This window comes from Streptomyces sp. NPDC050658, from assembly GCF_044457025.1.
Classification (GTDB): Bacteria; Actinomycetota; Actinomycetes; order Streptomycetales; family Streptomycetaceae; genus Streptomyces.
This window is the reverse complement of the sequence record NZ_JBITGM010000002.1, coordinates 228,150-458,835: the sequence shown is the minus strand read 5'-3', so window position 1 is coordinate 458,835 and position 230,686 is coordinate 228,150. Positions and strand designations below refer to the sequence as shown.

Below are 230,686 nucleotides of genomic sequence, written 5' to 3'. Positions count from 1 at the left end.
ACGCCGCGATCCTGCGGAAGTCGGCCACGGAGAGGCCGAGTCCGAGACCGAACATGATCACGGCGAGGACGGCGGGCAGCAGATAGGTGGTCAGCGGCGAGTCCACGGGAACAGGCTTCGGGAGACCGCTCGAAAAGTCCACGACCGTACCAAACAGAATCGTCCGGCGCCTGGGGCGCCACGCGGTCCGAGAGGCCTCGACTTGGCGAAACAACCACAGTCACGACCCACTCATAGAGGCGTGTGACACGCGCGTGACGCGTGAGGCACTACCCGGCGGCCCGGTTCGGCGACCGCGCCGGCCCGCCCCGCCGAGACGCGTCGTGCGGTTGGCCAGGGCTGTTCCGGAAAGTGACGGCGGGCGGCCATGGCTTTTGCCCAGAAACGGGGCGTGGCCGGCGGTTGGTGTCTGCGCTTCCACGCACCCCCGGCGCGCCGGTTGCCGCGCCTGGTGTCGCGAACGACCGTGAAAGGCGAGCGATTGCCCCGGATTCGGCATCGAGAGGCTACCGAATGATCCACCCCAGTGAGACTCTCGCCCTGCAAACGGTGGAGGGCTTCCTCCGCCTCGTCCTCCGGGATTCCGTGGGCTGCCTGGGAGGCGATGAACTCCTGAAGGGTGACGGCACCGTCTCCGTCGGTGTCCACCAGCGCCACATGGGCTTCGATCACCGGGCGGAAGACCTGCGCGATGGCTCCGTCCGCATGGGCGGAGCACAGTGCGTCGACGAACCCGGAACGGTCCACCTGCGCATGGCTGTCCACTCCGGCCCGCTGTGTGATCCGCGCCCAGGTCCGCCTGACCGCGTCGTAGCCCGCCTCTGCCTTCGGCGAGGCGTCATCGACGCCCAAGGCACGGGTCAGGCGAGCGATGCGTGCCCGCAGGTCGCCCTCGTCGACCAGCCCGTCGTTGTCGTTGTCTACAGCTCGAAGCGTCGCGCGTACTTGTCCCGCGGCCGGGCATCGATCATGAGGCCACCTCCGCTGATGCGCCCCGCCCTTCGTGGGCGGAACCCGGCAACCTTTCCTACCGCGCCCTGAGCGCCGGCCGGCGCCACTCCCTCGATCGAGGGCACGTTCCCACACGCACCTGACCGACCGGATCACTGGACGCCGACCGGGGGCACCGGCTTGAACCCGTCCGCTCCATCGCGCACAGGACGCGACAGAGCGGACGGGTTCTTGATGCTGCGGGTGCTCAGACGGCGGACGTCATGGTGACCGGTGCGGTCGCCGGTGAATCGGCGGTCGTGCCGAGGTCGCGCGTGCGGCGCAGACGGACGGTGCACCAGATGCCGAGCGCCGAGATGGCCATGAGCATGGCCGCGGCCGGCCAGTAGTGGCCGCCGACCGCGGCGGTGAGGGACACCGCGGCCAGGGGGGCGAAGCCGCCGAAGATCATGTTGCAGACCTGGTAGGACAGCGAGATGCCGGTGTAGCGCACGTGCGGTCCGAAGCCCTCCGCGAGGATCGCCGCGATCGGGCCGTAGAGCGCGGACATCACGAAGCGCATGGCGAGCATGGCCGCGTAGATGAGCACGACGCTTCCGGTCTGCATGGCCAGGAACTGCGGCACGCAGAGCACGATGACGCCCGCCAGGCCGGCGATGACGACCTTGTGCGCGCCGATGCGGTCGCCGAGCCAGGACAGGCCGGGGGTGACGAGCAGCTCCAGGAAGGCCGCGAGGGTGAGCCCGTTGAGGAGCATGGATTCGGAGAGGTTGAGTTCGCCGGTGCCGTAGGCGAGGAGGTAGCTGGTCACTACGTAGTAGCCGCCGGTCGCGGTCGCGAGGGCGAAGACTCCGGTCAGTACGGTCTGCCAGGAGGACTGGAGCACCTCGACGACCGGCAGCTTGTCCTGCTCCGTGTGTTGCGCGCGGACCTCGTCCATGACGGGGGCCTCTTCCAGCTTGAGACGGATGACGAGCCCGATGACGACGAGGACGGCGGAGGCGAGGAACGGAACGCGCCAGCCCCAGGTGGTGAAGGCCTCGCTGCCCCAGAGGTTCATCAGCGAGAAGGCACCGGTGGACAGCAGGGCGCCGACGGAGGAGCCGAGTTGGGCGAACGAGCCGAAGAACGTCGCCTTGCCCTTGGGGGCGTTCTCGACGGCGACGAGTACCGCGCCACCCCATTCACCGCCGATGGCTATGCCCTGAATGAGCCGCAGGACGATGAGCAGGACGGGCGCGAGAGCTCCGACTTGGGCGTACGTGGGGAGCAGACCGATCGCGAAGGACGCGACGCCCATCATCATGAGCGTGATGACGAGGGTCTTCTTGCGGCCGACCCGGTCGCCGATGTGACCGAAGACGATGCCGCCGAGGGGGCGCAGCAGGAAGCCGACGGCGAAGGTGCCGAACGCGGAGAGGGTCCGCAGCATCGGCGGCATGTCGGCGGGGAAGAACACGTCGTCGAAGACGATCGCGGCGGCGGTGGCGAACGCGTAGAAGTCGTACCACTCGATGGACGTGCCGACGAGCGCGGCGAGCGCTGCTCTCATGGGGTTCTGCGGGGCGGAGCGAGGCTGTGACACGGGGGCCTCCGGCAGGAGCGGGGGAGCGGGGAACTCCAGGAAGGGGACGGAAGGGCAACGAGAGGGGGACGGGTGCGGCGGGTGGTGCGGCCACCGCTCCGTGGCGGCCGGCCGGCGCGGCGAGAAGGGGAGCCGGGCCGGAACGGGGCGGCCTCGGGAGCGGTGACCGCGGCGCGGGTCAGCGGCCGGGGGCGGCCCAGGCTCGCTCGCCGCCGATCCACGTCTCGCGGACGCCGATCGAGGTGAGGGCCTCGGGTGCGGTGGCGAGCGGGTCGGCGTCCAGGACGACGAAGTCGGCGAGGAGCCCCGGTGCGAGGGCGCCGACCGACCGCTCCCGGTGCAGGGCGGCGGCCGCCGCACCGGTGTGGGCGTGCAGTCCGTCCGCGACCGGCATCCGGAGCGAGGCGGGGCCGAGCTCGGTGCCCAGGACCGTGCGGCGGGTGGCCGCGGCGGCGACGGCCTCCAGCGGCGCGGGCGGGGCAACCGGGGCGTCGGAGCTGAACACGACGGGGACACCGGCGTTCAGGCAGTGGCCGGCCGGGTTGTAGCGGTGCCCGAGCTCGCCGACGGCGGTGAGGGTCCCGTCGCCGGTCCGCAGGTGGTGCTGCGGCTGCATCACGGGGACGACGCCCAGGTCTCCCATGCGGGCGATCTGTTCGTCGGTGGGCAGCCCGCTGTGCTCGATGCGGTGGCGCATGTCGGGGCGGGGGACGTCCGCCTGCGCCTTCTCGACCGCGTCGAGGACCATGCCGATCGCGAACGGCGACTGCGCGTGGGTGGCCGTCTGGAGTCCGGCGCGGTGCGCCTTGGCGACGATCTCGGCGTACTCCTCGGCGGAGTGGTAGAGCTGCCCGTGGTGGCAGCAGTCGGCTGCGTACCCCTCGGGGAAGTACGCGGTCCAGCCGCCGAGCGTGCCGTCGGCGTAGAACTTCACGCCCTGGACGCGGAAGCGGTCGTCGCCGAAGCCGCGGACGGCGCCGAGTTCGAGCGCGGTGTCGAGGAGCGCGGAGGTCAGGTAGGCGGAGACCCGCATCCGGAGCGAGCCGTCGGTGCGGGCCCGCAGGTAGGTCTCCATCTCGCGGCGTGACGCCTGGGCGTCGCCGATCGTGGTCACACCGGCCGCGAGGAAGGTCTCCTGGGCGCGCAGCAGGTGATCGGCCATGATGGCGTCCGGCTCGGAGAGGTGGAAGTTCGGGCCGTGGTTGCCGATCTTCACGCCGCCGGGTCCGGTGAGCCGGTCGCAGGCCGCGTCCCACAGCTGTCCGTCGGGCTCTCCGGAGTCGAGGCGGCCGATGGAGCCTCCCTCGGGGTCCGGGGTGCCGGCGGTGATGCCGCAGGCGCGCAGGGTGTGGGTGTTGACGACCCCGCCGTGGCCGGAGGCGTTCATGACGTACACCTCGCGGTCGGTGGCGATCCGGTCGAGGTCGTGGCAGGTGGGGTGGCGGCGCTCGGCGAGGCGGCGGTGCTCGTAGCCGAAGCCGCGCACCGGGACGCCCGCGGGCAGTTCGCGGGCCGCCTCGGTCAGCACGGCGACGAGGGTGTCGATGTCCGGGACGCGTTCGGGGCGGCAGTCGACCCAGGCGAGGGCCTGGCCGTACATGACCGGGTGGCAGTGGGCGTCGACGAAGCCGGGGTGGACGAGGCCACCGTCGAGTTCCAGGGTCTCGTCCACCCGCCCGCCGAGCGCGGCACGGGCGTCGTCCGCGGTGCCGGCGTGTACGACGCGGTCGCCGCGTACGGCGAGGGCCTCGGCCCGCAGTTCCGTGCCGGGGACGGCGACCGCAGCGCCGGTCACCAGGAGGGTGCGCTCGGAAGAGGGCAGGGGGGAGGGGTGGTGCATGAGGGGAGCCAGCTTTCGGTCAGGGAGACGCCAGAACGGCTGATTCGTTCGTCAGGACGATAAGTGGCGAACGACAGGTTGGCTAGATGTGAATGTGAATAACTTTTCGGAAGTCTCCCGGCTTCTGGCCTACGTATCGTCTGACCTGAGGCCTATGCGAAGGCGGCGCCCAGGTCGTAGCGCTCCTTGATGAGCTCCAGGTGGACCCAGCTCTCCACCGAGCGGACGCCCGCCAAGGCGCGCATCGCCTCCAGCGTCTCCCGCACCGACCCCAGCGAGTCGGCCGTGACCGTGCCGACCAGCTCGGCGCGCCCGAGGCAGGCCGAGAGGAACGACACCTCCGGTCGCGCGGTCAGCGCCTCGGCCGCCGTCCCCCGGTCGCCGTCGACGCGTACCGCGAATCCGCACAAGTAGCCGAGTCCGAGCACCTCGGGGCGGACCAGCGCGAGCACGTTCGCCACGCCGCCGTCCAGGAGGCGCAGCGTGCGGGCGCGGGTCGCGCCGGGCGAGAGGCCTACGAGTTCGGCCAGATCGGCGAAGGGTGTCCGGCCGTCCCGCTCCAGGGCGTCGAGGATCCGCCAGTCCGTCTCGTCCAGCTCCCGCACCGTCGGTTCATCGGCGGGTACGTACGGGTCTTTGAGGTGGCGCGTGCTGATCAGCGGGTCCACGGCCGAGACGCCCGGAAGGGAGCGCACGCGCGCGATGGCGCGCTCCAGCTCGTCGAAGCCCTCGGTGCGCAGCTCGGCCATGACGGCGTGCCGGCCCGCCGTGAGCGTGACGAACGGGGCCTGTGGCATCGCCGCGATCGCCTCGGCCGCGTCCTGTGCCGGGCCGTGCACGTCGACGGACAGGTGCGCGGACGCGGTGAGCCCGCGCATCGACGGGTGGGTGACGGCCACGACCCGCACCGCGCCGGAATCGATCAGGCGCTGGACGCGGGCCCGTGTGGCGGGGCGGGAGAGGCCCACGCGCTGGGCGAGCGTCTCGTACGTCAGTCGGCCGTCGGTCTGCAGTTCGCGGACGACGGCGAGGTCGATGTGGTCCAGGTCCACCTGGTGTTCCCCTCGGTTGGGCGGTTGGGCGGTTGGGCGGTTGGGCGGTTCGGAGGTTCGGGGGGCCATGCGCCCCGGACCGCACACCATTCTCGGCCACCGGTCCTGACGGCCGATCTGATCGTGACATGGCTCACGAACGTTCGTCTCGGCATTCTCTGGACATCTCGCGAAGCTGAATCGTAAGTTCCTGGCGTGCTCATCCGACGAATCGTCTGACTGAACCGGAAGGAGGGCAGGTGAGATCACCTGTCGCCGTCTTCACCGACACCGAAGACCTCGACGCCGCGCCCGGCGTACGTCTGCTGGTCGAAGCGGGATTCGAGGTCCGCGTCGCCGACAGCCGTGACCCGGATGTCATCGCCTCACTCGCGCAGGATGCCGTCGCGTTGATCGTCGGCTACGCGCGCATCGACGCCGCGCTCCTCGACCGGCTTCCGGGCGTGCGTGTCCTCGCCACCATGTCCGCGGGCCACGACATGATCGACACGGCCGAGGCGCGCCGCAGGGGACTGTGGGTCACGAACCTCCCCGACGCCGCCACCGAGGACGTGGCCGTGCACGCCCTCGCCTCGGCCCTCTCCCTCGTGCGCCGCCTGCCGCAGGCCGACGCGGTCGTCCGCTCCGGGGGCTGGAACACCGAGTTCGCCGCGCGGTACGCGCCGCCCCGCCGGGCGAGCGAACTCACCCTCGGCCTCATCGGATTCGGCCGCATCGCACGACAGCTGGCGGCCCTCGCCGCCCCGGTCTTCGGCCGCGTCGCCGCCTGCGACCCGCACGCGGACCCCGCCGACTGGCCCCGGCACGTCGACCGGTACGCAACCCCCGGAGACCTCGCGGCCGCAGCCGACGTGCTGTCCCTCCACGTCCCGCTGACTCCCGCCACTCAACGGCTCGCGGACGCCGATCTGTTGGCACGGATACGGCCCGGAGGCTTCCTCGTCAACGTGGCCCGCGGTGAACTAGTCGATCCCGGCGCCCTGCTGACGGCCCTCGACTCGGGGCACCTCACCGGCGCGGCCCTCGACGTCCTCCCGGCGGAACCACCGGCCGCGGACGACCCGCTGCGGACCCATCCGAGCCTCCAACTCTCCCCGCACAGCGCCTATCTGTCGGACGCCTCACGGCGCGCGTACGTCTGCCGTCCCGCGGAGAACGTGATCGCCTGGCACCGAACCGGCCGCCCTCTTTCCCCCGTCGTCGACCCCACCGCCACAGGAGCCCCCGCATGACCACGACCACGCCCGCGCCCCCCGGCCTGCCCGCCCCCGCCGACCAGGAGCTCCGCCTGCGCCGCGAACTCGCCGCCGTCTACCGGCTCGTGGCGCACTTCCGCATGACCGACCTCATCTTCACGCACATCTCCCTGCGCCTGCCCGGCCCCGACCACCACTTCCTCATCAACCCTTACGGGCTGCTCTTCGAGGAGATCACGGCCTCCAACCTGGTCAAGATCGACCTCGCCGGAAACCCGGTCGACCCCACGCCGTACCCGGTCAACCCCGCCGGCTTCGTCATCCACAGCGCCATCCACGCCGCCCGCCCCGACGCGCACTGCGTCCTGCACACGCACACCAAGGCCGGATGCGCGGTCGCCGCCCAGCGGGACGGACTGCTGCCGGTCAACCAGATGTCGATGGAATTCCACAACCGCGTGGGCTACCACGACTACGAGGGCGTCGCCCTGAACCTGGACGAGCAGCAGCGCCTGGTCGCCGACATCGGCGGGCACCCTGCTCTCATCCTCCGCAACCACGGCCTCCTGACCGTCGGCGAGAGCGCCGCCCAGGCCTTCCTGCGCATGTACTACCTGGAGAAGGCCTGCGAGATCCAGGTCACCGCCCAAGCCGGTGGCACCCCGCTCGTCGCCCCTTCGGCCGAGATCTGCGAGTACACCGCACAGCAGCTCGCGGGCTCGTCGGAATCCGACTTCGAGGACCTCGACGCCTATGACCTCGCCTGGGCCGCACTCCTTCGTCTCCTCGACCGCACATGCCCCGACTACAAGGACTGACCCGGGCTCGCGGCGCAGCCACATTGAGTCCGCTTCATCGTGAATTCGGGGACTGTGGATCCTTCAGTTCCGCTGGGCGGGTCGACGGTGAACTTTCACCGACCACGGACCGGAGTCACCTTCCCCTGCCGGCCGGGGGTGCGCTGCGAGGCGGCGGGCGCCGTGCTGAGCGGCACAGCCGCGGAGACCCTGGACCGCGGCCAGAGCGGTGACGGCTATGTCAACTTCCCTTCCGGGAAAGGTGATTCCATCGAGTGGGTGGTGGTTGCCGCCGAGGCCGGTGACCACAGCCTGGGGATCGGGTACGTGCTGCTGTCCGGCGACCGGCCGCTCACCATCACGGTGAACGGGCAGGAGATCGGGACGGAGTCCTGTCCCGTGACGGGGTCGTGGGCGAAGTGGGGAGAGGCGAAGGCACGGGTGACGCCGAAGGCCGGCACGAACACCGTGCGCCTCACCTCCGCGAAGGACGACGGGCCGAACATCGACTACCTCACCGTCACCGCCGACGGCTGAGGCACCGGGTTCCCCGCCGCCATCCGCACGGCGGCGGGGAACCCTTGCCACTGACCTCCGCCGAGGTCATCCTGCCGGAGCTCAGACCGCCGTACGACGGCGCCGCCGCACCGCCCAGGCGATGCTCAGGACGACGAACCACACCGGGGTCACGAGCAGCGCCTCCAGCGTGTCCTCCTTCTGGGTCAGCGCCCAGACGAGGAACGCGAAGAACGCGAACACGACGTAACACATGGGAATGCCGCCGGGCATCTTGAACTTCGAGGCCTCGTGCAGGTGCGGACGGCGTTTGCGGTAGACGATGTAGCTGATCAGGATGATCGACCAGACGAACATGAAGAGCAGCGCCGAGATGGTCGTCACCAGCGTGAACGCCTCGATGATCGAGTCGCCCATGGTGACCATGACGACCCCGGAGAGCAGGAAGACCGCGGACAGGAACAGGGCGTTGGCCGGCACCTTCCGGGAGGTCAGCCTGCCGAACCGGGCGGGCGCGTCACCGTCCTTGGCCAGTCCGTACACCATGCGCGACGTGGAGTAGATGCCCGAGTTGGCGGACGAGGCGGCGGAGGTCAGCACCACGAAGTTGATCACCGAGGCGGCCAGACCCAGGCCGGCCAGCGTGAACATCACGACGAACGGGCTGCGGTCCGCGCTGATCTCCCGCCAGGGGGTGACCGAGATGATCACGATCAGGGCCACGACGTAGAACAGCATCACGCGGACCGGGATCGAGTTGATCGCCTTGGGCAGGTTCCGCTCCGGGTTCTTTGCCTCGGCCGCCGTGGTGCCGACCAGCTCGATGCCGACGAACGCGAAGGTGGCGATCTGGAATCCGGCGACGAAGCCCATGGGGCCGGTGGGGAAGAACCCGCCGTCGTTCCAGAGGTTGGCGAAGCTCGCGGTGGCGCCGCCCGGCGCCTCGAATCCGCGGAAGACCATGACGAGGCCGACGACGATCAGCGCCACGATGGCGACGATCTTGATCAGCGAGAACCAGAACTCCGTCTCGCCGAACGCCTTCACGGTCGGCAGGTTCAGGGCGATCAGCAGGACGACCGCCGCCAGCGCGGGGATCCAGAGCGGGAGTCCCGACCACCAGTACGACACATAACCGGCGATGGCGATGACGTCGGCGATGCCGGTGACGATCCAGCAGAACCAGTACGTCCAGCCGGTGAAGAAGCCCGCCCAGGGGCCGAGGAGATCCGCGGCGAAATCGGCGAAGGACTTGTACCGCAGGTCGGACAGGAGCAGTTCGCCCATCGCCCGCATCACGAAGAACAGCATCGCGCCGATGACCATGTAGACGAAGATCACCGAGGGGCCCGCAAGCGAGATCGTCTTGCCCGACCCCATGAACAGGCCGGTGCCGATCGCACCGCCGATCGCGATGAGCTGGATGTGCCGGTTGGACAACTGCCGGTCGAGCTGCTGCTCGCTCTGCTGCTCGCTTTCGGGCGGGGACGTCGGTCCTGCCCCCTTCTCGGGCGGGGGAGCGGTGGTCGAGCCGGTGGCACTGCTTTCGGGCATGGGGCGAACCTCACGGAACGAACGGGCAGATTGATCCAGCCCGTGGGCAGGCGGCGGCGCGGTCGGCCGATCGGCCGGGACCGGTACGGACGGGGCCGACGTGCCCACGAGGAGGGGGGCCGGGCCGGCTGAGAGCCGGGACCGGCGGGAAGCCGGTGGAAGACCGAGGGTCAGCCGGGACGCCGACAGGCGGAAGGCGGCCAGAGGTGGGGTGGCGGAACAGCCAACGGAGGCTCCTCGCGGATCGAGCACGGAACGGACACCCGTGCGGGCCGAGTGAGCCTCCCCCTCTGTCATTGGCCTGAGAGCTTCACCGCGCGACAGGCGGCTTGCACCGTGGGCGAGACGCCGGAGCGTCTGCTTTCCAGAGTTGCCTGCCCGAGCGGTAGGGATGCCTGAGAGTTTCCGGGGAGGTGTTGCTCCTTCGGCGCCCGGGGCTGGCTGACCCGGTGCTCTCCCGCTGCGGGGTGAACGGCAATCGCCGTGAGGCTAGGCCCCCTTTCCGTGAGCGGTCAAGGGATGGCAGCGATCATTCGCCACTACTCGGGAGTACGTCGGTGTCGCCCGCCCCGAATCGACGTTTGCGCAGCTCAACGGCCACACCCCCGAGGGGTGTGCGTGCCAGGAGTACCTCGGGGGCGGGCACTTGACGGATGCTTCAACCTGCCCGTACGTTGCGTGGCGAAGAAGCGCACAACCGAAAAAATTCCGCTGACGATTCTGTGCGGGAGAGCTCATGTCCCCGAAGGGGAACGTGGCGCCGAAGGAGCAAATCCTCCCCGGAAACTCTCAGGCATCCCTACCGCACGGCGCAGGCGGACTCTGGAAAGCAGACGCTGCTCTGGCGTCTCGCCCACGGTGCAAGCCGCGCCCAGCAGCGCGCGGTGAAGCTCTCAGGCCAATGACAGAGGGGGAGGCACACTCGACCGCACGGGCGTCCGTTCCGTGCTCGACCCTCGAGGAAGCCTCCATGGTCTGCCGCACTCTCCGTACTTCTCGCAATCGCCGTATTTCCCGCACCCTCCGCACTTCTCACAACTCCTGAATCACGCCGCTGGAACCGAAGCGGGAGAGCCCACGCCCTCTGCGAACCTTCGCAAGGGACGTGGCGCCGAAGGAGCAACCTTCCCCGGAAACTCTCAGGCCCCATGACCGCTTCGGTGAGGCAACTCTGGAAAGCAGACGCTGTTTCGGCGTCTCGCCCACGGTGCAAGCCGCGCCAGCAGCGCGCGGTGAAGCTCTCAGGCCATATGACAGAGCGGGGAGGTCACCCATCCTTGGCGCCGCGCGCGGCGCCACCCCAGCAGGGAGCCTCCCGACATGACCGCACCCCGGTCCGCCGCGTCCGGCACGTACAAGTCCAGCGCCACGCCCGGTGAGTTCGCCGCCCGTCACATCGGCGTCAGCGAAGCCGACCGCGCCAAGATGCTCGCCGAAGTCGGCTACCCGACCCTGGCCGAACTCATGGACGCCGCCGTCCCGCACGGCATCCGCAGCACCACCGAGCCGGACCTGCCGCCCGCCGCCACGGAGGCCGAGGCACGCGCCGAACTGCTAGGGCTCGCGGCCCGGAACACCGTCGCCGTCCCCATGATCGGCCTCGGCTACCACGCGACGATCACGCCCGCGGTGATCCGGCGCAACGTCCTTGAGGACCCCGCCTGGTACACCGCCTACACGCCGTACCAACCGGAGATCAGCCAGGGCCGGTTGGAGGCGCTGCTCAACTTCCAGACCCTGATCGGCGACCTCACCGGACTGCCGACCGCCAACGCCTCGCTGCTCGACGAGGGCACGGCGGTCGCGGAGGCCGTCACCGTCATGCGCCGCGTCGCGGGCCGGAAGGGCGGGTCGCGCGTCCTCGTCGACCGCGACACCCTGCCGCAGACCCTCGACGTACTGCGCACGCGTGCGGCCGCCGCGGGCGTCGAGGTCGTGGAGATCGACAGCGCCGAACCGCTGCCCGAGGGCGAGTTCTTCGGCGTGGTCCTGTCCTATCCCGGCTGCTCGGGCGCCGTCCGCGACCTGCGCGAGGTGACCGCGGCGGCACGGGCCCGCGGCGCGTTGGTCACCGTGACCGCCGACCTGCTCGCGCTCACCCTGCTCGTGCCGCCCGGCGAGTTCGGTGCCGACATCGCCGTGGGTTCGTCGCAGCGCTTCGGCGTCCCGCTGTTCTACGGAGGTCCGCACGCCGGATACATCGCGGTCCGGGAGGGACTCGAACGCCATCTGCCCGGCCGCCTCGTGGGCGTGTCCGTGGACGACGCGGGCCGTCCGGCGTACCGCCTCGCCCTGCAGACCCGCGAGCAGCACATCCGCCGCGACAAGGCGACCAGCAACATCTGCACCGCCCAGGTGCTGCTCGCCGTCGTCGCATCCATGTACGCCGTCCACCACGGCCCGGAAGGCCTGACCGAGATCGCCCGCCGCACGCACCGCCACGCCGCGCGCGTCGCCGACGGCCTGCGGGCGGGCGGCACCACCGTCGTGCACGGCGCGTTCTTCGACACCGTCCTCGCACGGGTGCCCGGCGGTGCCGAGCGGGTCGTCGCCGACGCGCACGACAAGGGACTGCGGCTGCGGCTCGTGGACGCCGACCACGTCGGGGTCTCCTGCTCGGAGGCGACGACCGATGAGCATGTCCGGCTCGTGCTCGACGCGTTCGGCATACGCGGCGACGACCTGGATCTCGGCACCTCGGGCGACACTCCGGAACTCGGCACCCCTGGACGCGACTTGGCGGGCGGCACCCCGGACGCGCTCCCCGCCGGACTGCACCGCACCTCCCCCTTCCTGACCCACCCGGTCTTCCACCACCACCGCTCCGAGACCGCGATGCTGCGCTATCTGCGCCGCCTCTCCGACCGTGACTTCGCCCTCGACCGCGGCATGATCCCGCTCGGCTCCTGCACGATGAAGCTCAACGCCACCACGGAGATGGAGCCGGTCAGCTGGCCCGGCTTCGCGGACCTGCACCCCTTCGCGCCCGCGTCGGACGCGGCCGGATACCTGGCCCTGGTCGAGCAGTTGGAGACGTGGCTGGCCGAGGTCACCGGATACGCCAAGGTCTCCATCCAGCCGAACGCCGGATCTCAGGGCGAACTCGCAGGACTGCTCGCGATCCGCGCCTACCACCGGGACAACGGCGGTGCGGCGCGCGACGTGTGCCTGATCCCGGCGAGCGCGCACGGCACCAACGCGGCCTCCGCCGTCATGGCGGGCATGCGGGTCGTCGTCGTGGCATCGCGGCCCGACGGCACCGTCGACCTCGACGACCTCAGGGCCAAGTGCGAGCGGCACACCGAAGAGCTGGCCGCGATCATGGTGACGTACCCCTCGACGCACGGCGTGTACGAGGAGAGCATCACGCGGCTGTGCGAGCTGGTGCACGAGCACGGCGGGCAGGTGTACGTCGACGGCGCCAACCTCAACGCGCTGCTCGGCGTCGCCAAGCCCGGCGAGTTCGGCGGCGACGTCTCGCACCTCAACCTGCACAAGACGTTCTGCATCCCGCACGGCGGCGGTGGTCCCGGCGTCGGCCCGGTCGCGGTCGCCGCGCACCTGGCGCCGTACCTGCCCACCCACCCGCTGCACCCCGACGCGGGGCGCCGAGCGGGCATCGGCTCGGTGAGCGCCGCGCCGTTCGGCAGCGCGGGCATCCTGCCGATCCCGTGGGCGTACATCCGGATGATGGGTGCCCAGGGCCTGACCGAGGCCACCTGGACGGCCGTCCTGAGCGCCAACTACGTGGCCCGCAGGCTCGAACCGCACTTCCCCGTTCTGTACGCGGGTGAAGCGGGCCTCGTCGCACACGAGTGCATCCTCGACCTGCGCCCGCTCACCCAGCGCACCGGGGTCACGGTGGACGACGTGGCCAAGCGGCTCGTCGACCACGGTTTCCACGCGCCGACGATGAGCTTCCCGGTCGCCGGCACGCTGATGGTCGAGCCGACGGAGAGCGAGGACCTGCGGGAACTCGACCGCTTCTGCGACGCGATGATCGCGATCCGCGCGGAGATCGACCTGGTGGAGAGCGGCACCTGGAGCATCGAGGAGAGCCCGCTGCGCCGGGCGCCGCACACCGCCGCCGCGCTCACCGGCGAATGGGACCGCCCCTACGACCGGGAGCGCGCCGTCTTCCCCGGAGGCGTCACCCCCGACAAGTACTGGCCGCCGGTCGGGCGCATCGACCAGGCGCACGGGGACCGGAACCTGGTCTGCGCCTGTCCGCCGCCGGAGTCGTTCGAGTCCTGACTCCGGACACCAGTAGACCCCTCGTACCCAAGCTCGTACCAAGGAAAGAGCGCACAAGATGAGCCTGCCCACCGACCTGATGTACACCAGCGACCACGAGTGGATCGCGACCGACGGCGACCTGTCGACCGTCGGTGTCACCTCCCACGCGGCCGACGCCCTCGGCGACGTCGTCTACCTAGACCTGCCCGCCGTCGGCACGAAGATCACGGCAGGCGACACCTGTGGGGAGATCGAGTCGACCAAGTCCGTCAGCGACCTGTTCGCCCCCGCGGACGGCGAGGTCGTCGAGGTCAACGAGGCCGCGATCGCCGACCCCGGCCTGGTCAACGCCGACCCGTTCGGCGAAGGCTGGCTGTTCCGGATGCGCATCACCGGTACGCCGGAACTCCTCGACCCCGCGGCCTACGCCGCGCTCACCGGATGAGCGGCAACAGCGCACCGTCCGCGGTCGCACCCGACGGACGCAAGATGCTGCGCCTGGAGGTCCGGAACGCCCAGACCCCCATCGAGCGCAAGCCCGAGTGGATCAAGACCCGGGCGAAAATGGGCCCCGAGTACACCAAGATGCAGAACCTCGTGAAGAGCGAGGGCCTGCACACGGTCTGCCAGGAGGCGGGCTGTCCCAACATCTACGAGTGCTGGGAAGACCGCGAGGCCACCTTCCTCATCGGCGGCGACCAGTGCACCAGGCGCTGCGACTTCTGCCAGATCGACACGGGCAAGCCGCAGGCCCTGGACCGTGACGAGCCGCGCCGCGTGGGCGAGTCCGTCGTCACGATGGACCTGAACTACGCCACCATCACCGGCGTCGCCCGCGACGACCTGGCGGACGGCGGCGCCTGGCTGTACGCGGAGACCGTGCGCCAGATCCACGCCATGACCGCGGAGCGCGCGGAGGGCCAGACCAAGGTCGAGCTGCTGATCCCCGACTTCAACGCCGAGCCCGACCAGCTGGCCGAGGTGTTCTCCTCGCGCCCCGAGGTCCTGGGGCACAACGTGGAGACGGTGCCGCGGATCTTCAAGCGGATCCGTCCCGGCTTCCGCTTCGAGCGCTCCCTCGAGGTCATCACCAAGGCCCGCGAGGCCGGTCTGGTCACCAAGTCCAACCTCATCCTGGGCATGGGCGAGGAGCGCGAGGAGATCAGCGAGGCGCTGCACGCCCTGCACGACGCGGGCTGCGAGCTCATCACGATCACCCAGTACCTGCGCCCCACCCCGCGCCACCACCCCGTGGAGCGCTGGGCCAAGCCCGCCGAGTTCGTGGAGCTGAAGGAGGAGGCCGAACAGATCGGCTTCTCCGGAGTCATGTCCGGCCCGCTCGTCCGCTCCTCCTACCGTGCCGGACGCCTCTACCAGCAGGCGGTCGAGAAGCGGACCCGGCACGACTGGCAGGACCGGTGAACCAGATGAAGCGAATGACACCGGTGAACCAGAAGAACCGAAACACATCGCCGCCGCTTCGGCAGCCGCAGCGCCCGGAGTTCGTCCTCAGCCTCTCGTGCCCCGACCGGATGGGTCTGGTGCACGCGGTGAGCGGATTCGTCGCCAGGCTGGGCGGCGACATTCTGGAGAACCAGCACTTCGACGACAGGTCGCAGGGCCGCTACTTCATGCGGGTGCGCTTCTCCGTCCCCGACGCGGGCCCCGGGCTCGACGAACTGTGCTCCGGCTTCGGACCGATCGCGGAGGTCTTCCGGATCTCCTGGCGGCTGTGTGCCGCCGCGACGCCGACCCGCACCCTGCTCCTGGTGTCGCAGTACGGCCACTGCCTCAACGACCTGCTCTTCAGGGCAAGTTCGGGCGCCCTGAACATCGAGATCCCGGCCGTCGTCTCCAACCATCGGGACCTGGGGCCGCTGGCGGAGAGCCATGGCATCCCCTTCCACCACATCCCGGTCACCAAGGAGAACAAGCCGGAGGCCGAGGCACGGCTGCTGGAACTGGTCGACGTACTCGGCGTCGAACTGGTGGTCCTCGCCCGCTATATGCAGATCCTCTCCGGTGACCTGTGCGAACGGCTCGCGGGCCGGGCCATCAACATCCACCACTCCTTCCTGCCGAGCTTCAAGGGCGCCAAGCCCTACCACCAGGCCCACCGGCGCGGGGTGAAGCTGATCGGCGCGACGGCGCACTACGTCACCCCGGACCTGGACGAGGGCCCGATCATCGAGCAGGACGTGGTCCGCGTGGACCACGCGCATACCCCGGACGAGCTGGTACGGGTCGGCAGGGACGTCGAGGCCCAGGTGCTCGCGCGAGCCGTGCAGTGGCACAGCGAGCGCCGCGTCCTGCTCAACGGCAACCACACGGTGGTCCTGCGTTGAACACGGGCCCGGCACAGGCCGGTTGCCGTCCCCGACACCCCGCATCTCCGTTCTCCGTTCTCCGTTCTCCGAGGGAGCCTCCGTGGCCATCTCCGTGTTCGACCTGTTCTCGATCGGCATCGGTCCGTCAAGTTCGCACACCGTCGGGCCGATGCGCGCGGCCCGGATGTTCGCGGGCCGTCTGAAACAGGACGGCCTGATGGCCCACACGATGTCGATACGGTCCGAGCTGTTCGGTTCGCTGGGCGCGACCGGCCACGGTCACGGCACCCCCAAGGCGGTGCTGCTGGGTCTGGAGGGCGAGTCGCCGCGTTCGGTGGACGTGGAGAAGGCGGACGACCGGGTCGAGGAGATCAAGACATCGGGCCGGATCAACCTGCTGGGCATGCACGAGATCGACTTCGATTTCGACGCGGATCTGGTCCTGCACCGGCGCAAGGCCCTGCCGTACCACGCCAACGGCATGACGATCTTCGCGTACGACCGTGAGGGCGCGCTGCTGTTGGAGAAGACGTACTACTCGGTGGGCGGCGGCTTCGTCGTCGACGAGACTGTGCTTGATCAAGACGGGGTGGCCGGCGAGAACCCGATCACGCTGGACGACACCGCGCTCAAGCACCCCTTCCGCACGGGTGACGAGCTGCTGCGGCTGACGCGCGAGACGGGCCTGTCGATCTCCGCGCTGATGCTGGAGAACGAGAAGGCCTGGCGCACCGAGGACGAGATCCGCGCGGGCCTCCTCGACATCTGGGGCGTCATGCAGGCCTGCGTGTCGCGCGGCATGTCCCGCGAGGGCATCCTGCCCGGCGGCCTGAAGGTCCGCCGCCGCGCCGCCAACTCGGCCCGCAAGCTGCGCTCCGAGGGCGACCCCCAGGCCCTGGCCATGGAGTGGATCACGCTGTACGCGATGGCGGTGAACGAGGAGAACGCGGCGGGCGGCCGGGTGGTGACCGCCCCGACGAACGGCGCGGCGGGCATCATCCCGGCGGTCCTGCACTACTACATGAACTTCGTGCCCGGCGCGGACGAGGAGGGCGTGGTCCGCTTCCTGCTCGCCGCCGGAGCGATCGGCATGCTCTTCAAGGAGAACGCCTCGATCTCGGGTGCCGAGGTCGGCTGTCAGGGCGAGGTCGGCTCGGCCTGCTCGATGGCCGCGGGCGCGCTGGCCGAGGTGCTGGGCGGCTCGCCGGAGCAGGTGGAGAACGCCGCGGAGATCGGCATGGAGCACAACCTGGGCCTGACCTGCGACCCGGTCGGGGGCCTGGTCCAGATCCCGTGCATCGAGCGCAACGGCATGGCGGCCGTGAAGGCGGTCACCGCCGCGAAGATGGCGATGCGCGGCGACGGCTCGCACAAGGTGTCCCTCGACAAGGTCATCAAGACCATGAAGGAGACCGGCGCCGACATGAGCGTGAAGTACAAGGAGACCGCCCGAGGCGGCCTCGCCGTCAACATCGTCGAATGCTGACCGAGCCGCAAGGAGTCACCATGACCGATCACTTCGCGGCGGCGTCGGCTGCCGACACCTCCAAGGCACTGTTCGGCGCGGAGTACGCCGCCGTCTGGCCTTCGGCGGCCGAGGAGGAGTCCTACGGTGCGGCGCTCGCCGCGCTGCTGGCTCCGGGCGCCGCCGTGCTCACGCACCGTCTCCGTACGTGGGACTGTCGGCCCGACATGGAGGAAGCGCACCGCCTGGCGAGGCTGCGGCGCCCGAAGGTGATCGTCGCGGGCTGGTCGGCGTACCCACGACGCCTGGACTACGCGCACTACCGGCGGATCGCCGACGAGGTCGGCGCGCTGCTCCTGGTGGACATGGCCAACGTCGCAGGGGCGGTGGCGGCCGGACTCCACCCGAATCCCGTGCCGCACGCCCATGTCGTCACGACGGCGGACCACCCGACGCTCGGCGGTACGGTCCTCACCGGGGACCCGCACGTCGCGCAATGGCTCGACGCGCTGGCCCTTCCCGGCGGGCCCTGTCACGACGGGACCTCGGCACGGGCGGTCGCCTACCGGTTCGCGGCGACACCGGAGTTCCGCGAGCGCCAGGCCCGCGCGCTGCGGGCGGCCCGGATTCTCGCGGGCCGGCTCCTTGCGGACGATGTCGCCGATGCCGGGGTCCGCGTGCTGACGGGTTCCACCGAGACGGATCACGTACTGGTGTCCCTCACGGACCCGTACCGGGGCGGACTCCGTGACGTCCGCGGCCCTCAGGCGGCCCTGAACGCGGCCGGAGTGCCCGCGACCTGCGCCGCCCTGCCGACCAAGTCCCGTACTCAGCAACAGAGTTCAGTGCTGAGCATCACTACAACGGCCCTGGCGGGCCGGGGCCTGGACGACCCGGGTCACCGGGCGGCTGCCGAAACAGTGGCCCGCGTCCTCACCCACGAGCCCGGTGAGCGGGTGCCGGCGCATCGGCGCATCGGCGCCTGAGCGGCGGCATGAGTGCGCCTGCCCGGTAGCTCGGCAGAGTTCCTGGGCAGGCGCACTCATGGGGAGTTGGGAGCGGTGCGAGGATCAGTTCCAGAAGCCGTCGTGGACGTCGCGGGCCTCGGCCAGGTCGACGGGACCGATCACCGGGAGGTCGCGCTGTCCGGCCTTGAAGACGTCGCGGCAAGGCAGGGCCATGGTCGGGTTCTCGTCGTTGGCGCCGGTCATGGCGAGGAGTTCGTCCTCGCCGAGGGCGTAGACGACGCGGCCGATGTTGCCCCAGTAGATGGCGCCCGAGCACATCGCGCACGGCTCGGTGCTGGTGTACAGGGTGCAGGTGCGCAGGAAGTCCGCGTCGTACGTCTGAGTGGACAGGCGTACGAGATTGGTCTCGGCATGGCCGGTGGCGTTGCTTTCGGTGGTGACGGTGTTCTCCGCCTCCAGGAGGACGGCTCCGTCGGGGCCGGCCAGGAGGGCGCCGAAGGGGTGGTTGCCGCCGTCACGGGAGCGCTGGGCGACGGTGACGGCGGTGCGCAGGTGCGCGAGGTCGGTGGCGGACGCGGTCTCGGCTGCGGTCTGGACGGTGGTCATGCGGGGATCTCCTCAGTGTTGGTGGGGGAGTTGACGGGCCTGCGCGTACGCGTGGTGCGGATGAGCAGGAGATGGATGAGCCCGGCGGTCGCGAAGGCGACGGCCGCGGCGTAGGGGCCAAGGGCCGGGTACTGGTCGGCGAGGGGGCCGGTGAAGACGCCGGGCTGGCTCATGAACGGGATCGCCGCGGCGATGCCGAGCAGCCAGGAGGCGAAACCCGCGCCGAAGCGGGGCGTCTCGCCGGTGGTGGGGGCTGCGGCGAAGTAGTGGTGGACGAGCATGACGGCGATCCAGGGCGCGATCCAGTTGCCGAGCAGGATGAGGAAGTTCTGGAAGGACTCCCAGTAGTTGCCCTGCCCGGCCGCCCAGCCGATCGCGGAGCCGATCGCGCCCACCACCAGGACGGCCTGCCAGCGGGCCGTCTTCACCCCGATCACCAGCCAGGCCATCGCTCCCGAGTAGCAGTCCAGACAGGAGGAGGTGATGGTCGAGATGCCGAGGGCGAGCATGGTCAGCGCGCCGAGCGAGGACGGCAGGACGTTGTTGACCAGGTCGGTGGGGGTGCCGACGAAGGTGAGCGTGCCGATGGCCGCGCCCAGGCCGGCGATCCACACCGAGCCGAGCAGCGCCCCGCCGAAGGCGTTGCGGAACAGTCTGGCCGGTGGCGTGTCGCTCGGCATGTAGCGGGTGTAGTCCGCCGCGTAGGAGGAGAAGCTGAGCGATCGTGCGGCTTGAACGGCGACGGTCAGCGCGAACGCTCCCGCGAAACCGAGCGAACCGGCCCTGTCCGCGTCGAAGGACGAGTCCAGGTGGCTCTTGGAGAAGCCGTAGATCGATACGCCGATGAACAGCAACGGCAGGACGATCGCCATGACCTTCTGTACGAGGTGGATGAAGCCGTAGCCGAGCAGCGCGATGACGACCTGGCTGACGGTCACGATGGCGAAGGCCAGGCCGAATCCGGTGCCGAGCAGGGACTGCAGAGCGAAGGAGCCGAGCACCGAGTTGACGGCGAACCAGGCGCACGCCTTGAAGAAGACCAGCAGCGAGGGCAGAGCGCTGCCGTAGCGGCCCAGGGGTATCCGGGACTGGACGAGCAGGCCCACGCCGGCCCGGGGGCCGAAAGTGGACATGATGCCGATCGCGGCGGCGCCGATCGCACTGCCGAGAGTGATCGCCACCAGTGCCTGCAGCCAGCCGAGGCCGAAGACGGCGGTCGCGAGCAGCCCGCTGCTGAGGCTGGAGAACTGGACGTTGGAGCTGAACCAGAGCGTGAACGAGGCACCACTGCCTCCGGTGCGTTCGGACTCCGGGATCGGTGCGACGCCGGAGGTCTCGACTTCGGTGGCGGCGCGGATGGTACGGGTGATGCGTCCGTGCTGGGCCATGAGAGCCCCATTCCATCGATCGTCGGATTTCGGGCTGTCCGGATGAGTCACCGGACAGGTGGTGGAATCGCTGCAGCAGTGGAAGTAGACCAGCGGAAATGGGCGCTGAGGCAGGCTACGAGTGTGTGAAAACGTGGCCGGAAATCGCGTAGGTCTCCTACGATCGTCGGAATCGACTGAAGGGCGAGCCCGTGAACGTGGCGGATCTGCTGGACATGCCGGACCTGCGGCTCGACCTGCTCACCGGTGACGCGGACGCGCTCGGCCATGAGCTGCGCTGGGTCTATGCCACCGACCTGCTGGCGCCCGAACCGTTCCTGACCGGCGGCGAGCTCGTGCTGACCAGCGAGGGCTGGTACCGGGAACCCGCCGACTGCGAGGTCTTCGTCGCCTCCCTCGTGGCGGGGGGTGCGGCCGCCGTGGTCGCGGGGGATCTCCTGCTCGGCGAGGTACCCGCCGCCCTGACCGACGCCTGCGCCCGGCACGGCCTGCCGTTGCTCGCGGCGCCGCCCGAGGTCTCCTACAGCACGTTGTCGCGCAGCGTCATCGACCGCATCAACCGCGAACGCGGCCTGCAACTCGGCGAGATCCTCGGTCGGCACCGCCGCCTCGTCCAGGCCCTCGTCGACGGCGCCGACCTGGGCGGGCTCACCGCGATGCTCGCCACCGAACTGGGCCGCGCGTGCTGGGTCCTGTCCACCGCGGGCCGGCTGCTCGCCGGGCCCTCGGACTCTCTGCCGCCACCGGCCCGCGCCGCCCTGAGCGCCGGAGCGCAGGCTGCCGACCGGTTGCCCGCCGTACTGCCCCTGGGCCCCGGCGGCTCCGAGGACGACCGCGGCCTCTGTACGGTCCTGCCGATCGGGCGGCGTGGCAGCGGCGGCGGCCATCTCGTCGTAGAGGGCGAACTCGTCACGGACGAGGACCTGGACACCGCCACCCAGACCGCCGAGCTGCTGGCCCTGGGCGGGGCCCGGCGCGACGAGCGGCGCCGCACCGAACAGCACTTCTTCGCCGACCTCGTCGCACTGATCGAATCGGGCGCGCCCGCCTCGGCCCTCGAACCCCGGCTGCGCACCGCCGGCCTCGCGGCCGACGGTCCGTACCTCGTGCTGACCGCCACCAGCAGAGGCGTCCTGCGCCCCTGGGACCTCGCCGCAGACCTGGTCGAAAGCGCCCTGGACCACGACCCGAAGGCACGGACGGTCGTCGCGGGCCACAGCGCGGGCCTCACCGTCCTCGCCACACTCGGCGACGAGATCGACGAGATCGACGACGACCTTGCCCTCGCCCGCCTGCTCCGTGAACGCCTCGGCGCACTGGAGGACACCGCCAAGGGAGGCCGCATCGCCTTCGGCCTCAGCGGCCCCGTACCTTCCTCCGGAGATCTCGCACGCGCCCTGGAGGAAGCCCGGCACGCCGCCCGCCTGGCCGAACTACGGCCCCAGCGCCTCGCCCTGGTCACGGCCCGCGACCTCGACTCCCACCTGCTGCTCCTCGCCGGGGTCCCGGCCGAGATCCGCCGCACCTTCCGACGACGCCTCCTGGCGCCGCTGGAGGACTACGACCGCACCCACAACGCCGAACTGCTCCCCACCCTCACGGCCTTCCTGGAACACAACGGCGCCTGGCGCAGCACCGCGGCCGAACTCCACATCCACGTCAGCACCTTGCACTACCGCATTGGCCGCATCGAACAACTCACCGGCCGCGACCTCTCCCACGCCCGGGACCGCGTCGACCTCTACCTCGCCTGCGCCCTCGTCAACGACCCGTCGGATCCATGGCCGGCGGCGCGGTGATGTCCTGCTCGGCCCAGACGACTTTGCCGTCGGGGGTACGGCAGGAACCCCAGCTCCGGCAGAGCATGTTGATGAGCTGAAGGCCGCGGCCGCCCTCGTCGTCGAGGGTGGTCTGCTGGATCTGCGGCATGTCGGGGCCGGTGTCGGAGACCTCGGTGACAAGCCGGTCGTGGCGCAGCAGCCGCAGGCGGCCGGGGCCGTGCCCGTAGCGCAGCGCGTTGCCGACCAGTTCACTGACCACGAGTTCGGTGGTGTCGAGCAGGTCGTTCAGTTTCCACTGGTCCAGCGTCTCGCGGATCAGGCGGCGTGCGATGCCGGGAGCGGTGCCGTCGTCGGGCAGCGTCCACTGTCGTAGCTCCGCGTCCGGAGCGGGGTGGCGTGCGGTCGCGACGATCAGCGCGGATTCGTCTATGCGCGGATCGGAGGCGGGTCCCACGGCGTTGAGGGCGTCGGCGTCATGGGCGGATTCCGCCGCCTGCCGCAGCCGTTCCAGCTGGGAATCGATGGACTGCGTACGGGATTTGACCAGGCCGTCGGTGAACAGGACCAGGCGGCTTCCCGGTGGCGGAGCCAGCATCAGCCGGTCGTAAGGGATCACCCCTGTGCCCAGCGGAGCCCCGGTGGGCACATCGGCGTACGAGGCGGCGCCGTCCGGCGAGATCAGCAGCGGAGGGAGCTGTCCGGCACAGGACAGGGTGTAGCTGCCGTCGGCGGGGTCGTGAATCGCGATCAGGCAGGTGGCGACCAGTTCCTCCTCCAGATCGCGCGCCGCCAGGTCGAGGCGGGCCAGGACCCGCTCGGGGGCGATGTCGAGCGAGAGCAGGGTCCGGGCCACGGCGCGCAGTCGTCCCATCGCCGTCGCGGCGTCCTGGCCATGGGCCATGACATCGCCGACGACCAGTGCGGTGCGCCCGCCGGTCAGGGGGATCACGTCGAACCAATCGCCGCCCACACCCGCGGTGTTGGCGGCAGCCGTATAGCAGGTCGACACCTCAAGGCCCGGAGTCTGGGGCAGCTTGCGCGGGAGCAGACTGCGCTGGAGAGAGACCACACGCTGCCGCTCGCGCTCGTACAGGCGGGCGTTGTCCACGTAGACCGCCGCCTTGGCGGCAAGCTCCTGCATGAGCGAGAGGTCCGCGGGGGTGAACGGGGGCCGGTCGTCGAAACGGAGGCAGTCGCAGAGCCCGATCAGCACGCCGCGCGCGATCAACGGCACGGCCAGGTAGCTGTGGACCCCCGCGGCGCGGAACAGATCGGCGCGTTGTTTGATCGGGGCTATCCGGTCGAAGTCGGCGGGCTTGAGACGTCGCACCAGAACGGGCTCGCGCCGCATGACGCTCTCCATGGCCAGGGACGGCCTGAAGCCGGAGATCTCACCGATCGGGTCGTGCTCGATGCGGGCCAACCGGTCCGGGACGCCTGCCACGGCCATCGCTCGCAGCACGGGCGGACGCGTGTCCGTCCACCGATCGCCCTCCTCGCCGCGCAGGATGGAGTCCAGCAGGTCGACGGCCGCGCAGTCGGCGAGCCCGGGGACCGTGAACTCCGCGAACTCCTGGGCGGTCCGCTGCAGGTCGAGCGTCGTGCCGATCCGGCTGCCCGCCTCGTTCAGCCACGTGAGATGGCGCTGCGACGCCGAGCCGCCGCCCCAGAGATCACCGAGCGTGTGCAGGCGTGCGCGGGCCCAGGAGACCACGGGCCGGGGCCGGGTGCCCGGACTACTGGTGATCTTCACAGGGCTGCCACCTCAGTGGGAATCGAGCCACGGGAGTCCATCGGTGGGGTCGGGTATGGCCGGTGATCATAGTGACTGCTGTGTCTGCTGCCCAGTGTGCCGGTGGAGGAGCCTCGTCGCCCGGTGCTGTGCCGGTGGAGGAGCCTCGACGCCCGGTGCTGTGCCGACGGGAGGCACGGGTGCAGAACGCCATCGAGTTACCGGAAAGTGTTCGATCAGACATTTCCCGGACGCACCCGCGTCCATAGGATGTGTCCACTGCGTGAAAGCGCTGGCCTCGGGCCCGGCAGCCGTCGATGAGGCCGATCCCAAGCCGAAGGAATTCTTCGTGTCCCCCACCACGGAATCCGCCCCTGCCATACGGCTCCTCGTCGTCGACGACGAGATCCTCATCCGTTCCGGTCTCACCCTGATACTCGGCAGCGAAGACGACATCGACGTCGTGGCCACGTGTGAGGGCGCACAGGCGGTGGCGGCCGTGCAGGAGCACCGGCCCGACGTCGTGCTCCTCGACATCCGGATGCCGGACGTCGACGGTCTCACCGTGCTGCGCCGGATCCGCGCGCTGCCCGACCCGCCGCACGTCGCGATGCTGACGACGTTCGACACCGATGAGTATCTCGCCGAGGCCCTCGCCCTCGGAGCCGGTGGATTCCTGCTCAAGGACACCGCCCCCAAGACCCTGATCCGCTCTGTTCGCGCGCTGGCGACCGGCACCGGCTGCCTGTCCCCATCCGTCGTGAAGCGGCTGGGCGGTCGTCCGCCCAGGGCAGGGGTGCGGTCGGCGGCAGAAGCGGTCGCCGCGCTGTCCGGGCGGGAGCGCCAGGTGCTCGCCTATCTGGGGCAGGGACTTTCGAACGGGGAGATCGGCGCCCGGATGTCGTTCTCCGTGGCCACGGCGAAGGACGACGTCAGCGCGGTCCTGACGAAGCTGGGCGTCAGCAACCGGGTGCAGGCGGCCGTACTCGCCGAGCGGGCCGGTCTGCTGGCGGACCTGGGCGGGAAGGCCTGGTGACGAGGGCCGAGCGGCTGCTGAGCCGCGGCTGGCCCGCGGATGTGTGCGCGGCCGCCCTCGCCGCACTCGACGTCTGGCTCAGGATGCCGATACCGCACGCGTGGCAGACGGCGGTGTCCTTCGCGGCGGCCGGAGCCCTGCTGCTGCGGCGTCTGCTGCCGCGGTTGACCCTGCTGCTGTGCCTGCCCGGTCTGTTCGCGGGCGCGGCCCTGCTCGCCGCCTTCGTGGCCCTGGGGACACTGGCGCACCGACGCCGCCCGGACCGGCAGGTCAAGCTCGCGGTCGCCGCCGTGGTCGTCGGCAGTTTCGTGCCGTGGCCGCTCACGTCGTTCTTCGACCGCTCCGTCGGCGAGCAGGGGCAGTCCCTGCTGTACGCACTGCTGCTGGGCATCGCGCCTGCCGTGATCGGCCTCCTTGTCCAGACCCGGCGTGATCTGTCGGAGCGGGTGGCGGAGCTGGCGACGGTGCGCGAACACGAGCGTGAGCTGCACGCACGTACGATCATCGCCCGCGAGCACGCCAGGCTCGCCCGCGAGATGCATGACGTGGTGTCCCACCAGGCCGGGCTGATGGCCGTGCAGGCCGGAGCGCTTGAGGTCACCGCCCGCGACCCCGAGGTGCGGGAGGCGGCGGGCACGCTGCGGAGGCTGGCGACCGGCACTCTGGAGGAGCTGCGCGGCATGATCCTGGTGCTCCGGGCCGCCGGAGCCGGCCCCGGCGAGTCGCGGCCGCAACCCAGACTGGCCGATCTGCCGGAGCTGATCGCGAACGGCGGCGTGGCGGCGGAGCTGCGCATGAAGGGCGAGGAAGCCGGGGAGAGTTGCCTGCCCGAGGCGGTCGAGCGCACCGTCTACCGGACCGTGCAGGAGGGGCTCACCAATGTGCGCAAGCACGCTCCCGGCGCGCCCACGACCGTGACGGTGGACATCGGCGCCGAGACGCTGCACGTCCATGTGCGCAACGGGCCACCCAGCGGCCGGATGCCCAAGACCGACCTCCCGTGCGGCGGCCACGGCATCCTGGGCCTGCGGGAACGCGCGGCGCTGCTCGGCGGCCGGCTGACCGCAGGGCCCACGCCCGACGGCGGGTTCGTGGTGCGCGCCGAGGTACCGCTGGAACTGCCCGGCTGACGGGCAGTTCCAGCGGGTCGACCATCAGCGGCCGGTAATCAGCGGTCCGGCGGTCAGCGGTTCGGCGGTCAGCGGGCCGAAGGCGGGCCCGCGAGCCGCGGGCCGTGCTTGTCGAGCTTCGCGTCGTAGCCGGCGAGCGGCTTCGGGGCGGCGCCGGGCCCGCCCGCCTCACCCCGCGCCTCGTCGGCGACGCCCGCCCACTTCAGGAGCGACTTCGTCGCCGCCGCGCGGTCGTCCCGCGCGAGGGTGGAGATCTGTGCCCCGTGGTTCTGACCGGGCGCGACGTAGACGTGGGCGTCCTTGCTGCCCGCGCCGACCCGGAACGGTTCCGCGCGCCACGGGTCGTTCTGGCCGTTGACGAAGAGCATCCGCGAGGACTCGGTGCGGACCCACCGGTCGATGTCCCGCATCGCCTTTCCGCCGTCGTACTTCATGGGGATGTCGCGCGGAACGTAGGTGCGCGGGACATTGAGCCCCGGGTGCCTGCGGACGTCGTCCAGGAGCGGCTCCTCGTAGTCGGGGGAGCCCATCTGCGTGCCCGCCTGGTAGTAGTACGGCACGTAACCGCTCATGCTCTGGTCAGTGCTGGACTTCCAGTCGCCTATCTTGCTGACCCACTCATACAGCGTGTCGGTGGAGGCGTCCGCGCCGGGCACGGTGTCGCACTCGGACTCCGGGTGGTACTGCCAGAAGCCCCACACCACGTCCTGCGCGGTGAGCTCGAACGCCTTGTCGGCGCTGCCCGCGAGACGGAAGGTGTACTGCTTCTGCTTCGCCCAGGCCTTCAGGCGGGTGACCATCTCCGGGCGCCGCTCGAAGATCTCGTGCTGGGCCGCGTTGAGCCTGTCCCGGCACTGCTTCGTCCCGACGTTCCTGAAGAAGTCGTAGTAGGCGGAATTCTCCTTCTTGTCCACGTCGTTGGGCGCGACGTAGGAGACGGTGCCGTCCATGTCGTGGGGGTAGAAGCGCCTGTAGTACGTGGCGGTCGAACCCCCCTTGCTGGCGCCGGTGGAGATCCACTTCTGGTCGTAGATCCGGCGCAGGGCGCTGAAGACGCGGTGCTGGTCGGCGGCCGCCTGCCGGATGTCCAGCTTTGACCAGTCGGCCGGCCGGGGACGGGACGGCGTGAAGAAGCGGTACTCCATGGACACCTGGTTGCCGTCCACCATCCGTGTCGGCTCACTGCGGGACGGCTTCTCGTTCAGGTCGTAGCCCGAGGTCTCGAAGACGGTGGGCCGGCCGTCGTCCTTGTGCAGCACCGATATGCGCTGCTGGAAGGTGCCCTTGCCGGGGTGCTCGTGGTCGACGGGCTGTTCGTAGTTCAGCAGGAAGAAGCGGTAGCCGTCGACCGGCTTCTCCTCGATGAGGCTCATTCCGGGTATCGCGAGAAGGCGGTCCTTGATGCCGGGTTCGGCGGCGAAGGCGGTTCCCGCCCCGTTGGGGCCGGTGGCGCCGAGTCCGGCGGAACCGGCGATCACCGCGAGGGGGAGCAGCCATCTGATGGCGCGTCGCATGGGTCTCCGTGGTGTGAGGCTGGGCGGCTGGTGCGCTGCGGGCATGGTCAGGGCTGTTCGGGTTCGGGCGTGGCGTGCGGGGCGCAGGTCACGTCCTTCGCACCGGTCTCGCCCTTGAGGAGATAGGCGTCGACGCGCTCGTTGACACAGGTGTTCTTCAGGCCGGTGACACCGTGGTTGCCCGCGTCCTTCTCGGTGATCAGCCGGGAGCCCCGCAGCCGCTCGTGCAGCTCGACCGCGCCGCCGTAGGGGGTTGCCGCGTCGCGCTCGGACTGGACGATGAGCGTGGGGGCAAGCGCGCTGCCGGGGCGCACGTCGACCGGCTGGAGCTGCTTCAGCGGCCAGGTGGCACAGGGCAGGTTCATCCAGGTGTTGGACCAGGTCAGGAACGGGTTCTCGGGGTGCAGGCGGGTGGTGTCGCGGTCCCAGGTCCGCCAGTCCTTCGGCCAGTTGGCGTCGTTGCACTGGACGGCGGTGTAGACGGCGTTGCCGTTCTCGGCTTCCTTGTTCTTCGCCGTGTCGGACAGGTCGGAGCCCGCAGCCTTGACGAGGGGCTTCTCGTCGCCCTTGAGGTAGGCGGACCAGACGGCCGCGACGGGCGCCCACGCGCCGTCGGAGTAGCTGGCCTTCTGGAAGAAGCCGAGCAGCTCGGCCGGGCCGACGACGCCGCCGACGGGGTCGTTCTTCGCCTTCGCGCGCAGCGTGTCCCACTGCTCCTGGACCTTGGCGGGGGTGGCGCCGATGCCGTACACGTCGTCGTGCTCGGCCACCCACTTCGTCCAGTCCATCCAGCGGCCCTGGAAGGCGACGTCCTGGTCGAGGTTGGCCTGGTACCAGACCTTCTCGGGCGAGGGATTGACGACGCTGTCGAAGATCATGCGTCGTACGTGGGAGGGGAACAGCTCGGCGTAGACGGCCCCGAGGTAGGTGCCGTAGGAGACACCGAGATAGTTGAGCTTCTTGTCGCCCAGGGCGGCACGTATGACGTCCAGGTCCCGTGCGGTGTTCGGGGTGTTCATGTGCGGCAGCAGGCCGCCGCTGCGTTCCTCGCACCCTTCGGCGTACTCGGCGGCGAGCTTGCGCTGCGCCCGCTTGTCCGCCTCGCCGTCGGGGACCGGGTCGAGCTTCGGTGTCCTGGCGTACTCCTGCGGGTCCGCGCAGGAGATGGGTGCGGAGCGGCCGACCCCGCGGGGGTCGAATCCGACGAAGTCGTAGGCCGTCGCCGCCTTGGCGTGGACCGGGTCCTTCCCCGTGATGTACGTCGGGAAGTCCAGGCCGGAGCCGCCGGGCCCGCCGGGATTGTAGATGAGCGAGCCCTGACGCTCGCCCTTGCTCCCCGTGCTGAGGGCCCGGGAGACCGCGAGCTTGATCGTGCGTCCGTCCGGACGGGCGTAGTCCACGGGAACGGTCACGTAGCCGCACTGGATCGGACTGGCAAGGCCCCAGCTCTCGGGGCAGTCCTTCCAGTTCACGCCCTTCGCGGCGGCGCGGTCGGCGGCGACGGCCACGCCTCGGGCCGCTGTCGCCCGGTCTTTGTCGGCAGCGGCCACGGCTGCCGACTCGCCGGCCGTGGCCCACGGAACGGCTGCCACTGTGGCTATGAGCGCGGCGGAAGCAAGGGTCCCCGTGGCGGTGAGGATGGGGTGACGTCCGATCAAGATGATCTCCGAGAGCGTCCAGGTGACGGCGGTGCGTCGGTGGTAACGGTCAAGGGGATCGTCGGATCGATGGGCCGGGCCGGAACAGGCCTCGGCGCTGATTCCAGCCGACCGGCGGGACTTTCCCGACACTCGGCTGGCACGTTCCCCGCTGACTGGCGGGGATTTGCCCTCACCTCCCCTGGAGAGGTGGCTTTCAGGGTTGAGGGATGAGTGGTCGGCTCCGGCACGCGTGTCCCGCCTACACGGCCATCACGTGCCTGACCGGCGTGGCATCCGTCGCCACGACGCTCAGTCGGCCTTCGGGCCGTGGCTCGGTGACGCGCGGACGGTGAAGGAGTGGCCGGCCGGGTCTGCGTACAGGCGTGCCTCGGTGGGACCGCCGCGGCCGGATGCCTCGATCGGTGTGCCTCCCAGAGTCACGATGTGTCGTTCGAGTTCGTCCAGGTCACCGGCTTCGGCGAGGAAGTCGACATGGGCCTGGAGCGAGTCCTCGGGCCGGGGCCAGCTGGGTGGCGTGGCGTTGACATCGCGGCGGAATCCCATGCGCAGTCCGCTCGACGTCTCGATGTCGGTGCGATTGCTGCTAGTGTCCGGGCACGGCTCGGCGTCGAGTAACTCCAGGTAGAACTGGGCGAGTTCTTCAGGTTCCGAGCAGTCCAGCACGATCGCGCCCGCAGTGATCAGTCCCATGTGGCCTCCCTCGATCCATGCTCCGGGTCTCCGGGTCTCCGCGTTTCCGGGTCTCCGGGATGGAAGGTCGACAAACAGGTCTCTTTCCGGGCTCTCACGCGGGCTGGGGTGAGTGCGGTGGCAGCGTCCTGGCCCGTGTTCCCCGCTGCCCGACAGCCTCAGCAGACGGGTATGCGGCAAGGGCCCGTTCCGTCAGGAGCGGGCCCTTGCCGGTCAGCAGGAGATCAGGACGTCAGACGCGGTCGGCTGCGATGAGGAGGTACTGGAAGGAGCCGTCCCTGTAGGAGTTGATGAACGCCTCCTCGATTCCCGTGACCAGCGAAGACGTTGCCCGCAGTTCCCAGTAGGGCAGGGTGTCGGGAGTGAGGTCGACGACGGCCTGCGGTACGAGGCGGTTGTCGGCCATGGCGCGCAGGTACTCCCGGCGTGAGTGGATGTTGCACTCGAAGTGCGCGTTGATCTGGGAGACCCACTTCGAGGGCTGGCCGTACCGCGGGTTCCAGCAGCCGGTAACGGTCACGTAGCGGCCGCCGACCTCGAGGATGCGGGAGTGTTCGGCGAAGAGGTCCTGCAGGTCGACGTACATGCTGGACTCGTTGTTCCACGAGGCCGCGACCTGCCCGGTCTCGAAGGGCGTGGCGAGCATGTTGCAGACGCGGGCGCGGACGTGGTCCTGGATGCGGAGTTCGCGGGCGCGCCCGTTGGCGAAGTCGGCCTGTTTGGCCGACAGCGTGACTCCTTCGACCTTGCACCCGAAGCGCTGGTGCGCCATCACCATCGAGCCGCCGCGGCCACAGCCGGCGTCCACCAGGGTGTCGTCGCGGCCGATGTCACCGAGGTGCCCCAGGAGGACCTCGGCCTGCGCCGACTCCAGTCGGTGGAGCTCGGCGATCAGCTTCTTCTCGTACTCGCTGTTCTCGGGGTCGCCGAGCGCGGTGTGGTCGACGGCGCCGATGCCGTAGTGGTGGTGGTAGAGACCGTCGACATCGCCGAGACGCAGGTTCACGGGCCTGGCCTCCCCGTCCCAGTAACGGGCGATGTCTCCCTGATAGGGAGTCGCCGGGCCGGGGATGCGCAGAGGAGCTTCGGTGGCGGTGAGTTCGGTGCTGCTGGTCACAGATGAGTCCATTCTTCTACCAGAAGTCGGGCAGGCTGTAGCGATAGGTGTTGGTCTGGTGCCAGTGGTGGTTTCCGTCGACCCACGCGGCGACGCCGCGCAGGAAGCGCTGCACGTGCGGGACGGGGCAGTCGGCGGCCAGGGCCGCGGCTTCGGTCTCGAAGTCGTGCATGAGGTCGTTGTGGACCTCGACGGACTTCAAGTAGGCGTCCCGGTCGGAGAGGCCCTCGCGTTCGGCGATCACGACGGGCAGGTTCAAGTGCCGCCCGGGAGCGGCGAGTTCCTTGGTGTAGGAGTAGAGGTCGTTCACGATGGTCGTCGCGTTCCCCGCGAGCGCGATGACCTTCTGCATGGCGGGCTGCGCGTGCAGGTCCGCCGGGAGTTCGTACCCGCCGACGGTGTCGGTGATGGTGGGGCAGGGGCGGAAGTTGTTGAACTGGCGCATCGCCAGGTACTCCCACACCTCCGGTACGCGGTCCTCCTGGGCCCAGGCAGCCTCGGCGAGGTATCCCAGGTGCAGCCGGGCCATGTCGTGCCGGTACCGGTCGGTCTGGGAGGGGCTTGCCGCCTGGTTGAAGTACTCCATGGCGGAGCGGTACGCGCGTCGGGGTGCGTCCGCGTGGAGGGACTTGGCCCATTCCGGCTGGTACTCGCGCGTCGTGTACAGGGGGTCCAAGGCGGTGTGCGCCAGCAGAAGGCGTTCGCCGAGGCCGACGGGCGAGCCCCCGTGGTCCTCGCAGTAGCAGTCGTCCACCGCGTTCTCGGCCACCATCAAGCGGGTGGCGATCATCAGGTGGTCGACGGTGGGCGCGTCCGGATGGCAGCCGACCATGTAACGGCCCACGGAGAAGCCGTCGAACTGCTCCTCCCAGTCATCGGGGTACAGGGCGACCTCGTCCAGCGCCCAGGACTTGATCCTTTGGCTGACTTCTTCGACCCGCGCCGGGTCGGGCTCGGCCACCGGGTGGTGGTAGAGGCCCGGGATCGGCCTGCCTTCCGCCGTAGCCGTAGCCGTAGCTGTGGCCGACGGTTCGGAAGGCGTCGGCGGTTCCTGCCGAAGGACCAGGCGCAGGCCCGCCGTGCCCAGGCCGCTGGGGCCGCGCAGGATCCGCTGGAGGCCGGCACTTGGTTCCGGCACAGCGGGGACGGAAGGTACGGCGGGGACGGAGGGCACAGCGGGGACGGAAGGTACGGCGGGTGGACCGCCGGTGGCGGCCGTGATGTCGCGGGCGCGGGCCGCGGCGTCGGCGAGGACGTGCGCCCCGGAACGAGAGGCGGCCTCGGGCAGGCTTGACTGCGCAGGTGTCAGCTCAGGCGCGGGCATCCATGGCTCCTTGGTGGGGTGGGCGGCCGGGGTCCGCCGGCTGGGCCGGCGGACGGGCGGGTCCGCTAGCTGGGCCAGTGGGAGATCTGCACGTTCTCGAGCACGCCGACCGCGTCCGGCACGAGGATGGCGGCGGAGTAATAGGTGCTGACGAGGTAGGAGGTGATCGCCTGCTCGCTGACGCCCATGAACCGGACCGAGAGACCCGGCTCGTACTCGTCCGGCAGCCCTGTCTGATGCAGACCGATGACGCCCTGGTTCTTCTCGCCGGTACGCATGCAGAGGATCGAGCTGGTCCGCTCCTTCGTGATGGGGATCTTGCCGCAAGGAAGGATCGGCACCCCGCGCCAGGCCGGGACCTGCTGGCCGCCGAGGTCGACATGGTCCGGATACAGACCGCGCGCGTTGAACTCCCGCCCGATCGCCGCGATCGTCTTGGGGTGCGCGAGGAAGAACTTGGAGCCGCGGCGGCGGCAGAGCAGTTCGTCCAGGTCGTCCGGGGTCGGCGGCCCGGAGTGCGGCTGGATGCGCTGCTTGAAGTCGGCGTTGTGGAGAAGGCCGAACTCCCGGTTGTTGACCAGCTCGTGCTCCTGGCGCTCGCGCAACGCCTCGACGGTGAGCCTGAGTTGCTCCTCGGTCTGGTTCATCGGGCCGTTGTAGAGGTCGGCGACCCTCGTGTGGACCCGCAGAATGGTCTGCGCGACCGAGAGTTCGTACTCGCGCGGTTTCAGTTCGTAGTCGACGAACGCGCCGGGCAACTCGTGCTCTCCGGTGTGTCCTGCCGACATCGCGATCTCCGCCTCGCCGCGATGGTTCTGCCGCTGGCGGGGAAGCGACCTGAACTTCTCGACGTGGCCCCGAAGCGCCGGTGCCTGGGACAGCATGGACTCGAAGTCGGCGCGCGACAGGGTGAGCAGGGTGCCCGAGGTCTCGGCGGTCGCGGTCTGCTCCCATTGGGCGTCCCCGTCAAGCAGGGCGTTCTCCCCGAACCGGTCGCCATCGGCGAGTACATCGAGGGTGACCTCGTCGCCGTACCGGCCGACGGTGGTCTGGCTGATGCGGCCGTGGGCGATCAGGTGGAGCTGATCCGCGGGCGTACCACGCTCGACCAGTGTCTCGCCGACCCGGAAGTCGCGCTGGACGCATCGATCGGCGATGGCGGTCAGCACCTCCACGTCGTCGAAGCCGCGAAGCAGGGCCAGTTCACCGAGTTCCCGGGGGATCACCCGGACGTCGGCGCCGTCCTGGACGAACTCGATGGTCCCGTCGCCGACGGTGTAGGTCAGGCGACGGTTCACCCGGTAGGCCCCGCCCTTCGTCTCCACCCAGGGGAGCATCCGCAGCAGCCAGCGAGAGGTGATCTCCTGCATCTGCGGTGCGGACTTGGTGGTGGTGGCGAGGTTGCGGGCGGCCGCCGTACCCAGACTGGATTGCGGCGGTGAATCCGGTCGCGCTTCCGGGCTTGAGTCAACAGTCATCGGGCGAGCTCTCCTTGCTCAGAGCGATGCTGCCCATTACGGGTGTGATGGGCAGCAAGGTGAAAAGGGGGTGTACGACGGAGAATCCGGCCAGATCCAGGTGAACCCTAATCGCCGCCTCGCCCCATGGATCAAGGAAATCCGGAGAGATTAACTCGATACGATGATCATGCTTGGGCGATGTTTGGCGAGGTACCGGCGGGATTCAGCCCCGATTCGCGGCGCGTCCCGGCGAGCGGTCGGTTTGCTATTCAGGGTGGGGAATCGGCGGGTCGAAGGGCCGTCGAAGGGCCGTCGAAGTGCCGTATACCCAGGCCGTCTTGGGTGACCGGGGTCAGTAGGCGGCGCCCGGCCGCTGCCGCCACCGTCCGCATGCGTCGCGACCGACCCAGCCGTGCGACGTCAGAATCGCGACAGGACCCCGTGGGGCCGCGGCATGACTGGGCGATACTCCGCGCGGGGTGGTCGAGCTGAAAGCGCCGGGGCGCCAACCATGGCCAAGAACCAGCACAGTTCGGGCCCGACGGCCGCCGGGAGCGTGCCGCGGCCACACGTACGGCACAAACAACCCCCTCACCTTCAGTGACCACACAGGGCTGAAGTTCTGCGCGGGCGACCACTGCACGGCCGGAGAGGACTGGGACCTAGAGCTGGGGCGAACCCTGGACAGGTGGCAGGCGACTGGTGAATGCCTCAACGGATCGTATTTCGCCTGCCCTGACTTGGTGTTGACCCGCCGTCCGAGGGCCCGTGAAATGTTCGCGGCAGTGCGAGAAATGGTGGCTGATGGCGACCATGAAATGTCCCTCAAGCGGGTCGATTGACTGCGACATGGATCGCCCCCACCGAAGAGGATCTTCGGTGGGGCTCGTGACATGCCTGACGGCAGTAGTTGCACCACGTGGACGCGGGTCGCATCGGCGGTCAGCGGGCCGTGCGATCGGTCCACTCGCGCCAGGTGATGCCTGCCGGGCGAGGAATGGAGGGACAGGAGTCGTACTAGTTTCAACTGCTCTGTCCACGTTGTGAGTTACTTCCCGGTCAGTGTGCGACTGGGCGCCCGCACCGGCTAGCTTCTGTTCACGCGGTGCCACACCCCGCACACACTGTGCGGTCGGGACTAGCGCCGTCTGAAGGATGCCGCCGTCTTGACGACGACACAGACAGAGACCTTCACGGTCCGCCCCTACTCGCCGAACTGCAAGGTCATCCACGATGCCGGAGACCACGCGGTGATCGGCATCTCGCCGGGCAACTCGTACTTCACCCACCAGCGGGTCATCGATCTCGCCGCGTGGGGTCTCACGCACTTCGACCAGGTCGATCTGATCTATACCGACCTGCACGTCGCCGACACCTACCTCGCCCAGGGGTATCCGCCGGACTCCGCGCAACGAAAGGTGATCAAGAATCTTCGCGGCGTCCGGGCCAAGGTCAACGCGGCCGTCGAGACGCTCGACGCCGGGGACCGCCTGCGCGGCCGACCCATGTCGGCCCTCCTGCCCAGTGACGACTACCGGCGGATCCGCCGGAACCTCGATGATCTGCTGGCCATCGATCCCGAGTTCCGCACGGCGTGCGACGCGCTGATCGGCACGTTCCTGACGTCGAAAGTCCTCAATGGGGCCGAGCCGACCCCGGTTCAGCGCAAGGCGTGCCTCGATTACGTGTGCGCCGAGATTCCGCTGTTCCTCGACACCCCCGCGATCATGCGGGTTCCGTCGAGCCTGAACGTCTACCACAAGGCCTTGCCGTTGGCCGACCTGCTGTACTCCCGCGGCTGCGGGCTGCGGGCATCCCGAAATCAGGGGCACGCCATCGTGCGGGCCGTCGACACCGTCGACAGCATCGAAGAAACCATCGAAGGACCGGCCGCGTGACTACTGCCCCGCTCGAACTGATCGACTTTCCGTTCTCCGCGAACGGCCTTCACCTGCCCGAAGAGATCGACCTCCTGCGCGGTACGCCGGTCCGCAAGGTCCGCACGATCGCGGGAGACGAAGCGTGGCTCGTGTCCTCCTACGCACTGTGCAAGGAAGTCCTCGAGGACGAGCGCTACAGCCTCGCCGCGACCTCCGCGCCGGGTGTGCCCCGCCAGTACGCGCTGACGATCCCCCCGCACGTCGTGAACAACATGAGCAACATGACCGGCGCCGGCCTGCGCAAAGCCGTCATGAAGGCCATCAATCCCAAGTCCCCGCGTCTGCGGACCTGGATGCGCGAGCACGCCGCGGTCCTCGTCGACGACTTACTCGACTACGGACCCCCCGCAGACCTGCGGGACCGGTTCGCCGCCCGGTACGCGGAGCATCTGCATGCCCGGATCCTGGGCATATCCCCGGCCGACGCCGCGAAGCTCGGCTCATCTCTCGACATCGCGTTCATGAACTCCGCGACGTGTCCTGTCGGTGCGCGACTCAACTGGGACCGCGACATCGCGTATGTGACGCGGCTGCTGGACGATCCGGAGACGACCGGACTCATGGGCGCACTCGCCGAACTGCGTGACGATCCCGCCTACGCCCATCTCACGGACGAGACGCTTGCCACGGTCGGCGTGACGCTGCTGGGGGCCGGTGTCGTCTCGACCATGGGTGCGTTGTCCATGGTGATGGTGACGCTCCTTCAGAACCCCGAATTGTGGAGGGAGTTGTGCCGACGGCCCGAGAGGATTCCCGCCGCCGTGGACGAGTTGCTCCGCGTGAATCTGAGTATCGCGGACGGCCTTCCCCGGCTGGCGACCACGGACATGAGCCTGGGCGGCGTGGACATCAAGGAAGGCGAGTTGGTGCTTGTCCTGGTGGAAGCGGCGAACAGTGACCCGGCCGTGTTCCCCGACCCGCACACCATCGACTTGGGCCGCCCGAACGCGTCCGCGCACCTGTCGTTCGGAAGGGGAGGCCACTACTGCCCGGCGGTACCGCTGGGCAAGGAGTTCATCGCCGTGGCCCTGGACGCCTTGGCCGCCCGTATGCCCGGCCTGCGTCTGGCGGTGCCGGAAGGCCAACTGGTGTGGCGCACCGGCTACATGAAGCGGCTCCCTGAACGCCTGCCGGTCGCCTGGTAGCGGCACGGACAACGGCCGTTCCTCCGCTCACGCGGGCGAGGGGACGGCCGTTTCGACTCTCCGGGCCGTCACCGGTCGTCGTCGCCCGGACGGCGTACACCTGGCCTCGCCTCGGGTCGCACGGGCCGGGCCGCGGGGCGAGCCTGGAAGCGTTCGGCATCCGCAGGACGGCACACAGAGGAAGGTTCCACAGTGGACAGCGCGGAACAGGGATCACGCAGGGAACAGGCATCGGCCGACGTGGTGGTGGAGCTGGCGGGCTGCGCGACGCAGGACGCGCACGCCGTCTTCAGCGCGCTGCGTGCCTCGTTCAGCTCCGACCGGGCCGCCGATGACGTGCCCGAGGAGGTGACGGGCCCCGGAGCGACCGTGTGGACCGCGACGTTCGACGTGAACGAACTCAAGGCGGCGGCCGAACCCCGGCGGCTCACCGCCCCCGTCACCGTCAGCCTGCAGGGCGGCTACTGGGCGGTCGACCAGCTCTGCAAAGCCCTGGCGCCGGCGTTCACCGTCGACGTCCTGGGCATGGCCGCCGGCGACCAGGAGAAGGAGGTCGAGTTGCGCCTGGAGTCCCGCAGCTGATCATGAAATCTCGCCCGAGCAGCCGTCAGGCGTGCCGGGCCCCCGAATGTCCGTCCGCCTCTGCGCCTTAGGGTGCCGGTATGGATCGAATAGTGCTTGGCCGGGCCGTCGACGAGGAGTTCGCCGTCACCAGTGCGGACACGCCGTCATGGGAGGACCCGCATCCCGATGGCGTTGTGCGGGACGAGGAGTACTCGCGGTGTCTCGACCCCGGGAAGTACCGCATCCTCGCTGCCCGCGCGGACGCCTGGGCGCGGGTGCTCGTCCGGCTCGGACTTGCCGAGGCGGAGACGGTCGCCGATCCGTCAGCGATCTGGCTGAGGAAGCCCGGCGTAACCGTCAATGACGCCGTCCGGCTGCGCCCCGCGCGCAGCGGCGCCGTCCCCCTCGTCTTCGGGTTCTCCGACATCGACGAGGTCCCCAGGACCGTCCTTGTGCTGGGGGCGGGTGAGCCGGCGGTGGATCTGGAGACGATTCCGGACTGTGGCTGCGATGCCTGTGACGACGGTTCCGCGCATCTGATCGAGATGGTCGACGACGTCGTTTTCGCCGTGGTCTCGGGGACGTTCGTGTACGTCGATGCCGGGCAGGGCCGGGAGATCGTCGACACGGGGGACGGTTGGTCGGCGAGCGACTGGGGTCCGGCACTGCCACCGGTCGAGGAGGTGGTCGCCACGGCGCGGGCCGGGCGATCTCCGTACGGCGTCGTCAGCGGGTCGGCCTGGTGGTAACAGCTTGAGCACGGACAGGTAGGGCAGGGCGGGGCAGGGGAGGACGGGGCAGGGCAGGACGGGGCAGGGCAGGGGGTCATGCAGGCACTGCGCGTATGTGCACCGTGTGTAAGATCTCGACGTCTTCAACAATCTGTTGAAGATTGGTCGAACGTGGGGCGGCCTCAGGTGAATTGGGGGCGCCTCGCGGCCTGTATCCCTCACGGAGCCAGCCTTGCCCGCCATGCCCGCCACTCGCACCATCGCGCTCGCCGCGCTCACCACGGCCGTCGCCCTCGCCCTCACCGGCTGCGGGAGCGGCGCCACCGATGCCGCCCCCAAGGGCACCACTCGGGCCGACGCCAAGAAGAGCGGGCCGAAGGCTCCTGCCGACTGGACGGGTGAGCCCCTGAGTACGGCGAAGGAGGAGCTTCGGGCCGCCGGTGGGCAGTGGACCGCCACCGCGCACGACGCCGGCGACCAGAAGCGGGGCGTCTTCGCCGACTCCGGCTGGACGGTGTGCTTCCAGACCACCGGCCGCGCCCAGTACACCGATGCCGGCGAAATCGACTTCGGCGTAGTGAAGACCGGTGAGCCCTGCCCCGCCGAGGACGGCGCCGCCCTGCCCTGGCCCACCATGCCCGACGTACACGACCAGACCTGGATCAAGGCCCTGGCCATGCTCAAGACGGCCGAGATCACCAACCCCGACCCCGACATGCCCCGCATCGAAGCGGACACGTACTACAGCAACGAAGAGCTGCCCGACGAGGGCGCCTACGACCAGTGGAAGGTGTGCGCGCCCGACCCCCAGACCGGCGCGAAGGTGCCCGCGGACCAGGACGTGACCCTGTACCTGGTGAACCCCGCCGACACCTGCCCTGCCGCCGCGAAGGTGCGCGACCTCTACGACGAGTCGCACGCCCTCCGCGGTGAGCGGCTGCCCGAGCTGCCCGACGCCGACAACGACGGCGACCCCGACCGACGCGACCCCGCCCCCTCCGACCCCGACCGGAACAGCACCTTCCCCGACGGCGCCGGTGGCAGCGGTGGCAGCGGCTCGGGCGGATCAACCGGCGGCAGCAGCAGCGGCAGCAGCGGTGGCGGTCGTGGCGGGAAGTGGTGGCACTGACGGAGGCGTACCGCCGCCATGCGAACCCGCCGACCCCCCTGCCCACCGTGCCCGCATGCTGCACGCGGCCAAGGGGCCCGCGACCTGATCGGGGTCAGGAGCAGGGGCGGTAGAACTGCTTCCAGCCGTCGGTGGGCATGGCCGGCGGTTCGGCCGGGGTGCCGGTCTCGCCGTACTTCTGCTGCAGGTCGTAGTCGAAGGCCCCGGGTCCGCCGCCCGGCTTCGTCAGGCGGATGGACCGCTCCCACACACCGTCGCCCGCGTTGTTGAGTACCGCGAGGTCCGGGTACGCGTCGTCGCCGTAGTCGGCGATGCGGAGCTGCTTGGCCTCGCCCTGGTCGCCGATGTCGGAGTGCCGGGCGCCGGCCGAGCCCAGGTTCGACCGCTTGAGCGGGCCGGGGCGGAATTCGGCGACGCGTGCCGTGTTGGGGTCGTCCCCGCCGGCGGGTGTCACGAGGTTGACGACCATGTCCAACGTGCCGTCGTTCTGGAAGTCGGCGACCGCGGCGGTGGCGACCTCGCCGGTCTTCGCGCCGAGCAGCTTGGCGACGTTCTGCTTGCCGCCGAAGGAGCCGTCCGCGGCTCCCCACTGGACCGTCATCTTGGTGCCGGTGTGCCCGGGGTTGACGATCTTGTCGGGGCGGCCGTCGCCGTCGAGGTCGCCGATCAGTGTCGTGGTGCCGGACAGGCACGGGGTCGTGGCCGTGGTGGCCTTGCCGGCCTGCGTCGCGCCGGCCGCGTCCGGTGATCCGGCCGCGCTGGCCTGGTATCCGGCAGCGGTCAGGGACAGGGCGACGGCCGCCACCGGAGCGGCGATCAGGCGTGCGCGCTTGGTGCGGCGCGGCGTCGCGTGGGCGGTGGTGTCAGAGCGCATGGCGATTCCCCGGCAGACAGTAGGTGGGTGTTGTTCTCTCCTTGGAACAACACCCACTCTGCTCGGGGCCCCTAACGCAGGACTCCCACCCGGCTAACTTCCGCCTAACGGTGGATCAGCGCAGCCCGGCGAAGAGATCGTTCTCGGGTACGGCGGTGCCGGTCGCGCCCTTGACGCGTACGAACGTCTCCATGCCCATCAACTCGCCGAACGTCTCCTTGCCCATCTTGAGGAAGAAGATGTTCTCGCCCTGACTGGCGTGCGCGGCCAGCGCGTCGAACTTCTGGTCGCTGAACGCGGTGGTGTCCACCCACGTGGTGATCTCGTCGTCGGGGAGGCCGATCTCGGCCATCGCGGCGGCCTCGGCGGGATCCGGCTCCGGCATGTCCGGGTGGAACTCGCGCATGATCTCCCCGAAGCGCCGCATTCCCGAGCGGGGCATCGTCGTCCAGTACACCTTCGGTGTCAGGTCGGTCAGCTCCAGCGCCGCCATCGTGATGCGGTGGGCCTGGATGTGGTCGGGGTGGCCGTAGAAGCCGTTCTCGTCGTAGGTGACGACCACATCGGGCCGGTAGTGCCGCATGAGGTCCGCGAGCCGGGCGGCGCCCTCCTCCACGGGGGTCCGCCAGAAGGATCCGGGGGCGTCGTTGCTCGGCCAGCCCATCATTCCGGAGTCGGCATAGTCCAGCGTCTCCAGGTCGCTGATCTTCAGGACGTCACAGCTCTCCTTCAGTTCCTGACGGCGCATCGAGGCGACGGCCACCGGATCGTGCCCGGGGTCGCCCGGCTTGACACCCCCCGGTCCGTCACCGCAACCGCCGTCGGTACACGTCACGAGAACCGTCCGGATTCCCTCCGCCGCGTACCGCGCGAGAACCCCGCCGGTTCCGGTGGCCTCGTCGTCGGGGTGGGCGTGTACGGCCATGAGCGTCAAGGGCCGGTCAGTCATGGAAGTGTCCTCCTGCGTAAGTACATGTCGATCCCCCTGCGTGCAACCGTGCCCGCCCGACCGGTTGTTCCCGGCGGCGGGTCCGGGGCGAGGTCCACTGTGCCCCAACTCCTCCCCGGCCCTCCGCCGTTGGTGACAAGATCACCTCAGCACCGGCTCCCAGGGAAGGGCGCATGACCGAAGTCCCCAGCAAATGGAATCGTCACCTCCGCAGGCTCAGGTCCGGACCGCTCAGCACAGACAGGGAGCGCGTCACCTACGCGCTCGCCTTCGACCACGTACTCGACAACCCGAAGGTCCGGGCGAAGCTCGGGAAGCGGCCCTCCGCCAGTGCGGGCAACGTGCGCCGTGCCGTCTCGAAACCGGTCCACGTCAGGCGGGTCCTGGACGAATCCCGCGCCCTGCTCCAGGACTTCCGCGAGGCGGAGGAGCGGCACACCGAGGCCGAGGAGGCCAGTGACGAGGCCTGGTCCCACACGGTGTGGGACTGGCGGCTCTCCTGTCTGGGCCTCAGCCTCTTCCTCTTCCTCGGCAGCCTCGCGAACTTCGGGAGCGCGCCGGACGCCGTCACGGTCTTCGTCCTGCTGCCGCTGACGCTTCTCGCCCTCGTGGTGAGCGTGACCTCCCCGGACACCCGCGAGCACGCGGGCAACCTGATGGCTCTGGCAGCCCGCGCGTACGCCTTCTCACGTGCCGGCCTGAACCTCAAGAGGCGGCAGAAGGCCCTGACCCAGCAGTGGCGTGTCGTCGCCCTGCCGATGACCCTGAGCATCGTCGACGAACTCCTCGGCGAGGACCGCGACAGCCTCTATCTCCCGACCGGCAACGCCGGTCTCTACTCGACCCGCAACAGTGCCTACGTCGTCGAATCCGCCGCTTCCGTCCAGCTGAAGCGGAAGATCGAGCAGATCGACGACGGGACCATAGCCATCTGCGGGGCCCGCGGGACGGGCAAGACCACGCTTCTTGAGGAAGCCGCGGACGGCGCCGGGTTCTCGGTCCTCGTCCAGGTCCCGGCCACCTACACACCCCACGACTTCCTTCTGCATCTGTCGGCGAAGGTCTGCGAGACCTACATCCAGAGCCGGTTCCACCCGGTCCCGTCCTTCGGCTCGCTGGGGCTCATCCGGCGCCCGCTGCAGCACTTGGCGCGGGCCGCGCGCCGGTTCCTGCGGTGGGCCGCCTTCGCCGGGCTCTCGGCCGGTCTCGTCGTGCTCGGGGTGGCATGGGAGACGGGCAATCTGATGTCGGCGCAGGGCTCGGACGCCCTGGACGAGATCTCGAACGGGCTCGGGTGGCTCCGCGACTACGGCGAGCAGATATGGCACGGAGAGCGGCCGGTCGTCGGCCTCGCCCTCGCGGCGGGCGGGGTGCTGCTGTGGCAGCGGCGCAAGTCGGCGAAGTTCCGCCGCAGCGCCGTGCAGGTCGGCCGCCTCGCCGTGCGCGTGGTCGGCCTCGCGCTGGTCGTGGCCACCTGCGCGACGCTGTACTTCGACCCCGGCGTCCGCGCGAACGCCGCGCTGTACTGGCAGAACACCGGGCTGATCGAGATCCTGTTCGTCTTCGTCGGATACCCGATGGCGGTACGGGGCATCTTCCGCAAGCACCTGGAGCACGCGTTCGCTCCGGGTCCGCTCGGCCGGCCGGAGCCAGGCGCCAGAGAGACGGCGTGGCTGCTGCTTCTCTTCGTCGGCTTCCTCGTCTGGTCGAAACTGATCGTCTCCAATGAGGGGCTGGACGGGATCCTCTTCGACGACGACAACGGCATCCGCCTCGTCCTGTCGTCCCTCGGCGTCTTCCTGTTCCACCTCGACATGCGGACCCGGAACGCGACCCCGCACCTGGTGGCCCGCTGCCAGCAGCACCTGTACCGGCTCCGGACGCTCCAGAACGCCTCCGCGATGGTCAGCCTGGGGATGCCCGACAAGCTCGGTGCCTCACAGACGACGTCGCTGTCCCTGGCGCCGCTGACCTTCCCGGAGATCGTCTCCGACTTCCGGGACATCCTGCGGAGCATCGCGCACGAGCACGCCGCACTCGGCCGTCAGGAGCGGCTGCTCCTCGACCTGGAGACCGGCGACCCGGACGCAGGCGCGTCCCCCGGCGACCCCGACGCAGGCACGTCCCCCGGCGACCTGTCGAAGGTCGTCATCGCCATCGACGAGCTGGACCGCATCGGGAGCGAGGAACAGGCCCTCGCGTTCCTGCGGGAGGTCAAGGCGATCTTCGGGGTCCGCGGGGTCTGCTACCTGATATCCGTGGCGGAGGACGTCGGCGCCGCCTTCCTGCGCCGCGGGCTGCCGCACCGCGACGTCACCGAAAGCTCTCTCGACGACGTGCTGTACGTCCACCCGTGCGGCCTCAAGGAGTCCACCGCCGTCCTGCACGAGCGGGTGCCGGGCCTGACCGCCCCCTACGTCTGTCTCGCCCACGCGCTCTCCGGCGGCCTGCCCCGCGACCTCATCCGGTACGGACGCCGCCTGGACGAGGTGCAGCGCGAGACCAAGGCGTACGAAATGCCCTTGCTGGCCTGGGAGTTGATCACCGACGAGATCGGCGAGGCCCTCGCGAGCACCCGTGTCCTGCTCGCCGACGAGCCGGGCTGGACCGCCGAGAACTCGACCGTCCTGCTCCATCTCAACGACCTCGTGCATCTCCTGTCCGGCGACATCGCCGCGGATGCCGGTGCGCGGACGGCGGAGCAGGCCAGCACCCGTGTCCTGATGTCCGAGTTCGCCAACCGCCGTGTGCGTCCGATGCGGGCCTGGACGGTCAGCAGCGCGCAGCCCTGGCCCGCGGACCAGGGCCTGTCGGAGCAGACGCGCACCCTCCTCGAAGAGGCGAGCACCCTCGTCCACTTCGGCCTGACCCTCCTGGACATCTTCGCCGCCCCCGACTTCAACACCCGCAAGGAAGAGGCGGACGCCGAGTCGGCGCGCGGGGAGAGCGTCCATCCGCTCGCCGGGGCCCGCCGCGAGCTGTCGATCTCCCCGCACAGCGCGCGCGTACTCATCGACGACATCCGGAAGGCCTGGGATCTCGACCCGTGGTAGCCGCCAGGGGGATGCGGGGGCGCCGAGTGTTCTCAGCTGTCGGGGAAGGGCACCTGCGTCAGCTCCTCGGAGGCCCGCCACACGCGTTGGGCCTCCTGCGTGCCGCGGAGGCGGGAGTAGAGCTTCTGCTCTCCGGGAGGGCCGCCCATGTGGCCGAGCCCGCGCGGGCCGTAGAAGCCGCCCTGTTCGGCGTCGGGGGAGGTGACGGCGTACAAGGCCGGGAGTTTTGCCGTCTCCACCGTCCCGACGAGGATGCCGCGGGCCGACAGGGCGCGGATCAGGCGTACGCCCATGGTGTCCTCGGCGCGGGCGACCTCGGGGCGGGCGGCGAGCAGGTTCGTCGGAGCGACACCGGGATGGGCGAGGTTGCTCGTGATGCCCCAGCCGGCGGACCGACTGCGGCGGTCGAGTTCCAGGCCGAAGAGACCGAGCGCGATCTTCGACTGGCGGTAGGCCTTCATGCCGTCGTAGGAGCGTTCCCAGTTCAGATCGGCCCAGTTGATGGCGCCCCGGTTCGCCGCGACGCTGATCTGTGAGGTCACGCGTGCCTTCCCCGCGCGCAGCAGCGGCAGCAGATGGGCCACCAGGGCGACATGGCCGAGGTGGTTGGTGCCCCACTGCAGCTCGAACCCGTCGGCGGTCGTCTGCCGGTCGGGCGGGGTCATGACGCCGGCGTTGTTGACGAGGAGCTGGACGGGCCGGCCCTCCTCGCGCAGGGTCTTGCCCAGGGCCGCGACGGAGGCGAGCGAGGACAGGTCCAGCTCGCGGAGCGACACGTTCGCGTGAGGGGCGGTCCGACGGATCGTGGCGAGCGCGGCCTCGCCCTTGCGGGGATTGCGCACGGGCAGGACCACCTCCGCGCCGGCCGCGGCGAGCCGCGAGGCGATGCCGAGCCCGATGCCGTCGCTCGCCCCGGTGACGACGGCGCGCCTGCCGGACAGGTCGGGGACGGTGACGTCGATGGATGTACGCGGCATGAGCACTCCTGAGTCGTGTCGTTGCCTCCAGCGTCCCCGAATGCGGCGGCGCCGTTCAGGGCCGCTCGATCCACTGATCAGGAAGTCCCGGCTCCGGCAGCCGCCTCTCCTGACATCAAGGGGGATCGACTGACATCAAGGGGGGACCGACAGTCCGTGGCTGCCGAGCCGCGCGGGCGGTAGTAATGGGTCCTGAAGGGGATTCGTACGCTGACGGAGGCGCGCACAGTGATCGATCGGACCGGCCTCGCGGAGTTCCTCCGGCGCCGCCGGGAGCTGCTGCAACCCGAGGACGTCGGCCTCCCGCGCGGGCAGCGCCGCAGGACCAGCGGGCTGCGGCGGGAGGAAGCGGCCGCGCTGTGCCACATGTCGACCGACTACTACGCGCGGCTGGAGCGGGCGCGCGGTCCCCGGCCCTCGGAACAGATGATCGCCTCCATCGCGCAGGGACTCCACCTCTCCCTCGACGAACGCGACCACCTGTTCCGGCTCGGCGGGCAGACCCCGCCCCCGCGGGGCGCGGACAGCGAGCACATCGGTCCCGGCCTGCTGCGCATCCTCGACAGGCTCCAGGACACGCCCGCGGAGGTCGTCACCGAACTCGGCGAGACGCTGCGGCAGACCCCGCTCGGTGTCGCGCTCACCGGCGACCTGACGTGCTACAGCGGCCCGGACCGCAGCATCGGCTACCGCTGGTTCACCGACCCCGCCACACGGCGGCTCTATGCCCCCGAGGACCACGCGTTCCTGACCCGCATGTTCGTCTCGGGCCTGCGCGGGGTGGCGACGCTGCGGGGGCCCGGTTCCCGCGCGGCCCACTACGCCGATCTGCTGCTGGCCCGGAGCGAGGAGTTCCGGCGGGTGTGGGACGACCACGAGGTCGGCATCCGCCCCCGCGAGGTGAAGCACTTCGTCCACCCCGAACTGGGCGCCCTGGAGCTGACCTGCCAGACGCTGCTCGATCCTGACCAGTCGCACCTCCTGCTCGTCTACACCGCCGTACCCGGCAGCGAGAGCCACGAGAAGCTGCGGCTGCTGTCGGTCATAGGAGCGCAGACGCCGCGGGCCTAGGCCATGCTCTGGGCGCCGTCCAGGGACTCGCGGACGATGTCGGCGTGGCCGGCGTGCTGCGCGGTCTCGCACACGATGTGCATCAGCGCCCGGCGCGCCGACCACTGGGTGTCGGACTCGAACCACGGGGCCTTCGGCAGCGGCCACGCGGCGTCCAGGTCGGGCAGGGCGGCGACCAGGTCGTCGGTGCGGCGGGCCACCTCCGCGTATTCGGCCAGTACGCCCGCCAGGGTCTCGCCCGGCAGCAGCCGGAATTCGTCCGCCCGCCTCGCCCAGTCGGCCTCGGTCATCCGGGTGAAGTCGGGCATCGTCGAGGGGCCGTCGACGATGAAGGCCGCCCAGCCCCGCTCCATCGCGGTGACGTGTTTGATCAGGCCGCCCAGGCACAACTCGCCCGCGGTGGTGCGCCGCCCGGCCTGCTCGTCGGTGAGGTCGCGGGTCGTGAAGCGCAGGAAGTGCCGCTGCTTGGCCAGCGCCTGGAGCCATTCGGCGTGCTCGCCGGTGACGGTCGGTTCCTCGGACGGGGCGTGGGTCGTCGGCTCGTTGAGCGTCATGGTTCTTCGCCTTTCGTACGCGTGCGTGCTGTGTCGGCGAGGACCACGTTAGGGGCGTAATAGGCCAGATCTAGTCCTAATTGGTACGAGGGTTCCCGCGGCCCGCGGCCCGCGGCCCGTGTCCGGTCAGGCGTCGCCCGTCAGCCCCAGTTCGGCCGCGAGGCGCCGGCGGTGCCAGGCCGGTGGGCCGAAGAGCTGGGCGGAGCCGTGCGCGCGCTTGAAGTAGCGGTGGGCGGAGTGCTCCCAGGTGATGCCGATGCCGCCGTGCAGCTGGATCATCTCGCCCGCCACCGCCGAGAACGCCTCCGAGCAGGCGGACTTGGCGGCGGCGACCCGGCGGGTCAGTTCGGGCGAGTCCTCGGCGGCCGCGAAGGCCGCGCCCAGGGCCGCGGAGCGCGCCGACTCCACCCGTACGTAGGCGTCGGCGAGACGGTGCTTCACCGCCTGGAACGAGCCGATGGGGCGGCCGAACTGGACGCGTTCCCCGGCGTAGGCGACGGTGAGTTCCAGGCAGCGCTCGGCCGCCCCGACCTGCTCGGCGGCGAGCGCGGCGCAGGCCAGGTCGAGGACGTGCCGCAGCACCTCGCCGCCCGCGCCCTGAGTACCGATGAGCCGGGCCTCGGCCGCGTCGAGGACCAGGCGGGCGAGCGGCCGGGTCCCGTCCATCGTGACGGCTGCCTCGCGGTGAACTCCCGGGGCGTCGACCGGCACTTGGAAGAGCGAGACCCCGGCCGGTGCGCGCGCCGCCACGAGCAGCACGTCCGCCTCGGCGCCGTGCAGCACGTACTCCTTGGTCCCGGTGATCCGCCACGTCCCGCCGCCGGGCCCCGGAGCGGCATCCGCGCGCATGGTGTCCGGGTCCCAGGAGCCCTGCTCGGCCCAGGCCAGGGCGCCGACCGCCGCGCCCTCGGCGAGCCGCGGGAGCAGCTCCGCGCAGGCCGCCCCGTCGCCGGAGGCGAGGAGGGCCTGGACCGCGAGCACCGCCGAGCCGAGACAGGGGACGGGGCTCAGCTCCCGGCCCAACTCCTCCATCACCACGTGGACTTCGCGGGCCCCGCAGCCCGCGCCGCCGTACTCCTCGGGAACGGCGAGCCCGGCGACACCGATCTGCCCGGTCAGCGGGCCCCAGGCCGCCGCACCCTCGTGACGCCCCAGCAACGACCGCACGGCGGACCGCAGTTCTTCCTGTTCCTCCGTCAGCCTCATCCGGCCGCTCCCTTCTGTGCCGCCTCCTGCTGTGCCGCTTCCTTCTGTGCCCCTTCTTTCTGTGCCGCCTCCTTCATCGCGCGGATGTCCATGCCGCCGAGCGAGTCCTTGGCGGTCTCCGCGTTGTGCGCGTGCGCCACGTGGTGCAGACCGAAGACGGAGTCGAGGCCGGTGTGCAGTCCCTGGAGGTCCTCGGCCTGGTTGACGGCACGCTTGGTCAGCGCGAGTCCGAGGCGCGGCATCTCGGCTATCCTGCCCGCCAACTCCAGTGTGTGGTCGGCGAGTTCGGCGCGCGGCACCACCCGGTTCACCATCCCGACCTCGTACGCGCGCCGGGCCGTCATCCGGTCGCCGGTGTACAGGAACTCCTTGGCGATGCGCGGCGGCATCACCCAGGGGTGGGCGAAGTACTCGACGCCCGGGATGCCCATGCGGACCACCGGGTCGGCGAAGAACGCGTCGTCGGAGGCGACGATCAGGTCGCAGATCCAGGCGAGCATCAGACCGCCCGCGACGCACGCGCCCTGCACGGAGGCGACGACGGGCTTGGGCAGCTCGCGCCAGCGGCGGCACATGCCCAGATAGACCTCGGACTCGCGGGCGAACCGGCTCTCGGCGCCGGCCTTGTCCGAGTGGTCCCACCACAGCCCGGCCTCGCGGTCGAACGGCAGATGGGCGTCGCGCTCCGGGGTGCCGATGTCGTGGCCCGCGGAGAAGTGCTTCCCCGCTCCGGCGAGAACGACCACTTTGACCCCGTCGTCGGCGGCGGCGCGGTAGAAGGCGCGGTCCAGGGCGTACGTCATCGCGGAGTTCTGGGCATTGCGGTGGTCGGGACGGTTCATGGTGACCACGGCGACCGGGCCCCGGACTTCGTAGCGGACCGGCTCTTGTGAGTGGCCGGCCGGCTCTTCCGGCTCGGTGCGGGCAGCGGACATCCGCCCTCCTTCCCTAACAAGTGTTTGGTAGGTTAACCTATGAACGCTTGGCCGTCGAGAGTCGCCGCTAGTCGTTCGGAGCCGCCCATGAGCAGCGTCGAGGAGTTCCGCACCGAGATCCGCAGCTGGCTGCGGTCCAACCTCACCGGTGAGTTCGCCGCCCTGCGCGGTCGCGGCGGACCGGGCCGGGAGCACGAGGCCTTCGCCGAACGGCTGGGCTGGGAGCGCCATATGGCCGCCGCGGGCTGGACCTGCGTCGGCTGGCCCAAGGAGTACGGCGGCCGTGGCGCGACGCTGGAGCAGCAGGTCGCCTTCCATGAGGAGTACGCCCTCGCCGACGCCCCGGCCCGCGTCAACCACATCGGGGAGCAGCTGCTCGGCCCCACCCTCATCGCCTTCGGGACGCCCGAGCAGCGCGAGCGTTTCCTGCCCCGCATCGTCTCCGTGGAGGAGCTGTGGTGCCAGGGGTACAGCGAGCCGGACGCCGGATCGGACCTGGCCAACGTCCGCACCAGGGCGGAGCGGGACGGCGACGAGTGGGTGGTCACCGGCCAGAAGATCTGGACGTCGCTCGCCCACGAGTCCGACTGGTGCTTCGTCGTCGCCCGCACCGAGCCCGGCTCGGCCCGCCACCGGGGTCTGTCCTACCTCCTGGTCCCGCTGGACCAGCCCGGCGTCGACATCCGGCCGATCACCCAGCTCACCGGGACGTCCGAGTTCAACGAGGTCTTCTTCGACGGGGCCCGCACGCCGGCGGCGCACATTGTCGGAGCCCCCGGCGAGGGCTGGAGCGTGGCGATGGCCACGCTCGGCTTCGAGCGCGGTGTGTCCACGCTCGGCCAGCAGGTCGGATTCCAGCGGGAGTTGGAGACCGTCATCGACCTGGCGAAGCGCAATGGGGCGGTCGACGACCCGCTGATCCGCGACCGGATCACCCAGGCCTGGATCGGCCTGGAGATCATCCGGGGCAACGCGCTGCGGATGCTCGACGGCGTCGCCGCGGGGGCGCCGGGGCCCGAGGCCTCCATCGGCAAGATCTACTGGGCGACCTGGCACCGGGAGCTCGGCGAACTCGCCATGGACGTCTGCGGAGCCGACGGCCTCCTCGCCGCAGGTGAGCCGTACGACCTCACGGACTGGCAGCGGCTCTTCCTCTTCTCCCGCTCCGACACCATCTACGCGGGATCGAACGAGATCCAGCGCAACATCATCGCCGAGCGCGTGCTGGGACTCCCCAAGGAGAAGCGGGGCTGAAGGGGCTGCGGGGCTGAAGGCAGCGCCGGGCGCCCGCGACCGTTCCGCTCGCGGGCGCCCGGCAGCAGAGATGACGTGCCGTCACTTCACCAGCTGGGCCCGTAGCCCGGCCAGGGTCGCCCGGTCCAGGCCGAGGCCTTCGGTGAGATAGCCGTCGAGGCTGCCATAGTCCCGCTTCACCTGGTCGAGCGCCGCGTCGAGGTAGTCCGCGCGGACCTCCTGGAGGGGGACGAGCAGGTCGGGGTCCTTCATGTAGCCGCCCGCCCTCAGCCCTTGGCGGGTCTTGCGGTCGGCCTTGGCGCGGAGGTCGTTGGAGAGCAGATAGTCCTGCTCGGCGGCCTCGGCCGGGACGCCGACGGAGCGCAGCAGCAGATAGCCGACCCAGCCCGTACGGTCCTTGCCCGAACTGCAGTGGAAGAGCAGCGGGGTCTGCTTCTGGCGGGAGAGATCGCGCAGGGTCGCGGCGAACTGGCGGCGGCTGTCCGCGTCGGTGACGAACGACCGGTAGATGTTCTCCATCAGCCGCTCGGCCTTGCCGTCGCCGAACATCTTCTTCTGCTTGGCCGGGTCCTTGGAGCCGATGGCCTGTGCCGTCTTGCTGTACAGGCCCAGGTCGTTCACCGGGCGGGCGGTCGTGTCCAGGCCCTCGGGGAGCCGGTCGGCGCCGTCGCGCTCGACCTCGAAGCGGACGCGGAAGTCCACGACGGTGCGTACGTCCAGGGAGCGGAGCTTCTTGACGTCGGCAGCGGTCAGCTTTCCGAGGGAATCGGCCCGGAACACCTGGCCGGTACGGACCCGCTTGCCTTTGTCGGTGCGGTGGCCGCCGAGGTCGCGGACGTTGACCGCGCCCCGGAACGGGACGTGGCCGGAATCGGTGGGGGAGTCGGCGCGGGGTGAGGCGGCGGCGTCCGCCGGCGCTTCGGAGGAGTCGGCGCAAGCGGTGAGGGCGCCGAGCAGGGCGGCGGAGAGCAGCGCGGCGGTGGCGCGGCGTATTCGCATGGCACGCAAGGAGTCAGCTCCTGGGCGTAGTGGGGTGGTTGTTCCCGGAAGGCGGCGCGGCGGCCGGTCCGGCGCTCGACGGAGCCAGAAGCGTCCATCAAACGTTTGTTAGGCGGGAAGGTAACAGCGGTTCGCCCGGCGCGGGAGGTGTGCGCGAGGGGCCTCCGCGTGACCCGGCGCCGCTTTCCCGCTGAGCGGGAATTCGCCCTCACCGACCGGCGAAGGGCCCGCCTAGGGTCTGTCCGGCGGATCTGGCCGGGCCTTGTGGGCGGTGCCAGGCCGCCGCGTCCCAGGCAAGATCCGCCGGACAGGCCCTAGCCTCCCGTCACATCCCGACGCACCACAGAGGACGCCCATGCTCACCGACCATCAGAGGCAGCACGCGGCGCAGCTGCTGCGCTCCGCCGAGCAGCGCCGCGTGCCGGTCGCCCCACTGATCGAGGCCTTCCCGGAGATCGACACCGAGGACGCCTACGAGATCCAGCTCATCAACATCCGCCGCCGCGTCGACGCGGGGGCCGAGGTGCGCGGTCACAAGGTCGGCCTGTCGTCGCCGGTCATGCAGCAGATGATGGGCGTGGACGAGCCGGACTACGGCCATCTGCTCGCCGACATGGAACTGAGCCCGGACCGCCCCGTGCCCGTCGACCGCTACTGCTCGCCGCGCGTCGAGGTCGAGGTCGGCTTCGTCCTCGGCGACGACCTGCCCGGTGAGCAGTGCACCGAGGCGGACGTCCTCGCCGCCACCGAACGCGTCGTACCGGCACTGGAGTTGATCGACAGCCGGATCAGCGACTGGCGGATCTCGATCGCCGACACCATCGCGGACAACGCCTCGTCCGCCGGCTTCGTCATCGGCGAGGGCCGCGACCCCCGCGAGCTGGACCTCAAGGCGATCGAGGCCCGCCTCACCAGCGGGCGCGACCTGCTCGCCGAGGGGCGGAGCGACGCCGTGCTCGGCGACCCGGCCACCTCCGTCGCCTGGCTCGCCCGCACCGTGGCCCGCTTCGGGGTGCCGCTGCGCAAGGGCCATGTGGTGCTGCCCGGTTCGTGCACCAGGGCGGTCGACGTGGCGGCCGGACAGACCTGCACCGCCGACTTCACCGGGCTCGGCCCGGTCTCCCTCTCGTTCACCTGAGGTGATGCATGCCCCCCAAATCCGTGCCTTCCCAGGCCACGTCCCCCAAGACCAAGGCGAGTGCCGCGATCGTCGGATCCGGCAACATCGGCACCGACCTGCTGTACAAGCTCCAGCGCTCCGAACTCGTCGAACCGCGCTGGATGATCGGCGTCGACCCCGACAGCGAGGGCCTCGCCCGCGCCCGCGCGGCAGGCGTCGAGGCCAGCCATGAAGGCGTCGACTGGCTGCTCGCCCAGGACGAGCTGCCCGACATCGTCTTCGAGGCCACATCGGCGTACGTGCACCGGGCCAACGCCCCGCGCTACGCCGAGCTCGGCATCAAGGCCGTCGACCTCACCCCGGCGGCCGTCGGGCCCGCAGTCATCCCGCCCGCCAACCTGCGTGAGCACCTCGACAAGCCCAACGTCAACATGATCACCTGCGGCGGCCAGGCCACCATCCCCATGGTGTACGCGGTCTCCCGCATCGTCCCCGTGGCGTACGCGGAGATCGTCGCCTCGGTGGCCTCCCTCTCCGCCGGGCCCGGAACCCGCGCCAACATCGACGAGTTCACCCGCACCACATCGCGCGGCATCGAGACCATCGGCGGCGCCGAGCGCGGCAAGGCGATCATCATCCTCAACCCCGCAGAGCCGCCGGTCATCATGCGCGACACCGTCTTCTGCGCCATCCCCGAGGACGCCGACCGGGCCGCGATCACCCAGTCCGTCAAGGAGATCGCCGAGCAGGTGGCGAGCTACGTACCCGGCTACCGGCTGCGCAGCGACCCGCAGTTCGACGACCCGCGCCCCGAGAACGGCGGCATGGCACGCGTCGCGCTGTTCCTGGAGGTCGAGGGCGCCGGCGACTATCTGCCGCCGTACGCCGGAAACCTCGACATCATGACCGCCGCCGCCACCAAGGTCGGCGAGGAGTTCGCGAAGGGCATCCTGGCATGACGACCAACTCGGCGTACTCGGCACAGCTCGACATCCGGATCACGGACTCCTCGCTGCGCGACGGCTCGCACGCCAAGCGGCACCAGTTCACCGGCGAGGACGTCCGATCCGTCGTCGCCGCCCTCGACGACGCGGGCGTACCCGTGATCGAGGTGACGCACGGCGACGGGCTCGGCGGCTCCTCCTTCAACTACGGCTTCTCGAAGACTCCCGAGCAGCAGCTCATCAAGATCGCGACGGACACCGCGCAGCGGGCGAAGATCGCCTTCCTGATGCTTCCGGGGCTCGGCGTGAAGGACGACATCCGGGCCGCCCACGGCAATGGCGCGAGCATCTGCCGGATCGCCACCCACTGCACCGAGGCCGACATCGCCGTCCAGCACTTCGGGCTCGCCCGCGAGATGGGCCTGGAGACCGTCGGCTTCCTGATGATGGCCCACTCGACGACGCCGGAGAAGCTGGCGGAGCAGGGCCGCATCATGGCCGACGCGGGCTGCCAGTGCGTGTACGTGGTCGACTCGGCCGGGGCCATGGTCATGGACGACGTCACCGACCGGGTGGCCGCCCTGAAGGCCGAGCTCGGCGACGACGCGCAGATCGGCTTCCACGGCCACGAGAACCTCGCCCTCGGCACGGGCAACTCGATCGCCGCCATCAAGGCGGGCGCCCTGCAGATCGACGGCTCAACGCGGCGCCTCGGCGCGGGCGCCGGCAACACCGCCGTCGAGGCCCTGGTCGCCGTCTGCGCCAAGATGGGCATCCGCACCGGCATCGACGTACTCAAGATCATCGACGCGGCCGAGGACGTGGTCCGCCCGGTGATGGACGAGGAGTGCCGGCTCGACCGGCTCGCCCTCCTCATGGGCCACGCCGGGGTCTACTCCAGCTTCCTCAAGCACGCCTACCGGCAGGCCGAGCGCTACGGCGTCTCCGGCGCCGAGATCCTCCTCACGGCGGGCGAGCGGCGCCTCGTCGGCGGCCAGGAGGACCAGCTCATCGACATCGCCGTCGAACTCGCCGCGCGCGACTGACCCGACGGCACCCACCGAGCCGACAGCAGCAGGCTCGCAGTACGCACCGATCCGAAAAGGGAGGCACGAGATGACTGTTCTCAACGACGAGGTCCGGGTCATCGAGGCGGGCAGGCCACCGGCACGCTTCGCCCGGGGCTGGCACTGCCTGGGCCTGGCGAGCGGCTTCAAGGACGGAAAGCCGCACGAGATCGAGGCGTTCGGCACCAAGCTGGTGGTCTTCCAGGGCCAGGACGACGGCGCCCTGCACGTCCTGAACGCCTTCTGCCCGCACATGGGCGGCAACCTCGCCCGCGGCACCGTCAAGGGCGACGCCGTGGCCTGCCCGTTCCACGACTGGCGCTGGTCGGGCAACGGCCGCTGCGCCGGAATCCCCTACGCCCGCCGCGTCCCGCCCCGCGCGAGGACCCGCTCCTGGACCACCCTGGAGCGCAACAAGCAGCTCTTCGTCTGGCACGACCCGGAGGGCAACCCGCCGCCCCCCGAGGCGACCATCCCCGAGATCGCCGGGATCCACGGTCCCGACGCGGGGGAGTGGAGCGAGTGGACCTGGAACACGCTGCGCGTGGAGGGCTCCAACTGCCGTGAGATCGTCGACAACGTCGTGGACATGGCGCACTTCTTCTACGTCCACTACTCGTTCCCCGAGTACTTCAAGAACGTCTTCGAGGGACACGTCGCCACCCAGTACATGGAGTCCAGCCCGCGCGGCGACATGGACCTGGGCACGCTGAGCGCCGGTGGGCTGCGCTCGGACGCCTCGTACTACGGCCCCTCGTACATGATCGACTACCTCTACAGCGACGTCGGCGGCGGCCTGGAGATGGAGATCGTCCTGATCAACTGCCACTATCCGATCGACGAGAACAGCTTCATGCTCCAGTACGGGGCCATCGTCAAGAAGCTGCCCGGCATGACGCGCGAGCAGGCCGACGAGGCCGCCGCGCAGACCGCGCAGGGCGCCGCCGCCGGTTTCGAGCAGGACGTGGAGATCTGGAGGAACAAGACCCGGATCGACAATCCGCTGCTGACCGAGGAGGACGGTCCCGTCTATCAACTGCGGCGCTGGTACGAGCAGTTCTACGTCGACGCCGCGGACGTCAAGGACGAGATGACCCGCCGCTTCGAGTTCGAGATCGACACCGAGCGGGCCAACCAGGCCTGGCGCGCGGAGGTCTCGGAGAACCTCGCACAGCGGGCGGCCCAGCAGCCGGCGGCGCCGGGGACCGGAGCCTGACATGCAGCCCGTGGAGTGTGTGACCTGCGGAAACCAGGTCCTGTGCGAGAAGTTCAGCCTGGCCCACACCTCCGTGCAGTGGACCGCCGACGCGGCCGTCGCCTGCGCGGAGTTCCGGGACCGGGTGGCCGAGGGCGCGAGCAGCGCCCGGATCCGGACCTGCCGACAACTGCGGACGAGCATCGAACGTGCCGTCATGGCGGGCGAGTTGGAGGTCGCCGATGTCTGAGCCGAGCCTGCTGTCCGAGCCGGGCCTGCTGTCTGAGCCGGGCTTGCAGTCCGACCCGGGCCTGCTGTCCGAGCCGGGGCAAGGGGCGCGCACGCACCGGCTGCGCGTCGCCGAAGTGATCGCCGAGACCGCCGACACGCACTCCCTGGTGCTCCAGGCGCCACCGGACGACCCCGGCCGGTTCGACTACCGGCCGGGCCAGTTCCTCACCCTCAAACTGCCCGGTACGGACGGGAGGGCCGCCGCCCGCTGCTACTCCCTGTCCAGTTCACCGCATACCGGCGAGCCCATGAAGGTCACCGTCAAACGGGTCGCGGGCGGGCAGTGCTCCAACTGGGTGTGCGACCGGGTGCGGGCGGGCGACGAGATCGAGACGCTGCCCCCGGCCGGTACCTTCACCCCCGCCTCCCTCGACGCGGACCTGCTGCTCGTCGCGGGCGGCAGCGGCATCACGCCGGTCCTCTCGATCGCCAAGTCGGCCCTGGCCACGGGGCAGGGCCGGGTGGCGCTGCTCTACGCCAACCGCGACGACGCCTCCGTCGTCTTCCGGGACGAGTTGTGGGGGCTGACCGAGGAGCACCCGGAGCGGTTCGTGGTGATCCACTGGCTGGAGTCGCTCCTCGGGCTGCCCGCTCCGGACCGGCTCGCCGCCGCGCTCGCGCCGTACGCCGGCCGGGAGGCCTTCGTCTGCGGTCCCGGACCGCTGATGGACGCCACCGAACAGGCACTGCGCTCGGTCGGCGCCGCGGCGGACCGCATCCACCGGGAGCGGTTCTTCTCGCTGAGCGGCGACGTCTTCGACCTGCCGCCACCGGTCGCCGCCGATCCGGCCGGCGCGAGCGGCACCGCCGAGGTCGAACTCGACGGCGAGCACCACACGGTCGCCTGGCCGTCGGGGGCGCCGCTCCTCGACGCGCTGCTCGCAGCCGGGGTGGACGCCCCGTACTCCTGCCGCGAGGGCGCCTGCGCCGCCTGCACCTGCCGTGTCGTGGCCGGTGAGGTGAAGCTGCTGCGCAACGAGGTCCTCGACGAGCAGGACCTCGCCGACGGGTACGTCCTGGCCTGCCAGGCCGTACCGCTCACGGACCGGGTAGAGGTCACGTACTCCTGATCCGGGCCGGTCGGCGCCGCCGTGCCCTTCCCACTCACCGGGAGCGCGCACTGCCGCGCGGGCCCCGGTACGGGCAGGCTCGAGGGACGCCCCGTGTCGGCGGGACACGAGGCTTCTTCCGAGCACCCGCCATCAGGAGACCGCTGATGTCCGTCGATCTGACAGGAAAGGTCGCGCTCGTCACCGGCGCGGCACGCGGCATGGGCGAGGCCGAGGCCCGTCTGTTCGCCGAGCTGGGGGCGAAGGTCGTCCTCACCGATGTACTGGAGGCCGAGGGCGCCGCGACGGCCGCGTCGATCGGCGAGGCAGCCCGCTTCGTACGGCACGACGTGTCCGACGAGCAGTCCTGGGAAGCCGCCGTGGCCGCCGCGGTCGACGGCTTCGGACGGCTCGACGTCCTCGTCAACAACGCCGCCGTGTACAGCACTTCGCCCATCGTCGACGAGGACCCGGCCCGGCTCGACACGCTGCTCCGGGTCAACCTGGTCGGCCCGTTCCTCGGCATCCGCGCGGCCGCCCGGGCGATGGCGGCGAACGGCGGCGGCTCCATCGTCAACATCTCCTCGCAGGCCGGTCTGCAGGGCATCTGGGGACACGGTGCGTACGGGGCCGCCAAGTGGGGTCTGCGCGGCCTCACCAAGACCGCCGCGCTGGAGCTCGGCGGCGACGGCATCCGGGTCAACTCCGTTCATCCCGGCGCCATTTCCACGGCGATGACCGTGCACCTGGGCACCAAGGAGCATCCGGCGGCGCCGCTCGGCCGGGTGGGCGAGCCCGAGGAGGTCGCCCGCCTCGTCGCGTTCCTGGCCTCCGACGAGTCGTCGTACCTCTCCGGCGCCGAACTCGCCGTGGACGGCGGCGCGTCGGCCGGACGCATGCCGGTCTTCGCACAGCGGGGAGCGGACGCGTGAGCCGGGCCACCTCCGACGTCCGCGCGGTCATCGACCTCGCCACCGCCAACTTCCCCGCACTGGGCACGGAGATGACGGACATCTCCGAGGTGCGCGCCTTCTTCGCCGCCCGGCCGAGGCCCGCCGTCACCCCGCTCCCCGTCGCGCACGTCGCCGACGGGGAAGCGGACGGCGTACCGGTACGCGTCTACGATCCGCGCGCCGTCGAGAACAGCCCGGTCGTGGTCTTCCTGCACGGCGGCGGCTTCACCCTCTGCGACCTCGACAGCCACGACGCCTTCTGCCGCGCCATGGCCGATGCCACCGGGGCCGTCGTCGTCTCGGTCGACTACCGCCGCGCCCCCGAACACCCCTTCCCCGCCGGCCCCGAGGACGCCTACACGGCTCTGCTGTGGGCGGCCAAGACCTACACGGGCCGTCGGATCGCCGTAGCGGGGGACAGCTCGGGCGCCACCCTCGCGACCGTCCTCACCCTGCTCTCCCGCGACCGGGGCGGACCTCCGATCGCGTTCCAGGCGCTGTACTACCCGATGCTCGACCCCAGCCGCTCCGGCGCCTCCCACAAGGAGAACGCCCAGGGCTACTTCCTCACCGCGGACCACGTGCGCTGGTACTGGGAGCAGTACCTGTCGTCCGACCAGGACGCCGCGGATCCGTACGCGACACCGCTGCACCGCGCCGAGCTGGCCGGACTGCCGCCCGCCCACGTGGTCACCGCGGGCCTAGACCCGCTGCGCGACGAAGGAGAGGCGTACGCGGCGGCCCTCGCGGCAGCCGGCGTACCGGTCGAACAGCGCCGCTACGACGGCATGTTCCACGGCTTCCTGACCATGGCCGCCGCCCTGCCCGCGGCGGCCGACGCCTGCGAGAGCGCCTTCACCGTCCTGCGCGGGGCTCTCCACGAGGGCTGACCGCGCACGACTGTGCCCCGCCCTTCGGCACCGGAACCGGAACCGAAGGACGGGGCACACCCATGAAGCGGCGTCGATCCGTCAGCCGGGGATCAGGTCGAACCCCTTGTACCCGGACGCCGCCACATCCGCGATGATCTCCCCGTACACCCCGAAGCCGCCCACGAACGGCATGAACACCCGCGGCTTTCCGGGGATGTTGGCGCCCAGGTACCACGAGTCCGCCGACATCATCAGCGTCGCCGCCGCACGCTCACGGCACTCGGTGACCCAGTCCTCCACGGCCCGTGCGCCCGCCTCGATCGCCACGTACCCGTGCCGGTCGAGATGGGTCAGGCAGTCCGCGAGCCAGTCCACGTGCTGCTCGGCGCAGAGGATCACATTGGCCAGCACGGAAGGGCTGCCGACGCCCGCGAGATTGAACAGATTCGGGAAGCCGTCCGTGCCCAGACCCAGGTACGTCCGCGGACCGCCGCTCCAGGCGTCCGTCAGGAGCTTCCCGCCCCGGCCGCGCACCTCGACACGGTCGAGGGATCCGGTCATCGCGTCGAACCCGGTCGCGAGGACGACCGCGTCCAGCTCTATGCGCTCGCCGTCCGACAGGACGACCCCGCACGCGTCGACCCGGTCGATCGCCGTCTCACGCAGGCTGACGAGCCGCACATGGTCCTGGTTGTACGTCTCGTAGTAGTCCGAGTCGGTCACGATGCGCTTGGTGCCGATCGGATGGTCCGTGGGCACCAGGAGGTCGGCCACCGCCGGATCGTCGATACGGGCGCGGATCTTCTCCTCCCAGAACGCGCGCGCCGCGTCATTGGCCGCCGGATCGGTGAGCTGGTCGGGGAACGTCTTGGAGTACAGGACGCCGCCGAGCTCCCAGCGCTTCTCGTACGCCGCGAGCCGCTCCTGTTCGCCGGCCTCGAAGGTGCGCAGCGGGTGCGTCATGAACGGCGAGCCGCCGCCGCTGAGCCGGGCCAGGCGGCGCCGCTCGGCGTACCCGGCCTTCAGCTCGGCGCGTGCCGCATCGTCCAGCGGCTTGTTCCCCGCCGGGATGCTGAAGTTGGCGGAGCGCTGAAAGACCGTCAACTCCGCGGCCTGCCCGGCGATCAGCGGGATCGACTGGATCCCGGAGGAGCCGGTGCCGATCACGCCGACCCGCCGACCGGTGAAGTCCACGCCCTCGTGCGGCCATTCACCGGTGTGGTACATCTGCCCGGCGAAATCACCGAGGCCCGGTATCCCGGGCAGATGGGCGCTGGAGAGACAGCCGACCGCGAAGACGCAGAACCGCGCGGAGAGCACCTCGCCGCCGTCCGTGCGCACCGTCCAGCGCAGCGTCCGCTCGTCCAGCTCGGCCGAGACCACCGAGGTGCCGAAGGTGTAGGCGCGGCGCAGGTCGTGGCGGTCGGCGACATGGCGCAGATAGCGCATGATCTCCGGCTGGGTGGCGTACTTCTCGCTCCAGTCCCAGTCCTGCTGGAGGTCCTCGTCGAACGAGTACGAGTAGTCCGCGGACTCCACGTCGCAGCGGGCCCCCGGATAGCGGTTCCAGTACCAGACGCCGCCCACGTCGTCGCCCCGCTCGAAGCCCCGGACGCGGTGGCCGAGCCCCCGCAGCCTGTGCACGGCGTACAGGCCGGTGACTCCCGCGCCGACGACCACTGCGTCGACCACGTCGACTTCATCGACTTCATCGACTTCATCGACGGACCCGGTGATGCTGTCCTTCACGTGTCTACTCTCCTCGTCCAGCCTTCGCCTGCCGTCGCAGGGCGTTCTTGTCGACCTTGCCCGCCGGGTTGTGCGGCAGCCGGGGCACGGAGTGGAAGGCGCGCGGGGCCTTGAAGTTGGCGAGCCGCTCCCGCGTGTAGGCGGTCAGCTCCGCCCCGTCGATCGTCGCCCCCGCCGCCGGTACGCAGTACGCGACGCCGACCTCCCCGAGCCGCCCGTCCGGCGCGCCCACCACCGCCGCGTCCACGACGGCCGGATGGCCGCGCAGCACCTGCTCCACCTCCGCCGGGTACACGTTGAAGCCGCCCACCACGAGCATGTCCTTGAGCCGGTCCGTGATCCGCAGGAACCCGCGCTCGTCCAGCACCCCGACGTCCCCGGTGTGCAGCCAGCCGTCCGCGTCGACGGCCTCGGCGCTGGCGCCCGGATCGTCGAGGTAGCCCCGCATCACGTGATAGCCGCGGGTGAGGATCTCGCCGGGCTCACCGGGCGGCGCGTCGATCCGCAGCTCGGTGCCCTCCAGGGCGGTCCCGGACGTGTTGGCCAGGGTCTGCGGCGACTCGTGCGGCTCGCAGATCGCCACCACGCCCGAGGACTCGGTGAGCCCGTACGCGGTGAAGATGTTCCGGGCGCCGATGAAGTCCCGTATCTGCGTGATGAGTTCGGTGGGAATGTTCGCGGCGCCGGTCCCCGCCATCCGCATCGCGGACAGGTCGTACGCCTCGCGGTCGGGGCACTGGATGAGCGAGGTGAAGATCGTCGGGGCGCCGGTGAGCACGGAGATCCGCTCGTCCTGCATCCGGCCGAGTACCGTCTTCGGGTCGAAGACCTGCTGCGGGACGATCGTCGCGCCGTACAGCAGACAGGCGATGATGCCGGCCTTGTAGCCGAACGTGTGGAAGAACGGGTTCACCAGGAGATAGCGGTCGCCGCGCTGCAGCGTCACCGCGCGCGCCCAGGCGTCGAAGACCCGCAGGGTCTGCTCGTGCGTGGTGGGCACGCCCTTGGGGCGGCCGGTGGTCCCGGAGGTGAAGAGGATGTCCGCGGTGTCGTCGGGGCGGACGGCCGCGGTGCGCGCGAGCCGTTCGGCCCCGCTCACCTTCTCCGCGCCCGCCACGAACGCCTCCCAGTCGGCGGAGTGCAGGGCCACCGTCCGCCGGAGCAGCGGGAGTTCCTCACCGGAGTCCGCGAGCAGCGCACGGTAGTCCGTGTCCAGGAAGTCGTGCTCGGTGAACAGGACGCGGGCACGGGAACGGCGCAGGATGTCCGCCGCCTCGGCCGCCTTGTACCGGGTGTTCACAGGGACGAGGACCCCGCCCGCCGCCACCGCGCCGAGCGCGGCCACCGTCCAGCGGGCACTGTTCGGCGCCCATACGGCGACCGAATCGCCGGGGAGCAGCCCGTCCGCGATCAGCGCGCGTGCCGCCCGGTCGATCCGGTCGCGCAGCTCCGCGAACGTCCAGCGGTCCTCGCCGAAGACGAGGGCCTCCTCGTCTCCGTATCTCTCAGCCGCCCAGTCCGCGAGCCGGGCGATCGTCTGCGCGCCGCACATGATCCGTCACGTCCTCCTCACCGCTCCCGCCCCTCGGCCGGGGGACGGGCTGGAACTCCAGCGGTTCGGAGGGTGGCAGTCAGGTGCCGTGCGGCACAGGACGCAGTTCCCGGTCAGCGGGATTTTGCTCGGGGGACGGGTGGCGAGGCTCCTGGGACAGGGGGAGCCGCGAGGGCGGGTACCGCTCCTACATCCAGTCGCTCGAACTCAGCCACGCCATCATGCTGTCCATCGAGTCCTGGGTGACGCCGGGCCCGCGCGCCTCGTCGGCCGCCGGCGCCGTGCTCTTCGTCTGCCGCCCCGGCCCGAACAGCGACTGCCACACCGCCCGCGTACAGGCGGTCACCTTGGGGGCGATCCGTTCCAGCTCCCGGTGCGCGCCGTTGCCGCACACCGAGACCGCCGCGATCGCCCGCCCGGCGCCACGCAGTGGCGCGGCGACGCAGAACACCCCGCGGTACGCCTCCTCGTAGTCGAAGGCCACCCCGCGCTCCCGCGCCGTGCGCAGCTCGCTGCGGAAGAACTCGGGGCGGGTGACGGTGCGCTGCGTCCGGGGCCGCAGCCCCTGCCCGATCACCTCTTCCACCAGGCCGGCATCGCTGAAGGCGAGGATCGCCTTGCCCGACGCCGTGCAGTACGCCGGCTGCCGGCCGCCCACCCGCGACGGCACACCCGAGTCGTCCGCCCTGCCGATCCGCTCCAGGTAGACCACTTCGGTGCCGTCGAGCACCGTGAGGTGCACCAGATGCCCCGTCGACTCGTGCAGCGTGTGCAGATGGGGCAGCGCGGCGCGGCGCAGCCGGTTGTGGTGCGAGGCCAGGGCGCCCAGCTCCAGCATGCGCATGCCCAGGCGGTAGTCGCGGCCCTCCCGCTCCAGCCAGCCCAGCTGCACCAGTTGGTCGAGGATGCGGTGCGCGGACGACCGCGGGAGGCCGGCGCGTTGCACGATCTCGGTGAGGGTGAGCCGGGGTCTGGACCCCTGGAAGGCGCTCAGCACCTTGGCCGCCTTCTCCAGCAAGGACAGCGGCGGACATCCGGCCTCGACAGTATGCGCCGTCATCGGCACCTCCCACACGGACAGCCGACACACCCCTGGCCGCGGCCGCACCTTTGACAATGCGTGGAGATTGCCAGCGGCTCCCGGCCTCGGGGAAGGGGTATTCCGTTTCGGAACAGTAACGCGTAGGTTCCGTCACGTCATCCACGACGACGTGAGGATGCGGGCGGGACGAGCGGGGCGAGAGGGAAGCGCATGCGTGACGAGGACGTCCTCGCGTCGGTCCGCGCCCTGGCCCCCGCCCTGCGCCGCCGGGCGGCCGAGGCCGACGAGCGGCGCCGCGTCCCCGACGCCTCCGTCGAGGAGCTCGCCGGGGCCGGCTTCTTCCGGCTGCTCCAGCCCAGGGCGCACGGCGGGCTCGCCGCCGATCCGGCCGTCTTCTGCGCCGCGGTCAAGGAGATCGCCAAGGCCTGCGGCTCGACCGGCTGGGCCGCATCCGTCATCGGGGTGCACCCCTGGCACGTGGCCCTGTACGACCCCCGTGCCCAGGAGGAGGTGTGGGGCGCGGACACCGGCACCCTGATCTGCTCCTCGTACGCGCCCACCGGCACGGTCACCGCCGTCGACGGCGGGTTCCGGCTCTCCGGCCGCTGGCACTTCTCCTCCGGCTGCGACCACGCCCGATGGGCGCTGCTCGGCGGCCTGGTCACGGACGCCGACGGCAGTCCCGTCGACGTCCGCACCTTTCTGGTGCCGCGCTCCGAGTACGTCGTCGACGACGTGTGGGACACCGTCGGCCTGCGCGGCACGGGCAGCAACGACATCGTCGTCCGCGACGCCTTCGTCCCCGAGCACCGCTCCCTCGGCTACCTCGCCGTGAACGCCCTCGACTGCCCCGGCCACGAGGCCAACACCGAACCGCTCTACCGGGTGCCGTACCCGGCGATCTTCACGACGACCATCTCGACCGCGATGGTCGGCATCGCCGAGCGCGCGTACGAGGAGCATGTCGCGGACGCCCGCGAGCGTTTCCGTACCTCGTCGGGGCGGCAGGCCGCGGCGGATCCCTTCGCGCAGGTACGCATCGCCCGCGCCGCGAGCGAGATCGACGCCGCCCAGTTGCAGTTGAGCCGCAACATGGGCGACTTGTATACGACGGTCGAGCGGGGCGAACGGGCGTCGATGGAGCAGCGCACCCGTGCCCGCCGCGACCAGGTGCTCGCCACCGAACGCGCCGTCACCGCCGTGGACCTCCTGGTCGCGAACGCGGGCGGCGGCATCATGGGCAGCAGCGGCAGCGTCGTACAGCGCGCCTGGCGGGATCTGCACACCGGCTGCGGTCAGGCCGCCAACGACCTGGAGCGGGCCCTCGGCTACTACGGCCGGCACGCGCTCGGCGCCGACGTCCACGACACGATGGTCTGAGCGCCGCCGCGGTCGCCGACCAGCCTTCAAGGACCGCAAGGACGGCCGAGGACCGCAACCGGGATTCCCGCCCACCGGGAAACCGCCATGGCGGCGCTCCCGCGTCCGTTCCGATACTCGTCTCCCGCCGGCTCCGGCGGATCACTCGCGCTCCAACCACCGCAGCAGAGGGACGAGATGGCGAACACACAGCAGGCATGGGACCAGGAGTGCGACGTCCTGGTCGTGGGCTCCGGCGGCGGCGCGCTCACCGGCGCGTACGGCGCGGCGGCCCGCGGCCTCGACACCCTGGTCATCGAGAAGACCGGCCACTTCGGCGGCACCACCGCCTATGCGGGGGCGGCCCTGTGGCTGCCGGGCAACCAGGTCCAGGCGCGCGACGGTGTCGAGGACTCCGCCGACGTGGGCCGCGCCTACTTCCGCGCGGTGGTCGGCGACGCCACCGACCACGCGGTGCAGGACGCCTATCTCGACGGCGCCGGGCAGACGGTCGCCTTCCTGGAGGACAGCCCGCACCTCCGCTTCGAGTACCGCCCGTTCCCCGACTACTACGCGGCGCCCGGCCGCTTCGACGCCGGCCGCGCCGTCTTCCCCGTGGACCTCCCCGCCCACGCCGCCCCGCACGCCCTCGTCGCCGCCGTCCGTCCCCCGGCGTGGGCCGAACGCCTCGGCGTACCCGCGCCCGAAGGCCCGCTCACCGACGGCCGCGCCCTGATCGCCCGGCTGCTCCTCGCCCTGGAGTCCACCGGCCGCGGCCGCACCCTGCTGCACACCGCCCTCACCCGGCTGATCACCGAGGACGGCACGGTCGTCGGAGCCGAGGCCGGGCAGGACGGCCGCACCGTGCGGATCCGCGCCCGGCGCGGCGTACTGCTCGCGGCCGGCGGCTTCGAGGCCAACGCCGAACTGCGCCGCGACTGGCAGCACTTGCCCGGCGCCGACTGGACGATGGGCGCCCCCGGCGCCAACACTGGCGACGCGATCACCGCCGCCGCTCTGGCGGGCGCCGCCACCGGACAGCTCGACCAGTCCTGGTGGTGCCCCTCGCTGCGCTTCCCCGACGGCTCGGCCGCGTTCACGCTCGGCCTGCACGGCGGCATCTTCGTCGACGGCACCGGACGCCGCTTCGCCAACGAGTCGCTGCCGTACGACCAGATGGGCCGTCAGATGCTGGCGGCCAAGGCGGGCACCACCCACGACAACCCCGTCTGGTGGGTCTTCGACGGCCGCTTCGGCGACGAACTGCCCGGCATCACGGTCGTCCCCGCCGACCGCAAGGCCTTCACCGGGGCCGGACTGTGGCGCACCGCGGGCACCCTGGGCGGGCTCGCCGAACAGATCGGCGTCGACGTCGACGCGCTGCGCGGCACCGTCCAGACCTTCAACGGCCAGGCCGCCGACGGCGTCGACACCGACTTCCACCGCGGCGAGGACCCCTACGACCGCTTCTTCGCCCGAGGAGAGGGCGCCAACCCCTGCCTGGTGCCGATCGAACAGGGGCCCTACCACGCCGTACAGATCGTCCTCGGCGACCTGGGCACCAAGGGAGGGCTGCGGACCGACGCACGGGCCCGGGTGCTGCGCGCCGACGGCACCCCGATCCCCGGCCTGTACGCGGCGGGCAACACCGCGGCCTCGGTCTCCGGCCCCTGCTACCCCGGCCCCGGCGTGCCGATCGGCTCCGCCATGGTCTTCGGTCACATCGCCGCCGCGCACCTGGCGGAGCAGCCCGCCGGACGGTGACGCGGGCCTGCCGGGCCCTGCTTCCCGCTCAGTGGGAGCAGCCGATTTCGCTCCCGTTCGGCACGCCGTACGTTCCTCACACTTCCGCCACCACGACCCGAGAGGGGATGGCCCCATGGCCGAAGACGTCCTGGCCGCGATCCGCGACCTCGCCCCCGGCTTCCGCGAGCGCGCCGCCGAGGCCGAGAACCTGCGCCGAGTTCCCGACACCTCCATCAAGGAGCTGGAGGACACCGGCTTCTTCCAGCTCATGCAGCCCACGTCCTTCGGAGGCCGCGCCGCCGACCCGCTGCTCTTCTACCGAGCCGTCAAGGAGATCGCCAAGGCCTGCGGCTCCACCGGCTGGGTCGCCTCGGTGGTCGGCGTGCACCCCTGGCACGTCGCCCTGTACGACCCCCGTGCCCAGCAGGAGGTGTGGGGCAAGGACCCCAAGACCCGCATCGCCTCCTCGTACGCCCCGACCGGCAAGGCGACCCGCGTCGACGGCGGCTTCCGGCTCTCCGGCCGCTGGCACTTCTCCTCCGGCTGCGACCACGCCCGGTGGGCGCTGCTCGGCTGCCTGGTCGCCGACGCCGACGGCAACCCCGTCGACATGCGCACCTTCCTGGTCCCGGACTCCGAGTACCGCGTCGACGACGTGTGGGACACCGTGGGCCTGCGCGGCAGCGGTTCCAACGACATCGTGGTCGAGGACGTGTTCGTCCCCGAGCACCGCGCCCTCAGCTTCGGTCCCGTCACCGCCCTGAAGGTGCCCGGCCACGACCTCAACCACGAGCCGCTGTACCGGCTGCCGTACGCGGGCGTGTTCACGACCACCATCTCGACCCCGATCGTCGGCATCGCCGAGGGCGCCTACGAGTCCTACGTCGACGCCACGACCCGGCGCATCCGCGTCTCGTACGGGCAGAAGGTCGCCGACGACCCCTTCGCGCAGGTGCGCATCGCCCGCGCGGGCAGTGACATCGACGCGGCCTGGCTGCAACTGACGCGGAACATGGGGGAGTTGTACGCCCACGCGCAGCGCGGCGAGGAGCTGCCGACGGAGCTGCGCGCCCGTACCCGCCGCGACCAGGTCCTGGCCACCGAACGGGCCGTGGCCGCCGTGGACCTGCTCATGGAGAACGCCGGCGGCAACGCCATGCGCACCGGACCCAACCCGGTCCAGCGGGCCTGGCGCGACGCGCACACGGGCCGCGGCCACGCCGCGAACGACCCCGAGCGGGCGCTGACCCTCTACGGGCAGGCGGCCCTCGACCTCGACATCAAGGACACGATGTTCTGATGGGAGCTCAGATGACCACCCTCGACTTCGAGTCGACCTCCCGCACCGCCAAGGCCGGCGGCCTCACGCTGCACTACCACGAGGCCGGACCCGCGGACCGCCCCGACGCACCCGTGGTGATCATGCTGCACGGCGGCGGCCCCGGCGCCTCCGCCTGGTCCAACTTCGGCCGCAACCTCCCCGTCTTCGCCGAGCACTTCCGTACGCTCCTGATCGACCAGCCCTGCTTCGGCCGCTCGGACAAGCCGGAGCTCGACAAGGACTACTTCAGCTACAGCGCCGACGCCGTCGCCGCCCTGATGGCCGAACTGGACATCGCCCAGGCGCACTTCATCGGCAACTCGCTCGGCGGCGGCACCTGCGTCCGGATGGCGCTCGACCACCCCGACCAGGTCGGCAAGCTGGTCCTGATGGGCCCCGGCGGAGTCTCCCTGAACCTCTTCGCCCCCGACCCGACCGAGGGCATCAAGCGCCTCTTCGAGTTCAGCGGCTCGCCCGAGCCGACGAAGGAGCAACTCCGCGCGTTCCTGGGCGTCATGGCGTACGACCAGTCCATCGTCACCGACGAACTGGTCGAGGAGCGCTGGGCCTCCGCGACGGACCCCGAGACGCGGCTCGGCAACGCCCGGATGGGGGCGGCCTTCGCCAATCCGGCCTGGCAGCAGGACTGGATGCTGTGGCGCGAGGCCCACCGCATCACCCAGCCCGTGCTGCTCACCTGGGGCCGCGAGGACCGGGTCAACCCGCTCGACGGAGCGCTCGTGGCCCTGAAGACCATCCCGGACGCCCGGCTGCACGTCTTTCCGCACTGCGGGCACTGGGCCCAGGTGGAGCAGGCCGACGAGTTCAACCGCCTGGCCGTGGACTTCTTCTCCCACTGAGCCGCTCCACTGGGCCGCTCCACTGGGCCGAACCACTGAGCCGCTCCACTGAGCCGCACCCCGCACCCCAAGGAGACCGATCATGGACATTCGCTCGCTCGGCTATCTGCGCCTGGAGACCACGAGAATGGACGAGTGGCGTACGTACGCCCTCGACATCCTCGGCATGGTCGAGGCCTCCGGCAGCACCGAGGACACACTCTGCCTGCGGCTCGACGACCGCACCTACCGCATCGTCATCCAGTCGGGCGAGAGCGACCGGCTGCTGGCCGCCGGGTGGGAGGTGGCGAACGCCGCCGCGCTCGCCGAGGCGGCCGGGGAACTGGAGGCGGCCGGTGTCGCCGTCAAGCACGCCGACGCCGGAGAGCTCGCCGAGCGGCGCGTGCGTGACCTGATCCATGTCACGGACCCCGGCGGCAACCCGCTGGAGATCTACTGGGGCCAGGCCCAGGACCACACCGCGCTCGGCCCCCGCTACGGCAACCGCTTCGTCACCGGCGACCTGGGCCTCGGCCACGTCGTGCTGCCGGTGCCGGACGTCGAGGCCGCCCTCGACTTCTACGAGAACCTGCTCGGCTTCCAGCTGCGCGACTCGATGAAGCTGCCGCCGCAGGCCGTCCCGACCGCCGCCGAGCAGCGGGACTTCCACTGGATGCACTTCCTGAGCCCCAACCGCCGCCACCACAGCCTGGGCCTGTATCCGGGGGCGCTGCCGCCCGGCATCGTGCACTTTATGGTCGAACTGGAGACCCTGGACGACGTGGGCCGCGGCCTCGACCGGATGAACGCGGCCGGCATCCCCATCGCCTCCAGCCTCGGCCGGCACACCAACGATCACATGGTGTCCTTCTACGCCCAGGCCCCCGGCGGCTTCCAGGTCGAGTACGGCTGGGACGGCCTCGTCGTCGACCCGGCCACCTGGGTCGCCAAGGAGATCACCGCCGACAGCTTCTGGGGCCACCAGTGGAACGGCTGATCGAACCCGGCGCCTTCCGGGACGTGCTCGGCCGCTTCGCCAGCGGGATCACCGTGGTGGCGGGGCTCGACGACGGCGAACCGGTCGGCTTCGCCTGCCAGTCCTTCGCCTCGCTCTCCCTGGACCCGCCGCTGGTCATGCTGGCCGTCGGCCGTACGTCCACGAGCTGGCCGCGCATCGCGCGGTCCGGCCGGTTCTGTGTGAACATCCTCGCGGCCGAGCAGCGGGACATCTGCAGCGCGCTCGGCCGCAGCGGCACCGACAAGTTCGCCGCCGTCCCCTGGCGGGTCGGCGAGCACGGGAACGTCCGGATCGACGGCGCGCTCGCCGCCATCGACTGCGAGCTGCGCGCGGTGCACGAGGCCGGCGACCACTATCTGGCCACCGCGGAGGTGGTGGCGCTCGACGCCCGTGAGGACGGGCGCCCCCTGCTGTACTTCCGCAGCCGGTACGCGGTGGGGGCCTTCTGATGTCCGCGGACGCCGCTGGGGAGAGCCCGATGGAAGAGCCCTGGGACCACACGTACGACGTGGTGGTGATCGGCTCCGGTGCCGCCGGTCTCGCCGCCGCCATCACCGCCCGGCTGCGCGGCCTGACGGCGCTCGTGGTCGAGAAGACCGACCGCTACGGCGGCTCCACCGCACTGTCCGGCGGCGGCGTCTGGGTGCCGAACAACCTGCACCACGCCGCCGCCGGCCTGGGCGACAGCGCGGAGAAGGCGCGCGCCTATCTCGACGCCACGGTCGGCGACCGGGTGCTGGGCGAGCGCAAGGACGCCTATATCGAACACGGGCCCGCCATGCTGCGGGAGTTCCACGAGAAGACGGACGTCCGGTTCGTCTACGTCCCGGAGTACTCGGACTACTACCCGGAGCGGCCCGGTGGCCTCCCACAGGGACGTTCCATCGAGCCGGACACCTTCGACTTCAAGCGGCTCGCGCCCGAGCAGCGGGCGGGCATGCGCCGCGCGGGCCTGCCCACGTACGGACTCACCATCACCACACGGGACTTCCGCCATCTCAACATGGTCGGCCGCACCTGGAAGGGCAGGCGGACCTCGGTCAAGGTCGGTCTGCGCGCGGTCAGGGATCTCCTGGCCGGCAGGCGGATGCTCTCCCTCGGCGAGGCCCTCGTCGCGCGCATGCGGTACTCGCTCGACCGGCTCGGCGGCGACCTCTGGCTGTCCGCCCCCGTCACCGGCCTGGTGACCGCTGGGGACCGGATCACCGGCGTACGCGTCCTGCGGAAGGACGGCACCGAGATCGCCGTACGCGCCACGGGCGGCGTGATCCTCGCCTCCGGCGGCTTCTCGCACAGCCAACGGCTGCGCGAGAAGCACCTGCCGGCGCCCACCTCCACCGACTGGACCGCGGCGTCCGAGGGACAGACGGGTGACGGGCTCGAACTCGCCGTGGAGGCGGGCGCCGCGACCGACCTCATGGACAAGGTGTGGGGCGGCCCGATGGTCGTCGCCCCCGGCGCCGCGCCCTTCTTCCTCGTCGCCGACCGGGGCATCCCCGGCATGGTGATCGTGAACCAGGCGGGCGAGCGCTACACCAACGAGGCCTGCCCGTACCACGAGTTCGTCGACGCGATGTACGCGAACGACCGGCCCGGCGCCTCCACGGTCCCGTCCTGGCTGATCATGGACGCCTCCGCCAAATCGCGCTACATGATCACAGGACTCTTCCCCGGCCAGCCGTTCCCCAGGCAGTGGCTCAGGAGCGGTTTCGTGAAGAAGGCCGACACCCTGGACGAACTCGCCGCACGGACGGAGCTGCCCGTGTCCCGGCTGCGGGCGACCGTCGACCGGTTCAACGGCTTCGCCCGCTCGGGCCGCGACGAGGACTTCCACCGGGGCGACAGCGCCTACGACCGCTACTACGGCGACCCGACGCTCCCCAACCCCAACCTGGCCCCCCTGACCAAGGGCCCGTTCTACGCCGTGCCCCTGCGCCCCGGAGACATCGGCACCAAGGGCGGCCCGGTCACCGACGCATCGGCGCGGGTCCTGCGCGAGGACGGCACCGTGATCGAGGGCCTGTACGCCTCGGGCAACGTGGCGGCGGCGGTGATGGGGGAGACGTACCCCGGTCCCGGCGCGACGATCGGCCCGGCGATGACGTTCGGCTGGATCGCGGTGAACCACATCGCGGGGGAGACGGGCGATGCCACCGCGCACTGAGCCGACCGCGCAGCACTGAGCCCACCCCGCCCACTCCCATGCAAAGGAGCCCCATGCCCCGCACCCACCTCGTCACCGGAGCGGCCTCCGGCATCGGCAGGGCCACCGCGGACCTCCTCCGCGGCCACGGCCACACCGTGATCGGCGCCGACCTCAAGGGCAGCGACATATCCGCCGACCTGGCGACCGCCGAAGGGCGTGCCGAACTGGTCGCCCGGATACGGGAGTTGACCGGCGGCAGGCTCGACGCCGTGATCGCCTGCGCGGGCATCGCGCACTTCGACCCGCTGACCGTCCGGGTCAACCACTTCGGCGCCGTCGCCACCCTCGAAGGCCTCCGGCCGCTGCTGGCGGCCGGCACCGCACCCCGCGCCCTGGTCGTCGGCTCGGTGGACGCCGTGCACCCGACCGACGACGCCATCGTGGCCGCCGCCCTCGCCGGCGACGAGGACGCGGCCGTGACCGCCGCGCGGGCCGCCGTCGACCGGGGCGAAGGACATCTCGTGTACTCCTCGTCGAAGGCCGCCGTCTCCCGCTGGGTACGGCGCGCCGCCGTCACCGAGGACTGGGCGGGCGCGGGCATCCCGCTCAACGCCGTCGGCCCCGGAGTCGTCCGCACGCCCCTGACCCAACCCCTCCTGGACGACCCCAAGATGCGCGCACTGGTCGAACAGAGCGTCCCGATGCCGCTGCACGGCCATGCCACGCCCGAGCAGGTCGCCCCGCTGATCGCCTGGCTGATCTCCCCGGAGAACACCCTGGTCACCGGGCAGGTCGTGTACGCGGACGGGGGCGCGGACGCGGTCTTGCGGGGGGACCGGGTCTGGTGAGGCGGGGAGCCGGGCGGTCCGGTCAGGTCTCGCCGCAGGGACCACCCCCGCTCGCCGCCGCAATGGTGCGGTCGGAGCCGTCCGGTGCCACCAGCGGGAGGTACCACCGCGCGATCTCCCTGCTGCTCCGCGGCACGTAATGGAAGATCAAGGAGCGGCGGAAGCGGTCGGTCGTGGTGTTCGGGAGCGAGCCGTGCACCAGGCTGCCGTGGAAGAACAGCACGTCGCCCGGGTCCATGGACGTCTGGACTGCCCGCATGCCGTCCGGCGGGCGGACCAGCCCCCTGGTGAAGGACTCCGCCGCGTCGGCCTCCTCCGGGCACACGACCTCCATGGTGTGCGAACCGGGGACGACGGACAGGGCGCCGTTGGCCGCGTCGCAGCCGTCGACGGCGATCCATGCGGCGAGACAGGTCTCGGGGTGCGCGCGCAGGAAGTAGTTGTCCTGGTGCATGGCCTGGCCGCGGGCGGTGGGCGGCTTGAAGTAGAACATCGACTGCGCCCCGTCGGCCGGACCGATCAGCCGCCGTACGACGTCGAGCAGCCGGCCGTCCAGCATGAGACGCCGTGCCAGGCGGCCCACCTCCAGGTCGGTGCGCCGGTGCGGCTGCATGAACCGCGGGTAGCGGGACAGGATGTCGCCCGGCGCCAGCTGGTCGCGGGCGCCGAGCGCCGTACGGTCCTCGCGCACCTGTTCCGTGAAGGCCGCGCGGACGGTGTCCATCTCCTCGGCCGTGAACAGGCCGTTCACCTGGATCACGCCGTCACGGTCGTAGTCGGCGTGATCCGGGCGGGCCGCCTCGCCCACCGCGGCCGGCCGGGGTCGCAGAGTGGTCATGTGCCGATCGTGTCCCGGCCGGGGAGGGGCGGGGAATGGAGCGGGCGGGCGACGGCATGGAGGATCCTGTCGCCATGGCACGAACGGAGCGCGACGCGGACTCCTGGCCGCCGGACGGCCGGGAGGCACGACCGCCGGACGACCGGGACGCACGACCGCCGGACGGCCGGGACGCACAACTGCCGGGCCGCCGGGACGCACAGCCGCCGGAGGTGGACCGTCTGCTGCCCGGCCGCTTCGCCATGGGCGGCGACTACGCGACCCGTCGGCCGCACGGCACCTCGGACTGGCTGCTGATCCTCACCGTCGACGGCAGCGGACGGATCGGCGTCCGGTCGGGGCCGGATCTGGTCGTCGGACGGCACTCGGTGGTGTCCCTCGCGCCCCGGACACCGCACGACTACGGCACGGCCCCTGAAGCCGAGGGCTGGGAACTCCTCTGGGTCCACCTGCACCCGCGCCCGAGCTGGCTGGGGCTGCTGGACTGGCCGCAGGCCGCTCCCGGCGTCCGGCGGCTGGACCTGTCGCCCGAGGTGGCGGGCCGGGTCGCGGCGGCCCTGTCCAGGGCCGTCACGTTCCATCACGGCCGGATGCGCAACGCGGCCCTGTTCGGCATGAACGCCGTGGAGGAGGCGCTGCTCTGGTGCGACATGCAGCGCCCGCACGGCGACCGGCTCGACCCACGGGTCCTCGCGGTCGTGGAACACGTCAGCGCCCGCCTCGACGCACCGCACAGCGTGCCTTCGCTGGCCGCCGTCGCGGGGGTGTCGGCGTCGCGGCTTTCCCGTCTGTTCGCCCGGCACCTCCGCCTCGGCGTGATGGCCTACGTCGAGCAGCAGCGGATCGCGGCCGCCAGAGAACTCCTTGAGGTCTCCTCCTTCGCCGTCGCCCACGTGGCGCAGCGCGTCGGCTACCCGGACCCGCTGTACTTCTCCCGCCGCTTCCGCCGTCTGGTCGGACAGTCACCTACGGAGTACCGCGCCGCGCATGGGGAGAGCTGAGGCCCGCGCCCCGGCCGCTACGCGGGCGGAGGTTCCTCGACCGCCCGTGACGCATCCGCCTCCGCCCGCATCCCCATGACGGCCACGGTGACGAGGGAGAACGCGACGAGCGTCTCGGCCCAGAGGAAGGCGATGTAGTCGAGCAGCGAGCCGATGGGCGGAGCGCCGGGAGCGGTGTTGCGGAAGGCGGCCAGGGCGAAGAGCGTGGCGGCCATCCAGCCGAGCGCGGGCCACGTCAGGCCCTTGCGGCGGCTGACGAGGAACCAGGCGCCGATGAGCACGGAGACGGCCAGCGCCCACATGGCGGCCATCATGAACACCGCGAAGATCAGGACGCTGGTCGAGCGCGCCATGTCGACGGTGAACACCGCGACGTCGTCCACCTCGGACGCGTCGACCACGGCCGAGAACAGCGCGTCGTTGTTGCGCAGCGTCATCCGGACGGGAACGGTCTCGCCGCCCTGGACGGCGCCGAACTCCAGCTCCGTCCCATAGGCGTCGAAGGGGTAGTCCGTGATCGATCCGCCCGTCAGGGTGACGGGCACGTCCACGGTCGCGATCCGGCTGTGCGCCGGGAAGGTGAGGTCGCCGCGGACCGAGGACGACGTCTGCAGGGTGAGGGTCTGCGCCGGTGAGATGCCGCCCGCCTCCGCCAGGCCGCCGCGTGGTGTGACCAGGACCCGCAGGACCAGTTCCCGCCCCGAGGCGTCGACCCGCTGGACCGACGCCTCGATGTCCACCCGGTCGGGGGCCGCGTCGCCCGCGCGGTACCGGGTGTCCAGGTCCTGGCGCTCGCCGAACTGCAGCCAGACCCCGATGGCCGCGGCGGCCCCCACCGCGAGCAGGACGAGGCACGCGAGCAGCAGCCTGCCGCGGTTCGGGGGGAGGCGTCGCATGATCACCGCAGTCGTTCTCGGGGCGGGCCGGGGTCAGTCGACCGGCTTGCCGGGCTGGTCGTGGGTGGAGCAGTGGATGCCGCCGCCACCGGAGGCGATCGTGTCGATCGGGATCTGTACGACGTCGCGCTTGGGGAAGTGCTCCTGGAGGATGCTCTTGGCGCGCTTGTCGGCCTTGCGGTCGCCGAACCTGGGGATGAAGACGGAGTCGTTGGCGACGTAGAAGTTGGCGTACGTGGACACGAAGTCGTCGCCCTCGCCGGTGATCTCGTACAGGTCCGGCTGCGGCAGGTCGATGACCTCGAAGGGGCGGCCCTTGGCGTCCGTCGCCTTGCTCAGCACGGACTTCGCCTGGTCGGCCGCGCGCGACCAGGAGTCGGCGGGCGTGTCGGGGTGCGCCCGGTCCAGGAGCACGACACCGGGCGCGGTGAAGCGGACGAGGCTGTCCACGTGCGCGTCGGTGATGTCCTGGCCGCGTACGCCCTTGAGCCAGATGACCTTCTTGATGCCGAGGGTCTTCTTGAGCTCGTCCTCGATCTGGTCCTTGCTCTTCCCGCGGTTGCGGTTGTCGTTGACGATCGAGCTCTCGGTGATGAGGAGCGTGCCCTCGCCGTCCGTCTCGAAGGAGCCGCCCTCGGCGACCAGCGGCGCCTTCCTGCGCGGGATGTCGTACTCGGCCAGGACGTTGCGGGCCACCTTGCCGTCGTTGGCGTGCTGCTGCTTGTTGCCCCAGCCGTTGAAGTTGAAGTCGACGCCGATGACGTCGCCGTCCTGCTCCACGAAGACCGGCACCGTGTCGCGGGCCCACAGGTCGTCGACGGCCAGCGGGATGACCTCGACGTCACGCCCGCAGGCCTTCTGGGCGGCCTTCTGCTGATCGGGCCGCGCCATCATGACGACGTACTCGTACTCACCGATCGCGCGGGCGATGCCCGCGATGTCCTCGCGTACGTAGCGCAGGTCCTCGCCCCACACCGACTCCAGGGCGGGCCACGACATGAAGGTGCGCGCGTGGCTCTCCCACTCGGCACCCATGCGCAGGCCCTTGGCGTCCGGGTCGCCCCCGGCGCTCGCGGCCTGCGTCAGGTCGTCGGGCCCGCACGCCGAGGCGCCGAGGACGGCGGCGCTGATGCCGGCGAAGGTGCGCAGGGCGGAGCGGCGGGAGGGGAGAAAGGGAGACACGGTGAACTCCGATCACTGTGATGGGGATCAAGCTAGCCGTCTGTGCGGCATGGCGCTCGACGAGCGAGGGCCACAGGGGAGGGCCTGACACGTGAAGGGTGCGGCGCGATGCGGACGGGGCCGCTCGCTCTCTCGCTGACTCGACTCTGACACAAACTGAAAATTCAGTCAAAGATGCCGGTGGTGTGCCCGCCGCGCCCGCGCCGCGCACCGGCTACGCGCGCACGGCACGCCCCAGCTGCGCCAGCTCCACCGTGATCGCCTCGCCCATCAGCTCGCGGGCGTGCGCCAGGGAGAGGACCTCGCTGAGCCACCGCATGCTCAGGCCCTCCAGTGCCGCGGTGAGCCGCTCGGCGGACGCGGTCAGGGCGGCGGCCGGCGCGGCCGCGTGGATGCGCCCGAGGATGTCGGTGAGCTCGCCGACCCAGATCCGGCGGGCCTCGGCCAGCGCGTCCCGCAGCTCCGGGTCGAAGACCGCGGTGGCCCGCAACTCGCCCCACGCCGTACTGTTCTCGCGCACCTCGGGCCGGTCCTGGAACTCCAGGAGCAGGGAGCGCTCCAACTCGCCCCGGGGGTCGGGACAGGGGTCCGTGTCCCCCGCGGTGTAGCGCTCCGCCCGGTCGCTGATGAACTCCATGGTCCGGTGCAGGATGCCCGCGCGATCCTTGAAGTGGTAGTAGACGAGTGCGGTGGAGACACCTGCCTCGTCGGCGATCTCCGACACGCGGAGCCCGCGGACCCCGCGTCGAGCGATGACCCGTGCCGCCGCCTTCAGGATGGCCGTTCTCCGGTCCGCCCCCAACGTCGTCCCCTCCTCGTGTGCCACGGCTGCTCATGTGCCGTGGCTCGGTTCCGTCTCGTACAGTCATATATTGACTGAAACTTCAGTAGGCTGCACGATCGATCTCCGGGTGCCCACGGACGGCCGCCCCTCTCCCCGAAAGAGCCACGCATGTCCACACAGCCTCGGGCGCAGTCCGCCCATGCCCTCCTGTCGCCCGACGATCCCCGCGAGATCGGCGGCTACCGCCTACACGCCCGGCTCGGCGCCGGCGGGATGGGCATCGTCTACCTGGCCCACACGCCGGGCGGGCGGCCCATCGCCCTGAAGGTGGTGCGGGACGAATTCGCCGCCGACCCGGAGTTCCGCCGCCGGTTCGCCGACGAGGTGGCCAGCGCCCGCAGCATCCACGGCCTGTTCACCGCCCAGGTGGTCGACTCGGGCGTGGACGCCCCCACACCGTGGCTGGCCACCGCGTACGTCCCCGGCCCCTCCCTGCAGCAGGTGGTCGAGCGGTACGGCCCGCTGCCGGTGCGCACGGTGCTGCTGCTCGTCGCCGGTGTCGCCGAGGCGCTGCAGGCCATCCACTGGGCGGGCGTCGTGCACCGGGACCTCAAGCCGGCGAACGTACTGCTCGCCGAGGACGGCCCCCGCGTCATCGACTTCGGCATCGCCCGCGCGGCCGACGCCACCGGCCTCACCGGCACCGGCCTGCGGATCGGCACCGCCGCCTACATGGCCCCGGAGCAGGCGACGGGCCAGGCGGTGACCCCGGCGACCGACGTCTTCGCCCTCGGCGCGCTCGCCGCGTACGTGGCCGGGGGAGTGCTCCCCTTCGGCGGCGGACCCGAGTCCGCCGCGCTGTACCGGGTGGTCCACGAGGAGCCGGACCTGTCGATGGTTCCCGCCGATCTGTACCCCCTGCTGCGCCGCTGCCTCGCCAAGCGTCCCGAGGACCGGCCCGCCCCGAGCGAGCTGATCGACGCCGTGCGCGCCCATCCCGCCGTCGGGGCACAGCCGGAGTTCACCGAGGGCTGGCTGCCGTACGACGTCAGCAGCGAGGTCGCGGCGCACGGCGAGCGGGGGCGGGTGCGGCCGGGGCAGGTCCATGCCCAGCCGACGCTCGCGGCGGTGACCGCCACGCCGACTTCCCTCGACACCGGCAATGACGGCACCGATCCGGTGCCGCGCCGCGGCCGCCGGACCAGGCGGCGGCGGTGGGCCGTGGCCCTGTCGGTGGTCTTGGCCCTCGCGGTCGTCGGAGGTGGCGCGTACTACGTACTGGAGCATCGCAAGGGCGCGAACCGCGGTTCCTCGGACGCCTCCGGAGAGGCCAAGACGCCCTCGTCGCGCCCGTCCCGCTCCGCCTCCTCGTCTCCCTCGCCCTCCGCCTCGCCCTCGTCCGATCCCGTGTACGTGCCGGACTACGCGGACGCCGAACTCACCGCCCCCGACCCGGACTACGAGTTCGATCTCACCGCGGGGAAGGTCGTCCCGGCCGAGACCGCCGCCTGGTATCTCGAGGTGGCCGACGGCGAGTTCGTCCTGCCCGACGACAGCGACGCCTTCGTGGCCGCCGGATACGTCCTGAGCCCCGCCGACTGCGTACGCGGCATCGAGACGGAGCCGGTGACGGAACTTCCGTACGAGGACCTGGCAGAGGAGCGCCCCTTCTGCGTCCGGAGCCCGGACGGGAAGAGCGTCGTCATCGTGCGGCTGCTGGAGGCCGTGCCCGGCGAAGGCCCCGTCACGGTCGTCATGAGCCGGCACCACAGAAGTGGCTGACGCGAGGTCGTCCGGCCGCCACGCCATCGCTCTCGGCCACCGGTCGCCCGAGATCACCGGGCCGGGGGCGGCCCGGTAGGGTTCGGACTCATGGCGCCTCGCACTACACAGATCCTCGAAGCGGCCGCACGGCTCATCGCCCGACGCGGGGTCCGCGGCCTGCGCGTCGAAGAACTCGCGGCCGAGGCGGGGGTCTCGACCGGGTTGATCTACTACCACTTCAAGGACCGCACCGGGATCCTGCGCCACACGCTCGAGTTCATCAACGACCGTGCCGAGCGCTACACGACCGGTCAGCTGGAGAGCGCCGAACCGCTGGAGCCGCGCGAGGAGCTGGACCAGATCCTGCTCCTGGAACTGCAGGACACCCCGGAGGTCAGGGAGAACAGCTCCGCCTGGGGCGAGCTGCGGGCCAGCGCCGTCTTCGACGAGGTGCTGCGGGAGGACCTCGCCCGGGCGACCCTGGTGTGGGTGCAGGAGGTGGCGGGCCTCCTCGGCCAGGTCCAGCCGATGACTCCCGCGCCCGCCCTGGCCGCCGCCGGCGAGCGGCTGACCGCGCTGCTCGAAGGGCTCAGCATGCGCTGGCTCAGCGGAGGACTGCAGATCGATCACGCGCGGGATCTGATGCGGGGCGCGATCGACGCGGAGCTGGCGCTGCTGCGGGAGAAGTAGGGCCGTCGCCGCCGGGCGGCCCGCGCCCCTTTGTCCCTTTACTCGCGGTCTCCTCTGTTCATTTGCTCGTGGTCTCCTCATGTCACAGCTCTTGACTGAAAATTCAGTCAGTGCCACAGTGATTTTGCTGCCCGCCTCCGAAAGTCGAGGCCTGGGCCCTGCTGAACCTCCCGGAGCGAGGAATGAACCCATGCCTCTGACCCCCACCGAACGTGACCGACTGCTGCTGTTCACCGCCGCCGAGCTGGCGCGGGCCCGGCATGCGCGGGGACTCCGGCTCAATGTCCCGGAAGCCACCGCGCTGATAGCGGACACCGTCTGCGAGGCGGCGCGGGACGGCGTGCGGCTCGCCGAAGCCGTCGAGCGCGGCCGGACCGTCCTCGGTCCCGACGACGTCCTGCCGGGCGTCGCCGACGTGCTCACCGAGATCCAGGTCGAGGCCGTCTTCGACGACGGCACACGGCTCGCCGCCGTCAGCGACCCGTTCGGCGAATGGTCCAGGAGCGACGACGCGCCCGGCGCCGTACTCCCGCTGTCCGAGACCGCCGCGACCCCCGAACCGGTCGTGACGCTGACCGTGCGCAACACCGCCGCCGTGCCGGTCAGCGTCACGTCCCACTTCCACTTCTTCGAGGCCAACCCCCGGCTCGACTTCGACCGGGCCGCCGCGTACGGCATGCGCCTCGCGGTACCCACCGGCTCGTCCACCCGCTTCGGCGCGGGCGAGACCGTCCAGGTCGGGCTGCTGCCGATCGGCGGCGCCCGGATCGCGATCGGCTTCGCGGGCCTCGTGGACGGACCGCTGGACGCGCCGGGCGCACGGCAGGCGGCCCTGCACAAGGCGGCGGCCTGCGGCTACTTGGGTGCCACGCCCGTCCGTGAGCCGGAAGGAGCGACGGCATGAGCAGGCCCGCGACACACCTCCGGCACAGCGATCACTGCGCGCCGGGCAGCCGGCACATCGACGCGCAGGAGTACGCCACGGTGCACGGCCCACGTGCCGGGGACCGCGTCCGGCTCGGCGACTCGGGGCTCACGGTCCGGGTGGAGTCGGATTCTCAGGCGTACGGCGACGAGTTCCTGGCCGGCTTCGGCAAGACGGCCCGCGACGGGCTGCACCTGAAGGCCGCCGCGGTCCGCGAGACCTGTGATGTCGTGATCAGCAACGTCCTGGTCATCGACGCGGTGCAGGGCATCCGCAAGGTGTCCATCGGCATCCGGGAAGGCCGCATCCATGCGATCGGGCGGGCCGGTAACCCGGACACGCTCGATGGGGTCGACGTCGTGGTCGGCACCGGCACGACGATCGTCTCCGGCGAGGGGCTCATCGCGACCGCAGGCGCCATCGACACCCACGTCCATCTGCTGTCGCCGCGGATCATGGAGGCCTCGCTGGCCTCCGGTGTCACCACGATCATCGGCCAGGAGATCGGACCGAGCTGGGGTGTCGGGGTCAACTCGCCCTGGGCGCTGAAGCTCGGGTTCAACGCCTTCGACGCCTGGCCCGTCAACATCGGCTTCCTGGGCCGGGGTTCGTCCTCGGACTCCGCACCCCTCGTCGAGGCGCTCGCCGATGGCGGGGCCTGCGGCTTCAAGGTGCACGAGGATCTCGGCGCGCACACGCGGGCGTTGGATACCGCGCTGCGGGTGGCCGAGGAGCATGACGTCCAAGTCGCGCTGCACAGCGACGGGTTGAACGAGTGCCTGTCGGTCGAGGACACCCTGAAGGTGCTGGAGGGGCGGACGATTCACGCCTTCCACATCGAGGGGTGTGGTGGTGGGCACGTACCGAACGTGTTGAAGATGGCGGGTGTCCCGAACGTCATCGGGTCTTCCACGAACCCGACGCTTCCCTTCGGGCGTGATGCCGTCGCCGAGCATTACGGGATGATCGTCTCGGTCCACGACCTGAAGACGGACCTGCCGGGCGACGCCGCGATGGCGCGGGACCGCATCCGTGCCGGGACGATGGGCGCGGAGGACGTGCTGCATGACCTGGGCGCCATCGGCATCACCTCATCGGACGCGCAGGGCATGGGGCGGGCCGGTGAGACCGTACGCCGTACCTTCGCCATGGCCGGGAAGATGAAGGCCGAGCTGGGTCCGATGGACGGTGATGGCCCGGACGACGACAACGCGCGTGTCCTGCGCTACATCGCCAAGCTGACCATCAACCCCGCCATCGCGCACGGCCTGGCCTACGAGGTCGGCTCCATCGAGGTCGGCAAGATGGCGGACATCGTGCTCTGGCGGCCGCCCTTCTTCGGTGCCAAGCCGCAGATGGTCCTCAAGTCCGGCTTTCCCGCCTACGGGGTCACCGGGGATCCCAATGCCGCCACCGACAGCTGCGAACCCCTCGTCCTGGGCCCGCTGTTCGGCGCTCACGGCGCGACCCCCGCCGAAATCTCCGTGGCATTTGTCGCCCAGGCCGCCGTCGACCAGGGCAACGACACGATGACCACCCGTCGGCGCCGCGTCGCCGTGCGCGGAACGCGCGGCATCGGCCCCGCCGACATGGTCGGCAACACCCGCCTCGGGGACGTCCAGGTCGACGCGGGGACCGGCCTGGTCACGCTCGACGGGGCGCCCCTGCGCTCCGAACCCGCGCAGGAAGTCTCCCTGAACCGCCTGTACTTCTTGTGACCCTTCTTCTGATTCTTCTTTTGGCGTGAGACCTGACTGAATCTTCAGTCACAATCTGTTCCCTGTCGTCCCCTCCAGCACGAAGAGAGACACCTCATGACCGAGTTCCGTATGCCCGCCGAATGGTCCGAGCACGAGGGCTGTCTGATGGCCTGGCCCACCCGCGTGGACCTGTGGGAGAGCGTGCTCGACCAAGTCAAGGGAGAGTACGCCCGAGTCGCCCGCGCCATCGCGGAGTTCGAGCCGGTCACCATGGTCGCCCCGCCCGGGCACGGCGACGACGCCCGCAGCTGGTGCGGTGACGAGGTCAACGTCGTCGAACTGCCCCTGGACGACTCGTGGTTCCGCGACAGCGCCCCGCTGTTCGTGCTCGACGGGGACGGCAACCGCGCCGGCGTCGACTTCCGCTTCAACGCCTGGGGCGCAAAGCACCACCCGTACGACGCCGACGACCGCGTCAGCGCCCTCCTGATCGACCGTCTCGGCGGCGAGCGCATCCCCTCCGACATGATCCTGGAGGGCGGTTCGATCACCGTCGACGGCGAGGGCACGCTGATCACCACCGAGCAGTGTCTGCTCCACCCGAACCGCAATCCGGGCATGAGCCGGGACGAGATCGAGGCCGAGCTGAAGGCGCGGCTCGGTGTCACCAAGGTCGTCTGGCTGCCGTACGGCGGGCTGCTCGACACCGAGACGGACGGGCACGTCGACGGGGTCTGCGCGTTCGCCGCCCCCGGCAAGGTCGTCGTGTCGCTGCCCGATGACCCGGCACACCCCGACTACGCCCGCATGCGCGCCAATCGCGCGGTGCTTGAGGTGACCACCGACGCCAAGGGGCGGCCGCTGGAGATCGTGGACGTTCCCCAGACCGCGTACGCCGATGTGGCGGGCGCCGCGGTCGAGGTGTCGTACCTCAACTACTACATCGCCAACGGGGGTGTGGTCGTCCCGGTCGCCGGGGCGCCCGAGGACGACGAGGCCCTCGCGGTGATCGCGGCGGCGCACCCCGGCCGCAAGGTCGTCGGCGTGCGGGCGGCGGCCATCGCGTACGGAGGCGGGGGCGTGCACTGCATCACCCAGCAGATTCCCGCGACCGCCCCAGCGACCGTGACCGCGATCCGTCCCACGGCCTGACGAGCCGGTGAGCGTCCCCATGACCACTACAGACGCGCGGCCCACCGAGCGGCGCAGTCAGCGCCAGCGGTTCGCCGCCGGGACGGCCATGACCGCCGTCCTGGCCTCGTTCGCCATGCTGGCCGCCTGCGCGGGGCCGCCGAGGAACGCCTCCGGCATCCCCTTCGCCCTGTCCGCCTCCACTCCCCGGGCCAAGGGCGAGATCGACTCCTTCACCTGGGCCCTGTACGCCGAACCGCCCACGCTCGACTACACGGTGGCGTTCGACTACCCGCAGAACATGGTCCTCTCCAACGTGTGCGAGAGCCTCATGCGCTGGACCCCGAAGCTCACCACCGAGCCGGGCCTCGCCCGCAGGGCGTCGCATCCCGACGCCACCACCTGGGTCTACGACCTGCGCAGGGGCGTGCGCTTCCACAACGGCGGGACGATGACCGCCGACGACGTGGTCCACAGCCTGAACCGGCAGCGGGACCCCGACAACGCCGCCGCGTGGGCGCAGGTCTTCCAGAACGTCACCTCCGTACGGAAGACCGGCGCGCTCCAGGTCACCGTCAAGCTCAAGAAGCCCGACTCGCAGTTCCCCCAGTACATGGCGAGCGCCGCCGGGGTGGTCGCCTCCAAGTCCGGTGTCGAGGCGGCGGGCAAGGACTACGGCACCTCCGGCGGTCTCGCCTGCACCGGACCGTTCAAACTCGGCGCCTGGCACAAGGGCCAGTCGATCGAGCTGGACCGCTTCGGCGGCTACTGGGGGCGCAGGGCCAAGTCCGGCAAGGTCGTCTTCCGGTTCCTGCCCGACGCTTCGGCACGGACCAACGCCCTGCTGAGCGGGGAGGCCGACGGCAGCTATCTGATCCCGACCGAGAGTTACGCCAGGCTGCGCGGCAGCGGCGTCGGCAAGCTGTACTTCGGCGAGGGCCTGAGCACCGTCAACGTCAGCATCACGAACATGCGGGGCCCGCTCGGCGACCTCCGCGTCCGCAAGGCGCTCTCCCTGGCGCTCGACCGCTCCGGCTTCGTCCAGGTCGGCCTCGGCGGCGGTGGCACCCCCACCGGCTCGCTCACCACCCGGGCCGCCTGGGCGGACGCGTCGGAGCAGACCAGGAAGCGGGCCTTCGCGGGCCTCAAGCCCGGCGCCCCCGACATCGCGCGGGCCAAGAAGCTGGTCAAGGAGGCCGGCGCCACCGGCAAGACGCTGACCATCGCCACCAGTTCCATCGGGCAGGACGTCTCGCTCCTCGCCACCGCCGTGCAGGACGCGGGAACCCGGATCGGCCTCGACATCCGCCTCAAGTCCATCGCGCCCAACGCGTTCACGGCGCTGTTCACCGACCCCGGCGCGCGCAAGGGGATCGACATGTTCCCGCTCACCTACTACGACTCGATCACCGATCCGCTCGATCTGCTCACGAACTTCAAGTCCGGCGCCTATCTCAACTTCGCGGGCCACAGCGACAAGAAGTACGACGAGCTGGTCGACCGTGCCACCGCCGTCGACGACCCGGAGCGCCGCCTGAAGATCGAGGCGGACATCCACCGGCGTGCCGCGCGGCAACTGCTGTGGATCCCCGTCGCCGAATGGCCCACCGCCGTGTTCCTCAACAAGCGGATCACGGGCGCCCCGACGACCATCTCGTACATGTACCACCCGTGGGCCGCCGATGTGGGGGCCGCGAAATGACCTTCGTGAAAAGCCGGTTGAGCGTCTTCAGACGCCACGCGAACTTCATCAGATTCGCGGTGCGGCGTGTGGCCGAGATGGCCGCCACCCTGTTCGTGGCGTCGTTCGTCGTCTTCGGCGCGATGTATCTGGCGCCGGGCAGTCCCGCGAGCTTCCTGCTCTCGGGCCGCTCGGCCTCGCCGGAGGCCATCGCGGCGATCAACTCCCAGTACCACCTGGACGATCCGTTCGCCGTCCGCTATTTCGCCTGGCTCGGCAATGTCCTGCAGGGCGACTTCGGGCGGTCCATCACCTACCGCACCGACGTGTCCCGCCTGCTGGCCGACCGGCTGCCCACCACGCTGCTGCTGATCACGATGGCGCTGGCCGTCGTCGTCATCGCCGGTCTGCTCCTGGGCAGGCTCGCCGCCGTGCGCGGCGGGCGCACCGACTCCGCCGTCCTGGTCGCCACGACGTTCGCCGTCGGCACCCCCTCGTTCGTCGCGGCCGTCCTGCTGCAAGGGCTCTTCGCCGTACGACTGGGCTGGTTCCCCAGCGGCGGCGCGGGCGACGGCTTCGTCGACATGGTCTGGCATCTGACCCTGCCCGCGATCGCGCTCGCCCTCTATCTGATCGGCATGCTGGCCCGCGTCACCCGCTCGGCCATGCTGGAGGCGCTCGACAGCGAGCATGTCACCGTGGCCCGCAGCAGGGGCGTACCCGAACGCCAGGTCATCCGCCGCCATGTGTTCCGCAACTCCCTCGGCACGGTCCTCACCACCGGCGGACTCGTGATCTCCACGCTCCTGGTCTGCACGATCCTCGTCGAGACCGCCTTCAGCGTCGGCGGCATCGGCCAGCTCCTCGAACTGTCCACCACCACCAAGGACTTCCCGACCGTCCAGGCCATCTCCCTCATCATCGTCGCCCTGTTCATGGCCGTGAACCTCCTCGTCGACCTGCTCCTTCCGCTGGTCGACCCGCGGATCACACTCGGCTCAAGGGGGTCCGCCGCATGACCGCCGTCCTCACCCGCCGCCCCGGCCTGTCCAGGATCAAGGCCGTCGGCTCTCCGCTCCATCTCGTCTGCCTCGGCCTCGTCGGGATCGTCGTCGTCGCCGCGCTGATCGCCCCCTGGGTGGCGCCGCACGACCCCAACGCCGTCGACCTGGGCGGCGCGCTCGCCGGACCCTCCGCCGAGCATCCGCTCGGGGTGGACGCCGCGGGCCGTGACACCTTCTCCCGGCTGCTCCTCGGCGCCCGCACCTCACTGCTCGGCCCGCTCGGCGTGGTCGTCTTCTCCACGCTCGCCGGAGTGGCCGTCGGCACGGCCGCGGCCTGGCGGGGCGGCTGGCTGGACTCCGTGCTCTCCCGCAGCACCGAACTGGTCTTCGCCTTCCCCGGCCTGCTCCTCGCGATCCTCATCATCTCCGTGTACGGCGAAGGACTGCTCGCCCCGGTCATCGCCCTCGCCGTCGCCTACCTCCCCTACGTCAGCCGGCTCACCCGCTCACTCGTCCTCGCCGAACGCGAACGCCCCTATGTCAGCGCCTACTTGGTGCAGGGCCACTCGGCGCTCCAGATCTGTCTGCGGCACGTCCTGCCCAACATCGCCCCGGTCGTCCTCGCCCAGGCCACCATCAACTTCGGCTACGCGCTGATGGATCTGGCGGGCCTGTCGTTCCTCGGGCTCGGCGTGCCGCCGCTCACGCCCGACTGGGGCCGCATGGTCTTCGACGGGCAGACGGCCGTCCAGCACGGCTATCCGCTCTCCGCGGTCCTGCCGTGCGTCCTCATCGTGCTGACCGTCGTCGCGTTCAACGTGGTCGGCGAGCGGTGGGCCGACCGTGTCGCAAGGAGGGCCTGATGAGACCGACACATCCATGTGACTCGGCCGAGAACGCGCTCGACATCCGAGGGCTGCGGATCACACTTTCCACAACGGGCGCCGTACGGCCGGTACTTGACGGTGTCGACCTGACCGTCGCCGCGGGCGAGACCGTCGCCCTCGTCGGCGAGTCAGGATCCGGGAAGACCCTCACCTCGCGCAGCGCCCTGGGGCTGCTGCCGGCCGGCGCGCGCGCCGAGGGCCGGGTCTGCGTCGGCGGCGACGACGTCCTCGCCATGGACGCCGGGCGGCTGCGCGCCCTGCGGACCGGAACCGTCGCCATGATCTTCCAGGACCCGCGCGCCGCCATCAATCCGCTGCGCCGCATCGGCGACTTCCTCACCGAGGGCGTCGTACTGACCCGCGCGATGACCCAGGACGACGCGAGCGCCCGCGCGACCGAACTCCTCCACGAGGTGGGCGTGGACGCGTCCGTGCTCCGGAAGTATCCGAGCCAGGTCTCCGGCGGCATGCTCCAGCGCGTCATGATCGCCGCCGCGCTGATGGGCGATCCGTCCCTGCTGCTCGCCGACGAACCGACCACGGCACTCGACGTCACCACCCAGGCGGAGGTCGTCGCGCTCCTCGGCAGGCTCCAACAGCGGTTCGGGACAGGGCTGTTGTTCGTCACGCACGACCTCGACCTGGCCGCGGCGATCAGCGATCGCGTGTACGTCATGTACGCCGGACGCATCGCCGAGAGCGGCCCCGCGCACGCGCTGTTCAGGCACCCCCGGCACCCCTACACGGCAGCCCTGCTCGCCTCGACCCCGCGCCTGGACGCGCCCGCCGGACGGCTCGCCGCCATCGACGGCCAACCCCCGGACCTCCGTACGGAGTTGACGGGCTGTCCGTTCGCCGCGCGCTGCCTGCTGGCCACGGAGGTGTGCGACGAGCGGGCGCCCGAACCGCGCCAGGACCCGGACCTGCCGGATCACCGGGCCGCCTGCCACCACACCGACCGGCTCGAAAGGAGATCCGCCGATGTCTGAGCCCCGGTCCGAGCCTTCGTCCGTGCCGGAGTCCGAGCCTTCGTTCGTGCCGGAGTCCGAGCCTTCGCCCGAGCCCGAGCCCGAGCCCGAGCCCGCGCCCGAGTCCGGGCGGGAGCCGGAGCACGCCCTCCAGGTCGTCGGCCTCAGCCGCGCCTTCGGCGCCGTACGCGCCGTGGACGGTGTGTCCTTCGTGCTGCCGCGGGGCGGGTCCCTCGGCATCGTCGGCGAATCAGGGTCCGGGAAGACCACCACCGCCCGCATCGTCGTGGGCCTCGAACAGGCCGACTCCGGCGAGGTGATCGTGGGCGGCACGCGCAGGCCCGCGACGGTCCGCGGGCGCGCCCGGCGGCTCGCCCGTGCCCGCGAGGTGCAGATGGTCTTCCAGGACCCGTATCTCTCCCTCGACCCGCGCACGAGCGTCGAGTCGGTGCTCCGCGAGACCCTGCGCCTGCACTTCCCCGGCCGGGACCACGCACCGCGGGTACGGGAACTCCTGGACCAGGTGGGCCTCGGCACCCGCGCCGCCGACGCGCGGCCGGGGCAGCTCTCGGGCGGCCAGCGGCAACGGGTCGCGATCGCGCGGGCCCTCGCCGTGGAGCCCGCCGTCCTCGTCCTCGACGAGGCGGTCGCCGCGCTCGACGTGTCCGTGCAGGCCCAGATCCTCAATCTGCTCGCCGAGATCCGCGAAGAGACCGCGATCGGCTACCTCTTCATCACCCACGACCTCGGCGTGGTCCGCTCCGTCACCGACGACGTCATCGTCATGCGGCACGGCCGCGTCGTCGAGGCAGGCGCCACCGCCGATGTGCTCGGCGAGCCCCGGCACCCCTACACGCGGCTGCTCATGGACTCCGTGCCGCGCCCCGGCTGGGACCCGGTGCGGATCTCGGCGGCACGCCGCGCGCTGTGACCGCACGGTTCCCCGCAGCTCCCTGCGCGACTCCCTGCGCACTTCCCCTTCCCTCCGCTCCCTTCGCGTACGAGACATCAGGAGGCACCACGTGAACGAACTCCCCACCGGCCCGACCGCACGGCATGCCCGCCCCAACCGGCGGCGCTTCCTGGCCGCCGCCGGGCTGACCGCCGCGGGCGCGGCCCTGGCCGTCACCCAGAGCAGGGCCGGCGCCGAGCCGAGCCGCAAGCGGGCGGCGGCGGGCTCCTTCCGCGTCCCCGTCGAGGACGTACGCCACACCCGCACCTGGATGGCCTGGCCCGACTCCACCGTGATCTGGAACGGCGGGGCGCTCGGCGGCATCCAGGCCGACATCGCGCTGATAGCCCGGACGATCGCCAAGTACGAACCGGTCTTCATCTGCGCCAACCCCGAGAGCGCGGCCAAGGCCCGGTCGATGTGCGGGTCCGCGGTCACCGTCGTCAGCTCGATCCCGGTGGACGACTGCTGGGCGCGTGACACGGGCCCGGTCTTCCGCACGGACGGCGCCGGCGGACTCGACGCGGTCGGCCTCAACTTCAACGGCTGGGGCGACAAGCAGACCCACGGCAAGGACGCGCGGGTCGCCGAACGCATCGCCGCCCATGTGGAGGTGCCCTTCACCCGAGCGGACTTCGTGGGCGAGGGCGGTGCCATCGAACAGGACGGCGCGGGAACCCTGATGGCGACGCGCAGCAGCCTGCTCAACGAGAACCGGAACCCCGGTATGGCGGAGGGCAGGCTGGAGGCGGCGATGCGTGACGCGTACGGCGCGTCCAAGGTCATCTGGTTCGACGGCGTGTACGGGCAGGACATCACCGACGACCACGTCGACGCCACGTCACGCTTCCTCTCCGAAGGGGAGGCCCTCGTCCAGCTGCCGCTCGCCTCGGACGACGACGCGTACGCCAAGGACGCCCGCGAGCAGCACCGGATCCTCACCGAGTCGACGACCGCCGGCGGCGGGGCGATGGACGTGATGAAGCTCCAGGGGCCGGACTACGAGAAGATCCGCTCCACCGACCCGGACTTCCTGGCCTCCTACGCGAACTTCTACCTCTGCAACGACGCGGTCATCTGCGCCCACTTCGGCGACGAGGCCGCGGACGCGGCGGCGAAGTCCACCCTGGCCCGGCTCTACCCCGACCGCACCATCGAGCAGTTGGACATCGACCGCCTCGGCACGGGAGGCGGCGGCATCCACTGCGTCACCCAGCAGCAGCCCGTGTAGGAAGCATGCGACATGCGGCGGGTCGCCGGCGGCGCCGTCAGGTCCGCTCCGCCACCGCCGCGGCGAACCGCTCCGCCAGTGCCGCCACGGCCGCGCGGAGTTCCGGGCCGCCCTCGACGCGGAACGCGAACGGCAGCCGGGCCAGCCACTTCTGAACGTACATGTCCGGATCGCCGGTGGTGCCGATGAGCACACACCCGGCCTCCCATGGCTCAAGTCGCCCCATGGGAGGCCGGATCCAGGGGGCCACATCGGCCGGGGGAGCGTCGAACACGACACGGGTGGGGAACTCCCACCCAAGGCCGAAGCTCTCCTCCAGCGCCGCCACCGGGTCGAGGTCCTCGGGCGGTTCGAACGCGTCCGTCAGCTGCGACACCGCGCGGACCCGGTCGATCCGGAACGTGTGCACCGCGTCCGCGCGGTGGGAGTGGCCCAGCAGATACCAGCGCCCCTGGCGGACGACGACGGCCCAGGGGTCCACCTCGGCCTCCCATTCGTTCCCGGCCTCGCTCCGGTACGCCAGCAGTACGCGCCGCCGGTTCGCGGCGGCGGCCACGAGTGCGCCGGTCAGGGCGGGGTCGGGGCGGGCCGCCTGCGGGTCGGGAGCGGCGGAGGCGTGGTCGCGCAGTACGGCCGCCTCCCTGCCGATGTTCTCCGGCAGCACCTTGATGACCTTGCCGAGGGCGGCACCCACCAGGTCGTCGGCGTCCGCCGCCCCGGGCTGCCCGTCGAGCACCGCCATGACCAGGCCGAGCGCCTCGGCGAGCGTGAAGTGCACCGGGGGCCGCGTCCCGCGCCGCACCCAGTAGCCGCCGTGCGGCCCCCGCACCGAATCGACCGGAATCCCGGCCTCGCGGAGGATCTCGACGTACCGGCGCGCGGCCCGCTCCGTGACGTCGAGACGCCGGGCGAGTTCGCCCGCCGTCGTGCCGGGGCGGGTCTGGAGGATCTCGAGCGTGCGCAGGGCCCGCGCGGTAGGGCTGAGCTCGTTCGCCATCCGGGCAGGTTACGGAGCCGCCGGATGAACCGGAAGTAGATTGTCCGGAACTCCTCCTACTCTCGGCCGTGCGGCGCGCACCGTACGGAGAAGGCGACTTGAGAGGAGGAAGCGTGAGCGAGCGAACCATGCCGTCGGGCGCCGTCATGCCCAACGGCCGGGGATCCACGGCGGCCGCCGGCCCCGGACGGCCTCGCGTCCTGGTCGTGGGCGGCAGGCCCGACCATGTGCGCAAGGCCCAGGAACTCGGCCTGGACGTGGTGCTGGTCCAGTACCCGGACGCGTACGACCGTGCCCACTGGCCGCACGTCGACCAGGCGCTGCTGCTCGACTACGGCGACGTCGACCGACTGCTGCCGCTGGTGCGGGCGTTGCACGAGACGGAACCGTTCCGGGCCGCCGTGTCACTGTTCGAGCTGGGGCTGCTGCCGGCGGCGCGGATCAACGAGGCGCTCGGCCTCGGCGGCGAGCCCGTCGCCACCGTGGAACTGCTCCTGGACAAGGGGCGCATGCGCCGGCATCTGGCGGCGAAGGGCATCAGTCCGGTGGCTTCGGCCGTGGGCCGTTTCGCGGACGACGTAAGGGAGTTCGGGAAGGAGCACGGCTTCCCGCTCATCGTCAAACCCGTCCGCGAGTCGGGCAGCCTGGGGGTGTTCCGCGTAGCCGACGAGGCGGACGTGGACGCGGTCGTCGACCGGTACCGGTCGCTGGACGACGAGAAGTGGGCCGCCGGGGACCTCGCCTTCGCCGACTCCTTCGGCGAGTTCCTCATGGAGGAGTTCCTGGACGGCCCCGAGATCAGCGTGGAAACCCTGAGCTCTTGCGGGCGGCATGTGGTCGTGGCGGTGACCGACAAGGAGTGCGGCGGCACCGGATTCGTGGAGATCGGACACGCACAGCCCAGCGGCTGCTCGCCCGAGACACTGCGCGAGGTCACACGTCTGGTCACCGACTTCCTCGACGCGGTGGGGCTCTGCGACGGTCCGGGGCACACCGAGCTCAGACTGACCGCGCGAGGCCCGCGGATCATCGAGTCGCACAACCGGGTCGGCGGCGACCGGATCGACGAACTGACCCGGATCGCCTACGGCGTCGACATGGAACGCCACGCCCTGGGCGCCAGGTTCGGCGCGGCGGAGCCGCTGGCCATGTCGCCGCGGCCGCGGGCCGGAGCGGCCGTCCGCTTCCTCACGCCGGAGCCCGGCCGGGTCGTGGCGGTGACCGGCGTGGACGTCGTACGCGCGGACCCGGCATATGTGGACCTCCGGTTGACGGTGCGGCCGGGCGACGTGGTGCGGCCACTGACGTGGAACGAGGACAAGGTCGGTCATGTCGTCGCCCGAGGCGCCACCGCCGCCGAGGCGATCGCGCACAGCAGGCGCCTGGCCGAGGCGGTCCACATACGTACCGAACCCATCGCATGAACACCGAGGCACCGGACCGGCCGGGCGCCGCCGACCCGCGATTCCGCGAGGCGCTGCGGGGGCTGCCGGGCCGGGTGTGGGTCGTCAGCCTCGGCATCCTGGTGAACAAGGCCGGCAATTTCCTGCCCGTGTTCATCGTGCTCTACCTGACGGGGCGCGGCTGTTCCGCCGCGGCGGCGGGCCTGGTCCTCGGTGTGTCCGGCGTGGGCAATGTGCTGGGCAACGCGGTCGGCGGCTACCTGGCGGACCGGATCGGCCGACGCCGGACGATCGTGCTGTCCGCGGTGACCACCTCCGTCATGACGGCGGCAGTGCCGTTCATCGGCGCGCTTCCGCTCATCGTCACGGTGGTCGGCCTCATCGGCGTTACATCACAGATCTACCGGCCGGCGGCGGCAGCGGTGCTGCTGGACTCCGTGGCGACGAACCAGCAACGGCTCGCGGCCTTCGCGGTGTTCCGGTTCGCGATGAACGTGGGCGCGGCGCTGGGCGGCGTCATCGGCGGTGTGCTGGCAGGCACGTCGTACGTGGGCCTGTTCCTCGGGAACGCGGCAGCGTGCCTGCTGTTCGGGGTGGTGGTGGGGGTGCTGCTGCGCGACGGCCCGGAGGAACGATCGGATGTGAGAACGGTCCGGGAGGCGAAGCACTCGCCGGGGTACCGGCAGGCACTCGCCGACCGCACCCTGACCCGCTTCCTCCTGATGACCGTGTTCGCCGAGTTCGTCTACGTCCAGTCCACGGTCGGCCTGCCCCTGCACGTCACCGAAGTGGGCCTGACCGAACGCGACTTCGGCCTCCTCATCGGCCTCAACGGCCTGCTGGTCCTGGCCCTCGAACTCCCTATCACCGGCGCGGTCGCCCGCTTCCGTCCGGAGCGCGTCCTGGCCGTCGGCAACCTGATCGTCGCCGCGGGCCTCGCGCTGACGGGCCTCATGACGGACATGATCCTCCTGGCGGCGACGGTCCTGGTCTGGACGCTGGGCGAGATGATCACGAGCACCATCTCCCAGGCGTACCTGGGCAGCCTGGCCCCACCCCACATGGTCGGCCGCTACCAGGGTTTGCACGGCGTCGCGTACACGACGGGCACGGGAGCAGGCCCCCTGATCGGCGGCGCGGTCTACGCGCTCGGCCCCTGGGCGCTGTGGACCCTGATCGCCGCCGTGGGGCTGGTGTCGGCACAGCTGAGTCTGCCGGGGCGGCGGGGGAGGGCCAAGGGGTAGGCCGTGCGCCCTCGGTGCGGCGCTATCCTCCCGGTTTCTCCCCGTACGGCGGCAGCAGTCCCTGTTTCCGCGCCTGGGTGATCCAGCGGCCCGCTGTCGCCTCCGACTTCGCCCAGCGGGCGGCGATCGCCTTGCGCGGCGGAACACTGTGGTCCACCGCCCACCGGTAGACCTCGGCCACGGCGCGCGCGTGGGCCTCGTCGCCTCCGTACGGCCGGTCTCCCGCCTCCGGGGCCATCTTCTCGCCGAGTTGTCGCACACGCGCCTCCGCGGCGATCTTCAGCAGCCGGTCGTAGGGCAGGCGCCTGAGTGTCGTGGCCGTGAGGCGCACGGTGTGCGGCCGGTCGGTCCGGATGAAGACGCCGTTGGGGTCGGATGCACCTGCGTTGAACCCGATGACGAACTCATAGTCGTCATAGCCGGGGAGACCGGTCACCGTCACGCTGTGCGCACTTGTGGAGATCTTGGGGCGGGCCTCGGTGGCATCGTCCATGCCGGGAGCCATGTCCATGGATGATCGCACTTCTGTAATATTGGCGCTCATGTTGAGTGCGCGGGCGTCACATCGCATGCGTGCCGCGATGCAATTTGCATCCCCATCTTGACGCACCCGCGCGCCGTCACTCCCCACCTGAGGAAGACATGACCGCCTCTCACGCCCCGCACCCGGACGGCCCGACCCGTCACGAGATCCGGAATCCCGAGGAGCCCTCGACGCCGGTGAGCGCCCCGGACCGTCCGGTCTCGCTCGGAGCCCGTGCCGCCGCCGCCCCGCGTGCTGCCTTCCTCGCGGCGGGCGTCGTGCTCGGTGCGGCGGCTGTCGGTGCCACGTGGGCGGTTCTCGGCTCGGCCGGACCGGACGGAGCGGGTTCCTTCACGATCGAGGGGGCTTTCACCGTTCGTGACGAGGACATCTTGTCCGTCGGCGGCTCCTGTGTGACCTCCGAGGGCTACGACGACATCGGGGACGGGACCGAGGTGACCGTGTACGACGAGAAGGGCGCAGTCGTGGCCACCGGAGCACTGTCGCGCCCCAAGTACCGGGAGGGGGAGACGTCCTACGACACCGACGAGTGCTCGTACAAGGTCACCGTCCCGAAGGTGCCCGGCGGCCACCCCTTCTACCAGGTAGAGGTGTCACACCGCGGCAAGGTCAAGCTGAGCGAGGCCGAGGCCCGAGCAGGCGAACTCGACGCAAGCCTCGGCTGATCGGCCGGTCTTCCGGCCGGCCGCAGGCGTCGCCACGTCCCGACTCCAGGCCAATCGTCCCACCGAGAACAGGAGCACAGTGACCACCAGCGATACCCCCGACCAAGAGCAGGCAGCCGCCCCAGCTCCAGCCCCCGCCTCCGCCTCCGCCCCCGCCTCCGCCTCTGGTGAGCCGCCCGCTCCCCGGCGCACCGCTCGCGACCGGTGGCGCAAGCACGTGGCTCGCAAGGACACCCTCCTGATCGGGGCGGCCCTCGGCGGCTGCCTTGCCTGCCTGGTCCTGGTGCCGGTTGCCGTAAGTCGGTCCGGCGTCGCCGAGCAGCGAGGGCGGGCCATGGCCGAAGCCGCCGCGGCGCACAAGGCCGAGCTGAAGCAGGCGAAGAAGGCCGCCTACGACGAGGGTTTCGCGGCGGGGGACCCCGGAACGGTCGACCTTCCCGACTTCAGCGGCGACACCCTGCTCGTCGCGAAGGACGCGGCCGAAGCCCTGGGACACGACACGACGGACGAGTGGCCCAAGGGCGTCGGGAGCGTCGGGGACGGCTCGGCGGAAGTCTGTTCCCAGGAGGTCGACAAAGGCACCGGAACCGTGACCTTCTTCGCGGTTCCCTCCTATCTCAAGAACTGCCCCAAGGGCTTCTCGGCCGCCGCACGGATGCCGAAGATGCCCAAGCTGACCGGCGTCACGTACGACAAGGCCCAAGATGCCCTGCACGACGGCCTCGGGGTCGAAGCGCACTCGTTCGAGGCCGACATCAAGTCCGCGTACGAGGACGACGAAGTCACCTCCGACGACGTGGGCGGCTACGAGGGCGACTACACGGTGTGCTTCCAGTCCCCGGCCGCCGGCGCCGCTTCGAAGGGGCCGGACACCTCCGTCACCGTCTGGCTGACCAGCGAAGGCAAGTGCCCGAAGAAGAAGGGCGGTTACTTCGACCCGGCCAACGACCCCGACGCCCCCGAGCCGATCACCGACGGCACCTACATGGTGGGCGAGGACATCGACCCTGGCACCTACAAGACCGACGGCGGCGGGAATTGTTATTGGGAACGCCTGTCCGGCACGGGTGGTGATCTCGGTGACATCATCGCCAACGATCTGCCGTCGGGCAGCTCCTACGTGACCATCGCTCCCTCGGACAAGGCGTTCAGCAGCACGGGCTGCGGTACCTGGACCAAGACTGGTTGAGCGGCTCCCGGACCAGGGTCCGGGAGCCGCGCTCGTGGTCCGTCATGCCTCAGGCGTCGCCCGCGTCCCCGACCACGCCTCCCACAACGACGCATACGTTCCCGCCGCTCGGCGCAGTTCGTCGTGGGTGCCGCTCTCCACTATCCGGCCCTCGGCCATGACCACGATGCGGTCCGCCGCGGCGGCCTGGGTGAGGCGGTGGGCGACGACCAGAGCCGTGCGGCCGTCCACCGCGCGGTCGGCCGCCTGTTCCAGGAGGCGGGCCCCCGTGCTGCCCGCCTCGGCCGTCGCCTCGTCCAGTACGGCCACCGGGGGGTCGGCGAGGACGAGGCGGGCCAGGGCCAGTTGCTGGACCTGGGCGGGGGTGAGGCGGTGACCGCCCTCGCCGACCACCGTGGCCAGGCCGTCGGGCAGGGCGTCGGCCCACTCCGCCGCGTCCACCAGCGTCAGCGCCGCGCGCAGCTCCGCCTCGGTGGCCTCGGGGCGGGCAAGGCGCAGGTCGTCCGCCAGCGGGCCGGCGAAGACATGGGTCTCCTGGGTGACCAGGGCCACCGGCAGCTGTTCCGCTTCGCCGGGCCGTCCAGGAGCGGTCACGTGGACCGTGCCGGACGTGGGCTGGTGCACTCCCGCTATGAGTTTGGCCAGGGTCGTCTTGCCTGCGCCGCTCGGGCCGACCAGGGCGACCCGCTCTCCGGAGCGGAGCGTCAGGTCCACGTTCTTGAGGACCGGTTGGCCGGGCTCGTACGCGTGATGGACGGCGGTCACCGTCACGGCCCCGTCCGCGGTCACGTCTGATTCCGGGGTACGCCGCGGCGCCTCCGCGTCCGCCTTGTCCGTCACGCCGACCAGGCGGGCCAGCGCCGCCGTCGCCGACTGTGCGTCGTCCAGGAGCACCAGCGCCGAATTGACCGGGCCGAACAGGCTGTGGAAGTAGAGGGCTGCCGCCGTCGCCGTGCCGATCGACGCCGCGTCCGACCTGACCAGGAAGAAGCCGGTGATCAGGACCGCCGCCAGTCCCGTGTACTCGGCGACATGCAGGCGGTTGTAGAAGTCGAGCACGAGGCGGACGCCGCGCAGCTTCAGGTCGACCGCCGTCTGGGAGCGGCGGTTCACCAGCTCCGTGTGCCGGTCCGTGAGCCGGAAGGACCGCACGGTCGACGCCCCGGCGATGGTGTCGAGGAGCTGCTGCTGCTGGGCCCCGGTGGCGACCCGCTGGCGGGCGTAGAGCGGCACGGCGTGGCGGACGTACCAGCGGGCGGTGTGCGCCTGGATGGGCACCGCGAGGAGGGCGGCGAGCAGGAACCGCCAGTCCAGGGCGGCCAGCGCGACGAACGTGAGCACGATGGTCAGCAGCGAACGGGCCAGCTCGGGCAGCGCGGAGCGCACCGCGTCGCCCACCACCGACACGTCACGGGTCACGCGGGCCGTGAGATCGCCCGCACCCGCCCTCTCCACCTCTTCCAGCGGCAGCCGCAGCGCCTTCTCCACGAACAGCTCGCGCAGCCGCGCCAGGACCGTCTCGCCGAGCCGTGACACGAGCGAGAGGCCGAGCGCGGTGGTGCCGCCCTGGACGAGGGCCACCAGGATCAGCAGGACGACCGGGAGGTTGAGGTCCGAGGGCGGCTGCCGGTCCGCGACCAGGTCCACGATGCGGCCGAGGATCGGCTGGACCAGGAGGCCCACGCCGGTCGCGGCGACCAGCACCCCGAAGCCGACGGCGGCCAGCGTCCGGTGCGGGCGCACCAGTTCGCGTACGGCGGCACGCGTCCTGGCCGGGGTTGCGGTGGGCAGCAGGGCGCGGGTGTTCTCGGGGGTCTCTTCCACTGCCTCGCTCATCCCAGTACCGCCTGGCGGTAGGTCTCGTGACGACGTATCAGATCGGGGTGGGGTGCCGCATCGGTGACCTCGCCGTCGTGCAGCAGCACGACCCGGTCCGTCACGGCGAGCAGCGCGGGCCCCGTCGTCACCAGGACCGTCGTGCGGCCCTTGCGGATCTCCCGGATGCCCGCCGCGATGCTCGCCTCGGTCACCGTGTCGACCGCGGTCGTCGGATCGTGCACCACGAGCACCGGCCGGTCGGCGGCCAACGCGCGGGCCAGGGCGACCCGTTGGCGCTGCCCGCCCGACAGCGAACGCCCGCGCTCGCTGACCGCCGTGTCCGCGCCGTCCGGCAGGGTCTCCACGACCTGCGTCACACCGGCCGCGGCCATCGCCGGCTCCGGATCGGCGGCGGCCGGCGCGGCGGCCGTGACGTTCTCGCGCACGGTGCCCTCGAAGAGGTCCGCGTCGTGCGCGGCCACCAGCATCGCCGCGCGCAGCTCATCGGGGTCGAGGTCCCGCAGCGGTACGCCGTCCAGTTCCACCGAGCCGCTCTCCGGGTCCGTCTGGAGTGCCAGGCAGCGCAGCAGGTCGGCGGCGTGCGCGGGGTCGGTCGCGACGACGCCGAGCAGCTCGCCGGGAGCGACGTCGAGGTCGATCCCGCGCAGCCCGCCGACGCTGACCCCGCTGAGCCGCACGGCGCCCCGCACCGGCTGCGGCAGGTTCCCGGACCCGGCGGGGACGGTGTGCGGCGCGGCGAGCACCTCCGCGATCCGGGCGGCCGATGCCCGGCCCTGGGCGAGCCGCGCGTTGACCCAGGCGAGCGCGTGCAGCGGCCCGATCAGGAAGAGCGCGAGCCCGACCGCCGACACCAGCTCGCCCAGGCTGATGCTGCCCTCGGCGGCCAGCCTGCCGCCGACCAGGGCGACCGCGGCGATCAGACAGCCGGTCAGGGTGAGCACCATGCCGTTCTGGAACGCCTGCGCCCGCGCCGCCCGCAGGGTGGCCCGCAGCGAGTCGCGGCTCGTGGTGCGGTAGCGGTCGATGGCCGCCGACTCGCCGCCGATGCCCTTGAGGACGCGCAGCCCGGACACCAGGTCGGCGGCGACGGCCGATGCGTGCGCGGCCCGCTCCTGCTCGGACCCGCTCCGGCTCTCCAGCGGCTTGCTCAGGAGATGCCCGAGCCAGAGCAGCACCGGCGTGCCGAGCAGCACCAGGAGACCCAGCGTCACCGACGTACGAAGAAGAACGACGGCACAGGTGAGCAGGCCGACCAGGGCCGAAGTCCCGATCATCAGGGCCATGTTCACCGCGCCGACCCGCTTGGCGTCCTCGGTCGCCGTGTTGGTGAGCGCGCCCGGCAGCCGGCCGTGCTCGGCGCCGCCGCCGGGATGCAGGACACGGCGTACGAGGATGCCGCGCAGGGTGTGTTCGGCGCGGGCGGCGGCGCGCTCGCCGGACCAGGCGCCGAAGCGGAAGCTCAGCGCAAGGCCGACGTACACGACGGCGAGGACGCCCAGCCAGGCGAGCAGGGCGCCGGAGTCGGAGCCGGTGACGGCCCGGTCGATGACGACACCGATCAGGACCGGCACGAGGGCCTCGCCGATCTGGTGCCAGGAGCCGAGGAGCGCGCCGAGCGCGACGTCCTTCCGCTCCCTCCGGACCGTGTCGAGCAGCACGTCTCGCCCGGACACAGGAACATCCCGCCCCGACGGTATTGAAGGACTCACCCGCGCCCCTCCGGGATCGGTCGACAAAAACTTAGGTGAGGCTACTCTAAGTTCCCATAAAGGCCCAGGTAGCACCCGTGCCCCGTGCCGCGGACGCCCGCGATAGCGTCACGGCCGTGACGATCAACTCTCCCGGGAACACCGCATCCGCCGACGGCGCCGAGGCGGCCGCAGGCCAGGGCCGCACCTCCCGGCGCATCGCCGACCTGATCACGTACCTTCTGCCGCCCCTCGCCTTCCTGGTGCCGGTGGTCCTGGTGCGGGCCGGGCTGATCGACGACGGGTACCTCTTCCTCAACCTGGGGTCGTTCGCGGTCAGCGGCCTGGTGGCGGCCTATGCCCACATGGGCTGGCACGCCCGCGTGGACGAGGACGGCCTGCTGACCGCCCGCACCCTGACCGGGCGGCACACCGTCGACCTCGCCCGGCTGACGAAGGTCGGCCGCCTTGAGGTGCCGGGGCAGACGCGGACCGACGATCGGCTGATCCTCACGGACGCGCACGGAGTGCGGCTCGTCGTCAACAATCTCCGGGGCGGCGACGACCCCGTCGACGCGACGGTGCGCAGGGCGCTCATGCGCGGGCCCTCGGGTGCGGGCGTGGTGATATCGGACCGCGCCGCCGAACGCCTCGACCTGCGGACCGAGGTGACCCGCCCGCACGGCCGGCTGCGGTCCGGGCGCAGGATCCGCGAGGGTCTCATCGGGTTCGTGCCGCTGCTGTCCGTCCTCGCCCTCGCGCCGCTGACCTTCGGCCTGCTGATCCTGGCCTGGCTCCTCTCGGGCGCCACCTGAGAGGGCCGGGGCCGCGGGTGGCCCGTGCATGGCGCGAAAACAACCTTGACCGCGTCTCGCCAAAGTCTATGGTCTGGACTAATCGGCAGCCGCGGCCATCTGGTCACAGCAGCCCGACTCCCCTCTCTCAACTCCAGCCAGCACACGGGCACTTCACGCCGCACACCCCCACGAAGCAACGCCGTGAAGGAGTACGCATGGACAGGAAGCGGAAGATAGCCGCCACGATCGGCGCCGGCCTCGCGCCGGTCCTCGCCCTCACCCTGCCGACCGGTTCGGCCAGCGCGCACGGTTACGTCAACGCCCCCGCGAGCCGGCAGGCGCAGTGCGCCGCGGGCACGGTCGCGTGCGGCGAGATCAAGTACGAACCCCAGAGCGTCGAGGGACCCAAGGGCCTGCGCAGCTGCAGCGGCGGCAACGCGAGGTTCGCGGAGCTCGACGACGACAGCAAGGGCTGGAAGGTCAGCGACGTCAGCAGGACGCAGACCTTCACCTGGACGTTCACCGCCCGGCACCGCACCGCGAACTACGAGTACTTCGTCGACGGGACGAAGGTCGCCACGATCGACGGCGGCAACCAGCAGCCGCCGGCCACCGTCACGCACCAGGTCAACCTCGGCAGCGCCACCGGCCGCCACAAGGTCCTCGCCGTATGGAACATCGGCGACACGTCGAACGCCTTCTACGCGTGCATCGACGTGAACATCCGCTGAGGCCGGGCCGGACCTTTTCCCGTCATGGCCCTATGAACCGCAACCCCCCGTCGCTACCCTCCGCCGCATGATTTCCACGGTGGTGTGGGGTACCGGAAACGTCGGCCGCGCGGCCATCCGCGCCGTCGACGCCCACCCGGCGCTGAAGCTCACGGCCGTCCTCGTCCATGACCCCGGCAAGGTCGGCCGTGACGCGGGTGAACTGGCCGACCTCGGAGCCGAGTTGGGGCTCCCGGCCACGGACGACATCGACACCGTACTCGCGACGGGGCCCCGCGCCGTCGTCTACGCGGCATCGGGCGACATCCGCCCCGACGAGGCGCTCGCCGACGTCTGCCGGGCGATCCGGGCCGGCGCGGTGGTCGTCACGCCCGCGCTCTACGCCCTCTACGACCAGCGCGGCGCACCGCCGGAACTGCGGGACCCGGTCCTCGCGGCCGTCGCGGACGGCGGCGGCTCCCTCTTCGTCTCCGGCGTCGACCCCGGCTGGGCCAACGACGTGCTGCCGCTGCTGGTCAGCGGCCTCGGCAGCCGCGTCGACACGGTCCGCTGCCAGGAGATCTTCGACTACTCCACCTACGACCAGCCCGAGTCGGTCCGCTACCTGGTCGGCATGGGGCAGCCCATGGACTACGAGCCGCCGATGCTCGCGCCCACCGTCCCGACGATGGTGTGGGGCGGTCAGATACGGCTGATGGCACGGGCCCTCGGCGCCGAACTCGACGAGATCCGCGAGTCGTTGGAGCGCCGCGCGCTCGACACCACGGTACGGACGCGGACCATGGGCGAGTTCGCGGCCGGCACCCAGGGCGCGGTGCGGTTCGAGGTGCAGGGCATCGTCGGCGGCGTACCGCGCATCGTCGTCGAGCACATCACCCGCATCCATCCGTCCTGCGCCCCGGACTGGCCCGAGCCGCCGGACGGCGCGGGCGCCCACCGGGTGATCATCGAGGGACGGCCCCGGATCGAGGTCACCGTCGAGGCCGCCGACGAGGGCGAGAACCGGTCGGCGGGCGGCAACGCCACCGCGGTCGGCCGACTGGTGAACGCCGTCGACTGGCTCGTCGCCGCGGAACCCGGTCTGTACGACGCGCTCGACGTCCCCCTGCGCGCCGTGCCGGGAAAGCTCGGCGCGGGCGATCCCGAGAGGAACCGGCCATGAACATCGACATCCCCGAGGGGCAGGAGCCGATCGGGTACGTGTGGGGCGAGCTGGTCCCCGGCATCGGGCCCGCCGCCGCGAACTTCTCGCTGGCCGTCTATGAGCACACGACACTGGGACTGCGGGAGTTCGAGGCCGCGCGGCTGCGCGTCGCGCAGATCAACGGCTGCCTGTTCTGCCTCGACTGGCGCACGGAACGGGACGGCGCGAAGGTCGAGGACGAGTTCGCCGACGCGGTGCTCCGGTGGCGCACCACCGACGCCTTCGACGACCGCACGCGCCTCGCGGCCGAGTACGCCGAGCGGTACGCCCTGGACCACCACGGGATCGACGACGAGTTCTGGACACGGATGACCGCCCACTACAGCCAGCGCGAGATCGTGGAACTGAGCATGAGCATCGGCTCCTGGCTGGCGTTCGGCCGGCTCAACCACGTCCTCGGGCTCGACGCGGTGTGCGTGCTGCCGGGCCACTGAGGCCCGGTCCCTGCGCTCAGGGGCGGTCCGCGAGGAGCTGCTTCCTGCACAGGTCCACGTCGAAGTCCGCCTTCGGGTACCGCGGGTCAAGCGCGTTCAGATGCTCCAGGAGCAGTCGGCTGATCGCCCAGTTCCGGTACCACTTGCGGTCCGCGGGGACGACGTACCAAGGGGCGTACGTCGTGGAGCAGCGCTCCAGGGCGATCTCGTACGCCTCCTGATAGGCGGGCCACAGTTCGCGCTCGGCGATGTCCCCCGGACTGAACTTCCAGTGTTTGTCGGGGTTGTCGAGCCGTTCGAGCAGGCGGCGGCGCTGCTGTTCGTACGAGATGTGCAGGAAGCACTTGACTACGGTGACGCCGTCGTCCTCCAGGGAGCGCTCGAAGCGGTTGATCTGGCCGTAGCGGCGGCCGAGTCGACTGCGCGGGACCAGGCCGCGCACGCGGGCGATGAGGACGTCCTCGTAGTGCGAACGGTCGAAGATGCCGATCTCGCCGGGGCGGGGGAGTTCCTTCATGACGCGCCACAGGAAGGGATGCTCCAGCTCCTCGGCGGTGGGCGTCTTGAAGGCCTTGATCCGGCAGCCGGAGGGGTTGAACAGGCCGATGACGTGCTTGACGGTGCCGCCCTTGCCGCTGGTGTCCATGCCCTGGAGCACGAGCAGGACCCGGCGGCGGTCGGCGGCGGTGCTCGCCGCGTAGAGCCGCTCCTGGAGTCCGGCGAGACGGTCACCCATCTGGGCGGTGGCCAGGACTCCGGCGGCCTTGTCAGCGGGGCCCGCGGGTGTCGCGGACGCGTCGTACGAGGAGAGGTCCACGCGCTCGCCCTCGGGGACGCGCAGCAGGTCACGGAGCTTCTTCTTGGTGCCCTTCTTCGTGGTGCCCGTCTCGTCGGTGCCCTTCGCGGACTTCGCCACGGGGTCGCCCCTTCCGGTGGTGTGTCCCTCGATCGTGCGATGCGAGGGGCAGGGCCCGCCACTCGGTCCGAGCCCTGCTGCCGGTCCGCCCCGCAGAAGCTTGTAAAGAAACCTTTCTAAAGATACCTTTACATCATGGCCAAGACCCCTGATTCCCCCGAGTCTCCCGAGCCGTCGCCCCGCAGCATCCGCCTCACCGATCCACGGGCCCTGCGGGCGTACGCGCATCCGACCCGGATGGCGCTGGTCGGCTTCCTCCGCAGGAGCGGGCCCTTCACCGCCACCCGCGCCGCCGAGCTGACCGGCGAGTCCGTCGCCAGCTGCTCGTACCACCTGCGGATACTCGCCAAGTACGGCCTCGTCGAGGAGGCGCCCGGCGGCCGCGGCCGGGAGAAGCCGTGGCGGGCGACGGCCCAGTTCACGGACTGGCCCGCGTACAGCGAGGACGCGTCGGTGGCCCAGGCGTCCGACGCACTGAACACGGCGGTCGCCGAGCGGTACTTCGAGCGGGTCGCGCGGGCCATGGAGCGGCGGCATCTGCTGCCGCGCGCCTGGCAGGAGGCCGAGCAGTTCGGCGACACGTTCCTGTACGTCACGCCCGAGGAGCTGGCCGGCATCGGCGAGCGGATCGACGAGGTGCTGCGGCCCTACGAGGAGCGCGGGGCCGACCCGTCCCTGCGGCCCGAGGGCGCCCGGCCCGTCAGCGTCTTCAGGATCGCCTTCCGGGACGTGGATCACCCGGACGACGCGGAGCAGCACGGCGACTCGGGGGCCGGTCAGGACTCGGGGTCCGGGCAATGAGCGCCGTCGGCCGCCGCCTCTCCGGCCGCATACCCGAACTCCTGCGGGAGCGGAGCTTCCGGCGCTACTGGACCGGGCAGACCGTCTCCCTCGTCGGCGACGAGATCACACTGATCGCCATCCCGCTCGCCGCCGTCTTCGTCCTCGGCGCGGATGCCGCCGAGATGGGCTGGCTGAAGGCGGCCGCCCTGCTGCCCGCCCTCCTCTTCAGTCTGCCGCTGGGTGCCTGGGCCGACCGGCAGAGCCGGCGGCGGCACGCGATGATCGCCGCGGACCTCGCCCGTGCGGCGCTGCTGCTGACCCTCCCCTTCGCGTATCTGCTCGACGTCCTCACCCTCGGGCAGCTCTACGTGACGGCGTTCGCCCTCGGCGCGCTGACCGTCGTCTTCGACGCCTGCAACGCCACGCTCTTCGTCACGCTGGTGCCGCCCGATCGGTATGTGCCGGCCAACTCGCTGGTCAGCGGCAGCCGTTCGATGGCCTGGCTGGCGGGACCCGGCATCGGCGGTCTCCTCGTGCAGTCCCTCACCGCGCCCTTCGCGCTGGTCGCCGACGCGCTGACGTATCTCTGCTCCGCCCGCTGCCTGTCCCGCATCAAACCCGTCGAGCCCGTGCCCGCGCCGGTCGGCAAGGGGCACTTCACGGCGGGGCTGCGGTGGGTCGTCAGACAGCCCACGATGCGGGCGCTGTTCGCGTGGTCGGGGACGATCCAGTTCTTCAACTTCATGTTCCACACGCTCTTCGTGCTGTACGCGACGACTGAACTCGGCCTGAGCGCGGGCCTGTTGGGCGCGGTCATCGGCGCCGGGGCCGTCGGCGGGCTGATCGGGGCGGCGTGCAGCAACGCGGTCGTGCGCCGCTTCGGGGTCGGCCCCTCGATCGTCGTCGGCTCACTCGTCTTCACCATGCCCCTGCTGCTCGTGCCGCTCGCCGCCGGGCCGTTCCCGCTGGTCGTCGCCACGCTCTTCGTCGCCGAATTCCTCTGCTGCGCCGGGGTGATGGTCATCGACATCGCGTCCGCCTCGCTCCAGATGGCGCTGGTCCCGCAGGCCATCCGGTCACGCGTGATGGGCGCCTTCCGCACCCTCAACCACGGCTTCCGGCCGCTGGGCGCGCTGCTCGGAGGTGCCCTCGGCACAGCGCTCGGCGTCCGCCCCACCCTCTGGATCGGCACGGCCGGCGCGGTGCTCGCGGTGCTGTGGCTGCTGCCCTCGCCGGTGCCGCGTACGCGAGAGCTGCCGGAGCCCGCGGCGGAAGATCCCGAGCCCGTGCGGGCAGACGATCCCGTGCAGGCGGGAGATCCCGTGCAGGCACGCGATTCCGTGCCCGTGCGCGCAGGTGACGGAAAATCAGGTGCGGACGCTGACCAGCCTCTACGATGAACTTCGCCGACCGACGGGGGAGAGGAACGGGGACGTGCAGGTCAAGGTCACGTTCGGCGAAGGCGCCACCGACGCGGACGCGGACGGCACCGAGTCCGCGGCGTCGCTCTACCGCTGGCTCATGGCGGAGCCCGAACTCCGAGGCAGTGCAAGCCTTTCCACCGGCGCGGAGCGATCGGCGCCTGGCCACATGGGCGACGGCCTGGAACTCGTGAACGTCGTCCTCGCCAACAGCATCGCCCTGGGCAGCCTGATCACCGCCGTCGCCGCCTGGCGCGGCTCGCGTCCCCGCCCGCCGCAGGTGCGGCTCGAACGGGACGGTGTCGTGGTCACGCTGCGGGACGACTCGCCGGAACAGGTCGAGCGGATCCTGCGGATGTGGAACGCGACGGGCGAGAGCTCGCCCGTCCCGGCGGACGGGGACAGCGAGTAGCCGTGGCCATGCTGTCGGACCCGGCCCGCTCCGAAGCCGTCCTGATCGGCGTCCACGAGTACGCCACCCTGGAGAACCTGCCCGCCGTCGCGCAGAACCTGCACGGGCTGCGCGACACCCTGACCGACCCCGGCGTGTGGGGACTCCCCGCCGCCGCGTGCACGGTGATCTCGCAGCCGAGCAGCGTCGGCGAGGTCCTCGACACCGTGCGGGAGCGGGCCCGCCGCGCCGAGGACACCCTGCTCGTCTACTACGCAGGGCACGGCCTGACCGACCCGCACACCGACGAGCTGTATCTGGCCATGCCGGAATCGGACCGGGAGCGCGAGTACACGTCGCTCCGGTACGAGTACCTGCGCCGGGCCGTGCTCGACCAACAGGCCCGCGCCCAGCGCACGGTGGTGATCCTCGACTGCTGCTACAGCGGCCGAGCCCTGCTCGGCAAGATGAGCGCGAGCACGCACATCGCGGACCAGGCCGTCGTCGCGGGCACCTGTCTGCTGACCGCTTCGGCGGAGACCCGGCCCGCGCTGTCCCCGCCCGGCGAGCGGTACACCGCGTTCACCGGCGAGCTGATCACCACGCTCGCCGATGGCGTGCCCGACCAGCCCGACCCGCTCGACATGGACACCCTCTACCGGCATGTGCACCGGACGCTGGCCGGCAAGTCACGGCCCCTTCCGCAGCAGCGCAACCGCAACCTCGGCGGCTTCATCGCCATCGCCCGCAATCGCGCGGCGACGCCGGAACCGCCGCCGCCCCTCGCCGGGCTCGGCGAGGCCGAGAAGCGCCTCGCGCAGATCGAGCAGCGGGCGGAGGAACTGCGCCTGGAGAACGAACGGTTGAGGCTCGAGGCCGAACGCCGGGCCCGCGAGACGGTGGAGACGGCGCAGCGCCTCGCGAGTGCCGTGACCGCCACCGCCGATCCGAACTTCAAGCCGTTCTGGTTCGCCGTCCCGGTGCCGCGCCCGCTCTACGGCGAAGACGGCTCCCTCCAGCCGGTGGCGGAACTGCTGCCGGGCACCTGGTACCTGGCGTTGGAGCTGCGGGGCAAGGGCCTGGTCGCCCGCAGCGACGACGGCGAGAAGCGGGGCCTCATCCTCGACCTCAGCGGGATCCAGCGGGGCGACGACGAGGGGGACATCGGATTCTTCGTGGCGCCCGGACCTTCGGCGCCCGGATCTTCGGCGCCCGGATCTTCGGCGACAGCGCCCTCGGCGGCCGCGAAGAAGCGGACCGAGGAGACCGTCCGCATGGCCGAACGCCTCGCCGACGCCGTGGGCGCCGACCCCGACCCCGGCTTCCTGATGTTCTGGTTCGCGGTCCCGGTGCGCCGCCCGCTGATGAGCGACAGCGGGGTCCTGGAGGAGGTCGGCGAACTGGTGCCGGGCACCTGGTACTTGGCCGTCGAGCGACGGGGTGAGGGCCTGCTGGCGCAGACGGACGAGGGGCTCAGGGGCATCCTGCTCGACACGTCCGGCATACAGCGGGGCTGATCGCCACGCGCCTCAACCCGCCGTCAGGACCGGCACGTTGGGGGCGAACGCCGAGACGGCGGCCCGCAGGCGGTCCACGTCGAGGTGCCAGAGGCTGACCGCCCGGCTCGCGAGGAACAGCTCGTGGTCGACGTGCGGGGCGAGTACGGCGGTCTTCTCCGGCAGGAGTGCCGAGTTGGGGCCCGGCAGCGGTGGTGCACCCGGCCGGCGCCCGACACCGACGTACCGCAGAGTCTGCCCCGCCGTCTCCTGGTGCCACTCCACGACCGACGTGATGTCCTCCCACGGCACGGCGGCGGTCTGGCTCCGGTGGCGGGCCGGGGCGCCGCCCAGGAGGACGCCCGTCGCGTCCACACGCAACGCGGTCAGGCGCTTCCATCCGGCGCCGCCGAGGAGTTGGAAGGGGCTGCGGGTGAAATGCGCCTCGTACACGGCGGGGTGGGGATCGGTCATGGGGCGAGGCTATCGAGTCGCTGATCGACTGCGCGAACCATTGACATCCGCCCCCGGCGCGGTGAAGCTCCATGACGCCCGTGGTAACGCTAACACGGGGCTTGTTCGGGGTTTGTACGGGGCTGACACACGCCTGAGGGAGCCACCCATGTCAGGTAGTCGTCACAGCGCTGCACCGGCGGCCGGAGCCCGCGTCGACCGGCGCACCCTCCTCGCCGCGGGCGCGGCCGCGGCCGCCGTCGGCGCGCTCGGCACCGCCTGCGCGACCGCCGAGGGCAAGCCCGCGGGGAAGGTCGCCGTGCACGGGGACAGCGCCGCCTGGGAGAAGCCGATGGCCGCCGCGGGGCGGGCCATGAAGTCGGTCGCGGGGATCGAGCTGATCCCCGAGGTCATCGCCTCGCTGGAATCCTTCGAGCAGGTCGTCCGCTCCTCGCTGCGGACCAGCAAGACGCCCGACATGCTCAAGTACTGGTCCGGGTACCGGCTGCAGGACCTCGCCCGCACCGGCGGCGTCGTCGACCTGACCGAGGAGTGGGACCGCGCGGTCGGCAGAGGCTGGGTCGAGCCGTCCCTGCGGGCCGCGTTCAGCTACCGGGACCGGGTCTACGCCCTGCCGATGAACCTCGCGTACTGGGTGTTCTTCTACAACCCCGAAGTCTTCGCGCACCACGACCTGAGGCCGCCCGCGACCTGGGACGACTTCCTCGCCGCCTGCGCCCGCCTGAAGAAGAACGGCATCACGCCGCTGCACGGCACCGCCGACGGACGCTGGCCCTCCTTCATCTGGTTCCAGGAGGTGCTGAGCCGTCAGGACCCGCGTTTCTACCAGGACTTGATGAACGGCCGCGAGCGCTACACCGACCCGCGCGCCGAGCGGGCCCTGCGCACCATCGTCGCGTTCTTCGACAAGGACTGGTTCACGCCCATGGACCTGAACCACGTCGACGCGGCGGCCCAGGTCGTCCAGGGCAAGGTCGGCATGGTGCCCTGCGGCACCTGGCTCGGCTCGACGCTCGTGGGCGCGGGCGGCAAGCCCGGCAAGAACGTCGACGCGTTCGTGCTGCCGATGGCGGCGCCGCGCGCCCGGCCCAGCGTCATCTTCGAGTCGAGCGCGTTCGTCGCCACGGTCAAGGGCCCCGACCGCGAAGAGGCCCGGAAGGCGGCCGGCGCCTGGCTGCACCCCGGGGTCATGAAGGCGTTCTCGCACGCCCTCCAGGACGGCTGCCCCAACCCGCAGGTCGCGCCCGCCAACCCCATCACCGAAGGCCTCGCCCGCACGGTGCGCGGCGACCGGCTCTGGCTGCTCAACCGGTTCTGGGAACAGGGGCCTCCGGAACTGGTCGAGGCGACCGTCGACGACCTGGCCGGCTTCCTCCTCGACCCGTCCTCGTACCGCACGGTGCTGCGGACCATGCAGAGCCGCGCCGACGAGGCGTGGAAGGTGTGGCGGGAGGCGGAGGAGACATGACCGGGACCGTGACCACCACGACGGCCAAGGCCACGGGGAAGCACGCACGGACCCGCCGCGGACTGCCCACCCGCACTCCCCACCAGGCCGCCGCCGGACGCGGCAGGTACGGCGGGCCGGTCGCCGCCGTGCCCTGGGCGCTGCCCGCCCTCGTGCTCGTCGGCGTACTCCTCGTCTATCCGTTCTTCCGCAGCGTCTACGGCAGCTTCTTCGAGGACAACGGCTTCACCAGCAGCTTCACCGGCCTCGACAACTACGCGCGGCTCGCCGACGACCCGATCTTCGGGCGCTCCGTCCTCAACACCGTGCTGTGGGTCGCGGGGACGCTGCTGCTGCCCGTCCTCGCTGGACTCGCCATCGCCGTCGCCACCCACCGGATGCGGTTCGGCGGCCTCGCGCAGCTCGTGATCGTCCTTCCGTACGCCATTTCGGGCGCCGCCACCGCCGTCCTCTGGTACTTCATGCTGAGCAGCCAGGGCGCCGTCAACCAGGTGCTGCGCGGGATCGGCCTCGACTCCTGGGCGCAGAGCTGGCTCCTGGAATGGCCGCAGAACACCTTCGCGATGATCGTGGCGAGCACCTGGCAGGCCACCGGGCTCAACGTCGTGCTCTTCGCCATCGGACTGCGCGCCATCCCCAAGGACACCGTCGAAGCAGCCCAGTTGGACGGTGCCACCGGACTGCGGATGTTCTGGTTCGTCACGCTGCCGCAGCTGCGGGCCGTGACCGTCGTCGTGGTCGGCATGGCCATCGTGAACAGCCTCAAGGCCTTCGACATGATCTGGATCCTCACCAAGGGCGGCCCCTCCCGCACCTCCGAGACCCTCGCCCTGAGCATGTACCGGGAGACCTTCCGGCTCTTCCACGTGGGCTACGGCTCCGCGATCGCGCTGGTCCTCTCGGTGATCGTCGTCGCCTCGTCCTGGATGTATCTGCGCCGCCAGATGCCCGAGTCCGCAGGCCGGACCTGACCGCCCGCACCCGAGGAGGAGACCCCCATGGGACGCACGGTGCGCAATCTCTTCGTCGTCGGCTGTGTGGCGCTCTGGCTGATCCCGATGTATCTGCTGATCGTCAACGCGCTGACCCCGGCCGCCGAGTACGCGGGCAGGCCCGAGTGGACCCCACAGGGCTTCGACCTCGTCGACAACGTCAGGACCGCCTGGAGCGACGCGGGCATCGGCGACAGCTTCCAGGCCTCCCTCCTGTACGCCGTCGTCTCCGGGGCGGTGGCGGTGCTCGTCGCGGCCATGGCGGCGTTCGCCGTGGTCGTCCTGCCGATCCCCAGGCCCGCCTTCTGGTTCTGGCTGATCTACTCCGGCACGCTCTTCCCGCTCCAGATGTTCCTCGCGCCGCTCTTCGGCCTGTACGCGGACGCCGATCTGTACGACACGAGGCTCGGCCTGATGCTGGTGTACGCCGCCTGGGCCGTGCCGTTCGCGTTCTTCCTGATCCGCAATCAGCTGACCACCATGCCGCCGGAGGTGACCGAGGCCGCGCTCATCGACGGGGCGTCCATGCGGCGGATCTTCTGGCGCATCCACGTACCGCTGATGAGGGCGGGGCTCGGCGCCGCGTTCATCTTCCAGTTCACCGCCGTCTGGAACGACCTGCTCCTCGGCATCACCCTCAGCCGCAGCGCCGAGGTCCAGCCGGTGATGGCGTCGCTGAAGACCCTCTACGACGCCTACAGCTCGGCGGGGCCGCCCGTCATCCTGGCCGGCGCGCTGGTCGTGTCGCTGCCCACGCTCCTCGTCTTCCTGGTGTTCCGCGGCCTGTTCCTGCGCGGCGTCACCGCATCAGCCCGCTGACCCCGACCACCCCTCCGGGAGAGATCCGCATGACGACACGGGCCCTCGTCCGCACCACCGACTGGGACAACGACCGGATACGGGACAGCCTCCGCGCCAGTGTGGTCGGCGCCGAGGGCCCACTGGACGGGGGAGTGTTCCGCCTCACCGGAGAACCGCTCATGCGGCACGCGCAGGACGGCACCCTCCTCCAGTCACTTCGCGTCGAGCCCGTCAACGGGGCGGTGATCCCGGCTGAGTTGACGGTCCGTACGGAAGCCGGTGCCGCGCTCCGCGTGGAGCGGGTCGCCGGGCCCGGCCGTTCGGTACGGCTCCTGGTGCCCGCCGTCGACACGCCCACCCGCGTCACCGTCGGCACGCCGCGGGGCCCGGACGGCATCGAGGTGACCCTCGACCCGCAACGGCAGTGGACCATCCACCTCGTCCACCACTCCCACCTCGACATCGGCTACACCGACCCGCAGGGACACGTCCTCGCCGAACACCTCTCCTTCCTCGACTCCTGTCTGGAGCTCACCGAAGCCACCGACGACTGGCCGGCCGAGTCCCGATTCCGCTGGTGCGTCGAGTCGTTGTGGTCCTTCCGGCAGTGGGCCGACGCCCGCCCCGCCGAGCAGGTGGCGGAGTTCGTACGCCGGGTCCGCGAGGGACGCATCGAGCTGACCGCGATGCCGTTCAACCTGCACACCGAGACCTGCTCCACGGACGAACTGCACGAACTCCTGCGCCTCGCCCACGACATCCGCGACGAGCACGGCGTCGACTTCACCTCCGCCATGCAGACCGACGTGCCCGGCGCGGTCGTCGGACTCGTCGACGCGCTGGCCTCCGCCGGGGTCAAGTACCTGTCCGTGGCGCACAATTGGGCCGGACGCTCGGTGCCCCACCTGGTCGGCGGCGAGAAGCTGCCCCGGCTCTTCCGGTGGCGCGCCCCCAGCGGCAGCAGTGTCCTCGTCTGGGTCACCGACACCCCGCACGGCCTCGCCTACATGGAAGGCCCGCTGCTCGGCTTCGACACGGACTACGCGGACGTCGACGACCTGCTGCCCGCCTATCTGACCTCCCTCGCCGGCCACCCGTACCCCTACCGGGGCGGCATCTTCGGCTGGGCCATGGACCAGGCCGAGATCAAGCGCGAGCCCTACCCCTGGGACATCCTCCACCTGCGCGTCCAGGGCAAGTTCGGCGACAACGCGCCGCCCCGCCGGATCATCGCCGACACCGTACGCCGCTGGAACGAGACCTGGGCCCACCCCCGGCTCCGGCTCTCCCGCAACGAGGACTTCTTCGCCGATGCGGAGGCCAGGCTCGGCGACGCGATCCAGACCTTCGAGGGCGACTGGACCGACTGGTGGGTCGACGGGGTGGGGTCGGGGGCCCGCCCCTTGTCCCTCGCCCGCACCGCACAGTCCGTGGTCGCCGACGCCCAGACCATCGGCACGTTCGCGGGAATCCTCGGCGCCACGGGGGCCGAGGAGGACAGCGCGGACGCCGCCGGGGTCTATGAGGCGGTGTCGCTCTTCGACGAGCACACCTGGGGCGCCGGCGACCCCTGGACCCACGGCGACGAGGGCGGGCACAGCGGCGAGCAGCAGTGGCACTGGAAGTACGGGCAGGCGCTGCGCGCGTACGACGACGGGAACGCGCTCATCGGCCGGGCGGGCGCCCGGCTCGGGCAGCGGCTCCCGGTGACGCCGGGCGCGGCGGCGACGTACCACGTCGTCAACACCTGCTCCTGGCCGCGCACCGACGTCGTACGGATCTTCCTGCCGGAGAGCAGTGTGCCGCTGGAGCGCTCCGTGAGCGTCCACGACGCCCGCGACGGGCGTCAACTGGTGTGCGAGGAACGGCCGCAGAGCAACGAGGACCACCGCGACGCCGGGCGCTTCCTCCTCGTCCGTGTCGACGAGGTGCCGCCCGTGGGGACGGTGCGCCTGGACGTCGTCGCCGAGCGGGACGGAGCCGCCACGGACGCGGAGGCCTCGACGGTGAAGGCCGCCACCGGCTGGAACCCGACCGGCGGCACCGAACGCGAGGACCCCGCCGAGAGCGCGGCCGAGGCGCTCGCGCACCCCGACCCGACGCTCCTGGAGAACGAACACCTGGCTGTCCGCGTCGACTTGGCACACGCCTGCGTCGCGTCGGTCCTCGACAAGAGGTCCGGCCGCGAACTCGTCGGCGAGAACGCCGTGATCGGCTTCAACGGCTACCTCCACGACAGCTACACCACCGCCGGAGCCTTCAACCACAACTCCAGCCGTACGACGGCCTCGGAGCGCCTCGAACACCTCGGCGCGCGTGCCGTGGCGCCGCCCGCCGCGCTCATCGCCCGCCGGTCCACCGCGACGGCGGAGTCGATCACCTACGAGACCCGGCCCGCCGGAGCCGAACGGCTGCGCGTGACACTCACGCTGCCGCACGGCGTGCCCCGCCTCGACATCGAGAACAGGCTCGACAAGGGGGCGACCCTCGCGAAGGAGAGCGCCTACTTCGCGTTCCCCTTCGCCTTCGACGCGCCGCGCGTCCGGATGGAGGCCTCCGGTGGCCTCACCGGCAACTCCCTTCCCGTGGTGCCGGGTTCGGCCCTGCACATGCGGGCCGTACGCCGCTGGGTGACCCTCGCGGACGACGGCCTCGCGGTGGCCTGGTCCACGCAGGACGCGCCGCTCGTGCAGTTCGGCAACATCGCCCTGCCCTACGCGCCGTTCCCGAAGACGATGGCGCACGACGAGCCCGCCACCGTCTACTCCTGGATCCACAACAACCTCTGGGACACCAACTTCCCGAGCGAGCAGGGCTTCGAGTTCACCTACCGCTACAGCCTGGCCTGCGGTCCCACCGCCGAAGGGCTCGGGCCGCGCACGGCGGCGGCCTGGAGCAGGCCGCTGCGTGCCGTGCGGGCCAGGGGCGGGGCGGGCGGCGGACAGGCGTCGCTCGCCTTCGCCGACCTCGGCGACCCGCGCGTCCGCCTCGTCGGCGCGACCACGCCACGCCCCGGCGAAGTCCTGCTGCGCCTCCAGTCCTTCGCCGAGGATCCGCTCGACTGCCCCGTACGCGTCCACTTCCCGGTCGCCGCGGCCCACGTCGCGGACTATCGGGGCGCGGCGGGCAGCCAACTGCCGCTCTCCGACGGCGAAGTGACCATCGGCATCCCCGCGCTCGGTACGACCGCGCTGCTCCTCGTCCGCCCCTGAACCACCCCGCCCTGTGCAGATCCCGCCACCACGAACCGCACCAAGGAGCACGCGTGTACCGGCTCGACCCGCGCTACGCCCCGGCACCGGGGACCGTCCTGACCGGCGACTGGCAGGCCGTGGCGGCCCAACTGCCGCCAGGGCCCGCCATCGTCGCCGTCGAGGGCCCGCCGACCGCCGACTGGGACACCCTCGCGGCCCGCCTCACCGCCGACTGCCCCGTCCCCGTACGGACCCTCGACATCCGCGCCCACTACGCGCCGCCCGACGAAGTGCGCCGCCGCACCATGAGCCCGGCGGACACCGCCGACCCGTACTACTGCCGGCTCGCCGGGAACCCGCTGCGCGACCTCTTCGACGAACTCCCGCAGCCGGCCACCCCCTTGGTGGGTCTGCTGCTCGTGTACGGCCCCGGCGCCTCCCTGGTCGCGCACGACGTGCTCTGGTACGCCGACCTGCCCAGGCGGTACGCGGAGGCGGCGACCGTCGCCGGGAAGGGTGCCCAGCTCGGGCTGCCGGGTGAACGGGCGCAGTTGAAGCGGCTGTTCTACGTGGACTGGCCGATCCTCGACCGGCACCGCGACGCCCTCGCGGGCCGCCTGGACGGCTGGCTCGACGTGCAGGACCCGCGCCGCCCCGTGTACGTCGACGGCGACGGACTACGCGCGACGTACGCCGAGTTGGCGCACCGCCCCGTGCGCACCCGCCCCTTCTTCAACTCGACGCCCTGGGGCGGCCATTGGGGCCAGCGGCGGCTCGGCTTCAACCCCGAGGCGCGCAACACGGCCCTCGGCTACGAACTCATCGCCCCCGAAGCGGGCATCCTCGTCGGCCACACCCCCGAGACCCAGGCGGAGGTGCCCTTCCAGCTGCTCTGCGTCCTGCACCCCGGAGAGCTGCTCGGCCCCGAGGTGCACGCTCGGTTCGGCACGTCCTTCCCGATCCGCTTCGACTACCTGGACACCGTGGGCGGCGGCGACCTCTCGGTGCACTGCCATCCCAAGGAGCCGTACATGCGGGAGCGGTTCGGCTGGGACTACACCCAGCACGAGACGTACTACCTGACGCTCGGCGGCCCCGACACCCGCGTCTTCCTCGGCCTGCGCGAGGACGCCGACCCCGACCGCTTCCGCAAGGAGATCGAGGAGGCCGCGCACGACGGCGTGCCGATGGACCCGGCCGACCACGTCCTGACGTTCCCCGCCGAACAGGGCCGCCTCTTCATGATCCCGGCGGGCACGCCGCACGCCAGCGGCGCGGGCAACCTCGTACTGGAGATCAGCGCCACGCCGTACCTCTACAGCCTGCGCTTCTACGACTGGCTCCGCCCCGACGCGGACGGCAACCCCCGACCCCTGCCCTACGAGCACGGACTCGCCAACCTGGAGACCGGGCGGCGGGGCGACGCCGTGGCCCGCGAGCTGGTGCGGGAGCCGCGCGTGCTGCGGAGCGGGGACGGCTGGCGCGAGGAACTCCTGGGCGCCCTGGACGAGATGTTCTACGAGGTGCGCCGCTACACCCTCGACGCGGGCAGCGCCGCCGAGGATCACACGCGGGGCCGCTTCCATGTGCTGAACGTCGTCGCGGGCGAGGGCATCGTCGTCGAGACGGGGACGGGCCACCGGCACGCCCTGTCGTACGCGGAGACCCTGACGGTCCCGGCGTCCGTCGGCGGCTACCGGATGGTGCCGCAGGGCGGCCCGGCCCAGGTGGTGAAGGCGCTGGTGCGCGACGGCTCGGCGGGGTGAGGGGCACCCTGGGGGATACTCGTGCGGGCACGGCCGCCCGGTGAACGATGAGGGAGCGGAGAACATGCCCGAGCCGCAGCCGCCGAAGGGCGCAGGGCAACCCACCCTGCGGGACGTCGCGGAGCGCGCCGACGTCAGCGCGATGACCGCGTCCCGCGTCCTGCGGGACGACCCCCGTGTGCTGCCCGCCACCCGCGCCAGGGTCCGCGCCGCCGCGGCCGAGCTCGGCTACCGGCCCAACGAGGTCGCCCGCAGCCTGCGGCTCGGCAAGGGGACCGGCCTGGTCGGGCTCGTCGTCACCAACCTGGCCAACCCCTTCTACTCGCGTCTCGCCCTCGGCGTCGACTCGGTGATCGCCGGCGACGGACTGAAGACCGTCATCGGCAACACCGGGCAGGACCTGGAGAGCGAGCGCGCACTCGTCGCCGACCTCGTCGCACGCCGCGTCGACGGCATCATCGCCGTGCCCGCCGCGGCCGACCAGCGGCATCTCGCCGCCGCTGTGGCCAAGGGCGTACCCGTCGTGCTCGCCAGCCGGCCGCCCGAGGGGTTCTCCGCCGACTGCGTCCTGGTCGACGACTTCGGCGGCGCCCGCGACGCCACCGCACGGCTGATCGCCGGGGGCCACCGCCGGATCGGGTTCCTCGGCTCACCGCCCGCCGTCTACACCGGCGTCGAGCGGCTGCGCGGCTACACCGAAGCCCTCGTCGCGGCCGGCATCCCGGCCGACGCCCGCTACGTACGACAGGGCCAGACCGAGCCGCTCGAAGCCGAGCACGCCGCCGCCGGCCTGCTGACGCTGCCCGAGCCGCCCACCGCGCTGTTCTGCTCCAACAACCGCAACACCATAGGGGCGTTCCGGGCCATCCGGGTGAGCGGCGGCGACACCGCGCTCGCCGGCTTCGACGACTTCGAACTGGCCGACGCGCTGGGCCTGCCGCTCACCCTCGTCGCGTACGACAGCGATGAACTGGGCCGCACGGCGGGCCGGCTCCTCGCGGAGCGGATGCGGGAGGGGAAGCCGGGCGCCGGGACCGCCGGACCGGCGCGGCGCATCGTGACCCCCACCAGCCTTGTGGAGTACGGCGGTTGAGTCCCGTCAGCCGAGGGTGACCCGCGCGCCCGCGGCGCGGCGGCCGAGCACCGGCTCCGCCACCAGCCGCGCGGTGCGGCACAGGGTCTGGCCGTGCCGGGCGAACAGGCCGTCACGGGAGTCGAAGTGCCCCAGGTCGACCAGGACATGGGCCGACAGGTCGCAGGACGCGCCGTCCGCCGGGCAGGCCGTCGCCCCGTCCCAGTCGACCGCCGTCCGGGACAGCGCCTCGAACAGCGTCTCCGCGCCCGAGTTGGTGAAACCGCTGCCGCGCAGTCCGCTCAACTCGTCGAGACCGCCGAAGAGTTCCGAGACCGGAAGCCACGGGGCGTCGCCCGCGACCCGGAACTCCGGCCATGCGAGCAGCACCTCGTCCGGCACGATCCGCCGCAGCCGGGGGAAGCGCGGATACCAGAACGCCCCGTCCACCAGGAGCCCGCGCACCCGCGTCGCCACCCCGGAGGCCCGCGCCACGGCCTCCAGCACGGCGAGCCGCTGACTGCACGAGCCGCGCCCCCGCCGCAGGGTCTCCGACACCGGCCGCTCGTCCTGCACCGAGTACACCGGGCGTACGGTCGCCGCGATCCGCCCGTGCGCCCGGCGCAGCGTCGCCAGCAACTGGGCGGGATCCTGGGCGAGCCCCGATTCCGGGCCGCCGAGGCTGCGGATCAGCTCGGCGACGAGGGGGTTCTCCCAGTCGAGTATCGGCGTCGGTTCGGTGCCGCCCTCGGCCGTGCCCGCGACCACGCTCCCGGCCGCGCGGTTCCGGCCCCGCGGCCGCAGCAGTGAACTGGTCATGAGGGCTCCCGGGTGGACGATGCCGCTTGAGTGGCCGACGCCGCGTCCGCGCGGCGGCGTTGACGTGAGGCGCGCAGGTTCGCGGCGTTCCCGCAGCCGCGCGTGGAGTGCCAGACGGCGCTGTTGTTGCGGGAGCGGTCGTAGAACGCCGTGGCACAGCGTTCGTTGCGGCAGATCTTCAGGCGCCGCCACTCGCCGGTCGTCTGGGCGAGCAGCGCCTCGCAGAGCACCGCCGACGTCAGCCAGCGCCAGCCCTCGCCCTCCGGCTCCGCGGTCAGCGCGGCGTCGCCGTGCAGGCTGACCTGGAGGGCGCAGGACGTGAAGCGGGCGGTGTCGCCGCTCTCCGCGCCGCACCGGGAGAGCAGGGCCCGCCGCAGCTGCTCGCGCAGTTGCCGCAGCTTCGGCAGGTCCGTTTCGGTGAGCGTCAGCCGCACGGGCGTCCGCCCCGTCTTCTCGGCCCAGGTCGCCAGCGCCACGGAGAGCCAGCCCCGCGCGGCGGCCACGTCCCCGAGGAGATCGGGGTCCGGGCGGCCGCAGGCGGGCGGCGCGGTGTTGAGGATGTCCTGCACGAGCCCCAGGCCGCCGGGCACGGCAGTGGGGAAGTAGCGCTCGGTGGCAGGCCAGGTCATGCGCATATCGTACGCGACGCCCGGTGACAGTGGCTCAGGGCGTACGCCTACGTCGTGCGGGATCGGCGGCCCCGGCCCACGCCATCCCGGAGGGCGGCACGGACCGGGGCCGCACCCGCCTCAGGCCAGGCTCTTCAACAGGGACTTGTCGAACGGCAGCGCCTCGCCGAGCCGGTCGGCGAGCGCCTTGGCCGCCCACTCGGGGTCGGCGATGAGCGCGCGGCCCACCGCGACGAGGTCGAACTCGTCCCGCTCCAGACGGTCGAGCAGCGGGTCGATGCCGGTCGACGCGGACGGCGCCGCCCAGCCCTTCGGCCCGACGAACTCCTGGTCGAGGCCGACCGAGCCGACCGTGACCACCGGCTTCCCGGACACCTTCTTCACCCAGCCCGCGAGGTTCAGGTCGCTGCCCTCGAACTCCGGCAGCCAGTAGCGGCGCGTCGAGGCGTGCAGCACGTCCACACCGGCCTCCACCAGCGGCGTGAGCAGCCGCTCCAGCTCCTCGGGAGTCTCGGCGAGCTTCGCGTCGTAGCTGCCGGACTTCCACTGCGAGAGCCGGAAGAAGACGGGGAACGAGGGCGAGACGACGGAGCGCACGGCCGCCACGATCTCGGCGGCGAACCGGGTGCGCGCCGCCAGGTCGCCGCCGTAGCCGTCGGTCCGCCGGTTGGTGCGCTCCCAGAGGAACTGGTCGATCAAGTAGCCGTGGGCGCCGTGCAGTTCGACCCCGTCGAAGCCGATGCGCTCGGCGTTCGCCGCCGCCTGTGCGAACGCCCGGATCACCGCGTCGACGTCGTCGGCCGTCAGGGCGCTGCCCTTCGGCTCCCCGTCGAGGCCGATGCCGGACGGGCCCGCCGACGGGGCGGAGGGCACCGGTCCCGCGCCCTCGGTGCGGGCGACGCCGACGTGCCAGAGCTGCGGGATGATCTTCCCGCCCTCCTGGTGCACCGCGTCGACCACCTTGCGCCAGCCCTCCAGCGCGTCCTCGCCGTGGAAGCGCGGCACCCGGTCGCTGGTCCCGGCCGATGCGTGATCGACGTACGTCCCCTCGGTGATGATCAGGCCGACTCCGGCGGCGGCCCGGCGGGCGTAGTACTCCGCCACGTCCGCGCCCGGCACGCCGCCCGGCGAGAACTCCCTGGTCATGGGCGCCATCACGATCCGGTTGGGGACGGTGAGACTGCCGACGCTGAACGGCCGGTCGAGGGTCTGGGGGGTGCGTGCGGTCTGCGACGCCGAGGTCATGCGTCCTCCTGGCAGGGGGAAACGGAGATCATCCTGCGATCCATACGGAGATCATCCTGCGATCTATGACGTAAGCGTACGTGCTTTGCTCATGTCGACGATCGCGGGGCCCCCGTTCGCCTCCCTTCACGCCCTGGACCGTGCGCCGGGCGGGCCGCAGGCTGTCCGCATGGCTCAGAACTCCGAGATCCCCGTGTCCCGTCGCAGCGCGCCCTCCTGGTACGCCAGACCCGCCGCCCGCACCTGGTCCTGCGCCCCCGCAGCCATCGAACCCCGGTCCTTTCACGCCGCGCTGCCCGGATACGCGCCCACACCACTCGCCGAACTCCCGCGACTGGCCGATGAGTTGAACGTCGGCAGGGTCTTCGTCAAGGACGAGTCGGCGCGGCTCGGGCTGCCCGCCTTCAAGGCGCTCGGCGCGTCCTGGGCGGTGCACCGGATCCTCGCCGAGCGGGCCGCCGCGAACGGCCCGGACCCGGCAGGACCGCTGACCCTCGTCACTGCCACCGACGGCAACCACGGCCGTGCGGTCGCCCGCACCGCCCGGCTGCTCGGTCTGCGCGCGCACGTCTTCGTGTCGAAGGGCGTGCACCCGGCGGCAGCGGCCGCGATCGCCGCCGAGGGTGCCGAGGTCACCGAAGCCGCCGGGCCCTACGACGAGGCCGTGCGGCAGGCCGCGGCAGCCGCAGAGGTGCCCGGTGCGGTGCTCGTGCAGGACTCCGGGCGGCCCGGCTACGAGCGGATTCCGGGGTGGATCGTCGAGGGCTACTCGACCCTGTTCCGGGAGATCGACGAGCAGCTCGCCGCCGCGGGCGTCGTATCGCCGGACCTGGTGGCCGTGCCCGTCGGTGTCGGTTCGCTGGCCCAGGCCGCCGTCACGCACTACCGCGCACGCACCGCGCGCCCCGCCCCTCCGGCGCTGCTCGCCGTGGAGCCGGAGGCCGCGCCCTGCGTCCTGGAGAGCCTGGTCCGGGGCGCGGCGACGAGCATCGTCACGGGCGACACCGCGATGGCGGGGCTGAACTGCGGCACTCCGTCCGGCACCGCCTGGCCCCAGCTGCGCGACGGCCTGGACGCCGCGATCGCCGTGACCGAGGACGCCGCCGCCCGCGCCGCCCGTGACCTCGCCGCGCTCGGCGTCCCGTCCGGACCGTGCGGAGCCGCGCCGCTCGCCGGCGTCCGGGCCGCCCTGACGGGTGAGGGCTCGGTGGCCCGCCGCGCGGAACTCGCCCTGCGTCCCGAGTCGGCCCTCGTCCTCCTGAGCACGGAGGGCACGGAGGCCAACCCGCATCACCAGGAGGCCCGTTGACGGCTACGACGCCCCGCGCGGGCCAGGGTCGAACAGCCTTGCGCGTGGGAGAATCCGAGGCGTGGACGGGGGGATCCTCGAACGGGACGCGGAGCTGGCCCGGCTGGTCGCCGCCGCACGGGAAGCGGTCGACGGCGCGGGTTCCGTGGCGCTCGTCTTCGGCGAGGCGGGTATCGGCAAGTCGACCTTGGTGGATGCCCTGCGCAGCACCCTGTCGCCGCAGGCCCGCGTGCTGGTCGGGCAGTGCGACGACCTGGCGACGCGGCGCCCGCTCGGCCCCTTCCGGGATCTCGCGGGCAGCGTAGGGGCCGAGCTTGCACGGGCGGTGGCGGAGGGCGGCGACCGGCACCGGGTGTACGAGGCGCTGCGGGCCGAGCTGTCCGACCCGGCCCGACCGGCGGTGCTCGTCGTAGAGGACGTGCACTGGGCGGACGAGGCCTCGCTCGACGCCCTGCGGTTCCTCGTACGCCGGGTTGGCCGGCTGCCCGCCGTCCTTGTGCTGACGTACCGGGACGACGAGTTGGGCCGCGCGCACCCGCTGCGCGACCTGTTGGGCCAGGCGTCTCGCGCTGCCCGCGTGCACCGCGTCCCGCTGCCGCGCCTCTCCCGGCACGCGGTGCGCGCGCTGAGCGCCCGCAGCCGGCTCGATCCCGCGCAGGTGTACGCCGTCACATCGGGCAACCCCTTCTACGTCGCCGAGGTCGTCGCGGCCGGCGACACCGGCGAGGTCCCGCCGACCGTGGTGGACGCCGTCCTCGCCAGACTCCGCGGCCTCGACACCGCCACCCGCGACACCCTGGAGCAGCTAGCCGTGGTCCCGTCGGCGGTCGAGCGCCCCCTCGTCGAGGCCCTTCTCCCCTGCGGTGTCGGACAGTTGGCGGCGGCCGAACGGCACGGGCTGCTGGTCGTGACCCCGGAGCGGGTGACCTTCCGGCACGAGATCATCCGCCGCGCGGTCGCCGACTCGCTGCCCTGCGCGCGCCGCATCCAGCTCAACCGCAACGTCCTCGCCGTGCTGGTCGCCGATCCCGGCGCCGACTCCTCCCGCATCGTCCACCACGCGGCGCAGGCGGGCGACATGGACGCCGTCGCCCGGTACGGACCCGATGCGGCGCGGGACGCCGCCCGCACCGGAGCCCACCGCGAGGCCGCCGCCCAGCTGCGGCTCGTCCTGGAGCAGCGGCAGCGCTTCGGGCCCGCCGAACTCGCCGACCTCCTGGAGCGGTTCGCGGTGGAGAGCTACACCATCGCCGACTCACCGGCCGCCGTGTGCGCCGAGCGCGAGGCTGTCGCCCTGCGCCGGTCGCTCGGGGACCGCCGCGCCCTGGGCGCCGATCTGCGCTGGCTGTCCCGGATCCACTGGTGGGCGGGCGACGCCGACGCGGCACAGGAAGCCGCCCGCGAGGCCATCGACGTACTCGAACAGGCCGGTGACGAGCGGCTGTTGGCGCTGGCCCTCAGCAACACGGCCCAGCTGCGGATGCTGTCCGACCGGTACGCGGAGGCCATCGGGTACGGCGAACGCGCCATCACCCTCGCCCGGCGGACGGGCGACGACGTGATCCTCGCGCACGCCCTGAACAACGTGGGCACCGCGCGCTGGCGCGGTGGCGACCCGCTGGGGCGCCCGCAGCTGGAGGAGAGCCTCGAGGTCGCGCTCAAGGCCGACGAGCCCGAGCACGCCTGCCGCGCCTACGCCAATGTCATCTGGACTCTCCTGGAGAACCTCCGGTTCGCGGAGGCCGACCGGTTCCTCGGGCCCGCCCTGGAGTACGCCGACCGCACGGAACAGCTGGGCTTCCTCTGCTACCTCCAAGTGGAGCTTGCGCTGCGGCAGTTCGCCGGGGGCGCGTGGGGCGAGGCGGAGAAGTACGCGGGCATCGGCGACGCCTGCGCCTTCGCCCCCGCGCGCTGCCCCGCCCTGACCGTCCTCGCACGCGTACGGATCAGGCGCGGCGCACCCGGCGGCGACGAACTCCTCACCCAGGCACGGGAGATCGCCGCCCGCACAAGAGAGTTGCAGCGCACGGCCCCGGTCGCGGCGGCCCACGCCGAGTCCGCCTGGCTGCGCGGCGACCGGGCTGCCGTGCTCGCCGCCGTCGAACCGCTCTACGAGCAGGCGCGCGACCTCGCCGCGGCCCCGTACCGCGCGGAACTCGCCCACTGGCTGGCCAAGGCGGGACGGCCGGTGCCCGACGACGGCTCCGGGCATCCCTACGCCCTGCAGGCCGCGGGCCGGTGGCGGGCGGCAGCCGAGGCCTGGCGGACGGCGGGCTGCCCCTACGAGCACGCGGCCGCCTTGGCGGAGAGCCCGGACCCGGCGGACAAACTCACCGCGCTCGCCGCCCTGGACGGCCTCGGCGCCCTGCCGCTCGCCCGGCTCGTCCGCGCCGAGCTGCGCGCCCTGGGCGTGACCCGCATCCCCCGCGGCCCGCACGCGGCGACCCGCGGCAACCCGGCGGGCCTCACGGGCCGCCAGCTCCAGGTCGTCCGGCTCCTCGTGGAGGGACTGACGAACATGGAGATAGCCGCCCGCCTCGTCCTCTCCGTGCGCACGGTCGACAACCACGTCCGCGCGGTCCTGGAGAAGCTGGGTGCCCGCAGCAGACGCGAGGTCGCCGCCAGGCTCGCGGAGATCGAGCCGCCGCCCGACCGGGAAAAGTAGGTAGCGGCCGTGAGCGAGCTGGGTGCCGGGCACGGATGCCGGGGCGCCGCAATGCACATAGAAAGAGGCGCACCGGACATCCAGCGCGACCGGACACACGCATCCAGCACGGGGGAGTACATGTGATGACGCCTGCTGCCGCAGCACGCCATGAACTGATGGAATTCAAGGGCCGGTTGATCGGCCCCGACGACGCCGGGTACGACGCGGCCCGTGCCGTCTACAACGCGATGGCCGACAAACGGCCCGCGCTCGTCGCCCGCTGCACCGACGCCGACGACGTCTCCCAGGTGATCCGCTTCGCCCGCGAGCACGCGCTGCCGCTCGCGGTCCGCGGCGGCGGCCACCACGGAGCGGGCCTCGGCACCTGCGACGGCGGCGTCGTCGCCGATCTCTCGCCGCTCAAGTCGGTCGAGGTCGACCCGGCGGCCCGCACGGTCCGGGTCGGCGGCGGCTGCGTCTGGGGCGAGGTCGACCGCGCCACGCACGAGCACGGCCTGGCCACACCGAGCGGCATCATCTCCACCACCGGCGTCGGCGGACTCGCCCTCGGCGGCGGACTCGGCCATCTCACCCGCAGGTTCGGGCTGAGCGTCGACAACATCCTGGAGGCCGAGGTCGTCCTGGCCGACGGCCGCCGGGTGCGGGCGAGCGCCGACGAGAACGCCGACCTGCACTGGGCGATCCGCGGGGGCGGCGGCAACTTCGGCGTCGTCACCTCCTTCGTCTTCCGCCTGCACGAGCTGAGCACGGTCGTCGCAGGACCCACCTTCTGGCCCGCCGAGCAGGGCGCCGAAGTCCTCGCCGCCTACCGGGAGTTCCTGCCCGAGGCGCCGCGCGACGTGAACGGCTTCTTCATGTACGGCACCGTGCCCCCGGCCCCGCCCTTCCCGGAGGACCTGCATCTGCGCAAGGTCGCCGGCGTCGTCTGGTGCAACACCACCGACGACACCGACGCGGCCGCCCGCGCCATGGCACCCCTGCTCGACGCGCTGCCCGAGCCGCTCCTGCACGCCGTCGCGCCGATGCCGCACCCCACCCTGCAGTCCATGTTCGACGGGCTCTACCCGCCCGGCGACCAGTGGTACTGGCGGGCGGACTTCGTCGACTCGATCCCCGACGAGGCGATCGCCCTGCACGCCAAGTTCGGCCCCGACGTGCCGACCATGCAGTCGACGATGCACCTGTACCCGATCGACGGCGCCGCCCACGACCACGGCTCCACGGACACCGCCTGGAGCTACCGGGACGCCCGCTGGGCGAGCGTCTACGCCGGAGTGGACCCCGACCCGGCCAACGCGGGCCTGATCAAACGCTGGACCGTCGACTACTTCGATGCCCTGCACCCGTACTCGGCGGGCGGTGCCTACGTGAACATGATGATGGACGAGGGGCAGGAACGCGTACGGGCGAGCTACCGCGACAACTACGCCCGCCTGGCCGCGGTGAAGTCGTCCTACGACCCGGAGAACGTCTTCCGCCTCAACCAGAACATCGAACCGGATCCGCGCCGCGCCGGGTGACCCCGAAGGCCCGCCCGGCGCGCTCCCGCACCGGAACGGCCTTAGCGTGGCAGCCATGTGCTGGAGTGCGACGGCCGACCTCGTGGCGGGCACGGCGATCTCCGCCGTGGGCGTCGCCTGTGTGATCCAGGCGGCCCGGCGCCCGCGCGACCTGCCGGTCGCCGCGCTCCCGCTGCTCCTCGGGGCCCACCAGATCGTCGAGTCCGTGCTCTGGCGCGACGGCGGCGGCGCGGGAGCCGCCACCACCGCCTGGGCAGTGATCGCCCTCCCGGTACTCGCCCTGTGGGTGCCCGTGGCGGTGCTGTGCGCGGCACCGCGGAGCGCCCGCCGCCGGCTGCTGATCCCGCTCGCCGCGGGCGCGGCGACGGCGGCGGCGCTCGTCCTCTTCCTCACGACCCACACCGTGACGGCCGACATCCGCGGCCATACCGTCGGCTACGCCCTCGGCCTGCCCCTGCCGGAACTGACCGTCGCGGGCTACCTCCTCGCCACCATCGGCTCCCTGCTCCTCTCCGGTGACCGGGGCCTCGTCCTGTTCGGGGTCCTGGTCGGCGTCGGGGCCGCGGTGTCGGTGACGCTGTGGCGCCACGAGTACATCTCGACGTGGTGCGCGTTCGCCGCCGTGTCCTCGGTGTTCCTGCTCGGCTGGGTCAGAAGGCGTCGTCCGCGAGCTCCACGGCCGTCAGGTCAAGGGATTCCAGCAGCGTGAACTGGGCCTCGGTCTTCGGCAGTTCATGCCGGAAGAAGTAGCGGCAGGCGCCGCGCTTGCCCTCGTGGAAGGCCTCGGTGCCGGGCTCCGCCGCAAGCAGCTGCTCCAGCCACATCCAGGCGACCACGACATGCCCGACGGCCTCCAGGTAGACGCTCGCGTTGGCCAGGGCGGTCCGCGGATCGCCGGACGACCAGAGCTGCCGGGTGACGTCCACCGCACGCGCCGCCGACGCGTCGAGCGCACGCCCGTACCCGGCCGCCGAACCGCCCGCCGCCGCGGCGCGGGCGGTGGTCTCCGAGATCCGCTCGACGAGCAGGCGCAGGCCCGCGCCGCCGCCCATCACGACCTTGCGGCCGAGCAGGTCGAGGCCGTGGATGCCGTGCGTCCCCTCGTGGATGGGGTTGAGGCGGTTGTCGCGGTAGAACTGCTCGACGTTGTACTCGCGCGTGTAGCCGTAGCCGCCGTGCACCTGGATCGCCAGGCTGTTGGCCTCCAGGCACCACTGAGAGGGCCAGCTCTTCGCGATGGGCGTGAGCACGTCGAGCAGCAGCTTCGCGGCCTCCCGCGCCTCGTCCGACGTACCCGTGTGCTGCTCGTCGAGGAGCCGCCCGCAGTACAGGTTGAGCGCCAGCGCGCCCTCCACGTACGCCTTCTGGGCGAGGAGCATCCTGCGGACGTCGGCGTGCTCGATGATCGGCACCTGCGCCGACGCCGGGTCCTTGGCCGTGACGGGCCGGCCCTGCGGGCGGCTGCGGGCGTAGTCGAGGGCGTGCAGATATCCGGTGTAGCCGAGGGCGGTGGCACCGAGGCCCACGCCGATCCGGGCCTCGTTCATCATGTGGAACATATAGGCGAGGCCGCGGTTCGCCTCGCCGATGAGGTAGCCGACCGCGCCGGGCGCGCCACCCGGCCGGTGGGCGCCCTCGCCGAAGTTGAGCAGCGTGTTCGTCGTCCCCCGGTACCCCATCTTGTGGTTGAGGCCCGCGAGGACGACGTCGTTGCGCTCGCCGGGCGAACCGTCGTCGCCGACGAGGAACTTGGGCACGACGAAGAGCGAGAGCCCCTTCACGCCGGGCGGGCCGCCGGGAACGCGGGCGAGCACCAGGTGCACGATGTTCTCCGAGAGCTCGTGCTCACCGCCGGAGATCCACATCTTGTTCCCGAAGAGGCGGTACGTCCCGTCCTCCCGCGCCTCGGCCCGCATGCGCACATCGGCGAGCGATGAACCGGCCTGCGGCTCCGACAGACACATCGTGCCCAGGAAGCGGCCTTCCACCATCGGGCGTACGAAGGTGTCGATCTGCTCCTTCGAGGCGTGCGCGAGCAGCAGATTGGCGTTGCCCATGGTCAGGAAGGGATAGGCGGCCGTGCCCACGTTCGCCGCCTGGAACCAGGCGAAGCAGGCCTGCGCCACCACGGCGGGCAGCTGACCCCCGCCGACCTCGTGGTCCATGGCGCTCGCGAGGAGCCCCGATTCCCCGAAGACCCGCAGCGCCTCCTTCACCTCGGGGATCACGTGCACCCGCTCGCCGTCGAAGGTGGGCTCCTCGGCGTCGTTCTTCTTGTTGTGCGGGGCGAAGTGCCGCGTGGCGATCTGCTCGCTCAGCTCCAGGGCGGCGTCGAAGGTCTCGCGGGAGTGGTCCGCGTACCGCTCCCGGCCGGTGAGCGCGGGCACGTCGAGCCACTCGTACAGCAGGAAGTCGAGGTCACGACGGGACAGGAGCAGGGATGCCATGCGGTTTCTCCATGCGGTGACGGCGGTACCGATGCCGGGGCAGGGAAGCCCCGCAGGTCCGATACTAAGCGGTCGCTTACGGAGTCGGGAAGGTGGCCGCCCGCACCGCATCGAACAGCGCCGTCACGTCCTGCCCGGTGAGCCCCTCGGCCCGCGCCTCGCGCATCCACTCGGCGAGGGCGGTCTGCAGGGGGGAGTCCGGACCGGCCTGCGGCCGTGCGAGGGAGCGGGTGATGAAGGTGCCCGCCCCCTGCCGGACCTCCGCGAGGCCCATCCGCTCCAGCTCCCGGTAGGCCTTGAGGGTCGTGTTCGGATTGACCTTCGTGGCCGCGGCGACCTGCGCGGCCGTGGGCAGCCGGTCGCCCTCCACCAGCGCGCCCATGCGCAGGGCCTGTTCGACCTGGCGCACGATCTGGAGATACGTGGCCACGCCGCCGCGCCGGTCGATGCGGAATTCGACCACTGTCTCCACCCTCTGCTCGTTTGCCGCCACTTTACGTATCCGCCGCGCCGCCGTGTCCCACAGGGCCGCGTCCTAGAGGGGCCGCCGCGACGCCCACCACACGACGAAGCCGGCCACGAGCGCGGTGCCGCCGAGCAGCAGGGCGGCGCCCGTCCACTGCATGCCCGCCATCTGGTCGTAACCGAAGTACTCGACCACGCTGTTGACGATGCCGTGCTTCTCGATGCAGGCGTCGGTCGCCTTCTCGGTCTGCTCGGCGCAGGTGCCCCAGCCGTACAGCGTGCCGTCCGCGCTGCCGATCCACCGGTCGTGCTCCACCGCCGAGTCGAGGAACGCGGGTGCCTCGCCGTTCAGCGGATAGGTGACCAGGCGCGGGGTCGCGAGCCGGTCGCGGAACTCGCCCCAGGCCATCTGCACGACCACGGTGAAGACGAACGTGACCATCATCGCGGGCAGCACCCGGCGCACCAGCATGCCGATCGCGATGCCGCTCATGGTGAGGAAGAGCGCGAACGCCGTCGGTACGGGTCCCGTGATGTCGAACGTCTCGCCCTCCAGCCAGTTCCAGGAGAGCAGCTCGCGATAGGGCCGCCACCACCAGGTGAACAGAGCGGCGAGCACGGCGGTCGACGCCGCGACGAGCGACAGGCACCACAGCAGCTTCGCCGCGAGCCAGCGGCGGCGCGGCACGGACTGCGTGGTGACGAGCTGCGCGGTGCCGTGCTCCTGGTCGCCCGCGATGAGCGGGGCGCCGAGGAAGACACCGAGGACGACGGGCAGGGCCCCGAGCGCCTGGGCGATGTACCGGTAGCCCTGCGGCTGCGACTCCAGGCTGATGTCCTTCTGCGGCCAGCCGAGCCGGTCGAGCATCGCCGCCATGTCGGCACGCTGGTACAGGATCATGGCGGCGCCGACGACGGTCAGGCCGACAATCGTGAGCATCGTCGTGCGGTGCTGGCGTACGACGAGCCAGCTCAGCCCGTGCAGCAGTCCGGGCTTCTTCGCGGCGGCCGCCGTCTGCGGCTGCTCGGTCAGGGTGGTGCTCATGCGGCGGCGATCCCTTCGGCGTCGATCCGGGCGTCCGGTGTGAACAGCGGCGCGGTGTCCGGTGAGCGCAGATGGCCCAGGAGTACTTCCTCCAGGCTCGGCTCGCTGACCTCCCAGTCGGCGGGCAGCGGGCCCTCGGGGCGAAGGAGCGCGCGGAACTGCCGCCCCTGGACCCGGACTTCGACGACGGTGTGCTCCGCCAGCCCGGCGGGCGCCGTCCCGTCCGGGGCGAGGCCGGTGACCAGGGCGTGGGCCGGCACCAGTTCCTCGGTGTCACCGGCGAGCCGGATCCGGCCGTCCGCGACCACCAGGAGGAAGTCGCACATGTCCTCCAGCTCGGCCAGCATGTGGGAGGACATCAGGACGGTCGTGCCGCGCTCGACGGCCTCGGACATCAGCAGGGCGCCCATCTCGTCCCGGGCCAGCGGGTCGAGGTCGGCCATCGGCTCGTCGAGCAGCAGCAGATCGGGCCGCTTGCCGAAGGCGAGCGCGAACGCGACGCGGGTGCGCTGCCCCCCGGAGAGTGTGCCGACCTTGGCGTCGAGCGGCACCTGGCCCGCGCGCACGATCCGCTCGGCGGCTTCCGCGTCCCAACCGGGATTGAGCTCGCGGCCCGTGCGCAGCGTCTCGGCCACCGTGAACCGCTTGAACAGCGGCTTGTCCTGGGAGAGGAACGCGTACCGGGGCATCGAGGCCGGATCGTCCACCGGCACCCCGAAGACACGCAGCTCGCCCTCGGTCGGCGCCACAAGCCGGGTCGCGAGCCCCAACAGGGTGCTCTTCCCCGCGCCGTTGGGGCCGACGAGACCGCAGATCCGCCCGGCGGGCAGCCGGAAGGAGCAGTCGCGCAGCGCCCAGCCGCGGCGATAGCGCTTGCCCAGGCCGCGGGCCTCGAGCGCGGGCGCGCTCGGGGGCCCGGCGGGGTCGGCAGGGGTCATGTCCACCACGCGCACCTCACTAAATTCCATTAAACAATTAATGGAATCATGATCTGCGCGTCCGGAGCCTGTCAACTTCGGGCCGTCAGGCGGCTCCGGGGGCGGTGGCGGCCAGCTCCTCGGCGTACGGCGGTTCGGCGCCGGCCCGCGAGCAGGTGATCGCCGCGGCCCGCGCCGCGAATCCGAGCACCTCGGCCCAGGCCTGGCGGGGCAGCGCGGCCACCGCGTCCGCCGACAGCGCGTCCCGCTCGCCGAGCGCGTGCAGCAGGGCCGCGTTCACCGTGTCCCCGGCCCCGATCGTGTCCACGACCGCGACGCGCTCGCCCGGCACGGAGTGGCTGAGCCCGCCCCGCGCGCGGACCGTCAGACCGTCCCCGCCGTGGGTGATCACGACGGCCGCGGGCCCGGCCGCGAGCCACCCCTCGACGTCGGGCCCCAGCCAGTCCGCGTCCTCCTCGCTGAGCTTCAGGAGCGAGACGTACGGCAGCCAGCTCCTGAAGCGCGCCCGGTAGACGTCCGCGTCCGGGATCAGACCGGCCCGGATGTTCGGGTCGAGCGCGACGAACACCCCGCGCCCCGCCTCCCGGCGCATCAGCTCCTCGTAGGCGCTCGCCCCCGGTTCGAGCACCAGCGAACAGGTGCCGAGCGACAACGCCCGTGTGTCGGCGGCCAGTTCGCCGGGCACCTCGAAGAGCCGGTCCGCGCTGCCCTCGACGTAGAAGGAGTACGCGGCCGAACCGCCCGCGCCGATCGAGGCGAGCGCGAGGGTGGTCGGCTCGGGGCCGCGCTGGATGAGCCCGGTGCCGACCCGCTCGGCGCGCAGCCGCTCGACGAGCGAGGTGCCGAACGCGTCCGTCGAGATCCGCGAGCAGAAGGAGACGCCCGCCCCGAGCCGCCCGAGCGCGATGGCCGTGTTGTACGGGCCACCGCCGCGCGCGGGCAGCAGGGGCGCGGTCACGTCACCATGGGCCTGCGGCACCAGGTCGATCAGTGCCTCACCGGCGACGACGATCACAGGGGTTCCTTTCGCGGGGCTCACACAGAGAAGGGGAGGGGTTCAGGCCTTGACCGGTTCCGGAGCGGGCTGCTCCGGAATCGTCGGCGGCACGGTCTCGGCCAGTCCCTTCCCGTCGGTCCGCAGCGTGCGGACCGAGATCAGGGTGAACGCGGCCACGAAGCCCGACATGATCAGATACGTGTGGGCGTAGCCGATGCTGTCGTAGCCGATCCCCGCGAGCGGCGAGATGACCGCCGCGCCGATCTGCGTCGCGAGCTGGAAGCCCACGAGGTAGATCGAGGACGAGAGCCGGGGCTCGAAGTGCCGGTTGATGTACTTGAAGATCGCGATCAGCATGATCGGCAGCTCGACGGCGTGCAGCAGCTTCACCGCGGAGATCGCGACCGGGTCCGTGACAAGGCCCGACAGGCAGATCCGGGTCGCCATGACGCAGCCGGAGACCAGCAGCGACCGCTTCGGGCCGAGCCGGTTGACCAGGAACGGGGCGAGCGCCATGCCGCCGGCCTCCAGGAAGACCTGCACGGAGTTGAGGTCGCTGTACATGCGGTTGCCGTCGGCGGTGGTGGAGAAGAGCGAGGCGAAGTAAGAGGGGAACATCGCGTCGTACGTGTTGTACGTCGCCGTCACCGCGACCACGAAGAGCAGCAGGCCCCAGAACGCCGGGTAGGTGAGGAGCGACTTCACGTCGGCGACCGATACCGACGACGCGGCGTGGTCGACGGCCTCGGCGCGCCGCCCGTCGGTCACCCGGATCGCCACGAGCAGCGCGACGAAGACGGCGGCGGCGCCGGAGGCGGCCCAGAAGTTCAGGTCCGGGTCGATGTTGAACAGGCGGCCCGCGAAGAAGGTCGCCGCCGCCCAGCCCAGGGAGCCGAACATCCGGGCCCGGCCGAACTCGAAGCCGTGGAAGCGGCCGAGCCGCTCGGCGTAGCTCTCCAGCGTGGCGACGGCGACCGCGAAGGCCATGGCGAGATAGGCGGAGCCGACGACGAGGCCGAGCGCGAAGTGGGACTTCAGGAGCGGCCCGTAGACGTAGATGTACATCGGGCCGACGAGCAGCATCAGGCCGCCGATCCAGTACAGGAGGTTCTTGCGCAGGCCGAGGCGGTCCTGGAGGAAACCGTAGACCGGCATGGTCACCAGGCAGCCGACGGCGTTGGCGCTGATCACCAGCGAGCTGCGGCCCGCGCTCAGGCCGATGTCCTGGGTGAGCCAGATGGAGAACAGTGACCAGGACAGCGACCAGGTCACGAAGAACATGAACAGTGCCGCGCTGATCAGGGTGAAGTTCAGGCGGTGCCTGCTCCTCCCCGGGGCGATCGCGGCGGGGCTCTGAGCCGCTCGGCTCTGGGTCGTCATGGGCGCTCCCTCGCGCTGGGCACTGCGGTGTCCCGCGCAGCGCCTGCTCATGATGCCGGAACGGATTGTTCCGATTCCTGTCCTGCTTTCAGTACCGGCTTTCAACACCGGCCCTGACACGTGCTAGGGCGGGACAACTATCACGTGTTAGGTTCCAAAAGACAAGAGCTCCTCCGACCAGGAAGTGAACGGACGCCATGGCCGACAGGAACATCCCCGCCCACCACGTACGCCCCGCCGCCGGGGGCTGGTGCAACGACCCCAACGGGCCGCTCTTCCACGCGGGGCGCCACCACCTCTTCTTCCAGCACAACCCCGGCGCGGCGGTCTGGGGCGACATCCACTGGGGGCACGCCTCCAGCCCCGACCTGGTGCACTGGACCGACCACGGCATCGCGCTCGCCCCGACGCCCGGCGGCCGGGACGCGCTCGGCGCCTGGTCCGGCTGCGCGGTCGTCGAGGACGGCGTGCCGACCGCCGTCTACACCGGCATGGACCGCGACGACGGCATCGGCTCCGTCATGCTCGCCCGCGCCACGGACGACACCCTCACCGAGCTCAAGGCGGACGCCCGCCCGGTGGTCGCGGGCCCGCCGCCCGGCCTCGACCTCGTCGCCTTCCGCGACCCCTACCTCTTCACCTACGAGGGGCAGCGCTGGGCGGTGATCGGCGCGGGGCACCGGGGGAGCGGGGCCGGGGACGTGCTGCTCTACCGCGTGGACGCGCTGACGGAGTGGACCTACGCGGGCTCGCTCCTCGACGCCGCCGACCCGGTGGCCGCGCGCTGCGCCGGGCCCGCGACGGCATGGGAGTGCCCCGCGCTGCTCCCGGTCGGCGACGGCCGCTGGATACTGCTCCTCTCCCTCTGGATCGACGGCATCACCTACGGGACGTCGTATCTGATCGGCGAGCTGCGCCCGGCCGGTGACGGCCTGCGCTTCGTGCCCGCGACCGGCGGCATGCTCGACCACGGCAGGGACTTCTACGCCCCCACCGCCCTGGTCGAGGAGGACCGCACCCTGCTGTGGGGCTGGAGCTGGGAGTCCCGTACCGAGCAGGAGTCCCTGGCCGCGGGCTGGGCCGGCTGTCTCACCCACCCCCGCGAGATCGGCGTACACCCGGACGGCGGCCTGCGCCTCGCCCCCGCACCCGAGCTGGCCGCGCTGCGGGGCGCGGAGCTGCCGACGGGGTCCGAGCTGCCGGCCGCGTACGAGATCGAGCTCGACGCACGCGTGGCGCAGCCGGACAGCGAGATCGTCCTGAGCCTCGGCGCGTCGGTGTCGCTGCGGGTGAACCCGACGCGCGGCACGCTGACCCTGGACCGGTCCGGCACCCCCGCGACGTCACCGCATCCCCTGCCCCGCACGCCGCAGGCCGTCGCGACGGTGCCCGGCGGCACGCGTTCGCGGCTCCGGGTCCTGGTGGACGGCCCGCTGATCGAGGCGTTCCTCGACGAACGGGCGATGCTCACCGAGAAGGTGCATCCCGCGCCGGAGGGCCGGTACGAGGTGACGGTCGTGCGGGGCTCGGCGGAGGTGGAGACGCGAGGGTGGGCCTTCGAGGGGGAGGGGCTGCGGCGGGGGTGAGATCGCCTCGGGGCAACTGTGCTGGGGGCGCAGTGGAGTTGGGCAACGGCGGTGGGGCGTAGGGGAGTTGATGACGACTCCTCGGCGGTGATCCGCACGCCCCCGGCGGCAACCCGCGATACCCGGGCGCGCGGTGGCAGGAGACCGGAGCGGGAGCAACCTCCGTTTCCTGACGCGCCGTTCGGGGCAGGTCGCACCTCCCGGTGAATCCTTCACCTCCCGTGCGCGGTTCCCCGCTCCCCCCGTCGACTGTTTGGCTTGCCCATGCAACCCACATAGCCAAGCCGCACGTGCCGCCCCGCCGCCGTCGTCCCCGCCGTCACCGTCAACTCCCGGAATCCTGACGCCGACCCGGCCCGCCCGGCGCGCATGCCGAGCCATCGACCCGCCCGCGCACATCACCCCCCCCGCATGCCGGACACACGCATGCGTTCACGTCGGCCCACACCCGCCCGTTCTGCTCTGCCCATGTCCGTTCACGTACAGGGAGCGAATGTGTCCACACCCGAAAGCGCCGCCGGAACCGACACCGGACGAGACGACGTCCCCACCCCCGAGGCGGTGCCCACCAGTCTCGGCACCCAGGCGGCACGGCAGCTCGCCACCACCACCAAGTCCGCGCCCCAGATGCAGGCCATCACCTCACGATGGCTGCTCAAGGCGCTGCCGTGGACGGACGTCCGGGGCGGCACCTACCGGGTCAACCGGCGCCTCCAGCTCAAGGTCGGCCGCGGCAGGGTGCAGTTCGAGCAGAACGGCGCCGACGACATCAAGGTCATCCCCGAGACCCTGACCGAACTCCCCGTCCTGCGGGGCTACTCCGACCTCGACGTACTCAAGAAGATCGCCTCCCGGCTGCGCGTGCGGCAGGTGCGCGTCGGCGAGGTCCTCTTCGACGCGGGGCAGCCCGTCACCGAGGCCTACCTCGTCGTCCACGGCCGGTTCACCCGCTACGCCACGGGCAAGTACGGCGAGGACGAGGTCATCGGCGTCGTCTCCGACGGCGACCAGATGGGCGACGAGGCCGTCGGCAGGGCCGACCCGCTCTGGCTCAGCTCGGTACGGGCCGAGACCCCCGGCGTCGTCCTCGTGCTGCCCTGGGACTCGCTGCAGCAGATCGTGGACGGCGCGCCCTCGCTCGCCGCGCACCTGGACGCCTTCGCGGCGCGGCAGAGCAAGCCCATGAACCGCAAGGGCGAGGCCGATGTCCCCGTCCAGGCGGGACACGTGGGGGAGCCGACCCTCTCCGGCGGCTACGTCGACTACGAACTCGCCCCGCGCGAGTACGAACTCTCCCTCACCCAGACGATGCTGCGCATCCACACCAGGGTCGCCGACCTCTACAACGACCCGATGGACCAGACCGAGCAGCAACTGCGCCTGACCATCGAGGAGATCCGCGAACGCCAGGAGTGGGAGCTGGTCAACAACCGCGAGTTCGGGCTGCTGCACAGCGTCGACTACGGCCAGCGCATCAGCACCTTCACCGGGCCGCCCACCCCCGACGACCTCGACGAACTCCTCGCGATGCGCCGCAAGACCAGGCTGTTCCTCGCCCACCCGAAGGCCATCGCCGCGTTCTTCCGCCAGTGCAACCGGCGCGGCCTGGTGCCCGGCACCGCCAACGTCGACGGCCACGAGATCCCCGCCTGGCGCGGCGTCCCGCTCTTCCCGTGCGGCAAGATCCCGATCAGCGACGAGCACACCACCAGCATCATCGCGCTGCGCACCGGAGAGGCCGACCAGGGGGTCGTCGGCCTCTATCAGACGGGCATCCCCGAGGAGTACCAACCGGGCCTGAACGTACGGTTCATGGGCATCGACCACGCCGCGATCATGAGCTACCTCGTCACCGCGTACTACTCGCTCGCCATCCTCGTGCCGGACGCCGCCGGCATCCTGGAGAACGTACAGATCGGGCGGAGCGCCGAATGACCGTCGCCCCCGGGTCCGCCACACCGCCCGGCCCCGCCCCGGAGCCGGCGCGGACCGTCTGGCGGGCGCCGGGACCGCCCAGCCCCGCCAAGGCCCTCACGGCCCGCCGGGGCGGGCCGATCCCCGGCCTGCGGCACCGGCCCGCCGTGCCCGCCGACCCCGGGAAGGTCGCGGAGGTCGACCGCAGGCTGGAGGCCTGGGCGCACCACCACGACCTGTTCCCCGCCGCCTGGAACGGCGACTTCGCGGGCTTCCGGTTCGGCCGCGCGGTGGTTCTCCAGCATCCGGGCGCCGCCGACGTCGAGCGCCTCACCGCGGCGGGCAAACTGCTGCTCGCCGAGAACCTCGTCGACAGCTGCTACTGCGAGGCCGAGGAGGGCAGGGGCGGCTCACCGCGCGGGCTCGGCGGCCGGCTCGTGCTCGCCCAGTCGGCGCTCGACCCCTTCCACGGCACCCCCGAGCACGAGGAGGAGTGGCGGCGCGGCGTCGAGAAGGACGGCCCGCTGCGCTCGTACCACCAGGCCCTGAAGGACTTCGCCGCCGTCGCCACACCCAGCCAGACCGACCGCTTCGTGCACGACATCGCCCGGCTGCACCTCGGCTACCTCGGCGAGGCCGCCTGGTCCGAGATCCGGTACGTGCCACGGGTCTGGGAGTACCTGGTGATGCGGCAGTTCAACAACTTCCGCCCCTGTCTGTCGATCGTCGACGCCGTCGACGGCTACGAACTCCCCGAAGCGGTCTACGCCCGCCCCGAGATCCAGCGGATCACCGCACTCGCCTGCAACGCCACCACGATCGTCAACGACCTCTACTCCTTCACCAAGGAACTGGCCGGCGACCCCACCCACATGAACCTGCCGCAGGCCGTCGCCGCCGAAGAGCGGTGCGGCCTCAAGGCGGCGTACCTGAAGTCCGTCGAGATCCACAACAGGATCCAGCAGGCCTTCGAGGAGGAGTCCGCCGCCCTGGCCCCCGCCTCACCCCTGATCGCGCGCTACGCCGAGGGCCTCGCCGCCTGGGTGTCCGGCAACCACGAGTGGCACGCCACCAACACCCACCGCTACCACCTGCCCAACTACTGGTGACACCGGCCGAGTCCGGCCATCCCCCCGCATCGAAGGAGTCACAGTTGGCCATCGTCGACGCCGAGACCTCGGCAGCACCCGTTCCGTCCCAGTCCACGTACCAGAACCGTGTAGCGGCCTACTGGAACGCCGAGGAGAACCCGGTCAACCTCGAACTGGGGAAGATCGACGACCTCTACCACCACCACTACGGCGTCGGCGAGGCCGACTGGTCCGTACTCGACGTCCCCGACCCCGCACGGCGGCAGGAGCGGATCACGGCCGAACTGCACCGCCTGGAACAGGCCCAGGCAGAGCTGCTCGCCTCCCATCTCGGCACGCTGACGCCCGCCGACCGGGTCTTCGACGCGGGCTGCGGGCGCGGCGGCGGCTCCGTCGTCGCCCATCTGCGGTACGCCTGCCACGCCGACGGCGTCACGCTCTCCGAGAAACAGGCGGAGTTCGCCGCCGAGCAGGCCCGCAGGCGGAACATCGACGACAAGGTCCGCTACCACCACCGCAACATGCTCGACACGGGCTTCCCCTCGGGCGCGTACGCGGCGTCGTGGAACAACGAGTCCACGATGTACGTCGAACTGGACCTGCTCTTCGCCGAGCACGCCCGGCTGCTGCGCCGCGGCGGCCGCTATGTGACGATCACCGGCTGCTACAACGACACCTACGGGCAGGCGTCCCGCGAGGTGTCCCTCATCAACGCCCACTACATCTGCGACATCCACCCGCGCTCGGAGTACTTCCGGGCGATGGCCCGCAACCGCCTCGTCCCGGTGCACGTCGAGGACCTGACGGCCGCCGCCATGCCCTACTGGGAGCTGCGCAAACAGGCCGAGCATCTGGTGACCGGCATCGAGGAAACGTTCCTGACCGCCTACGGGAACGGCAGCTTCCAGTATCTGATGATCGTCGCCGACCGCGTCTGAGGCCGCCGCGCGCCGGGGCTCAGCGCTCTCCGCCGGCCGGCGGACGGACCGAGTCCCGGCCGACCACGGGGCACTTCAGGCGGCGCGCGGCCGTCCGGTCCACCGGCTCGTCCGCGTCCGCGGCGTCGAGCAGCATCCGGACCGCCGTCGCGCCCATCGCATGGTGCGGCAGACCGATCGTCGTCAGCGCCGGGACCAGGTGGCCGGCCATCTGGTCCTGGTCGTCGTAGCCGACCACCGAAAGGTCACCGGGTACGTCGATGCCCAGCCGGGCGGCGGCGAGCAGCGTGCCCGTGGCGACCCGGTCGTTCGCGCAGACCACACCCGTCGGCCGGGCGGCGGAGTCGAGCACCCGCAGCGCCGCCGCGTACCCCTCGTCGATCTGCCAGCCCGCGCGCAGCACCCACTCCTCGCGGGCGGTGATCCCGGCGGCCCGCAGCCCGTCGCGGAAACCCCGGGCCCGGTCCGCCGCAGCGATGTCGCCGGCCGCACCGCCGAGCAGGGCGATGTCGCGGTGGCCCGCCCCGATCAGCACGTCCACCGCGGCGCGCCCGCCCGCGCGCTCGTCCGGCACCACGGAGGCGTACGAACCGGGCTCGCGCGGAAGGCAGTTGGCGAGCACGGCGCGCGCCGGGTCGATCCCCTCGGGGACGGTGGTGCGGCGCATCGACATCGCCGCGTAAACGATCCCGTCCACCCGCCGGGCCCGCAGCTCCGCCACCGCCTCCGCCTCGGCGGCCGGGTCGAGCCGGGACTCCAGGAGCAGCACCTGGTGCCCGCGCTCACGGGCCGCCTCCAGCGCGCCGAGCACCAGACGGCCGGCGAAGGGGCTCGTCGCGATCTCGTCGCTGAGCAGTCCGATGACCGCGCTGCGCTGCTTGCGCAGCGAGCGGGCCACCTCGTCCGGGCGGTAGCCGAGCTGGTCGGCGGCCTTCCTGATGCGGGCCTGGGTCTTGGCCGAGAGGTTGCCCGCGGCCCGGCCGCTGAAGACGAAGGACACGGCGGCGCGCGACACCCCGGCAAGGTCGGCGACATCGCGGGCGGTGGGGCGGCTCACGTCGCGTCTCCTCCAGATCTGTGACTGCGGGCAAGGATCGTGACGCCCAGTATCGCCGGACGCTCCGGCACTGTGGGGACGCGGGGGCCGCGGATAGGCTGACGTGGATCAAGGCGGATCACCCGTGGGGCATCGAAGGAGGCGGGGAAAGTCGACAGCGTGAGCAGGGACGCGGACGGGATCGGGGGCAGGTCCGAGCGGCCGACGTCGAAGGACGTCGCACGCCTCGCGGGGGTCTCCCACACCGCCGTCTCCTTCGTCTTCAACGGCCGGGCCGAGGGCAATCTCTCGCCCGCCACACAGGAACGCATCCGGAAGGCCGCCGAACAGCTCGGCTATCGGCCCAACGCCGTCGCCCGCGGCCTGCGCCGCCGCCGTACCGCCGTGATCGGCCTGGTCACCGACCACATCGCCTCCTCGCCGTTCGCGGGCGCCCTGCTGCGCGGCGCGATGGAGACCGCCTGGCGGCGCGAGCACCTGGTGCTCACCGTCGACTCCACCGGCGACCCCGCCAAGGAGGACGCGGCCGTCTCCGAGCTGCTCGACCGGCGGGTCGACGGCATCATCTACGCCGCCATGTCGCTGCGCCGCGCCCGCGTGCCCGCCGGCCTGAACCGCACCCTCGCGGTGTTCGCCAACTGCCTCCCCGAAGACGACTCGCTCGCCGCGGTGATCCCCGCCGAACGCGCCGGCGGCCGCGCCGCGGCCAAGCTGCTCCTCGACGCGGGGCACCGCGGGATCGCCCTGGTCGGCGGGCTCGACGACATCGCGTCGGCGGAACGGCTGCGGGGCTTCCGCGACGCGCTGCGGACGGTGGGGGAGCGCGCGGACAAGGACCGGATCGTGCGCGGCGGCGGCGAGATCTCCGCGGGGTACGCGGGTGCGATGCGGCTCCTCGACGGGGTGCCGGTGGACCGGCGGCCCACCGGCATCGTCTGCTACAACGACCGGGTCGCGGCGGGCGTGCTGCACGCCGCGGCGCGGCTCGGCATCGACGTACCCGGTGAGCTGTCCTTGGTCGGGTACGACGATCAGGAGCACATGGCGGCCTTTCTGGACCCGCCGTTGACGACCGTCGCGCTGCCGCATCGGGCCATGGGGGAGGTGGCCACGGATTTGTTGTTGGACGCGATCGAGGGGGCGACGCCTCCTGCCGTGGCGGTGCGGCGGCTGGAGTGCCCGGTGGTGGTGCGGGCCTCGGTGGCTCCGCCGGCGCCGGGCGCGGGGCTGTGACAGGCGCGGCTTCGCCGCATGAGCGTGGTGTTGGCGTCTGCGGGCGGGTCGTGGCTGGTCGCGCAGTTCCCCGCGCCCCTTCGGGGCGCTCTGCCCACCGCCCGGCCCAGCGCGGGGCGTGCCGATCGGGCTACGGGGACTGTGGACTCAACGGTTCACTCCCGCCGACGTGATGCCCTCGCGCAACGGGCGCTGGCCGACGGCGAAGACGGCGATGGCGGGGAGCATGGAGAGGACGACGCCCGCGAGGACCACCGAGACGGAACCGGTGCCGAGATTGCCCTGGAGCGAGACCAGGCCCAGCGGCAGCGTGAAGTTGTCCGTCGACGTCTCCAGGATCAGCGGGCGGAAGAATTCGTTCCAGTGGTAGTTGAAGGCGAGCACGCCCACGATGGCGAGGCCCGGCGCGGCCAGCGGCGCGTACACCGAGCGGAAGATCCGCCAGGGTCCCGCACCGTCGATCATGGCCGCCTCGCCCAGGTCCTTGGGCATGCCGAGGAAGTACTGCCGCATCAGGAAGGTCCCGAACGCGGTGGGCCAGGCGGGGATGATCAGGCCGAGCAGCGTGTCGGTCAGGCCCATCGACTTCAGGACCAGGAACACCGGCACGATCGTCACCTGCAAAGGCACCATCATGGTGGCGAGGACGAGCCCGAACAGCGGTTTCTTGAACCGGAATTCGAGGCGCGCGAAGGCGTATCCCGCGAGCCCCGCGGTGACCATCTGGCCGGCCGCGATCAGCGCGGTCACCAGCGTCGAGTTGAGGGCGAGCAGCCAGACGTCGATCTGCGCGAAGGCCTGGTCGTACGCCTCGGTCGTCGGCGCCGACGGGATGAGCTGCGGCGGCAGGTCGAAGGACTCGGCGGGCGCCCGCAGCGAGGTGGACATGGTCCAGATCACCGGACCGAGGGTGAGCAGCGCGACCACGGTCAGACCGGCGATCCGCGCCCAGGACGACAGGCCGTACTTCATACGGTTCACAGGGTTCACCCGGCTCACTGGTAGTGGACGAATCGCCGGCTGAGCCGGAACTGGAGGGCCGTGACCGCCAGGATCAGGACGAAGAGCAGCACGCCGACCGCCGATGCCGTACCGAACCTCAGCTGCTCGAAGGCGCTCTCGTAGATGACCATCACGACGGTGCGGGTGGAGTCGCCCGGCCCGCCGTCGGTCAGCACGTACGGCTGCTCGAAGACCTGAAGGGCGTTGATGATGCCCACGACCGAGGCGACCAGGAGGGTGGGGGAGAGCAGCGGCAGCGTGACGGCGAGGTGCTTGCGGATGCCGGTGGCGCCGTCGAGCGATGCGGCCTCGTGGATCTCCCTGGGGATGTTGTTCAGGCCCCCGACGAACAGGAGGAAGGAGAAGCCGAACTGCTGCCACACATAGACCAGGACCACCGCGGCCATCGCGGAGTCCTCGGAGGTCAGCCAGGGGACCGGGTCGATGCCGACATGGCCGAGCAGCCAGTTGACCACCCCGAATTCCTGGTTGAAGAGATACTTCATGACGACGGAGATGGACGCCGCCGACAGCACGAGCGGGAAGAAGAACGCCGAGCGGAACGCCGAACGCAGCCAGCTGGGCAGCCGGTTGTCGAGCGTCAGCGCGAGGGCCAGCGCCAGCAGGAGTTGCAGCGCGACCGCGAAGAACATGAAGACGAGGGTGTTGGTGAAGGACACGAGGACCGTGTCGTCGGTGAAGGCCTCGCGGTAGTTGTCCGTCCCGGCGAACGTCGGCGGGTCGATGACGTTCCAGTGCAGGAAGCTCAGGACGAGGGATCCGACGATGGGTACGACGGTGAAGACGAGGACGCCGACGACGGTCGGCGCCAGGAAGAGGGCGGCCATGAGCCGGGTGCCCCGGTCACGGCCGGCGCGGCGCGGTGACTGCTCCTTGACGGCTGGGCGGGCCGCCTCTGCCGATCGCTGAGTGGTCGTCATATCTCACGCTCCATGGCCTTCTCCAGGTCGCCCTGCAGCCGCCGCAGCGCGGGACGGACCCCGCGCGGATCGGCGAGCGCGGTGCCGGTGTGCTTCAGGAGGAGCTGCTCGACCTCGGCGACCTGCGGCGGGGCGGGGATCGGGCCGGTCGTCGGGAACTTGTCGAGGGTGTCGTAGAAGACCTGCCAGTTCGTGGGCCCGGTCCTCGCATAGCGGGCCGCGTGCACCATCGAACGGCGGGCCGGGGTGGACTGGTTCGCCCGGAAGAGCTCGGTCAGCACGTCCTTGCGCACGGAGTACTTGATGAACTCCCAGGCCTCGTCCTGCTTCTTGGACGTCCGGAGGAGCGCGTATCCCGCAGCGCCGAACTGGTGGCGCTGGGTGCGCCAGCGCGGGAAGTACTGCACGTCGTAGCCGCCGCGTTCCATGCCCGCCGAGTGCAGGCCGCCCGCCCAGAAGCCGCCCGCCGGGGTGACGCCGACCCGGCCGGTGGAGAAGACGCCGACCAGGTTGCTGCCGTTGCCGCCCTCGGGACGGGAGCAGAGCCGGTCCCGGACCAGCGAGGCCAGATAGTCGTACACCTCCTCGACGCGTTCATGGGTGGCCTGCGGCGTGCGCCAGCGGAAGCCGCCGCCCCGGCCGCGGCGCTGCTCGGCCGGGTAGAAGCCGTCCCAGAGCCAGTCGCCGCCGGGGGCCTTCGACTCGACGAGGACGTTCGTGTCGTTGGCGAACAGCCAGGGGACGACGCCGCCCCACAGGCGGTTGGTCCAGAAGTACGGCGTGAAGTGCGAGCCGCCGGAGCGCTTCATGTCCCGCAGCAGTGCCGTGAAGTCGTCGCGGGTCCAGTCGGGCGGGGGCAGTGCGGCGCCCGCCTTCCTCAGGGCCCCGCTGTTGAGATACATGTCGGCGGCGTTGAACTCGACGGGCAGCTGGTAGAGGCTCCCCTCGTACATCATCGACTCGACGAGCGACGGGTGGACGTCCGCGAAGTACTCCCGCAGCTCGTCCGCGTCGCGCCGCACCCGGTCGTCGAGCGGCACGCCGAGGCGCTGCGCGAAGAGCTGCACGCCCTCGGTGGCGACATAGACGACGTCGGGTTCGGTGCCCGCGGCGATCTGGGTGAGGATCTTGGCGAAGAAGTCCGACCAGTCCTTGGCCTGGATCGGCAGCAGCCGCACCTTGATGTCGGGGTGCAGCTGCTGGAAGCCCTCGCGCAGGGCCCGTTGGGCCGCCGGGTCGAAGGCGGAGCCGAGGGTGGCGACGACCAGGGCGTCGCCGTCCCGGCCTGGTATGTCGGCGCCGGTCAGCCGGTCCCAGCTCGCCGCGGTGCCGGCGAGGGCGGCGGCGCCCGCGCCGTAGCCGCCGTAGCGGAGCAGGGCGCGGCGCGGGAGGGTCGGGATGCTGCGGTCGGGTGGGTGGTGAGAGTCGGTCATCGGAGGGCCTAACTCGTGTTAGTAAAATTCTGTGACCCAGATGATGAGAACCGCGTAACGACGGTGTCAAGCCCTCTGATCGCTTGACCTTTAACGAGTTAGGTCTACAGTCCTGACCCATGCTTGAGATGAGCCGAAGGAACCTGATCCGGGCCGGAGCGGTGGGCGCCGCCATGGCCGCGGTGCCCGCCACATTCCTCGCGCAGGCCTCGGCAGCGGACCGCAAGTCCGCGGCCAAGGCGGCCAGTTACCGGGCGGAGTACCACTTCACCGTCCCCGACCAGTGGAAGAACGACCCCCAGAGACCCGTCTGGATCGACGGCGAGTACCACTACTACTACCTCTACAACGCCGACTACCTGGCCGGCGGCACCACCACCGGCACCGCCTGGCGCCTGGCCACCAGCACCGACCTGGTCTCCTTCAAGGACCGGGGCATCGCCGTCCCCAAGGACACCACGCCCAACGGCGACGTCTGGTCCGGATCGGCCGTGGTGGACACCCACGACACCGCGGGATTCGGCGCGGGCGCGGTCGTCGTCCTGGCCACCATGGAACCGGTGGAGACCGCCGACACCCAGGCCCAGTACCTCTGGTACTCCACCGACAAGGGCCGCACCTTCACCAACCACGGCACCGACCCGGTGCTCGCCAACCCCGGCGTCAAGGACTTCCGCGACCCCAAGGTGATCCGCGACGAGGAGCGCGGCCGCTGGGTGATGGTGCTCGCCGAGAAGACGAAGGTCGGTTTCTACCACTCGACGAACCTCAAGGAGTGGACGTACGTCAGCGGCTTCGTGGAGGAGGGGCTCGGCGTCCTGGAGTGCCCCGACCTGTTCCGCGTCACCACCGCCGAAGGCACCGCGAAGTGGGTGCTCGGCGTCAGCGCCAACGGCAAGGCGTCCGGACTGCCCAATACGTACGCGTACTGGACCGGCGCCTTCGACGGCACCGCGTTCACCGCCGACGCGCCCGAACCGCAGTGGCTCGACCACGGCTTCGACTGGTACGGCGCCGTCACCTTCGAGAAGCACGCGGCGGACGGCACGGTCGACCCGGCCGTCCGCTACGCCATCGGCTGGCTCAACAACTGGGACTACCCCAACACCACCCCCACCATCGACGCCGACGGCTTCAACGGCACCGACTCGATCGTCCGCGAGGTGAGGCTGCGTCGCGCCGCGTCGGGCACGTACTACCTGGCGTCCCGGCCCGTCCCCGCCCTCGACCGGCACGTCTCACGCACGGTGGACCTCGGCGACGTGACGGTGGAGGGCCAACTGGTCCTGGAGTACACCGGCACGGCGTACGAGCTGACCACCGAGATCACCTGGGACCAGCTCACCGGCGCGGGCGTCCAGCTGCGCAGATCCGCCGACGGCAGCCGGCATGTCGACGCGGGCGTGTACGGCGACTACGCCTTCGTGAACCGCAGGGGCGCCGCCAACCCCGACACCTCGGGCAAGTGGCAGGAGAGCAGGACCCCCTTCGACGCGTCGGCCCGCAGGGTCACCCTGCGGGCCCTGGTCGACCGCACGTCGGTGGAGGTCTTCTTCGACGACGGCCGCTACACGCACTCCATGGAGGCGTTCCCGTACCTCGCGGACACCCGGCTCGCGCTGTTCACGATCGACGGCAAGGCGGTCTTCCGGAACACCGTGATCCGGGAGTTCGCCGTCTAGGGCCTGTCCGCCGGTCGGGCTCTAGCCCCGCTCCTTGGCTGCCGGAGCGGCCGTGCCCCGCTGCTGCGGGATCAGGCTCGGCGGCAGCTCGCCCTGCTGCACGTTCACCGTCCTGACCGGCGAGGGAACCCGGATGCCCTCGTCCCGGTAGCGCTGGTGGAGCTGCTTGATGAACTCGTGCTTGATGCGGTACTGGTCGCTGAACTCGCCGACGCCCAGGATCACCGTGAAGCTGATCCTGGAGTCGCCGAACGTGTGGAAGCGGACGGCCGGTTCATGCTCGGGCAGGGCGCCGTCGACGTCCTTCATGACGTTCTCCACGACCTCGGTCGTGACCCGCTCGACCTGCTCCAGGTCGCTGTCGTAGCTGACACCGACCTGGACCATGATCGACAGGTCCTGCTCGGGGCGGCTGAAGTTGGTCATGTTGGTGCCGGCGAGCTGCGCGTTGGGGATGATCACCAGGTTGTTCGACAGCTGACGCACCACCGTGTTGCGCCAGTTGATGTCCACGACGTAGCCCTCCTCGCCGCTGCTGAGCCGGATGTAGTCGCCCGGCTGCACGGTCTTGGCGGCGAGGATGTGGACGCCCGCGAAGAGGTTGGCGAGGGTGTCCTGGAGGGCCAGGGCGACCGCGAGGCCACCCACGCCGAGCGCGGTGAGCAGCGGGGCGATGGAGACGCCCAGCGTCTGGAGCATGACGAGGAAGCCCATCGCCAGGACCACGACGCGGGTGATGTTCACGAAGATGGTGGCCGAACCCGCCACGCCCGAACGGGACTGGGCGAGCGACTTCACCAGACGGGTCACCACGCGGGCCGCCGTGAGCGTCGCGGCGAGGACGAGCAGCGCGGTGAGCGTCATCGTGACGTTGCGGCCGGTCCTCGGGGTGAGCGGCAGCGCAGCAGCGGCGGCCGCCGCGCCGGCGGCTATCGCCGCGCAGGGGACCAGCGTGCGCACGGCGTCGACGATGACGTCGTCACCGCTCCAGCGCGTCCTGCTGGCCCGTTCGCCGAGCCACCGCAGGATGACGCGCAGCAGCAGCGCCGCCGCGATTCCGGCGGCCAGCGCGATGCCGGGGGCGATCAGGTCGTGCCAAGTGAGGGCTCGCTCCATCAGTTCCTTCTCCAGGTTGTGCGGGCGCGCCGGACGTGTGTTCGTGTCCGGCGTCGCGAGCGTCATCCTGCCCCATGGGTGCGGCGCCGCCGCCGGGGGCCCGCGCCCCAGAGTGCCCTCAACTCAGCAGGCGCAGGGCGATGTCCGAGATTCCGATGCGGACGGTCTGACCCCAGGTCAGCTCCAGCGCGTCGCTCTCGACCCCGTCACCGAAGACGACGAGACGGTCCGACTCGACGGTGACGCGCAGCCGCTGCGCCCCCGCGAGTACGCCCTCCACCCGCGAGGTCCCGGTCGCGGGCGAGGGCCAGGCCTCCCGTACGAACCAGATCAGGCGCGGCTCGGCGGGGCCGGGCAGCGGCAGGGCGCTGCCGCTCTGCTGCCACAGCGACCGCAGCCACCCGGTGGCGCCGGTGCCGGTGCCCACCAGCACTCCGGACGAGGCCTGCGCCTCGGCCGCCGCGCCGTCCGTGTCCGGGCCGAGCCGGTAGCGGGCGGTCTGGTGCCCGGGCGGGCCCAGATAGATCTCGTTGAGGGCGAGCAGCCGCTGGGTGTCGTCGGACTGGGCCTCCACCATGGTGAGTTCGTCCACGGTCGCGGTGGGGGACAGCGCCGCCGGGAGCAGCTTCGCCGCGTCCGCGCCCCGATGGCGGACGAGGACTCCGGGGTTGCGGCCGGGCTCGGTGTCGATGCCGACGACGGGCTGCCCCGAGAGATACTTCGCGGCGTTGGCCACCAGTCCGTCCTGCCCGACGACCACCACGACGTCCTCGGGCCCGAAGAGGAACCGGTCGAGGTCCGCCCGCTCCACCCGCGCCTGCCGCCACCGCTCCGGCACCGCGGCGGCGACCTCCGCGAGCGTCGCGCGGGCCCGGCGATGACGCTCGGCCACCTCCTGAAGGGACCGGCCCCGCGACGCGAGGAAGAACTCGGCCTGCCCGTGCGTGCCGTGCCGGGCGAGCAACTCCTCGTACTCGGTGGTGCGATGGACCAGGACCGCGCGCGGCGCCAGGCTCATGGCCGGGGGCTCCCGTCCTGCCCCAGCCTGGCCAGCAGACCGGTGAGGACGTCGGGGGAGAGGGTGAGGCTTTCGATGCGGGGGACGTTCTCGGCCAGCCGGGTCGCCGCGAGGGCGTGCAGGGTGGCCGGGTCGACCGCGGAGTGCGCCGCGAGCCAGGACGTCTGGGCCGCCGCCTTCGCCTCGCCGACCGTGCGCGCCGACTCGGCCTCGGCGCGCGCGAGACGTTCCGTGCGCTCGGCCTCCGCCTGTGCGCGGACGGCGTCCGCCGCCGCGTTCTCCTCGGCCTCGCGGCGCGCGTTGGTGCCGCGCTGTTCGACCAATTCCTCCTCCTGCCGGGCCAGTTGGATGCGGGTCGTCAGCTCGTTCTCGGCGATCGCCTTCTCCCGCTGGACGGCCACGGCCCGGCGTTCGTACGTCGCCCGGTCCGCGTCCTGCTGGATCCGCTCCCGTGCGGGGGTGCGCAGGGCGCGCTCCACCTCGGGCTCGGGGCGGATCGCGACGACGCGGACGGCCACCACCTCGATGCCGGTGGCGGGAAGCCGGGGCTCGGCCGCGAGACCGTCGGAGATCCGCGCGCGGACCGCGCTCACCCCGTCGGCGAGCGCCTCGGCCAGCGGGGTGCGGGCCAGTACGTCGAGGGCGTTCTGCTGGGCGGACTCCGTGAGCAGCGCGGCGAGTTGCTCCAGCGGGGCGCCGCGCCAGGCGCCCGTGCCGGGGTCGACGGCGAAGTCGACGCGGGCGGCGGCGAGTGCCGGATCGCTGATCCGGTAGGTCACCGTCGCCTGCACGGTGACGTCCTGGAAGTCGGCGGTCCGTGCGTGGAAGGTGACGGCCAACTCCCGGTCGTCGACCGGCACTTCAGAGATGGCGGCACTGAGCGCACGGAACCAGAAGCTCAGCCCCGGCCCGTCGTGGACGAGCCGGCCGCGCCGGTGGTGGCGGATGTGGGCGGTGGGCGCGGAGCGCAGGTGGTGCAGGCCAAGGCGCCTGGTGATGTCGGCCATGATGGAATCCCTCCCCGTTTTCGTCACATCGACGATAGCGAGCTCTACCGCTTATCGTCAAGGAGATGAAAAGGGGGAGGGGGTGAAAGGGGGAGAGGGGTGAAAAGGGGAGGGTGCGAGGCGAGGTGCGCGGGCTACGGCTTGCGGCCCACCCCCGCGTAGAGCGGAACCGGCGTCCCGTTGCGCACCTCGTCCACCCCCAGCTCCGGATGCCACTGAGGCAGCCACACGATCCCGGGGTCGAGCAGCTCGAACCCCTCGAAGAACCGCTCCACCTCCGCCCGTGAGCGCGGCGCCAGCGTCACGCCGCCCGCCTTGTACATCTCCACCGCCTGCCGCGTCCGCTCCGGGTCGAAGTCGCCCGCCATCTGCGAGAGCACCAGATGGCTGCCGGGCGCGAGGGCGTCCACGAGCGTGCGGACGACGTCGTGCGCCCCGTCCTCGTCGCCGATGAAGTGCAGCAGCGCGATCAGCGACAGTGCGATCGGCCGAGTGAAGTCCAGTACGCCTTCCGCCTGTTCGAGGATCTTGTCCGGCTCCCGCGCGTCCACCTGGAGGAACTCCGTCGCCCCCTCGGAAGTCCCCGTCAGCAGCGCCGCCGCGTGGGCCAGGACGATCGGGTCGTTGTCCACGTACACGACGCGTGCCTCGGGGGCGGCCGACTGGGCGATGCGGTGCAGATTGGGCTCGGTGGGGATGCCGGTGCCGATGTCCAGGAACTGGCGTATCCCGCCCTCGCCCGCGAGCCGCCGCGTGGCCCGCTGCATGAACCAGCGGTTGTGCTGAGCGCAGTACTTCGTCTGCGGCTCGAGCGACTCGATCTGCCGGCCCAGCTCCTCGTCCACCGGATAGTTGTCCTTGCCGCCCAGGAACCAGTCGTAGACGCGGGCGGGATGCGGCTTGCTGGTGTCGATCATCGATGCAGCGGACTCCGGGATCGCGGACATGCGTCAACTCCCAAGGGGGCGGCGGCTGTTCAGACGTACATCAGGCACGTCCGGTCATCGTGCCCCCTCGGACCGGTGGGCTCAAGCGTCACTCGGGTCCCGCAGCAGACTGCCCGCGCCGGGCACGTGCGGCGGCAGGCCCAGTTCGGTCAGGATCCGGTGGGCCGTGGCGGTCGCCGCCGACAGGACGGGCAGGCCCGCCGCGTCCTCCACCGCCTGGACCGACGCGAGGGACGGCATCTGCACGCACGCCGAGAGGACGAGCGCGTCGGCCCTGCCCAGATCCACCCGCCGCCAGTGGTCCCGCAGATCGGCCGGGTCGAGCCGGGCGACCGCCAGATTGTCCGGCACCTCCAGGCTCAGCGCGTCCACCACCTCCACGCCCGCGTCCTCGATGTACTCCGCGACCAGGCGGGTCAGCGGCTTCATGTACGGAGTGATGATCGCGACCCGCGCCGCGCCGAGGGTCTTGATGCCGTCGAGCAGCGCTCCCGCGCTGGAGACCACCGGGGCCTGCGCGCCCTCGGAACGCAGCGCGGCGGTGATCTCGTCCTCCGCCACGCAGTGGTGCCCGGGCCCCTGCGCCATGATCGCGACGAGACAGGCCGTGGCCACCACGTCGGGCCTGGCGTCGGCCAGTTCCAGCGCGGCCCGCTCGGTCTGCGCGTTCATCGCCTTCAGCTGCTCGGGCGTCACATGCTTCATCCGCATCCGGCTGCTGTGGAAGACGAATCGATCCTGCGGGGCCACGGACTCGCGGTCGCGCAGCATGCGCGGCAGCTCCGTCTCCATCGTCAGGTTCGAGCTGGGGACGATCATGCCGATGTGGTGGTCGGTCACGGTCGCGGTCGGCTTCGCTGCCACGGTTCCTCCGGATGTCGTACGGCTATGAGTCCTCGGTCAGCCCCTCCCAGTGATCGGCGAGGGACGTGAGGAGGTGCATGACTTCTTCGCGCCGCTCGGCGCCGAACGGCTCCAGGAGCCGCTCGTCGAGTTCACGGGCGCGACGGTTCGACGCGTGGAGGGTGCGTTCGCCCTCCTCGGTCAGATAGAGCAGCTTGCGGCGGCCGTCGTCGGCGGCCGTCCTGCGCAGCAGCAGCCCCCGGTTCTCCAGGCGCCGCGCCACGTCGGCCATCGTCGACGTGTCCAGGGCCACCGCCGACGCCATCGACCGCTGGTCGTGTCCCGGCGAGGCGTCCACGGCCTGCAGCACCGCGAACTGCGGTCCGGTGAGCGTCGGGTCCACCGCGCGGATCCAGACCGCGAGATACGCCTGGTAGAGGCGCCGCACCTGGTAGCCGGGCGCGGCGGTGAGGGCGGCGGGCGGCCCGGGCGTCGTCGCGGTGGAAGCCGTCGTGGTGGGGGTTTCGTCAGCCATGGGGCCCACTTAAGCACGGGGGTTGATCGGCACGGAGCGTCAGGTCAGCATCGGGCGCACCGCCTCCCGGAGCGCGGCGAGGGCCGCGCGGGGGCTGTCCCAGAACAGCATGTGACCCGCGTCCGGGACCTCTGCGAGCACCGCCGCCGGATGCCGCCGGGCCGCCTCGGCGGCGCCCGCGCCCGTGACGACGGGACTGTCCGCGCCGTACAGCAGGGCCGTGGGCCCCGGCACCGCCGGCCACCAGTCGAAGAAGTCCTCCGACTCGAAGCCCCGGTGCGTGGCCGCGATCGCCCCCCGGTCGCAGCTCGCCAGCCAGCGGGCCCGCAGCTCCTGCTCCCTGCGCGGCCAGCGCGGCCAGGCCAGCGCCACCTCGTCCGCGTCCGTCCCGCGCCGCGCCTGGTCGAGCTGGCCGAGGAACGCTTCCAGAGGCGTCGGATAGGGCCCGCGTCCGGGCCCGCTCAGCGGCGGGTCGCCGAGCACCGTGCCGCGCAGCGCCACCTTGCCCCGCACCGCGGTGACCGCCGCGATCCGCGCGCCCATGGAGTGCCCGAACAGGACCGGCCGGTCGAGGCCGAGCCCCGTCACGACGGCTTCTGCGTCCTCGGCGTACTCCTCCAGGGCGTAGCAGCCGCCGCTGTCGGAGAGCCCGCGTCCGCGCACGTCGAGGACCAACGGGCGTACGACATCGGTCAGTTCGCGCGCCACGAAGTCCATCGTGACGGCCGGGCTCGTGATGCCGGGAAGGACGAGCAGGGGGACGCCGGGCCCGCCGTAGTCGAGGACGTGCAGCCGGGTGGCGCCCGAGCGGACCCAGCGGCTGGTGGCGGGGGTGTCGGCGAGGTCGGCGAGGGCGGACTGGGGGAGGAAGCGGTGGTCGGGCGGGGGCACACGGTCCACCTGGGGGCGGGGCCGGGTCATGCGGTCCTCCCGGTGAGCGTCTGGAGGTAGTCGACGGCCTCCTTGAGGCCGATGACGTCCCCGTACTTGGCCTGGATGTCGAAGAGGCTCGCCTCGTGCGGGCCCGCCGCGCGGTCGCCGACGCACTCGCGCGGCACGAGCACCGAGAAGCCGCTCTGTACGGCGTCGACCGCCGTCGCCCGCACGCAGCCGCTCGTCGTCGCCCCGCAGACCAGGACGGTGTCGCAGCCGAGACCCGTGAGCAGCGCCGCGAGGGAGGTGCCGAAGAACGCCGACGCGCCCTTCTTCACCACCGTCAAGTCCCGTGTACCGTACGGAAGTCGGGGATCGAGCGCGACCTCGTCGCTGCCCTCGACCAGCGACCGCATGCCCCGCGCCTTGTCCAGCCAGGTGACCGCGTCCCCCGACGCCTCGGCGGGCGTGTACGAGATCGTGGTGAAGACGACCGGTACTTCGGCGGGGCGGGCGCCGTCGATCAGCTCGCCGACCGCGCCCACCACGTCGGTCAGATCCGCGCCCGAGGGAAACCCGGGCTCGGTGAAGCCGCGCGTCAGGTCGACGACGAGGATCGCGGGGCGGGTTCCACGGCGCACGGGGGCGCCGAATCCGGCCCGTTCGTAGGTACGTTCCGTCTCCTGGCCGTAGTTCACGATGCCCTCCCCGGCGTGCGCAGGGCCCGCAGCTCCCGCGCCTGGGCGCCGAGCCGGCCGAGCAGCCAGCCCTCGAAGAGCCCGAAGGCGAAGGCCCCGGCGACCAGGCCGTACTTGGCGGCGGCCGGGCCGAGCAGCATGGAGAGGCCGTCGAGTTCGGCCTCTGCGGGGGCGGCCGTGGTGCGGGGAGCGGCCGCGGCGGCGACGGCGCCAGGCGTCCGCTCCTGATCCAGCAGACTCCTGGCGCCAGGCGTCCGCTCCTGATCCAGCAGACTCCCCAGGTTCTGCGCGAACTGCTGGAGGATCCGGTCCGACACCGTCGCGATCGCCCCCTTGCCGAACTGCGCGATCTTGCCCCGTATCACCAGATCCGTGGAGAGCTGGAGCAGTGCGCCCTCGGCCGCGCCGAGGACTTCGAGGGCGACCTCCGCCTCGGCGTCGCCGCTCCCATGGGTGTCCGCGCCACGGGCCTGGACCCGCAGCCGCCGCCCCTCGGGATCGACCTCCAGGAAGCGGACCGTGCCCGCGTACGCGGCGCTGATCGGGCCGACCTTGATCTTCACGGAGCCCTGCCAGGTGTCTCCGTCGTGCCCGTCGAGCGCGGCGCCCGGCATGCACGAGGCGACCCGCTCGACGTCGTTCATCAGGGCGAAGACCGCGTCCGGCGAGGCCTTGACCGGGACCGAGTTGGTGAGCTGCATCAGTTCTCCTTGCTACAGCGCCGGGCGACGGCGCAGCCGTCGATCGCCTCGACGATGGTCTGGTAGCCGGTGCACCGGCAGAGATTCGCGGCGACGACCTCGCGTATCTCGTCCTTGTCCGCATCGGGGCGCTCGGCCAGGAACCCCTCGGCGAGCATCAGGAATCCGGGGGTGCAGAAGCCGCACTGCAGCCCGTGGTGCTCGCTGAACGCCCTTTGCAGATCGCTCAGTCGGGTGCCGTCCGACAGCGACTCGACGGTGCGGATCTCGGCGCCCTCGGCCTGCGCCGCGAACATCAGGCACGCGCGCACCGGCCGCCCGTCGACCAGGACCGTGCAGGCGCCGCAGATGCCGTGCTCGCAGCCGACATGCGTGCCGGTCAGGCGCAGCTCGTGGCGGAGCACGTCGACGAGGGTGCGGCGGGCCTCGGTGATCACCTCGTGCCGCTCGCCGTTGACGTCGAGGGTGAGGAGCAGCTTGTCGTTCGCGTCGGTCGTGTCGGTCATCGGGACAGCTCCAGGTTCAGGGCGCGGTGCACCGTCTCCGGCGTGATGGGGGTGTGGTCGAGCTCGACGCCCGTGGGGCGAAGGGCGTCGTTGACGGCGTTGAGCACGGCGGCGGGCGCCCCGATCGTGCCGCCCTCGCCCGCGCCCTTCGCACCGGTCTCGGTGAACGCGCACGGCGTCTGAAGGTGATGGATCAGTACATCGGGGATCTCGTGGGCGGTCGGCACCTTGTAGTCCATGAAGCTGGTCGCCGACGGCTCGCCCTGCTCGTCGTACGTCACCTGCTCGAAGAGCGCGCCCGCGATGCCCTGTGCGATGCCGCCCCGGCACTGCCCCTCCACCACCTGGGGGTTGATGGCGACCCCGCAGTCCTCGACGCACACGTACCGCAGGATCTCCACCTGCCCGGTGCCTTCGTGGAGTTCGACGACCACGCCGTGGGTGGCGTTGGAGAAGGTGCCGTCGTTGAACACGTCGAAGGTGGCGGTGGCCGAGAGGCCCGGCTCGATGTCCTTGGGCAGCAAGTGCGCCTGGAGATAGGCGACATCGGCCAGTTCCTCGTACGTGAGCCGTGTGCCGTCACGGTGTCGCGCGGCCCCGTCGGCGAGCTCCACGTCCGCCGGCTCGACCTGCCACCGTGCCGCCGCGATCCGCCGCAGCTTCTCGCCGAGCTTCGCCGCCGCGAGCCGCACCGCGCTACCGCCCACCGTGATGGAGCGGCTGGCGAAGGTGCCCCAGCCGTAGGTGATGCGCTCCGTGTCGCCCTGATGGAGCTTCACCTTGCCGATGTCCAGGGCGAGTTCGTCGGCAACGATCTGCGCCATGGTCGTCTCGTGGCTCTGCCCGTGGCTCATCGTGCCGGTGGTGACGGTCACCGCGCCGCTGGTGTCCATCCGGACCTCGGAGATGTCGAAGCCCGGCACGACCCGCATCTTGCGCTGGGCGAAGGCCGCCGAGCCGTAGCCGGTGCGCTCGCTGAAACAGGAGTAGCCGATGCCGATGTGCCGTCCCTCGGCTGCCGCCGCCGACTGCTTCTCGTACCAGCCCTCGTCCTTGACGAGCCGCTCGCACAGGTTCAGCGACTCCAGGTAGGAGCCGGGGTCGTACGTGATGCCGTTGACGCCCGTGTACGGGAACTCGGTGATGACATTGCGGCGGCGGAGCTCCACCGCGTCCAGGCCCAGTTCCCGTGCCGCCCGCTCGAAGAGCCGCTCCATCACCATCACGTACTGCGGACGGCTCACGCCCCGATAGGGCGCGGTCGGCGCCTTGTTGGTGGTCACCGCGCGGCCGCGCACCCGGTACGCGGGCACCTTGTAGACGCCCGGCATCTCCGCCGACGCCATCAGCGGCTCGATGCCCGCCGTGAACGGATGGCAGGAGTAGGCGCCCATGTCGCACACCACGTCGGCGTCCAGGCCGAGGATCCTGCCCTCCGCGTCGAAGGCCGCGCGCACGTCGTAGTGCTGCTCGCGGGCGAGGAACGAGGCGGACAGGGCGTCCTTGCGGTCCTCGATCCACTTCACCGGCCTGCGCAGCCGCAGCGCCGCCGCCGCGGCGGCGATCTCCTCGCGCCCGACGACACACTTCTGGCCGAAGCCGCCGCCCATGTCGGGTACGACGACCCGCACGGCCCGCTCGTGCAGCCGCAGGCACTGGGACGCCACTGTCCTCACCTGGTGCGGGACTTGGGTGCAGGTGTGCAGGACGAGCTGCTCCTCGCGGTCGTCCCAGCAGGCGACGACGCCACGTGTCTCCAGGGGCAGGGCGTTCTGCCGGCCCGTCCGCGACTCGACGCGCACGACATGGGCGGCGGCGTCGAAGATCTCGTCGATGCCTTCCGTGGCGAAGAGCGAGACGTCCACGAGGGTGTTGCGGGCCGCATCCGCGTGCAGCAGCGGGGCGTCGGGCGCGAGCGCCGCCTCCTCCGACGTGACCGGCGGCAGGGCCGCATAGCCGACCTTCGCCGCCTCCAGGCCGTCCTCCGCCGCGTACGCGTCCCGCGCCACCACGATCGCGACGGGCTCCCCGACATAGCGGACCCGGTCGCGCGCCAGGACCGGCATGGCGGTGGGCACGAACTCCGAGAGCGGACGCCCCAGTTGGGCGGTGATGTCGGTCAGCGCGAGATCGTCGGCCGTGAACGCCGCCACGACACCCGGCACTTCGCGCACCGCCGTCAGGTCGACCGACACGATCTCGCCGTGTGCGACCGTGCTGCGCACGAACTGTGCGTGCAGCATGCCCGGCAGCGCGATGTCGTCGACGAACCGGCCGCGTCCGGTGAGCAGCCGAGGATCCTCGCGCCGCGCCACGGACCTGCCGACCAACCGGCCCTGATTCATGGGCTCGTTCACCGGGCCATCGCCTCCTCACAGGCACGCAGGACGAGCGTGCGGACGAGCTGTTTGCGGTAGTGCGTGCCGCCGGACGCGTCGGCCGGGGGATCGACGGCGTCCGCCGCCGCTGCCGCGCACTCGGCGAAGCCGCCGCCGCCCGCGAGGACGGCCTCTGCCGCCGGGACCCGGACCACGGCGGCGGCCACACCGCCGAGCGCCACCCGGCCGCCGCGCACCGCTCCACCGTCGACGTCCAGGTCGACCACGGCGGAGACGAGCGCGAAGTCACCGCGCCGCTCGGCGAATTCGGTGAGCGCGGCGTGCGGCGCCGGACGCGGGAAGACGATCTCGACGAGGATCTCGTCGGGGTCGAGGGCGGTCGTGTAGTACCCGAGGAAGAAGTCCCCGGCGGCGATCCGGCGCTCGCCGCGCGGCCCCCGCGCCACGAACTCGGCGTCCAGCGCCACGGCAAGGAGACACCACTCGGCGGTCGCGTCGGCGTGCGCGATGCTGCCGCCGACCGTGCCCCGCGTACGGATCGGCAGATGCCCGATCCACCGCATGGCGTCGCGCAGGACCCCGAAGTCCGCCCCGAGCCGCCCCGCCGGGTCCCGCTCCACCGTGTGATGGGTGGTGAGCGCCCCTATCCGCAGCCCGCCCCCGGCGTCCACGCTCAGCCGGTCGAGCTCCCGCAGGCCGCCTATGTCGACCAGATGCCGGGGGCGGGCGAGCCGGAAGTTCATCATCGCGACCAGGCTCTGGCCGCCGGCGACGACCTTGGCTTCGTCACCGAGCTCGGCGAGCAGCCGGGTGGCGCCCTCCAGGTCGCGGGCCCGGTGATAGGCGAAGGGGGCGGGCTTCATGGTCCTCCTGTCGTACGGGTGCGTCGGGCCGGGAGACGGGGCGGTCACGAGGGACGTCTGCGACGGAGCGGTCACGAGGGACGGCTGCTCGGCGAGGAGCCGCTCAGCGGGCCGCCTGCTCGGCGACCGGTCGGGGGGAAGCGGGCGCCGGGGGTTCGCCCTCGTCGTCCAGGGACCGCCCGTTCGTCTCCGGTGCCGCCACCGCCATCCACACCACGGCGACCAGCACCGTCCCTCCCAGCACCGCGAACGTCAACGGCAGCCCCAGGAGCGGCCACATCACCGAGCCGAAGAGCAGCGGCGCGAATCCGGTGAGCGCCCGGCTCACCGAGGAGGCCCAGCCGAAGCCGCTGGCCCGCAGGGGAGTGGGATAGAGCTCGGAGACGTACGCGTACAGGGCGGGAATGGTGAGCTGGGCAAGGAAGCCGAAGACGCCGATCGCCACCACGGAACCCGTCGGCATGTCCCGCACCAGGGCGAACACGACGAGGGCGAGCGAGGCGACCGGGGCCGAGACGCCGATCAGCCACTTGCGGCCGACGAGGTCGACCAGGGCGGTGGAGACGAGGACGCCGACGATGCCCACGCCGCTCATCAGCGTCGTACTCATGAAGGCGGCCGTGTCGCCCTGGCCCTCCTCCTTGAGGATCGACGGCATCCAGCTCAGCGCCGCGTAGTAGACCAGCATGATCGTGGCGAAGAGCAGCCAGGCCGCCGAGGTGATGCGCGGGCTGAAGCTCCAGACGCGGCGCAGCTGCTCGATCGCGGCGGCCGCTCCGCGCGGCCCCTCGTCCGGGACCGGCTCGGGGATGACATAGGGCTCCACGGGCGCCCCGGTCCTGGCGACCAGGTCGTCGATGACGGCGCGCGCCTCGGCCTCGCGGCCCTTCTTCGTCAGATAGATCGGCGACTCGGGGATGCCGCGCCGCGCCCAGAAGAGCAGCAGCGCCGGCAGGACCATCGTGGCGAGCATCCACCGCCAGTTGCCGTCGAGGGTGAGCATCGCCGTGGAGACGAGCCCGCACAGCGTGACGCCGACCGGCCACCACGCGTCGAGCGCGGTCAGGATGCGGCCCCGGTACTTGCGCGGCGAGAACTCGCCCACCAGGGCGTAGTCCACGGGGATGCAGCCGCCGAGCCCGACCCCCGCGAGGAACCGCAGGGCGAGGAAGACCGGATACGTCGGTGCGAGCGCGCCGAGCACCGAGAACACGGCGAAGATCAGCAGCGTGACGCTGAACGCCTTCTTGCGGCCGATCCGGTCGGCGACCGCGCCCCAGGCGACGGCGCCGACGGCCATCCCCACCAGGTTCGCGGTGGCAACGAGCCCGCGCTCGCTGAGCGAGAGGTCGAAGTGCTTGCCGAGGAGCGGCATGAGGAAGCCGTTCAACGCGATGTCGTACGCGTCGAAGAGGTAGCCGAGGCCACCGATGATGAAGATCTTGCCCTGGACCGACCATCTCCAGGGGAGGTCCTGGACGATCTGATCGCCTGTTTTCACGTTCGCTCCACGGTGTCGGGGACGGGACTCGGCGGGGGAACTGGTGGGACTCAGCGGGGGAACTGGTAGGAGAAGGCCCCGAGATCGGGGTCGTTGAGCGGGGTGCCGCCCCACAGCCAGTCGTACGAGAGGTCGGACTCACCGTCGAAGGCGCGGCGCAGCTTCTCGTCCCTGGCCTGCTGCTCGGGGCCGTCGGGGAAGTGGTAGAAGGTCTTGTTCTGGAGGGAGGCGTCCTGCACCATCCCGGCGTGCTTGGCCCGCCGGTCGACATAGCGGCGCAGCGCACCTTCGATGCCGTCGGCCGTGACCGCGCCCAGCTCCTCGGCGAGCACGGCGGCGTCCTCCATGGCCTGCGAGGCGCCCTGCGCCTGGTAGGGGAGCATCGCGTGGCAGGCGTCGCCGAGCAGCGCGACCCGGCCGTCGAGCCACACCGGGTCGCGGCGCCGGTGGTAGAGCGCGAAGCAGGACACGTCCTCCTTCGCCTTGGAGAGCATCGCGGGGACCCGGTCGTCCCAGCCGGGGAAGGCGTCGACGAGGTCCTGCGCGGTGGCCGCCACGGTCCACTTCTCGGCGACCTCGTCCGTGCAGGGCACACAGGCCACGATGTTGAGGAACTCGCCGCCGCGGATCATGTAGTGCACCAGATGCCGGTCGGGGCCGTACCAGATGGTCGACTGGTAGCGGTCCACCAGCCAGCGCGTCGCAGGGTCCGCGGCGATCAACTCGCCCGGTATCAGGGCCCGGTAGGCCATCTCCCCGGAGAACTGCAGGGTGTCGGGTACGTCCATCAGGTCGCGGACGCGGGAGCGGATGCCGTCGGCGCCGATGACGAGGTCGCAGGGGAAGCGCCGCCCGTCGTCGGTGATCGCCACCGGGCGCGCGGGGTCGGCGCGGTCGAGTTCGGCGACCCTGCTCGCGGTGTGCAGCGCGACGACCGGGCCGGGACCCGCCGGGTCGACGCAGGCGTCCATCAGGACGCGGTGCAGGTCGGCCCGGTGGTAGTGCCAGTAGGGCGCGTTGAACTCGTCCTTGCAGCGCTGCCCGAGGGAGGTCAGGCCGACGATGCTGCCGTCCTTCCAGCGCCGCCGCACCTGGTCGAGCGGTTCGGTGTGGATGGCCTCCAGCTGTTTGCGCAGTCCGAGTCCGAGCAGGATCCGGCTGGCGTTCGGCGCCGTCTGGATGCCCGCGCCCACCTCGCCGAGCTGCGGCGCCTGCTCGAGGACGGTGACCCGCAGCCCGCGCTGCCGCAGTGCGAGTGCCGCGGTGAGGCCACCGAGGCCGCCGCCGACGACGGTGACTTCATACGACTGACTGGACGCCACGCTTCCTCCATCTTCCTTGTACGTAGCTGTGCTTGACGCCGGGTCAGCGCTCGGTGAGGCTGCCGCCCGTCACGACCTCGGTGTCGTCGACCGTGACCGTGCAGCCGCGCATGGCGATGTCGAGATGCGCGTACGACTCACGGCCGAGGACGGGGTGCGGGCCCGTCGACCACAGGAAGTTCCCGGCGAAGGCGCGGGCGTCCATGCCCATCAGGTCGTCCTTGCCGTACATCGCGGTGGCGAACCAGTCGGCGGTGCGCATCAGGCCCCAGCCCATGTGGGAGAGGCTGCGCGCCCACTGGTCGTCGGCGTCCTCGAAGAACGTCGAGAGCAGCTCGGCCTCGGCGCCGCCCGACACCTTCTCGATCTGCCCGCCCGCGATCTGCAGGGTCACCGGCTGCCGCACGTATTCCTTGAAGGGCAGCAGGATGTCGCCCTCGGCGAGCACGATCTGCCCGTCGGAGATCTCCGGCCAGCAGAGCACCATCGTGCTCGGCCAGTGGTCCCAGCGGCCCGGGTCATCGGCGAAACCGCACTGGAACTCGGGCTTGGAACCGGCTAGTTGGACCGTCAGATCCGTGCCGGCGTCCGAGGTGACCCGCATGACGGACGACTGCTTGAGCAGCCGCACCCCTTCGAGCACCTCGTCCTTGTCGGACTCCTTGGGGAGGTTGCGGATGAGGACGTCGGGCGCGTCGCAGACGAAGATGATCCGGGTGCCGGCGCGCAGGATCTCCTGCTGGACGGGCGCGTGGATGAAGCCCTCGCGGGTCAGGTCGACGACCAGGTCGGCCGACTTCAGGAGGTCCTGCGCGGTGGAGTCGTTCAGTACGGAGACGAGACCCGGGCCCGCGCCGGTGTGGGTGCTCGGCATCGGCGCGGGGCTGCCGCCGGGCACGGTCGCGGCGATGACATGGGCCCCGCAGGCCTTCGCGGCGCCGAACGCGGCCGCCACATAGTCGCCGCGGCTGCCCGGTTCGGAGAGGACGACGACGTGCTCGCCCTCGCTGAGCCTGCACAGGCGCAGTTCGCGGGTGAAGGCGTCGAGCAGGTCTACGGACGAAAGATCGAACACGGGGAATCCCTTCTTTCGGGCTGCCGCGGGCATGCGGGCAGCGCGAACTCCGGACACGTCGTGCGAGTGGGGAACGAGGGCGTGACGGCAGCCTGGATCGGCCCGTCACACAGGGTCTGAACTGCGGATACGAGGCGGTGGGTGACCGCCCGACTGAGATAATCCGAACACGTACTATCTGGCTTGGCAAGGGGTCGCGCACGGAGTTAACCCGGCTGTTTCTTGATGGGTCGTCAGGCCGGACCGCCCCGCATTCCGCTCCCGCGCAGGGGGTTCCGCACCGGGCCGAGTTATGCAAGTCTCCTACCAATTCCTCGGCGGACACTGCTGATACACAGGTCAACAGTGCTGCCCGGTCATGGATATGGAGTGAAGAAGTGTTGCGGAACGGGACGCGCGGGCACGATCTCGCCTCACTGCGCCGGTTGAACACGACCGTCGTGCTGCGCGCCCTGCACCGCCGCAGCCCCCAGACTCTCGCCGAACTCGCCGCCGGCACCGGGCTCTCCCGGCCGACCGTGGAGTCCGCCCTCGACGAGCTCACCGAGCACGGCTGGGCGGGGGAGGCCGGGCGCGGGGAGGGCGAGCGCTCGCCGGGGCGGCCCGCACGGCGCTTCCGGTTCCGGGTGGAGGCCGGGCACGTCGTCGGCGCCGACATCGGCCTGCACAAGATGGTGCTGCTCCTCGCCGACCTCGGCGGGACGGTCCTGGCCTCGCACCGCGCGGACATCGACCCCGCACTGGGCGGAGCCGAGCGGCTCGCGCTGCTGCGGCGCGGCCTGGAGGACTTCCTGGACGCGCACGCGGTGCGGCGCGACTCGGTCCTCGCCCGCTGTGTCGGCGTACCCGGAGTCGTCGACTCGGGCGGCACGATCACCTCCCACGTCATCCCCGAATGGTCCGGCGTCGACATGGGCCGGCTGCTCGCCGACGGGGAGCCGGGGCACACCCTCGTCGAGAACGACGTCAACCTCGCCGTCCTCGCCGAGCGCTGGCAGGGCGCGGCCACGCTCGCCGGGGACGTGGTCTGCGTCCTCACCGGGCACCGCGTCGCCTGTGCCCTGACCATCGACGGCAGGCTGCACCGGGGGCGCCGCGGCGGCGCGGGTGAGCTGGGTCTGCTGCCGCTGCTCGGCATGAACACCGCGCAGGACGCGCTCAGTTGGTCAGGCGAACGGCAGGCGGGGGAGTCCGAGGTGGCGGCGCTCGCGCGTGCCGCCGACGAGGCCGAGCCGCGCGCCCTCGCGGCCGTCGCGGACTTCGCCGACCGCATCACGCCGGGCATCGCCGCCCTTGCGCTCGCCGTCGACCCGGAGCTGATCGTGCTGACCGGCGGCGCGACCCCGCTCGGCGGCCATCTCGTGCCGCTGATCGAGGAGCGCCTTCGCCCGCTGACCCTGCACGTCCCGCGGATCGCGGTCAGCACCCTCGGCGAGCGGGGCGTCGCGATCGGCGCCGTACGCAAGGCACTCGACCAGGTGGAGGCCGGGCTCCTGACGGACTCGGCGACCTAGCGCGACGGCACAACACGGCAGACCACGGCAGACCACGGCTACCCACGACCACGCGTGACACCGCGTGGCGGCGACCGGAGCGGAGGCGCTGATGCGCAGGAGAACTCTGCTGTACGGAGCGGTGACGGCGGGGGCGGCACCCCTGCTCGCCGCCTGCTCCGGCCAGAGCGACGGCACCGACAGCGGCGGCCGGACCACCCTCTCGTACGGGGTGTGGGACGTGGCGCAGGTGCCGGGCCTGCAGAAGGTGATCGACGCCTTCGAGGAGCAGAACCCGGAGATATCCGTGCGCATGGAGCTCACGCCCTGGTCGAGCTACTGGACCACCCTGAAGACCTCGATGCGCGGCGGCATGGCCCCCGACGTGTTCTGGATGAACGCCGTCAACCTCCAGCTGTACGCGTCCAGCGGCGTCCTCGAACCTCTCGGCGGGCACATCAAGAGCGACCGCACCCCGGTGGACCGGCACCCCGAGGCGCTCGTGAAGATCTACGCCTACGAGGGCGAGCAGTACGGCATCCCCAAGGACTTCGACACCATCGGCCTCTGGTACAACAAGGCGCTCTTCGACAAGGCGGGCATCAAGTACCCCGACGTCGACTGGACTTGGGACGACGTGCGCGACGCCGCCGAAGAACTCACCGACCCGCGCGAGCGCGTCCACGGCATCGCCGCCGAGATGGACCGCCAGGGCCAGCTCTACCCGGCCATCCACGGCGCCGGCGGCTATGTCCTCAGGGACGGCAGGTCGGGCTTCGGCGACGAGCGTTCCATCGAGGGACTGCGCTACTGGACCGACATGATCGACCGCGGCTGGTCCCCGCCGCAGAGCGCCATGGTCGAGTCCAAGGGCCGCAACCGCTACTGGTCGGAGAAGGCCGCCATGTACTACGACCTCTCCGCGATGGCGGGCCAGATGTACGCCGTGCCCGAGCTCAAGGACCACGGCGGCGTCGCCGTACTGCCCAAGGGCCGCGAGCGCGCCACCATCATCCACGGCCTCGCCAACGTCATCTCCGCGAAGAGCCGCAAGAAGGCCGCCGCCTGGAAGTTCGTGCACTTCATGGCGGGCCGAGAGGCCGCCGAGATCCAGGCGGCGGCGGGCGTCACCATCTCCTCGTACGAGGGGACGCAGGACGCCTGGCTCAAGTCGATGCCCGAGTTCGACCTCAAGCACTTCATAGAGATGCAGGAGTACGCGGTGCCGTACCCGAGCTCGAAGAACACGGCCGTGTGGGAGAACCTCCAATACCCGCTGCTCGGCGCCGCGTTCAGCGGCAAGGGCGGCATCGAGGGCGCCGCCCGCACGCTGGGCGAGCAGATGGACCGGGCCCTGAAGGAGGAGGAGCGCGCATGATGAGCGTCTTCCCCTCCACGGCTGCCGCGAAGGCTGCGCGGCGAGCGGATGCCGCCCCTGCAAGAAGCCCCAAGTCCCGCAGTCAGCGCGCCGCCTACCTCTTCATCGCCCCGCTCGGCGTCGGCTTCGCCGTCTTCTACTTCTGGCCGCTGATCCAGACCTTCTACTACAGCTTCACCGAGTTCGGCGCCTTCGGCGGCAACACCTGGACGGGGACCGACAACTACGTACGCGTCCTCAAGGACGTCACCGTCTGGCAGGCGCTCGGCAACACGCTGGTCTACTGCCTCGTCGGACTGCTCGCGCTGCCGCTCGCGATCGGCGTCGCCGCGCTCCTCAACCGGCGCGGACTGCGCGGCGTCGCCGTCTACCGCGCGCTGTACTTCATCCCGTTCGTGACCCTGCCGGTCGCCGTGGGCCTCGTCTGGAACTGGCTCTACAACGGCGACTACGGACTGATCAACGAGGTCATGGAGTGGTTCGGCGTGGACCGCCGCTACTGGGTGTCCGACCCCTCGACCGCCGTCTATGCGATCGGCACCGTGATGGTCTGGTCGACCACCGGCTACTACCTGATCATTTTCATGGCGGGCATCAAGAACATCCCCCAGGACTACTACGAGGCGGCCGAGTTGGACGGCGCGGGCCCGCTGCGCCGCTTCTTCACCATCACGCTGCCGCTGCTCAGCCCGACGATCTTCTTCGCCTCGATCATCTGCATGATCAACTCGCTGCAGACCTTCGACCTGATCTACATCATGATGTCGGAGAAGAACCCGGCGATCGGCGACACCCAGTCCGTGGTGAGCCTCTTCTACAAATGGGCCTTCATCGAGAACGCCCAGGGCGCGGCCGCCGCGCTCGCCTTCCTGCTCATGCTGATCATCGCGGCGCTGACGCTCGTGCAGTTCAGGCTGCAGAAGAGGTGGGTGCACTATGCGTGAGTCCTCGCCCCGCCGCAGCCGGATCAACGCCGGTTCCGTCGCCACCCATGCCGCGCTCTCGCTCGGCGCCCTCGTGATGGTCTTCCCGTTCCTCTGGCAGCTGCTCACCGCGGCGAAGTCGCTCGCCGAGACGGCACGCGTGCCCCCGACGCTCCTGCCCGACACCTGGAACTGGTCGGCCTTCGAAGAAGTCTTCACCTCGCTGCCGTTCCGGGAGATGCTCGTCAACAGCGCGCTCAACACGGTCGGACGGACGGTGGGACAGCTGGTCTTCTGCTCGCTCGCCGCGTACGCGTTCGCGCGGATGCAATTCCGGGGCCGCAACGTCCTGTTCGCGCTCTTCCTCTCCGTCCTGATGGTGCCGAGCTCACTGCTCGTGCTTCCGCAGTACGACATCATCCAGCGGCTCGGCCTGCTCAACTCCGCGCCCGCACTCTTCCTGCCCGGCATGTTCAGCGCGTTCGGCACGTTCATGCTGCGGCAGTTCTTCCTCTCCCTGCCGAAGGAGCTGGAGGAGGCCGCGCGCATCGACGGCGCGGGCTCCTTCCGCATCTTCTGGTCAGTGATGCTGCCGCTGGTGCGGCCCGCGCTCGCCGCGCTCGCCGTCATCACCGCGATGTGGTCGTGGAACGACCTGCTGTGGCCGCTGATCGTCAACACCGACCCGGAGAAGATGCCGATCAGTGCGGGACTGACCTCGTTGGAGGGCCAGTTCGAGACCAACTATCCCGTGATGATGGCCGGTTCGCTCATCGCGAGCCTCCCGATGCTGCTGGTCTACGTCTTCCTGCAACGCCACTTCGTGCAGAGCGTCGCGCTCTCCGGCTCCAAGAGCTGACCCACCCCACTCCTCCGAGAACCAGGAAGGCAGCACCTTTTGATGCCACCGCTTCACATCGGCCTGCTCGGCGCGGGCGGCATCGCCCGCGCCCATCTGCCCGGCTGGCTCGAACTGGGCGCACGCGTCAGCGTGTTCACCGTCGACGGGTCGGCCCAGAAGCTCGCCGCCGAGTTCGAGGGGCGCGGCGTCACCGCCGTCTCCGGCCTCGACGCCCTGCTCGACGCCTGCACGGCCGTCGACATCTGCACCCCGACCCCGACCCACAGGGAACTCGCCCTCGCGGCCGTCGCCGCAGGCCGGCACGTCGTCTGCGAGAAGCCGCTCGCGCTGACGGCACAGGAGGCGGAGGAGATCGCGGACGCCGCCGAAGCGGCGGGCGTACGGCTGCACCCCGCCCATGTCGTCCGGTACTTCCCGGCGTACGCGGCCATGCAACAGGCCGTACAGCGCGGCGAGTTGGGGGAACTCGCGGTACTGCGGTTCACGCGCGGCGGGGCGCGCCCGCAGTGGGCGCCCTGGTTCGGCGACCCCGCCAAGTCCGGCGGCGTCATCATGGACCTGATGGTGCACGACATCGACATCGCCCGGTGGATCGCCGGCGACGTGGTCCGGGTGCACGCACAGACCCGCGGCGTCGAGCACGCGACCGGCGCGGACGGCGAGGTGGTCTCCGCCACGGCCGTCCTCACCCACGCCTCCGGCGCCGTCAGCCATGTCACCGGCCTGTGGGGCCTGCCCGACCAGCGGTTCCGTACGACGTTCCGGATCGCGGGGTCCGACGGTCTGCTGCGGCACGACTCGACGTCCGTACCCGGCTACCGCATCACCGCACAGGGAGTGCGCGCCCCGAACGAGGGCATCCCGTCGAGCCCCATGACGGAGAGCCCCTACCTGACGGAGCTGCGGGAATTCGCCGCGTCGTGGCAGGAGGGCGGCACCGGGCCGAGGGTGAGCGCACGGGACGGCGTCGAGGCGGTGCGCATCGCCGAGGCGGCGGTGGAGTCGAGCCGTACGGGCCGCGCGGTGGAGCTGCGGACGGGCGCCACGGGCGCCACGGGCGCACAGGAAGCCACGGACACCGAGGAGGTCACGCGATGAAGGTCGCCGTGCTGTCGTTCGCCCACGTCCACGCCGCCGGATATCTGCGCCTGCTGGCCCGGATGCCGGGAGTCGAGGTCATCGGCAGCGACCCGGACACCGGCTCGGCCGCGCCCGGCGAGCTGCGCGGACGCGCCTTCGCGGAGCAGGCCGGGGCCGCCTACGCGCAGACGTACGAGGAAGCCTTCGCCTGGGGCCCGGACGCGGTGATCGTCTGTTCCGAGAACGCCCGGCACCGGCCGCTGGTGGAGCTGGCGGCGGCGCACGGCGTGGACGTCCTGTGCGAGAAGCCGCTCGCCACGACCGTCGCGGACGGCGAGGCGATGCTGGCCGCGTGCCGAGCGGCCGGGGTGCGCCTCGCGGTCGCCTACCCGGTCCGCTTCAGCCCCGCGTACGCGGCGGTCAAGGCGGCGGTCGCGTCGGGCGAGGCGGGCCGGGTCCTCACCGTGTCCGGCGCGAACAACGGCTCGATGCCGACGCGCACCAGGCGCTGGTTCGCCGACCCCGAACTGGCGGGCGGCGGAGCCCTGATGGACCACACGGTCCATGTCGCCGACCTCCTGGACGACCTGTTCGGCGAAGCCCGCCCCGTCGAGGTGTACGCGCAGACCAACAACCTCATGTACGAGGGTGAGGTCGACGCCGAGACGAGCGGCCTGGTCACGGTGGTGTACGACAACGGCGCGGTGGCGACCATCGACTGCAGCTGGTCCCATCCGCGCTCCCACCACTCGTGGGGCGGCCTCGAACTCACCGTCGTCGGCGAGCGCGCGACCCTGGAGATGGACGCCTTCGACCAGTCGGTGCACGGCTACAGCGAGCGCCGCCGACAGGGCCTTGAACTCCCCTTCGGCGCCGACCTGGACGAGCGGATGCTGCGGGCGTTCCTGTACGGGCCGGGGGACTCCGGGATGGACGTGGCCGACGGGGACGGCGGCCTGCGGACACTGAAGATCGTGGCGGCGGGGTACGCGTCGGCGCGCGCGGGGGTGCCGGTGGCGGTCGGCTGAGGGACACGGGGGTGGGCCGAGCGGCCCGGCGGTGAGCCGCTCGGCCCGGCGGTGGTGTGGCACGGGCCGGTGCGCGAAGGCCCCACCTCGCGCCCCGGCCCGCTCTGGAGGCAGACGCAGTGCGTGAGGCGCGGGTTGCCCCGGACGGTCCGGTCGTCCGCTCAGCCGCCGAAGAGCTGGGTCCAGTAGGTGCCTGCCGAGCCGCCGCCCGCGAAGCCGACGCCGAGGTGCGTGAAGGAGGGCTTGAGGATGTTCGCCCGGTGGCCCGGACTGTTCATCCAGCCGTCCACGACCTCCTGCGGGCTGCGCTGCCCGCAGGCGATGTTCTCGCCGATCGCTCGGTGTGCGCTGCCCGCCGCGGACGCGCGGTGCCAGGGTTCGCCGCCGTCCGGCGAGGTGTGCGAGTAGAAGGCGCGGGCGACCATGTCCGCGCTGTGGCCCTGTGCGGCCACGGTCAGGAGCGGGTCGGGGGAGAGGGGGCGCAGCCGCGCAGCCGACCGCTCGGCATTGGTGAGCCGGAGCACGTCGGCGGCCCACCGCGCGAGGCCCTGGTGCGTGAACGGGGCGGCCCACAGCGCCGTCCAGTACAGGTTTCCGGAGCGGGCGTCGGCGCTGTGCGCGACACCGACCTCTGTGTACGCCCGACCGTGCACCGTACGCCGCGACTCCTCGCCGGAGAGGCAGTACTCCACGAATTCGGCGGCCGTGCGCGGCCCGGAGACCAGATGCTCCCCGATGGCCAGGTAGGCGTACCCGCCCGCGACCACGCGCTGGTACAGCGACATACCGTCCACGCCCTCGGAGCCGAGCGCCGAGCGGGCCGCCATGCCCGCGGCGTGTGTGCCCGCGGCGGCGGTGAGGCGGGCGTCGAGGACGACGGGCGGGGCACCGGCGGACGCCCGCGCGGAGTTGACCAGGGGGAGGAAGCCGTCGGGCGCGGTCGGAGGCGGGCCCACGGGGGCCGGTGGTGGTGCGCTGGGGGCGGCCGGTGGCTGCGGGGCCGCGTCCTGCGCCACGTCGATCCCGAAGTCGCGGGCCACCCCGGCGAGCCCGTCCGCGTACCCCTGGCCGATCGCCCGGAGCTTCCAGCCGGGACCCCGGCGGTAGATCTCCGCGATCAGCAGCACCGTCTCGCGGCCGGGGCGGGGAGGGGTGAACCGGGCGACGGGCCGGCCGCCGGGGCCGTGCACCTGGAGGGTGAGGGCGGGCAGCCGCTCCAGGGGAGTTCCGGGGTCGGCGGGGCTGACGGCGACGGTGACGCGGCTCGCACCGGCGCGCAGCCGGTGCGCGTCGACGGTCACCGTGTCCCCCTGGAGACGGGCGCCGGAGGTCGCGGGCTGGTTGTAGAAGACGAAGTCGGCGTCGCCCGCGACCTTCCCGCTGTCGCCCGTGACGATCACGGAGAGGTCGAAGGGACCGGGGACACGGAGCGTGACGGCGCCTTCGGGCAGGGGTACGTTCCCGCCGGGAACCAGCTCGTTCATGCCGGGACAACGCGGGGCCGCGGCCCAGAGGTTCCCGGCCCCACCTGGGTGGGAGGCAGGGCGCGGCCCTCTACCACCGGGGTGTGAGTGAGCCTTGCACCGGAGTCGGATCCGCGCCGCGCGGGCGGGGTACTAGCGTGGGGGCCACGGGAAAGCACAATTCACCGATCAGGATCCGAGGTGCCCGGCCGATGGCAAGCCACAGCGAGAGCCGTACCCAGCTCGTCGAGTCACTCATGGAGCGGTTCCCGCAGGTGCCCAGAGAGGCGGTGATCAAGGAGGACCTGCTGAGGGGCGGCATCGCCTTCGACGAGTCGGCGCTCAGTGATACCTCCAACGAGGCTTCCGGCGACGTCAAGCCGAAGTCCTACTTCATCTTCTCCTTCGACCACGGCACGCTCCCCGAGCTCGGCGCGGCGGCCCTGCGCCGCCCGCCCGAGGAGATCGTCCTCACCGGAGGTCCCTACGACCTGCGGCGCACGGTCGTCTCGGTCCGGGTGAACCCGTCGTCGCCGTACCGGGTGGCGGCCGACGACGACGGCGTACTGGGTCTCTATCTGGACGGCAGGCGCATCTCGGACGTGGGCCTCCCGCCGATGCCGGACTACTACCGGCACACGCTGGAGAACGGCAAGTCGGTGATGGAGGTCGCACCCACCATCCAGTGGGGCTACCTCATCTATCTGACGGTCTTCCGGGTCTGCCAGTACTTCGGCGCGAAGGAGGAGTGCCAGTACTGCGACATCAACCACAACTGGCGCCAGCACAAGGCGGCGGGCCGTCCCTACACGGGCGTGAAGCCGGTCGACGAGGTCCTTGAGGCCCTCGCCATCATCGACAAGTACGACACCAACAAGTCCTCCACCGCGTACACCCTGACCGGCGGCGCCGTCACCTCGAAGGTCGGCGGCAAGGACGAGGCGGACTTCTACGGCCAGTACGCGAAGGCGATCGAGGAGCGCTTCCCCGGCCGCTGGATCGGCAAGGTCGTCGCGCAGGCACTGCCCAAGGCGGACGTCCAGCGCTTCCACGACTACGGAGTGCGGATCTACCACCCCAACTACGAGGTGTGGGACCCGTATCTCTTCGAGCGCTACTGCCCCGGCAAGGAGCGCTATGTCGGCCGTGACGAGTGGCACCGCCGCATCCTGGACTCCGCCGAGGTCTTCGGGCCGCGCAACGTGATCCCCAACTTCGTCGCGGGCGTGGAGATGGCCGAGCCGTTCGGCTTCAAGACGGTCGGCGAGGCGATCGACTCCACCGTCGAGGGGCTCGAGTACTTCATGTCGCGCGGCATCACCCCGCGCTTCACCACCTGGTGCCCGGAGCCGACGACACCCCTGGGCAAGGCCAACCCGCTGGGCGCGCCCCTGGAGTACCACGTGCGGCTGCTCGAGGCCTACCGCGCGACGATGGAGTCCAACGGCCTGTCGTCACCCCCCGGTTACGGCCCGGCGGGACCCGGCCGCGCGGTGTTCTCGGTGTCGTCGTTCATGGACAGCCTGCCGGCGGAGGAGGCCGTCTCCGAGAAGGCCTAGGGGCCGGCCAACCGGTCGGTGCGGCCCGGACGAGATCCGCGCGGCGTACGCCGGTCGCACGCCGGTCATATGTCAACGTCCGTCGCGCGCGCTCGCCCGGACGGGCGGCGTCCGGGTCTCCGGGGGCGGGCAGGACTCACTCTGCGGAGTGAGTCCTGCATATGCGTTCGGCACTTGATGGAACAGGCTTCGGTGGTGATGCCTCGCGGTCAGGTGTGCGCCGGACGCGATGGGGACCGCTCACCCGCCCGACCCGAGAGGTGAGCCATGAGTGAACAGAACGTCGACCGGAGTACGCAGGGCCTGTACCACGCGATGTCAGGCGTGGCCGGACCGCTGAGTGCCGGTGTCGCGGACCCACTGGACTTCTCTTCCGTGGCGCGGACAGCGGGCGGGGCACGGTCCGTCCTGATCCTCGGCGCGGGAGTCGGCGGTCTGACCGCCGCCTACGAACTGAGCAGGCTCGGCTACCGGTGCACGGTGCTCGAGCCCCAGCAGCGCACCGGCGGCCGCAATCGCACAGCCCGTGCGGGTGACGAGCTGTATGAGCTGGACGGGACGGGGAGCCCGGTGCTGACCCACACCGTCGGCTTCGACCCCGGTCTCTACCTCAACCTCGGCCCCGGCCGCATTCCGTACCACCACCGCCGCGTCCTGCGGTACTGCGCGGAACTGGGGGTCGATCTCGAGCCCTACGTCATGGAGACGACGGCGAACGTCGTGCGCCGCGACGGTCACACGGCGGACGGCGCACCCTGGCACAACCGGCGGGTCGCCAACGACACGCGCGGGCATCTCGCCGCGCTCCTGTCCGCCACCCTCGCCGAGGACGACGAGCACACGCAGGCGCTGCGGAGCCTGCTGCGCAAGTTCGGGGACCTGAACGCGGACGGGGAGTACCAGGGGTCCACCCGCTCCGGATACGCCAAGCCCCTGGACGTCCACGGGTTCCCGACCGCCGCGCCCCCGCTGCCCCTCGCCGACCTCGTCGCCTCGAGGTTCTGGGACTCGCCCTTCTACCAGCCGGTCGACCATCTGTGGCAGGCCACGATGTTCCAGCCGGTCGGCGGCATGGACAAGATCGTCGACGCACTCACCCGGCGGATCGCCGACGAGTACGACGTCCAGGTCGAATTGGGGGCGGAGGTCAACGGGATCGAGCTGACCGACGACGGCGTCGAGGTCGGCTATCTCCAGGGCGGCGAGACGCACACGCGGACGGCCGACCTCTGCGTGAGCAACATCCCGCTCCCGGTGCTGAAGGAACTGACGCTGACCGGCTTCTCCGTGGGCTTCGAGAACGCCGTCGGCCTCGTCGGCTTCGCGCCGACGTGCAAGGTGGGCTGGCAGGCGAACCGGCGGTTCTGGGAGGACGACCGCAACCAGATCTACGGCGGCATCAGCTGGACCGACCACCCCATCACCCAGATGTGGTACCCGTCCAACGACTGCTTCTCGGCGACCGGCACCCTCACGGGGGCGTACAACTTCGGCGACAACGCTCGGGAGATGGGCAAGCGCGGGCCCGCCGACCGACTGAGCCTCGCGCTGGAAGGCGCGGCCCAGCTGCACGTCGAGTTCAACGACCGCGAGACCGTCCCGCCCGAGCTGGGAGTCAGCATCGCCTGGCACAAGGTCCCGCATCAGCTGGGCGGCTGGGCCGCCTGGGACCCGGACGACCCGGACCACATGACCGCCTACAAGGAACTCCTGGAGCCGGAGGGCAACGGCAGCTTCTACGTCGTAGGGGACCAGGCCTCACCGCTGCCCGGCTGGCAGGAGGGCGCGATGATGTCGGCGCAGTACGTCGTCGCCCAGATCCACGGCCTCGTGCCGCGCACGGCTCCGGCCACGGTCCAGGTCCCGGACGCGGCCTTCCTCACCCAGGGCCTCGTCTAGACCGTCTACGACCGGTACGCCGTCCCGGTCTCGGGGCGGACGCTGTTCCAGGGCGGCTTCGCGAACTTCACCCCGAACGCGGCGACCACGTACGACTTCGCCAAGCACTCCGAGGCGATCACGGCGTACCGGATGTTCCCCGGCCGCACCCACTACACCTGTGGTGAGGCGGGCTGGGAGGACGTCGCCGACTTCGCGCTCGACTGGGCGCTCAAGCCCGTGTCCGGAGCTTGACCAGGGCTGAGGCCGGGGCTGAACGCCGGGACCGAGCGGCGGGACCGAGCAGCGGGGCCGAGCGGCGGGGCTGTTCCAGAAGCGGGGCTTGAGGAATGATCGATCAAATGAGGTCGGGGTTCACTCGGCCCAGGTCAGCCCCTGGAGGAAACATGCCGCAGACCCCCGTAACCGTGATCACCGGCGGCAGCCGAGGCATCGGTGCGGCGATCTGTACCCGCCTCGCCAAGGACGGCCACCACATAGCCCTCGGGTATCACTCCGACGCCGAGGCCGCCGAGAAGGTCGCCGCCGCCGTCCGCGAGGCCGGCGCCCGCTGCGTCACCGTCCGCATGGACACCGCCGAGGAGGCGGACGTCGACCGTCTCTTCGAGACCGCCGCCGCGGAACTCGGCCCCGTAACGGGCCTGGTGAACAACGCCGGCATCGGCGCCCCCGTCGGGCCCCTCGCCGACGCGGACGTCAGCGCCATGCGCCGCGCCCTCGAAGTGAACGTACTCGGCTATCTGCTCTGCGCCCGCCGTGCGGTCCGGGACATGGCGCGCACCGGCACGGCGGGCGCGATCGTGAACATCTCCTCCGCCGCGGCGACGCTCGGCGCTCCGGGGGAGTACATCCACTACGCCGCCGCGAAGGGCGCCGTCGACACGATGACGATCGGGCTCTCGAAGGAGGTCGCGGCGGACGGCATCCGTGTCAACGCCGTGGCGCCGGGGGTCATCTGGACCGAGTTCCACGCCGACCCGGAGCGCCCCGCGAAGCTCGCCGGTGCCATCCCCCTCGGCCGCTCGGGCCACCCGGACGAGATCGCCGCTGCCGTCGCCTGGCTGCTCTCCGAGGACGCCTCCTACGCGACGGGCACCGTCCTGAGGGTGGCGGGCGGCCGCTGACGCCCGGAGGGGGCGCCTCGTACGCTGGGCGCATGATCAGTGGAGAGGTCCCCCTCACGGCAGACGTCCTGCTGCGTCCGGTCACCCTCGACGACGCGGAGGCCCTGGCCCGCGCCTACCGCCGCAACCGAGTCCACCTGGAGCCGTGGGAGCCGCGGCGGCCCGAGGCGTTCTACACCACGCAGGGCCAGGCGGACCGGATCCGGGCGCAGTTGGAGGAGGCCGCGGCGGGCCGCTCGGCGAACTGGGTGCTCGCCCGCGACGGCGAGATCGCCGGGCACGCCGCCCTGTCGAACATCGTGCTCGGCCCGGTCCGCAGCGGAAACCTCGGCTACTGGATCGACGCGGAGCAGACGGGCCGCGGCCTCGCCTCGGCCGCCGCGAACGCGGTCTGCGAGGCCGCCGACAGCCGGCTCCTGCTGCACCGCGTCGAGGCGGGCACGCTGCTGCACAACACCGCGTCCCAGCGTGTCCTGAAGAAGTGCGGCTTCGAGGAGTACGGGGTCGCGCGGGGCTTCCTGCACATCAACGGAGCCTGGCGCGACCACCGGCTCTTCGAGCGCATCCTCAACGACCGCGAGCCGTAGACCGCGGCGGCTACACGATGTCCTCCGCGATCTCCGCCTGTTCCCGCTCCGACCCGTACGCCGACGGTGTGCTGTAGGAGCGGCGCGCCACGAACCACCACACCGTGGCGAGCGTCAGGACCACGGCCAGCGCGATCGACGCGTAGTTCATCGTGTCGACCGTCACCGGTGACACCTGCGGCAGACAGAACAGCACCGTCACGAACGCGACCCACAGCACCGCGATCCAGCCGATGGGCTTGCTCCAGCGCCCCAGGTGCCACGGGCCGGGCTGGAAGCGGTCGCCCGCGCGCAGCCGCAGGAAGATCGGGATGGCGTACGCGGGCGTGATCCCGATGACGTTGATGGCGGTCACCGCCGCGTAGGCGGTCGGTGAGTAGAGGGACGGCAGGGCGATCACCGCGGCCAGACCCACCGAAAGCCACACCGCCGGTACCGGCACCTGCGTACGGGAGCTGACCTTGCGCCACAGCGCCGAACCCGGCAGCGCGTTGTCACGGCTGAACGCGAACACCATCCGGCTCGCGGCGGCCGTCTCCGCGTTGCCGCAGAACAGCTGGGCCACGATGACGATGAGCAGCAGCGCCGTTGCCCCGGACTCACCGAGCGCGTCGATCATGATCTGCGCGGGCGGCACCCCGGTCTCGGTGTCCTGCGTGCCCGCGTAGTCCTGGATCGCGAAGGTCAGACCGGCGAGCAGCACGAAGCCGGCTATCCACGAGGCCCAGATGGCGCGCACGATGCCGCGGGCCGCCGAGACCGAGGCGTTGGACGTCTCCTCCGACAGATGCGCCGACGCGTCGTACCCGGAGAACGTGTACTGCGCGAGCAGCAGGCCGATCGCCGTGACGTAGAGCGGGTTGTCCCAGCCGGTGTCGTTCACGAACTCGCCGAAGACGAACGACGGCGACTGGTGGTGGTCCGGCACGATCGCGAGGACGCCCACGATCACGGCGACACCGGCCACGTGCCACCACACGCTGATCGAGTTGAGCAGACTCACCAGACGTACGTTGAACAGGTTCAGGACGGCGTGCAGCAGCAGGATGCAGAGGAAGATCAGGAACGTCTTCTCCGGCGTCGGCTCGAAGCCGAACCTGAGGTTCAGGAACGCGCCGGTGAACAGGGCCGCGCCGTAGTCGATGCCCGCGATCGCGCCGAGCAGGCCGAGCAGGTTGAGCCAGCCCGTGTACCAGCCCCAGCGGCGCCCGCCGAGCCGGTCGGCCATGTAGTAGAGGGCGCCCGACGTCGGATACGCGCTGGTGACCTCGGCGAGCGCGAGGCCCACGCACAGCACGAAGAGCCCGACGCCCGCCCAGCCCCACATCATCACGGCGGGGCCGCCGGTGCCGAGGCCGAATCCGTACAGGGTCATGCAGCCGGACAGGATGGAGATGACGGAGAAGCTGATGGCGAAGTTGCCGAAGCCGCCCATCCGGCGGGCGAGCACCGGCTGATAGCCGAGTTCCCGCAGTCTCTGTTCCTCGTCCGGCGGCGGGGTCGGGGCCGAGGCGGCGCTCGACCAGGTGGTGCGGGACACGGACGTACCTCCGTAGGGAGCGGGGGAGCGGGGAGAGCGGGGAAGCGTGCGGGGCCTCAGCCCGGACCTCGTACGGCGTTCAGACAGCGCGCGCGGGCCTGGACGAACGCCTCGGCCGCGGCGTCCGCGTCACCGGGGGCGCGGGTGCGGTACGTCCAGGGGGCCGTCGTGTAGAACGGGTCGAGGACCGTGAACACCCGTACCGCGTCCTGGAATTGATGCGCGCCCCACAACGCGTGGGCCAGATGGTTGAGGTCGAGGAGCGAGGTCGCGGCGGGCAGCGTGTGGTCGAACCACAGGCGCAGCGCCCGCAGCGCCGACCGCGTCGCGTCGTCCCCGATCCAGTGCAGGTCGAGCGCGCGCTCGCTGCCGCCGTCCTTCCGGTAGCGCTCGACCCGGACATACAGGGGCAGTAGGTGGAGCGCGGAACCGGCGGGTGCCGAACCGGCCGCCCAGTGCGCGAAGTTGACCGCTTCGGTGAGCGGACCGGAGGGTCGACGCGCGTAGGCGAACTGCAGCATCCGGTGGTAGGCCTCGCGGTTGCCGGGGTCGCGCTTGTCGGCCTCGGCGAGCAGATGCCAGGGGCCGGGGAACAGCATCGGCTCCGGCGCTGGCACCCGGTGCTCGTCCCAGCGCTGGCCCTTGTCGAGCTGGGCGAGGGCGAGCAGACAGACCCAGGGCACCGGGTCCTCGGGGGAGGCGTCCGCCACGGATCCGCACGCCGCGGCGGCCTCGCGCCACAGCTCGTTGGTGTGCCGGTGTCCCGCGCGGTGCGCGCGCAGGGTGCGTTCGACCAGGACCCGGGCGTGCAGCACGGCGGCCGACGGGCTGTGCGGCTCCTCGTCGAGCCAGGCCCCGACCACGTCGGAACCGGCGACGGCGGCCGCCAGGATCTGGGTCCGCTGGGTCCACAGACCCCAGTCGGGTGTCGAGTCGAGGAGGGTGCGCGTCGACACCCAGCGACCCGCCTTGAGGTCCTGGAGCACGGCGCGCAACTGTTCGTCGTGGCCCGCCGGGTGGTACACGGGGCGGCCTGACGGCATCGGCATGGGTCCTCTGTGGGGGAGGAGGCGGACGAGCGGACGGGGCGAACTGGCCTATGGCGTAAAGGTGTTGCTCGGCGGTCAGTGTAGATCTGGAAGTTCCGTTTCCAGGGCGGATCGGGGATCTTTTGGTATCGACTTGTACTCAACTCGGCGCGCCGGTTGGCCATTTGGCGCGAGACAAGTGTGCGGGAGCCGCCCGTCGGACGTAGGGCCGGGCACCCTTGACGCCCTCGTCGCCGCTGTAGCAGGCTTCCGCGGTGATCACGAATGGCAGCGCTCCGCGCGGCGAGGCCGTCCTCGCCATCGACCAGGGCACCTCCGGCACCAAGGCGCTCGTCCTGTGCCCGGAGCGTGGCGTGATCGGTACCGGCACCGCGCCCGTGCGCCCGCGCCATCTGCCCGGCGGCCGGGTGGAGACCGACCCGGCCGCGCTGCTCTCCTCGGTCGTCGAGGCCGGACGCCGCGCCCTGGGCGAGGCGGGCGAGCCGGTCGCCGCCGTCGGCCTCGCCAACCAGGGCGAGACGGTGCTCGCCTGGGACCCGGCGTCCGGCACGCCCCTGACGGACGCGATCGTGTGGCAGGACCGGCGCGCGGAATCGGTCTGTGCCGAACTCAGCTCGTACGCCGATGAGTTGAGGCACCTCACGGGGCTTCCCCTCGACCCCTACTTCGCCGCGCCCAAGATGGCGTGGATACGCCGCCACCTCACCCGCGACGGAGTGGTCACCACCAGCGACGCCTGGCTGGTCCACCGGCTCACCGGCGAGTTCGTGACCGACGCCGCGACGGCCGGACGCACCCAACTCCTTGACCTGGACGACGTCGCCTGGTCGCCGCGCGCCCTCGACGTGTTCGGCCTGGGCGGCGAGCGGCTGCCCCGCGTCGTCGACGCCGCGGGACCGGTCGGCACCACAGAGGCCTTCGGCCCCGAACTCCCGCTGACCGGACTCCTCGTCGACCAGCAGGCCGCACTGCTCGCCCAGGACGTCACCGAGCCCGGAACCGCCAAGTGCACCTACGGCACAGGGGCGTTCCTGCTCGCCCAGACCGGGCGCCGGCCGCGCCGCGGCGACGCGGGCCTGGTCAGCTGTGTCGCCTGGCGGCTCGCGGGGGAGAGCAGCTACTGCCTGGACGGGCAGGTCTACACGGCCGCCTCCGCCGTCCGCTGGCTCACGGATCTCGGGGTGATCGCCGGGGCGCAGGACATCGACCCGGTGGGCTCGGCGGTGCCGGACGCGGGTGGCGTCACCTTCGTGCCCGCGCTCGCCGGGCTCGCGGCCCCCTGGTGGCGGGGCGATCTGCGCGGCTCCATCACCGGACTCGGCCTCGACACGACCCCCGGCCGGCTGGTCCGCGCCCTGTGCGACGGCATCGCCGCGCAGGTCGTCTCGCTCGCCGACGCGGTCGCGGCCGACCTGGGCGAGCCGCTGACGAGCCTGCGCGTCGACGGCGGCCTGACCCGCTCGGCCCTCCTCATGCAGACCCAGGCGGATCTGCTCCAACTGCCCGTCGAGGTATCGGCGTTGCCCGATGCCACCGCCCTCGGTGTGGGTGCCGTCGCACGCCTCGGCCTCGATCCGGCGCTGGCCGTGCGGGACGCCGTGCCGAGGTGGCGGCCCGCCGCCGTGTACGAACCGCGCATCGACGCGGCGCGCGCCGCCGAACGCCTCGACCGCTTCCGCTCCGAGGTCGCCGCGCTCCTCGACCGGGCGCCGGGCCCCTCCTCATGACCGTCACGACGAAGGGTCCGCTGCCGGACACGGTCTACGACGTGACCGTCGTCGGCGCCGGTGTGGTCGGCTCGGCGATCGCCCGAGCGCTCTCGCGGTACGACGGCCCGAGGGTCGCCCTGGTGGAAGCCTCCGACGACGTCGGCAACGGCACGTCCAAGGCCAACACGGCGATCCTGCACACCGGATTCGACGCCGTGCCCGGCTCGCTCGAAGCGCGCCTGGTGCGCGAGGGACAGCGCCTGCTCGCCGCGTACGCCGCCGATTCGGGCATCCCCGTCGAACCGGTCGGCGCGCTGCTCGTCGCCTGGGACGAGGAGCAACTGGCGGCCCTGCCCGGCCTGTTGGAGAAGTCGCTCCGCAATGAATGCACGACCGCGCGGATCATCGACGCCAAGGAGGTGCGGGCCCGCGAACCCCACCTGGGTCCGGGCGCTCTCGGGGCGCTCGACGTACCCGGCGAGTCCATCATCTGCCCCTGGACGACAACCCTGGCGTACGCCACTCAAGCCGTACGCGGCGGAGTCGACCTGCACCTCAACTGCCGGGTGGAAGGCGGACGTGCGGTGCGCGCCGCCGACGGCGACCGCCATGAACTGGCCACGTCCAGAGGTGTCGTACGCACACGCCATCTCATCAACGCGGCGGGACTGCACGCGGACGCGCTCGACCAACAGCTGTTCGGAGAGGGCGAGTTCACCGTCACGCCCCGCCGCGGCCAGCTCATCGTCTTCGACAAGCTCGCCCGCGACCTGGTCCGGCACATCCTCCTTCCGGTGCCGACCGCGCTCGGCAAGGGAGTCCTGGTGGCGCCGACCGTGTACGGAAACGTCCTGCTCGGGCCCACCGCCGAGGAGTTGGACGACAAGAGGGCCACCGGGACGACCGAGGACGGGCTCGACGGGCTGCGGGCCAAGGGGCGACGCATCCTGCCCGCGCTGCTCGACGAGGAGGTCACGACCGTCTACGCGGGGCTGCGCGCCGCCACCGAGCACGACGACTACCAGATCCACGCGCGCCCCGAGCGGCGGTACATCACCGTGGGCGGCATCCGCTCCACAGGCCTGACCGCCTCGATGGCGATCGCCGAGTACGTCGTGGGCCTGCTCGCCGAGGCCGCGGGCCCCGACCTCGACCTGACGCGGGCCCGCGAACCGGACCCCGTACGCATGCCGAACATCGGCGAGGCCTTCCCCCGCCCCTACCAGCGTGCCGACCTCGTCGCGACCGATCCCGCGTACGGCAGCATCGTCTGCCACTGCGAACGCGTGACCCGAGGCGAGATCAGGGACGCCCTGATCAGTACGGTCCCGCCCGGCTCCCTCGACGGACTGCGGCGCCGGACGCGGGCCCGCGGCGGACGCTGCCAGGGGTTCTACTGCGGGGCGGCGGTGCGGGAACTCTTCGACGGGTGGGGCACGTCGGGAGCGGTGCGATGAGGCGGCAGCGGGCGGTCGACGTCCTCGTCATCGGCGGCGGCCCGGCGGGGCTCGCCGCGGCCGGGCGGCTCGCGGCGGACGGCGTCGGCACCGTGGAGGTGCTGGAGCGCGAGACGGCGGCCGGCGGAGTGCCGCGCCACTGCGACCACCGGGGCTTCGGACGGTGGGGCCTGACGGGCCCCCAGTTCGCGGAACGCCTCGTCGAGACGGCACTCGGCGCGGGAGCGGCGGTGCGCACCGGAGTGACCGCCACCGGCTGGGCGCAGGCGCCGGGCCCGCCGGCCATCGACACCACCGGGCCGCACGGACTGGAGCGGATCACCGCGCGTGCGCTGATCCTGGCCACCGGCGCACGGGAGCGGCCGCGCGCCGCACGCCTGGTGCCGGGGACGCGCCCGGCGGGCGTCTACACGACGGGCGAACTGCAGCAGGCGGTCCATCTGTTCCGGCAGCCGGTCGGTACCCGCGCGGTCGTCGTCGGGGCGGAGCCGGTCAGCTATGCGGCGCTGTCCGCCCTGCGGCAGGCGGGAGTGGCCGTCGCCGCGCTCGTCACGGAGGAGACGCGACCGCAGGTGGGACGGGCGCGGGCGGCGGTGGCGCGGCTCGGGTCCGGGGTGCCGGTGCTCACCGGCGCGACGGTCGTGGAACTCCTCGGCAACGGGCGGCTCTCGGGCGTCCGGCTGCGGCACGCCGACGGGCGTGGCGGGACGGTCTACTGCGACACGGTGGTGTTCACCGGGGACTTCGTGCCCGAGCAGGAACTGGCCCGGCGCGGGGGCGTCCCGCTGGACCCCGGCACGCGCGGCCCCGCGGTGGACGGCGCGTTCCGTACGGCGTCGCCGGGAGTCTTCGCGGTGGGCAACGTGCTGCACGCGGTGGAACCGGCGAGGGCCGCAGCGCGCGAGGGCGTCGCGGCGGCGGCAGCGGTGCGGCGCCATCTGGAGGGCGCGGGGTGGCCGTCCGGCGGCGCGCCGCCGGTCGAGGTCGCCGCGCCGCTGCGGTGGGTGGCGCCGAACCGGCTGACGCCGGGGGCGGCGCCGGGACGGTTCGTCCTGCGGACGGCGGAGGCGCTGCGCTGCCCCGTCCTGGTGGTCACGCAGGACGGCCGGCGGCTGCATCGCGGCCGGGTGCGGCGGAGCGTGCCGCCGAACCAGGCGCTGTATCTGCCGGGGGGCTGGGCGGCGCGGGCCGCGGTGGGCGGCGGTGCGGTGCGGATAGCTCTGGGCTGAGGGCCCGGAAGGGGCGCGGGGCTGTGACATCTGCGGCTTCGCCGCGGGGCGCGACCAGCCGCGACGCACCCGCGGCGGAAGGCGAGCGGCGACGCCCCCGCTCGCCCGTCCACTGGGTGAACTCTTCCCCAGGACCCCGGCCCCGACTAGACTCCAAAACTAGCAGTGCTAATTTATGACGTGAGATCAACGTCGTGAGATCACCGTGACGATCCGGAGCCGTATCGTGCGCCCAGTCCACTTCGCCGCAGCCCGCCGCACCCCCATCGGCAAGCTCCGCGGTGCCCTGTCCTCCGTACGCCCCGACGACCTCGCCGCAGCCGTCGTGCGCGGTATCGTCGAGGGCGTCCCGCAGCTCGATCCCGCCCGGATCGACGACATCTACTGGGGCGCCGCCAACCAGGCCGGCGAGGACAACCGCAACGTGGCCCGGATGGCCGCCCTCCTCGCGGGGCTGCCGGAGTCCGTGCCGGGCGCAACCGTGAACCGGCTCTGCGCCTCCGGCCTGGAGGCCGTCACCACCGCCGCCCGCACCATCGCCGCGGGTGAGGCCGATGTCGTCCTCGCGGGGGGCTCCGAGTCGATGAGCCGCGCCCCCTTCGTCCTCGCCCGCCCCGACGACGCGCTGCCGCACAAGATGGAGACCGCCGACACGCGCCTCGGCTGGCGGCTGACCAACCCCGCGATGAAGGACCTGCACGGTGTCCTCGCCATGGGCGAGACCGCCGAAGAGGTCGCCGAGCGGTACGGCGTCTCCCGCGAGCGCCAGGACACCTTCGCCCTGCGCAGCCACCAACTCGCCGCCGACGCCCGCAAGAACGGGCACTTCGACGACGAGATCCTCCCCGTCACGCGGCCCGACGGCACCGTCGTCGACCTCGACGAATGTGTCCGTGAGGACACCTCGTACGAGAAACTGAGCGGTCTGCGGCCCGTCTTCCGCAAGGGCGGCACCGTCACCGCGGGCAACGCGTCGCCGATGAACGACGGCGCCGCCGGACTCCTCCTGGTCAGCGAGGACGCGCTGAACGACCTCGGTCTCGAGTCCCTCGGCCGGTACGTCGCCGGTGCGTCCGCCGGTGTCCACCCGGACGTCATGGGCATCGGTCCCGTGCCCGCCACGCAGAAGGCGCTGGCCCGCGTCGGCTGGTCCGTCGGCGACATCCAGGAGGCCGAGTTCAACGAGGCGTTCGCGGCCCAGGCCCTCGCCTGCGTCGACGCCCTCGGCATCGACCCCGAGCTGGTCAACCCGACCGGCGGCGCCATCGCCCTCGGCCACCCCCTCGGCTGCTCCGGCGCCCGCATCCTGACCACGCTCCTGCACCGCATGCGCCGCACGGGTGCGGGACGCGGACTCGCCACGATGTGCGTCGGCGTGGGCCAGGGCAGCGCGCTGCTGGTCGAGCGCGGCTGAGACCCACACCTCCACCTCCCGTACCAGCCCGCCCCCGCGTCACCCCTCAAGGCCACACGGAAACGGAGCACCATCCATGGCCACGCTGTCCCTTGCCTCCGTCCTCGCCGAGCCGGCCCGCCGCAGGCCGGACCACACCGCACTGGTCGAGGGCGAACTGCGGCTCTCCTACGGCGAGTTGTGGAGCCAGGCGCGAGCGCTGGCCGCGGCGCTCGTGGGACTCGGGGTACGGCCGGGGGACCGGGTGGCCCTGATGGCGCCGAACACCGCCGAGTTCCCGCGTGCGTACTACGCGATCCTCGCCGCGGGCGGTGTCGTCGTCCCCGTCCATCTGCTGCTCTCCGCCGAGGAGGTCGAGCACGTCCTGCGGGACAGCGGCGCGGCCCTGCTGCTCTGCCACCCGGCGCAGGCGGAGACCGGCAAGGCCGCGGCCGCCGCCACCGGCGTACGGATGGTCGCGCTCGGCGAGGACGGCGAGCTGGGCACCCTGGCGGGCGCGGCCGAGCCCCTGGTCACGCACGTCACCCGTGATGCCGACGACCCGGCGGTCGTCTTCTACACCAGCGGCACCACCGGCGTCCCCAAGGGCGCCGTACTGAGCCACCTCAACCTGGTGATGAACGCGACGGTCTGCGCCTTCGACGCCCACGACGTGCACCGCGACGACATCGCGCTCGGCGCGCTCCCGCTCTTCCACGCGTTCGGCCAGACCGTCTCCATGAACGCCACCTGGCGCGCGGGCGCCACGCTCGTCCTGCTGCCGCGCTTCGACGCCGCGCGGGCCATCGAGCTGATGGCGGCGGAGGGCGTCAACACCTTCCACGGGGTGCCCACGATGTACGTGAACCTCCTGGCCGCCGCGCCCGACGCCGCCGTACTGCCCGGGCTGCGGCAGTGCGTCTCCGGGGGTGCCTCGCTCCCCGTCGCCGTACTCGAACGCTTCGAGGAGACCTTCGGGGTGCGGATCTACGAGGGGTACGGTCTCTCCGAGACCTCGCCGACCGCCTCCGTGAACCAGCCCGTCTTCGGCACCAGGGCGGGCAGCATCGGCCACTCCGTGTGGGGCGTCGACGTGGAGATCGCCCGCGCCGAGGCCGAGGGCCGGATCGAGCTGCTGCCCGCGGGGGAGCTGGGCGAGGTCGTGATCCGCGGCCACAACGTGTTCTCCGAGTACCTGGGCCGTCCGGAGGCCACCGAGGAGGCCGTCGTCGACGGCTGGTTCCGCACCGGCGACCTCGGCACCAAGGACGCCGACGGGTTCCTCGCCATCGTCGACCGCAAGAAGGACGTCATCATCCGCGGCGGCTTCAACGTCTACCCGCGCGAGGTCGAAGAGGTCCTGATGCGGCATCCGGACGTCGCGCAGGCCGCGGTGATCGGGCTTCCCGACGACGTGCACGGCGAGGAGATCTGCGCCGTCGTCGTCGCAAGGCCGGGATCCGACCCCGACGCCGCGCAGATCGCCGGGTGGTCCAAGGAGCATCTGGGCCGGCACAAGTACCCGCGGCGCGTGGAGTTCATCGACGCGCTGCCGCTCGGCCCCAGCATGAAGGTCCTCAAGCGGGCCCTGCGCGCCACCTACGGCAAGGCCTAGGGCCGGGGCAGGCTTCGGATCCCGGCATGCGGATCCCCCTGACGGCGGGGAGATAGTTGGGTCTAGCATCTGTTCCCGGAATGGACGTATCTCTCTGGGAATTCGCCGCGCTCGCCGCGGCCGCGGTGCTGGTCGGCTTCTCGAAGACCGCCGTCAGCGGGGCCAACACGGTCAGCCTCGCGGTCTTCGCGGCGGTCCTGCCGGCCCGCGAGTCGACCGGCGTACTGCTGCCGATCCTCATCGCGGGCGACGTACTCGCCGTCCTCACCTACCGCAGGCACGCCCACTGGCCCACCCTGTGGCGGCTCTTCCCGGCCGTCGCGGCGGGCGTCGTCGTCGGCACGGTCTTCCTGATGTGGGCCGACGACGCCGTCGTACGCACGTCGATCGGGGCGATCCTGCTCCTGATGGCGGCCGTCACCTGGTGGCGCCGCAGGGCCACGACGGAGGCGGCCGAGGAGTCCGTGCGCGGCTCCCGGCTCAAGGCGCCCTCGTACGGCGTGCTCGGCGGTTTCACCACCATGGTCGCCAACGCGGGCGGCCCGGTCATGTCGATGTATCTCCTTTCCGCGGGCTTCCGGAAGCTGAGCTTCCTGGGGACATCGGCGTGGTTCTTCCTGATCGTCAATACCTCGAAGGTTCCGTTCAGCGTGGGGCTAGGCCTGATCGACGCCCGCTCCCTGCTGCTCGACGCGGCCCTGGTCCTCTTCGTGGTGCCGGGCGCGTACCTCGGCAAGGCCGTCGTGCACCGCATCAACCAGCGGCTCTTCGAGCAGCTGGTCATCGGGGCGACCGTGCTCGGCGGACTCCAGCTGCTGTTGCGCTGACGGGCCGGTCAGCCCGCCGCCGGGACCGGCTGCCCGGCCTCCGGGCCGAGCCCGTGCTCCAGGTCCTCCACGAGCAGCCGCTTGGCGATCGTGTCGACCGCCCGCATCAGCTCCGCATCGGCGGGCCGCCCGCTGTCCTTCTCCACCTGCTCGCCGAGCCACTTCGCCCACGCCCTGCCGATCACGTCGGCCTCGCGCTCACCCGCGGCCGTATGCGAGAAGAACATCCCGGAGCGGGTCAGATAGCCCTCCCCGACCATCCGGTCGAAGACCGGCACCAAGACCTCGGGCGGCAGCTGCCGCCGCGCCGCGATCAGTCCGAGACTGGCGTGTCCGACCATCCGGTCGAAGAGCGCGACCTGCATCACCGCCCACGCGCCCGCCACGTCGAGCCGGGTGTCGGAGTCCCTGACGATGCGGCGCGCGGTGTCCATGCCGGTCCTGCGGATGATGTTGCCCACCGCCAGCTCCAGGACCTGGTCCGGAGATCCGCTGGACGTCGGCGACGCGAAGCCCTCGCCCATGTCCGCCGAGCTCATCCGCGCGCTGTCCCGCAGCTGGACCTGCTTGAGGAAGAGGGCCACCACGAACCCGATGAGTGCCACCGGAACGGTCCACAGGAAGACGGTGTGCAGCGTGTCCGCGTACGCCTCGACGATCGGCGCGGCTGCCTCCGCCGGCAGCCCGTGCAGCCCCTGCGGGCTCTGCGCCGCCTTGGCCACCGCGGCGGGATCCGCGGCGCCTGTCGCCGCCGCTGCCGCGACCCCGTCCTTGAGATTCGGCGCCAGGGTGTTCGCGTAGATCGTCCCGAAGACGGCCGTCCCGAACGAGCTGCCCAGCGTACGGAAGAAGGTCACCCCCGAGGTCGCCGTGCCCAGGTCGGCATAGACGACCGTGTTCTGTACGGCGATGGTCAGGACCTGCATGCAGAGCCCGATGCCGGTGCCGAGGACGAACATGTACACCGACTCGAGCCAGGCACTGGTCTCCCGCCCCATCAGGGAGAGCAGATAGAGCCCGAGCGCCATCACCAGCGCACCCACGATGGGGAAGATCCGGTACTTCCCGGTCTTGCTCACCACATTTCCGCTGAAGATCGACGCGATGAGCAGCCCGACCACCATCGGCAGCGTCCGCACGCCCGAGACCGTGGCCGAGTCCCCGTCGACGTACTGCAGATAGGTCGGCAGGAACGTCATCGCGCCGAGCATCGCGAAGCCCACGATGAAGCTGAGGATCGAGCAGACCGTGAAGACGGGGTTGGCGAAGAGCCGCATCGGCAGCATCGGCTCGGCGGCCCGCGTCTCGACCACGCAGAACAGCGCGAGGGCGATCACCCCGCCGGCGAAGAGGCCGATGATGGTCGGCGACCCCCACGCGTACTCGTTGCCGCCCCAACTCGTCGCGAGGATCAACGTACTGGCCCCGATCGCGACGAACGCGATGCCGAGATAGTCGATGACGGGCCGCACCGCCGACTTCACGACGGGAATGGTCCGCGCCGCGGCGATGACGACGACGATCGCGATGGGTACGTTGACGTAGAAGGCCCAGCGCCAGGTCAGATGGTCGGTGAAGAGCCCGCCGAGCAGCGGACCGATGACGGTCGAGACGCCGAACACGGCACCGATGGCGCCCTGGTACTTCCCGCGCTCGCGCAGCGGGATCACATCGGCGATCAGCGCCATCGAGGTCACCATCAGCCCGCCCGCGCCGATGCCCTGCAGCGCGCGCCAGGCGATGAGCAGCGTCATGTTGGTCGACAGGCCGCACAGGAACGAGCCGGTGATGAAGACGATCGCCGAGATCTGAAAGACGATCTTCCGCCCGAAGAGGTCGCCGAATTTCCCGACGAGCACCGTGGCGACGGTCTCCGCGAGCAGATACGACGTCACCACCCACGACATGTGCTCCGCGCCGCCCAGATCCGACACGATCGTGGGCAGGGCTGTTCCCACGATCGTCTGGTCGAGCGCGGCGAGCAGCATCCCGAGCATGATCGTCACGAAGACGACATTGCGGCGGCGCTTGTCCAGGACGGGCGGGCCCTGCGCCGGGGCCTCGGCGGCGGGCCGATCGGTGGTGGTCACACGGCCACCCTCACACCGCCCCCGGGCCTGTGCATGCGGGGCCGGTCCGGTCCGGTGAAGGGCGGGGCGGCCGGGGCACCGCGGCCCGGCCTCCCGGAGGTGCGGAGGTCAGCCGGTGTCGCCGTCACCCCGCAGCCGCGGCGCGCAGGAGGCGGCGTCCACCGGCGAAGCGTCCTTCTCGATCCGCTCGGCCAACTCCCTCGCCCAGACCAGGAGTCCGTCCACCGCGATCCCGTACGGCCGCTGCCCGCGCCGCCCCGACTCCACCGCGCCCGCACCGCGCAGCAGCAGCCGCGCACCGCCGGTGGCGTTGCCGCGGGCCGCGTGCGTCAGGCCAACGGCCAGCTGGGCCAGCCCTTTCCACAGGTCGCGCTCGTCCTCGGGGCGGGACTTCCAGGCGTCCTCGAACACCTCGTGCGCGTGGAAGGGCCGCCCGGCGTCCAGCAACGCCTGCGCCTGCGCGACGGTCTCGTCGGGCGTCCGCGTGACGCCCTCGGGCTGCCGCTCCACGCCCTCGGCGCCGTACGGCAACGGCCGCCCGAGCCCGTCGCGGGGCCGCGCGTTGCGGGCCCGCCCCTCCGCGTCACGGTCACGGCTTCGGTCATCGGATCGAGATGCGGAACTCATGCGCCGATTGTCCCCCGGCCACCCCGGCCGACGGGGCACGGACCACCCCCGAACGTGGGGTAAAGTTCTGTCTGCGCGATCACGCGGAACACCGCAGGACACGCGCACCGGGACGTGGCGCAGCTTGGTAGCGCACTTGACTGGGGGTCAAGGGGTCGCAGGTTCAAATCCTGTCGTCCCGACGGAAACGTCGGTCGTAGGGGTCATCTTCGGATGGCCCCTTCGTCGTGTCCGGGGGCGATGCGGGGAGCAGGGCCCTGCCCCCGTCGTGGCGGTGAGGGCAGGGCCCTGCCCTCACCGCGGCCGTGACGTGCGGAGGGAACCGTCCCGCTGCCCGGTCACGTCCACCCTGCATGCGGAGCCTGAAACGAACCCTGCCGGGAGCGGCACTCGCGCTGGCCCTGTGCGGGTGCGGCGGCGGCCTCTACGACCTGCCGGGCGACGGTCCGGGCACGCGCACCGCCTTCATCAAGCTGGGCGGGTTCACGAGACCGCTGCCCCCGTCTCCGTCAGCGTCTCCGTCCGAGTCGACGCCAGCGCCGCTGAGCCCTTCCGGGACGCCGACCGCGAGTCCGTCCCCGACAGTCAGCGCCCCGCCACCCCCGCCCGACTACAGCGACCTGCGGGGCACCAGGCTCGGCCCGTCCGGGGACACGGACCGGATGTACGAGCGGCTCAAGGAACTGGGCGTCAACAACCTGCCCAGGGTGCGCGAGGCGTTGAGCACCCGGCCGCCGAAGGACGAGGTCGGCCTGGCCTTCGTCCTGGGCGGCTGTGCGAACACCGGGGCCCGCCTGGAGGTGGAGGGCCGGACCGTCTCGGCGTCGCTCACTGGCGGCGAGAACGTGAACTGTGACCAGGCAGAGCACTTCCTGGTCACCTTCAGGGTCGCGGAGGACAAGCTCCCGGAGGGCTGGGTCTTGCGTCACGGCCCGCGGTGACGGGTCTGACCTGGCGTCACGTCGTACCCGTACCCGTACCCGTGTCCGCTTCCGTGTCCGTGTCCGTGCGCAGACGGTCGCGGACCAGAGACATCGCTATGACCAGCGCCGCCACCAGCACCGAGAGAAGCACCTGGTCCCGGCCCGCGTCGTCGGTCAGCATGTAGACCAGGACGAAGGAGATCATCGCGATCGTCACCCAGGTCAGATACGGGAAGAGCCACATCCGTACGACCAGCTTCTCCGGCGACTCGCGCAGCAGGATGGCGCGCATCCTCAGCTGCGTGAAGCAGATGACCAGCCACACGAAGAGCGCGACGGCGCCCGAGGAGTTCAGCAGGAACAGGAACACCGTGTCGGGCCACTGGTAGTTGAAGAACACCGCGACGAAGCCGAAGACGACCGAGCCGAGGATGGCGGCCCGCGGCACGCCCCGGCTGTTCGTGCGGGCGAACGCCCTGGGCGCGTCGCCGCGCTCGCCGAGCGAGAAGGCCATGCGTGAGGCGGTGTACAGGCCGGAGTTCAGACAGGACAGCACGGCGGTGAGCACGATGACGTTCATGATCTGACCGGCGTGCGGGATGCCGATCGCGTCGAGCGCCGCGACGTACGAGCCCTTGTCGGTGATCGCCGGGTCGTCCCAGTCGAGCAGGGCCACCACGACCAGGATCGAGCCGAGGTAGAAGATGCCGATCCGCCAGATCACGCTGTTGGTGGCCTTGGTGACGGCCCGTCGGGGGTCCTCCGACTCGCCCGCGGCGAGGGTGACGATCTCGCTGCCCATGAAGGAGAAGACGACCATCAGGATGCCGGTGAGGATCGCCCCCGGACCCTCGGGCAGGAATCCGCCGTGCCCGGTCAGATGGGTCAGGCCCACGGCCTCGTGGCCGGAGCCGGGCAGTACGCCGAAGGCGGCGAGGCCGCCGATCACGATGAAGGCGGCGATGGCGACGACCTTGATCCCGGCGAACCAGAACTCGAACTCGCCGTAGGAGCCGACCGAGACCAGGTTGGTCGCCGTGAGGACCACCATCACGATGAGGGCCCAGCCCCACTGCGGCACGGCGGGCACCCAGCCCTCGAGTATCTTCGCGCCGGCCGTCGCCTCGACGGCGAGCACCACGACCCAGAAGAACCAGTACAGCCAGCCGATGGAGAAGCCGGCCCAGCGGCCGAGCGCCTGATCGGCGTACGTCGAGAACGAACCGGACGTGGGCCGTGCGGCGGCCATCTCGCCCAGCATCCGCATCACGAAGACGACCATCGCGCCGACCAGCGCGTACGACAGCAGGATGCCGGGTCCAGCGGCCGCGATGCCGGATCCGGAGCCGACGAACAGGCCGGCGCCGATGACACCGCCGATCGCGATCATCGACAGATGACGGTTCTTCAGCCCGGCCTGGAGGCCGCCGTCCGGGGCGGGTGGCTGTCCGGTGTCGCGGGGTGGCGACGGCACGTCGGTGCTCATGGGGCGCGCGCTCATGTTCGGTCCTTCTGAAGGGCTGGAGGGACGGAAGAGGGGGAGCAGAACCGGTCCGGGGAGGTCCACGTGCCGAGCGCCGGTGGGACGACGGTGGATGGCGAACACCGGGGAGACGGTGAGGGAACGCCGGGGGTGGCCCGGCGTACGGAAGCGGGGTACGCAGAAGATAGGAGTGAACGCGATCGGGTCACCATGGACACATGTCACGAGCGGGGCGGCCGTGTTCATACAGATGCTCAAGGGCGGGCGGCCAGGGGGGAGCGCCGTCAGAGAGAATTCTTCTGGGACGCGCGTGGGTTTCGGGGTTCGCGGTGCATATAACTGTGTGGGTGGTCGCTCGAGGTCGTAGGGGGAGTGTCGAGTGGTGCGGGGGCGGCGTGAAGTCGTGGGCGACGAGAGCGACTTGGAGAGCTGGGTCGGCAACCCGCCACAGGAGGTCCTCGATCACCTGGCCGCCTACGGATACACCTTGTTGCAGCGGTGGATCCACTCGCAGCGGATCTATGAGAAGTGCCGTGGCAACAAGCCCTTCATCGTGCCGACCTCCGACGACCTGGAGACGCTGCGTCGGTCGCCCGAGGACCGCCATGCCCTGGCCTGTGACACCGTCCTCAAGTTTCTGGAGAACCCGGTCAAGGCGTTGTCCGACTGGGACGAGCGCAAGGGCGCGGCACTGAAGACGTATTACGTGGGCGGCCTGCTCCAGACGTTTCCGCGTGTCTTCGAGACATGGCAGAAGGCGCGCCGACCGGGGTTCCCACGGTGCGACACCCCCGTGGACGCCCAGCCCGCCGAGGGCACCTACGGCGACCCCGCCTCACGTGTCATGACGCGCGACGCGCTGGAGCGGGCGTTGCGGGCCAGTGAGCCGGAAGTCGGCGTCATCGTGACGCTGGTCGCCGCCGGCACTCCGCGGCGCGACATAGCCGACCGGCTGGGCATCAGCGAGCGTGCGGTCGAGGGGCGGCTGTACCGCGTCCGCAGAATGATGCGGAACGGACAGACGGGGGCCGGGACCTGAGGGATGCCTCGCGGGAGCGGGCCGCTCGCTGACGGACCCTCCTCGGGGTCGCTGTCCGGCATGCCCCATCAAGCCACGAACCTGGCGGGCGGCACCAGGCCGAGCCGCTTCGCGGTCGCGCAAGCGCGAGCCTGGTGCCGCCCGCCAGAACCGTGGCAGCTGGTGCATACCGGACAGCGAGCCCGAGGAGGAACCCGTCTCCGGTCGAACGGCCGACCCGTTCCCGCTTCAGCAGGAAAGATCGTTCCAGCTTCATACGGCAAGATCGCCGGTCACTCTTTCGAAGCCCCGCCTCCAGCAGGCGGGGCTTCGTCGTTCTCCGCCCCGATTCCCGGAGGAATTCCGATGGACCTCAAGACCCGTACCACCACGCCGCAGCCCGCCGCTCCCTTCTTCGAGCTGCGCATCGGAGGGCTGCGCCTGACGATCCAGCACGTTCCCCACCGACTGCTCACCCTCACCGCCGCCGTCGCCGGGCCGCTCGCGGGTGCGACCTGGTTCGCGCGGTGACCCGTGGTGCGGGGCGGCACGGGCGGACGGTCAGCCCATGCCGTCGTAGGGAGTGAGGCGGCGGTACGCGGCGCGGGCGTGCAGGACACGTCCCGTCGCCGTACCGATGAGGGCCGCGGCCAGGAGGCAGGCCATCCACTCCGGGTCCCGGTGGCCCGCCCAGGAGATCTCGCCCGTCGGGTGCGTCGCGAAGAAGTTCAGGAGCGCCCAGCACAGCAGGGCCGTGCCGGGCGCCGCGGCCACCCGGCCCAGTACTCCGAGGAGCGCGGCGAGCACGGACAGCGCGGCGAGCGCGAGGCCCGTGCGGTCGAGCGCACCGAGCAGATCCATCAGGTTCACCAGGACGAACGCGCCCGAGCACGCCGCCGTCCAGATGAACGGCGTGGCCACGGGTTCCGGCACGGCCCTTGCCCCGCCGGCGATATGCCGCCACTCCACCATCGTCGACTCCTCCCCACCGCCGGGGTGCCGTGTTCGCCGCCGCCCCTCGCCCGGCACACAACCGATGACGTGCCGATCCTAGCGAGCGCCTGTCCTTGTGCCCCCACCCCGTGATCGCATGGGCGGATGCAGGAAGCCCTCACCGCCGTCATCGCCGTCGCCGCCACGCTCAGCGGGTCCCTGATGAACCATGTGCTGCAGCAGCGGGCCTCCGTGCGTGCGGCCAAGGTCGCCGAGGACGACTGGCTGCGCAAGGAGCAGCTCTCCGCCTGTACTTCGTTCGCGGAGACGCTGGCCGACTTCCGGCGCGCGCAGTACGACCGCTGGCACAGCCAGAACCGCAGCCAGGCCATCCGTGAGCCCGCCGAGGCCCAGGACTTGTCGTATCAGCACCGCGCGCAGGCCTGGCAGGGCTACTACCGCGTCAAGCTCGTGTGCGCCGAGCCGGAGTTCGTGGAGCTGGCCGGGGCGGCGGTCACCGCCACGATCCGCATCATCGGTGCCGACGACGAGGCGGGGTACAAGGAGCGCCGGGTGCAGGCCGTGGAGGCGCTGGACCGGTTCGTCGAGGCGGCCGGGCGCATGATCCGGACCCCCGGTGCGTGAGGTGCCCCGGACCCGGACCCCCGGCGCCTGAGGCGCGCGCCCTACGGCATACGCGGCGGCGCCGTACTCTCCCGTACCACCAGCCGCGTCGGCACCAGCGTCGTGCCCCGCTCCCCGGAGCCCTGCCTCACTTGTCGCAGGACGCCCTCCACGCAGCGGCGGCCGACCTCGGCGAAGTCCTGGTGGACCGTGGTGAGCGGGGGCAGGAAGGAACCCGACTCCGGGATGTCGTCGAAGCCGATCACGCTGACGTCCTCGGGAACCTTGCGGCCGCGTTCGTTCAACGCGCGCAGCAGGCCCAGCGCCATCTGGTCGTTGGCGGCGAACACCGCCGTGCAGTCGTCCTGTTCGGCCAGGCGCAGCCCCGCCCGGTAGCCGGACTCCGCCGACCAGTCGCCCCGCACCGGCTCCGGCGGCACCCGCCCCGCCTCGGTCAGCGCCGCGCGCCACGCGTCCGCCCTGCGCTGCGCGGCGTAGGACTCCTCGGGTCCCGCCAGATGCCAGACGGTGCGGTGGCCCAGGTCCAGCAGATGCCGTACGGCGGCGCGGGTGCCGCCCGCCTGGTCGGTGTCGACGACGGTGTAGCGGTCGCCCGCGTCCGAGTCCGCCACCACCACCTTGACGTGCGGCGGCAGCGAGAGGCGCGCCGCGTCGAGCAGATGCACCTCCATGATGACGATCACCGCGTCGACCGCCAGCTCGCCCAACCGCGAGAAGGCGCCCCGCACTTCGTCCTGCGTCGGCACCGCGACGGGCAGCAGCGTCACGGCGTAACCGTCCTGCGCGGCGGAGGTCGCGATCGCCTCCAGGGTGCGGACGTTGCCCGTGGTGGAGAGTGTGAACGTGATGACGCCGATGGTGCGGAACTCTCCCCGCTTGAGGGCGCGGGCGGCGCTGTTGGGCCGGTAGCCCAGCTCCTTCATGGCGGTGAGGACGCGCCGGCGGGTCTCCTCGTTCACTCCGGTGAAGCCGTTCGAGACGCGGGAGACCGTCTGCGAGGAGACGCCGGCCACGCGCGCCACGTCCGCCATGGACGCGTTCTGCGACCGGCGGCCGGAGCCCTTGCCGCGTGCCCTGCCGGTCGCCCGCGCGCTGTCCATCGCTCCCACCGTTTCCCCTATTGACCGTCGTCGTCGGGGCAGTGTAGACATGCCGCCACCGAATGTTTACGCAAACATAGCATCCAGCGATCACTCGCGGAGCGCGATGTTTACGCAAACACGCCACGGCCCGCACCGCCCGCCAGGACGAACCAGCGAGGGAACGCGAAATGACGACGCTTCAACCGCCCGCGGTCGCACCGCGGCGCCCGGCCCGGCCACCGGCGGCGGCGCGCCGACGGCGCCGCTCCTGGACAGGCTGGGGATTCATCGGCCCGTTCGTCGCCGTCTTCGCCCTCGTCTTCCTGGCCCCGCTCGCCTACTCGGTCTACCTGAGCCTCTTCCGCGACCAACTCATCGGCGGCACCACCTTCGTGGGCCTCGACAACTACCAACAGGCCCTCCAGGACGACCAGTTCTGGGCCTCGCTCGGCCGCGTCTCGCTCTTCCTCGCCGTCCAGGTGCCGATCATGCTGGGCATCGCCCTGCTCGTCGCCCTGGCCCTCGACAGCGGGCGGCTCTACGGCAAGGACTTCTTCCGGATCGCCGTCTTCCTGCCGTACGCGGTCCCCGCCGTGGTCGCCTCCCTCATGTGGGGATTCATGTACGGCACCCGCTTCGGGCTCGTCGGCGACCTCAACGACGCGCTGGGCGTCTCGCTGCCCGACCCGCTCTCGCCCGACTTGGTCCTCGCCTCCATCGGCAACATCGTGACCTGGGAGTTCGTCGGCTACAACATGCTGATCCTCTACTCCGCGCTGCGCGTCGTCCCGCACTCCCTGTACGAGGCCGCGGAGATCGACGGCGCCGGTCAATGGCGCGTCATCACCGCGATCAAACTCCCCGCCATCCGCGGCGCCCTGATCATCGCGACCATCTTCTCGATCATCGGCAGCTTCCAGCTCTTCAACGAGCCGAGCATCCTGCAGAACCTCGCGCCGAACGCCATCACCACCTCGTACACCCCGAACCTCTACACGTACTCGCTGTCCTTCTCCGGCCAGCAGCACAACTACTCCGCGACGGTCGCCATCGTCATGGGCCTCATCACCATGGTCGTCGCCTACGTCGTACAGCTGCGCGGCATGCGCAAGGGAGCGTGACCCGATGAGCGGACCGAGCAGCACCGTCACCGCCCCCTCCCGGCCCGTCACACCCCGCCCGCAGGGCGCGTCGCGCGGCGCCCCGCGCCTGCGGACACCGCGCAGGCACACGCCCGGACGCCCCCGGCGCAGCGTCCCGCTCACTGTCCTCACCGGACTCGTCCTCCTGTACAGCCTGCTGCCGCTGGTCTGGCTGGTCATCAGCGCCACCAAGACCCAGCGCGGGCTCGCCGGTTCGTTCGGCCTGTGGTTCGACGGGGACTTCGCCCTGTGGGAGAACATCAGCGCCACGTTCACGTACCAGGACGGCGTGTTCCTGCGCTGGCTCCTCAACACCCTTCTGTACGTCGTCGTCGGCGCCGGCGGTGCCACCCTGCTCGCCGTCCTCGGCGGGTACGCGCTCGCCAAGTTCAGCTTCCCCGGCAAGCGGGCCGTCTTCGCCGTGGTCATCGGCGCCGTCGCCGTGCCGGGCACCGCTCTCGCCGTACCGACCTTCCTGATGTTCAGCAAGATGGGCCTGACCGACACCCCCTGGGCGGTCATCGTGCCCTCGCTGATCTCGCCGTTCGGCCTCTATCTGATGTGGGTCTTCGCCACCGAGGCGATCCCCGGCGAGCTGATGGAGGCGGCCCGCATCGACGGTGCGAGCGAGCTGCGCACCTTCTGCCAGGTCGCCCTGCCGCTGCTCGCGCCCGGCACCGTGACCGTCCTGCTCTTCACCACGGTCGCGACCTGGAACAACTACTTCCTGCCGCTGATCATGCTCAAGGACCCCGACTGGTACCCGCTGACCCTCGGCCTGAACAGCTGGAACGCCCAGGCCGCGACCGCGGGCGGCGAGGCCGTCTTCCACCTGGTCATCACCGGCTCGCTCCTGACGATCGTGCCGCTCGTCGCCGCCTTCCTGCTGCTCCAGAAGCACTGGCAGTCGGGACTCGCCGCCGGAAGCGTCAAGGAGTAGCCGCCCAGCGGCAATTGACGGCACGTCACCTCCCCACGGAAACCCCGACCACGACGAAGTGGAAACACCGCCATGCCCCTGAGCCCCCGCCGCCTGCTGCGCGGCACCGCCGTCCTCTGCGCCCTCGCCCTGGGAGCCACCGCCTGCGGCGGCTCCGACGACGACGGCGCGAGCAAGAAGCAGGTCTCCGCCGCCGACATCAAGGCAGCCCTCAAGAAGGGCGGCAAGGTCACGGTGTGGGCCTGGGAGCCCACCCTGAAGAAGGTCGCCGACGACTTCGAGCGCGAACACCCCGGCGTCGACGTCGAGTTGGTCAACTCGGGCACCAACAACGACGCGTACACCGCCCTGCAGAACGCGATCTCGGCGAAGAAGGGCGTCCCCGACGTCGCGCAGATCGAGTACTACGCGCTCGGCCAGTACGCCCTGACCGAGTCCGTCACCGATCTGTCCGGATACGGCGCCGACAAGCTCGCCGGCGACTATTCGCCGGGCCCGTGGAATTCCGTCAAGTCCGGGGAGGGCGAGGGCATCTACGCGCTGCCGATGGACTCGGGACCCATGGCGCTCTTCTACAACAAGAAGGTCTTCGACAAGCACAAGATCAAGGTGCCGACCACCTGGGACGAGTACCTGGAAGCGGCCAGGAAGCTGCACAAGGCCGACCCGAAGGCGTACATCACGAGCGACAGCGGCGACGCGGGCCTGACCACCAGCCTCCTCTGGCAGGCCGGTTCGCACCCGTACCAGGTGGACGGCACGAGGGTCGGCATCGACTTCTCCGACAAGGGCGCCCGCGCCTACACCGGGACCTGGCAGAAGCTCATCGACGAGAAGCTCGTCGCCTCCATCAACCCGTGGACCGACGACTGGTACAAGGCGCTCGGCGACGGCACCATCGCCACGCTGCCCAGCGGCGCCTGGATGCCCGCCAACTTCGCCTCCGGCGTGAAGGACGCGGCAGGCGACTGGCGCGCCGCCCCGCTGCCGCAGTGGACCGCGGGCGCCGAGGCGGGAGCGGAGAACGGCGGCAGCTCCCTCGCCCTGCCCGAGCTGGGCAAGAACAAGGAACTGGCCTACGCCTTCGTCGAGTACGCCAACTCCGGCAAGGGCGTGCAGACCCGCATCGAGGGCGGCGCCTTCCCGGCGACGACGAAGGACCTCAAGGACAAGGCGTTCCAGGACACCGAGTTCCCCTACTTCGGCGGCCAGAAGGCGAACAAGATCTTCGCCGAGTCCGCCGCGCGGGTCTCCGGCGACTGGCAGTACCTGCCCTACCAGGTGTACGCCAACTCGGTCTTCAACGACACCGTCGGCAAGGCCTACGTATCCGGAACCCCGCTGGCCAAGGGGCTCAAGGCGTGGCAGGACGCCTCCGTCAAGTACGGCGAGGAGCAGGGCTTCACCGTCCAGAAGTAGCCGCGGGCAGGAGCGAGCCGCACCCCCGTCCCATCCCGGAAGGACCCGCATGACCTCGTCCCGCCCGTCCCGCGTCCCCTACGGACCGGGCAGCGCCCGCGCGCCCCGCCTCGCGTACGGCGCCGACTACAACCCCGAGCAGTGGCCGCGCGAGGTGTGGCAGGAGGACATACGCCTGATGCGCGAGGCGGGCGTAAACCTCGTCTCCGTCGGGATCTTCTCCTGGGCCCGCATCCAACCGGCCGAGCACACCTGGGACTTCGGCTGGCTCGACGAGGTCATGGACCTGCTGCACGAGGGCGGCATCGGCGTCGACCTGGCCACCGCCACCGCGTCCCCGCCGCCCTGGCTCACCGCGGCGCACCCGGAGATCCTGCCGGTGACCGCGTCCGGCGCGACGGTGTGGCCGGGCGCGCGACAGCACTGGCGGCCCACCTCGCCGGTCTTCCGCGCCCACGCGCTGCGCCTGGTACGGGAGTTGGCGGCCCGGTACGCGTCCCATCCGGCGCTCGTGGCCTGGCACATCAACAACGAGCTGGGGTGCCACAACATCTACGACTACTCCGACGACGCGGCCCGCGCCTTCCGCGACTGGCTGCGCGAACGCCACGGCAGCCTCGACGCGCTCAACCACGCCTGGGGGACGGCCTTCTGGTCCCAGCGCTACAGCGAATGGGAGCAGATCCTGCCGCCGCGGCTCGCCGCCTCCCACCCCAACCCCACCAACCAGCTCGACTTCAAGCGCTTCTCCTCCGACGCGCTCAAGGCCCATCTGCGCGCCGAGCGGGACATCCTGCGCGCGTTCACGCCCGACGTGCCCGTCACGACGAACTTCATGGTCATGGGCGGCACGAAGGGCATGAACTACGCCGACTGGGCGGGCGAGATCGACTTCGTCTCCAACGACCACTACGTCCAGCCGGGTCCGCAGGACCGCGACGAGCTGTCCTTCTCCGCCAATCTGGTCTCCGGCATCGCGGGGCACCGCCCCTGGTACCTGATGGAGCACTCCACCAGCGCCGTCAACTGGCAGCCCGTCAATGTGGCCAAACGGCCCGGTGAGTTGGCCCGTGACTCGCTGCTGCACGTCGCGCACGGCGCCGATGCCGTCTGCTTCTTCCAGTGGCGGCAGTCGGCGGCGGGCGCCGAGAAGTACCACTCGGCGATGGTGCCGCACGCCGGACCCGACAGCGAGGTGTTCCGCGCGGTCGCCGACCTGGGCCGGACACTGGACTCGCTCGCCCCGATCGCCGGGTCGGTGCGCGAACCGGCCCGCGTCGCCGTGCTGTTCGACTGGGACTCCTGGTGGGCCGGCGAACAGGACTCCCACCCCACCTCCCGCCTGGACTACCGGCAGGAGGCCCTCGACTGGTACTCCGCGCTGCTCGCGCTCGGCATCCGGGCCGATGTCGTCACTCCGTACGCCGTCGACCTCGATCCGTACGACGTCCTGATCGCCCCCGTGCTGCACGTGGTCCCCGAGGCGCTCGCCAAGGAGCTGACCCGGTACGTGGAGGGCGGCGGCCACCTGATCACCACGTACTTCTCCGGCATCGTGGACGAGAACGACCACGTGTGGCTCGGCGGCTACCCCGGCGCCCTGCGCGAGCTGCTCGGCATCCGCATCGAGGAGTTCGGGCCGCTCCTCGACGGCGAGAGCGTCGGCCTGGACAACGCGACGGCCGGCACACTCTGGTCCGACCGGATCACCGTCACCGGCCCCGACGTGGAGGTGCTCGCCCGCTACAGCAGCGGCGCGTACGCCGACCGCCCCGCTGTCACGCGCCGTACGACGGGCCCGGGTTCGGCCGGGTACGTCTCCACACGTCTCGGCGTCGAAGGACTGACCGCACTGCTGCCGGACCTCCTCGCGCCCGCCGGAGTCGGCAGCGAGCTGCCTGAGAGCGCACGCGGCATGGTCGAACTGGCCGTACGCCGCGGCCCCGACGCCCGCTATCTCTTCCTGGCCAACCGCACGGACGAGGCGATGCCGTTGCCGGGGCTGACCGGTGAGGTGCTGACCGGCACGTCCGGTCCCGACGGCGGGCTCCTCCTGGCGCCGCGCGAAGTCGCCGTCCTGCGCCGGCCCGCCCCCTGATGTCCGCACTCCGTTCCATTCGAGCGACCACCCCGAGTTGGGAGCACACATGGCACGCCGTACCCGCACACGACGACTCCTCGGGCTCGTCGGTACGACCGCCCTGGCCACCGGCGCCGCGCTGGTGACCGTACCGCCGCCGACGGCAGCGGCGGCCGCCTCCGCCGTCACCGTCCGGCCCGATCCCTCGTACCAGCAGGAGAAGTTCGAGGGCTGGGGCACCAGCCTCGTGTGGTTCGCGAACGTCACCGGCGGCTATCCGCAGGAGATCCGCGAGAAGCTGGCGGGACTCCTCTTCGGCGACGACGGGCTCGCCCTGAACATCGCCCGATACAACATCGGCGGCGGCAACGCGCCCGACGTCAAGGACTATCTGCGGGCCGGGGGAGCCGTCGAGGGCTGGTGGAAGGCGCCCGAGGGGACCACCCGGGAGGACACCGACTGGTGGGACGCGGACAATCCGGCGCACTGGAAGCCGAACGCCGACGCCAACCAGCGCTGGTGGGTCGACCGGATCAAGAACGACGTGGACCACTGGGAGACGTTCAGCAACTCGCCGCCCTGGTTCATGACGGAGAGCGGCTATGTCTCCGGCGGCTTCGACGCCGACGCCGACCAGCTCAAGCCGGAGTCCGTCGACGACTTCTCCGCGTACGTCACCGGGGCCACCGAACGACTGGAGAAGGCGCACGGCATCAAGGTCGACACGATCGACCCGTTCAACGAGCCCAACACCGACTACTGGAGTACGCGCCTTGGAGCGGACGGCCAACCGGTGGGCGGCCGGCAGGAGGGCGCCCACATCGGCCCGGAACTCCAGCAGAAGGTCATCCGGTCCCTCGCCCCCGCCCTGGAGAAGTCGGGGACGGACGCGAAGATATCGGCGATGGACGAGACCAACCCCGGCATCTTCGCCCGCAATTGGAGCACCTACCCCTCCGGCGTCCGTGACCTCGTCGGGCAGCTGAACGTCCACACCTACGGCACGAGCGGGCGCACCGCCGTACGCGACCTCGCCAAGGCGGCGGACAAACCGCTGTGGATGAGCGAGGTCGAGGGCGACTGGGGTGACGGCCAGGACTTCGACGACATGCGGCCGGGCCTGGGCCTGGCCCAGCAGATGGTCGACGACCTGCGCGAACTCGAGCCCCGCGGCTGGGCGTTCTGGCAGCCGGTGGAGGACTACGACAACATGAGGCCGGGCGGCGAGTCCGCCAAGGGCGGCAACTGGGGCAGCATCCAGCTCCCGTTCAGCTGCACGGCCGGTGACACCCTGGAGACGTGCCCGATCCGTACGAACACCAAGTTTGACACGGCCCGCAACTTCACCCACTACATCAAGCCCGGCGACCGGCTGATGAAGGTCGACGACACCAACAGCACCGCCGCCGTCTCCAAGTCGGGTGATGCCGCCACCGTCGTCCACGTGAACAGCGGGGCACAGGAGCGCGCGGTCACCGTCGACCTGTCCAAGTTCGGCCGGATCGACGCCGACGCCACCGTCACGCCCGTCGTCACCAGCGCCGACGGCGGGCTCAAGCGGCACAAGGCGGTCCCGGCCGGTGACCGGAAGGCGACCTTCACCGTACCGGCGCAGTCCGTGACGTCGTTCGTCGTCGACGGGGTCGGGGGTGTGGCGGCGGACGCGCCGCTGGTGCGGGAGGGCCACACGTACGAGCTGACCGGCGAGCAGAGCGGCAAGGCACTCACCCTCGCCGACGACGGCGCCGGGCTCGTCATCGACTCCGCGGACGGCGGCACACCCGACGCCCGGCAGCGCTGGCAGCTGCGGGAGACCGGTGCCGGCGACGCCGACAACCGGCAGCGCCACGTGCTGACGTCTTCCGCGGGCGGCAAGCGCCTGGCCGTCCGGGACGGTGCCCCGGTGTTCGAGGCCGACTCCACAGCGCCCGGTGCCGCCGCCCAGTGGATCCTGTCGACCACCGGCGACGGCACCTGGACCCTCGTCAACGCCGCCACCGGACGTCTCCTGGAGGTCGGGGGCCAGGCCACCGGCGACGGATCGCCGGTGACGGTCTGGGAGCCCAACTCCGGTGCCAATCAGCGGTGGAGGATCACCGGAACGGCCGCACAGGACTAGAGCTAGGCCTGATGCTGCGTCACGATCCCTCGTGCAACACCGAGTTCCACCAGGTCCTGAGGGCGCAGGCGCAGCTGCTCCGCCGTCGTGCGGGTCTCCTCGGGGCCCCGCTTGAGGATCGCGGCGGCCAGCTCCGGGGCGATCACCGAGAAGTAGCTGTCCGGTGTCGCCCAGAGGTTGTCCGGTGCCGCGAGGGCCAGTGCGCCGCCCGAGCCGCCCTCCCCGATGACCAGTGACGTGACCGGCACCGGCGCGGCGGCGACCGCGGCGAACAGGTCGGCGATCGCCGCTCCCGCCCCGGCGCGCTCGGCCTCCGCCCCGTTCTCCGCCCCCGGAGTGTCGATGAGCGTGAGGACGGGAATGCCGAGGCGGCCCGCGAGGCGGACCAGGCGGGCGGCGGTGCGGTATCCGGCGGGGGTCGTCGCGGTGCCGCACTGCGCCGCGTAGGCGACGGTCCGCCCCGCGCGAAGGCCGAAGCCGCAGAGCATTCCGGGATCGGTGCCGCCGCAACGGTCGCCGCTCACCGGCGCGCGTTCAGTGAAATAGGCGTCGAGGTAGGCGCCGGCGCGCGGCCGTTCGGGGGAGCGGGCGCGGGTGACGGCCTCCCAGCCGGTGGCGGGCAGTTCGGGGCGGCCGAGGGAGGCCGGAGGTTCGGCCGCGTCGGGGGCCGGGGTGGTCAGCAGGCGGAGCCGCAGTGCGAGGGCCGCGCCCAGCTCTTCGGGGTGTACGACCTCGTCGATCGAGCCCGCCGCCAGCTGGGCCTCGGCGGTGTACGCCGCCGGGTCCGCGTCCGCCGGGCGCACGCGGGACCCCGCGAAGCCGACCTGACTGCCGGGGAGCGCGAGGATCAGGTCGGCGCCCGCGCCGAGCGTGGCCCAGCCGCCGCCCGTGGTGGGGTCGCGCAGGACGGCGATCCGGGGCAGTCCGGCGGCTCCCGTCAGCTCGGACTGCCGTGCCACGCGCTGGAGCTGGACCAGGGCGCGCATCCCCTCCTGCATCCGGCTGCCGCCCGTGGCGATCAGCGAGACCACCGGCAGCCGGTGGCTCCGGGCGTGCCGGTGCGCGGCCTCGATGCGGTCGCCGGTGCGCTCGCCCAGCGAACCGCCGAGGAAGCCGAACTCGAAGGAGACGATCACCGCCCGCGTGCCGCCGACGGCGGCGGTGCCGCAGACCACCGACTCGCCCTCGCCGGTGCGCCCGGCGGCACGGGCACGGGAATCGGCGTACCCCTGCCAGTCGAGCGGCCCCTCGTCCTTGGTCGCGTCATCCGGCACCGAGGTCCCGTCATCCGACACCGACTCGCCCTCGGTCAGCGGAAGTTCGCGAAAGCTGTGCTCGTCCGCCACGGCCGCGACGGCCTCGCGGGCGCTCATGCGCGAAGCCTCAGGCATGAAGGGACCGCTTCATGATCTTCCCCATGTCGTTGCGGGGGAGCTCCGACAGATAGCGGACGACGCGCGGACGCTTGTGCGGGGCGAGCTGAGCCGCCACGTGCCGGGCCAGCTCCGCCTCGGCCGGAGGCCGCTCCGGATCGGCCGGGACGATCCACGCGACGATGCGCTCGCCCAGGTCGTCGTCCGGCTCGCCCGTCACGGCCGCCTCCCGGACGCCGGGGTGGCCGAGCAGCGCGTTCTCGATCTCGCCCGCGCCGATCTTGTAGCCGCCGCTCTTGATGAGGTCGGTGGCCTTGCGGCCGACGATGCGTACGTACCCGTCGGGGTCCCGCACGGCCATGTCGCCGGTGCGGAACCAGCCGTCGGCGGTGAAGGCCGCCGAGGTCGCGTCGGGCCGGTTCAGATACTCGGTGAAGAGATTGGCACCACGCACCTGGATCTCGCCGATCTCCTCCGGGTCCGCGGTCTCGGCGCCCGACTCGTCCACGAGCCGCAGCTCCACCCCGCGCAGCGGCACCCCGACGGTCCCGGCGCGCGGCTCGCCGTCGGCGCGCACGCTCGTGTTCATCAGGGTCTCCGTCATGCCGTACCGCTCGACCACCCGGCGCCCGGTGGCCGCCGCGATCCGCTCGTGGTCGTGCACGGGCAGCGCGGCGGACCCGGAGACGAGGAGCCGTGCGCCCGACAGGGCCTTGGCGAGCGCCGGGTCGGTCGGCAGCGCCTGGGCGATGCGGTGGTACATGGTGGGCACGCCGAACAACATCGTTGCCCCGTCGGCCAGTTCGCGCCGCACCCCCGCCACGGAGAACCGGCCCAGGTGCCGCACCGCGCCGCCCCGCCGCAGCGGTCCGAGGATGCCGAGGATGAGGCCGTGCACATGGAACAGCGGGAGCCCGTGCACCAGCACGTCGTCGGACGTCCACTGCCAGGCGTCCTCCAGGGCGTCCAGTGTGGCGGTCAGCGACCGCCGGGGCAGCACCGCGCCCTTCGGCGGGCCGGTGGTGCCCGAGGTGTAGACGATCAGGGCGGGGGACTCGGGGTCGGGCTCGGCGTGCGGCTCCGCGGGCGCCGTGCCGCCGCTGAGCGTGATGTCCGCGCGCTCCAACGGCCCCAGTGCCATGGGGAGTTCGTCACCCGGTGCCGCGAGGACCAGCGACGGGGCGCTGTCCGTCACGATGTGCCCCAGCTCGTGCTCCCCGGTCTTCGGGTTCAGCGGCACGACGGGCACACCGGCCAGCAGCGCGGCCACCACGCCGACCGCGGTCTCGATGCTCGGCGTCGCCCACAGCGCGACCCGGCCCGCCGAGCCGATCGACGCGGCCAGCGAACCGGCCGCCGCGGCGAGTTCGGCGTACGTCAGGGAGCGCTCGCCGAAACGCAGGGCGGGACGGCCTTGGGCCTCGGCGAGGGCCGGGAAGAGGGGCGGGCGGGGAGAGCTCACGCTGGGTGTCTCCTTGCTTGTCGTCGCGGGTGCTGCCGTGGAGCCTGGCGGTGCGGTCCTACCCGAATCCTGGCACCATCAGCACGAGCGACGCTGCAGCCGGTACCGCCGCCACGACGACGGCGACCGGTTCTTCCACCCGGCGGTGACCGCTGGACCGGAACCCGGCGGACCAGCGCAGGCTCCCCGCCCCCTACGACTGTTCGCCCGGCCAAGCCGAGAATCTGCGCAAGCCGTACAGCAGCGGTTCCGGGGGGTCGTCGGTGAGTTCGGCGTCCGTGACCTCGCCGAAGACGACGGTGTGCGTCGAGACGGCGGTGAGATCGCTGACGCGGCACTCGGCGACGGCGAACGCGTCGTGCGCCAGCCACGGAAGCCCCGCATGACCGAGCCGCTTCCAGCGGACCCGCGCGAAGCGGTCGTCGACGGGGGACGAGAACACCTCCGCCGCGTCACGGGCACGGGCGTGCAGCAGGTTCAGCGCGAACCAGCCCCGCTCCCGCACCGCGGCCAGCGTGCTGCTGCCCGCCTTGAGGCAGACCAGGACCGTCGGCGGGGCCATCGTCACGCTGCACAGCGCGGAGCATGTCGCACCGCGCGGACCGCCGTGTTCGTCGATGCCCGTCACCACCGCGACACCGGTCGGGAAACCGCTCATCAGGGTCCGGTAGCGGTGACCATCTACCGGGCCGGGCCCGGACGGGCTTGCCCCGCTCATGCGCTGTGCAGGCGGCTCAGATAGTCGTGGTGCGACGGCAGCGTCGCGAGGAGACCGCGCTGCTCCTCCTCGACCTGCCCGAAGAGCGGCCCGGCGCCCTCGAGGGACTCCGTGCGGTGCAGCAGCGCCGGGAGCGGATGCTCGGGCTGCAGGCCGAGGCCGGAGAAGATGCAGTAATAGCTGCCGTTCGTCCAGAAGTTGCGGAACTCCGCGTCGAAGTTGCCGTAGTACTCGCTCTCCCCGGCGGTCGGCGCGTTCACCGGAAGACCCGCCCGGTACATGGCGATCTTCTCCTGGATCCGGTCGGAGAGCTTCAACTCCTTGTTGGCGCGCCAGAATTCGCTGTCGTTGCGCGGCGCGAGCGCGAAGTGCGCCTGGAGGAAGTCCCTGGAGTCGTCGAACATCGCCTCGATCTCCGCGTTGAAGCGGTCGCGGAGCACCGGCTCGAAGCGTTTGTCGGGGAAGTGCTTGCCGAGCTGGTAGATCGCCGCGGTGATGAAGTAGATCCCCGTCGACTCCAGCGGTTCGAGGAAGCAGGAAGACAGGCCGATGCTGACGCAATTGCCCACCCACGCACGGCGGTTGCGGCCGACCCGGAACCGTACGTGGTTCAGCGGGGCCTGCTCCGGGTCGAGCCCCCACAGCCGGCAGAAGTCCTCGGTCGCCTTGTCCTGGCCGGTGAACTCCCGTGCGTAGACGTAACCGGTGCCGAACCTGCCGAGCAGCGGAATGCGCCAGGTCCAGCCCGACTTCATGGCGATCGCCGAGGTGTAGGGCTCCACGCCGTGCGTCGCGTCGTCGTGCGGGACGGCGGAGGCGACCGCGCTGTTGCACAGCAGATGGTCGCTCATGTCGATGAACGGCTCCTCCAGGGCCTTGTTGATCAGCAGCCCCCGGAATCCCGAGCAGTCGACGAACAGATCGCCGTCAAGCAGCGCGCCGCTCTTCGTGCCGAGGCCCGTGATGAACCCCCGCGCGTCCCTGTGCACCTCGGTCATCTCGTCCTGTACGTGCAGGACGCCCTGCTTGTCGGTCGCGTACCGGCGCAGGAAGTCCGCCACGAGATGCGCGTCGAAGTGCCAGGCGTACCGCGTCGCCCGGCCGCCGTCGAAGCCGCGCGGCGCCTTCTTCGCGTCCATCAGCGGCGGCTCGCGGAAGCACGCGTAGTCGTACGGAAGGTCTGTCGCACCCCGCTGCCGCTCATGGACCCAGTAGTGCGACAGCGGCAGACCGTCGTGCTCCGGCAGGATGCCGAACGGGTGGTAGAAGTGGTCGGGCCGCCCGTCGAGCAGCCGGCCCTGCGGCTCTGCCTCGCCCTCGGTGCGCCAGTTGACGAACTTGACCGCCATCTTGAAGGACGCGTTGCACTCGGGCATCCACTCCTCCTCCGTCAGACCGAGATGGTCGAACAGGACCCTCTGGAGGTTGGGGACGGTCGCCTCGCCGACCCCGATCCGCGGGATGCCGGGCGCTTCGAGCACGGTGATGACGGCGGTGTTCCTGAGCGATTTCGCCAGATAGGCGGCGGTCATCCAGCCGGCCGTGCCGCCGCCGAGAATGACGATCTTCTTGATCCTGTGGTCCACTGCGGGACTCCCCCTTCAGACTTCAGACCGATCGCATGGCGCTACATGGCGCGGAGCGGCTCGATGCTAGGCACCGGCCGCACCCGCACCGACGGGCCGCGGGCGCGGTGCCGCAGAACCCATGCGGCCGTGCGGGGTGCGGCCGCGCACGGTCACGCACCGTGGTCGTACGAGGCGGACGATTCACGGGTACGGGCCGCGCGGTGGGGGATGTGGCGGCTGCGCGCGAAGCAGCAGACTCGGCTCCCGTGTTGACATCGAGCGAAAGGCCGCCCGCCGGCGTCGTGGTCCTCGGCGCCGGGGTCTCGGGCCTGGTGGCGGCCCACGAGCTGGAACGCCTCGGCCACCGCGTGCTCGTCCTGGAGGGCAGCGACCGGATCGGGGGCCGCGTCCACACCCACCGCTTCGGCGCCGGGGACGACGCGCCGTACGCGGAACTCGGCGCGATGCGCATCCCGGACGGTCACACCCTGACCATGCGGTACGTCGAGAAGCTGGGCCTCGAACCGGCGCTGCGCCCCTTCCGGACGATCCTCAGCGACGAGAACAACTACCTGCCCACCGGGCGCGGGTTCGTCCGCGTACGGGAAGCGGCGGGACCCGTCGTCGAGGACCTGCGCCGGGACCTGCCCGTGGACGGCCACCGCCCCGCCACCGTCGTCTTCGGCGCCTGGCTCGCCGCCACTGTCCGGGTGCTCGGCCCCGGCGAACTGCGCGACGGGCTCGTCGGTGACCTCGCGGGACTGCTCGCGCTCGCGGACGGGGTCGACCTGGCGCCGTATCTGCGCGGTCCCGGCAGGGACCGGATCGACCTCGGCCGGGTCTTCCGCGACCACCCGGGACTCCGCGCGGGCTGCGGGCGGCGGCTCGAAGGGTTCCTCGACGACATCCTCGTGGAGACGGGCCCGGGCCTGCGCCACCTCAGCGGCGGCATGGCCCAGCTCACCGACCGCCTCGCCGCGACCCTGCGCGGCCCCGTCCTGCGGCGCCACGAGGTCCGCGGGATCGCCGTCCGCCACGACGCGGTCGACATCCGGGTACGCACACCGCGCGGGGCCCGGTCGCTGTCGTACCCCATGGCCCTGTGCACCCTGCCGTTCTCCGTGCTGCGCGGCCTCGACCTCGACGGCTTCGACGACGACAAGCGGGACGTCGTCCGGACCGTCGAGTACGGGGCGGCGACCAAGGTGGTGCTGCACTGCCGGGAGGCGTTCTGGGAGCGCGACGGCATCCTCGGCGGCGCATCCGCCACCGGGGGCCGCACCCGCCAGACCTACTACCCGCCGCGCGACGCCGGGCCGGGACGCGGCGCCGTGCTCCTCGGCAGCTACGCCATCGCCGAGGACGCCGACTTGCTCGGGCGGCTCCCCGAGGAGCTGCGCCCCGCTGCCGTCATCGAGGAACTCGCCCCGCTGCACCCGGAGTTGAAGGACCCCGGCATGGTGCTCGACGCGGTGAGCGTCGCCTGGGGGCGCGACCCGTGGAGCAAGGGGTGCACCGCGCGGCGCTGGGGCAAGGACGCCGCCGAGCAGAGTGCCGAGCGCCGCCGCGCGGCACGGCCGCAGGGGCGGCTGTACTTCGCCGGGGAGCACTGCTCGTCCTGGCCGGCCTGGATCAACGGGGCGATCGAGTCGGCGCTCGGGGCGGTCGACGCGATGGACGCCGCCGCCCGCGCGGGCTCCCGTGCCGGCACGGACATCGGGAGGAACGAGTGAGCGTCTTCGACGTCCCCCGGCTGCACTTCGCGGGCACCGCGGTCACCCGGCTGCCCACCGGACCACGGAACGGTCTTTACGACCTGGCCCGCAACCAGGCCCTGACCGAGGACGGCAGCCCGTACCCCGTGCACGGACCGGTGGGGGAGTACCACGACCACCTGGAGCGGATCGGCGCCAAGGGACACAACTTCGGCGGCAACGGCCACTTCTGGGTGGACGCCACCATCCGCGGCTGGGAGCGGACCCCCGGCGCGGTCGACACCGCCGACGCGGTGGTCGGCAGGCACGTCGACATGTGGGGCCACTACAACGACTACCTAGCCACCACCTTCAACCGGGCCCGCGTCCTCGACGTCGACCCCGCGTCCCACTGGACCACCACCCTGATGATCGGCCAGTTCTGCTTCGGCAGGCTCGGACGTTCCCACGACGTCGGCTATATGGCGGTCGGGGACGTGCACGGCATGCAGCCGCCCCGCAGGCAGAACTCCCGGTACGTGCGCCCCGCCGAAGGGCAGTCGCCGGACGCCCGGTTCAGCCGCTCGGTGGTGCACCAGTTCGCCGTGGACCGCGACGAGGGGCTCGAATGGCTGGCCGAGGCGGACTCCTCCGAGGCGGCCCGGCTGCTGCAGGCCCGCACCACGGGCGGCGGCGCCGACGGACTGCTCGTCCGGTTCGCGCTGTGCAACATGGCGACGCCCCGCGTCCCCGACGCCCCGGACTTCTGGCAGCTGCGGGGCACCATCGCCCCCTGGCACCGCGACGAGCCCCGCAGCTGCCCCGTGGGCCGGCTGCTCAGCGCCCGCCGCACGCCGGGACCGCTGCACAGCGCGGCACTGGACGTGACGGACGACCACGCCACCCTCGACCTGATCACCGCCGTGCCCGTCGAGTCCCGCGGCCCGGAGCCGGGACCAGGGCCGCTGCACCGCCTCGGACCCCGACTCGACGTCGGCGACCTGGAGTTGCGCACCAGGGACACCGGCCGCCTGGTCGCCCGCGTGCCACGGGCCGCGTATCTGGGCGACACCGACGTGTGCGGCGGGCTCGTCACCGTACCCGTGGAGCGGGGCCGCGCCGACGAGCCGCTGGTCCTGACCGGCCAGGGGGACGACGGGCCGCCGGTGGTGCTGCTCACCGAGGAGGAGACGACGGTCGCCGTCGACGAGGCGGCTCTCTTCCTGGAGCACCCCGACCGCCGGTCCGGCCAGGACCACGCCGTCGAGGTGGAGATCCGTACGTACCGTCTGGGGCGCCCGGCGGCCGTGCCCGAGCTGCGGGTCGAGCAGTACTTCAACCCCCGTGCGCTGCCCGCCGATCCGCGGGCCACCGCGCCGGAGGCCAGGAGCACCGACATCCGGACGGTGGATGTGCGGCCCGGCGGCCGTGACGCCTCGGGCCCCTATGCCGCGCGCTGTGTGCTCTCCACCGACGCGGAGGGGTGCGGCCTGCTGACGCTGCGGGGCGCCGCACCCGGCGCGGCCCGGCTGCTGTTCCTGCCGGGCGGCGAACCGCCGCCCTGCGACCCGGCGGCGCCGGGCTCCGCCGCCCGCGGCTACGACAACGACGACCTGCTCGGCTACTGGCCCGCGATGGGCGCCCTCGCGGTCCGCGCGCTGCCCGACACCTGGCACCTCGACGACATCCCGCAGGACGACATCACCCCCGAGCTGCTCTACCGGGAGGTGTTCGCCCCGTACGAACTGCTCTACTCCTTCATGAAGGACGAGATCTTCAGCCTCCGGGACGCCTGCAAGGTGGCCACCTATCCGCGCCTCATCTGGCTGATGTGCGATCCGCGCAACAAGGACAAGACCTTCTACATGCCGCCCACCCGCGACATGACGGGACCGCAGTCCCGGCTGCTCCTGAAATATCTGCGGGCCGACGAGGCCGGCCGCGCCGCCCCGCCCGCCTTCGTGCCGGCCCGGCCCCGCGAGGGCGCCATCACCACACGGCAGCAGCTCTACGACGGACTGCGCGAGGCGGCGACCGTCGAACTGGCCGTCATGATGCAGTACTTGTACGCCGCCTGGTCCATCCCGCTGTACGAGGCGGGCCGGGAGCACGTGCGGCGCGGCGAGTGGAGCGAGGAGCAGTTCCGGCTCGCGTGCGGCGACGGGGGCGAGACGCTCGGCAACGGGATGCGCGGCAGCCTGCTGCATGTCGCCCGGGAAGAGATGATCCACTTCCTGGTCATCAACAACATCATCACCGCCATGGGGCAGCCCTTCCATCTGCCGGCCGTCGACTTCGCCACCGTCAACAACGAACTGCGGCTGCCGCTGGGGCTCTGCCTGGAGGGCTTCGGACTCAGCAGCCTGCAGCGCTTCATCGAGCTTGAGCAGCCGCACTCGCCGCGCCGCGCCCTCGCCGACGACCCGGCGCACCGCCCATCGGGGGCGGGAGGGCTCTATCCGTACGACTCGCTGAGCGACCTCTACGAAGCCATCAGGGAGGGCATCCGGCGGGTGCCCGACCTGTTCCTCGTCGCCCCCGGACGCGGCGGCGGCGAACACCATCTGTTCATGCGGGAGTCGGTCAACGCGGTCCACCCCGACTACCAGTTGGAGGTCGACGACGTACGAAGCGCGCTGTTCGCGATCGACTTCGTCACCGAGCACGGCGAAGGCGGCGTCATCGACACGACCAAGCCCGACGGGGACGCCCACTTCGACACGTTCCTGCGGATGTCCGACGCCCTGATGGCCGGGCATCTCAAGGACCCCGGCGACCGGCGCGCGCCGTGGACGCCCGCCTATCCGGTCCTGCGCAACCCGACGCTGCACACGGGGAGCGGCGCCGCCGATCCGGTCACCGAGCCCGCGGCCAGGTCGGCGATGGTCCTTTTCAACCGCTCGTACTTCCTGATGCAGCAGCTGATGATCCAGCACTTCGGCTCAGCCGCGGACGCCAGCCTGCGGCGGTCGAAACTGATGAACGCCGCCATCGACGTGATGACCGGCATGATGCGCCCGCTGGCCGAGCTGATCGTCACGCTGCCGTCCGGGCGGCCGGGCCGCACCGCGGGGCCCTCCTTCGAGCTGGAGGAGCGGCCGGGCTTCCTGGCCCGCCCGGACGTCGCGATGCGGTCCATCGCGCTGCGCTTCGCCCATCTGGCCCGCTCGGCCGGCGAACAGCCGGGGCTGCCGCCGCGCGTGGCCGAACTGATGAGGTACTACGCGGACTTCTTCCGGGAGTTCGACATACGCGGTCAATGAGAACCTGGAGAACGGAATCCGATGTCAGAGCCGGTATGTGCCACGGCACAGGACCCGACCGAATGGACTTTTCTGGAACGGCTCAGGAAGAACATCGATGAGCCGTACGACCTCTACCGGGAATTCCGGGAGAATGACCCCGTCCACTTGGTGCCGGGGCGTGCCGAAGCGCCGGAGCAGCAGTGGTTCGTTTTCCGCCACGACGATGTCGCCCGGGTATTGACGGGTCGTCAATTCGGCCGCAGGGCTGCCGTCGCCTACCGGGGTCAGGGAACCCCGCCCCCGCTCATCCCGCCGGGATTTCCGCGGCTCGCGAGGAGCGTGGAGAACTGGCTCGTCTTCATGGATCCGCCGGCGCACGGCCGGCTCCGCTCATTGATCGCCGACCGCTTCGCCGAGCGGCTGCGCAGCGGAGAACTCGACGAGGCGGTACGCAGGATCACCGCCGATCTCGCCGGGGAACTCGAAGGCCGGGCCACGGTCGAACTCGTCGGCGCCTACGCGGCCCCGCTGCCGCTGCTCGTCGTCCTGGAGGCGCTCGGCGTCGACCGGGCGGACCGGGCGGAGCTGCGCGGGCACGCGCTCGCGCTGCGCGAGGGCAGCAGCTTCCGCCCCGGCGACCGGGCGGCCCGGCTCGCGCGGGCCGACGAGGCGGCGGGGCGGCTCGACGACTACTTCCGGGCGGCGGTGCTCGAACGGCGCCGCACGCCCCGTACGGATCTGATCGGGGAACTGGTGGCCGTCGGCGACGGCGACGGACCGCTGACGGACGACGCGCTGGTGGGGACGTGTGTGCACCTCCTGATGTCCGGGCACGAGGCCACCTCCAACGTGGTGTCCAAGGCGGCGCTCGCGCTGCTTGCCGCGCCCGCCGCGTTGGCCGAACTGCGCGCCGGACCCCAGGAGGTGGACGGTGCCGTCGACGAGCTGATCCGGTACGACTCGCCGGTGCAGATGGTGACCCGATGGGCCTACCGCGACACACGGGTCGGCGGCCGTGCCGTGCGGCGCGGCGACAAGCTCACCCTGGTCCTCGGCTCCGCGAACCGGGACCCCGCGCGCTACCCCGACCCCGACGAGCTGCGGATCGGACGGGACGTCGGGCGGCACTTCGGCTTCGGCATGGGCATCCACCATTGCCTCGGCTACGGGCTGGCCCGCCTGGAGACCGGCAATGCCATCCGGTCCATGCTGGAATTTCTTTCGTCCGTGGATGCGGCCGACGTAAGGGTCAAGTATGCGGACGACATCGTCTTTCACGGGCCCGAAGAGATTCGGCTGAAGGTGCGTCAGATCGCCGGGGCCGGACTTTGAACAAAAGGCAACGGCGCCGAGCTAGGGTTGAATTGAGCCAAAATAGCCTCTCCCTCTATCGATCAAGTGGATCGCGGTATGCTGCGATTTGACCGTACCAATCGGCATACGCTCCAAAAGCTGTAGAGCGAGTCTGGGGGAAGCCCGTATGAGGTTTCAGGTCCTGGGGAACTTCGAGGTACTCGCCGGCGATCACATACGAACGCCCAGTGCGCCCAAGCTGAGAAAGACCCTGGCTCTCCTGATCCTGCGGCACAACCAAGTGGTGTCGACCAAGGAGCTCATCGACGAGTTGTGGGGAATGCGACCGCCCAGTAAAGCGGTGCGCGCCGTCCACACCTACATATACGAACTGCGCCGGGCACTGGAAGAGCCCCAGGGCCTGACCAGCCCCTGCCATCTGCTGACCCGGCCCAACGGCTATCTCGTCCAACTGCCGTGCGGTGCGGTCGACCTCAACTCCTTCCGTACCCTGGTGAAGGACGGCAGCGAGGCGCTGTCCGCCGGAAACCCGGCCCGCGCGGGACGGCTGCTCGCCCGCTCGCTGTCGCTGTGGCGGGGCACCGCCCTGGCCAACGTGGACTGCGGCGAACTCCTCGAACCGCACGCCGCCGAACTGGAGGAGAGCCGGATGCGCGCCCTGGAGCTGCGCATCGAGGCCGACTTCCAGCTCGGCAGGCACCAGCAGCTGACCGCCGAACTCAAGGCGCTCGCCGCCGCGATGCCGCTGCACGAAGGGGTGTACGCCAAGCTGATCCTCGCCCTGTACCGCTCCAACCGGCGCGGCGAGGCCCTCAAGGTCTTCCAGGACCTGCGCCGCCATCTGATCAGGGAGCTCGGCCTGGAACCCGGCCCCGAGCTGCAGCGCCTCCAGCAGGCCGTGCTCGCCGCCGACTCCACCCTCGACCCGCCCGCCGCGCCGGAACCGCGCGGCCCGGCGCCCGCGCGCTGGACGGCCGTCGGGCCACCGGCCCAACTCCCGCGCGACAGCGTCGACTTCGTCGGGCGCGAGAAGGTCGTCGAGGAACTCGCCGGTGAGCTGCGGCGCGGCTCCGGCGACACCGCGATGCCCCTGGTGTCCCTCATCGGCATGCCGGGCGTGGGCAAGACCGCCACCGCCGTCCATCTCGCGCACAGCGTCCGCCGGGAGTACCCCGACGGCCAGCTCTTCCTCTCCCTGCGCGGCACCCGGGCCGTTCCGCTGACCGCGATGGACGGCACCGAACAGATCCTGCGCGGCATCGGCGTGCCCACCGACGAGCTGCCCACCACCCTGGCCGGACGGATCTCCATGTTCCGCACCTGGTCCTCCGGGCGGCGGGTGCTCCTCGTGCTCGACGACGCCGACTCGGTGGCGCAGGTCGACCCGCTGCTGCCGGGCGGCACGGGATGCGCGGTGCTCATCACCGGCCGCTCCCGGCTGTACGGACTTCCCGGCGCCCGCAGCGTGCGCCTCGGCCCGCTCGCCCTGCGCGCCGGCGTCGAACTCCTCGCCCGGCACGTCGGCCCCGAGCGGATCGCCGCCGAACCGGAGGCGGCCCAGGGTCTTGTCCGTTTCGTGGAAGGGCTGCCGCTCGCGGTCAACTTCCTCGGCGAGCGGCTCGCCGCGCTGCCCACCCTCCAGGTCGCCACGGTGCTCGAAGGCATCGAGTCGGCGAAGGGCGTCTGCGGGCTCTCCGAACTGGCCGCCGTGGGACTCGATCTGTACGGCAGGTTCGAGGCGAGCTTCAGCAGACTCGACGAGGAGACCCGGACGATGGCGCTGCGCCTCGCGCTGATGCCGCGCCGCCGCTTCGACGTGGGGCAGGCGGCGCGCACCCTCGGCGTCGGATCGGCCGTCGCCGAGCTGCTCCTGATGCGGCTCGCCGACGCCTCGCTGCTCGACGCCGCCGGACCCGACGGGGCGGCGGCCGACCAACGTACCTACTGGTTCCCGGAGTTGGTGCGGGAGTACGCCACCGAGCGGGGATCCGAGCGGGCGCTGCGGGCGCTGCCACCGGTCGATTCGGGAGCCGAGGGCCGGTTCCGGGAGGAGTCCCGGCGCTGAAAGCGGGGCGGCTGCCTCCGGTGCGCGGCCGGCCGATCGCGGCGTCGGACATCAGCGTCGCCTGAGCGCTCCTTGACAGGCGATGGTCAGCCTGGGGACTTGACGTCAGGGCTCGTGAAGTCGCACGGCTCCGGGTCCGCGAAGTCCGCAGCGCGAGAACGGGGGCGGGAGCATGACGGTCTGCACCGGGAGCACGGCTGTCTGTACGGAGTCGCGACGCCAGGGACCGGCCCTCGGCCAGGACCCGCACTCACGCGCCCTGTGGTGGGGGCGCGAACGCCAGTGGGAGCGGCTGTGCGAACTGCTCGACCGGGCGGCGGCGTCCGGCGGCGGCGGGATCCTCCTCGTGGAGGGCCCGCCGGGCGCGGGCCGCAGCAGGCTGCTCGCCGACGTGGCGCAGGCCGCGTCGGCGCGCGGTCTGTCCGTGGCCCGCGGCGCCGCCGACGAGGTGCGCAGCGCCGTACCGCTCGCGCCGCTCGCCTCGGCGCTCGGCGCGGACCTCGACGCGCCGGCCGACGGCGGCGGATCCGTCTCGCGGCTGATCGGCCGGCTCCGCTCGCATGTCGAGGAGCGGCTGCGCCGCGCGCCGACCGCGGTCGTCATCGACGACCTCCAGTGGGCGGACCCGGCGACCCTGGCGGCGCTGCTCATGCTCGTCTCGCGGTTCGCACCCCGGCCAGTGGTGTGGGTCCTGGCGCGGCGCGCCGGAGCGGGAACCGGCGGCGGCGCCAACGAACGGCTCTTCCGGCAGCTGCGGATCGCCGCGGGCGCCCATCTGGTCAGGCTCGGCCCGCTGCCGGACCCCGCGGTGCGGCAGATCGCGACCGAGGTGCTCGGCGCCGTCCCCGCACCGGAGCTGATCGCCCTGGCCGACGGCGCCGACGGCAACCCGGCGGCGCTCGTCGCCCTGGTGGAAGGGCTCACCGAGGACGGCTCCGTGCACATCAGCGACGGCACCGCACGGTTCGCCGCGCACGCCCGGCAAGGCAGCCCGCCGCGGCGGTTCGGGCAGCTGGTGCGCGAACGGCTCGGCACGTTCGGGCCCGCGACCCGGCTGTTGCTCGACGTGGCCGCCGTGCTCGGCCCGTCCTGCGCGCCCGACGACCTCTCGCACATGCTGGCCGACCCTGTCGCGAGCGTCCTGCCCGCGCTCCAGGAGGCGCTGGACTCCCGCATCCTCGTCTGCGACGGCGACGACGTGGCGTTCCGGCACGAACTCGTCCGGCTCGCGCTCCTCGCCACGATCCCGCCGCCCGTACGCTGCGCCCTGCACCGGCAGGCCGCCGACATGATCCTCGGCCGGGACGGCGGACTGCGCTCCGCCGCGACCCATCTCGTGCACGGCGCGCGCACCGGAGACGGCCGCGCCGTCGACGTGCTCGGCCGGGCCGCCGCCGAAGTCGTCGCGTCGGAGCCGGGCGCCGCCGCGGAACTGGCCCTGCGCGCCCTGGAGATCGCGGGCCCCGCCGACCCCGCCCGCGACGCCGTCACCGACACGGCCATCGAGGCACTCACCCGCGCCGGCCCACTGCCCCGCGCCATCGCCCTGGCGACCGAGGCCCTGACCCGCCCACTGAGCCCGCCCCGCGACACCTTCCTGCGCCACTGGCTGTCGACCGCCCTGCTCCTGGCAGGCCGAGCCGACGAGGCGGTGACCGCCGCGGAGCAGGTCCTCACCGGCACCCCAGGGGCACCGCGCGACGAGGCGCTGGCCAATCGGGCGTTCGGGCTGCTGGCGCGGGACGGGGCGGGTGTGGAGTGTGACGATGGTCTTTCGGAGGCGGGTGGCGGCGCGGAGGGGCGGCGAGGACTTCTCGCTGAGCGGCTCCTCGACGAGGCGCCCCGTGTACCGCGCGACGAGGCGCTGGCCAATCGGGCGTTCGGGCTGCTGGCGCGGGACGGGGCGGGTGTGGAGTGTGGCGGTGGTCTTTCGGAGGCGGGTGGCGGCGCCGAGCGGCCGCCCGGGCGGCTCGCCGCTCTCGCCGAGTCGCGCTGGTCCGCCGGGCGTACCGGCGAGGCGCTCAACCTCGCGCGGGAGGCGGTGAAGCGGGCCGACAGCGGAGCCCCGGCCCTCTGGCATCTGCCGCCCCGGCTGACCCTGGCCGCGCTGCTCTGCCGGCTGCGCGAGGCCGACGAGGCGGGCGTCGTCACCGAGGCGCTCGCCGAGGAGGTCACCGCTTGCGGCGCGTGGGTGCTCCGCGGTGCCTCGCTGATCCTCGCCTCGCGGGCCGCCCTGGCGCGCGGGCTGCCGCAGGAGGCAACGGAGTCGGCGACCGCAGGGCTCGGCGCCGCCGAGGAGGCGGGGGTGCCGTTGCATGTGCCGCTCGGCCTGACCGTCCTCGCCGAGGCGGCGCTGTGGCGGGGCGAACTCGTCGCGGCGGAGAAGCAGGCGGCGCTGCTGCGCGACGCGGCCCGCGACGAGGAGGGCGAGGCGGCCCGCCTGGGCCGGGTGCGGGCCGACTGGATATCGGCACAGGTGGCCGCCGCGCGCGCCGACCACGCGGGGGTGCGGTCCGCCCTCGGTGACCTGCACGGCGACCGGGCCGCGCTGGCCCGGCTGATCGTCGAGGAGCCGACGGCTGCCGTGTGGCTGATCCGTGCGGCGCGCCCCGCGGGTCTTCCCGAACTGGCCGATGCCGCGGCGGGGTTGATCGCCGGGCTCGCCGCCGACAACCCGGGCGTCTCCGCGCTGCTGGTCACCGCCGCGCACGCCCGCGGTGTGCACGAGGCCGATGCCGGGGGACTGCGGTGGGCGGTGGACGAGCATCCGGACGCCTGGTCCCGCGCGTCCGCCGCCGAGGACCTCGGCACGCTGCGGGGCACGGACGACCACGAGGAGGCCGTGGCCGCCCTCGACCGCGCCATGGCCGGGTACGCCCGCGTGGACGCCGGACGGGACGCGGCCCGCGTGCGCCGGAAACTCCGTGAACGCGGGGTGCGGCGCAGGCACTGGACGCACGCGGACCGCCCAGACTTCGGCTGGGCGAGCCTGACGGCCACCGAACGCTCGGTGGCCGCGCTGGTGGCGCAGGGACTGACGAACCGGCAGGTCGCCACCCAGATGTTCCTCTCGCCGCACACCGTCGGCTTCCATCTGCGGCAGATCTTCCGGAAGTTGGGCATAAGGTCGCGGGTCGACCTGGCCCGGATGGACGCCGACGGCTCGGGGTCCCAGGGTGCCGGTGGCACCGCCCGATAGCCGGGCGGGCGCCACCGGCGTCGTACCGGTGGCAGTGCAGTCGTACGGAAGGGGAGTTCGGCTCAGACCACGCGCTCGGCCAGCAGCACCGACGTAGGCATGTGCGGCGCCTCGTGCCGCGAGACGATGCTCAGGCCCGCCGCCGCGAGCATGTCCTGCATCTGGTCGCCGTCGTACACCTGGCCCTCGGAGGTGATGACCAGCATCAGCACCGAGAAGATCCGCGCGACGCCCTCCGGGTCGGTGTCGGGGCCGCCGGGCACGAAGTCCTGGACCACGACCCGGCCGCCGGGCTTGAGCGCGTCGGCCGCCCTGGTCAGCAGCTCGACGCAGCTGCGCTCACCGAAGTTGTGCAGCACGTTGTTGAGCAGCACGAGGTCGTACGGACCGCCGTACGGCTCGGTGCGGACATCGCCGCTGATCTCGGTGACCCGGTCGGCGACGCTCAGCCGCTGCGCCATGGACCGGTGGGTCCCGAGCACGTCGGGCCAGTCGAGCAGCGTCACGCGGGCCGCGGGGAACTCGGCGGCGAGCAGACAGCCGTACAGACCGCTGCCCGCGGCCAGGTCGAGGATGTCGAGCTCCTCGCGCGCGGTGGCCCAGGGGCCCAGCAGACCGGCCGTGAAGCGCGCGCCCTGCACCGCGAACTGGCCGCTGGCCTGGGCGAATTCCCGCCAGAACGGATGCTCGTGGCGGCTCTCGGAGGTGAGGACGCTGCCGCCCGCGCGCACCGCGTCGGCGAGCCTGCGGTCGCCCTCCCAGAGGAAGTCATGGGTCTGGATGCGTGCCGCGTCGCCGAAATAGGAGTCCTTTCCGAAGACGAGATAGCGCTCGGAGACCGGTGTGAGCCGGTACTCGTGGCCGGTCCGTTCGAGCATGTCGATGCCGGTGAGGGCGTCGAGCAGAATGCGCGTGGCCCGCTCGTCGGCCTCGATCGACAGCGCGACGGTACGGGCGGTGCAGGGTCCGGTGGCCAGCGCGTCGAAGACGTGCAGCTGGATGCCGGCCCGGAGCACGGCCGACTTGTGCACCCCGTTGAGGATCTTCAGGATCGGGGTGGGCGCGGGTGGGGCGGCGGTGTCAGGACGTGCAGCCGTGCCGGTTTCGTTTCGGGGCATTCCGAGTCTCCTCTGCGGCGGTGCTCGGTTGCAGGACGGGCAGAACCACTTCGTCGACGACGCTCTCGATGGTCCCGTCGTCGGGGGGCGTGCCGTTCATGAGGAAGTGCATGATGATGTGCGCCGGGCCGGTCCGCGCGGCGAGCCGGGTCACGGCCTCGGGCGGGATCTCGCCCCGGTCGGCGGCGCGCCGCAGGACCGCGAGGATCGCCTCCAGGCGCGGCTCGACGATCCGGGCACGGAACGCGGCGACCAGCTCGGGATGGCGCAGCAGATCACCCATCAGAACCATGGCGGGCGGCCCGATCCGGCCGGCCAGCGAGTCGTTCATCCGGTGCAGCGCGGCGAGCAGGTTCCCGCGCAGGCTCCCGGTCTCGGGGAGTTCCTCGGCGACCGGGATGAGGTGGGCGAACGCGTCGAGCAGCAGCTCCTGGGGGGTGCTCCAGCGGCGGTACAGGGCCGCCTTGCCGGTGCGGGCCCGCGCGGCCACGCCCTTGAGCGACAGCCTGCCGTACCCGACCGCCGCGCACTCGGCGATCGTCGCCGCGTAGATCTCCTCCTCCAGGGCCGCGCCGCGGCGGCGGGTGCGGACCGGGCGCTCCGGTTCCGTCTCCGTCTCCTGATCGGCCGTCACCTGGTCCCCCTTCTCAGCTGACTTCAGGCGCCCGCGGGTGCCGTCATCCGGAATGGTTCTACCCTACTGAATAGAGAACCATTTGGTCTACTATTTCGGCGGGCGCCGCCCGGTGCCCCCTCCGAGAGGGGTGTACGAACATGAACCCGACCGCCCCGAACCCGACCACCCCCAAAGGGCCGCCGTTCCTCCCCGCCGTCCTGGTGATCGCCGGAGCGCAGCTCATGGTGGTCCTCGACATCAGCATCGTGACCATCGCCCTGCCGAGCATCCGCGGCGACCTCGGCTTCGCCCAGGGCGACCTGCAATGGGTGCTCAACGCCTACACGCTGACCTTCGGCGGACTGCTGCTGCTCGGCGGCCGGGCGAGCGACATCCTCGGCCGCCGCTCGATGTTCGTCACCGGCGTCTGCGTCTTCACCCTCGTCTCGCTCGTCGGCGGATTCGCGCCGGGACCCGGTTGGCTGATCGCCGCCCGCGCGGTCCAGGGCGCGGCCGGCGCCGTCATCGCACCGACCGCCCTCGCCCTGGTCAGCACCACCTTCGCCCAAGGGCGGCAGCGCAACGCGGCGTTCGGGGTGTACGGCGCGGTCTCCGGTTCGGGCGCGGTCATCGGGCTGCTGCTCGGCGGCGCGCTCACCGACTCGCTCAGCTGGCGCTGGGTGCTCTGGGTCAACGTACCCATCGGCATCGCCATCGCCGTCGGCGCCCGGCTGCTGCTGCGCCACACCCCCGGCCACCCCGGACGCTTCGACATCCCGGGCGCGATCACCGCCACCGGTGGCCTCACCCTCCTCGTGTACGGACTCGTCCGCGCCCCGCAGCACGGCTGGGCGGACGTGTGGACCGTGACGTCGATCGCCACCGCCGTGGCCCTGCTGCTGCTCTTCGTCGGCCTGGAGGCGCGCGGCAGCCAGCCGTTGATGCCGCTGCGCATCTTCGCCGACCGGGACCGCGCGGGCGCGTACGCGGTGGCCGTCCTCGTCGGTGCCTCCCTGATCAGCACGCTGTTCTTCCTGGCCCAGTTCGTGCAGGAGGTGATGGGCTACTCGCCGCTGCGCAACGGCGTCGCGTTCCTGCCCAACGCGCTCTGCGTGCTCGCCTTCTCCGGAGTCGCCGCCCGCCTCGTCACCCGGACCGGATCGCTGCCCCTGATGGCCCTGGGCACCCTGTCGATGGGCTGCGGACTGTGGTGGCTCTCGGGGATCGACGTGACGACGGAGTACGCGTCGGGACTGCTCCCCGGACTGCTCCTGTTCGGCTCCGGGCTCGGTCTCCTCTTCGTCCCGATGGCCATGACCGCCGTCGCGGCGGTCGCCGACGAGGACTCGGGTCTGGCCGCCGGGCTGCTCAACACCTCTCAGCAGGTGGGCGGTTCGGTCGGGCTCGCCTCGCTGAGCACGGTCGCCGCCGACACCACCAAGGACGAACTGCCGCCCGGCCGCCCGGCCCCCGGACAGGTGGCCCACGCCGTCACCGAGGGCTGGTCCGCCGCCCTCTCGGTCAGCGTCGGCTTCGTCGCCCTGGCCCTCGTCGTCACCCTGCTCATGGTCCGCGCCAAGCCGCAGACCTTCCGCGCGCCCGGCGGCGAACGGCCCCGCGAGGAGGCGGGGACAGGCGGCTGACCTGGCTCCTTGTGCCAGCCCTTGCAGGTTCCTGAGAGCAGGCGTGCAGGCTCGGTCCATCGGAAGTTTTCCGATGGACCAAGACCGCTCGACCAGCTTCACGGGGGGAGCCACGCATGGCACGCATCGCGCTGGGCATTCCAGTAACGCCTGGTCAAGAAGAGAGGCTCGCACGGCTGTTGGGGCGCCGGCCGGGGCCGGCGCCGCTCGCGACCTTCACCGCCGAGGGCACCGTACTGCACCTCGTCGACAACACCACGGGGGACGGCCGGCGCCCGGCGCCGGACCCGGACCCGGCACCCGACCCGGACGCGGAGCGCGTGCTGCGCGAGTGCTGTGCCGTGCCCAGCACTCGCTCGACCCGCGGCTTCCTGCGCTCCGCCGTGCTCGTGCGCAGGGCCCACTTCGCACAGCCGCACACCGGCCCGCGCCCGCCGCACCGCCGCGCCCTGCTCTATCCCGTACGGCGCGGACGGGCCGCGGAGCTACGGCAGTTGCTGGCGGCGGGCATCGCCCCCGGCACCTCGCAGCGGCTGTCGTCCGCCCTGGTCAGCAGCGCCGTCTACGCGCGGGGCGACACCGTCGTGCGGTTCTGGGAGGCCACCGCCGACGCCGACGAAGAGGTCGGCCACCTCGCCCGCGTCGTCCCCTACTCGGGTCTCGGCGCGAAGCTGAACGACCTGCTCGACATCGACCTGGACCTCACCACCGAGAACGGCTTCCGCGCCTTCTTCACGCGCTGTGCGATGTCGCTCGCGCATCCCCCGCACCCGCACCCGTCTTCGCCCAGTGGCACCGCCAGGCCCGAGGAGGAAGCGTGACCACGTCCCGGATCCCCGTCGTCTCCCTCGACGACGCGCCGCCCAACCGCCGCCGCGGCGGCGACCTGCGCACCGTGCTCAGCCCCAAGACCGTCGGCTCGACCTCCGGGTTCCTCGGGGTCGCCCTCATCGACCCCGGCGACCGCGTCTGCGAGCACTACCACCCCTACTCCGAGGAGTTCCTCTACGTCGTCCAGGGCTCGGTCACCGTCGACCTCGACGACGTACCCCATCAACTGGGCACCGACCAGGGCCTGATGGTGCCCATCGGGATGCGGCACCGGGTGCGCAACACCGGGGACGTACCCGCCCGGATCGTCTTCCACCTCGGACCGCTCGCGCCGCGCCCCGAACTCGGGCACGTGGACACCGAGACGCTCGCCGAGGAGGCCAGGTGAACCCCCGCAAGGCCGTCATCACGGGCATCGGGGTGGTGGCACCCGGCGGCATCGGCACCAAGGCCTTCTGGAAGCTGCTCACCGACGGGCGGACCGCGACCCGGCGCATCTCGCTCTTCGACCCGACCGGGTTCCGTTCCCAGATCGCCGCCGAATGCGACTTCAACCCGGCCGCCGAGGGACTGAGCCCGCAGGAGATCCGCCGGATGGACCGGGCCGCCCAGTTCGCCGTCACCGCGGCCCGCGAGGCGGTCGCCGACAGCGGCCTCACCGACGAACTGCCCGCGCACCGCACCGGCGTGAGCCTGGGCAGCGCGGTCGGCTGCACCACAGGCCTGGAACAGGAGTACGTCGTCCTCAGCGACGGCGGCAAGCACCATCTCGTCGACCACCGCTACGGAGTGCCCGAGCTCTACGACTACATGGTCCCCAGCAGTCTCGCCGTCGAGACGGCCCGGGCCTGCGGCGCCGAAGGACCCGTCAACCTCATCTCCACGGGCTGCACTTCAGGCCTCGACGCCGTGGGATACGGGCGCCAGCTCATCGTCGAGGGGTCGGCCGACGTGATGATCGCGGGCGCCACGGACGCACCCATCTCGCCCATCACCTCGGCCTGCTTCGACGCGATCAAGGCCACGTCGCCCAGCAACGACGACGCCGAACACGCCTCGCGCCCCTTCGACCTGGAGCGCAACGGCTTCGTGCTCGGCGAGGGCTCCGCCGTCCTCGTCCTGGAACAGGAGGGCCGGGCGAAGGCGCGGGGCGCGCACATCTACGCCGAGGTGGCGGCCGGCGTCCACCGCTCCAACGCCTTCCACATGACCGGACTCAAGCCCGACGGCAGGGAGATGGCGGAGGCCATCCGGGTCTCGCTCGACAAGGCCAGGCTCGACCCCACGGACGTCGACTACATCAACGCGCACGGCTCCGGCACCCGGCAGAACGACCGGCACGAGACAGCCGCGTTCAAGGCCAGCCTCGGGGCACACGCCCACGACGTACCCGTCAGCTCCATCAAGTCGATGGTCGGCCACTCCCTCGGCGCGATCGGCGCCATCGAGGTCGCCGCCTGCGCGCTTGCCCTGGAGCACCAAGTGGTGCCGCCCACCGCCAATCTGCACACCCCCGACCCCGAGTGCGACCTCGACTACGTGCCGCTGACCGCCCGCGACCACACCATCGACACGGTGCTCTCGGTGGGCAGCGGATTCGGCGGCTTCCAGACGGCGATGCTGCTGACCCGCGACCGGGGGAGCCGATGAGCCCGCGCACCGCCCCACGCACCAGAGCCGCCACCGCCGTCGTCACGGGGCTCGGCGTCGCCGCCCCCAACGGCCTCGGCGCGGAACCCTATTGGGCGGCCGTCCTGCGCGGCGAGAACGGCATCAAACCCCTCACCCGCTTCGACGCCTCCGGCTATCCGGTACGGCTCGCGGGCGAGATCTCCGCGTACCGCACCGAGGACCACATCCACGACCGCCTCGCCGTACAAACCGACCGCTGGACCCACCTCGCGCTGACCGCCACCGAGGAGGCGCTGGCGGACGCCGGGGCGGACCCGGCCACGCTGCCCGAGTACGACATGGCGGTGGTCACCTCCTCGTCCTCCGGCGGCACCGAGTTCGGCCAGGAGGAGATCGAGCGGCTGTGGTCGCGCGGCCCCCGGTACGTCGGCGCCTACCAGTCGATCGCCTGGTTCTACGCCGCGACCACCGGCCAGATCTCCATCCGGCACGGCATGCGCGGCCCCTGTGGGGTCGTCGCCGCCGAACAGGCCGGCGCCCTGGACGCGTTGGGGCACGCGCGCCGCGTGGTCAGGGACGGCGCCCGGCTCGTCGTCAGCGGCGGCACGGACGCCTCGCTGTGCCCCTACGGCCTGGTCGCCCAGCTCGCCACGGGCCGCCTGAGCACCCGCGACGACCCGGAGCTCGCCTATCTGCCGTTCGACGAGCGGGCCTGCGGCCATCTGCCCGGCGAGGGCGGCGCGATGATCATCGTCGAGGACGCCGAATCGGCCGCCGAGCGGGGTGCCGCCCACCGGTACGGGGAGATCGTCGGGCACGCGTCGACCTTCGACCCACCGCCCGGCAGCGGACGCGAACCGGGCCTGCGCCGGGCGGTGATGAACGCCCTGATCGACGCCCGCATGGCCCCCGAGGAGGTCGACGTCGTCTTCGCCGACGCGGCGGCGGTGCCCGAACTCGACCGGATCGAGGCCGAGGCGCTCGCCTGGGTCTTCGGCCCGCACGGCGTCCCCGTCACCGCCCCCAAGACACGGACGGGCCGGCTGTACGGCGGCGCCTCCCTGGACGTCGCCACCGCGCTCCTCGCCATCAGGGACGACGTCGTCCCGCCGTCCGGCGCGCCCGTCGTCCCGCGCGCCGACCTCGGACTCGACCTCGTCGTGGGCGAGCCGCGGCCCGGCCCGGTGCGGGCGGCCCTGGTCGTCGCGCGCGGCCACGGCGGCATGAACTCCGCGCTCGTGGTGCGCGAACCGGGCGACTGAGGCGTCCGCGGCAGGACGTACCGGACAAGACCCTCAAGTGAGGAGAAGGAATGACGGAATTCACCATCGACATGCTGCGCGAGATCACCCGCGGCGGCGCCGACGAGGACGCCGACGCCGACTACGGCGCCCTCGACTACGACTCGCTCGCCATCCTCGAGATCCAGTCGCAGATCGAGAACTCCCTGGGCGTGACGCTGCCCGACGGAGCGATCGTCACCACGATGACGCCCCGCCAGACCGTCGCCCTCGTCAACGACCATCTGCGCAGGCGGGAAGTGAACTCATGAGCGCGCACACCGACAACCACATCGTGATCGACGCGCCGATCCAGCTGATCTGGGACGTCGTCAACGACGTCGAGGGCTGGCCCGGTCTGTTCAGCGAGTACGCGTCCGTCGAAGTCATCGAACGCCGGGGCGAGACCGTCCGGTTCCGGCTCACCATGCTGCCCGACGACGAGGGCAGGCAGTGGAGCTGGATCTCGGAACGCACCACGGACCCCGCGTCCCGCACGGTGCGCGCCCACCGGGTGGAGACCGGACCCTTCGAGTTCATGGACATCTTCTGGGAGTTCACCCCGGCCGACGGCGGGGTGCGGATGCGCTGGGTGCAGGACTTCCACATGAAGCCCGACGCGCCCGCCGACGACGCGGCGATGACCAAACACATCAACCACAACTCCGCGATCCAGATGGAACTGATCCGCGACCGGATCGAGGCCATCGCCCGGTCGCGCACCCCCTCCGACACCGGCACGAAGGACGAGACCCGATGAACACCACCCTGATCGTCGCCAAGATGAAGCCGGGCAGCGAGGCCGACATCAGCAGGCTCTTCGCCGCGTCGGACGCCACCGAACTGCCCGACCTCGTGGGGGTGCGCGAGCGCCGGCTGCTCACCTTCCACGACCTGTACTTCCACCTCGTACAGACCGAGGCGCCGCTCGCGTCGCGGCTGAACCCGCAGCACGACAACCCGCTGTTCACCTCGATCAGCGAGGCCCTGGACGAGTTCATCACGCCCTATCAGGGGGCCTGGGGGAGCGTCGAGAAAGCGTCCGCCCGGCAGTTCTACCACTGGCAGCGCGGCGTCGGGGTGGTCAGCCGGCCATAGCCGCAGCGGCTCCCGACGGGCCGCCACGACAAGGGAGATCAGCGTGACCAACACTCCGAGCACCTACGACGTCGTCGTCATCGGCGGCGGACCCGCCGGGTCCAGCACCGCGGGCCTCCTGGCCAGGGAGGGCCACCGGGTGCTGCTCCTGGAGAAGGAGAAGCACCCCCGCTACCACATCGGCGAGTCCCTCATCCCCGGCTGTCTGGGCGTGGTGGAGGAACTCGGCCTGTGGGACCGGCTCGAACAGCTCGGCTTCACCAAGAAGTACGGCGGCACCCTGCTCTGGGGCGCCACCGACGGCACCTGGGACTTCCGGTTCAGCGACGGGAGCGGCTACGACTACTCGTTCCAGGCCCGCCGCGCCGACTTCGACGCCCTCCTCCTGACGCGGGCCAGGGAACTGGGCGCCGACGTCGTCGAAGAGGCCACCGTCAAGGACATCGTCTTCGACGACGACCGCGCCACCGGCCTGCTCTACACGGTCAAGGGACGCGACGAGCCGGTACGGATAGCCTCCCGGTTCATCGTCGACGCCTCCGGCCAGGGCCGGGTCATCGGCCGCCGGCTCGACCTCGTCGACTGGCACGACGACCTGCGCAACGTCGCCGTGTGGAGCTACTTCCAGGGCTGCGGCCGGATCTCCGAGGAGAAGTCCGGCGACATCGTCGTCGAGAACATGTGGCAGGACGAGAACCCGCCCGGCTGGTTCTGGTTCATCCCGCTCAGCGACGGCACCGTGAGCATCGGCTACGTCACCCGCACCGCGCTGCTCAAGGAGTCCGGGCTCAGCACGGACCAGCTGTTCGAGAAGGAACTCGCGGCATCGGTCGAGATCAAGAAGCTCACCGCCGACGCGACCCGCGTCAGCGCCTACCGCACGCTGCGCGACTGGTCCTACGAGTGCAGGCGGTTCACCGGACCCGGCTGGGCGATGGTGGGCGACGCCGCGGCCTTCGTCGACCCGCTGTTCTCGACCGGCGTCACGCTCGCCATGCGCGGCGCGCTCTCGCTGTCGACCGCCGTCGACACCGCGCTGCGCGAACCCGGCCAGGAGGCCGCTCTCCTCAAGGGGTACGAGGACAACTACCGCACCTTCCTCGGCCACGTACTGGACTTCGTGCGCTTCTTCTACAACGTCAAGATGCGCAAGGAGCAGTACTGGGAGGGCGCCCAGGAGATCGTCGACCCCGAGCGGAAGATGCCCCCGAAGATCGACTTCGCGGCGCTGCTCTCCGGCATCACCGGCTCGGCACCGACCGAGGCGATGCTGCGCGAGGCGCGGATCAAGAGCGAGCAGATCCAGAGCACGCAGCCGTGATGAGTGCGATGCCCACGGAACGGCTGCTGCTGGCCGCCGCCGCGCTGCTGTTCGCCGTACGGGCCGTGCATGTGCTGGCCCGGCGCGCCGGACAGCCCGCCGTGGTGGCGGAACTCTCCGTGGGCATCCTGCTCGGCCTCGCGCTGACCGGAGGCATGGAGCGGGAACTGCTCACCGAACCGGTCCGCGAAGGGCTCGCCGCCCTGGGCGGGTTCGGGCTGCTCCTGTTCCTCTTCGAGACGGGCTGCGCCACGGGCCACGGCCCGGCACGCCGCGAGGGGAAGCAGATCCTGCTGCTCGGCGGCACGAGCTTCCTGGTGCCGTTCGCCGCGGGCGCCGCGCTCGCCGCCGCGCTGGTGGGCACGTACGGGCCCGGCTCGGGGCGGGAGGCCGCCTTCGTGCTGTTCCTCGCCACCGCCCTCGCGGTGACCGCGCTGCCCGTCCTCGCCCGGATCATGTCGGACCTGGGCCTCGCGGAGACCCGGCTCGGCGGGACGAGCATCGCCGGCGCCGCCGTGTGCGACGCGCTCGCCTGGACGGTGCTCGCCGTGGCGCTGGCCGTGGACGGCAGCGACCTGGGGGAGGGCCTCGCGGGGCTCGCCGGCTGCGCGCTCTACACCGCGCTGCTGCTGACCCTCGGCCGCCGCGCGCTGCTGCGGTTCACCGCGGGGCGCGGGCCGCTGGCGCCGCATCCGACGGCGGCCCTCCTGGGCGCCGCGATCCTGCTGTCCGCGTGGGTGACCGCACTGCTCGGGGTGCACGCCGTGTTCGGCGCCTTCCTGCTGGGATTCGCCGTACGTCCGTCGGGCGACGTCGATCCACTGGGACCGGCCCGTGCCGTGCTGCGCCCCGTGGCCATGCTCCTCGCACCGCTGTACTTCGTGGTCAGCGGCATGGCCGTGGACCTGGGCGCGGTCGCGTCCGAACTCTGGCTGCTCGCGGCGCTCGGCGGTCTCGCCCTCGCCGGGAAGCTCGTCGCGGCGCTCGGCGCCGGCGCGCTGTGCGGGATGAAACCGCGTGAATCACTGCTGCTCGGCGCGGTCCTGAACACACGGGGCGTCACCGAGCTGGTGATCCTGTCGATCGGCTTCTCCAACGGACTCCTCGGCGAGGAACTCTTCGGCGCGCTGACCGTGTACGCGCTGCTCGCCACGGCGCTCACCGGACCCGTGCTCTCCCGGTGGGGACCCGGCAGATCCCGTGGGACGGAACAACTCGCCCCGAACACAACCCCGTTGAGAGGAGACACCGATGGATCTCGGACTGCAGGGCCGGGTGGCGCTGATCACCGGCGGCTCGACGAACATCGGCGCGGCGACGGCCGTGGCATTCGGCCGTGAGGGCGCCAGAGTCGCCCTGACCTACCGGCACCGCGCCGATGCGGCCGAGAAGGTGGCGCGTGCCGTGCAGGAGGCGGGCGGACGGGCGGCGGTCCTGCCGTACGAACTCGCCGACGACGACTCCGCCCGGCGCACGGTCGAGGCCGTGCTCGACCGGTGGGGCACCCTCGACGTCCTGGTCAACAACGCCGCGTCCTGGGAGGGCCCGCCGCCCGGACCGCACTCGCCGCCCTTCGAGGACGGCGACGGCTGGGAGGCGGTGCTCGACGCCAACCTCACCGGCCATCTGCGGCTGCTGCACCACGCGCTGCCCCGGCTGCGGCGCAGCTCCGCGGGCCGCGTCGTCAACGTGTCCAGCGTGATCGCGGCGCGCGGGGCACACGGCACCACGGCGCTCGCCGCCGCCAAGGCGGGCCTGCACGGCGCGACCCGCTCCCTCGCCTGGGAGCTGGGCCCCGACAACATCCTGGTCAACGTCGTGATGCCCGGCCTCGTCCTGGACGGCAAGGACGACGCGGAACAGGCCGGTCTTCCGCCGCGGCTGCTCCAGCAGGTGCTGCGCGAACTGCCTACCGGCCGGCTGCCGCTGGCCCGGCACGTCGCGGACACCGTCGTGTTCCTCTGCTCCTGCGCGAACGGCGCCATCACCGGCGAGGTGGTGCGCGTGACGGGCGGCGCGTGAGACGTGCCCGGCCCGTCAACGACGTATCGACATCAACTGGCCGTCACTGAGCCCTACGTGGCCCTCTGAGAGAGGCAGAACAGTCATGTCCGCAAGTGAGTACGCTCCCGCGCTGGCGACCGCCGCGCGCGTGAAGGAACTGGCGATGGGGCTCTGGGTCTCCGCCATGATGATGACCGCCGTCCGGCTCCGCGCGGCGGACGAGATCGGTGACAAGCCGGTACCCGCCGAGGAGTTGGCGGCCCGCCTCGACGTCGACGCCGAGACCCTGGCCCGGCTGCTGCGCGCGCTCGGCACGCACGGGGTGTTCGAGGAGACCGAGGACGACGTCTTCGGCCACACCGACCTGTCGCGGGTGCTGCGCGAGGACGACGTCAACAGCGTCCGCTACCAGGTGCTCTGGACGGTCGCCCCGTGGACCTGGCAGACCTGGCCGCACCTGGAGACCGCCGTACGCACCGGCGAGCGGGTCTTCCCCGACCTGTACGGCAAGGAGTTCTTCCCCTATCTCGCCGAGGACGCCCCGG

The 230,686-nt window shown here is 71.5% G+C and carries 195 protein-coding genes, 1 tRNA gene and 4 riboswitches (2 of these 200 only partly in view); of the genes, 119 read left to right on the top strand and 77 right to left on the bottom strand.

Features of this window, described 5'->3' with window-relative positions:
• From ACIBKX_RS08965 to ACIBKX_RS08950, 4 genes are all read right to left on the bottom strand, one after another.
• A protein-coding gene (locus tag ACIBKX_RS08965; protein ID WP_363271195.1) for a bile acid:sodium symporter family protein crosses the window boundary here: on the bottom strand, positions 1–142 show its beginning. The gene continues 881 nt to the left of window position 1, outside the view; 142 of the gene's 1,023 nt are visible here — the first part of the coding sequence; its start codon is at positions 140–142; its stop codon lies off the left edge, out of view.
• Positions 143–1,198: 1,056 nt separating this feature from the next.
• Positions 1,199–2,503: an MFS transporter gene (locus ACIBKX_RS08960; RefSeq protein ID WP_363271193.1), complete on the bottom strand. Its 1,305-nt coding sequence runs from the start codon at positions 2,501–2,503 to the stop codon at positions 1,199–1,201.
• Between the two features lie 211 nt (positions 2,504–2,714).
• Positions 2,715–4,376 (bottom strand): amidohydrolase, encoded by a 1,662-nt coding sequence (locus tag ACIBKX_RS08955; protein WP_363271192.1) that lies wholly within the window; start codon positions 4,374–4,376, stop codon positions 2,715–2,717.
• A 152-nt stretch (positions 4,377–4,528) separates the two neighbouring features.
• Positions 4,529–5,428 carry an Lrp/AsnC family transcriptional regulator gene (locus ACIBKX_RS08950; RefSeq protein WP_363271191.1) on the bottom strand — a complete coding sequence of 300 codons (900 nt, stop codon included), beginning with the start codon at positions 5,426–5,428 and terminating at the stop codon, positions 4,529–4,531.
• Positions 5,429–5,667: 239 nt separating this feature from the next.
• Here ACIBKX_RS08950 and ACIBKX_RS08945 point away from each other — a divergent pair, with 239 nt between their 5' ends.
• From ACIBKX_RS08945 to ACIBKX_RS08935, 3 genes are read left to right on the top strand one after another with little or no spacing between them, the layout of a single operon-like run.
• Positions 5,668–6,660 (top strand): C-terminal binding protein, encoded by a 993-nt coding sequence (locus ACIBKX_RS08945; protein WP_363271190.1) that lies wholly within the window; start codon positions 5,668–5,670, stop codon positions 6,658–6,660.
• A complete protein-coding gene (locus ACIBKX_RS08940) occupies positions 6,657–7,442 on the top strand; it encodes a class II aldolase/adducin family protein (RefSeq protein ID WP_363271189.1) in 786 nt (261 codons plus the stop codon). The genes ACIBKX_RS08945 and ACIBKX_RS08940 overlap by 4 nt, the downstream gene beginning before the upstream one ends.
• Positions 7,443–7,481: 39 nt before the next feature.
• On the top strand, positions 7,482–7,958 hold the full coding sequence (locus ACIBKX_RS08935; RefSeq protein WP_363271188.1) for a carbohydrate-binding protein: 477 nt from the start codon (positions 7,482–7,484) through the stop codon (positions 7,956–7,958).
• A gap of 81 nt (positions 7,959–8,039) precedes the next feature.
• Here the strand turns inward: ACIBKX_RS08935 and cycA are convergent, their stop codons facing one another.
• Positions 8,040–9,491: a D-serine/D-alanine/glycine transporter gene (gene cycA, locus ACIBKX_RS08930; RefSeq protein WP_363271187.1), complete on the bottom strand. Its 1,452-nt coding sequence runs from the start codon at positions 9,489–9,491 to the stop codon at positions 8,040–8,042.
• A gap of 283 nt (positions 9,492–9,774) precedes the next feature.
• Positions 9,775–9,864: riboswitch (glycine riboswitch) on the bottom strand.
• Positions 9,865–9,962, bottom strand: a riboswitch (glycine riboswitch).
• Positions 9,963–10,206: 244 nt separating this feature from the next.
• A riboswitch (glycine riboswitch) is annotated at positions 10,207–10,306 on the top strand.
• 241 nt (positions 10,307–10,547) lie between these two features.
• Positions 10,548–10,656: riboswitch (glycine riboswitch) on the top strand.
• A 155-nt stretch (positions 10,657–10,811) separates the two neighbouring features.
• Here cycA and gcvP point away from each other — a divergent pair.
• The 6 genes from gcvP to ACIBKX_RS08900 all read left to right on the top strand — a co-directional run bounded on the left by gcvP (position 10,812) and on the right by ACIBKX_RS08900 (position 18,505).
• On the top strand, positions 10,812–13,745 hold the full coding sequence (gene gcvP / locus ACIBKX_RS08925) for an aminomethyl-transferring glycine dehydrogenase (protein ID WP_363271186.1): 2,934 nt from the start codon (positions 10,812–10,814) through the stop codon (positions 13,743–13,745).
• 58 nt (positions 13,746–13,803) lie between these two features.
• Positions 13,804–14,172: a glycine cleavage system protein GcvH gene (gene gcvH / locus ACIBKX_RS08920; RefSeq protein WP_363271185.1), complete on the top strand. Its 369-nt coding sequence runs from the start codon at positions 13,804–13,806 to the stop codon at positions 14,170–14,172.
• Positions 14,169–15,149: a lipoyl synthase gene (locus tag ACIBKX_RS08915; RefSeq protein WP_399375697.1), complete on the top strand. Its 981-nt coding sequence runs from the start codon at positions 14,169–14,171 to the stop codon at positions 15,147–15,149. The genes gcvH and ACIBKX_RS08915 overlap by 4 nt, the downstream gene beginning before the upstream one ends.
• A gap of 14 nt (positions 15,150–15,163) precedes the next feature.
• The gene (gene purU, locus ACIBKX_RS08910) at positions 15,164–16,072 is read left to right on the top strand and encodes a formyltetrahydrofolate deformylase (RefSeq protein ID WP_399375734.1); all 909 of its coding nucleotides are present in this window, start codon (positions 15,164–15,166) and stop codon (positions 16,070–16,072) included.
• 82 nt (positions 16,073–16,154) lie between these two features.
• Complete coding sequence (locus ACIBKX_RS08905) at positions 16,155–17,540, top strand: L-serine ammonia-lyase (RefSeq protein WP_399375695.1); 1,386 nt, start codon at positions 16,155–16,157, stop codon at positions 17,538–17,540.
• Between the two features lie 20 nt (positions 17,541–17,560).
• Positions 17,561–18,505, top strand: a complete 945-nt coding sequence (locus tag ACIBKX_RS08900) for a hypothetical protein (RefSeq protein WP_363276957.1) — start codon at positions 17,561–17,563, stop codon at positions 18,503–18,505.
• A gap of 84 nt (positions 18,506–18,589) precedes the next feature.
• Here the strand turns inward: ACIBKX_RS08900 and ACIBKX_RS08895 are convergent, their stop codons facing one another.
• Positions 18,590–19,093, bottom strand: coding sequence for a nucleoside deaminase (locus ACIBKX_RS08895; protein WP_363276959.1), 504 nt, complete (start codon positions 19,091–19,093; stop codon positions 18,590–18,592).
• A complete protein-coding gene (locus tag ACIBKX_RS08890) occupies positions 19,090–20,481 on the bottom strand; it encodes a cytosine permease (protein ID WP_363276961.1) in 1,392 nt (463 codons plus the stop codon). The genes ACIBKX_RS08895 and ACIBKX_RS08890 overlap by 4 nt, the downstream gene beginning before the upstream one ends.
• Before the next feature lie 191 nt (positions 20,482–20,672).
• On the opposite strand from ACIBKX_RS08890, the gene ACIBKX_RS08885 reads away from it, so the two are divergent.
• The gene (locus ACIBKX_RS08885) at positions 20,673–22,280 is read left to right on the top strand and encodes a helix-turn-helix domain-containing protein (protein ID WP_363276962.1); all 1,608 of its coding nucleotides are present in this window, start codon (positions 20,673–20,675) and stop codon (positions 22,278–22,280) included.
• On the opposite strand, the gene ACIBKX_RS08880 is transcribed toward ACIBKX_RS08885, so the two are convergent.
• Positions 22,243–23,952: a SpoIIE family protein phosphatase gene (locus ACIBKX_RS08880; RefSeq protein ID WP_363277018.1), complete on the bottom strand. Its 1,710-nt coding sequence runs from the start codon at positions 23,950–23,952 to the stop codon at positions 22,243–22,245. The genes ACIBKX_RS08885 and ACIBKX_RS08880 overlap by 38 nt on opposite strands.
• Positions 23,953–24,343: 391 nt before the next feature.
• Between ACIBKX_RS08880 and ACIBKX_RS08875 the strand changes: the two genes are divergently transcribed.
• Complete coding sequence (locus tag ACIBKX_RS08875) at positions 24,344–25,030, top strand: response regulator transcription factor (protein ID WP_363276964.1); 687 nt, start codon at positions 24,344–24,346, stop codon at positions 25,028–25,030.
• Positions 25,027–26,160: a histidine kinase gene (locus ACIBKX_RS08870; RefSeq protein ID WP_363276965.1), complete on the top strand. Its 1,134-nt coding sequence runs from the start codon at positions 25,027–25,029 to the stop codon at positions 26,158–26,160. Before ACIBKX_RS08875 ends, ACIBKX_RS08870 begins: the two co-directional genes overlap by 4 nt.
• Positions 26,161–26,228: 68 nt before the next feature.
• Here the strand turns inward: ACIBKX_RS08870 and ACIBKX_RS08865 are convergent, their stop codons facing one another.
• From ACIBKX_RS08865 to ACIBKX_RS08840, 6 genes are all read right to left on the bottom strand, one after another.
• Positions 26,229–27,674 (bottom strand): S28 family serine protease, encoded by a 1,446-nt coding sequence (locus tag ACIBKX_RS08865; protein ID WP_363276966.1) that lies wholly within the window; start codon positions 27,672–27,674, stop codon positions 26,229–26,231.
• Between the two features lie 47 nt (positions 27,675–27,721).
• Entirely contained in the window at positions 27,722–29,329 is a 1,608-nt protein-coding gene (locus tag ACIBKX_RS08860; RefSeq protein WP_363277019.1) for an alpha/beta hydrolase, read from the bottom strand.
• Between the two features lie 294 nt (positions 29,330–29,623).
• Positions 29,624–30,025, bottom strand: coding sequence for a VOC family protein (locus ACIBKX_RS08855; protein WP_363276967.1), 402 nt, complete (start codon positions 30,023–30,025; stop codon positions 29,624–29,626).
• A 232-nt stretch (positions 30,026–30,257) separates the two neighbouring features.
• Positions 30,258–31,154 carry a geranyl diphosphate 2-C-methyltransferase gene (locus ACIBKX_RS08850; RefSeq protein WP_363276968.1) on the bottom strand — a complete coding sequence of 299 codons (897 nt, stop codon included), beginning with the start codon at positions 31,152–31,154 and terminating at the stop codon, positions 30,258–30,260.
• Positions 31,155–31,158: 4 nt separating this feature from the next.
• Entirely contained in the window at positions 31,159–32,466 is a 1,308-nt protein-coding gene (locus ACIBKX_RS08845; RefSeq protein ID WP_363276969.1) for a family 2 encapsulin nanocompartment cargo protein terpene cyclase, read from the bottom strand.
• 65 nt (positions 32,467–32,531) lie between these two features.
• Positions 32,532–33,944: a family 2B encapsulin nanocompartment shell protein gene (locus ACIBKX_RS08840; RefSeq protein WP_363276970.1), complete on the bottom strand. Its 1,413-nt coding sequence runs from the start codon at positions 33,942–33,944 to the stop codon at positions 32,532–32,534.
• A gap of 1,148 nt (positions 33,945–35,092) precedes the next feature.
• Between ACIBKX_RS08840 and ACIBKX_RS08835 the strand changes: the two genes are divergently transcribed.
• The 5 genes from ACIBKX_RS08835 to ACIBKX_RS08815 all read left to right on the top strand — a co-directional run bounded on the left by ACIBKX_RS08835 (position 35,093) and on the right by ACIBKX_RS08815 (position 39,435).
• On the top strand, positions 35,093–35,824 hold the full coding sequence (locus tag ACIBKX_RS08835; protein WP_363276971.1) for a tRNA-dependent cyclodipeptide synthase: 732 nt from the start codon (positions 35,093–35,095) through the stop codon (positions 35,822–35,824).
• The gene (locus ACIBKX_RS08830; protein WP_363276972.1) at positions 35,821–37,011 is read left to right on the top strand and encodes a cytochrome P450; all 1,191 of its coding nucleotides are present in this window, start codon (positions 35,821–35,823) and stop codon (positions 37,009–37,011) included. Before ACIBKX_RS08835 ends, ACIBKX_RS08830 begins: the two co-directional genes overlap by 4 nt.
• 192 nt (positions 37,012–37,203) lie before the next feature.
• Positions 37,204–37,593: a hypothetical protein gene (locus ACIBKX_RS08825; RefSeq protein WP_363276974.1), complete on the top strand. Its 390-nt coding sequence runs from the start codon at positions 37,204–37,206 to the stop codon at positions 37,591–37,593.
• Between the two features lie 80 nt (positions 37,594–37,673).
• The gene (locus ACIBKX_RS08820) at positions 37,674–38,324 is read left to right on the top strand and encodes a DUF6226 family protein (RefSeq protein WP_363276975.1); all 651 of its coding nucleotides are present in this window, start codon (positions 37,674–37,676) and stop codon (positions 38,322–38,324) included.
• Between the two features lie 223 nt (positions 38,325–38,547).
• A complete protein-coding gene (locus tag ACIBKX_RS08815) occupies positions 38,548–39,435 on the top strand; it encodes a hypothetical protein (RefSeq protein WP_363276976.1) in 888 nt (295 codons plus the stop codon).
• Between the two features lie 94 nt (positions 39,436–39,529).
• Here the strand turns inward: ACIBKX_RS08815 and ACIBKX_RS08810 are convergent, their stop codons facing one another.
• Both ACIBKX_RS08810 and ACIBKX_RS08805 read right to left on the bottom strand, forming a co-directional pair.
• Entirely contained in the window at positions 39,530–40,309 is a 780-nt protein-coding gene (locus ACIBKX_RS08810; RefSeq protein WP_363276977.1) for a VCBS repeat-containing protein, read from the bottom strand.
• Positions 40,310–40,424: 115 nt separating this feature from the next.
• On the bottom strand, positions 40,425–41,258 hold the full coding sequence (locus ACIBKX_RS08805) for a PIG-L family deacetylase (RefSeq protein ID WP_363276978.1): 834 nt from the start codon (positions 41,256–41,258) through the stop codon (positions 40,425–40,427).
• Positions 41,259–41,431: 173 nt separating this feature from the next.
• On the opposite strand from ACIBKX_RS08805, the gene ACIBKX_RS08800 reads away from it, so the two are divergent.
• On the top strand, positions 41,432–44,311 hold the full coding sequence (locus ACIBKX_RS08800; RefSeq protein WP_363276979.1) for a hypothetical protein: 2,880 nt from the start codon (positions 41,432–41,434) through the stop codon (positions 44,309–44,311).
• 32 nt (positions 44,312–44,343) lie between these two features.
• Here the strand turns inward: ACIBKX_RS08800 and ACIBKX_RS08795 are convergent, their stop codons facing one another.
• A complete protein-coding gene (locus ACIBKX_RS08795; protein WP_363276981.1) occupies positions 44,344–45,288 on the bottom strand; it encodes an SDR family oxidoreductase in 945 nt (314 codons plus the stop codon).
• A gap of 228 nt (positions 45,289–45,516) precedes the next feature.
• Here ACIBKX_RS08795 and ACIBKX_RS08790 point away from each other — a divergent pair, with 228 nt between their 5' ends.
• A complete protein-coding gene (locus tag ACIBKX_RS08790; RefSeq protein WP_363276982.1) occupies positions 45,517–46,359 on the top strand; it encodes a helix-turn-helix transcriptional regulator in 843 nt (280 codons plus the stop codon).
• Here ACIBKX_RS08790 and ACIBKX_RS08785 read toward each other — a convergent pair.
• The 3 genes from ACIBKX_RS08785 to ACIBKX_RS08775 form a co-directional block, all read right to left on the bottom strand.
• Complete coding sequence (locus ACIBKX_RS08785; protein WP_363276983.1) at positions 46,356–46,913, bottom strand: DinB family protein; 558 nt, start codon at positions 46,911–46,913, stop codon at positions 46,356–46,358. The genes ACIBKX_RS08790 and ACIBKX_RS08785 overlap by 4 nt on opposite strands.
• A 126-nt stretch (positions 46,914–47,039) precedes the next feature.
• Positions 47,040–48,119 carry an acyl-CoA dehydrogenase family protein gene (locus ACIBKX_RS08780; RefSeq protein WP_363276984.1) on the bottom strand — a complete coding sequence of 360 codons (1,080 nt, stop codon included), beginning with the start codon at positions 48,117–48,119 and terminating at the stop codon, positions 47,040–47,042.
• The gene (locus tag ACIBKX_RS08775) at positions 48,116–49,054 is read right to left on the bottom strand and encodes an enoyl-CoA hydratase (RefSeq protein ID WP_363276985.1); all 939 of its coding nucleotides are present in this window, start codon (positions 49,052–49,054) and stop codon (positions 48,116–48,118) included. Before ACIBKX_RS08775 ends, ACIBKX_RS08780 begins: the two co-directional genes overlap by 4 nt.
• Before the next feature lie 87 nt (positions 49,055–49,141).
• Between ACIBKX_RS08775 and ACIBKX_RS08770 the strand changes: the two genes are divergently transcribed.
• Positions 49,142–50,308, top strand: a complete 1,167-nt coding sequence (locus ACIBKX_RS08770) for an acyl-CoA dehydrogenase family protein (protein ID WP_363276986.1) — start codon at positions 49,142–49,144, stop codon at positions 50,306–50,308.
• 81 nt (positions 50,309–50,389) lie between these two features.
• On the opposite strand, the gene ACIBKX_RS08765 is transcribed toward ACIBKX_RS08770, so the two are convergent.
• Entirely contained in the window at positions 50,390–51,307 is a 918-nt protein-coding gene (locus ACIBKX_RS08765; RefSeq protein ID WP_363277020.1) for a tyrosine-protein phosphatase, read from the bottom strand.
• A 355-nt stretch (positions 51,308–51,662) separates the two neighbouring features.
• On the opposite strand from ACIBKX_RS08765, the gene ACIBKX_RS08760 reads away from it, so the two are divergent.
• From ACIBKX_RS08760 to ACIBKX_RS08725, 8 genes are all read left to right on the top strand, one after another.
• Positions 51,663–52,445, top strand: a complete 783-nt coding sequence (locus tag ACIBKX_RS08760; RefSeq protein ID WP_363276987.1) for a 2-keto-4-pentenoate hydratase — start codon at positions 51,663–51,665, stop codon at positions 52,443–52,445.
• An 8-nt stretch (positions 52,446–52,453) separates the two neighbouring features.
• Positions 52,454–53,386 carry an acetaldehyde dehydrogenase (acetylating) gene (locus ACIBKX_RS08755; protein WP_363276988.1) on the top strand — a complete coding sequence of 311 codons (933 nt, stop codon included), beginning with the start codon at positions 52,454–52,456 and terminating at the stop codon, positions 53,384–53,386.
• Entirely contained in the window at positions 53,383–54,417 is a 1,035-nt protein-coding gene (gene dmpG / locus ACIBKX_RS08750) for a 4-hydroxy-2-oxovalerate aldolase (protein WP_363276989.1), read from the top strand. Before ACIBKX_RS08755 ends, dmpG begins: the two co-directional genes overlap by 4 nt.
• 70 nt (positions 54,418–54,487) lie before the next feature.
• Positions 54,488–55,654 carry a Rieske 2Fe-2S domain-containing protein gene (locus ACIBKX_RS08745; protein ID WP_363276990.1) on the top strand — a complete coding sequence of 389 codons (1,167 nt, stop codon included), beginning with the start codon at positions 54,488–54,490 and terminating at the stop codon, positions 55,652–55,654.
• 1 nt (position 55,655) lies between these two features.
• Complete coding sequence (locus ACIBKX_RS08740) at positions 55,656–55,883, top strand: hypothetical protein (protein ID WP_363276991.1); 228 nt, start codon at positions 55,656–55,658, stop codon at positions 55,881–55,883.
• Positions 55,876–56,994: a ferredoxin--NADP reductase gene (locus ACIBKX_RS08735; protein ID WP_363276992.1), complete on the top strand. Its 1,119-nt coding sequence runs from the start codon at positions 55,876–55,878 to the stop codon at positions 56,992–56,994. Before ACIBKX_RS08740 ends, ACIBKX_RS08735 begins: the two co-directional genes overlap by 8 nt.
• A gap of 146 nt (positions 56,995–57,140) precedes the next feature.
• Positions 57,141–57,905 carry a glucose 1-dehydrogenase gene (locus ACIBKX_RS08730; RefSeq protein ID WP_363276993.1) on the top strand — a complete coding sequence of 255 codons (765 nt, stop codon included), beginning with the start codon at positions 57,141–57,143 and terminating at the stop codon, positions 57,903–57,905.
• Positions 57,902–58,816 (top strand): alpha/beta hydrolase, encoded by a 915-nt coding sequence (locus tag ACIBKX_RS08725; protein ID WP_363276994.1) that lies wholly within the window; start codon positions 57,902–57,904, stop codon positions 58,814–58,816. The genes ACIBKX_RS08730 and ACIBKX_RS08725 overlap by 4 nt, the downstream gene beginning before the upstream one ends.
• A gap of 81 nt (positions 58,817–58,897) precedes the next feature.
• Here ACIBKX_RS08725 and ACIBKX_RS08720 read toward each other — a convergent pair whose 3' ends face one another.
• The 3 genes from ACIBKX_RS08720 to ACIBKX_RS08710 form a co-directional block, all read right to left on the bottom strand.
• Positions 58,898–60,547 carry an NAD(P)/FAD-dependent oxidoreductase gene (locus ACIBKX_RS08720; RefSeq protein ID WP_363276995.1) on the bottom strand — a complete coding sequence of 550 codons (1,650 nt, stop codon included), beginning with the start codon at positions 60,545–60,547 and terminating at the stop codon, positions 58,898–58,900.
• Between the two features lie 4 nt (positions 60,548–60,551).
• Complete coding sequence (locus ACIBKX_RS08715) at positions 60,552–62,099, bottom strand: FadD3 family acyl-CoA ligase (RefSeq protein WP_363276996.1); 1,548 nt, start codon at positions 62,097–62,099, stop codon at positions 60,552–60,554.
• Between the two features lie 187 nt (positions 62,100–62,286).
• The gene (locus ACIBKX_RS08710) at positions 62,287–63,159 is read right to left on the bottom strand and encodes an IclR family transcriptional regulator (RefSeq protein WP_363276997.1); all 873 of its coding nucleotides are present in this window, start codon (positions 63,157–63,159) and stop codon (positions 62,287–62,289) included.
• 192 nt (positions 63,160–63,351) lie between these two features.
• Between ACIBKX_RS08710 and hsaA (ACIBKX_RS08705) the strand changes: the two genes are divergently transcribed.
• From hsaA (ACIBKX_RS08705) to ACIBKX_RS08670, 8 genes are all read left to right on the top strand, one after another.
• A complete protein-coding gene (gene hsaA / locus ACIBKX_RS08705) occupies positions 63,352–64,521 on the top strand; it encodes a 3-hydroxy-9,10-secoandrosta-1,3,5(10)-triene-9,17-dione monooxygenase oxygenase subunit (RefSeq protein WP_363276998.1) in 1,170 nt (389 codons plus the stop codon).
• Between the two features lie 177 nt (positions 64,522–64,698).
• Positions 64,699–66,264, top strand: coding sequence for an FAD-binding protein (locus tag ACIBKX_RS08700; protein WP_363276999.1), 1,566 nt, complete (start codon positions 64,699–64,701; stop codon positions 66,262–66,264).
• 115 nt (positions 66,265–66,379) lie between these two features.
• Entirely contained in the window at positions 66,380–67,546 is a 1,167-nt protein-coding gene (gene hsaA, locus ACIBKX_RS08695) for a 3-hydroxy-9,10-secoandrosta-1,3,5(10)-triene-9,17-dione monooxygenase oxygenase subunit (protein WP_363277000.1), read from the top strand.
• On the top strand, positions 67,546–68,427 hold the full coding sequence (gene hsaD / locus ACIBKX_RS08690) for a 4,5:9,10-diseco-3-hydroxy-5,9,17-trioxoandrosta-1(10),2-diene-4-oate hydrolase (protein ID WP_363277001.1): 882 nt from the start codon (positions 67,546–67,548) through the stop codon (positions 68,425–68,427). The genes hsaA (ACIBKX_RS08695) and hsaD overlap by 1 nt, the downstream gene beginning before the upstream one ends.
• A gap of 82 nt (positions 68,428–68,509) precedes the next feature.
• Positions 68,510–69,403: a VOC family protein gene (locus ACIBKX_RS08685; protein ID WP_363277002.1), complete on the top strand. Its 894-nt coding sequence runs from the start codon at positions 68,510–68,512 to the stop codon at positions 69,401–69,403.
• Positions 69,391–69,873 (top strand): flavin reductase family protein, encoded by a 483-nt coding sequence (locus tag ACIBKX_RS08680; RefSeq protein WP_363277003.1) that lies wholly within the window; start codon positions 69,391–69,393, stop codon positions 69,871–69,873. The genes ACIBKX_RS08685 and ACIBKX_RS08680 overlap by 13 nt, the downstream gene beginning before the upstream one ends.
• A 29-nt stretch (positions 69,874–69,902) precedes the next feature.
• Positions 69,903–71,588 (top strand): FAD-dependent oxidoreductase, encoded by a 1,686-nt coding sequence (locus ACIBKX_RS08675; protein WP_363277004.1) that lies wholly within the window; start codon positions 69,903–69,905, stop codon positions 71,586–71,588.
• 53 nt (positions 71,589–71,641) lie between these two features.
• The gene (locus tag ACIBKX_RS08670; RefSeq protein ID WP_363277005.1) at positions 71,642–72,418 is read left to right on the top strand and encodes an SDR family oxidoreductase; all 777 of its coding nucleotides are present in this window, start codon (positions 71,642–71,644) and stop codon (positions 72,416–72,418) included.
• A gap of 22 nt (positions 72,419–72,440) precedes the next feature.
• On the opposite strand, the gene ACIBKX_RS08665 is transcribed toward ACIBKX_RS08670, so the two are convergent.
• Complete coding sequence (locus tag ACIBKX_RS08665) at positions 72,441–73,256, bottom strand: phytanoyl-CoA dioxygenase family protein (RefSeq protein ID WP_363277006.1); 816 nt, start codon at positions 73,254–73,256, stop codon at positions 72,441–72,443.
• A gap of 74 nt (positions 73,257–73,330) precedes the next feature.
• On the opposite strand from ACIBKX_RS08665, the gene ACIBKX_RS08660 reads away from it, so the two are divergent.
• The gene (locus tag ACIBKX_RS08660; protein ID WP_363277008.1) at positions 73,331–74,257 is read left to right on the top strand and encodes a helix-turn-helix domain-containing protein; all 927 of its coding nucleotides are present in this window, start codon (positions 73,331–73,333) and stop codon (positions 74,255–74,257) included.
• Between the two features lie 17 nt (positions 74,258–74,274).
• Here ACIBKX_RS08660 and ACIBKX_RS08655 read toward each other — a convergent pair whose 3' ends face one another.
• The 3 genes from ACIBKX_RS08655 to ACIBKX_RS08645 form a co-directional block, all read right to left on the bottom strand.
• Positions 74,275–75,153: a DUF4436 family protein gene (locus ACIBKX_RS08655; protein ID WP_363277009.1), complete on the bottom strand. Its 879-nt coding sequence runs from the start codon at positions 75,151–75,153 to the stop codon at positions 74,275–74,277.
• 33 nt (positions 75,154–75,186) lie between these two features.
• Positions 75,187–76,335 (bottom strand): agmatine deiminase family protein, encoded by a 1,149-nt coding sequence (locus tag ACIBKX_RS08650; RefSeq protein ID WP_363277010.1) that lies wholly within the window; start codon positions 76,333–76,335, stop codon positions 75,187–75,189.
• A 214-nt stretch (positions 76,336–76,549) separates the two neighbouring features.
• Positions 76,550–77,161, bottom strand: coding sequence for a helix-turn-helix domain-containing protein (locus ACIBKX_RS08645; protein WP_363277011.1), 612 nt, complete (start codon positions 77,159–77,161; stop codon positions 76,550–76,552).
• A 126-nt stretch (positions 77,162–77,287) separates the two neighbouring features.
• On the opposite strand from ACIBKX_RS08645, the gene ACIBKX_RS08640 reads away from it, so the two are divergent.
• The 11 genes from ACIBKX_RS08640 to ACIBKX_RS08590 all read left to right on the top strand — a co-directional run bounded on the left by ACIBKX_RS08640 (position 77,288) and on the right by ACIBKX_RS08590 (position 90,052).
• A complete protein-coding gene (locus tag ACIBKX_RS08640; protein ID WP_363277013.1) occupies positions 77,288–78,901 on the top strand; it encodes a serine/threonine-protein kinase in 1,614 nt (537 codons plus the stop codon).
• A 90-nt stretch (positions 78,902–78,991) separates the two neighbouring features.
• Positions 78,992–79,573 carry a TetR/AcrR family transcriptional regulator gene (locus tag ACIBKX_RS08635; RefSeq protein WP_363277014.1) on the top strand — a complete coding sequence of 194 codons (582 nt, stop codon included), beginning with the start codon at positions 78,992–78,994 and terminating at the stop codon, positions 79,571–79,573.
• A 190-nt stretch (positions 79,574–79,763) separates the two neighbouring features.
• Positions 79,764–80,477, top strand: coding sequence for an urease subunit gamma (ureA, locus tag ACIBKX_RS08630; RefSeq protein WP_363277015.1), 714 nt, complete (start codon positions 79,764–79,766; stop codon positions 80,475–80,477).
• Complete coding sequence (locus ACIBKX_RS08625; RefSeq protein ID WP_399375691.1) at positions 80,474–82,216, top strand: urease subunit alpha; 1,743 nt, start codon at positions 80,474–80,476, stop codon at positions 82,214–82,216. Before ureA ends, ACIBKX_RS08625 begins: the two co-directional genes overlap by 4 nt.
• A gap of 96 nt (positions 82,217–82,312) precedes the next feature.
• On the top strand, positions 82,313–83,350 hold the full coding sequence (locus ACIBKX_RS08620; protein ID WP_363271161.1) for an agmatine deiminase family protein: 1,038 nt from the start codon (positions 82,313–82,315) through the stop codon (positions 83,348–83,350).
• Between the two features lie 19 nt (positions 83,351–83,369).
• Positions 83,370–85,031, top strand: coding sequence for an ABC transporter substrate-binding protein (locus ACIBKX_RS08615; RefSeq protein ID WP_363271160.1), 1,662 nt, complete (start codon positions 83,370–83,372; stop codon positions 85,029–85,031).
• A complete protein-coding gene (locus ACIBKX_RS08610; protein WP_363271159.1) occupies positions 85,028–86,029 on the top strand; it encodes an ABC transporter permease in 1,002 nt (333 codons plus the stop codon). The genes ACIBKX_RS08615 and ACIBKX_RS08610 overlap by 4 nt, the downstream gene beginning before the upstream one ends.
• On the top strand, positions 86,026–86,877 hold the full coding sequence (locus tag ACIBKX_RS08605; RefSeq protein WP_363271158.1) for an ABC transporter permease: 852 nt from the start codon (positions 86,026–86,028) through the stop codon (positions 86,875–86,877). The genes ACIBKX_RS08610 and ACIBKX_RS08605 overlap by 4 nt, the downstream gene beginning before the upstream one ends.
• Complete coding sequence (locus tag ACIBKX_RS08600) at positions 86,877–87,890, top strand: ABC transporter ATP-binding protein (RefSeq protein ID WP_363271157.1); 1,014 nt, start codon at positions 86,877–86,879, stop codon at positions 87,888–87,890. The genes ACIBKX_RS08605 and ACIBKX_RS08600 overlap by 1 nt, the downstream gene beginning before the upstream one ends.
• Entirely contained in the window at positions 87,883–88,800 is a 918-nt protein-coding gene (locus ACIBKX_RS08595) for an ATP-binding cassette domain-containing protein (RefSeq protein WP_363271156.1), read from the top strand. The genes ACIBKX_RS08600 and ACIBKX_RS08595 overlap by 8 nt, the downstream gene beginning before the upstream one ends.
• 91 nt (positions 88,801–88,891) lie before the next feature.
• Positions 88,892–90,052, top strand: a complete 1,161-nt coding sequence (locus ACIBKX_RS08590) for an agmatine deiminase family protein (RefSeq protein WP_363271155.1) — start codon at positions 88,892–88,894, stop codon at positions 90,050–90,052.
• Between the two features lie 37 nt (positions 90,053–90,089).
• Here ACIBKX_RS08590 and ACIBKX_RS08585 read toward each other — a convergent pair whose 3' ends face one another.
• Positions 90,090–91,049, bottom strand: a complete 960-nt coding sequence (locus ACIBKX_RS08585; RefSeq protein ID WP_363271154.1) for a WYL domain-containing protein — start codon at positions 91,047–91,049, stop codon at positions 90,090–90,092.
• A gap of 113 nt (positions 91,050–91,162) precedes the next feature.
• On the opposite strand from ACIBKX_RS08585, the gene ACIBKX_RS08580 reads away from it, so the two are divergent.
• Positions 91,163–92,473: an ATP-grasp domain-containing protein gene (locus ACIBKX_RS08580; RefSeq protein ID WP_363271153.1), complete on the top strand. Its 1,311-nt coding sequence runs from the start codon at positions 91,163–91,165 to the stop codon at positions 92,471–92,473.
• Positions 92,470–93,696, top strand: coding sequence for an MFS transporter (locus ACIBKX_RS08575; RefSeq protein WP_363271152.1), 1,227 nt, complete (start codon positions 92,470–92,472; stop codon positions 93,694–93,696). Before ACIBKX_RS08580 ends, ACIBKX_RS08575 begins: the two co-directional genes overlap by 4 nt.
• Positions 93,697–93,718: 22 nt before the next feature.
• On the opposite strand, the gene ACIBKX_RS08570 is transcribed toward ACIBKX_RS08575, so the two are convergent.
• The gene (locus ACIBKX_RS08570) at positions 93,719–94,207 is read right to left on the bottom strand and encodes a hypothetical protein (RefSeq protein WP_363271151.1); all 489 of its coding nucleotides are present in this window, start codon (positions 94,205–94,207) and stop codon (positions 93,719–93,721) included.
• Between the two features lie 131 nt (positions 94,208–94,338).
• Here ACIBKX_RS08570 and ACIBKX_RS08565 point away from each other — a divergent pair, with 131 nt between their 5' ends.
• Positions 94,339–94,905 (top strand): hypothetical protein, encoded by a 567-nt coding sequence (locus ACIBKX_RS08565; protein ID WP_363271150.1) that lies wholly within the window; start codon positions 94,339–94,341, stop codon positions 94,903–94,905.
• Positions 94,906–95,122: 217 nt separating this feature from the next.
• A complete protein-coding gene (locus ACIBKX_RS08560; protein WP_363271149.1) occupies positions 95,123–96,094 on the top strand; it encodes a PASTA domain-containing protein in 972 nt (323 codons plus the stop codon).
• 42 nt (positions 96,095–96,136) lie between these two features.
• On the opposite strand, the gene ACIBKX_RS08555 is transcribed toward ACIBKX_RS08560, so the two are convergent.
• Together ACIBKX_RS08555 and ACIBKX_RS08550 are read right to left on the bottom strand one after the other, a co-directional pair.
• Positions 96,137–97,930 carry an ABC transporter ATP-binding protein gene (locus tag ACIBKX_RS08555; protein ID WP_363271148.1) on the bottom strand — a complete coding sequence of 598 codons (1,794 nt, stop codon included), beginning with the start codon at positions 97,928–97,930 and terminating at the stop codon, positions 96,137–96,139.
• The gene (locus ACIBKX_RS08550) at positions 97,927–99,606 is read right to left on the bottom strand and encodes an ABC transporter ATP-binding protein (RefSeq protein WP_363271147.1); all 1,680 of its coding nucleotides are present in this window, start codon (positions 99,604–99,606) and stop codon (positions 97,927–97,929) included. Before ACIBKX_RS08550 ends, ACIBKX_RS08555 begins: the two co-directional genes overlap by 4 nt.
• Positions 99,607–99,758: 152 nt before the next feature.
• Between ACIBKX_RS08550 and ACIBKX_RS08545 the strand changes: the two genes are divergently transcribed.
• The 4 genes from ACIBKX_RS08545 (at position 99,759) to ACIBKX_RS08530 (ending at position 102,787) form a co-directional block, all read left to right on the top strand.
• A complete protein-coding gene (locus ACIBKX_RS08545; protein ID WP_363271146.1) occupies positions 99,759–100,436 on the top strand; it encodes a hypothetical protein in 678 nt (225 codons plus the stop codon).
• 197 nt (positions 100,437–100,633) lie between these two features.
• A complete protein-coding gene (locus tag ACIBKX_RS08540) occupies positions 100,634–101,149 on the top strand; it encodes a lytic polysaccharide monooxygenase auxiliary activity family 9 protein (protein ID WP_363271145.1) in 516 nt (171 codons plus the stop codon).
• Positions 101,150–101,216: 67 nt separating this feature from the next.
• A complete protein-coding gene (locus tag ACIBKX_RS08535) occupies positions 101,217–102,311 on the top strand; it encodes a dihydrodipicolinate reductase (protein ID WP_363271144.1) in 1,095 nt (364 codons plus the stop codon).
• Entirely contained in the window at positions 102,308–102,787 is a 480-nt protein-coding gene (locus tag ACIBKX_RS08530; RefSeq protein ID WP_363271143.1) for a carboxymuconolactone decarboxylase family protein, read from the top strand. The genes ACIBKX_RS08535 and ACIBKX_RS08530 overlap by 4 nt, the downstream gene beginning before the upstream one ends.
• A gap of 16 nt (positions 102,788–102,803) precedes the next feature.
• On the opposite strand, the gene ACIBKX_RS08525 is transcribed toward ACIBKX_RS08530, so the two are convergent.
• On the bottom strand, positions 102,804–103,703 hold the full coding sequence (locus ACIBKX_RS08525) for a PPK2 family polyphosphate kinase (RefSeq protein WP_399375690.1): 900 nt from the start codon (positions 103,701–103,703) through the stop codon (positions 102,804–102,806).
• A 135-nt stretch (positions 103,704–103,838) separates the two neighbouring features.
• Here ACIBKX_RS08525 and ACIBKX_RS08520 point away from each other — a divergent pair, with 135 nt between their 5' ends.
• From ACIBKX_RS08520 to ACIBKX_RS08505, 4 genes are read left to right on the top strand one after another with little or no spacing between them, the layout of a single operon-like run.
• On the top strand, positions 103,839–104,504 hold the full coding sequence (locus ACIBKX_RS08520; protein ID WP_363271142.1) for a helix-turn-helix domain-containing protein: 666 nt from the start codon (positions 103,839–103,841) through the stop codon (positions 104,502–104,504).
• Positions 104,501–105,886, top strand: a complete 1,386-nt coding sequence (locus ACIBKX_RS08515) for an MFS transporter (RefSeq protein WP_363271141.1) — start codon at positions 104,501–104,503, stop codon at positions 105,884–105,886. The genes ACIBKX_RS08520 and ACIBKX_RS08515 overlap by 4 nt, the downstream gene beginning before the upstream one ends.
• A 34-nt stretch (positions 105,887–105,920) precedes the next feature.
• On the top strand, positions 105,921–106,319 hold the full coding sequence (locus ACIBKX_RS08510; RefSeq protein WP_363271140.1) for a hypothetical protein: 399 nt from the start codon (positions 105,921–105,923) through the stop codon (positions 106,317–106,319).
• 8 nt (positions 106,320–106,327) lie between these two features.
• Positions 106,328–107,815 (top strand): caspase domain-containing protein, encoded by a 1,488-nt coding sequence (locus ACIBKX_RS08505; RefSeq protein ID WP_399375733.1) that lies wholly within the window; start codon positions 106,328–106,330, stop codon positions 107,813–107,815.
• Between the two features lie 12 nt (positions 107,816–107,827).
• Here ACIBKX_RS08505 and ACIBKX_RS08500 read toward each other — a convergent pair whose 3' ends face one another.
• On the bottom strand, positions 107,828–108,268 hold the full coding sequence (locus tag ACIBKX_RS08500; RefSeq protein WP_363271139.1) for a hypothetical protein: 441 nt from the start codon (positions 108,266–108,268) through the stop codon (positions 107,828–107,830).
• 148 nt (positions 108,269–108,416) lie between these two features.
• Here ACIBKX_RS08500 and ACIBKX_RS08495 point away from each other — a divergent pair, with 148 nt between their 5' ends.
• From ACIBKX_RS08495 to ACIBKX_RS08470, 6 genes are all read left to right on the top strand, one after another.
• Positions 108,417–109,736, top strand: coding sequence for an extracellular solute-binding protein (locus tag ACIBKX_RS08495; protein WP_363271138.1), 1,320 nt, complete (start codon positions 108,417–108,419; stop codon positions 109,734–109,736).
• Positions 109,733–110,707 (top strand): sugar ABC transporter permease, encoded by a 975-nt coding sequence (locus ACIBKX_RS08490; protein WP_363271137.1) that lies wholly within the window; start codon positions 109,733–109,735, stop codon positions 110,705–110,707. Before ACIBKX_RS08495 ends, ACIBKX_RS08490 begins: the two co-directional genes overlap by 4 nt.
• Before the next feature lie 27 nt (positions 110,708–110,734).
• Positions 110,735–111,547 carry a carbohydrate ABC transporter permease gene (locus ACIBKX_RS08485; protein WP_363271136.1) on the top strand — a complete coding sequence of 271 codons (813 nt, stop codon included), beginning with the start codon at positions 110,735–110,737 and terminating at the stop codon, positions 111,545–111,547.
• A 29-nt stretch (positions 111,548–111,576) separates the two neighbouring features.
• Positions 111,577–114,741 carry an alpha-mannosidase gene (locus ACIBKX_RS08480; protein WP_363271135.1) on the top strand — a complete coding sequence of 1,055 codons (3,165 nt, stop codon included), beginning with the start codon at positions 111,577–111,579 and terminating at the stop codon, positions 114,739–114,741.
• A gap of 53 nt (positions 114,742–114,794) precedes the next feature.
• Entirely contained in the window at positions 114,795–116,489 is a 1,695-nt protein-coding gene (locus ACIBKX_RS08475) for a hypothetical protein (RefSeq protein ID WP_363271134.1), read from the top strand.
• A gap of 64 nt (positions 116,490–116,553) precedes the next feature.
• On the top strand, positions 116,554–117,582 hold the full coding sequence (locus tag ACIBKX_RS08470) for a LacI family DNA-binding transcriptional regulator (protein WP_363271133.1): 1,029 nt from the start codon (positions 116,554–116,556) through the stop codon (positions 117,580–117,582).
• Between the two features lie 6 nt (positions 117,583–117,588).
• Here ACIBKX_RS08470 and ACIBKX_RS08465 read toward each other — a convergent pair whose 3' ends face one another.
• The 3 genes from ACIBKX_RS08465 to ACIBKX_RS08455 all read right to left on the bottom strand — a co-directional run bounded on the left by ACIBKX_RS08465 (position 117,589) and on the right by ACIBKX_RS08455 (position 120,254).
• A complete protein-coding gene (locus ACIBKX_RS08465) occupies positions 117,589–118,380 on the bottom strand; it encodes a transglutaminase domain-containing protein (protein ID WP_363271132.1) in 792 nt (263 codons plus the stop codon).
• Positions 118,377–119,009, bottom strand: coding sequence for a CGNR zinc finger domain-containing protein (locus ACIBKX_RS08460; RefSeq protein ID WP_363271131.1), 633 nt, complete (start codon positions 119,007–119,009; stop codon positions 118,377–118,379). The genes ACIBKX_RS08465 and ACIBKX_RS08460 overlap by 4 nt, the downstream gene beginning before the upstream one ends.
• A 120-nt stretch (positions 119,010–119,129) precedes the next feature.
• Positions 119,130–120,254 carry an NADH:flavin oxidoreductase gene (locus ACIBKX_RS08455; protein WP_363271130.1) on the bottom strand — a complete coding sequence of 375 codons (1,125 nt, stop codon included), beginning with the start codon at positions 120,252–120,254 and terminating at the stop codon, positions 119,130–119,132.
• A gap of 169 nt (positions 120,255–120,423) precedes the next feature.
• Here ACIBKX_RS08455 and ACIBKX_RS08450 point away from each other — a divergent pair, with 169 nt between their 5' ends.
• The 4 genes from ACIBKX_RS08450 to ACIBKX_RS08435 all read left to right on the top strand — a co-directional run bounded on the left by ACIBKX_RS08450 (position 120,424) and on the right by ACIBKX_RS08435 (position 126,460).
• Complete coding sequence (locus ACIBKX_RS08450; RefSeq protein ID WP_363271129.1) at positions 120,424–121,563, top strand: diaminopropionate ammonia-lyase; 1,140 nt, start codon at positions 120,424–120,426, stop codon at positions 121,561–121,563.
• Positions 121,564–121,624: 61 nt separating this feature from the next.
• Positions 121,625–124,228 (top strand): AAA family ATPase, encoded by a 2,604-nt coding sequence (locus tag ACIBKX_RS08445; protein WP_363271128.1) that lies wholly within the window; start codon positions 121,625–121,627, stop codon positions 124,226–124,228.
• A 125-nt stretch (positions 124,229–124,353) separates the two neighbouring features.
• On the top strand, positions 124,354–125,751 hold the full coding sequence (locus ACIBKX_RS08440; RefSeq protein ID WP_363271127.1) for an FAD-binding oxidoreductase: 1,398 nt from the start codon (positions 124,354–124,356) through the stop codon (positions 125,749–125,751).
• 55 nt (positions 125,752–125,806) lie between these two features.
• Positions 125,807–126,460, top strand: coding sequence for a DUF6629 family protein (locus tag ACIBKX_RS08435; protein WP_363271126.1), 654 nt, complete (start codon positions 125,807–125,809; stop codon positions 126,458–126,460).
• Here ACIBKX_RS08435 and ACIBKX_RS08430 read toward each other — a convergent pair.
• The 6 genes from ACIBKX_RS08430 to ACIBKX_RS08405 all read right to left on the bottom strand — a co-directional run bounded on the left by ACIBKX_RS08430 (position 126,402) and on the right by ACIBKX_RS08405 (position 133,023).
• Positions 126,402–128,198 (bottom strand): acyl-CoA dehydrogenase, encoded by a 1,797-nt coding sequence (locus ACIBKX_RS08430; protein WP_363271125.1) that lies wholly within the window; start codon positions 128,196–128,198, stop codon positions 126,402–126,404. The genes ACIBKX_RS08435 and ACIBKX_RS08430 overlap by 59 nt on opposite strands.
• A gap of 76 nt (positions 128,199–128,274) precedes the next feature.
• Positions 128,275–128,670 (bottom strand): GntR family transcriptional regulator, encoded by a 396-nt coding sequence (locus tag ACIBKX_RS08425; RefSeq protein WP_363271124.1) that lies wholly within the window; start codon positions 128,668–128,670, stop codon positions 128,275–128,277.
• A 63-nt stretch (positions 128,671–128,733) separates the two neighbouring features.
• A complete protein-coding gene (locus tag ACIBKX_RS08420; protein WP_363271123.1) occupies positions 128,734–129,708 on the bottom strand; it encodes an ABC transporter permease in 975 nt (324 codons plus the stop codon).
• The gene (locus tag ACIBKX_RS08415) at positions 129,705–130,646 is read right to left on the bottom strand and encodes an ABC transporter ATP-binding protein (RefSeq protein WP_363271182.1); all 942 of its coding nucleotides are present in this window, start codon (positions 130,644–130,646) and stop codon (positions 129,705–129,707) included. The genes ACIBKX_RS08420 and ACIBKX_RS08415 overlap by 4 nt, the downstream gene beginning before the upstream one ends.
• An 85-nt stretch (positions 130,647–130,731) precedes the next feature.
• Positions 130,732–131,661, bottom strand: coding sequence for a carbohydrate kinase (locus ACIBKX_RS08410; RefSeq protein ID WP_363271122.1), 930 nt, complete (start codon positions 131,659–131,661; stop codon positions 130,732–130,734).
• A gap of 42 nt (positions 131,662–131,703) precedes the next feature.
• Entirely contained in the window at positions 131,704–133,023 is a 1,320-nt protein-coding gene (locus ACIBKX_RS08405; protein WP_363271121.1) for an oligosaccharide MFS transporter, read from the bottom strand.
• A 197-nt stretch (positions 133,024–133,220) separates the two neighbouring features.
• Between ACIBKX_RS08405 and ACIBKX_RS08400 the strand changes: the two genes are divergently transcribed.
• From ACIBKX_RS08400 to ACIBKX_RS08385, 4 genes are all read left to right on the top strand, one after another.
• On the top strand, positions 133,221–134,609 hold the full coding sequence (locus ACIBKX_RS08400) for a glycoside hydrolase family 32 protein (RefSeq protein WP_363271120.1): 1,389 nt from the start codon (positions 133,221–133,223) through the stop codon (positions 134,607–134,609).
• Positions 134,610–135,104: 495 nt separating this feature from the next.
• A complete protein-coding gene (locus ACIBKX_RS08395; RefSeq protein ID WP_363271119.1) occupies positions 135,105–136,544 on the top strand; it encodes a family 2B encapsulin nanocompartment shell protein in 1,440 nt (479 codons plus the stop codon).
• Positions 136,541–137,632 (top strand): family 2 encapsulin nanocompartment cargo protein terpene cyclase, encoded by a 1,092-nt coding sequence (locus ACIBKX_RS08390; protein ID WP_363271118.1) that lies wholly within the window; start codon positions 136,541–136,543, stop codon positions 137,630–137,632. Before ACIBKX_RS08395 ends, ACIBKX_RS08390 begins: the two co-directional genes overlap by 4 nt.
• Positions 137,633–137,676: 44 nt before the next feature.
• Positions 137,677–138,552, top strand: coding sequence for a geranyl diphosphate 2-C-methyltransferase (locus ACIBKX_RS08385; RefSeq protein ID WP_363271117.1), 876 nt, complete (start codon positions 137,677–137,679; stop codon positions 138,550–138,552).
• Between the two features lie 19 nt (positions 138,553–138,571).
• Here ACIBKX_RS08385 and ACIBKX_RS08380 read toward each other — a convergent pair whose 3' ends face one another.
• Positions 138,572–139,609 (bottom strand): LacI family DNA-binding transcriptional regulator, encoded by a 1,038-nt coding sequence (locus ACIBKX_RS08380; protein ID WP_363271116.1) that lies wholly within the window; start codon positions 139,607–139,609, stop codon positions 138,572–138,574.
• A gap of 159 nt (positions 139,610–139,768) precedes the next feature.
• On the opposite strand from ACIBKX_RS08380, the gene ACIBKX_RS08375 reads away from it, so the two are divergent.
• Positions 139,769–140,842 (top strand): LacI family DNA-binding transcriptional regulator, encoded by a 1,074-nt coding sequence (locus ACIBKX_RS08375; RefSeq protein WP_363271115.1) that lies wholly within the window; start codon positions 139,769–139,771, stop codon positions 140,840–140,842.
• 147 nt (positions 140,843–140,989) lie between these two features.
• On the opposite strand, the gene ACIBKX_RS08370 is transcribed toward ACIBKX_RS08375, so the two are convergent.
• From ACIBKX_RS08370 to ACIBKX_RS08360, 3 genes are read right to left on the bottom strand one after another with little or no spacing between them, the layout of a single operon-like run.
• Positions 140,990–141,814 carry a carbohydrate ABC transporter permease gene (locus ACIBKX_RS08370; protein WP_363271181.1) on the bottom strand — a complete coding sequence of 275 codons (825 nt, stop codon included), beginning with the start codon at positions 141,812–141,814 and terminating at the stop codon, positions 140,990–140,992.
• 23 nt (positions 141,815–141,837) lie between these two features.
• Positions 141,838–142,785, bottom strand: coding sequence for a sugar ABC transporter permease (locus ACIBKX_RS08365; protein ID WP_363271114.1), 948 nt, complete (start codon positions 142,783–142,785; stop codon positions 141,838–141,840).
• Entirely contained in the window at positions 142,782–144,218 is a 1,437-nt protein-coding gene (locus ACIBKX_RS08360) for an extracellular solute-binding protein (protein WP_363271113.1), read from the bottom strand. Before ACIBKX_RS08360 ends, ACIBKX_RS08365 begins: the two co-directional genes overlap by 4 nt.
• 173 nt (positions 144,219–144,391) lie before the next feature.
• Between ACIBKX_RS08360 and ACIBKX_RS08355 the strand changes: the two genes are divergently transcribed.
• The gene (locus ACIBKX_RS08355; RefSeq protein ID WP_399375732.1) at positions 144,392–145,900 is read left to right on the top strand and encodes a glycoside hydrolase family 32 protein; all 1,509 of its coding nucleotides are present in this window, start codon (positions 144,392–144,394) and stop codon (positions 145,898–145,900) included.
• Between the two features lie 21 nt (positions 145,901–145,921).
• Here ACIBKX_RS08355 and ACIBKX_RS08350 read toward each other — a convergent pair whose 3' ends face one another.
• The 15 genes from ACIBKX_RS08350 to ACIBKX_RS08280 form a co-directional block, all read right to left on the bottom strand.
• The gene (locus ACIBKX_RS08350) at positions 145,922–147,016 is read right to left on the bottom strand and encodes a mechanosensitive ion channel family protein (protein ID WP_363271180.1); all 1,095 of its coding nucleotides are present in this window, start codon (positions 147,014–147,016) and stop codon (positions 145,922–145,924) included.
• Between the two features lie 118 nt (positions 147,017–147,134).
• Positions 147,135–148,034 (bottom strand): hypothetical protein, encoded by a 900-nt coding sequence (locus ACIBKX_RS08345; protein ID WP_363271111.1) that lies wholly within the window; start codon positions 148,032–148,034, stop codon positions 147,135–147,137.
• Entirely contained in the window at positions 148,031–149,041 is a 1,011-nt protein-coding gene (locus ACIBKX_RS08340; RefSeq protein WP_363271110.1) for an SPFH domain-containing protein, read from the bottom strand. Before ACIBKX_RS08340 ends, ACIBKX_RS08345 begins: the two co-directional genes overlap by 4 nt.
• 134 nt (positions 149,042–149,175) lie before the next feature.
• On the bottom strand, positions 149,176–149,988 hold the full coding sequence (locus tag ACIBKX_RS08335) for an SAM-dependent methyltransferase (RefSeq protein ID WP_363271109.1): 813 nt from the start codon (positions 149,986–149,988) through the stop codon (positions 149,176–149,178).
• 81 nt (positions 149,989–150,069) lie between these two features.
• On the bottom strand, positions 150,070–150,828 hold the full coding sequence (locus ACIBKX_RS08330; protein ID WP_363271179.1) for an Asp/Glu racemase: 759 nt from the start codon (positions 150,826–150,828) through the stop codon (positions 150,070–150,072).
• Positions 150,829–150,874: 46 nt separating this feature from the next.
• Complete coding sequence (locus tag ACIBKX_RS08325; RefSeq protein WP_363271108.1) at positions 150,875–151,366, bottom strand: MarR family winged helix-turn-helix transcriptional regulator; 492 nt, start codon at positions 151,364–151,366, stop codon at positions 150,875–150,877.
• 39 nt (positions 151,367–151,405) lie between these two features.
• Entirely contained in the window at positions 151,406–152,287 is an 882-nt protein-coding gene (locus ACIBKX_RS08320; protein ID WP_363271107.1) for an alpha/beta hydrolase, read from the bottom strand.
• Complete coding sequence (locus ACIBKX_RS08315) at positions 152,284–152,937, bottom strand: isochorismatase family protein (protein ID WP_399375688.1); 654 nt, start codon at positions 152,935–152,937, stop codon at positions 152,284–152,286. Before ACIBKX_RS08315 ends, ACIBKX_RS08320 begins: the two co-directional genes overlap by 4 nt.
• The gene (locus tag ACIBKX_RS08310; RefSeq protein ID WP_363271106.1) at positions 152,934–153,638 is read right to left on the bottom strand and encodes an SRPBCC family protein; all 705 of its coding nucleotides are present in this window, start codon (positions 153,636–153,638) and stop codon (positions 152,934–152,936) included. Before ACIBKX_RS08310 ends, ACIBKX_RS08315 begins: the two co-directional genes overlap by 4 nt.
• On the bottom strand, positions 153,638–154,144 hold the full coding sequence (locus ACIBKX_RS08305) for a (2Fe-2S)-binding protein (protein WP_363271105.1): 507 nt from the start codon (positions 154,142–154,144) through the stop codon (positions 153,638–153,640). The genes ACIBKX_RS08310 and ACIBKX_RS08305 overlap by 1 nt, the downstream gene beginning before the upstream one ends.
• A complete protein-coding gene (locus ACIBKX_RS08300) occupies positions 154,141–156,489 on the bottom strand; it encodes a xanthine dehydrogenase family protein molybdopterin-binding subunit (protein WP_363271177.1) in 2,349 nt (782 codons plus the stop codon). Before ACIBKX_RS08300 ends, ACIBKX_RS08305 begins: the two co-directional genes overlap by 4 nt.
• Before the next feature lie 8 nt (positions 156,490–156,497).
• Positions 156,498–157,346: an FAD binding domain-containing protein gene (locus tag ACIBKX_RS08295; protein ID WP_363271104.1), complete on the bottom strand. Its 849-nt coding sequence runs from the start codon at positions 157,344–157,346 to the stop codon at positions 156,498–156,500.
• Positions 157,347–157,449: 103 nt separating this feature from the next.
• Entirely contained in the window at positions 157,450–158,847 is a 1,398-nt protein-coding gene (locus tag ACIBKX_RS08290; protein ID WP_363271103.1) for an MFS transporter, read from the bottom strand.
• A gap of 50 nt (positions 158,848–158,897) precedes the next feature.
• A complete protein-coding gene (locus ACIBKX_RS08285) occupies positions 158,898–160,169 on the bottom strand; it encodes an FAD-dependent oxidoreductase (RefSeq protein WP_363271102.1) in 1,272 nt (423 codons plus the stop codon).
• 43 nt (positions 160,170–160,212) lie between these two features.
• Complete coding sequence (locus ACIBKX_RS08280) at positions 160,213–161,244, bottom strand: hypothetical protein (RefSeq protein WP_363271101.1); 1,032 nt, start codon at positions 161,242–161,244, stop codon at positions 160,213–160,215.
• A gap of 377 nt (positions 161,245–161,621) precedes the next feature.
• Here ACIBKX_RS08280 and ACIBKX_RS08275 point away from each other — a divergent pair, with 377 nt between their 5' ends.
• The 6 genes from ACIBKX_RS08275 (at position 161,622) to ACIBKX_RS08250 (ending at position 168,008) form a co-directional block, all read left to right on the top strand.
• Complete coding sequence (locus ACIBKX_RS08275; RefSeq protein WP_363271100.1) at positions 161,622–162,758, top strand: ROK family transcriptional regulator; 1,137 nt, start codon at positions 161,622–161,624, stop codon at positions 162,756–162,758.
• 91 nt (positions 162,759–162,849) lie between these two features.
• Entirely contained in the window at positions 162,850–164,115 is a 1,266-nt protein-coding gene (locus tag ACIBKX_RS08270) for a sugar ABC transporter substrate-binding protein (RefSeq protein ID WP_363271099.1), read from the top strand.
• A complete protein-coding gene (locus ACIBKX_RS08265) occupies positions 164,112–165,059 on the top strand; it encodes a sugar ABC transporter permease (protein ID WP_363271098.1) in 948 nt (315 codons plus the stop codon). Before ACIBKX_RS08270 ends, ACIBKX_RS08265 begins: the two co-directional genes overlap by 4 nt.
• Positions 165,052–165,897 (top strand): carbohydrate ABC transporter permease, encoded by an 846-nt coding sequence (locus tag ACIBKX_RS08260; protein ID WP_363271097.1) that lies wholly within the window; start codon positions 165,052–165,054, stop codon positions 165,895–165,897. The genes ACIBKX_RS08265 and ACIBKX_RS08260 overlap by 8 nt, the downstream gene beginning before the upstream one ends.
• A gap of 42 nt (positions 165,898–165,939) precedes the next feature.
• On the top strand, positions 165,940–166,998 hold the full coding sequence (locus ACIBKX_RS08255) for a Gfo/Idh/MocA family oxidoreductase (protein ID WP_363271096.1): 1,059 nt from the start codon (positions 165,940–165,942) through the stop codon (positions 166,996–166,998).
• The gene (locus tag ACIBKX_RS08250) at positions 166,995–168,008 is read left to right on the top strand and encodes a Gfo/Idh/MocA family oxidoreductase (protein ID WP_363271095.1); all 1,014 of its coding nucleotides are present in this window, start codon (positions 166,995–166,997) and stop codon (positions 168,006–168,008) included. The genes ACIBKX_RS08255 and ACIBKX_RS08250 overlap by 4 nt, the downstream gene beginning before the upstream one ends.
• Before the next feature lie 161 nt (positions 168,009–168,169).
• Here ACIBKX_RS08250 and ACIBKX_RS08245 read toward each other — a convergent pair whose 3' ends face one another.
• Positions 168,170–169,492 (bottom strand): CAP domain-containing protein, encoded by a 1,323-nt coding sequence (locus ACIBKX_RS08245; protein WP_363271094.1) that lies wholly within the window; start codon positions 169,490–169,492, stop codon positions 168,170–168,172.
• A 191-nt stretch (positions 169,493–169,683) separates the two neighbouring features.
• Here ACIBKX_RS08245 and ACIBKX_RS08240 point away from each other — a divergent pair, with 191 nt between their 5' ends.
• Positions 169,684–171,030 carry a radical SAM protein gene (locus ACIBKX_RS08240; protein WP_363271093.1) on the top strand — a complete coding sequence of 449 codons (1,347 nt, stop codon included), beginning with the start codon at positions 169,684–169,686 and terminating at the stop codon, positions 171,028–171,030.
• 267 nt (positions 171,031–171,297) lie between these two features.
• Positions 171,298–172,929: an FAD-dependent oxidoreductase gene (locus ACIBKX_RS08235; protein WP_363271092.1), complete on the top strand. Its 1,632-nt coding sequence runs from the start codon at positions 171,298–171,300 to the stop codon at positions 172,927–172,929.
• Between the two features lie 5 nt (positions 172,930–172,934).
• Here the strand turns inward: ACIBKX_RS08235 and ACIBKX_RS08230 are convergent, their stop codons facing one another.
• A complete protein-coding gene (locus ACIBKX_RS08230) occupies positions 172,935–173,078 on the bottom strand; it encodes a hypothetical protein (RefSeq protein WP_399375686.1) in 144 nt (47 codons plus the stop codon).
• A 237-nt stretch (positions 173,079–173,315) separates the two neighbouring features.
• Here ACIBKX_RS08230 and ACIBKX_RS08225 point away from each other — a divergent pair, with 237 nt between their 5' ends.
• Together ACIBKX_RS08225 and ACIBKX_RS08220 are read left to right on the top strand one after the other, a co-directional pair.
• The gene (locus tag ACIBKX_RS08225; RefSeq protein ID WP_363271091.1) at positions 173,316–174,053 is read left to right on the top strand and encodes an SDR family oxidoreductase; all 738 of its coding nucleotides are present in this window, start codon (positions 173,316–173,318) and stop codon (positions 174,051–174,053) included.
• A gap of 32 nt (positions 174,054–174,085) precedes the next feature.
• Positions 174,086–174,640 carry a GNAT family protein gene (locus ACIBKX_RS08220; protein WP_363271090.1) on the top strand — a complete coding sequence of 185 codons (555 nt, stop codon included), beginning with the start codon at positions 174,086–174,088 and terminating at the stop codon, positions 174,638–174,640.
• Between the two features lie 10 nt (positions 174,641–174,650).
• Here ACIBKX_RS08220 and ACIBKX_RS08215 read toward each other — a convergent pair whose 3' ends face one another.
• Positions 174,651–176,180, bottom strand: coding sequence for an amino acid permease (locus ACIBKX_RS08215; RefSeq protein WP_363271089.1), 1,530 nt, complete (start codon positions 176,178–176,180; stop codon positions 174,651–174,653).
• A 56-nt stretch (positions 176,181–176,236) separates the two neighbouring features.
• Positions 176,237–177,229, bottom strand: coding sequence for a hypothetical protein (locus tag ACIBKX_RS08210; protein ID WP_399375685.1), 993 nt, complete (start codon positions 177,227–177,229; stop codon positions 176,237–176,239).
• 254 nt (positions 177,230–177,483) lie between these two features.
• Here ACIBKX_RS08210 and ACIBKX_RS08205 point away from each other — a divergent pair, with 254 nt between their 5' ends.
• The 6 genes from ACIBKX_RS08205 (at position 177,484) to ACIBKX_RS08180 (ending at position 185,459) form a co-directional block, all read left to right on the top strand.
• The gene (locus ACIBKX_RS08205; protein WP_363271088.1) at positions 177,484–178,956 is read left to right on the top strand and encodes an FGGY family carbohydrate kinase; all 1,473 of its coding nucleotides are present in this window, start codon (positions 177,484–177,486) and stop codon (positions 178,954–178,956) included.
• Positions 178,953–180,395, top strand: coding sequence for an FAD-dependent oxidoreductase (locus ACIBKX_RS08200; protein WP_363271087.1), 1,443 nt, complete (start codon positions 178,953–178,955; stop codon positions 180,393–180,395). Before ACIBKX_RS08205 ends, ACIBKX_RS08200 begins: the two co-directional genes overlap by 4 nt.
• Complete coding sequence (locus ACIBKX_RS08195; protein WP_363271086.1) at positions 180,392–181,624, top strand: FAD-dependent oxidoreductase; 1,233 nt, start codon at positions 180,392–180,394, stop codon at positions 181,622–181,624. Before ACIBKX_RS08200 ends, ACIBKX_RS08195 begins: the two co-directional genes overlap by 4 nt.
• Positions 181,625–181,850: 226 nt before the next feature.
• Complete coding sequence (locus ACIBKX_RS08190) at positions 181,851–183,038, top strand: thiolase family protein (protein WP_363271085.1); 1,188 nt, start codon at positions 181,851–181,853, stop codon at positions 183,036–183,038.
• 76 nt (positions 183,039–183,114) lie between these two features.
• Positions 183,115–184,632, top strand: coding sequence for a long-chain fatty acid--CoA ligase (locus ACIBKX_RS08185; RefSeq protein WP_363271084.1), 1,518 nt, complete (start codon positions 183,115–183,117; stop codon positions 184,630–184,632).
• 80 nt (positions 184,633–184,712) lie between these two features.
• A complete protein-coding gene (locus ACIBKX_RS08180) occupies positions 184,713–185,459 on the top strand; it encodes a sulfite exporter TauE/SafE family protein (protein WP_363271083.1) in 747 nt (248 codons plus the stop codon).
• 8 nt (positions 185,460–185,467) lie between these two features.
• On the opposite strand, the gene ACIBKX_RS08175 is transcribed toward ACIBKX_RS08180, so the two are convergent.
• Positions 185,468–187,549 (bottom strand): MDR family MFS transporter, encoded by a 2,082-nt coding sequence (locus ACIBKX_RS08175; protein WP_363271082.1) that lies wholly within the window; start codon positions 187,547–187,549, stop codon positions 185,468–185,470.
• A 108-nt stretch (positions 187,550–187,657) separates the two neighbouring features.
• Positions 187,658–188,176 carry a DUF309 domain-containing protein gene (locus ACIBKX_RS08170; RefSeq protein WP_363271081.1) on the bottom strand — a complete coding sequence of 173 codons (519 nt, stop codon included), beginning with the start codon at positions 188,174–188,176 and terminating at the stop codon, positions 187,658–187,660.
• 108 nt (positions 188,177–188,284) lie between these two features.
• Between ACIBKX_RS08170 and ACIBKX_RS08165 the strand changes: the two genes are divergently transcribed.
• Both ACIBKX_RS08165 and ACIBKX_RS08160 read left to right on the top strand, forming a co-directional pair.
• A tRNA-Pro gene (locus ACIBKX_RS08165) sits at positions 188,285–188,358 on the top strand.
• Between the two features lie 171 nt (positions 188,359–188,529).
• On the top strand, positions 188,530–189,117 hold the full coding sequence (locus tag ACIBKX_RS08160) for a hypothetical protein (protein WP_363271080.1): 588 nt from the start codon (positions 188,530–188,532) through the stop codon (positions 189,115–189,117).
• A gap of 16 nt (positions 189,118–189,133) precedes the next feature.
• Here the strand turns inward: ACIBKX_RS08160 and ACIBKX_RS08155 are convergent, their stop codons facing one another.
• Entirely contained in the window at positions 189,134–190,585 is a 1,452-nt protein-coding gene (locus ACIBKX_RS08155; protein WP_363271175.1) for an amino acid permease, read from the bottom strand.
• Between the two features lie 400 nt (positions 190,586–190,985).
• Here ACIBKX_RS08155 and ACIBKX_RS08150 point away from each other — a divergent pair, with 400 nt between their 5' ends.
• Both ACIBKX_RS08150 and ACIBKX_RS08145 read left to right on the top strand, forming a co-directional pair.
• Positions 190,986–191,621, top strand: a complete 636-nt coding sequence (locus ACIBKX_RS08150) for a hypothetical protein (RefSeq protein ID WP_363271079.1) — start codon at positions 190,986–190,988, stop codon at positions 191,619–191,621.
• Positions 191,622–191,966: 345 nt separating this feature from the next.
• On the top strand, positions 191,967–192,131 hold the full coding sequence (locus ACIBKX_RS08145; RefSeq protein ID WP_363271078.1) for a hypothetical protein: 165 nt from the start codon (positions 191,967–191,969) through the stop codon (positions 192,129–192,131).
• Between the two features lie 30 nt (positions 192,132–192,161).
• Here the strand turns inward: ACIBKX_RS08145 and ACIBKX_RS08140 are convergent, their stop codons facing one another.
• Positions 192,162–192,572 (bottom strand): hypothetical protein, encoded by a 411-nt coding sequence (locus ACIBKX_RS08140; protein WP_363271077.1) that lies wholly within the window; start codon positions 192,570–192,572, stop codon positions 192,162–192,164.
• Between the two features lie 126 nt (positions 192,573–192,698).
• On the opposite strand from ACIBKX_RS08140, the gene ACIBKX_RS08135 reads away from it, so the two are divergent.
• Positions 192,699–193,178: a hypothetical protein gene (locus tag ACIBKX_RS08135; protein WP_363271076.1), complete on the top strand. Its 480-nt coding sequence runs from the start codon at positions 192,699–192,701 to the stop codon at positions 193,176–193,178.
• A gap of 41 nt (positions 193,179–193,219) precedes the next feature.
• On the opposite strand, the gene ACIBKX_RS08130 is transcribed toward ACIBKX_RS08135, so the two are convergent.
• Positions 193,220–194,209: a LacI family DNA-binding transcriptional regulator gene (locus ACIBKX_RS08130; RefSeq protein WP_363271174.1), complete on the bottom strand. Its 990-nt coding sequence runs from the start codon at positions 194,207–194,209 to the stop codon at positions 193,220–193,222.
• A 239-nt stretch (positions 194,210–194,448) separates the two neighbouring features.
• Here ACIBKX_RS08130 and ACIBKX_RS08125 point away from each other — a divergent pair, with 239 nt between their 5' ends.
• From ACIBKX_RS08125 to ACIBKX_RS08105, 5 genes are all read left to right on the top strand, one after another.
• Positions 194,449–195,381 (top strand): sugar ABC transporter permease, encoded by a 933-nt coding sequence (locus tag ACIBKX_RS08125; protein WP_363271075.1) that lies wholly within the window; start codon positions 194,449–194,451, stop codon positions 195,379–195,381.
• A 4-nt stretch (positions 195,382–195,385) separates the two neighbouring features.
• Entirely contained in the window at positions 195,386–196,342 is a 957-nt protein-coding gene (locus ACIBKX_RS08120; RefSeq protein WP_363271074.1) for a carbohydrate ABC transporter permease, read from the top strand.
• Between the two features lie 72 nt (positions 196,343–196,414).
• On the top strand, positions 196,415–197,761 hold the full coding sequence (locus ACIBKX_RS08115; RefSeq protein WP_363271073.1) for an extracellular solute-binding protein: 1,347 nt from the start codon (positions 196,415–196,417) through the stop codon (positions 197,759–197,761).
• A gap of 49 nt (positions 197,762–197,810) precedes the next feature.
• Positions 197,811–199,859: a beta-galactosidase gene (locus tag ACIBKX_RS08110; protein ID WP_363271072.1), complete on the top strand. Its 2,049-nt coding sequence runs from the start codon at positions 197,811–197,813 to the stop codon at positions 199,857–199,859.
• A gap of 49 nt (positions 199,860–199,908) precedes the next feature.
• Positions 199,909–201,960 (top strand): RICIN domain-containing protein, encoded by a 2,052-nt coding sequence (locus ACIBKX_RS08105; RefSeq protein WP_363271071.1) that lies wholly within the window; start codon positions 199,909–199,911, stop codon positions 201,958–201,960.
• A gap of 2 nt (positions 201,961–201,962) precedes the next feature.
• Here the strand turns inward: ACIBKX_RS08105 and ACIBKX_RS08100 are convergent, their stop codons facing one another.
• The 4 genes from ACIBKX_RS08100 to ACIBKX_RS08085 all read right to left on the bottom strand — a co-directional run bounded on the left by ACIBKX_RS08100 (position 201,963) and on the right by ACIBKX_RS08085 (position 207,099).
• Entirely contained in the window at positions 201,963–203,333 is a 1,371-nt protein-coding gene (locus ACIBKX_RS08100; protein WP_363271070.1) for a carboxyl transferase domain-containing protein, read from the bottom strand.
• A 10-nt stretch (positions 203,334–203,343) separates the two neighbouring features.
• A complete protein-coding gene (locus tag ACIBKX_RS08095; RefSeq protein ID WP_363271069.1) occupies positions 203,344–204,795 on the bottom strand; it encodes an acyl-CoA synthetase in 1,452 nt (483 codons plus the stop codon).
• 193 nt (positions 204,796–204,988) lie between these two features.
• Positions 204,989–205,453 carry a flavin reductase family protein gene (locus ACIBKX_RS08090; RefSeq protein WP_363271068.1) on the bottom strand — a complete coding sequence of 155 codons (465 nt, stop codon included), beginning with the start codon at positions 205,451–205,453 and terminating at the stop codon, positions 204,989–204,991.
• Between the two features lie 56 nt (positions 205,454–205,509).
• Positions 205,510–207,099 (bottom strand): tryptophan halogenase family protein, encoded by a 1,590-nt coding sequence (locus ACIBKX_RS08085; RefSeq protein WP_363271067.1) that lies wholly within the window; start codon positions 207,097–207,099, stop codon positions 205,510–205,512.
• A 248-nt stretch (positions 207,100–207,347) separates the two neighbouring features.
• On the opposite strand from ACIBKX_RS08085, the gene ACIBKX_RS08080 reads away from it, so the two are divergent.
• The 5 genes from ACIBKX_RS08080 to ACIBKX_RS08060 all read left to right on the top strand — a co-directional run bounded on the left by ACIBKX_RS08080 (position 207,348) and on the right by ACIBKX_RS08060 (position 218,598).
• Entirely contained in the window at positions 207,348–208,814 is a 1,467-nt protein-coding gene (locus ACIBKX_RS08080; protein ID WP_363271066.1) for an NAD(P)/FAD-dependent oxidoreductase, read from the top strand.
• Complete coding sequence (locus ACIBKX_RS08075; protein WP_363271065.1) at positions 208,811–212,038, top strand: ferritin-like domain-containing protein; 3,228 nt, start codon at positions 208,811–208,813, stop codon at positions 212,036–212,038. Before ACIBKX_RS08080 ends, ACIBKX_RS08075 begins: the two co-directional genes overlap by 4 nt.
• A gap of 21 nt (positions 212,039–212,059) precedes the next feature.
• Entirely contained in the window at positions 212,060–213,352 is a 1,293-nt protein-coding gene (locus tag ACIBKX_RS08070) for a cytochrome P450 (protein ID WP_363271064.1), read from the top strand.
• Between the two features lie 148 nt (positions 213,353–213,500).
• Positions 213,501–215,399, top strand: a complete 1,899-nt coding sequence (locus ACIBKX_RS08065) for a BTAD domain-containing putative transcriptional regulator (protein ID WP_363271063.1) — start codon at positions 213,501–213,503, stop codon at positions 215,397–215,399.
• A 172-nt stretch (positions 215,400–215,571) separates the two neighbouring features.
• Positions 215,572–218,598: an AAA family ATPase gene (locus ACIBKX_RS08060; protein ID WP_363271062.1), complete on the top strand. Its 3,027-nt coding sequence runs from the start codon at positions 215,572–215,574 to the stop codon at positions 218,596–218,598.
• Positions 218,599–218,660: 62 nt separating this feature from the next.
• On the opposite strand, the gene ACIBKX_RS08055 is transcribed toward ACIBKX_RS08060, so the two are convergent.
• Entirely contained in the window at positions 218,661–219,716 is a 1,056-nt protein-coding gene (locus ACIBKX_RS08055) for a methyltransferase (RefSeq protein ID WP_363271061.1), read from the bottom strand.
• Positions 219,679–220,350, bottom strand: a complete 672-nt coding sequence (locus tag ACIBKX_RS08050) for a TetR/AcrR family transcriptional regulator (RefSeq protein ID WP_363271060.1) — start codon at positions 220,348–220,350, stop codon at positions 219,679–219,681. Before ACIBKX_RS08050 ends, ACIBKX_RS08055 begins: the two co-directional genes overlap by 38 nt.
• 140 nt (positions 220,351–220,490) lie before the next feature.
• Between ACIBKX_RS08050 and ACIBKX_RS08045 the strand changes: the two genes are divergently transcribed.
• The 12 genes from ACIBKX_RS08045 to ACIBKX_RS07990 form a co-directional block, all read left to right on the top strand.
• Positions 220,491–221,975 (top strand): MFS transporter, encoded by a 1,485-nt coding sequence (locus ACIBKX_RS08045; RefSeq protein WP_363271059.1) that lies wholly within the window; start codon positions 220,491–220,493, stop codon positions 221,973–221,975.
• 116 nt (positions 221,976–222,091) lie between these two features.
• Positions 222,092–222,796 carry a SchA/CurD-like domain-containing protein gene (locus tag ACIBKX_RS08040; RefSeq protein WP_363271058.1) on the top strand — a complete coding sequence of 235 codons (705 nt, stop codon included), beginning with the start codon at positions 222,092–222,094 and terminating at the stop codon, positions 222,794–222,796.
• A complete protein-coding gene (locus ACIBKX_RS08035; protein ID WP_363271057.1) occupies positions 222,793–223,194 on the top strand; it encodes a cupin domain-containing protein in 402 nt (133 codons plus the stop codon). Before ACIBKX_RS08040 ends, ACIBKX_RS08035 begins: the two co-directional genes overlap by 4 nt.
• The gene (locus tag ACIBKX_RS08030) at positions 223,191–224,456 is read left to right on the top strand and encodes a beta-ketoacyl-[acyl-carrier-protein] synthase family protein (protein WP_363271056.1); all 1,266 of its coding nucleotides are present in this window, start codon (positions 223,191–223,193) and stop codon (positions 224,454–224,456) included. Before ACIBKX_RS08035 ends, ACIBKX_RS08030 begins: the two co-directional genes overlap by 4 nt.
• On the top strand, positions 224,453–225,700 hold the full coding sequence (locus ACIBKX_RS08025) for a ketosynthase chain-length factor (RefSeq protein ID WP_363271055.1): 1,248 nt from the start codon (positions 224,453–224,455) through the stop codon (positions 225,698–225,700). Before ACIBKX_RS08030 ends, ACIBKX_RS08025 begins: the two co-directional genes overlap by 4 nt.
• Positions 225,701–225,750: 50 nt before the next feature.
• Positions 225,751–225,990 carry a phosphopantetheine-binding protein gene (locus ACIBKX_RS08020; protein WP_363271054.1) on the top strand — a complete coding sequence of 80 codons (240 nt, stop codon included), beginning with the start codon at positions 225,751–225,753 and terminating at the stop codon, positions 225,988–225,990.
• Positions 225,987–226,478, top strand: coding sequence for an SRPBCC family protein (locus tag ACIBKX_RS08015; RefSeq protein WP_363271053.1), 492 nt, complete (start codon positions 225,987–225,989; stop codon positions 226,476–226,478). The genes ACIBKX_RS08020 and ACIBKX_RS08015 overlap by 4 nt, the downstream gene beginning before the upstream one ends.
• On the top strand, positions 226,475–226,816 hold the full coding sequence (locus ACIBKX_RS08010) for a TcmI family type II polyketide cyclase (protein WP_363271052.1): 342 nt from the start codon (positions 226,475–226,477) through the stop codon (positions 226,814–226,816). Before ACIBKX_RS08015 ends, ACIBKX_RS08010 begins: the two co-directional genes overlap by 4 nt.
• 43 nt (positions 226,817–226,859) lie before the next feature.
• Complete coding sequence (locus tag ACIBKX_RS08005; RefSeq protein ID WP_363271051.1) at positions 226,860–228,137, top strand: NAD(P)/FAD-dependent oxidoreductase; 1,278 nt, start codon at positions 226,860–226,862, stop codon at positions 228,135–228,137.
• Positions 228,137–229,477 carry a cation:proton antiporter gene (locus tag ACIBKX_RS08000; RefSeq protein WP_363271050.1) on the top strand — a complete coding sequence of 447 codons (1,341 nt, stop codon included), beginning with the start codon at positions 228,137–228,139 and terminating at the stop codon, positions 229,475–229,477. Before ACIBKX_RS08005 ends, ACIBKX_RS08000 begins: the two co-directional genes overlap by 1 nt.
• Positions 229,389–230,159, top strand: coding sequence for an SDR family NAD(P)-dependent oxidoreductase (locus tag ACIBKX_RS07995; RefSeq protein WP_363271049.1), 771 nt, complete (start codon positions 229,389–229,391; stop codon positions 230,157–230,159). The genes ACIBKX_RS08000 and ACIBKX_RS07995 overlap by 89 nt, the downstream gene beginning before the upstream one ends.
• An 85-nt stretch (positions 230,160–230,244) precedes the next feature.
• Positions 230,245–230,686, top strand: partial view of a methyltransferase gene (locus ACIBKX_RS07990; RefSeq protein WP_363271048.1) — the 5' portion only. It continues 599 nt past the right edge of the window; 442 of the gene's 1,041 nt are visible here — the first part of the coding sequence; it begins with the start codon at positions 230,245–230,247; the stop codon falls past the right edge of the window.

Excerpts from the sequence above, each read along its gene's own strand:
- ACIBKX_RS08960 (WP_363271193.1), bottom strand. The coding sequence starts at position 2,503 with ATGAGAGCAGCGCTCGCCGCGCTCGTCGGCACGTCCATCGAGTGGTAC.
- ACIBKX_RS08955 (WP_363271192.1), bottom strand. The coding sequence starts at position 4,376 with ATGCACCACCCCTCCCCCCTGCCCTCTTCCGAGCGCACCCTCCTGGTG.
- ACIBKX_RS08940 (WP_363271189.1), top strand. The coding sequence starts at position 6,657 with ATGACCACGACCACGCCCGCGCCCCCCGGCCTGCCCGCCCCCGCCGAC.
- cycA (WP_363271187.1), bottom strand. The coding sequence starts at position 9,491 with ATGCCCGAAAGCAGTGCCACCGGCTCGACCACCGCTCCCCCGCCCGAG.
- gcvP (WP_363271186.1), top strand. The coding sequence starts at position 10,812 with ATGACCGCACCCCGGTCCGCCGCGTCCGGCACGTACAAGTCCAGCGCC.
- gcvH (WP_363271185.1), top strand. The coding sequence starts at position 13,804 with ATGAGCCTGCCCACCGACCTGATGTACACCAGCGACCACGAGTGGATC.
- ACIBKX_RS08915 (WP_399375697.1), top strand. The coding sequence starts at position 14,169 with ATGAGCGGCAACAGCGCACCGTCCGCGGTCGCACCCGACGGACGCAAG.
- purU (WP_399375734.1), top strand. The coding sequence starts at position 15,164 with ATGACACCGGTGAACCAGAAGAACCGAAACACATCGCCGCCGCTTCGG.
- ACIBKX_RS08900 (WP_363276957.1), top strand. The coding sequence starts at position 17,561 with ATGACCGATCACTTCGCGGCGGCGTCGGCTGCCGACACCTCCAAGGCA.
- ACIBKX_RS08895 (WP_363276959.1), bottom strand. The coding sequence starts at position 19,093 with ATGACCACCGTCCAGACCGCAGCCGAGACCGCGTCCGCCACCGACCTC.
- ACIBKX_RS08890 (WP_363276961.1), bottom strand. The coding sequence starts at position 20,481 with ATGGCCCAGCACGGACGCATCACCCGTACCATCCGCGCCGCCACCGAA.
- ACIBKX_RS08865 (WP_363276966.1), bottom strand. The coding sequence starts at position 27,674 with ATGCGACGCGCCATCAGATGGCTGCTCCCCCTCGCGGTGATCGCCGGT.
- ACIBKX_RS08855 (WP_363276967.1), bottom strand. The coding sequence starts at position 30,025 with ATGGGACTGATCACTGCGGGCGCGATCGTGCTGGACTGCTCGGAACCT.
- ACIBKX_RS08850 (WP_363276968.1), bottom strand. The coding sequence starts at position 31,154 with ATGGACTCATCTGTGACCAGCAGCACCGAACTCACCGCCACCGAAGCT.
- ACIBKX_RS08845 (WP_363276969.1), bottom strand. The coding sequence starts at position 32,466 with ATGCCCGCGCCTGAGCTGACACCTGCGCAGTCAAGCCTGCCCGAGGCC.
- ACIBKX_RS08840 (WP_363276970.1), bottom strand. The coding sequence starts at position 33,944 with ATGACTGTTGACTCAAGCCCGGAAGCGCGACCGGATTCACCGCCGCAA.
- ACIBKX_RS08820 (WP_363276975.1), top strand. The coding sequence starts at position 37,674 with ATGGATCGAATAGTGCTTGGCCGGGCCGTCGACGAGGAGTTCGCCGTC.
- ACIBKX_RS08815 (WP_363276976.1), top strand. The coding sequence starts at position 38,548 with ATGCCCGCCACTCGCACCATCGCGCTCGCCGCGCTCACCACGGCCGTC.
- ACIBKX_RS08810 (WP_363276977.1), bottom strand. The coding sequence starts at position 40,309 with ATGCGCTCTGACACCACCGCCCACGCGACGCCGCGCCGCACCAAGCGC.
- ACIBKX_RS08805 (WP_363276978.1), bottom strand. The coding sequence starts at position 41,258 with ATGACTGACCGGCCCTTGACGCTCATGGCCGTACACGCCCACCCCGAC.
- ACIBKX_RS08800 (WP_363276979.1), top strand. The coding sequence starts at position 41,432 with ATGACCGAAGTCCCCAGCAAATGGAATCGTCACCTCCGCAGGCTCAGG.
- ACIBKX_RS08795 (WP_363276981.1), bottom strand. The coding sequence starts at position 45,288 with ATGCCGCGTACATCCATCGACGTCACCGTCCCCGACCTGTCCGGCAGG.
- ACIBKX_RS08785 (WP_363276983.1), bottom strand. The coding sequence starts at position 46,913 with ATGACGCTCAACGAGCCGACGACCCACGCCCCGTCCGAGGAACCGACC.
- ACIBKX_RS08780 (WP_363276984.1), bottom strand. The coding sequence starts at position 48,119 with ATGAGGCTGACGGAGGAACAGGAAGAACTGCGGTCCGCCGTGCGGTCG.
- ACIBKX_RS08775 (WP_363276985.1), bottom strand. The coding sequence starts at position 49,054 with ATGTCCGCTGCCCGCACCGAGCCGGAAGAGCCGGCCGGCCACTCACAA.
- ACIBKX_RS08770 (WP_363276986.1), top strand. The coding sequence starts at position 49,142 with ATGAGCAGCGTCGAGGAGTTCCGCACCGAGATCCGCAGCTGGCTGCGG.
- ACIBKX_RS08765 (WP_363277020.1), bottom strand. The coding sequence starts at position 51,307 with ATGCGAATACGCCGCGCCACCGCCGCGCTGCTCTCCGCCGCCCTGCTC.
- ACIBKX_RS08760 (WP_363276987.1), top strand. The coding sequence starts at position 51,663 with ATGCTCACCGACCATCAGAGGCAGCACGCGGCGCAGCTGCTGCGCTCC.
- ACIBKX_RS08755 (WP_363276988.1), top strand. The coding sequence starts at position 52,454 with ATGCCCCCCAAATCCGTGCCTTCCCAGGCCACGTCCCCCAAGACCAAG.
- dmpG (WP_363276989.1), top strand. The coding sequence starts at position 53,383 with ATGACGACCAACTCGGCGTACTCGGCACAGCTCGACATCCGGATCACG.
- ACIBKX_RS08745 (WP_363276990.1), top strand. The coding sequence starts at position 54,488 with ATGACTGTTCTCAACGACGAGGTCCGGGTCATCGAGGCGGGCAGGCCA.
- ACIBKX_RS08740 (WP_363276991.1), top strand. The coding sequence starts at position 55,656 with ATGCAGCCCGTGGAGTGTGTGACCTGCGGAAACCAGGTCCTGTGCGAG.
- ACIBKX_RS08735 (WP_363276992.1), top strand. The coding sequence starts at position 55,876 with ATGTCTGAGCCGAGCCTGCTGTCCGAGCCGGGCCTGCTGTCTGAGCCG.
- ACIBKX_RS08730 (WP_363276993.1), top strand. The coding sequence starts at position 57,141 with ATGTCCGTCGATCTGACAGGAAAGGTCGCGCTCGTCACCGGCGCGGCA.
- ACIBKX_RS08715 (WP_363276996.1), bottom strand. The coding sequence starts at position 62,099 with ATGTGCGGCGCGCAGACGATCGCCCGGCTCGCGGACTGGGCGGCTGAG.
- ACIBKX_RS08710 (WP_363276997.1), bottom strand. The coding sequence starts at position 63,159 with ATGACGGCGCATACTGTCGAGGCCGGATGTCCGCCGCTGTCCTTGCTG.
- hsaA (WP_363276998.1), top strand. The coding sequence starts at position 63,352 with ATGCGTGACGAGGACGTCCTCGCGTCGGTCCGCGCCCTGGCCCCCGCC.
- ACIBKX_RS08700 (WP_363276999.1), top strand. The coding sequence starts at position 64,699 with ATGGCGAACACACAGCAGGCATGGGACCAGGAGTGCGACGTCCTGGTC.
- hsaA (WP_363277000.1), top strand. The coding sequence starts at position 66,380 with ATGGCCGAAGACGTCCTGGCCGCGATCCGCGACCTCGCCCCCGGCTTC.
- hsaD (WP_363277001.1), top strand. The coding sequence starts at position 67,546 with ATGGGAGCTCAGATGACCACCCTCGACTTCGAGTCGACCTCCCGCACC.
- ACIBKX_RS08685 (WP_363277002.1), top strand. The coding sequence starts at position 68,510 with ATGGACATTCGCTCGCTCGGCTATCTGCGCCTGGAGACCACGAGAATG.
- ACIBKX_RS08675 (WP_363277004.1), top strand. The coding sequence starts at position 69,903 with ATGGAAGAGCCCTGGGACCACACGTACGACGTGGTGGTGATCGGCTCC.
- ACIBKX_RS08670 (WP_363277005.1), top strand. The coding sequence starts at position 71,642 with ATGCCCCGCACCCACCTCGTCACCGGAGCGGCCTCCGGCATCGGCAGG.
- ACIBKX_RS08665 (WP_363277006.1), bottom strand. The coding sequence starts at position 73,256 with ATGACCACTCTGCGACCCCGGCCGGCCGCGGTGGGCGAGGCGGCCCGC.
- ACIBKX_RS08660 (WP_363277008.1), top strand. The coding sequence starts at position 73,331 with ATGGCACGAACGGAGCGCGACGCGGACTCCTGGCCGCCGGACGGCCGG.
- ACIBKX_RS08655 (WP_363277009.1), bottom strand. The coding sequence starts at position 75,153 with ATGCGACGCCTCCCCCCGAACCGCGGCAGGCTGCTGCTCGCGTGCCTC.
- ACIBKX_RS08640 (WP_363277013.1), top strand. The coding sequence starts at position 77,288 with ATGTCCACACAGCCTCGGGCGCAGTCCGCCCATGCCCTCCTGTCGCCC.
- ACIBKX_RS08635 (WP_363277014.1), top strand. The coding sequence starts at position 78,992 with ATGGCGCCTCGCACTACACAGATCCTCGAAGCGGCCGCACGGCTCATC.
- ureA (WP_363277015.1), top strand. The coding sequence starts at position 79,764 with ATGCCTCTGACCCCCACCGAACGTGACCGACTGCTGCTGTTCACCGCC.
- ACIBKX_RS08625 (WP_399375691.1), top strand. The coding sequence starts at position 80,474 with ATGAGCAGGCCCGCGACACACCTCCGGCACAGCGATCACTGCGCGCCG.
- ACIBKX_RS08620 (WP_363271161.1), top strand. The coding sequence starts at position 82,313 with ATGACCGAGTTCCGTATGCCCGCCGAATGGTCCGAGCACGAGGGCTGT.
- ACIBKX_RS08615 (WP_363271160.1), top strand. The coding sequence starts at position 83,370 with ATGACCACTACAGACGCGCGGCCCACCGAGCGGCGCAGTCAGCGCCAG.
- ACIBKX_RS08610 (WP_363271159.1), top strand. The coding sequence starts at position 85,028 with ATGACCTTCGTGAAAAGCCGGTTGAGCGTCTTCAGACGCCACGCGAAC.
- ACIBKX_RS08605 (WP_363271158.1), top strand. The coding sequence starts at position 86,026 with ATGACCGCCGTCCTCACCCGCCGCCCCGGCCTGTCCAGGATCAAGGCC.
- ACIBKX_RS08600 (WP_363271157.1), top strand. The coding sequence starts at position 86,877 with ATGAGACCGACACATCCATGTGACTCGGCCGAGAACGCGCTCGACATC.
- ACIBKX_RS08595 (WP_363271156.1), top strand. The coding sequence starts at position 87,883 with ATGTCTGAGCCCCGGTCCGAGCCTTCGTCCGTGCCGGAGTCCGAGCCT.
- ACIBKX_RS08585 (WP_363271154.1), bottom strand. The coding sequence starts at position 91,049 with ATGGCGAACGAGCTCAGCCCTACCGCGCGGGCCCTGCGCACGCTCGAG.
- ACIBKX_RS08575 (WP_363271152.1), top strand. The coding sequence starts at position 92,470 with ATGAACACCGAGGCACCGGACCGGCCGGGCGCCGCCGACCCGCGATTC.
- ACIBKX_RS08570 (WP_363271151.1), bottom strand. The coding sequence starts at position 94,207 with ATGGACATGGCTCCCGGCATGGACGATGCCACCGAGGCCCGCCCCAAG.
- ACIBKX_RS08565 (WP_363271150.1), top strand. The coding sequence starts at position 94,339 with ATGACCGCCTCTCACGCCCCGCACCCGGACGGCCCGACCCGTCACGAG.
- ACIBKX_RS08555 (WP_363271148.1), bottom strand. The coding sequence starts at position 97,930 with ATGAGCGAGGCAGTGGAAGAGACCCCCGAGAACACCCGCGCCCTGCTG.
- ACIBKX_RS08540 (WP_363271145.1), top strand. The coding sequence starts at position 100,634 with ATGGACAGGAAGCGGAAGATAGCCGCCACGATCGGCGCCGGCCTCGCG.
- ACIBKX_RS08535 (WP_363271144.1), top strand. The coding sequence starts at position 101,217 with ATGATTTCCACGGTGGTGTGGGGTACCGGAAACGTCGGCCGCGCGGCC.
- ACIBKX_RS08530 (WP_363271143.1), top strand. The coding sequence starts at position 102,308 with ATGAACATCGACATCCCCGAGGGGCAGGAGCCGATCGGGTACGTGTGG.
- ACIBKX_RS08520 (WP_363271142.1), top strand. The coding sequence starts at position 103,839 with ATGGCCAAGACCCCTGATTCCCCCGAGTCTCCCGAGCCGTCGCCCCGC.
- ACIBKX_RS08515 (WP_363271141.1), top strand. The coding sequence starts at position 104,501 with ATGAGCGCCGTCGGCCGCCGCCTCTCCGGCCGCATACCCGAACTCCTG.
- ACIBKX_RS08505 (WP_399375733.1), top strand. The coding sequence starts at position 106,328 with ATGCTGTCGGACCCGGCCCGCTCCGAAGCCGTCCTGATCGGCGTCCAC.
- ACIBKX_RS08500 (WP_363271139.1), bottom strand. The coding sequence starts at position 108,268 with ATGACCGATCCCCACCCCGCCGTGTACGAGGCGCATTTCACCCGCAGC.
- ACIBKX_RS08495 (WP_363271138.1), top strand. The coding sequence starts at position 108,417 with ATGTCAGGTAGTCGTCACAGCGCTGCACCGGCGGCCGGAGCCCGCGTC.
- ACIBKX_RS08490 (WP_363271137.1), top strand. The coding sequence starts at position 109,733 with ATGACCGGGACCGTGACCACCACGACGGCCAAGGCCACGGGGAAGCAC.
- ACIBKX_RS08485 (WP_363271136.1), top strand. The coding sequence starts at position 110,735 with ATGGGACGCACGGTGCGCAATCTCTTCGTCGTCGGCTGTGTGGCGCTC.
- ACIBKX_RS08480 (WP_363271135.1), top strand. The coding sequence starts at position 111,577 with ATGACGACACGGGCCCTCGTCCGCACCACCGACTGGGACAACGACCGG.
- ACIBKX_RS08470 (WP_363271133.1), top strand. The coding sequence starts at position 116,554 with ATGCCCGAGCCGCAGCCGCCGAAGGGCGCAGGGCAACCCACCCTGCGG.
- ACIBKX_RS08465 (WP_363271132.1), bottom strand. The coding sequence starts at position 118,380 with ATGACCAGTTCACTGCTGCGGCCGCGGGGCCGGAACCGCGCGGCCGGG.
- ACIBKX_RS08460 (WP_363271131.1), bottom strand. The coding sequence starts at position 119,009 with ATGACCTGGCCTGCCACCGAGCGCTACTTCCCCACTGCCGTGCCCGGC.
- ACIBKX_RS08455 (WP_363271130.1), bottom strand. The coding sequence starts at position 120,254 with ATGACCTCGGCGTCGCAGACCGCACGCACCCCCCAGACCCTCGACCGG.
- ACIBKX_RS08450 (WP_363271129.1), top strand. The coding sequence starts at position 120,424 with ATGGCTCAGAACTCCGAGATCCCCGTGTCCCGTCGCAGCGCGCCCTCC.
- ACIBKX_RS08440 (WP_363271127.1), top strand. The coding sequence starts at position 124,354 with ATGACGCCTGCTGCCGCAGCACGCCATGAACTGATGGAATTCAAGGGC.
- ACIBKX_RS08435 (WP_363271126.1), top strand. The coding sequence starts at position 125,807 with ATGTGCTGGAGTGCGACGGCCGACCTCGTGGCGGGCACGGCGATCTCC.
- ACIBKX_RS08430 (WP_363271125.1), bottom strand. The coding sequence starts at position 128,198 with ATGGCATCCCTGCTCCTGTCCCGTCGTGACCTCGACTTCCTGCTGTAC.
- ACIBKX_RS08420 (WP_363271123.1), bottom strand. The coding sequence starts at position 129,708 with ATGAGCACCACCCTGACCGAGCAGCCGCAGACGGCGGCCGCCGCGAAG.
- ACIBKX_RS08415 (WP_363271182.1), bottom strand. The coding sequence starts at position 130,646 with ATGACCCCTGCCGACCCCGCCGGGCCCCCGAGCGCGCCCGCGCTCGAG.
- ACIBKX_RS08405 (WP_363271121.1), bottom strand. The coding sequence starts at position 133,023 with ATGACGACCCAGAGCCGAGCGGCTCAGAGCCCCGCCGCGATCGCCCCG.
- ACIBKX_RS08400 (WP_363271120.1), top strand. The coding sequence starts at position 133,221 with ATGGCCGACAGGAACATCCCCGCCCACCACGTACGCCCCGCCGCCGGG.
- ACIBKX_RS08390 (WP_363271118.1), top strand. The coding sequence starts at position 136,541 with ATGACCGTCGCCCCCGGGTCCGCCACACCGCCCGGCCCCGCCCCGGAG.
- ACIBKX_RS08370 (WP_363271181.1), bottom strand. The coding sequence starts at position 141,814 with ATGAAGTACGGCCTGTCGTCCTGGGCGCGGATCGCCGGTCTGACCGTG.
- ACIBKX_RS08365 (WP_363271114.1), bottom strand. The coding sequence starts at position 142,785 with ATGACGACCACTCAGCGATCGGCAGAGGCGGCCCGCCCAGCCGTCAAG.
- ACIBKX_RS08360 (WP_363271113.1), bottom strand. The coding sequence starts at position 144,218 with ATGACCGACTCTCACCACCCACCCGACCGCAGCATCCCGACCCTCCCG.
- ACIBKX_RS08355 (WP_399375732.1), top strand. The coding sequence starts at position 144,392 with ATGGCCGCGGTGCCCGCCACATTCCTCGCGCAGGCCTCGGCAGCGGAC.
- ACIBKX_RS08350 (WP_363271180.1), bottom strand. The coding sequence starts at position 147,016 with ATGGAGCGAGCCCTCACTTGGCACGACCTGATCGCCCCCGGCATCGCG.
- ACIBKX_RS08345 (WP_363271111.1), bottom strand. The coding sequence starts at position 148,034 with ATGAGCCTGGCGCCGCGCGCGGTCCTGGTCCATCGCACCACCGAGTAC.
- ACIBKX_RS08340 (WP_363271110.1), bottom strand. The coding sequence starts at position 149,041 with ATGGCCGACATCACCAGGCGCCTTGGCCTGCACCACCTGCGCTCCGCG.
- ACIBKX_RS08335 (WP_363271109.1), bottom strand. The coding sequence starts at position 149,988 with ATGTCCGCGATCCCGGAGTCCGCTGCATCGATGATCGACACCAGCAAG.
- ACIBKX_RS08325 (WP_363271108.1), bottom strand. The coding sequence starts at position 151,366 with ATGGCTGACGAAACCCCCACCACGACGGCTTCCACCGCGACGACGCCC.
- ACIBKX_RS08320 (WP_363271107.1), bottom strand. The coding sequence starts at position 152,287 with ATGACCCGGCCCCGCCCCCAGGTGGACCGTGTGCCCCCGCCCGACCAC.
- ACIBKX_RS08310 (WP_363271106.1), bottom strand. The coding sequence starts at position 153,638 with ATGCAGCTCACCAACTCGGTCCCGGTCAAGGCCTCGCCGGACGCGGTC.
- ACIBKX_RS08305 (WP_363271105.1), bottom strand. The coding sequence starts at position 154,144 with ATGACCGACACGACCGACGCGAACGACAAGCTGCTCCTCACCCTCGAC.
- ACIBKX_RS08300 (WP_363271177.1), bottom strand. The coding sequence starts at position 156,489 with ATGAATCAGGGCCGGTTGGTCGGCAGGTCCGTGGCGCGGCGCGAGGAT.
- ACIBKX_RS08295 (WP_363271104.1), bottom strand. The coding sequence starts at position 157,346 with ATGAAGCCCGCCCCCTTCGCCTATCACCGGGCCCGCGACCTGGAGGGC.
- ACIBKX_RS08270 (WP_363271099.1), top strand. The coding sequence starts at position 162,850 with ATGCGCAGGAGAACTCTGCTGTACGGAGCGGTGACGGCGGGGGCGGCA.
- ACIBKX_RS08265 (WP_363271098.1), top strand. The coding sequence starts at position 164,112 with ATGATGAGCGTCTTCCCCTCCACGGCTGCCGCGAAGGCTGCGCGGCGA.
- ACIBKX_RS08260 (WP_363271097.1), top strand. The coding sequence starts at position 165,052 with ATGCGTGAGTCCTCGCCCCGCCGCAGCCGGATCAACGCCGGTTCCGTC.
- ACIBKX_RS08255 (WP_363271096.1), top strand. The coding sequence starts at position 165,940 with ATGCCACCGCTTCACATCGGCCTGCTCGGCGCGGGCGGCATCGCCCGC.
- ACIBKX_RS08250 (WP_363271095.1), top strand. The coding sequence starts at position 166,995 with ATGAAGGTCGCCGTGCTGTCGTTCGCCCACGTCCACGCCGCCGGATAT.
- ACIBKX_RS08245 (WP_363271094.1), bottom strand. The coding sequence starts at position 169,492 with ATGAACGAGCTGGTTCCCGGCGGGAACGTACCCCTGCCCGAAGGCGCC.
- ACIBKX_RS08240 (WP_363271093.1), top strand. The coding sequence starts at position 169,684 with ATGGCAAGCCACAGCGAGAGCCGTACCCAGCTCGTCGAGTCACTCATG.
- ACIBKX_RS08235 (WP_363271092.1), top strand. The coding sequence starts at position 171,298 with ATGAGTGAACAGAACGTCGACCGGAGTACGCAGGGCCTGTACCACGCG.
- ACIBKX_RS08225 (WP_363271091.1), top strand. The coding sequence starts at position 173,316 with ATGCCGCAGACCCCCGTAACCGTGATCACCGGCGGCAGCCGAGGCATC.
- ACIBKX_RS08220 (WP_363271090.1), top strand. The coding sequence starts at position 174,086 with ATGATCAGTGGAGAGGTCCCCCTCACGGCAGACGTCCTGCTGCGTCCG.
- ACIBKX_RS08210 (WP_399375685.1), bottom strand. The coding sequence starts at position 177,229 with ATGCCGATGCCGTCAGGCCGCCCCGTGTACCACCCGGCGGGCCACGAC.
- ACIBKX_RS08200 (WP_363271087.1), top strand. The coding sequence starts at position 178,953 with ATGACCGTCACGACGAAGGGTCCGCTGCCGGACACGGTCTACGACGTG.
- ACIBKX_RS08195 (WP_363271086.1), top strand. The coding sequence starts at position 180,392 with ATGAGGCGGCAGCGGGCGGTCGACGTCCTCGTCATCGGCGGCGGCCCG.
- ACIBKX_RS08185 (WP_363271084.1), top strand. The coding sequence starts at position 183,115 with ATGGCCACGCTGTCCCTTGCCTCCGTCCTCGCCGAGCCGGCCCGCCGC.
- ACIBKX_RS08180 (WP_363271083.1), top strand. The coding sequence starts at position 184,713 with ATGGACGTATCTCTCTGGGAATTCGCCGCGCTCGCCGCGGCCGCGGTG.
- ACIBKX_RS08170 (WP_363271081.1), bottom strand. The coding sequence starts at position 188,176 with ATGAGTTCCGCATCTCGATCCGATGACCGAAGCCGTGACCGTGACGCG.
- ACIBKX_RS08160 (WP_363271080.1), top strand. The coding sequence starts at position 188,530 with ATGCGGAGCCTGAAACGAACCCTGCCGGGAGCGGCACTCGCGCTGGCC.
- ACIBKX_RS08155 (WP_363271175.1), bottom strand. The coding sequence starts at position 190,585 with ATGAGCACCGACGTGCCGTCGCCACCCCGCGACACCGGACAGCCACCC.
- ACIBKX_RS08145 (WP_363271078.1), top strand. The coding sequence starts at position 191,967 with ATGGACCTCAAGACCCGTACCACCACGCCGCAGCCCGCCGCTCCCTTC.
- ACIBKX_RS08140 (WP_363271077.1), bottom strand. The coding sequence starts at position 192,572 with ATGGTGGAGTGGCGGCATATCGCCGGCGGGGCAAGGGCCGTGCCGGAA.
- ACIBKX_RS08135 (WP_363271076.1), top strand. The coding sequence starts at position 192,699 with ATGCAGGAAGCCCTCACCGCCGTCATCGCCGTCGCCGCCACGCTCAGC.
- ACIBKX_RS08130 (WP_363271174.1), bottom strand. The coding sequence starts at position 194,209 with ATGGCGGACGTGGCGCGCGTGGCCGGCGTCTCCTCGCAGACGGTCTCC.
- ACIBKX_RS08125 (WP_363271075.1), top strand. The coding sequence starts at position 194,449 with ATGACGACGCTTCAACCGCCCGCGGTCGCACCGCGGCGCCCGGCCCGG.
- ACIBKX_RS08120 (WP_363271074.1), top strand. The coding sequence starts at position 195,386 with ATGAGCGGACCGAGCAGCACCGTCACCGCCCCCTCCCGGCCCGTCACA.
- ACIBKX_RS08115 (WP_363271073.1), top strand. The coding sequence starts at position 196,415 with ATGCCCCTGAGCCCCCGCCGCCTGCTGCGCGGCACCGCCGTCCTCTGC.
- ACIBKX_RS08110 (WP_363271072.1), top strand. The coding sequence starts at position 197,811 with ATGACCTCGTCCCGCCCGTCCCGCGTCCCCTACGGACCGGGCAGCGCC.
- ACIBKX_RS08105 (WP_363271071.1), top strand. The coding sequence starts at position 199,909 with ATGGCACGCCGTACCCGCACACGACGACTCCTCGGGCTCGTCGGTACG.
- ACIBKX_RS08100 (WP_363271070.1), bottom strand. The coding sequence starts at position 203,333 with ATGAGCGCCCGCGAGGCCGTCGCGGCCGTGGCGGACGAGCACAGCTTT.
- ACIBKX_RS08090 (WP_363271068.1), bottom strand. The coding sequence starts at position 205,453 with ATGAGCGGTTTCCCGACCGGTGTCGCGGTGGTGACGGGCATCGACGAA.
- ACIBKX_RS08070 (WP_363271064.1), top strand. The coding sequence starts at position 212,060 with ATGTCAGAGCCGGTATGTGCCACGGCACAGGACCCGACCGAATGGACT.
- ACIBKX_RS08065 (WP_363271063.1), top strand. The coding sequence starts at position 213,501 with ATGAGGTTTCAGGTCCTGGGGAACTTCGAGGTACTCGCCGGCGATCAC.
- ACIBKX_RS08060 (WP_363271062.1), top strand. The coding sequence starts at position 215,572 with ATGACGGTCTGCACCGGGAGCACGGCTGTCTGTACGGAGTCGCGACGC.
- ACIBKX_RS08055 (WP_363271061.1), bottom strand. The coding sequence starts at position 219,716 with ATGCCCCGAAACGAAACCGGCACGGCTGCACGTCCTGACACCGCCGCC.
- ACIBKX_RS08045 (WP_363271059.1), top strand. The coding sequence starts at position 220,491 with ATGAACCCGACCGCCCCGAACCCGACCACCCCCAAAGGGCCGCCGTTC.
- ACIBKX_RS08040 (WP_363271058.1), top strand. The coding sequence starts at position 222,092 with ATGGCACGCATCGCGCTGGGCATTCCAGTAACGCCTGGTCAAGAAGAG.
- ACIBKX_RS08025 (WP_363271055.1), top strand. The coding sequence starts at position 224,453 with ATGAGCCCGCGCACCGCCCCACGCACCAGAGCCGCCACCGCCGTCGTC.
- ACIBKX_RS08020 (WP_363271054.1), top strand. The coding sequence starts at position 225,751 with ATGACGGAATTCACCATCGACATGCTGCGCGAGATCACCCGCGGCGGC.
- ACIBKX_RS08015 (WP_363271053.1), top strand. The coding sequence starts at position 225,987 with ATGAGCGCGCACACCGACAACCACATCGTGATCGACGCGCCGATCCAG.
- ACIBKX_RS08010 (WP_363271052.1), top strand. The coding sequence starts at position 226,475 with ATGAACACCACCCTGATCGTCGCCAAGATGAAGCCGGGCAGCGAGGCC.
- ACIBKX_RS08000 (WP_363271050.1), top strand. The coding sequence starts at position 228,137 with ATGAGTGCGATGCCCACGGAACGGCTGCTGCTGGCCGCCGCCGCGCTG.
- ACIBKX_RS07995 (WP_363271049.1), top strand. The coding sequence starts at position 229,389 with ATGGATCTCGGACTGCAGGGCCGGGTGGCGCTGATCACCGGCGGCTCG.